The following is a 205,823-nucleotide window of genomic DNA, read 5'->3' as shown; positions in this document are numbered from 1 at the left end:
CAGCGGGCCGGGGTCGCGGCAGTCGGGCGTGTTTCTTGGGTACTTCTTTGCACGAGCAAAGAAGTACCTCGCGGCGCGCTGGCGAGTCAGCGCCGGGCAGGCGGCGGACCAAAGCCAACGTAAACACCCGATGCCGAACCAGGATCAGCTACTACGAGGCAGGCGGCCGGGCGAAGCCCCCAAAGGCTGCCGAGGGCTACTCCGCCGCCTTCAGGGCCTGTACGCGGTCGAGCTGCTGCAGGCGCCGCCACGCAAGGAAGGCGGTCAGACTGGCCGCGACCAGGATGCCGAGGGCGGCGAAGCCGTAGGCCTGCGGCGTGATCACCAGCGGCACGCGGAACAGGTCCATCGCAAAGGCCTGATTCAGCAACCAGGCGAACCCGGTTCCGGTCAGCCAGGCGACCGGGATCGCGGCCAGGGTCAGCACCGCGATCTCGCCGAGCAGGATCCAGCTCACCTGACCGCGCGAGTAGCCCAGCACCTCCAGCGTGGCCAGGTCGCGAGCGCGCTCGGCATAGGTGATGCGCGCGTTGTTGTAGGTCACGGCAAAGGCGATAGACACGGCCAGCGCGACGAACACCATCGCGAACACGATGACGGTCTCGCCGATGTACTGGCGGATGTTGCTCTCGGCCTCCGCGATCAGCCCGACGCTGGCGACCCGCGGGCGGTCGGACAGGCTGCGGAACAGCGCATCCTCCTGTGCGCGGTCGGTCAGCAGCCAGGCACCGGAGACCGCCGGACCCTCGCCGATCAGGCGGTTCAGCGCCGGGCGGTACATATAGGCGCCGACACCGATGGGTTCCTCTACCACACCGGCCAGCGGCACCGTGACCGTGCGGCGACGGCCTTCCAGGATCTCTACCTCCACCGGGTCGCCCACGCGCAGCCCGAGCTGTTCGGCCAGGTAGTCGGTCAGCAGGATGCCCTCGTCGGGCAGTCGGCCGCGCCCGCCGCCCATCGGCAGTTGCCGCAGGCGCGGCTCGGCATCCAGGCCCAGCAGGCGCACGCGCTCCTCGCGGTTCACGCCGATCAGCCGCACCGGTACCGCGCGGAAGGTCTCCACCGCCAGTACGCCCGGCTCGTGACGCAGCTCGCCGGCCGCGCGCGCCGGCACCGGGTCGGTGAACTGCAGGTCGATATCCATCTGCAGCACCTGGCCGTACTGGGTGTCCAGCATCTGGGTCACCGCGTTCAGCTGGTAGGCGCCCATCAGCAGCAGACCGCCGGACAGGCCGATGCCGATCACCGACAGCACGGACTTGAGCCGGTGGCGCGCGAGGTTGCGCAGGATGATCCGGGTCGGCTGGTCAAACGCGCCCCAGGCCGCCGAGCGCTCCAGCCAGCCGCGGTGAAAGCGCTCCGGGGCCGGCGGACGCATGGCCTCGGCCGGCTGCATGCGCACCGCCTGCCAGACCGCGCGGAAGGTGCCGAGCATGGCCGCGCCCATGGCCACGCCCACGGCCAGCACCATCACCCAGCCCTGCAGGCGAAAGCTCATCTCCGGGAAGCGGAAGTATTCTGCGTAGATCCCGGCCAGCCCCTGCGCGGCCCAGGCCCCGAATGCGAGCCCCAGCGCACAGCCCACCAGCACGATGCCGCCGGTCAGCAGGGCGTAGTGCCCGGTGATCGCGCCGTTGCCGTAGCCGAAGGCCTTGAGCACGGCGATCGGCTCGCGCTGGGAACGGATGATGCGGCCGACGACGACGTTCAGCAGGAAGGCCGCAACGGCCAGGAAGATGGTCGGCAGGATCGCCGCCTGCGCCCGCAGCTGGGTCAGCTCCTCGGACAGAAAGCGGTGCGAGAACTGATCGTCGCGGCCATAGGCCCCCATGCCGCCGTAACGCGCCAGTTCCCGGTCCATCGCCTCGATCACGGGGGCCGGATCCGCGCCTGCCTCCAGGCTCACGGCCACCGAGTTGAATGCTCCCTCCATGCCGTAGGCGGCGGCCAGCGCGCGGCGGTTCATCCACAGGATGCCGTAGCGCTCGTAGTCCGGCAGCAGGTCGGTGGGGCTGATCTGATAGACAAACTCCGGCGACAGCGCGATGCCGCTGATCTGCAGATCGGTCAGGCGCCCGTCGATAATCGCGCGCAGGGAGTCGCCGGCCCGCAGCTCGTGGGCCTCCGCGAAGGCCTCGCTGACGACCGCCTCGCGCTCGCGACCGGCCTCCGGCAGCCGCCCCTCGCGCAGGTAGAGCCGGTTCAGCAGTGGCTCGCCTCCGTCGGGTATGGAGAGCACGGTGCCCCGGATGGGATCGTCAAAATCGGCGACCTCCAGGCGCACCGGGGCCCGCACCCGGGTCTCGATCTGGTTGATCCCCGGCGTATCCCGAAAGCGTTCCACCGCGCTCTCCGGCGCGCGCTTGATCTCCGCGAACACGTCGGCGAACTGGTATTCCGAGTAGAAGCGGTCCTTGGTGATCGTGAGAGCATCGAGGCTGGTCACGGCGATCACCAGCGTCATCACGCCGCTGGCGATCACCAGCGCGATCGCCGCCGCCTGTCCCTTCAGGTGACCGAGATCACGCAGGATCTTGCGGTTCAGGGCGCGCATGGTCGGCCGCGGTCGCTACCAGTGGAGCTCGGCCGGGGACTGGCGCGTGGCATTTTCGTGGATCTCGCTCACGCGCCCATCGCTCAGGTGGATCACCCGGTCCGCCATCTCGCCGATCACCGCGTTGTGGGTGATGATCGCCACCGTCGTGTCCAGGCGCTCGTTGATGTGCTGCAAGGCCTCCAGCACGCGGATGCCGGTCTTCGAGTCCAGCGCACCGGTCGGCTCGTCGCACAGCAGCACGGCCGGCTGCTTGGCGATCGCGCGGGCAATGGCCACCCGCTGCTGCTCGCCGCCGGAGAGCTGCGAGGGGAAGTGGTCCATGCGGTCCTCCAGCCCGACCAGCGCCAACGCCTCCTCCGGCGGCATGGGGTCGCGCGAGATCTCGGTGACGATCGCCACGTTCTCGCGCGCGGTCAGGCTGGCGATCAGGTTGTAGAACTGGAACACGAAGCCGACATGGTCACGGCGAAAGGCCGTCAGCGTGCGCTCGGAGGCCTGCGCCAGATCCTGGTCGCGGTAGCGCACCTCGCCCTCGGTCGCGGTATCCAGCCCGCCCATGATGTTCAGCAGCGTCGACTTGCCGGAGCCCGAGGCCCCCAGCATCACCACCAGTTCGGCGGTGTACAGCTCCAGGTCCACCCCGCGCAGGGCGTGGATGGTCACCTCGCCCATGCGGTAGACCTTCGTCACCCCCGCCGCGCGAAAGATCACCTCCTGCGTAGCCGCAGGGGCCGGTGACGCGCTCATGCGGGAGCGGCTACCAGATGCGTGGTCGGCGGCGCCGAAGTCCCCGGCTCGGGTGCGCTCGGCAGGATGCCGCCCTCGCCATCCAGGCTCATGGACCACAGGCTCAGCAGCAACAGCAGAATAATCAGGATCGGGATCAGGACGCGTGGTTTCATCGGACAGGCCCTCGCTCGCGGCAATAGCTCCATGCTGCCACAAAGCCTTCGGCGCGGCGCTGCCCCGCTCCCGTCATCGCGAGTCGCGAAGCGACGTGGCGATCTCCATCCGAAGCCGCCTGTTCCTGCGTGCAGACAACTTTGGCCGATTGCCACGTCGCCTTCGGCTCCTCGCAATGACGGGAGCGAGAGCTTCGCGACTCGCGATGACGGTGGTACGAACGACGTCGCGCGAGTACCCGATTTGTTGTTTTGCGCCCAAATATTTACCCTATGCGCACCGTCCGGCCTGTTGCGGGCGCGCAGCGAACCCCGAAATCGCGCGCCGCCAGGCCGCTGTGCCGTCTTTTTTGGACGCCACGCCAACCCGTTTCAACAACGCAAGGAGTCAACATGTCCGCTCTGATCTGTGGGTCCATGGCCTACGACACCATCATGGTGTTCCCCGACCGCTTCAAGAACCACATCCTCCCGGACAAGGTGCACATGCTGAACGTGTCCTTCCTGGTCCCGGACATGCGTCGCGAGTTCGGCGGCTGCGCCGGCAACATCGCCTACAACATGAAGCTGCTGGGCGCGGACCCGACCGTGATGGCCACCGTGGGTGGCGACTTCGCCCCCTACGCCGACTGGATGGACAAGCACGGTATCTCGCGCAAGTTCGTGAAGGAGCTACGGGACACCTACACCGGTCAGGCCTTCATCACCACCGACCAGGACGACAACCAGATCACCGCCTTCCATCCGGGCGCGATGGGCTTCTCGCACCAGCAGAAGGTCACCGACGCCGACGGCATCAAGGTCGGCATCGTCTCCCCGGACGGCCGTGACGGCATGATCGAGCACGCCCAGCAGTTTGCCGACGCCGGCATCCCGTTCATGTTCGACCCGGGCCAGGGCCTGCCGATGTTCGACGGCGACGACCTGAAGCGCTTCATGGAGAACGCCACCTACGCCGCGTTCAACGACTACGAGGCGCAGCTGACCGCCGATCGCACCGGCATGAGCATGGAACAGCTGGCGGAGATGGTGGACGCGATGATCGTCACCCGTGGCGGCGACGGCTCCGACATCTACACCGGCGGCAAGAAGATCACCATCCCGTCGGTCGAGCCGGCCGCAATCAAGGACCCGACCGGCTGTGGCGACTCCTACCGCGCCGGCATCCTGTTCGGCCTGGAAAAGGGCTTTGATTGGGAGACCACCGGCCGCATCGCCTCGCTGATCGGCTCGATCAAGATCGCCCACTCCGGCACCCAGAACCACCACTTCACCGCCGACGAGTTCGCCGACAAGTTCGAAAAGGCCTTCGGCTACCGCTACTAAGCGACCTCACGCCGCCCCGGGCACCCGCCCGGGAACGCAAAAGGCCCGGCCCGAGTTTCCTCGGCCGGGCCTTTTTTGTGGATGGCATCCGCTCCGCCCCCTGCCCCCGTGGGAGCGTGCCCCGTGGGAGCGTGCTTGCACGCGAAGCCCCTGCCCGCGCCCGACTCTGGCAGGGCTTCGCCGGCGAGCCGGCTCCCACAAGACATTCCTACAAGGCTATTCGCCGTAATGCGTACGCGCCCGGATCACGATCACCAAAAACTGCTCGTCCCGAATCGTGTACAGCAGACGGTCCTTGTAGCTGATCCTCAGGGAGTAGTATCCGCGCAGATCACCAACCAGCGCCTTGCCACAGTACGGGTCGACCGCCACCCGGTTGCGCAGGATCTGCTTCACCTTGTCACGCAGCTTCGGCGTCAGACGCCGCAAGTCCTTCTCGGCTTGACGGGTAAACCGAATGGTCCAGGTCACTGCTTCTCCCCGAACACCTCCTCGAATCCCAGCGTATCGCCCTCATCCGCCTCGCGGCGGCCCTGCTCGAATTCCTGCCGGAAGCCGGGTTCCGAGAGCAGTTCCAGGGTCTCGATCAGGCTGGCGTACTCGTCTTCCGACATCAGCACCGCATCGCCGTTGCGATGCCGGATGTGGTAGATCGCGTGCTGTTCGTTCACGCCCTTGATCAGGTCAAACAGACCCTTGCGGGCCTCGGTAGCCGTCAGCGTCGTCATCGCCAGTTACCCGAAACGTACATAAAGTGGTACATATCGTGCGCCCGCCGCCCCACCCGGTCAAGACCGAACCGTCACAAGCAGATAGGGCCCCTGTGGGAGCGTGCTTGCACGCGAATGCCCCTGCTCGCTTCCGACTCTGGCAGGGGCTTCGCCGGCGAGCCGGCTCCCACAAGACATTCCTACAAGGCCTCAGCCCCGCTGATAGGTACCCACCAGGCGATTCATGCCGATCACGTGGGGCTCGGCGTGTTCCAGGAACTGCCACAGGGTCAACCCCGGCGGTAGCTGCAGGTCGGCGTCCAACGCCAGCAGCCAGAAGAAGTAGTGATGCTTGCCGTGGCCCTCGGGCGGCATCGGCCCGCCATAGCCGGTGCGACCAAAATCCGTCTGGCCCGTCGCGCCCAGATCGGTTGCCTCGGACAGGCCATCCAGATCCGGCGGCAGGTTGTACAGCACCCAGTGCACAAAGCCATAAGTGCCCGGCTGGATCAGCGGCGCATCCGGGTCGTGGCAGATCACCGCCAGCGACTGGGTACCCTGCGGCACGCCGTGCCACTGCAGCGCCGGCGAGGTGTCCTCGCCCTCCCCGCTATGGCGTTTGGGGATCGGCTGGCCGGGGCCGAACGCGGAACTCGACAGCTGCATCTCGGACAGTGCAAAACCCATGACTGGCTCCTTTTGAGTAACCTGCCCGCACGGTAACGCCTACAGCCGCACCCCTCCAAGCCGTCACGCGACCACCTCCGCTTGCAGACCGGCGCCGGCATGCGGATCATCCCGGCATGCGCAAACTTCTGCAGAAATGGCTGGCCCCACGCGACCCGCTGGAGTCCGCCGCCCAGGCGGTGGACCACGGCCGCAGCGGCATCGAGACCGTACTGGGCCTCCCGCACCGACTGTCGGTACCGCTGCTGCGCCGCCACTTCGGCGACGACGCCGAACCCTCCGACGAAGCCTTCCGCGAGACCGGCCGCGATGGACACTGGAGGCTGCCGCCGCCCGCCGCCGAGTTCGAGGTGCACCTGTTCGGCGATACCGAAGGCCGCCTGACGCTGGGCACCATCCGCGGGCGCGGCCCGTACACCGGGCTGGTAGTCTTCAGCGAATGGTCACCGGATCACCCGGCCCACGTCTGGCAGCTGCGGGTGGAAGAACCTGCCGGCGAAGCCGCCCAGGCCCTGCACGATCACCTCCTGGACCCGAACCGCTCCCCCGAATAGCCCCCATCGCCGCACACCACCCCCTATAGGAGCCTGCTTGCAGGCGAACCCCCTGCCGTGAGACCCATTCGTTGGAACCAGGCCTCTACGCTGGAAAAATCCCGTCACACCCCCAACATATCCTCAAGGAAAACCGGTAACAGCAGCTCCGCGAAGCGATCGGCGCGTTCCCCCCAACACCCCAGACAGGCAGGGCGGCCACCATGACGCGAAAGCCCCAGTCCATCTCCCTGGTCCTTGGCAGCGGCGGCGCCCGCGGCCTGGCGCAGATCGGCGTGATCCGCTGGCTGGAGGAACACTCGGACTACCAGATCCGCTCCATCGCGGGCGCTTCCATGGGCGCGGTCGTCGGCGGCATCTACGCGGCCGGCCAGCTGGACGCCTACGAGGACTGGGTGAAAACCTTGCGCCGCCAGGATGTCTGGCGGCTGCTGGATTTCTCCTTTCGCGGCGCTGGCCTGATTCGCGGCGACCGCCTGATCGAGAAGCTGCGCGCCATGCTCGGCGACACCGACATCGAACAGCTGCCGATCTCGTTTACCGCCGTGGCCACCGACATCGAGCGCGAACGCGAGGTCTGGCTGAACACCGGTTCCCTGTTCGACGCCATCCGGGCGTCCATTGCCATCCCCACCGTGTTCACCCCGGTGCGCCACAAGGGGCGGCTGCTGGTGGATGGTGGCCTGCTGAACCCGGTCCCGATCGCGCCGACCCTGAACGACGACACCGACATCACCCTGGCGGTCAGCCTGAATGGCCGCGTCGGCGAAGAACTGATCCGCCCCGAACGCACCGGGACTTCCGACTCGCACGTGGGCGCACCAGATAGCCGGGGCCTGCTGAATCACCGCCTGGCCGAGGCCCTGCCCGACCGGGTCGGCACCTGGCTGCAGGACTGGCAGGACAAGCTGGGCCTGGGCGAGACCGACCCCAGTCTGAGCCGCGAACAGGAGGCCCGCGCACTGGGGCTGATCGACATCGTCTCCCACTCCATCGAGGCCATGCAGGGCACCATCGCGCGCTTTCGCATCGCCGCCTACAACCCGGAGCACCTGATCGAGGTCCCGGTCAACGCCTGCGGCGTGTTCGACTTCCACCGCGCCGCCGAGATGATCGACCTCGGCTACGCACTCGCCGAGCGCAAGCTGGGCGGCAAAAAGCCGTAAGCCCCTACCCCCTGTAGGAGGCCAGCCCTCTGGCCGATCCAGCGCCGGCACAACCCATCGGCCAGAGGGCTGGCCTCCTACAGCGGAAAAGAGGGAACGGCCTGCTCAGTGCTTGAAATGCACGAACAGCCGGCCGTGGTTCTTCGAGTCCTTCTCCACACGGTGGTAGCGGGCCTTGATCTCCGGCTGCTGCAGGAAACGCAGCACGCGCTTCTTCAACTGCCCGCTGCCCTTCCCGTGGATAATCTCTACCGTCTTGATGCGCTTATCGCAGGCCTGCTCGATCGCACCGTTGAGCTCGGCGTCGATCCGGCGGCCATTGCGAAAGCACTCGTGCAGATCGACCGATAACCGCGACATCGCAACAAAGCCGGGCTCAGTTCACCGTCACCACGATGCAGCGGGCAAGCTGCTGCACCTTGTGCGACACGCTGCCGGACAGCAGCCCCTGCAGGCCACCCAGCCCGCGCGAACCCATCACCACCATGTCCACGTCGTGGTACTCGGCCTGCTGCAGGATCACCTTGGCCGGAGAGCCATCCTCGATATGGTGCTCGATGTCGGTCACGCCCAGTTCGGTGAAGTATTCGTGCGCCTGCTCCACCAGCTTTCTGGCGATATCCCGCAGCACCTTTGGCGGCACCGCGGAGCCGACCGCCGCGCCGCCCATCGCCAGGGGCGGATCATCCGGGTCCGGAAGATCGGAGAGTTTTCGGATATGCGGCGGCACCTCGCCCTGCAGCAGCACGCTGGCCAGCACCACTCGGGCGTGATACTTGGCCGCCAGGTCCGCGGCAACCTCCACCGCGCGCCACGCATTGGCAGAACCATCCACTGGCACCAACATGGTCTTCAATTCCATACCGCACTCCTTGGAAACGCCGCCAGGGAAACACTGATTAAGGTACACACTTGCGCTTCTCCCCCGTGGGACCCGGCCCGCTCCGGGCCGTTCAGTCGCCGACCAGACTGCCAGACTCGCCCCCCGCGCGCACCCCATTCCAGCCCCCTATACTGGGGACAACAATCCGCCCGGAATCCGCGATGACCCGCCTGTTCGAAAAGACCTACCTCAAGCCCGGCGCCGCCCCCGGCCATGGGGTCCACGCCACCGAACACCCGCACACGGGCGACGCGGTCGTCTCCGCCTGGCACTACCACCGCGAACAGCTCGTCGAACTCGACCCGCAGCGCACCCTGCGCGAGGGCGCACAACCGCACGAGGCTGGCCTGGTCTGGCTGCACCTGCAGGGCGCGCCCAGTCCGCGTCAGCTGCACGATCTGGGCGAGGCCTTCGACCTGCACCCGCTGGCGCTGGAAGATGTACGCCACCAGGGCCAGCGCCCCAAGGTGGACTTCTTCGAGGAGCAGTTGGTCGCCATCCTGCGCCAGCCGCGCCATCACAACGGCAACATCGAACTCGACCAGGTCAATGTGTTCGTGGTGAATACCCGCCTGGTCATCAGTATTCACAGCGGCGAGCATGACCCCTTCGGCCCGGTCCGCGAACGCATGCGCGGCGCCAACCGCAACTTCAATCGCCTGGGGGCCGCCTACCTCGCCTATGCCCTGATGGACACCGTCATCGACCAGGCCTTCCCGGTACTGGAGCACATCAGCGAACGCCTGGAAACGCTGGAGGAAACCGTCCTCGAACAACCCGACCGCCAAACCCTCAACGAGATCCATATCCTGCGCCGCGAACTCCTCGTGCTGCGCCGCCAGCTCTGGCCCACGCGCGATGTAATCGCCCGTCTGATGCGCGACGACATGGAGCCTTTCACCCCGGAGCTCTTCCCGTACCTGCGCGACGCCCACGACCACACGATCCAGATCATGGATCTGCTGGAGTCCTACCGCGAGATGGCCGCCACCCTGATCGAGGCCTATATGTCCGCGATCAACCAGCGCTCCAACGACGTGATGCGCGTACTCACCATCATCGCCACCATCTTCATCCCGCTGACCTTCCTGGTCGGCATCTACGGCATGAACTTCGACAACCCGGACAGCCCCTGGTCCATGCCCGAGCTCTACACCTACTACGGCTACCCCGTACTGCTCGGCTTTATGCTCGCCGTCGTCCTCGGCATGCTCTACCTCTTCCGCCGCCGCGGCTGGCTATAACGTCCCCGCCCCAACATCGCGGCGCCGCTCCCCCCTTCCCGTCATCGCGAGGCCGCAAAGCGGCCGTGGCGATCTCCAGACCGAAACCCCGACGCGCGAACTGCCAAAAGCGATTCACAGGAAGCCATGAAGATCGGAAGGCATAACACAGGATCTTTGCTCGTTCCGCCGGAAGCCTGCCCCTGCCCTTCCGAGCATGGCCGCGCCCCAAGCGACAACCTGTTGAGAGATCACAGCTAGCACCGCGCAGCCGCGATTACGTCCAGCCGCAGACTCCGCTACGATGCCGGCAACGCAGCGGCACCGACCGAACGGAGGATCCATGGACGTCCCATCGAGCGGCACACCGGAACTGGACGAACTGACCGCCCGGGTGGAGGCCTTCGTCGCGGAACGTGACTGGGCCCAGTTCCACTCGCCCAAGAATCTGTCGATGGCGCTGGCGGGCGAGGTCGGCGAACTGATCGAACACTTCCAGTGGCTGACCCAGGAACAGTCGCGACACCTGTCCCCCGAGACCCACGAGGCGGTACGCCAGGAGATCGCGGACGTCCAGATCTACCTCCTGCTGCTGGCCCGCAAGCTCGATATCGACCTTCTGCAAGCGGCCCGCGACAAGCTGGAGATCAACATCCGCAAATACCCGGTACACAAGGCCCGCGGCAACGCCCGCAAATACTCGGACCTGTAATCCACAGGCCGGGCCAACGATCCATTTCAGATCGCGGAAAGTATCTCCCTGGCGGGAGTCTCCACGGTTCTCTTGGCCTCAGCAAAGCCGGGGTGGGCACAGGCCTTCGGAGTGCGGGCCCTGCGGTGAGCCAGACCCGATCGCTTGCGGACTCCGACCAGAACGGGTTTCAAGCCGGGTGTTCGAACGTGAAAGAAGCCAGCCGGGCGGGGTGCCCGGCTTGGCGAGGGAGTGGGGCTTACCAGTCAGGGGCCCCTTCGTCGTCATCTTCGTCTTCGTCGTCGTCATCATCCATGGGGCCGGCGCCCGCCTCGGCACCTCCGCCCATGCTGCCGCCACCACCCGCGCCGGCTCCGCCTTGCGGCGCACCGCCGCCGGCGCCCGCGCCACCTTCGGGCGCACCCGCACCGCCTTCAGCGCCAGCACCGGCTTCAGGGGCTCCGGTATCGGCGCCCGCGCCGGCATCTCCACCCGTCTGGGCCTGCGCGGCACCGAGGCCGCCCAGCGCAAACATGGAACCCAGGACCATCGCGATCGCAGTTTTCTGGAAAGTCGACATCATGCGTTTCTCCTTCAGGATTGGATCGAATTGCAGTCAATCGATCAAGGCCATGCTGGCGTTCAATTGACTGCACTGAAGGAACAGCAAGCGGAATGCCAGAACGACATCCGGCAACGAAGGTCTCGTTTCTGCCAAACGCCGTGATCCACTTCTCGCGCAGGCGCGGACACGCCATCCACCCGCAATGACGCAAAACGACACATGGGCTGGAACGACCCGGTCAGGACGCTACACCGCCGTTCTGGAGCACGAGATCACGCGTCCGCCAGAGTGGGCCGCTGACCGGAGTTTCTGCTGCAGGCCGCCTTCCGCAGCAAACCCTCGATCATGCCGGCCGGAGCCCGGGACGACCTGCGGATGGCCGCAGCCCCCGCGGGAGCTCGCGATGACGGCCAGTGAAGCACCGTGATCGCGAGGAGCGCAGCGACGTGGCGATCTCCCGGGACAGCCCGGGCGCCGGATCCGGCGGGCGTCAGGGCCTACGCCGAGAGGTTCCACCCTGCGCAACAAAAAAAGCGCCCGGGGAAAACCCCGGGCGCCTATGGATCTGAACCGGGCGAACCGCCCGGCTCGGGCCGTGCTTACTGCTGGAACTGCTCCAGGTCGAAGCGGTCGGCGTTCATCACCTTGGTCCAGGCCGTGATGAAGTCCTTCACGAACTTCTCCTGGTTGTCGTCCTGGGCGTAGACCTCGGCGTAGCTGCGCAGGATGGAGTTGGAGCCGAACACCAGGTCGATGCGGCTGGCGGTCCACTTCACCTGATCGCCCTGGCGATCGCGCACCTCGTACACGCCGTTGCCCGCGGGCTGCCAGGCGTAGGCCATGTCGGTCAGGTTGACGAAGAAGTCGTTCGTCAACTGGCCCTCACGGTCGGTGAACACGCCATGCTTGCTACCACCATGGTTGGTACCCAGCACGCGCATACCGCCAATCAGCACGGTCATCTCCGGCGCGGTCAGGCCCATCAGCTGGGCGCGGTCGAGCAGCATCTCTTCCGGCTTGACCACGTAGTCCTTCTTCAGCCAGTTGCGGAAGCCATCGGCCAGCGGCTCCAGCGGTTCGAAGGAGTCGGCGTCGGTCATCTCGGCGCTGGCGTCACCCCGGCCCGGGATGAACGGCACCAGGACATCGTGACCGGCCGCCCGGGCCGCCTGCTCGATGCCCACGCTGCCACCCAGCACGATCAGGTCGGCCACGCTCGCGCCGGTCTCGGCGGAGAGCTGCTCGTAGACCTTGAGCACGCGGGCCAGGCGCTCGGGCTCGTTGCCTTCCCAGTCCTTCTGCGGCGCCAGGCGGATGCGGGCGCCGTTGGCGCCACCGCGCATGTCGGAGCCACGGAAGGTACGGGCGCTGTCCCAGGCGGTCGCGACCATCTCGGCGATACTCAGCCCGCTCGCGGCGATCTTCTTTTTGGCGGCCTCCACGGAATAGTCCGTGTTGCCGGCCGGCACCGGGTCCTGCCAGATCAGGTCCTCCTGCGGCGCGTCCGGCCCGATGTAGCGGGTCTTCGGGCCCATATCGCGGTGGATCAGCTTGAACCAGGCGCGGGCGAAGCAATCCTTGAAGTACTCGGGGTCCTTGCGGAAGGCGTCCATGTACTTGCGGTAGACGGGATCCATCTTCATCGCCATGTCCGCATCAGTCATGATCGGGTTATGGCGGATGGAGGGGTCCGTGGCATCGACCGGCTTGTCCTCCTCCTTCATGTCCACCGGCTCCCACTGCCAGGCCCCGGCCGGGCTCTTCTTGAGCTCCCACTCGTGGTCGAGCAAGGCCTCGAAATAGCCCATGTCGAACTGGGTCGGGTTCTTGGTCCAGGCGCCTTCGATGCCGGAGGTGATGGCGTTGGTGGCCTTTCCCTGCATGTTGGGGTTCTTCCAGCCGAAGCCCTGTTCCTCGACATTGGCCCCTTCCGGTTCCGGGCCCAGCGCGCCGGCATCGCCGTTGCCGTGGCACTTGCCCACGGTGTGACCGCCGGCGGTCAGCGCCGCGGTCTCCTCGTCGTTCATCGCCATGCGGGCGAAGGTCTCGCGTACCTGTTCGCCGGTCTTCAGCGGGTCGGGCTTGCCGTTGACGCCTTCCGGGTTCACATAGATCAGACCCATCTGGACGGCCGCCAGCGGGTTCTCCATGGTGTCGGGCTTTTCGACGTCGCCGTAGCGCTCGTCGGAAGGCGCCAGCCACTCCTTCTCCGCGCCCCAGTAGGTGTCCTTCTCGGGGTGCCAGATATCCTCGCGGCCGAAGGAAAAGCCGAAGGTCTTCAGGCCCATGTTCTCGTAGGCCACGTTGCCGGCCAGGATGATCAGGTCGGCCCAGCTGATCTTGTTGCCGTACTTCTTCTTGATCGGCCAGAGCAGGCGGCGCGCCTTGTCCAGGCTGGCGTTGTCCGGCCAGCTGTTGATCGGCGCGAAGCGCTGGTTGCCGGTGCCGCCGCCACCCCGGCCATCGGCGATCCGGTAGGTACCCGCCGCGTGCCAGGACATGCGGATCATCAGCCCGCCGTAGTGTCCCCAGTCGGCCGGCCACCACGCCTGGCTCTCGGTCAGCAGCGCGTGCATGTCCTTTTTCAGGGCCTCGAAGTCGAGCTTCTTCACCTCTTCCCGGTAGTCGAAGTCCTCGCCCATCGGGTTCGTCTTGCGGTCATGCTGATGCAGGATGTCCAGATTCAGCGATTCCGGCCACCAGTCCATCACCGAGTGACCCGCGGCCGTCTCGCCGCCGTGCATGACCGGGCACTTGCCCATGTTCTGATGCTCACCCATATCCTTCTCCTTGTTCGCTGCGTAGAGCGTGTTCGTGTTCGGGAAGCCACTATCCTTTCGTGATGGCCGGCTTCCGTGGGGGACCGCACGCCTTCTCCGCCTCTTCCCGGCTGCAGCCGGAGAACGGCGTGCTGTTTGTGTACCCCTGAAGGTAGGCCGCCCGAGTCATTGGTGCCAGTTGAGATTCACCATGATCGCGATAGCCCGTCACTATCGATCCACGGGCGAGTGCACAGCGCGTGCGGCTACAGGATGCTCTCGATCGCGCGGCGCAGCTCGGCGGAACCGGGGCCCGCCTGGCTGGGGAAATGCGCGACCACCCGGCCCTCCCGGTCCACCACGTACTTGTAGAAGTTCCAGCGCGGGGCGTCGGCCTGGCGCGCCAGCTCGCGGAAGATCGGATGGGCATCCGCGCCACGCACGCCAATCGGCCTGAACATGTCGAAGGTGACGCCAAAGTTCTCGAAGCACACCCGGGCGGTCTCGGCCTCGTCGTCGGCCTCCTGATTGAAGTCATGGGAAGGGAAGCCGACCACCTTCAGCCCCCGGTCCCGGTAGTCCTGGTGCAACTGCTCCAGACCGCCGAACTGGTCGGTGTAACCGCAATGGCTGGCCGTGTTGATGATCAGCAGCGGATGCCCCTGGAAACGTTCCTGCAGGTTGATCACTTCAGACGAATGCAGGCGACCCAGCTCGTGATGGAACAGGGCTTCGGTATTCGGCTCCGTGGCGCTTGCACAGGCCATCGGCAGCACCAGCAACAGGGAGGCGAACAGGGGCGCGAAACGGGACATGACACATCTCCACGGGGCCTCCACGGTCAGACCACCGGCGTGCCTTCGGGTTCTGCGGAAGGCCGGTTGGTCACGGCCAGGCCGGGATCGCGATGCCGTCGCACAGCCGCCGGGCCGAAGCGCCTGTCCGCGCCGGCCATGGCCTTGCGGGCATGTCGTGCGTACCCTTGTGGGCAACCATCAACAAGGGCTTCCGCCGATGATTGTCTACGCCCGCCCGCTCCTGCTGCTTGCCGTCATCCTGCCGCTGGCGACTGGCTGCACCGCCGTGAAGGTTGCCGGCACTGCCGGGAGCGCCGCTGTCAGTGTCACCACCGGAACCGCAAAGGCCACCGGCAAGACCGCCGGGGCGGTGGGACGCGCCGTCACCCCGGGCGGCAAGCAGGACGATGACGACGCCGATTGAAGTGTCCGGGGTCGGCCGCCCGCAGCGAACGGAACTGAAATGCGGTTCCTGACCGGAAGGGCCGCGCCGGACGGCCTTCATTCCCCGGCGTCCGTGCGGCCTCGTTCGCACGGCAGCCCGGCCCGCCACCAGGCGAACATGCCACCCTGAAGCTGACGGGCATCGTAGCCGTGCGCCCGCAGCTTGCGTACGGCCGGGATACTGCGGTGTGCACTGAGGCAGATGGCCACCACGGGGCGTCCGCGATCCAGCTCCAGGCCGGACAGCGCCGCCTCGGAGAACCGCGTGATCGGGAGATGGCGGGCACCCGGGATGCGGCTCCGACGGTGCTCGACCCCGGTACGCACATCCAGCAACTGCACCTCGGCGTTTTCCAGCGCCCGCGCCAGGTCCTCCGGACTCATCTCCGGCACGCGGCCGAACGGTCGCCACTGGCTCCAATCCATCGCGATCACCTCCTGTCCGGATGCCTGTACCCACCCCGAGCATAGCCCCACCCACCCCCGCGAAACGCCTTGGCCCCACCCCCGCGAAAGACAAAAAGCATGCCCCACCCCTTTGTAGGAGCCTGCTCGCAGGCGAAGCCCCTGCCAAAGCTGGCTGCGGCCCGGGACAGCTCATCATCCCGGCTGGGGGGGGTAGCACTACCGATTCGGGTATTAGCGGGGACTGGTCTGCAGCCTGTCGCGGGCCGCCCGCAGCAGATCGATATCGAGCTTTCGGGCCAGCAACAGGAGGTAGATCTGGACGTCCGCGATCTCCTGGCGCGCCGCCTCGTGGGTCTCGGCGGACAGGTGGCTGGACTGTTCCTGAGTCAGCCACTGGAAGTGTTCGATCAGTTCGCCGACCTCGCCCGCCAGTGCCATGGAAAGGTTCTTGGGCGAATTGAACCGTACCCGGTCGCGCGCCTCGACGAACGACTCCAGTTGCCGGGCGAGTTCCTCCAGCCCCTGTGCGCCGTCCGATTCCCCTTTCATCGCGCCCCCTTGATATCGATCGCCGCCCGGGTCGCATCGTACCCTCAACCAACGCCAGGCGTACCGCCCCATACAGCGGTGGCCCCGCGATTCCAGGCGTTGTTCACGAGTGCTCGCCGGCTACCGGCATAATCGGCCTTCAGCAACCGGGACTGCCCGCGGAACAAGGAACATCGCCCGATGGCGAGTGTAAAAAGTACCTGTTACGAGTGCGACGCCAACTGCGCGATCGACGTGACCCTGGACAACGCTGGCGAGCCGGTGAAGATCGACGGCCCCGACTGTCCGCGCTGCTACGTCCAGCTGGATCGGCGCAACCATCCCGAACGTCTGCTGTACCCGCTGCGGCGCACCGGACCGCGCGGCAGCGGCGAGTTCGAGCGCATCTCCTGGGACGAGGCACTGGACACCATCGCCGAGCGCCTGCGCGCGACCCGCGAGGAGCACGGCGCCCCGGCGGCCGCGTTCTTCGCCGGCTATACCAAGGAGGCGCGCCCGCAGCTGCAGCGCCTGGCGCATGCCTTCGGCTCGCCCAACTACCTGACCGAGAGCGGCTGCTGCTTCTCCGCCACCAAGGTGGCGGAGGAAGTGACCTTCGGCACCAAGATCAAGACCTCCTCCACCGTGGCCTCGGATGCGACCCGCTGCCTGCTGGTTTGGTCCACCAACCCGCGCGGGTCCATCCCGCCATTCCACCAGCACGCGCTGGCCGCGGCGCGCCCCGGCTGCGCCACCGTGGTCGTGGACCCGCGCGTGACCCCGCTGGCGGAGCAGGCCGAGGTGCATCTGCAGATCCGCCCGGGTACGGACGGGGCGCTGGCGCTGGGCATGCACCACCTGATCTTCGAACACGGCTGGCAGGACCAGGCCTTCCTCGACGAATGGGGCAACGGGGTGGAGGCCTTTCGCGAATACGTGGCCGGATTCCCCCCGCAGCGGGTGGCAGCGATCTGCGGCATCGACGCGGCCGACCTGAAGCGTGCCGCCGAGCTCTACGCGACCCGCGCCCCGGCGCAGATCATGCTCTCGCCCACCGCCACCGTGCAGCATTCCAACGGCTTCCAGAATCACCGCGCGGTGACCCTGCTGGCGGCGGTCACCGGCAACATCGACCGCGAGGGCGGCAACCGCTTCTTCAACGACAAGGTCACGCCGCAGCCGATCGACCTGTTCGACCACTGCAAACAGAACCTGCCACCGCGTATCGGCGACGAGACCTTCCCGGTGTGGACGGCCCACTGGCCGGCGGCGCAGAGCATGCTGCTGCCGGACGCGATCTTGGACGGTCGGCCGCAGCGGGTGCATTCGCTGCTGGCGATGGGCATCAACACCGCGATGTGGCCGAACTCGAAGCGCATGGAGGAGGCACTGGGCGCGCTCGATTCCTTCGCCGTGTCGGACTTCTTCCACAACCCGGCCACGCGCATGGCGGACATCGTGCTGCCGGCCGCCACCAGTCTGGAGCGCCCGGCGCTGATCGCCTATCCCGGCTGCAACTTCCGCGGCGAGCTGCGCTATCGCCACCGGGCCGTGGCCCCGCGCGGCGAGGCGCGCGCCGACGGTGAGGTGTTCCTGGAGCTGGGCGTGCGCCTGGGGATGGCGGACCAGTTCTGGAACGGCGATCTGGAGGCGAGCTGGGCCGAGGCCGCCGCAGGCATCCCCGAGACCATCCGCGAGCAGGTGTACAACGACCCGGACGGCGTGACCGTGTTCGCCAAGGCGCTGGACGACATGGTCGAGCACGGCTTCGAGGAGGGCGACCGCCAGTACCGCCTGCACGGCTTCCGCACGGTCAGCGGCAAGGTGGAGTTCGACGCCGCCGAGCTGCGCGGGGCCGGGCACGACGGCCTGCCGGTCTGGCGCGAGCCGGCCGAGAGCCCGCTGTCCACGCCGGAGCTGGCGCGCGACTATCCGCTGGTGCTGACCAGCGGCGCGCGCCACAAGCACGCCACCCACTCGCAGCACCAGTACCTGGAGCGCATGCGCCGGGCGATGCCGGAGCCGCTGGTGGAGCTGCACCCGGAGGACGCCGCGGCGCGCGGCATCACCGATGGCGACACCGTGGAGGTGCGCTCGCCGCGCGGGCGGGTCGCCTTCGTGGCGAAGGTCACCGACCGCATCAAGCCCGGCGTGGCGCACTGCCAGCACGGCTGGAACCATGCCAACGTCAACGAACTGACCGACGACCGCAACCTCGACCCGATCAGCGGCTTCCCCGCGTTCAAGTCGCTGCTGTGCGAGGTGGAACGCCTGCACGCCGGGCACGAGCAACGCCTTCCGGAGGCGGGCTGATCGTGCCCTTCGTTGGTGTTCTGCCCGAGCGCCGGCACCTCTTCCGGCCGCAGCCGCGCCGCGAGGTGGCGGTGTCGGACGCCGCCGCCTGGCGGCTGAATCCCGCGCATCGCCATGTCTACGACAAGCTGCGCCTGGCCCTGGATGCGGGCCTGACCGCCGCGCCCTGCGGGGTCGCGCCCACGGACCTGGGGCTGGACGCGGCGGACACGGTGTTCGTGAAGCCGATCACCAACCTCGCCGGCATGGGGCTGGATGCGCGTGCCCTGCCCGCTGGCGAGGGGCCGGCCGAGCCCGGCAGCTTCTGGTGCCAGCGCCTGGAGGGCGCCCACACCAGCACCGACTGCCTGGTGGAGAACGGCGAGGTGCGCTGGTTCGCCCACACCCGCGGCTCGGACGAGAAGGACGCCGCACGTCCGATCTACTGGGAGATCGGCGCCGCCGTGCCCGAGGTTGAGCCGTGGATCGCCGACTGGGTGCGGCGCAACCTGACCGGATACAGCGGCATCTGCAACATCGAGCTGATTGGCGAGCGACCGATCGAGGCCCACCTGCGCGGCTCCAACGGCTTCTTTGACTTCTACGGCCCGGCCTTCATCCCGGCCTGGGTGGCGCTGGCAGACGGCGAACCGTTCACCCCGCCCCCGCCGATCCCCGGCGGCTTCGTCATCTCGGTATTCGGCGAGATCGAACTGCGGGACGCCGACTTCCGAGCCGCCGAGGCAGCCGGCGTGAATCTGCAGCCGGACCCGTCCACCCCGGGCCGCGCCGCCATCCTGCGCTGCCAGGATCGGGACGCCGGCTTCGCCCTCTACCAGCACCTGACCGGCCACACGCTGTAGCGTCGGCAGCCCGCGCCCGGCCTGGCCGGGGCAACCTGTCCGCCCCCATACCCCCCATCAGCACGCGGGCAACCCAAGGGGTGACAGGCCCGCAGCGGGCATCTAGGGAAATGCGGATTAATGTGCACGCACGCGTTGGCACCCCAGGTTTTCCGAGACAAGGCGCGTCGCGTAGCGGGTAGTGGTTCTACCCGTAAGCGGCGCAACGCAGGATCGGGGAACCTGGGGTGCCAACCCCACAAACCATTGAAAGCAGGGGCTCGGCCGCTTTTGAGCGCGCACGGCGTTGCGGCTCCTTTGTGCAGAATGACTGCACGGCAGTCACCGCGCCTTGTTCGCACGCAAAAGCGACTCGAGCGCGTGCGTGCACATTAATCCGCATTTCCCTAGATTAGGGGCACACCCGATCAAGGGTGTTGGCAATGTTTCCAGGGAGGGAAACGATGAAGAAGACCCGCCGCAATTCGGCCCGCCCGGGCCTTGCCTCGTGTACGCGATCGCACCGCCTTTGCGCTTCGACCATCGGGGCCGCAACGCTCGGATGGTTGCTCTTGCTGGGGCTGATGGCCCCGGCTGAGGCCGATGAACCACCCGAGATCCTGACCATCCTGAGTCAATTCGTCGCCGCCGGTACGGCCGCCATGCGCTGCACGGAAGTCGAAGAGGATCAGATGATCGCGTTTCTGGCTAATCAGCAGATGGTCTACCTGCGCTCCGTCATGGCGCTGGAGGACCAGCACCCCGAAGCCACCCAAGAGCAGATCGCGGCGACCCTGCTTCGCGGCCAGGAAGACATCCAGGCCCAGGTGAAGCGGCGCATCGACCAACACGGCTGTGACGATCCGAATGCCCGGGCACTGGTCGATCTGTTCGCGATGCAGGCGGAATGGAATCCGGGCAGCTCACCCCGGAGCGACACCGAGTAGGGCCCGACGGGTTCGCGCTCACACACTGCCACAAGGGACGTGCGGATGTGGATGCTGGCTGGATTGGTCACGATGATCGGAATGGCGGTCATTGGCTACCGACACAGGATGGAGGACCGCTGGAAATTGCAGGCCCTGACATTCAACAACCCGTACACCGGAACACCAATGGGCAACCCGCCCGAGGACGCCCTTTACAGCGAGCAGAAAACCGGAAGCCGTCGCGCGCCTTTACAACGCATCGGCTTCGACCAGGCCCCCGATATCGAGCTTCGCGTCAAGGCCCGACGCTGGTGGGACTACCCTTTTACGGCCATTGGCCTCTCCGTGGCCTGCCGCACCGGAAACCAAGCGTTCGACCGGGCCTTTTACCTGGTCACGGACCAGCAAAGCCTCTGCCGCGCCCTCACGGGTTGCGCCACGACACAGGCACGAATGCTGCGCCTCCTCGAACAATGCGAAGAGCAGGATGTGCGGTTCCGCCAGCTCCGGGTTCGGCGCGAACGGATCTGGGTGGAGGTCAAATCGCCGAGGCGGCGCAAGAAACCAAGACCGATCGTGCTCGCCCGGGCATTCGTCCCGGGCTTGCGCGAGATCGCCGAGGCACTGGAGGCGGAGGTTCCCGCCGCGGTACGCGGCCGCAGGGAGCCATTTGCATGGAAGGCGGCGCTGTTCGCGGGTGCCAGTACGGCCCTGCTGATGGGCGGGACGGCGCTGCTGGCCCCCATCATGTTTTCGCCCCTGCCTGCACCTGCCAGCCTGGCGGGCCTGCTGCCGCTTGCGCTCACCCTCGCGGCCGTCGTGGTCGGCTCGTTGGTGGCGCTGAGCATCGTACTGCTCGGCCGCACGTCACGAACGCATCTGGTCCTGCTCGAGCTGGCCCTGGCGGGTTATCTGGGTGCCCTGATGACCAGCTACGGCCTGCTGCGCGAAGTGAACATGGCGTTCGACCAGGCGGCACCCGCCCAATACGTGGTGGAGGTGCAGGAAAAGACCACCATGAGGAGCAGCCGGGGAGGCACTCGCCGTTACCTGCGCGTGGACGGATGGGACGGCCCCCAACCGGGATACGGGGTAAAGGTCGGAGGTGCGCTCTACCGATCGGTACGCGAGGGTGACCGACTGCTCCTGGAGGAGTACCCGGGGCGTCTCGGGGCACCCTGGATCCAGATGCACACCGCGCTTCCGGATGCCTCGGTCACGCCACAAGGCAGGGAGTAACGATGCATGTTCACACTGGCCTTGTTTACGTGGTTTCTGCTTTTTCTTTTCGTTTACGCGGCCCTATTCGCCCTGATCATCCTCGGAGCCCGTGCCCGCGCACGCCCGGATACACGGGTGTTCTACGCGGCCCTGGCCCTGCTTGCCCCTTTCCCGGTGTTCTTCCTGGCCGTATGGGGCATGCCCGACGGGACACCTCCACAGCTCGAACGGATGCTGGTGTTCGGCCTCCCGCTGCTGATGCCGTACGCGGTCCGCGCCCTGTTCGTATTCCGGGCGCCCATTCGTAACGCCCTGAGCGCATCCAGAGGTAAGCCATGAGAATCCTGAAACTGGGCCTGAAGGCCGCCATGCTCGTGTTACTGGCCGTATCCAGCGTCATTTTCTTCTGGTTCCTGGCCTGGTTGTTCTGGCTGGGCAGCGGCTATTTCTCTACGGCGTGGGGACTCGGCTCGGTCTTCGACGATGCCTCGCACCTGGCGCGGGACCGGGGAATCCACGAAGAAGACTTCACCCGCGCCCGGATCATCTTTGAAGCCAGAAGCCTGTTTGCCGCAATCGCCGGGCTGTGGGGCTGGATCGCCCTCTACGCAGGCGCCTGCCTGATGAACCGGCCATTGCGCAAGGTGCCGCTGACCATCAAGGCCGGGCTGGTAGCGGGCCTCCCGGCCGCCATCTTCATACCGTTCACCGGCATGACCCTCGCGATGTACCCCATCTCCACCGCCCTGCTGCTGTTCGCCATCTGGTGGCTGAACCCTCTGGATACCCCCAAATCGAGACCCGCAGGGGACTCGGCACCGGTGTCGCCCGGAGATCGATCATGAAGGACTCAACCTTGCTGACCTGCGAGTCAGCCATGCGTGCCGCCACTGGATGAAACAGACCCCGACCTCGATGCCGGCTTCGCCTTGCACCGACGCCTAACCGGCCGGTCGCTGTAACCCCTGATGCCAGGCCCATGACCGCCAGCATCCCGGGCGGGACAGGAACAGCGTCGTGATCTGCTTGCGGCTGCACCGGCAACAGTCGCCAGCTGCGCAGGGCGGGGGTATGTTGGCGGCATGGAGATCGACCCCGTCCTCCGCGAGTGGCTGCGCCAGGCCGGGCAGGCGCCCTCCTCGCACAACACCCAGCCCTGGCGGTTCCGTGTGGACCGCGCAGGGGTCGAGGTCTGGACCGATCCGGCGCGCTCGCTGCCCGTGAACGACCCGGCCGGGCGCGAGCGCATCATCAGCTGTGGCTGCGCGGTGCTGAACCTGCGCGTGGCCGCCGCCGCGGACGGCCAGGGCCTGAACGTACGCCCGGAACAGGCGGGCGACGGCCCGTTCGTACGCCTGCTGACCGGGCACCACGGCGGGCCGGACCGGCAGGAGCTGGCACCCCTGCGGGAGTGGATCGGCGCGCGCCATTCCTGGCGCGGCCGTTTTCGGCCGGACCAACCCTCCGCGGACATCATCGCCACCCTCGTACAGGCCGCCCGCCAGGAAGGGGCCTGGCTGCGTCCGATCACGGACCCGGAATGCCGCGGGGAAGTCGCCGAGCGGGTCCGGGCGGCGACGGCGGCGCAGTGGAAGAACCCCGCCTGGCGCCGCGAGCTGGCGCACTGGATGCGCGCGCCCTCCCATGGCGACGGGCTGCCAGTCGGGCGCCTGAGCGGTGGTCTGACCCGCTGGAGCGTGCGCCACCTGGTATCCGCCCGAGTAATGGCCCGGGACGAGGCCCGCGCGGCCCGGGCCGCACCGGTACTGCTGGCACTGGGCACCGGGATCGAGGGCCCGATGCAGTGGCTGACGGCCGGGCAGGCCCTGCAGCGCGTACTGCTTGAGGCCACGCGGCACGGGCTCTGCGCCCGTTATCTGAATCAGCCGATCCAGCAGACAGAATGGCGCCCCAAACTGGCCGAACTGCTGGGCGGGGGCCAGCCACAACTGCTGTTCGCGCTCGGCCGCCCGGACGGCACGCCCCACCCCACGCCGCGACGCCCGCTGGACGAGATGCTGAAACGCTGAGGGCAGCGCCCGCCCGCGCCCATTTGAAACGACACGCGGCAGGGGCATGAATGGCGTGCGCTACACTGAACCCCCGTTCACCTTTCGTCCGACGCCATTACTCGTGATGCTGCTCACCCTGCTCATTATGTTCGCCCTGCTGGGCCTTGGCCTGGCGCTGATGCTCTGGCATGCACGGCAGGTGTTTGCGGTGGAACTGCGCGATGGTGCGGCCCGCGTGCGGCGCGGCAAACCGCCGACCGCTTTCCTGCGCGGCTGCGAGGAGGTCGCGCGCCAGTTCCGGCTGCAGCGCGGCCGGATCACCGCCGTGCGCACCGACGCCGGCGTGCAGCTGCGTTTCTCCCGCGATCTCCCAAAGAAGACACACCAGGCCTTTCGCAACGTCTGGACACCCCCGCCGGGCGGCGGCGGTGGCGGTGGCGGCGGCATGCGCGCGACGGGATAACACCACCACGGCCTCGACCATCGCCCTGGTAGGCGGCGCCCCCGTAGGCGAGCGCCACATCGAATGGAATTTCGTCTCCAGCCGCCGCGAGCGCATCGAACAGGCCAAGCAGGACTGGCAGGACGGCCGCTTCCCGAAGGTCCCGGGCGACGAGCACGAGTTCATCCCGCTGCCCTGACTACCGGGGCCGGTACCCGCGAGAGTTGCGCCACAGGATGCTCTCGATTACGCCGCGCAGGTCAGCGGAACCGGGGCCGACCCGGGCGTCCGGGTCAGATCTCGGTATCCACCTGCGAACCCCGATTGGCCGGATCGGTAGCATCCAGTGTGCCGTCGGGTTGCAGCGTCTCGCCAAACCCGGCAGCCGCGTCAACCGACGCCGGCTGCACGCCCGGCGCAACAGCCGAACCGGCAAAGCTGGCCAGGCCCGCCGCCGGGGCCATCGCGCCCATGGGGGCGCTATCCGTTGTGATCGACGTTGTACTCGACGTGGCCAGCACCTGGATGGCCGGTGCGGACAGGGCGGGCGCCTGTGCCGGGCCCTGGGCATGCGGGGCGTCTGCGGGGTTGGCCCGGGTCTCCTGCCCGCTGGCAGTGCGCGCCTCCTGCGTCGACTGTGCAGCGGCATGGGCAGGGGACTGCCCATTACCCTGACCACCGGGTGTGTTCCCGTATTGGGGGCGATTGAATGCGGCGCTGGCTCCGATTCCGTCAAGCATGGCTCGGCTCCTCGGGTTTCATCCGTCCGGCGCTAGTAGCGGACAGTGTGCACTTCCGGAACGCGAGTCCCGGCTCGGACCGGTGGAAAAGCAGGGACCATGCCAGGCCCTGCCGCTGATCGGCCAGGGCGCCCCATGGCGCGCCGCGTGCGCCATCCGGCCCCGCGTCCCGGTTGCATTGATCGGCAAGCACGATCCGGTCCGCCGGAACCGGGTTGCCGGCATGCTGCCCTGGCGGGGGTGGTGTTCCGGTGGCCCGGGACCGACACTATGGGCACGCGGCAGACGGCCGCGAGGACCGCAAACCGCGTACCGCGCGGCCCGCTTGGGCAAAGGAAGGAGACACCTGCATGCTGCTGGCCCTGCTACTGATGATCGCGCTGCTACTGGCAGCCGGTGCCGTGCTGATCTGGCAGGTCAGCATCATCTTCAGCATCGAGATCGAGGACGGACAGCCGCGGGTCCGCCGTGGCGACCCGCCAAAGTCGTTCCAGCACACGGTACGGGACGTGGTTCGCCGCTACGGCATCCAGCACGGTCGCCTGACCGCCGTGCGCCGCCAGCAGGGGCTGCAACTGCGCGGATCGGCCTCGATACCCCGAGAGGCCAGATCCGAACTGCAGCACGCCCTGCAGCGCATCAAGGTAGGCCGCAAGCGCCGCAAGAAGCGGCGCTGACCGAAGCCGTGCCCGTGGCTTGCGCGCCCGCGCCCGCTCCCACACCCGAGGAGACCGGCCAGCACGCCGGGGCCTGGTTCGTCTACCTGCTGGAATGCGCGGGTGGGCGCATCTACACCGGGGTGACACCGCGCCTGGCCGCCCGCATGGCGGCCCATGGCAGCGGCCGCGGTGCCCGTTTCACCCGGATGCACCGGCCCAGGCAGCTGCTCGCCGCGCGGCCTTTTGCCTCTCGTGGCGAGGCGCTGCGCATGGAGCTGCGCATCAAGCGCTACAGCCCCGCCGCAAAACGGGCCCTCGCCCGCGACTGGGCACACGCCGCCAGCATCTGCCGGCTGCCCTCGGCGACGTGACTACTCCAGCGGCTGCTGGCGCGAGTGCCGGAACTGCTCCTGCACCGAGGCGGAAGGCTTGCCGGTCAGCAGGCTCACCACGACGATGGCCACGGTCGCGAAGATAAAGCCGGGCAGCAACTCGTAGACGTCGAACAGCCCGCCCTCGGCCTGGTTCCAGAGGATCACGGTAACCGCGCCGACCACCATGCCGGCCAGCGCCCCGTTGCGCGTCATCCGCGACCAGTACAGCGCGAGGATGATCACCGGGCCAAAGGCCGCGCCAAAGCCGCCCCAGGCGTAGGCCACCAGGTCCAGCACCCCGGCCTCCGGCGCCATCGCCAGCAGCAGGGCCACCAGCGACACGCCCAGTACGGCGGCACGGCTGATCCACACCAGCTCGGTCGCCCCCGCCTCGGTGCGCAGGATGCCGCGGTAGAAATCGTTGGTGATCGCACTGGCGGAGACGATCAGCTGCGAGTCGATGGTGCTCATGATCGCGGCGAGGATCGCCGCCATCAGGATGCCCGCCACCCACGGGTTGAACAGCGCGCGGATCAGCTCGATCAGCACGGTCTCGCCGTCCGCCAGCGGCGCGTCGGCAAAGTAGGCGATCCCCATGTAGCCCGTGGCCACCGCGCCAATCAGGGCCAGGACCATCCAGGTCATGCCGATCAGCGTGGCGCGCGGCACGTCGCGCTCGGAGCGCAGCGCCATGAAGCGCGCCAGGATATGCGGCTGGCCGAAATAGCCCAGCCCCCAGGCCAGCAGCGAGATCATGCCGAGGAAGGTCATGCCCTGCAGCACCTGCACATGCGTCGGATCCACGGCGGCGACCTCGCTCTGCACACTGCCCCAGCCACCGACCAGCACCACCGCGAACATCGGCACCACCAGGAGCGTCAGGAACATCAGGATGCCCTGCAGGAAGTCGGTCCAGCTGACCGCGAGGAAGCCGCCGAGGAAGGTATAGCTGATGATCACGATGGCGCCGACCCACACGGCGGTCTCGTAATCCATGCCGAACGAGCTCTGGAACAGCAGACCGCCCCCGACCAGCCCGGCCGAGATATACAGGGTGAAGAACACCAGGATCACGATCGCGGAGACCACGCGCAGGATACGCGTGCGGTCCTCGAAGCGGTTCTCGAGGAAGTCCGGGATGGTCAGGGAGTCCTTCGCCAGCGCGGTGAAGCGGCGCAGACGCCCGGCCACGAACAGCCAGTTCAGCAGCGCACCGACCACCAGCCCGACCCCGATCCACAACTCGGACAGGCCGGACACGTAGATCGCACCGGGGAGCCCCAGCAGCAGCCACCCACTCATGTCCGAGGCCCCGGCACTCAGCGCGGCCACCCCCGGTCCCAGGCGGCGCCCGCCGAGCACATAGTCCGACAGCGTGGTGGTCGTGCGGTAGGCCGCGATCCCGAGGATCAGCATCGCCGCCAGATAGGCGGCAAAGGTCACCAGGGTGGGCATCGGCATGTTGATCTCCATGGAGCGTCTCCTCGTATCAGGCCGATGGCCCTTGTTGTTGTGGTACTCGGTCGCGTCTCGATCAAGTGTAGAGGACGCCGTGCCGCCCGGCGGCCTCGCGTCGTCAGTGCGGCGTGATCCTCACGTTCTGCTCAGTCGGCCGCCGCCAGCAGGCTGGCGTTGCCGCCGGCGGCCGTCGTATCGATGCACAGGTGGCGCTCCACCACAAAGCGTTCGGGCGCGATCAGGGCGGTTTCCAGCGCAACGATCGGCCCGTCCCGCTGTGCCAGCGCCTGACGCAGCGCTCGGGTCCAGTCGCTCACGCCGGCTGCGGCCACCGCGACCAGCCCCTCCAGCGCGGCCAGTGCGTCCGGTTCCAGCGCGCCGTCGATCCCGACCAGCGGCACGCCCTTCCCGTGCAGCGCGCGCGCCGCGCGCTCGGCCCCCGGCGCCAGCATGATCACCGGGCAGCCCGCCCCCAGCGCCTGCACCGCCTGCGCCAGCGCGATCTCCGCACCCTGGCCCAGGCAGAGCACCGGACCGCGCGGATACAGGCGCAGACGATTGCTCTCGCCGGTCGGACCCGGCAGCGTCTGCGGACTGGTGTCGAAGGCCGCGGTCTCCGCCAGGGCCTTGCGTAGCAGACCCGTGCGCTCGGGCAGCGCCTCGCGCAGCAGGTGCATGCGGTCGGTGCGCTTGGCCCAATCGCTCCCGTCCAGGGCATCCAGGGCCTGCTGCAGGCGCTGCGGGGCCACCCATTCCGCCTGCGCGCCCGCCTCCGGCGGGTCCGGCCGCTCCGCGGCAATGGACGTGCGACGGGCAAAGCGCGTCAGGTACAGCGGCCCGCCCGCCTTCGGCCCGGTGCCGGAGAGCCCCTCTCCGCCGAACGGCTGCGAGCCGACGATGGCGCCGATCTGGTTGCGATTGACGTACTGGTTGCCCACGCGCAGGCGTTCCACCACCTGCTGCACGCGGTCGTCGATGCGGGTATGTAGACCGAAGGTCAGACCATAGCCGCGGGCGTTGATGGCATCCACCACCGCATCCAGCTCGCGGGCCCGAAAGCGCGCCACGTGCAGCACCGGCCCGAACACTTCGCGCTCCAGCTCGCCGATCCCGGACAACCGGACGATGGACGGTGCGACAAAGCGGCCGTGCTCCGGTACCGGGAGGGACTTCAGCAGCCGCCCCTGCTCCTCCTGTGTCCGCAGGTAGTCGCGGATATCCGCCTGCGCCTCGGCATCGATCACCGGCGAGACGTCGGTCGCCAGCTGCCAGGGATCGCCGATGCTCAGCGCGTCCATCGCGCCCTGCAGCATCTCCAGCAGGCGGTCGTAGGCCTCGTCCTGCACGTAGAGCATGCGCAGCGCCGAGCAGCGCTGCCCGGCGGACTGGAAGGCGGAGGCCAGGATGTCGCGCACCGCCTGCTCGGTCAGCGCCGAGCTGTCCACGATCATCGCGTTCAACCCGCCGGTCTCCGCGATCAGGACCGCATCCGGCCCGGCGTTGTCCGCCAGGCTGCGGTGAATCCGCTGCGCGACCTCGGTGGAACCGGTAAAGCAGACCCCGGCAATGCGCGGGTCGGCGGTCAGCGGCCCGCCCACCGTCGGGCCATCGCCCGGCAACAGCTGCAGGGCCGACTGCGGGAGACCGGCCGCACGCATCAGCTCGACCGCGCGGGCGGCGATCAGCGGGGTCTGCTCAGCCGGCTTGGCGACCACGGTATTGCCCATGGCCAGGGCCGCGGCGACCTGCCCGGTGAAGATCGCCAGGGGGAAATTCCACGGACTGATGCAGACGAACACGCCACGTGGCTCCAGCTCCGCCTCCTGCCCCAGGCGTTCGGCCTCGCCCGCGTAGTAGCGCAGGAAATCGGCCGCCTCGCGCACCTCGGCAATGCCGTCCCAGACGGTCTTCCCGGCCTCGCGGTTGGCCAGTGCGATCAGTTCCGGGGCATGTTCCTCGTAGCAGTCCGCGATCGCCCGCAGCAGATCGGCGCGCGCCGTCACCGGGTGCGCTGACCAGTCGACAAACCCGGACAGGGCCGTCCCCAGCGCCTGTTCGACCTCCGCCGCCGTGGCCTCGCGGACCTCGCCGACCACGGCACCGGGATCGGAGGGGGAGACCGCAACGCGCGGCGCGCCCTGCGCCGCGTGACCTTCCACCAGCATGGGTGCGGCCTGCCACTGCGTCTGCGCGAACGCCTCGCGCGCGGCCAGCAGCGGCAGGATGGAGGCCGGCTCGTTGACGCGGTACCCGCGCGAGTTCTGTCGCTGTGGCCGGTAGAGATCGACCGGGTCACGGATGGCCGGGTTGGCCACGGCGTCGCCCAGCGCGTCCAGGTCGGCGATGGGATCGCGCGCGATCTCCGCGGGCGGGATGCTGCTGTCCACCACCTGGTTGACGAACGAGCTGTTGGCGCCATTCTCCAGCAGGCGCCGCACCAGATAGGCCAGCAGGTCGCGGTGCGCCCCCACCGGCGCGTAGATGCGGCAGCGGGTGCCGGCCGTCGCCTTGACGATCGCGTGCACCGATTCCCCCATGCCGTGCAGACGCTGGAATTCGAAGCCGTTACGGGCGTCGCCGGCCATCGCCAGCACCGCCGCGCAGGTGTGCGCATTGTGGGTAGCAAACTGCGGGTAGATGCGGTCGCGCCGGTCCAGCAGCATCTGCGCACAGGCGATGTAGCTGACATCCGTGTTGACCTTGCGGGTGAAGACCGGGAAGCGTTCCACGCCCAGCTCCTGGGCCTGCTTGATCTCGGTATCCCAGTAGGCGCCCTTGACCAGACGCACCATGATGCGCCGGTCCAGCCGCTGCGCCAGCGCATACAGCGCCTCGATCACCGGGGCCGCGCGGCGGCCGTAGGCCTGTACGACCACGCCAAAGCCGTCCCAGCCCTCCAGCTCCGGGTCCGCCAGCAGGGCCTCGATCACGTCCAGCGACAGGTCCAGACGGTCCTGCTCCTCGGCGTCGATATTGAACCCGATGCCGGCGCGCGCGGCCTGACGCGCCAGCTCCTGCGCCCGCGGCACCAGCTCCGCCATGACCGTCGCGCGCTGGGTGTACTCGTAGCGCGGGTGCAGCGCGGAGAGCTTGACCGAGATGCCGGGGCTGGAGCGCACGTCGCCTTGCGCCTGGTTCGCGATCTCGGCGATCGCCGTGGCATAGGCCTGGTGATAGCGGCGGGCATCGGCATCGGTGCGCGCGGCCTCGCCCAGCATGTCGTAGGAATAGGTGTAGCCCTCGTGTTCCCTCTCGCGGGCATTGCGCATGCCCTGGGCGATGGTCTCGCCAAGCACGAACTGGCGACCGAGCAGCTTCATCGACTGCGCGACGGCCGTGCGCACCAGCGGCTCGCCGACGCGCCGGATCAGGCCGCGCAGCGCGGCGGCCGGGCGCTGCGGATCGTCGTTCAGCACCTTGCCGGTGAGCATCAGCGCCCAGGTGGAGGTATTCACCAGCGGGGACGACGAGTGCCCGAGGTGAGCCGCCCAGTCGGAGGGCTCGATCTTGTCCTGGATCAGCTCGTCGATGGTCTCGGCATCCGGCACCCGCAGCAGCGCCTCCGCCAGGCACATCAGGCCGACTCCCTCCTCGGTGGACAGGCCGTACTCGGCCAGGAAGCTCTCCATCATCGACGGCGTGGTCTCGGCGCGTACCCGCTCGACGATGCGCGCGGCCTCCGCCGCGATGCGGGCGCGGGCCTCGGCATCCATCCGGATGCCGCCGCGCAACTCCCGCAATACGGCCGCCTCGTCGGCCGTGTAGGCCTCACGGATGCGGGCGCGGTGGGGATCGGACGCCGGGTCGCGTGTCGGGTGCGGGCGGGTGTGGGGCTGCGTCATCGGCCTGCTCCTGCGGTGCCGGGGTTGGCTCGACCGGGCGCCGGCCTCTGACTGGAAGCATAGACGGGCGCGTCCGGGGTCCTCGGGACCTCAGGTTCACAGATGCCCCGTCTTCACGTAGATCAGAGTCTCCTGTTCCACCCAGGGATTGTGCTGGCTCAGGTGCGGGCTGCGAATCCACGTGCCGGCGGGGTAACGCCCGTGCTCGTCGATGAATTCACCGGACAGCACCAGGATTTCCTCCCCGCCCCAGTGCCGATGGGGCTGGAAATGTTCGCCGGCCGGCCAGTGCACCAGTGCGGTGTGTTCGGTCTCGAAGCTGTGCAGATGCAGGACCCGCAGCCCGCCGATGCCCGGCTGGAACGGCGCCGAAAGGGTATCCACCACCACCTTGTCGCGGTCCTCCGGGGCGAACTGCTCGAGCTTCACGAACAATGTGCAGCCGGGGTCCGAGTGCGGCGCGTGGCGGGAACCGGGCGGGTTGCGCAGGTAGGTGCCAGCGGGATAGTCCCCGGCCTCGTCAGAGAACACGCCGTCGAGTACCAGGATCTCTTCGCCCAGTGCATGGGTGTGCGACGGGAAGCGGGCTCCGGGCTGGAACTGCACGACGCTGGTGGCGCGGCCTGCTTCCGCCAGCTCGCGTTCCAGCGGCTTGCGCACCACGCCTTCGGCGCGGCTGCCGCTCCACGACATGGCGGCCGTCTCCACCACCACCGGCTGCTGCAGATCCAGATTCAGGGCTTCCATCGCGCGCTCCGTTCATCTCCCCAGTCGAACACGCGACCCGCTGTTAGTTCCTGGACAGGGAGAGCAGGCCCTCAGTGGTGGTGCCCTTCGCGCCCCGGATGATGACCGTGATGGTCGTGATGGCTGCCCCCGGAATGCGCCCCTGGCGAGCCACCGGACTCGCTCCCGGACTCACCCTGATAGCCGCGGGCCCGTTGATAGCGCGCCTTCTGCTCCGCGTCGAGCAGCGCGTCCATCTCCAGGTGGTAGGACAGATGCACGTGGCGCAGGCGGCCACGCAGCTCGCCGATCTCGACGGTCAGCGATTCGATGGTCGCGCTGCTGATACCGCCCTCCGCGAAGCGCGCATCCAGTTCCCGCTCCCGCTCCACGATGCGCCGGCCGAGATCACGCGCTTGCTCCCGCATCGCCGCGAACAGGCGCTCGGTCTCGCGCCGCTGCTCGGGCGTCAGTTCCAGCGAGTCGGCCACCTCCAGCACATGCATCGGCCCCGGATAGCCATGCAGTTCGGCCGGCAGCGCCATGCCCATACCCCGCCCTTCCAGCAAATCCTCGGTCTCCTGCGCGGAGAGTGCCTTGATCTCGCGTGCCTGCAATTCGGAGTACGGATTGGCCGCAACCGGCGCCGCAACGGCCAGGGCAATCCCCACAACCAGCCACCCGGAAAAGCGGAATATACGATGCATGATGGAACCCTCGACGGTGAAAAGTGTTCGCATTGTAGATCGCTGGCGATCTCGGGGCGCGGGATCACTACGGGACGTCTAGACTCCAGAGCGGCACCCAGAACAACCAAAACAGAAAGGACGCGACATGCTGATTATCGGACTGATTGTGGTCGTTGCCGCGCTGGTGTTCGCCACGGCGAAACTGCGCGTGCACCCGTTCCTGGCCCTGCTGATCGCCGCCTTCGTGATGGCGATCATCGGCGGCATCGCCCCGCGCGAGGCCATCAGCGTCATCAACGACGGCTTCGGCAGCACCCTGGGCTATATCGGTATCGTGATTGCGCTGGGCACGATCATCGGGGTCATCCTCGACCGCACCGGTGCCGCCGTGGTCATGGCAGAGGCAATCATCCGTACGCTGTCCGACCGCTTCCCCACCCTGACGGTCTCGATCATCGGCTACATCGTGTCCATCCCGGTGTTCTGCGACTCGGGCTACGTGATCCTGAACTCGCTGAAGAATGCCCTGGCCAAGACCGCCGGCATCTCGGTGGTCGCCATGAGTGTCGCGCTGGCCACCGGCCTGTTCGCCACCCACAACTTCGTGCCACCCACCCCCGGCCCGATCGCGGCCGCCAGCAATGTCGGCATCGCCGATGCGCTGGGCCTGGTGATTCTGGTCGGCCTGTTCGTGTCCGCGGTGGCGGCCGCCGTTGGCTGGCTGTGGGCCAGCCGCTACGCGAAGGCCAACGACGACGAGCTGCTGGAACCGGACCCGATCAGCGAAGCGACTGGTCAGGAGATCGAGAAGGAAGAGATCAAGCTGGAGCATCGCCCGACGACCCTGGGCGCCTTCATGCCCATCCTGGCGCCGATCGTACTGATCTCCATCGGCTCGGTGGCCGCGCTGGCCACCCGCGATAGCGACCCCGGCATGCTCGCCGCGGCCCTGATCTTCCTCGGCACCCCGGTGGTGGCGCTGGCGATCGGCGTGATCTTCGCGCTGCTGCTGATCAAGGGGGCCGGCATCAAGGACCGCTTCCACCAGATGACGGTGGACGCGATCCTGCTGGCCGCGCCGATCATCCTGATCACCGGCGCGGGCGGCGCCTTCGGCAACGTGCTGCGCGAGACCCCGATCGGCGATCAGCTGGGCGACCTGCTGAGCGGGCTGGGCCTGGGCCTGCTGGTGCCGTTCCTGATCGCGGCCGCACTGAAATCCGCGCAGGGCTCGTCCACCGTGGCACTGGTCACCGCGTCCAGCATGATCGCGCCGATGCTGGCCTCGCTGGGCCTGGATTCCACCATGGGCATGGTCCTGGCGGTGATGGCCGTGGGTGCCGGGGCAATGACCGTCTCGCACGCGAATGACAGCTTCTTCTGGGTGGTCACCCAGTTCAGCCGCATGAAGGTGTCCACCGCGTACAAGGCGTTCACCACCGCTACGCTGCTGCAGGGCATCAGCGCAATGATCACCATCTACATCCTGGGGCTGATCTTTGTCTAGGGGGACGCTGACCAATCGGCACGCTCGCGTTGGTACCCCCCTGTTTCCCGAGACAAGGCGCATCGTGCAGCGGGTAGTGGTTCTACCCGCAAGCGGCGCAACGCAGCATCGGGGAACAGGGGGCACCAACCCCGAACGGGCTCGGCCGATTCTGCGCGCTGACGGCGTTGCAGCTCGCTCATGTAGCTCGGCTACACTTTACTCACCGCGCCTTGTCAGCGCGCAGAGTCGACTCGAGCGCGAACGTGCCGATTAGTCCGCGTCCCTCTGGGCATTTCCGGGTCATCGTCTGCCCGGACAGCTACAAGGGAAGCCTCGAAGCCGAGGACGTGGCGGCCGCCATGGCCCGGGGCGTGCACGCGGCCCGCCCGGCTGCCCGGGTACGCGCCCTGCCCATGGCCGACGGTGGCGAGGGCACGGCCCGCCTGGTCAGCCATACCCTCGGCTGGGCCTGGCACCTGTCCGACGTGACCGGCCCCACCGGCAACCACTTGAGCGCTGGCTGGGGCTGCGATCATCGCGAGCGGCGCGCGGTGATCGATGTCGCCTCTGCCTGCGGCCTGGACCGGATCCCCGACGATCGCCACGACCCCTGGCAGCTCCACAGCTTCGGGGTCGGCGAACTGATGCGGGCCGCCCTGGACGCGGGCGCCGAACACCTGCTGATCGGTCTCGGCGGCAGCGGCACGGTGGACGGCGGCGCGGGCATGCTGGCCGCGCTGGGCGTGCGTTTCCTCGATGCGCAAGGGCAGCGCCTGCCGCCCCACCCCGCGGGCCTCGCGGATCTACAACGGGTGGACTTCGACACACTGGACCCGCGCCTGGCCCGCGTCGACATCACCGTCCTGAACGACGTCGACAACCCGCTGACCGGGCCGCATGGCGCGGCGTCCGTGTTCGGACCGCAAAAGGGCCTGAAGACCGCGGACATCCCGGCCATGGATGCCCACATGGAGCGCCTGGCCGCCGCCATCGAGGCCGCGGGGCAGTTGCAACGGCCCGTCGACACCCCGGGGGCCGGCGCCGCCGGCGGGCTCGGCTTCGCGCTGGACTGCGTCCTCGGCGGTCGCGCTCGCATGGGGGCCGGCTACCTGGCCGAGCTGATCGGACTGGATGCCGCGCTGCGGGAGGCCGACCTGGTCATCACTGGCGAGGGCCAGCTCGACGGCCAGACCTCGCACGGCAAGGTCGTCGCCGAGGTGGTACGCCGCACCCGCGAGCAGCAGGTGCCGGTCGTGGCGGTGGCCGGCTCCATCGCCTGCGACGCGGCCGAACTGGCGGCCTTTGGCCTGAGCGATGCCCGCGCCCTGTGCGATGGCAGCATCACCCTGGACGAAGCCCTGGCCCACCCCGCGCGCTACATCGCCGAGCGCACCCGCGCCCTGGTCGAGGCCCGTCAGCCGCCGAACTCGCCATCCGCGCCGGACCCGACGCCACCCCACTGAACGCGCGCGGGCAGATCCGGTCCGACAGCCCGGACGCCAAAACACCCACCAAGGAACGATCCATGACCGAGCAGGATGACGCGCTCTTTCGCCCCTATACCCTGGGCCCGCTGGAACTGCCGAACCGGGTACTGATGTCGCCGCTGACGCGCTCGCGCGCGGCCCAGCCGGGAGACGTACCCACCGACCTCAACGCCGAGTACTACGCCCAGCGCGCCGGTGCCGGCCTGATCATCAGCGAGGCCACCCAGGTGTCGCCACAGGGCAAGGGCTACGCCTTCACCCCCGGCATCCACTCGGCGGAACAGGTGGAGGGCTGGCGCAAGGTGACCACGGCCGTGCACAACGCCGGCGGGCGCATCCAGGCGCAGCTGTGGCATGTCGGCCGTATCTCGCGCCCGGAGCTGCAGCCCGATGGCGTGCTGCCGGTCGCCCCCTCCGCGATCCGGCCCGAGGGCGCCTATACCTTCATCAGTGCCGACTCCGGCATGGTCGAGGTGCAGGAGCCGCGCGCGCTGGAGCTGGACGAACTGCCCGGGATCGTGGAGCAGTACCGCCAGGGCGCACAGAACGCGAAGGCCGCCGGCTTCGACGGCGTGCAGATCCACGCGGCCAACGGCTACCTGCTGGACCAATTCCTCCGTAGCGGCAGCAACCACCGCAGCGATGCCTACGGCGGCCCGGTGGAAAACCGCATCCGTCTCCCACTGGAGGTGGTCCAAGCCGTGATCGAGGTCTGGGGCCCGGAGCGGGTCGGCATCCGCGTAAGCCCCACCGGCAGCTTCAACGGCATGCACGACGACGACCCACTCGCGACATATAGCGCCTTCGCCCAGGCCCTGGACGCCACCGGCATCGCCTACATCGAGGTGGTAGAAGACTCCTTCCAGGGCAACCACGAGACGGGCCGCCCGGAATCCATCATCGACGCGATCCGCTCGCGCTTCAGCCGCACCTACATCGGCAACGGCGCCTACACCGCTGACGAGGCCCGCCAGCGCATCGCAGCCGGGCGCTGCGACCTGGTCACCTTCGGCCGCCCGTTCATCGCCAACCCGGACCTGCCCGAACGCTTCCGCCGGGGCGCCCCGCTCAACGAGTGGGACGAAGCCACCTTCTACGGCGGCGACGCACAAGGCTACACGGACTACCCTGCACTGACCTGATCCGCAGGTGCGAGACCCGGGTTGCAGGGCATTCACCCCACCCCGGATTGAGTCACCTCGTGCTCGCCATGCAGCGCGCAAGAGTCGGCGTCGGGTAACCCCTTCGCTCCGCTGAGGCGCGACAAGGGGCCACTCGACACCCACTGCCCCTGGCACGCGGCTGCGGCGTCAGTATTTTTTACACATTCCAACCAGCACCGCCCAAGCCCAAACTTTTACGATCAATAAATCAATACCTTGTTGATATGGCCCCTGAATTGCTTGCAGACCGCCGGGCTACGATTTTTGCTCCGGGGCACCCGCCCCGAACCGCATAAAGGAACATGACGCGAGACCCTCGGCCTCGGGTCACCTGTCGACAAGGAAGAAAGATGAACAAGAAGTCGCTTGCCACCGTTCTGGGTGGTCTTGTCCTGGCAATGAATATCTCTGCCGCCCACGCCTTCGCGATCCTGCACTTCGAGGACGCAACGGCGGGCACGAGCGTGGTACCCAGTGCGCTCGACAGCCTGGGATTGAGTGGCACAACCACGTTCACGAACAGCACCACCACCTTCAACAGCCTGATCACCAACAACCAGTACGACATGGTGATCTTCGGCGAGCAGGGTGGTTTTAGGTTCTCCGACGTCCAGACCAGTCTTTCCGGCTATCTGGCAGGCGACGGGCTGGTGCTGGGCACCACCTGGAACACCGGCTCCGGCTTCTCCGATTTCATGGGTGCCGACAACCGCACCGGCACAAACGACGCGACCCTCGAAATCGACGGCCATCCGATCTTCCTGGATCTCCCGGACCTGATCGACCTGCAGAATCCGGGCTGGGGCGTCTGGTCCAGCGGCTGGACGGCCGGCGCGGGCGCAACCGGTCTCGGCAGCCTGGCCGGCGGATCCGCGGCGGTCCTCGGCAACAATGGCCAGAGCCTGCTCCTGGGGCCGCTGTTCGACGCCTATGCCGATACCGGCGCGGGAGCGCAACTGGTCGTCAACTCCATCCAGTTCCTGCGCGGGGATCCCACCCCGGTCCCGGAACCTGAAGCCATCGCCCTGATGGCCATCGGTTTGCTGGCACTCGGCATCGTGATGCGCCGGCGTGACCCGAAAGCCGGGTAACCCCGGAGTCCACCATTACCCCCGCCGTCGGCGGGGGCGCCTGCGCGCCAGAAAACCAGACAACTGCGCGGCCGGGTAAACCGGGCGTCGCATCAGCGCATGGACTGCACCAGGCGGTAGCGATCCGCCTCGAAGGCGCGCAGCGTCCGGTGTGGCGGATAGGCGAGGCCGTCCACCGCCTCCAGCGTATAAACCGCAGGCCGCGGACTCTGCAACCCGACATGGATGCGGCTGAGGTCACCCTGGGAAATCTCCCATTCGACCTGGTTGCGGGCGATCACGCCGACCTTCACCGTGTCCCCCTCGCGCCACCAGTCCCGCAGACCGGTCGCCATTTCGCGGATCCCGTCACCCGCAACGTTGTACTGGACGTGGCTGCGCACATACCAGACACGGCCGTCGGCACCCGAGTTGGTGGCCCAGACCCCGGTCCCGCCCTCCGGGGCCGTTTGCGCGGTCATGAATTTCATGTCGAAGCGCAGCTCGTAGCCATGGAGCGGATTGGCGAACCGCCACATGCCGTCCAGTAGGGGATCATCCGTGGAATCCATCGGGGACGCTGCGGGCGGGCTCGCCGGGGCCGGTGCGGGCTCGACAACCTCGGGGGCCGGCCTCGGGGCCGCCGCCGACTCGACAGGCGCAACCGGCGCCGGTTCGCGCACCCGCCCCCGGACTGGCGACGCCGGCAGTCGCGACTCGGCCACTTCTTCGGCAGGCTCCGCCCGGGTCTCCGCGACGACCTCGCCCCCCGGCTCGGGTACCGGCTGCGCCCAGGCCTGCTGCAGGAGTCGCTCGATGAGTTCGTCCACACTGGCCTGCAGCGCACCCTCGCGGGCAATCCGGATGCGGTCGCTGGCCTGCCAGGCCTCGCCGGCCTGGGCGGTATGCGCGTTCTCCTGTTCCTGCGAATACACGACCTCGCCGGTCTCGCGCTCGCTCAACGTGTAGCGCACACGTTGGGTCACGGTCATCTCGCGACCAGCCCAGGGCTCGTCATGCTCCAAAACGTCCATCTGCAGGAAATAAGGGCTGTCATCGGACGGGTCGAACACGCCAGCCTGGCGCAAGTAGGACTCGACGCGCCCCTGGAGGAACCCCGGCGTTAACCGCGAGCGCGACACCTCGTTGCGCACCCCCACGTACCCGATCCCCTCACGCAGCGGACTCGTCGCGGGGACATCAGGCCGTTCCGCCTGCGCCACGACCACCCGAGATTCCACCGTCGCGCAGCCGCCTAACAAGACCCCGAAACCCAGCAGCCCGAGCACGGCCAGGCCGCGTGCCGTTACCCCCCGCCAACCCGCCATATCCGAACCCCGCTCGATCGATGCCCCGGGAATCATAGCCCAGGCGGCCCGGGAAATTCGGATCCACGCTGCGTCCGACTCGAGCGCGAGCGCGAGCGCGAGCGTGTACCTTGCTCCGTGCTTCCTAGACGGCGACGTCGGCCAGGTGGCCCTTGCCTTCCAGCCAGGCGCGGCGTTCCGCCGCGCGCTTCTTGCCGAGCAGCATGTCCATCAGTTGCTGGGTGTCGTCGGCGGCGTCCAGCGTGAGCTGCACCAGGCGCCGGGTGTCCGGGTTCATGGTGGTTTCGCGCAGCTGTAGCGGGTTCATCTCGCCGAGGCCCTTGAAGCGGGTCACGGAGACCTTGCCCTTCATCTTCTCCGCCTCGATGCGTTCCAGCACGCCGGCCTTCTCGTCGTCGTCCAGCGCGTAGAAGGTCTGCTTGCCGACGTCCACGCGATAAAGCGGCGGCATCGCGATGTAGATATGCCCCCGCTCCACCAGCGGGCGGAAGTGCTTCAGGAACAGCGCGCACAGGAGGGTGGCGATGTGCGCGCCGTCGGAGTCGGCGTCGGCCAGGATGCAGACCTTGCCGTAGCGCAGCCCGTCGAGGCTGGTCTGCCCCGGATCCACGCCCAGGGCCACGGAGATGTCATGGATCTCCTGGGAACCCAGCACCTGGTCGGGATCGACCTCCCAGGCATTCAGGATCTTGCCACGCAGCGGCATGATCGCCTGAAAGTCGCGGTCACGCGCCTGCTTGGCGGAGCCGCCGGCCGAGTCGCCCTCGACCAGGAACAGCTCGGTGCGCTCCAGGTCCTGGCTGGCGCAGTCGGCCAGCTTGCCCGGCAGGGTCGGCCCCTGAGTGACCTTCTTGCGCACCACCTTGCGCCCGGCACGGCTGCGCTTCTGCGCGTTCTGGATCGCCAGCTCGGCAATGCGCTCGCCCTGCTGCGGGTGCTGGTTCAGCCACAGGCTGAAGGCATCCTTGACCACGCCGGAGACAAACGGCGCGGCCTGGCGCGAGGACAGGCGTTCCTTGGTCTGCCCGGCAAACTGCGGGTCCTGCATCTTGAACGACAGCACGCTGGAGACCCGCTCCCAGACATCCTCCGGCGCCAGCTTGATCCCGCGCGGCAGCAGGCTGCGAAACTCGCAGAACTCGCGCACGGCATCGGTCAGACCGGTGCGCAGGCCGTTCACGTGCGTGCCACCCTGAGTCGTCGGGATCAGGTTCACGTAGCTCTCGCTGACCACCTCGCCGCCCTCCGGCAGCCAGGTGACGGCCCAGTCGGCAGCCTCGGTGGCCCCGGAGACCGAGCCCATGAACGGCTCCTCCGGCACGCGATCGAGACCGTCCAGGGCCTCCACCAGATAGTCGCGCAGCCCCGCCTGGTAGCACCACTCGCAGGCCTCGCCGGTGGTCTCGTCGCGGAAGGTGACCGTCAGGCCCGGGCACAGCACGGCCTTGGCGCGCAGGATGTGCTTGAGCTTCGGCACCGAGAACTTCGCCGAATCGAAGTACTGCGGGTCCGGCCAGAAATGCAGTGTGGTGCCGGTATTGCGCTTGCCGACCTCCCCCACCGCCTCCAGGTCCTGGGTCTTGTGGCCGCCGGCGAAGGCCATACGGTACTCGCGCCCGTCGCGCTTGATCTGCACCTCGAGCTGCTGTGACAGCGCATTGACCACCGATACGCCCACCCCGTGCAGACCGCCGGAGAACTGGTAGTTCTTGTCGGAGAACTTCCCGCCCGCATGCAGCGTGGAGAGGATCACCTCGACTCCCGGGCGGTTCTCGCGCGGGTGCAGATCCACCGGCATGCCGCGGCCGTCATCCGACACGGAGACCGAGTCGTCCTTGTGCAGGATCACGTCGATCCGCTTCGCGTGGCCGCTGATCGCCTCGTCCACCGAGTTGTCGATCACCTCCTGGGCGAGGTGGTTCGGGCGAGTGGTGTCGGTATACATGCCCGGGCGCTTGCGCACCGGGTCCAGCCCCTCGAGGACCTCGATATCGGATGCGGAATAGCTCACACAGGAACCCCTTTATTGATATGGACCGTGCCCCGCGCCGGGCACCGCCTCGGCCATCATGCACCGTCATTGCGAGGAGCGAAGCGACGAAGCAACCTCCCAACGAACCCCCCGGCGTTGGTCCGGGCCAGCGCCGGGACCGTCCACGGAGATCGCCACGCGCCTGCGGCGCTCGCGATGACGGTGCCTTTACCTCGTCCTTGCGAGGAACCAAAGGCGACGAAGGAACCCCTCAACGCAAGCCCCGACGTCCGCGCCTGCCGGCGCCGGGGCCACACGCATGGATCGCCACAGCGCTGCGCGCCCCGCGATGACGAGGGTGGCGGGTTTCGTTACCGGCGTGTCCCCTCGTCCCGGACTGTGCGCAGCGTACCAAAGCCCGCGGGGGAAAGGCTGCTTGCAATCCCGGGGCCGATCCCAACAATGCAGGACAGATTCCGTATCCCCGTCTTCACAGGAGGTTTCCGATGGAAGAAGCCGCGAGCATCACTGGCAACGACATCCTCGACGTGACCCAGGAGGATTTCCAGCAGGCCGTGCTGGACGAATCCCACAAGCGCCCGGTCGTGGTGGATTTCTGGGCCGCCTGGTGCGGGCCCTGCCAGCAGCTGATGCCGCTGCTGCAGCAACTGGCCGCGCAGTACGCCGGCAAGTTCCGCCTGGCCAAGGTCAACAGCGACGAGCAGCAGGCCCTGGCGCAGCAGTACGGTGTGCGCAGCCTGCCCACGGTGATGATCTTCCGTCACGGCAAGCCGGTGGACCAGTTCATGGGCGTGCAGCCGGAGCCGAACATCCGCGCGATGATCGACCAGTACCTGGAGAAGCCCTCCGACAAGCTGATCGAGAAGGCCCGCGAACAGGCCCAGGCCGGAGACACGGACGCGGCCCTCGCCACGCTGCGCGCGGCGCTGGAAGAGGACCCGGACAACGGCGACCTGCGCATCGAGCTGGCCCGCGCGCTCGCCCAGGCCGGCGACCCGGAGGCCGCCGAGGCCGAGCTCGGCAAGCTCCCGCTGGACCAGAGCGAAAAGGAAGAGGCGAAGGCCCTGCGTGCCCGCCTGGTATTCGCCAAGACGGCCGCCGGCATCGACCCGCAGGCGCTGGCACAGGAGCTGCAGGAAGGCGATCCGCGCCCCGAGGCACTGGAGCAGATGGCCGCCTACGCGATGCTGTCCGGCCGCGCCGAGGAGGCGCTGGGGCTGTACCTGCAACTGATGAAACAGCACCGCTCCTACAACGACGGGGCCGGCCAGAAGGGCCTGCTGGCCGCGTTCGAGGTCCTCGGCAACGATCACCCGCTGGTCGGTCAGTTCCGCCGGCAGATGGCCTCGCTGCTGTACTGACCGGGCTCCGGTTGCCGTCACAGCATCCTTGCAGACGGCTACGACTTCGAAGTCGCCCCGTCGGCCAGAGGGCTGGCCTCCTGCAGCACGCGGCAAGCCCCCCGTAGGAGCCGAGCCCCCTCGGCGATTGGCGCGGGGATTCGCGAGCAGGCTCGCTCCCACAAAGGGGCCCTTCCCGGGTGGGTCGAGCCGGGCCGCTGGCTGCGGCCCGGTCGACGTCCGGATCAGTTGCTGCCGAGGATGCGCTCGATCACGGCCTGCGGTTCCTGGTAACCGGAGAGCTGCTGGCCACCCTCGGTGATCAGCGCCGGGGTGCCGCGCAGGCCGAGCTGCTGCCCCATGGCCATGTGCTGATCCTGCGGCGTGGCGCAGCTGCCGTCGATATCGTTCAGCTTGTCGCCTTCCTTGGCCCGGTCCATCGCCTCTTCGCGATCCTCCGCGCACCAGATACGGTCCATGATCTCCGGGGAATCACGTCCCAGCACCGGGAACATCAGGTAACGCACCTTGATCCCGGCCGACAGATACTCCGGCAGGTCCTGATGGATCTCGCGGCAGTACGGGCAGTTCGGATCGGTGAAGATGTTCAGCACGCCCCGGGTCTCTCCGTTCGGCGAGTAGGTCACCAGCTCGCTGTCGTCGATGGCGGCGAACATGTCCGCGCGCACGCCGCTGAGCGCGGACTGGGTCAGGTTTTCGCGGGTCTCCAGGTCGACCATGTTGCCCTGGATCAGATAGCGCCCGTCCTCGGAGACATAGAGGATATCGGTGCCGTAACGGACCTCAAAGACACCTTCCATCGGCGTCTCGCGGATGCTGTCGATCTCGGTATCCGGGATGACCCGGGCCATGTATTCCTCGATGGCCTCGGTGGCCATGAGCGGGGTACTGATGACGGCCAGGGCCGCGGCAAGGGGAAGAGCGCGTTTCAGGGACATGGATTCTCTCGTGTCGGTACAAAAAAGCGGCGCCAGTTTACCAGCCTCGCGGGGGTATCCCCGGGCCATCTGGCGGAGTCCGGTAATAGACGTCAGCCGCGGGGATGATGTTCCGCATGCAGGCTCTGCAAGCGGGCGCGCGCGACGTGGGTATAGATTTGTGTGGTCGACAGACTGCTGTGGCCCAGCAGCATCTGCACCACGCGCAGGTCCGCCCCGTGGTCCAGCAGATGCGTGGCAAATGCATGGCGCAGGGTGTGCGGCGACAGCGGCGACTCGATGCCGGCACGGCGCGCGTGAGCCTTGATGCGGTACCAGAAGGCCTGACGCGTGAGCCCGCCGCCACGCCGGGTGACGAACACCGCCTCGCAGGGCGGGTGACCGTCCATCAGGTCCGGCCGTGCCTCGCGCTGATAGCGGGCCAGCCAGTGGGCCGCCTCCTCGCCCAGCGGGATCAGGCGTTCCTTGTCGCCCTTGCCGGTAATGCGCACCACGCCCTGCCGACTGTTCACCTCCGACTGCTCCAGCCCCACCAGTTCGGAGACCCGCAGTCCGGTGGCATACATCAGTTCCAGCATCGCGCGATCCCGCAACCCGACCGCATCGTCGATATCGGGGGCCCGCAGCAGGGCCTCCACCTGGGCCTCGGACAGGCTGTCCGGCAACGGGCGCCCGGCCCGGGGGGACTCGATCCCGGCGCTCGGATCATCCTCGCGCTCGCCCTGGTGGACCAGATAGCGATAAAAACGCCGGATGCTGGACAGTGCCCGGGTGATGGACTTCGGCCGTGCCCCGGCCTGCATGCGGGCGCTGACATAGCCCAGGAGATCGGCCGCACGGGCGGATTCCAGGCTTGCCCCCCTGGGTTCCAGCCAGTGCGCCAGACCCTCCAGGTCGCGCCGGTAGGCCGACAGGGTGTGGTCGGACAGACCCTCGACCGCCCAGAGCTCGTCCAGGAAACGGTCGAGGGCCGGAGATGCCGCCGTGGCGACGCTCACGCGTTACTGGCCACCAGGTTTCCCGGCATTGCCCGGGGCGTCCGGGTTCTCCGCGCGGAACTTGCCGGCCAGGTTCTCGAAGACCTTGGTCAGTTCCAGCGGCAGCGGGAAGAAGATGGTGTTGGCGTTGCCGTTGGTCGACATGTCGGACATCGTCTGCATGTAGCGCAGTTGCAGCGAAGAGGGGCTGGCCTCCATCTGCTGCGCCGCCTGCACCAGCTTTTCGGCCGCCTGCAGTTCGCCCTCGGCGTGGATGACCTTGGCGCGGCGTTCGCGCTCGGCCTCGGCCTGGCGCGCGATCGCGCGGATCATGGAGTCGTCCAGGTCGACATGCTTGATCTCGACATTGGTGACCTTGATGCCCCAGGCGTCGGTCTGGGCATCGAGGATCTCCTGGATGTCGTTGTTCAGCTTGTCGCGCTCGGAGAGCATCTCGTCCAGATCATGCTTGCCGAGCACCGAGCGCAGCGTGGTCTGCGCGAGCTGGCTGGTGGCGGCGTAGTAGTCCTCCACCTGGATCACCGACTTGGCGGAATCCACCACGCGGAAGTACAGCACCGCGTTCACGCGTACCGTCACGTTGTCCTGCGAGATCACGTCCTGGCTGGGCACGTCGAGCGTGATGATGCGCAGGTCGATCCGCACCATCTGCTGGATGCCCGGGATCACGATGATCAGGCCCGGGCCCTTCACCGACTGAAAACGGCCGAGGAAGAAGATGACGCCGCGCTCGTACTCGCGCAGCACCTTGATCGACATCACGATGATGGCGACCAGGATGACTAGCGGGACGACAAAGAAACCGAGATCGTTCATGTCCTGCTCCTTCTGCGTTATGGGCTCGGCGGCGACCGGTCAGCCGGTCGTGGCAGTGCCCGGGGTGTCTTCTTCAGTCACGGGTTCGACCCGCAGCCTGAGTCCTTCGATGGCGGTCACGCGCACCTTCTGTCCCTCGCGGACCGGTGCCGAGGTCTCCGCGTTCCACTGTTCGCTGTGGACCCAGACCCGACCGCTGCGATCGAAGTCCTCGCGCGCCTCGCCGATCATGCCGATCATCTCTTCATAGCCGGTGGCGGGCTTCTTGCCGCGCAGGCTGAACAGCCGTCCCAGCACCCAGACGGACAGGATGCCGATGGCGATGGCCGTGCCGATCACCAGTGGCAGGGCCACGTTCAGGTTGGGGTCGTCCCACAGAATGATGGAACCGGTTGTGAATGCCACGATGCCTCCTATGCCCAGCGCCCCGAAACTGGGCACGAAGGCCTCCGCAATCATGAAGATCATGCCCAGCAGCATCAGCGCCAGGCCCGCATAGTTCACCGGCATCACCTGCAGCGCAAAGAACGCCAGGATCAGCGCGATCGAACCGATCACGCCGGGGTAGATCGCGCCCGGGTTGGCCAGTTCGAAGATGATGCCGTAGATCCCCAGCAGCATCAGGATATAGGCGATGTTCGGGTTGGTGATCACGGACAGCAACTGGGTACGCCAGTCCGGATCCATGCGCACGATCTCCAGCCCTTCGGTCGCCAGCGTGCGCTCGCCGTCGTGCATGCGCACGGTATGCCCGTCGATCTGGGCGAGCAGGTCGCTCAGGTTGTCCGCCACGAAGTCGATGACGTTCTGCTCCAGCGCGGCGGTCGCGGTCAGGTTGGAGCCCTCGCGTACGGTCTCTTCCGCCCAGTCGGCATTGCGTCCGTAGCGTTCCGCCAGGCCGCGGATATAGGACACCGCGTCCTCCAGCACCTTGCGCTCCATCGCGTCGCCGCCGCGGCGCGGGGCCGGGTCGTCCTCCAGCAGTTCCTCCTCGCTGGCGGGTTCGACCTCGCCGTTGGCGGCTCCATTCTCATCCGCAGGCTCATCCGCCGCGTCGGTTTCGTCGTCGCGCGCCTCGCCATTGGCCTCGTCGGTTTCCGTATCGTCGCGCGCGTCCTCGTCCGGCTCCGGCGGGTCCATGCCCGGGAGCCCGCCGCCGCCCATCTGCACCGGGGTGGCCGATCCCAGATTGGTGGCCGGGGTCATGGCCGCGACATGCGACCCGTAAAGCATGTAGGTGCCGGCGCTGGCCGCGCGGGAACCCGCCGGGTGGACATACGTGACCACCGGCACATCCGATTGCAGGATGTTCTTGATGATGCTGCGCATGCTGGAATCCAGACCGCCCGGGGTATCCAGCATCAGGACCAGGATCTCGGCGTCCTCGGCCTCGGCCCGCTCGATCCCCCGGCGGATGTAGTCGCCGGTGGCCGGGCCGATCGCGTCATTCACCGTCAGCAACAGGCCGTGGCGATCCGCGGTCTGGGCCAGGCTCGAGGCGGCCAGCCAGCCGGCCCCGAGCACCAGGAGGGTCAGCCACAGCAGGTGGCGCCAGCGGCGCCCTCCGCCCACTCCTGCCTTGCGTCCAAATGAAACCCGCATGGGCTTCCTCTCCCGTCAGGGTGGATTCGTCGTACACTGCGTGCGCACACGCGACAGCCGACTCGCCCACCACGATAAACCAAAGGCCGGACCCGCGCCGAACCCTCAGACCCGCATGGACCCGCATGGACCCGCATGGACCCGCAGGCAAAGCAGACCCCGCCCGAGAATCTCGCCGCCGTGATACTGGCCGGCGGTCAGGGCCTGCGCATGGGCGGGCGCAACAAGGGCTGGGTCGAGTATCGGGGCCGCCCCCTGGTCGAACACGCCATCGCGCGCCTGCGCCCCCAGGCGCCGCGCCTGGCCATCAGCAGCAATACCGATATCGACCGTTATCAAGCGCTGGGGTTTCCCGTCCTGACCGATTCCCACGCCGATTATCGCGGCCCGCTGGCCGGGATCGCCGCCGCCTTCGCGGCCTTCCCCGGCCACGCGATCCTGTGCGCGCCGGTGGACGCACCCGCGCTGCCCCTGGACCTGGAATGCCGCCTGCGCCAGGCCCTGGAGACCCACCCGGCGCCCGCCGCCATTGCCCACGACGGCCACCGCCTGCAGCCCCTGTTCGGCCTGCTCGAGCCCGCGGTGGCGACGCGCCTGCAGAGCGATCTCGCGCATGGTTCGCTGGCGGTGGGACGCTGGTTTCACGAGATCGGCGCGATCACGGTGGACTTCTCCGATCAGCCGGAGGCATTCGCCAACATCAACACCCCCGGGGACCTGATGGGCTGAACGCCCCTCGCGCCCCGGCCGGATCTCGCTATACTCGGACGCGCTTAACGCAGGCAGGCCACCATGATCCAGTCCACCTCCAAGCTCCCGCGCATCGGCTTCGCCGCCTGGAGCGGCAGCGGCAAGACCACCCTGCTGAAGGGCGTGATCCCGGCCCTGCGAGCCCGCGGCCTGCGTCCGGCGATGATCAAGCATGCCCACCACGAGTTCGACGTGGACAAGCCGGGCAAGGACAGTCATGAGCTGCGCCATGCCGGCGCCGACCAGATGCTGGTGGCCTCCGGTCGGCGCTACGCCCTGATGGTGGAGACCCCGGAGACCGACGATGGCCGCGTGCCGGACCTGGACATGCTCTGCGCGCGCCTGGACCCGCGTCGCTCCGACCTGATCCTGGTCGAGGGTTTCAAGAAATGGGACCTGCCCAAGATCGAGGTGCATCGGCCGTCGGTGGGCAAGGCCCCGCTGTACCGCGAGATCCCCGGCGTGGTCGCGGTCGCCACCGATGCCGCCACACTGGACTTCGACGGCCCGCTGCTGCCGGTGAATGACCCCGACGCAGTGGCGGCCTTCGTCATCGACTACCTGGACATCCACCCCTGACCCGGAGACCCCCATGCCCGAGGCTGCCCCCGGCTGCGACGAGTTCGATCCCAATGCCAAGACCCTGGAACAGGCCCGCACCGCGATCCTGGAAGCCTGCCAGAGCCTCGAGGAACAGGAGACGGTGGCGCTGGAGCAGGCTCTCGGGCGGACCCTGGCGGAGCCCGTGGCCGCGCGCATCGACGTACCACCCGCCGCGGTCTCCGCCATGGATGGCTACGCCCTGCGCGCGACGGACGCCACAAAGGGTGCACGCCTGGCGCTGGTCGGCACCTCGGCGGCCGGGCACCCCTGGGATGGCGAACTGCAACCGGGCCAGTGCGTGCGCATCCTGACCGGCGCGGTGGTCCCGGACGGGGCCGAACTGGTCGTGATGCAGGAACAGGTGGAACGGGACGACGCCACCATCCTTCTGCAAAACGGCGACCTCACCACGGGCCACAACATCCGCGGCGCGGGTGGCGACACCGCCGCCGGGACCCCGCTGTATGCCGCCGGACAAACCCTGGGCGCGGCCGAGATCGGGGTGCTGGCGAGTCAGGGCATTGCCCGGGTGAAGGTACTGCGCCGGCCGCGCGTGGCCTTCTTCTCGACCGGGGACGAACTGGTGCCCGTGGATCAGCCACTGGGCCCGGGACAGATCCATGACAGCAACCGCCACACCCTGCGGGCGCTGCTCGCGGCCTACCCGGTCGAGGTGCAGGACTACGGCGTAATCCGCGACACCGAGGAGGCGGTACGCGAGGCCCTGACGCGTGCCGGGGAAACGGCCGACGTGATCATCACCACCGGGGGGGTCTCGGTCGGCGATGCCGACCATGTGACCCGCGTGCTGCAGGCCTCCGGCCAGGTCGGCTTCTGGAAGCTGGCCATCAAGCCCGGGCGCCCCCTGGCCTTCGGGCATTTCGGCCAGGCCCACTTCTTCGGTCTGCCGGGCAATCCGGTGGCCGTAATGACCACCTTCGCCCTGCTGGTGCGCCCGGCCCTGCAGCAGCTGGCCGGGCGCGCAGCGACCGCACCGCAGACCCTGAACGCACGCCTGCTGGAAGACCTCCACAAGACCCCCGGGCGCAAGGATTTCCAGCGCGCGGTGCTGGAGACCGACGAACGCGGCTGGGTGGTGCGCGCCGCCGGCGGCCAGGGTTCACATCAGTTGCGCGCGATGAGCGAGGCCAACGCCTACGTCGTCCTGCCACGCGAATCCGCCGGGGCCCGTGCGGGTGACTGGGTGGAGGTCCTGCCGTTTCGGGAGATCTTTCCGACCCCCTGAGGCCGAGTCAGTCGGCCTGGATCAGCGCGGCGAATTCGCGCTCCAGCAGGGCCTCGTCACCGAGGTTGAGCTCGACCAGACGGCGCAGGTGGGAGGCGGATTCCAGCGGCATGGCCTCGATCTCCACGCCCAGCCACAGGCCCTCGTGCCAGCGCACCCGGCCCTCGAAGGTGATCCGCGCCTCCTCGCTGAGCGGGATGTCGACACTGACCTCGTCGCCATCGGCCATCGCGGGAAGATCCGCGCCCTCCAGCAGCACGCCCTTCAGGGAGATATCCTCCACCCGGACCGGGCCGCCCCCGCCATCGGTGAGCAGGGTAGCCGGAAATTCCAGGGGGATACGTTGAAAGCGTCGCTCCATGCGGCAAGACTACGCCCACTCCGCACCCGCGGCCAAATCCAGAACCACCCGGAACGCCCATGACCGAAACCGCCGCCTCGTCCATCGACGGCCAGCCCTCCAGCCTGCTGCGCCGCCTGGCCGCCATCGTCTACGACGCCCTGCTGCTGGTGGCGATCTGGATGGTCCTCGGCCTGCTGGTGGTCATCCTCGGCAACACCACCGGGCTGTACTCGCCCCGCGCCCATTTCGTGCTCAACCTGATCGTGGCCTGGGGGTTCTTCTACTGGTTCTGGACGCGCACCGGGCAGACGCTCGGCATGCAGGCCTGGAACATCCAGCTGCGCACCGAGGGCGGGCACGCCGTCAATGCCTGGCAGGCGACGCTGCGCTATCTGGTTGCGGTCGCCCAGTGGCTGGTGATCCTGATGGCCATCTGGGCGGTGCGCGAATACGGCGCGGTCGCCGTTACCGTGGTTACCGCGGCGGCGCTGTTCGCGATCGGCCTGTCGCAGTTCCACCCGCGGCGCTGGATGCTGCACGACTGGCTCACCGGCACCGAACTGGTGCGCATCCCCGGCCTCGCCAAACCCCGCTGGAAACAGAACCGCAAGACCTGAAGCCCCCTCACCACTTGCTCTCACCGTAAAGAAGGACAAGGGCGGTTTACAGGAAGTCTGGAAGACAGGAAGGATTTTTGGGTTTGGCGCTCGGGTTGCCCGAGCGGGGGCCCTGCCATCGTCGTTCGGTTTCATCCTGACGCCCCAACACAATCCCCTTCCCATCTTCCAAGCTTCCTGTAAACCGCATTTGACCTTTCGTGAAGTCAAACGTCAGGGGGCGAGCCAGAGGCCGAGGTCGTCCAGGGCCTCGGCGATCTCGGTGGCAATGCGGCGGTAGCCGCGGGCATTGGGATGGACTGGGTCCGCGCGCAGATCGCTCTCGGACAGCACCCCGGAGAGCACGCCCTCGATCAGGGGCACCTGTTCCTCGTGCGCCAGCTCGCGGTAGATCGGGTCGTCCCGCAGGTGGCCCGTGGCCGCGCCCAGGGCGGAGGCCCGCGGCACCCCCAGCAGCAGGGGCTGGGCTCCATGGTCGCGAACGATCTCCACCAGTACACGCAGATCCTCGCGCACCGCGGCCGGGTCGCGCTGGCGCAGGAAATCGTTGCCACCCAGCCAGATCAGCACCAGGTCGGGCTCGTGCGCGCGCAGGCTCGGGGCGAGACGCTCGCGGGCGCTGCTGGCGCGATCCCCGGGCACCCCGTCGTTGACGATCGTCCAGCCGGTGATCGCCGCCAGGCGCGCCGGGTAGTCCTCGCCCGCTCCGGCCCCGGTCCCGTGGGTCACACTGTCGCCGAAGGCCAGTACGGTCGCCTGGCGCGGGAGCGGATCGAAGTCGCCCGGGACGCCGCCCCCGCAGGCCACCAGCATGGCGACCAGCCCCAGCAGGAAGCCCGCGCGCAGCCAGGCCATCATGTCTGGCGCCCCATGCGATACAGCGCCACCAGTGCCAGGCTCAGGAACAGCACGACCGGCAGGCTGGCGGCGACGAAGGGCGGCAGGTTGTAGACCAGCCCCAGGTGGGTCATCGCGCGCATCACGATGGCGAAGGACACGCCGATCGCGATGCCGATGAACAACCGCCGGCCGGCCCCGCCCTCGCGCTGGGAACCGAACAGGAACGGGATGGCCAGCAGCAGCATCACGAAGGTGCTGGCCGGCAGGGTCAGGCGTTGCCAGAACGCGACCTCATAGGGGGCCGAGTCCAGGCGATTCTCCTGCAGGTAGCCGATATAGCGCGCCAGGTTCTGCGCCGCCATCTGGCCCGGCTCGACCACCAGCACGTCGAAGTATTCCGGCGCGATCAGCCGCTCGATGGTCTCGGTCTCCAGACGCTCCGACTCGACACGTTCCAGCGACAGCCTTGAGCGTTCCACCTCCTGCAGCCGCCAGGCCCCGCCCTCGTACTGTGCGCTCTGCGCGCGGGTAATCTCGCGCGGCTCGCGATTTGCGTCCACCTCGATGATGCGCACCCCGATCAGCCGATTGCCCGGCAACACGGTATCCGCCTGCACCATGCGCCGGCCATCGCGTGCCCACAGCCCGATCGGGCTCACGCTCAGCTGTTCGTCGAAGGCCGTCGCCTTCAGGTTCTGCGCCCGGCTCTCGGCGGCCGGGGCGAAGAACTCGCCCACCACCACCATCGCCACCACGACGACCAGGCCGGCCTGCATCACCCAGCCGATAAAGCGGCCCAGTGTCATCCCGGCTGCGCGCATCGCGGTCAGCTCGCTGTTCGCAGCCAGATTGCCCAGCCACAGCAGCCCACCCAGCAACGCCGCCGACGGCAGCATGTCGTACATCCGACGCGGCAGGGTCAGCGCCACGTACAAAAGCGCCTCGGTGAGCCCGTAGTTGCCTCGCCCGGTGTCGCGCAGCTCGTCGATCAGCGCGAACACCGCATCCAGCGCCACCAGCAGGACCACGGCCAGCGCGGTCCCGATCAGGACCTGGCGCATGATGTAGCGCCCCAGCACCGTCGTCATGGCGTCACCTCGTCACGCTCCATGCCCCGGCCGAGGCCCAGCATGCCCTTGCGCCAGGCGAGCACCAGCCACAGCGCCAGCATCGAGCCGTGCGTCCACCACAGGCCCAGGGCCAGCGGCGTGCGCCCGTCGGCCAGCTGCCCCTGCCCCAGGATCAGCAGGTTGGCATACAGCACGTAGACCCCGATCGCCGCCGGGATGCGCGCATAACGACCGGTGCGCGGCGGCACCTGCGCCAGCGGCAGCGCGATCAGGCTCAGCACCAGGATCGACAGCGGCATGGCGAGGCGCCATTCCAGCTCCGCGCGGTGGTCGGGGCGATGCCGCTCCTCCCAGAGATCCAGCGTCGACATCGCGTTCAGCGAGCGGCGCCCCGCCCCGGCGTCCGGTTCGGTGATCTGGGTCCGCAGGCGCTCGAACTCGAGCATGCGGAAGCTGCTTTCGCCCGGAACGCCGACGTGGCGGTAGCCGTTCTCGAGGATCAGGAAGCCGCTACCCTCCGCCCCGGGATCGGGGATCGCGCGCTCGGCCACGGTCACCTGCGCCTCGCCCTCCACCTCCCGGTAGATGAACACCTCCAGCAGCGCCTCGCGGTCTTCGCTCAGGCGCTCGGCGAAGAAGACCTGCTCGCCCACCCGCGAGCGCAGGAAACGCCCGGGGGTAATCCCGACCAGGTCGGAGCGCTGCTCGGCCAGGTCGCGGAACTGATCGATCTGGGCCTCGGTACGCGGCACCACCAGCATCATCAGCACCAGCAGCAGCAGCGTCGCGGGCACGGCCACCCACAAAAGCGCGCGATAAAGCGCGGCGAAGGACATGCCGCTGGCCTGCAGCGCGACCAGTTCGCTGTCGCGCTGCAACCGGCCCAGCACCAGCATGAAGGCCAGAAACAGCGCCACCGGCCAGAGGAAGACAATGCCCTTGAAGGCACCGAAGGCCACCAGCGGCGGCAGAAAATCGACCGGGATCGTGCCCTCGGCGACGTCCCGCAGCACCCGCGCCAGCACGCCGCCGATGATGACCAGCAGCAGGACGATGGTGACTGCGGTCTGGGTGACCAGCAGCTCGCGGGCGATGAAGCGTTCGGCACGGCGCAGGATCATGCGCGCATTACCCCGCGGCCCGCGCGGCGCGTGGTCGGTCGCCGCGTGGCGCTGGTACCATGATGGAACTCATTTTCGGGAGGCATTCATGCAATTCTCCGTCACCACCTCGACCCTCGACAAACCCCGCGCCGGGATCCGCGCCGCCGGCATCAATCACAAGCGCAAGCCGGCCGCGGGCGCCAGCGCCCTGGATGCCGCGCGCGACGGCGAGATCGCGGCACTGCTGAAGGCCGGCGAGATGGATGGCGAGGCCGGCAGCCGGCTGTTGCTGCCCGGCGGTGGCAGCCCAGGCAATCAGGGGAAGGGTAGCGCACTCCTGATCGGCCTGGGGGCGAAGAAGGACTTCGACGCCCGCGCCGCGCGCAAGGCGGCGCAGGCCCTGGCCGCCGCACTGGTCGAGCGCCCGGCCACCAGCGCCGCGATCGCGGTCGCGGACTTCCAGCCGCGCGGCAAGGACATCGCCTGGGTGGTGCACACCCTGGTCGCGGCGATCTCGGATACCGCCTACCGCTTCACCCCGTTCAAGGGCAAGGAGAAGACGACCCCGGTGAAGCTGGACAAGATCCAGCTGTGCGTGGAACGCAAGGACGCCGAGGCCGCGAAGCAGGCCTGCACCGAGGCCGCGGCGATCGCCACCGGCGTGAACCGCGCGAAGGACCTGGGCAACACCCCGCCGAATGTCTGCTACCCGGAGAGCCTGGCCGACACCGCCCGCGAGATGGCGAAGCAATACAAGCAGCTGAAGGCCACGGTCCTGGACGAGAAGGACCTGGAGAAGCTCGGGGCTGGCGCCATCCTGGCGGTCGGCAGGGGTTCCGAGCGCCCGCCGCGCCTGATCGCGATGGAGTACTCCGGCGGCAAGAAGGGCGACGCCCCGGTGGTGCTGGTCGGCAAGGGCATCACCTTCGACACCGGCGGCATCTCGCTGAAGCCCGGCGCCGAGATGGACGAGATGAAGTACGACATGTGCGGCGCCGCCAGCGTGTTCGGGGTGATCGAGGCCTGCTGCGAACTGGGGCTGCCGGTCAACGTGGTCGGCGTGGTCACCAGTGCCGAGAACATGCCCGATGGCCGCGCGACGCGCCCGGGCGACATCGTCACCACCCTGTCCGGGCAGACCGTCGAGATCCTGAACACCGACGCCGAGGGCCGCCTGGTGCTGGCCGACGCCCTGACCTGGGTCGAGCGTTACAAGCCGAAGGTGGTCATCGACATCGCCACCCTGACTGGGGCCTGCATCGTCGCGCTGGGCCATCAGGGCGCGGCGATCCTGGGCAACAACGAGCGCCTGGCGAAGGGCCTGCTGGCCGCCGGCGAGGAGACCGGCGATCGCGGCTGGCAGCTCCCCCTGTGGCCGGAGTACCAGGAACAGCTGAAGAGCAATTTCGCCGACATGGCCAATATCGGCGGGCGCCCCGCCGGCACCATCACCGCCGCCTGCTTCCTGTCGCGCTATACCGAGGACTACACCTGGGCGCATGTCGACATCGCCGGCGTGGCCTGGAAGAGCGGCAAGGAGAAGGGCGCGACCGGCCGCCCGGTACCGATGCTGATGCGCTACCTGCTCGACCAGGCCTGACCCGGGTCGGGCACGGATGACCCACGTCAGCTTCTACCTGCTGCAGGACCCGGCCCCAGAGGCGCGGCTGCGCTTCACCTGCCGCCTGGCGAAGAAGGCCAGCGGCCAGGGCCATCGCGTGCACATCCACACCGGCTCGCCGGAGCTGACCCGCACCCTGGACGAGTGGCTCTGGACCTTCGAGGACACCGCCTTCCTGCCGCACAGCACCGACGTGCGCGATGCGGACGTCCCGGTCTCCCTGCACGAGGCCCATGCCCCGTCGGATCGCTGCGACGTGCTGATCAACCTGGCGCCGGAGGTGCCGGAGTACTGCGGGCGCTTCGAGCGCGTCGCGGATATCGTCGGCGGCGAGGAGTCGGAACGCGAGGCGGGCCGCGCCCGCTACCGCTACTTCAAGGAACGCGGCTACCCGCTGGAGCACCACAACATCCAGTAAAGGGGCGCTGACCGGGGCGGTTCAGACACGCGGCGGCGGATCGGGGATCTCGCGCAGCCAGGCCTCCAGCTCGAACAGGGGCAGACCGACCACATTGGTGTAGGACCCCTCGATCCATTCGACAAAGGCGGCACCGCGCCCCTGGATGGCATAGGCGCCGGCCTTGCCACGCGGCTCGCCGGTCGCCCAGTAGGCCGCGATGTCGGATGACGTCAGCGGCCGCATGCGCACGCGGGTCGTCACGGTGCGCGCCCGCATGGATGCACCGGGCCGGCCCAGCGCCATGCCGGATACCACCCGGTGCTCCCCGCCGGAAAGGCGTTGCAGCATGGCCTCGGCATCGGCGCAATCCACGGGCTTTCCCAGGGCCTCGTCGCCCACCGCGACGACGGTATCCGCGGCCAGCACCCACTGCCCCGGGATGCCGCACGCGATGGCCGCCTCGGCCTTGGCGATGGCGAGGCGCTCGACCAGCGCCTCCGGTGACTCGCCCGGGCGCGGGGTCTCGTCCACGTCCATCGGGGCCACCTCGAAGGCGAGCTGGATCTGTTCCAGCAGTTCGCGGCGGCGCGGGGATGCGGAGGCCAGCAGCAGCGGATGCGCCACGGGCGTCACGCGCGGTGGTAGGGGTGGTTGTTCAGCAGCGACCAGGCGCGGTAGAGCTGCTCGGCGACCAGCACCCGCACCAGCATGTGCGGGAAGGTCAGCGGCGACAGCGACCAGGCCCATTCCGCACGGGCGCGCACGGCCTCATCCAGGCCGGCGGCCCCGCCGATCACCAGCGCGACATCGCGCCCGTCCTGCTGCCAGTCCTCCAGGCGCCGCGCGACGCCCCTAGTGTCCACGCCCTTGCCGCGCTCGTCCAGCAGGATCACGCGGGCGCCCTCGGGGATGGCCTTCAGCAGGATCTCGCCCTCGCGCCGCAGCAGCGTGGCGGTATCCATGGACTTGGCCCCGGAGGGGCCGGCCAGGGCCTGCAGGTTCAGGTTCAGCTCGCGCGGCAGACGACCGGCGTACTCGTCGAACCCGGCCGCCACCCAGTCGGGCATGCGCTTGCCGATCGCGATCAGGTCCAGGCGCATGGCGGCGCGCCCCGGTCAGCCGCGCAGGCGGCGGACGCGCTCCAGGCTGGGGTCCTCGGGCGCGGCCTTTTCGGTATCCGCGGCCTCCTCGGCCAGCCAGAGCTTTTCCAGGTTGTAGAAGTCGCGGGTCTCCGGGAGCATCACGTGGACGATCACGTCGTTCAGGTCCACCAGCACCCACTCCTGGCTCTCCTGGCCCTCGACCCCCAGCGGCTGGATGCCGGCCTCCTTGGCCTTCATTGCCACCGACTCCGCGGTGGACTGCACGTGACGCCCGGAGGTCCCGGAGGCGATCACCATGTAGTCCGCCAGCGTGGTCTTGCCGCGCACGTCGATGCTGCGGATGTTCTGGGCCTTCATGTCGTCCAGAGCGGTGGTCACCAGCTCCAGGAGTTGTTCACTGTTCATGCTGTCGGTCATATCCCGTGATTGCGGTTCGACACGGCCCGGTACAGGCCGCGGTCGTGGATGTAGCGATTGACGGCGCCGGGGAGCAGGAAGCGCGGGCTGCGCCCGGCCTGCAGTTCATCCCGGATCGCGGTGGCGGAGATATCGAGCTGGGTCACCGGCTGGAAATAGACCCGCCCGCCCGGGGCATTGCGCAGCACCGCCGGGTCGCGGGTTGCGGCATTACCCAGCCAGCCCCCCAGATCCTGCGAGGCCGGGCTGCCGGGACGATGCGAGACCACGATATGCGCCAGATCGAAGATCTGCTTCCAGCGGTTCCACGACGGCAGGCCGGCGAAGGCGTCCATGCCCATGATCAGCACCAGCGGTGCCTCCGGCCCCAGCTCCTCGCGGAAGCTGAGCAGGGTGTCGACGGTGTAGGACGGCCCTTCGCGATCCAGTTCACGGCGATCGGCCACAAACCCCGGCACGTCCGCGATGGCACTCTCCACCATCGCCAGCCGGTCGTCGCTGCCGGTGCCCGGGCTCGCGCGATGCGGCGGCACGTGGCAGGGGATGAAGTGTACCCGTTCCAGGCCCAGATGCTGCTGGATCTCCAGCGCCGGACGCAGATGCCCGAAGTGGATCGGATCGAAGGTGCCGCCGAGGATCCCGATCACGCCGGGCGTGCCCCAGGGAGACGCTGATCCAATCGCGCGTCTTTCTTAGCTACGCACATGACCGTCGCCGAACACCACATACTTGAGGGTCGTCAGCCCATGCAGGCCCACCGGACCGCGCGCGTGCAGCTTGTCGGTGGAGATGCCGATCTCCGCACCCAGGCCGTACTCGAAGCCATCGGCGAAACGGGTGGAGGCGTTCACCATCACCGAGCTGGAGTCCACCGCGCGCAGGAAGCGCCGGGCCCGGGTGTAGTCCTCGGTCACGATGCTGTCGGTATGGTGCGAACCATAAGTGTTGATGTGGTCGATCGCCGCGTCCAGGTCGTCAACCACGCGGATCGCGAGGATCGGTCCCAGGTACTCGGCCACCCAGTCGTCCTCGGTGGCCTCGGCGATATCCGTCCCGGCATTCGCGAGGATGGCCCGGGTACGCGCGCAGCCACGCAGGCTCACCTGATGTTCCGCCAGGGCCGTCGCCAGGCGCGGCAGGAAGGCCTCGGCCTGATCCGCGTGCACCAGCAGCGTCTCCATGGTGTTGCAGGTGCCATAGCGCTGGGTCTTGGCGTTCACCGCGACCGCCAGCGCCTTGTCGAGATCGGCCCCGCCGTCCACGTACACGTGGCAGACGCCGTCCAGGTGCTTGATCACCGGGATCTGCGACTCGTTGCTGACGCGTTCGATCAGGCCCTTGCCACCGCGCGGCACGATCACGTCCACGTACTGCGGCATGCGCAGCAGCGCGCCCACCGCCGCGCGGTCGGTGGTCGGCACCACCTGCACCGCCTCGCGCGGCAGCCCGGCCTGCTCCAGCCCGGCCTGGATGATCGCGGCCAGCGCCTGGTTGGAGTGCAGGGCCTCGGAGCCGCCGCGCAGGATCGCGGCGTTGCCGGACTTCAGGCACAGCGCGGCGGCGTCGATGGTCACGTTCGGGCGCGACTCGTAGATGATGCCGATCACGCCCAGCGGCACGCGCATCTGGCCGACCTGGATGCCGCTTGGCTGATAGGCCATGTCGGAGATGGTGCCCACCGGATCGGGCAGGCCCGCCACCTGGCGGCAGCCCTCGATCATGGTGTCGATGCGGGCATCGGTCAGCGCCAGGCGATCCAGCATCGCGGCGTCCAGGCCGCGCTCGCGTCCCGCCTCCAGGTCGCGGCTGTTGGCCTCCGCCAGTTCGGCACGGCGCGCGGCGATGCCCTCGGCGATCGCGTGCAGGGCCGCGTTCTTCGCGCCCGGCTCGGCCTCGGCCATGCGCCGCGAGGCCACGCGCGCGGCACGGCCCAGCGCCTCGACCTGGGCGATCACATCGTCGGCTACGGATTCGGTGGGGTTCACGGCAGCGTTCATGCGGTCAGACTCGTTCCGGGTTCAGGGCGGGTTCGGCCACGGTCAGCGGGCGCCCCGCCATACGGGCCACCAAGTCTAGCAACCCCTGCCGGGCATTGCCGTTTTCCTGACCCTTGATCACGCGATCCACGCGCGCGGCCTCGGCCAGCAGGCCCCGCGCCTGCGTCAAGCTCAGCCGCGACATGGCCTGGCGCAGGGCCTTCTGGCCATCGCCGAAGCTGCCCTGGAAGGCCTCCTTGTCGGGCGCGCCGGCGGCCTTACGCTCCATCGCCTGCACCAGCAGCCGGCATTCGCGCGCCAGCGCCCACAGGATCAGCGGCTCCGCCTGGCCCTCCTCCAGCAAGCCCTCCAGCATGCGCAACGCGTGGCGGACATCGCCGCGCAGCGCGGTCGGGGCCAGGGCGAACAGCTCGAAACGCGCGGCGTCGGTGGTGGCCTCCGCCAGCACCGTCTCGTCGATCTCGGTCACGCCGGCCAGCGCCAGCTTCTCGATCTCCTGGCGCGCGGCCAGCAGGTTGCCCTCCACCCGCGCGACCAGCAGCGCCAGCGCCGGGTCGGTGATGCGCAGCCCGTTCTTCTGCAGGCGCGCGCGGATCCAGCTGCCCAGCTGGGCCGGCGGCACCGGCCGCGCATGGATCACCACCGCACGGTTTTCCAGGGCCTTGAACCAGGCCGCCCGGCGCATATCGCGGTCCGGACGCGGCAACTGGAGCAACAGCACCAGATCGTCCTGCGGATCGCCGGCGTAGGCCTTCAGGTGGTCGCCACCGGTCTTGCCCGGCTTGCCGGTGGCCAGGCGCAGGTCCAGCACCGTGCGCTCGGCAAACAGCGAGCGGTCGCGGATCGCGGCCTCGAACGGCCCCCAGTCGGACTGTGCGGTCAGGTCCAGCACCGTGCGCTCGAGGAAGCCCTGCTCGCGGGCGGCCGCGCGGATCGCGTCGGCCGCCTCGATCGCCTGCAGCGGCTCCTCGGCCAGCAGCAGGTAGATCGGCGCCAGCCCGCGGGCGAGATCCTGCTCCAGGCGGGCGATATCCAGCGCCATTACGGGGCCGGCTCCTCCGCCGGTTCGCGCAGGCGGCCGTCCGGCTCGGTCAGTGCCGCGATCCGGCGCTGCAGCTGACCCACGATGTCGCGGTCCATCGCCTCGCGCAGCGTGGCCTCGCGCTCGCCACGGCTGAGCACGGCGGTCCCGTCGAACAGGTAGATGCGCGAGGCGCGCAGCGGCCCCAGGTCCACTGCTTCGCCGTCGACCGGGCGCAGGCGGACCTCGACCGTGCGGATCAACTCGTACTCGGACACCCGCGCCGCCTCGGTCACCGACAGGGTGCGACGCTGGTCGTTGACCGAGCGGATCTCGAGGATCGCGCCCTGCCCCTCGGGGCGCTGGTTGACGATCTCCACGCCGGCGGAGCCCAGGGTCACGGCCAGCTCGCGGTACAGCGAATCACGCGCATTGATCCCGGTGATCTGGACCGGCTGCAGCGCCTCCGGCCACTCGCCACTGCCGCGCAGCTGGAAACCGCAGGCGGCCAGTGCAGCCACCAGCACCAGGACCAGCGCGGCGCGCAGCAGGGCGGTCATTGCGGCTTCACCACGAAGTTGACCAGCCGGCCCGGGACCACGATCACCTTGACCACATGGTGGCCCTCGAGATGGCGCTGTACGTTCTCGTCGTTGCGGGCAACACTCTCGATGGCGTCCTTGTCAGCGCCGGCCGGGACCGCGATCTCGGCGCGGCGCTTGCCGTTCACCTGCACCGCCAGGGTCTCCTGTGCGGCCTGGCGCGCGGCCTCGTCGACCGTCGGCCAGGCGGTGGTCGCGACCAGCTCGTCATGGCCCAGCGCGCGCCACAGGGTCTCGGTCACGTGCGGGATGATCGGCGCCAGCATGCGCACGATGCCTTCCAGGGCCTCCTGGCGCACGGCCGCGGCCTGCGCACCATCCTTCGGGAATTTGCCGAGGTCGTTCAGCAGCTCCATGTTCGCGGCCACCGCCGTGTTGAAGGTCTGGCGCCGGCCGATGTCGTCGGTGACCTTGGCGATGGTGTCGTGCAGCTTGCGCCGCAGCTCGCGCCCAGCGTCGTCCAGCGCGTCCACATCCAGCGCACCCGGGGCATCACCATTCACGTGCTCGTGCACCGCCCGCCACAGGCGCTTGATGAAGCGCTGCGCGCCCTCGACGCCGGAGTCGGACCACTCCAGCGACAGGTCCGGCGGCGCGGCGAACATGGTGAACAGCCGCGCGGTGTCGGCGCCGAAGCGCTCGATCAGCGCCTGAGGGTCCACGCCGTTGTTCTTCGACTTGGACATCTTCTCCATGCCGCCCACGACCACCGGCTGGCCGTCTTCGCGGTGGCGTGCGGCCTTCACCGAGCCGTCCTCGGCGCGTTCCAGCTCGACATCGGCCGGGTTGATCCAGTCCTTCCCGCCGTCACCGCGCTCGCGGTAGAAGGTCGGCGCGATCACCATCCCCTGGGTCAGCAGCCGGGTGAATGGCTCGTCGGAGGCCACCAGGCCCTCGTCGCGTAGCAGCTTGTGGAAGAAGCGCGCGTACAGCAGGTGCAGCACCGCATGCTCGATACCGCCGACGTACTGGTCCACCGGCAACCAGTGATCGGCGCGCGGGTCCAGCATCGCGGTGTCGTTGTCCGCGCAGGCGTAGCGGGCGAAGTACCAGCTGGATTCGAAGAAGGTGTCGAAGGTGTCGGTCTCGCGCCGTGCCGGCTTGCCACATTCCGGGCAGGTCGCCTCGAAGAACTCCGGCATGCGCGCCAGCGGCGAGCCGGCGCCGTCCGGGATCACGTCCTCCGGCAGGCGCACCGGCAGGTCGGCTTCCGGCACCGGCACCGCCCCGCAGTCGTCGCAGTGGATCACCGGGATCGGGCAGCCCCAGTAGCGCTGGCGCGAGATGCCCCAGTCGCGCAGGCGGTAGTTGCGCCGGCGCCGGCCCAGCCCGGCCTGCTCCAGGTGTTCGGCGATCGCGGCCTTGGCCGCCTCGGAGGCCTGCCCGTCGAAGTCGCCGGAGTTCACCAGCACACCGGGATCGGTGAAGGCCGCGGCCTGTACGTCGCACTCGGTACCGTCGGCCGGGGCGATCACCTGCCAGATCGGCAGGTCGTATTTCGTCGCGAACTCGTGGTCGCGTTCGTCGTGTGCCGGCACCGCCATCACCGCGCCGGTGCCGTATTCCATCAACACGAAGTTGGCGACCCAGACCGGGACCTCCGCACCAGTCAGCGGATGGCGGGCGGTAAAGCCCAGCGACCGACCCTTCTTCTCCATGGTCGCCAGATCGGCCTCGGCCACCCCGCCCTGCGCGCAGTCAGCGACGAACGCAGCCAGTTCGGCATCATGTTCCGCCAGCGCCTGCACCCGCGGGTGTTCCGGGGCCAGCGCCATGTAGGAGACGCCGAACAGGGTGTCCGGACGCGTGGTATAGACGGTCAGCGGTTCGCCGCCATCCACCGCGAACTCCAGCTCCACGCCCTCGGAACGCCCGATCCAGTTGCGCTGCATGGTGCGCACCTGGTCCGGCCAGCCGTTGAGGTCGTCCAGGGCCTCCAGCAGCTCGTCGGCGTAGTCGGTGATGCGCAGGAACCACTGCGGCATCTCGCGGCGCTCGACCAGCGCGCCGGAGCGCCAGCCACGGCCCTCGATCACCTGCTCGTTGGCGAGTACGGTCTGGTCCACCGGGTCCCAGTTCACGGTCGCCTTCTTGCGATAGACCAGGCCCTTCTTCAGCAGGCGCACGAACAGCCACTGTTCCCAGCGGTAGTAGTCGGCATCGCAGGTCGCGAACTCGCGCGACCAGTCGTAGGCAAAGCCCAGGCGCTTGAGCTGGGTGCGCATCTGCTCGATGTTCTGGCGCGTCCACGCGGCCGGCGGGACGTGGTTCTGCATCGCCGCGTTTTCCGCCGGCAGGCCGAAGGCATCCCAGCCCATCGGCTGTAGCACGCTTTTGCCCTGCATGCGCTGGAAGCGGGCGATCACGTCACCGATGGTGTAGTTGCGCACATGCCCCATGTGCAGCTTGCCCGAGGGGTAGGGGAACATGGACAGGCAGTAGAACGGCTCGCCGGCGGCGTCCTCGCGCGCGCGGAAGCAGTCGGCCTCCTCCCACTGGCGCTGTGCCTGCGCCTCGACCGCCTCGGGGGAATAGTGCTCCTGCATGCGCCTCACCTGTCCTGATCGCCGAAAACAAAGAACTGCGCAGAATACCAGCGCCCCCCACCCCCTCCAAGGGAAACAGCGCCCCGCAGCCTCGCGCGGCGCAGGGCAGAGATCCGGAGGGACACCCGGATCACCGGCGGCCTGTGAACCGCGTCACGTCAATTCAGGAACATGCCCCCGGCCCGGACTGCCTCACTGGGTAAAGCAACCGGAAACGTTGAACCTGACGTTCCAAGGAGGAAGGACATGCACGAGAAGGACGAGATCCCCGTTGTGCAGCGGGCCTACCCGGAGGATCTGGGCGAGACCCATCCCGAACACACGCCCGAGACCGACTCGCCCGCGATCCGTGAAGTCGCGCCCGAGGACCTCGGCACCTGGCTCGGCAAGGGCTGGCGCGACCTCTGGAAGACGCCGGTGGCCCTCGTACACGGCCTGGTGATTGCGCTGGCCAGCCTGGTCCTGTTGGGCCTGTCGTGGAACCAGCCGTGGATGGCCTTTTCCTTCCTCGCCGGCATCCTGCTGCTCGGCCCTGTACTCGCGGTGGGGGTGAACTACCTGGCGCTGCAGAAGGAACGCGGCGAGCCGGGCGGTGCCGGACTCGGCTGGCTGGGCACCCTGGGCGGATCGATCTGGGGCTTTGCCGCGCTCCTGGCCGTGCTGTTCGTGATCTGGGCCAGTTTCGTGTGGATGTGGATCGCGGTCCTTAACATCGGCGAACTCGCCATGATGGGGCAGTTGCACCATCTGGTGGGTGCGATGCTCGGCAGCGGCGCCGGGATCATCTCGCTGGTGGGGGTCGTGCTGGCCGCCATCGTGTTCGGGCTGGTGGTCTTCGCCCTGAGCCTGGCGACCATCCCGGCCCTCCTGGATCACCGGGTGCGCGCCGATGCCCCGCAAAAGAGCCTGATCGAGTCCATTGGTGTCAGCCTGAAGGCCTTCAACCACAACCCGGGCACCCTGATTCTGTGGGCCCTGATCATCACGGCCCTGTTCATGGTGTCGATCGCAACCGCCCTGCTGGCCCTGATCGTGATCTTCCCGTGGCTGGGCTTCGCCATGTGGCATGGCTACCGGGATATGGTCGAGGCAAGCTGAGCTCCGACAGGCAAGCGCGGTCGTCCCCGGGGCGCGGGCTCCGGGGGCCCGCGCTCGTGCTAACGTTAGGGACACGCCACCATCTACGCTCGCAAAGGAGAGGCCAATGAGCGAAGAACAAAAGGATCAGGAGCGCGAATCGCGCCTGAGCGATGCCTATCACCGCATGCTGAACGAGGTCACCGAGGACCTCGAGAAGCTGGAAGACAAGACCAGCAAGGCCATCACCGAGGCCCTGGAGAACGCCCGCGACCGTGTGCAGAAGGCCAGCGACCTGACCCGCGAAGAGGCCCACGAGGTGATGGACTACCTGCGCCGCGACCTGCAGGACCTCGGCGCCTACCTGGACAGTCGCAGCTCTGACTGGCGCGGCTGGCTGCAGATCGATCTGGGCCTGATCGAGGCCGGCATCAAGAACGCCCTGGAGCGGATCGCCGACCGCACCCGGATCGAGATCACCGAACTGACCGCGCGCGCCCAGGTGATGGGCGAGTGGCACACCGGCGAGATCACCGGCCCGGGCGAGCTGCTGTGCAAGAAGTGCGGCCATCCGCTGCACATGACCCGGGTCGGCCGCATCCCCCCGTGCTCTAACTGCCACAACACCACCTTCCGCCGCGGCCCCGGAGGCACCGAGGCGGAATAACCCCTCCGGGGACAGGTTCAGTCGGGCCCGCGGGCGCCGCGCCGGCGCCCGACGGCGGCACCGGCAACCACCAGCACCAGCGCGGCAAGCACGGCCGGCCCCGCCCCGGTGGCGGTCGCCGGCGTCACGCCCTGGCGCGGCTGCAGGGTGCCGGTGACTACCTCGCGGGTAAACGAGCCCGAACGTTCCAGGATGCGGCCATCGGCATCGATCAGGGCCGAGATCCCGGTATTGGTCGCGCGGATCATCGGGCGCCCGGTCTCCACCGCCCGCACCCGGGCGATCTGCAGATGCTGGGCCGGCGCCAGGCTGTCGCCGAACCAGGCGTCGTTGGAGACATTGACCAGGAATCCCGCCTCCGGCAGCGCGGCCCGGATGTGGCGCGAATACGCAGACTCGTAACAGATGCTGACCCCGGCCGTCTGGCCGGCCACCCGCATGCGCCCGTCACCGGTCCCCGGGGACAGGTCGGACATCGGGATCGCCAGCAGCCGGTCCAGCCAGTCGAGCTGGCCGCGCAGCGGGATATATTCGCCGAACGGGACCAGCTGGCGCTTGTTGTACCCCGCGCCGGTGGTCACGTTGATCACCGAGTTGTAGACGTGACGGCCGGCCGAAGCATGGTCGAACACCCCGACCAGCAGCTCGGCATCGTGCTCCGCCAGCGACTGCGCGAGCTGCCCCAGCGGGCGCTGCACTTCCACATAGAACGCCGGGATCGCGGTCTCCGGCCAGACCACCAGATCCACGTCCCCTGCCTCGCGGGTCAGTTCCTGGTAGATCCCCAGCGAATACTCGATGCCGTCGGCATCCCACTTGCGTGCCTGATCGATATTGCCCTGCACCATGGCCACCGAGAGCGCCTCGCCGCCCGGCTCTACCCAGCGTGCGAGCCCCGGCACGAGCGAAGCCAGCACCAGCACCCCGACCAGCCCCGCGCCCGCCCCGCGCTGCCCGGCCCGGAACACGCTGACCACGGCCACCGCCAGCAGTGCCACGACCAGCCCCGCCCCCAGCTCGCCGGCCAGCGGCAGCCAGGGCTGCAGCGGTGTGTCCAGCACGGTGTGCCCGAACAGGAGCCAGGGAAAGCCGGAGAACAGCCAGGAGCGCGCCAGCTCCATCAGCACCAGGCCACCGGCCAGCGCCAGCATCCCGGCCGGACGCCCCAGCGGCAGGAAGCGCGCCGCCAGCGCGGCCAGCAGCGCCGGATAGACCGCCATGGCCAGCACAAACAGCACGGTAATCAGCGAGGCCACGACCAGCGGGGCCTGGCCGAACACCAGCAGGCTGTTGAAGATCCAGGTCACCCCGACGCCGAAAAACCCGAGACCAAAGGCATAGCCGATCCCGGCGGCCCGGCGCGGGGTCACCCCGGGCAGCAGGGCAAACCAGGCGGCCAGGGCCAGTGGGGCCGCCAGGAACCAGCCCACCGGGGCAAAGGCCAGGGTCGCCCCCGCCCCGGCCAGCAGGGCCACCAGCCCCGCGGCCCAGGGCGGCAAGTCCGCGACACGGATCGGCATGACCGTCAGGGGGCGCGGTGGTCGCCCGGCTCCGGGGCCGGGCCATCGAATGGCTGCGCCCCCTCGCCGGTGGTCACGCGGCCATCCGGCTCCGGCAGGCGCATCTCCAGCAGATGCAGACGCCGGTTGTCGGCCCGCAATACGCGAAACTGCATGCCATCCACCACGATCTGTTCGCCACGCCGCGGCACATGCCCGAAGTGCGACAGCACCAGGCCTCCGATGGTGTCGAAGTCGGCCTCGCTGTAGGCGGTCTGGAAGTAGGCGTTGAACTCCTCCATCGGCGTCAGCGCCTTGATGGTGTAGCGCCCGCCGGGGTGCTGCATGATCTGGGTCAGGTAGTCCTCGACATCGTGCTCGTCCTCGATCTCGCCGACGATCTGCTCCAGCACGTCCTCGATGGTCACCAGTCCGGCCACGCCACCGTACTCGTCCACCACGATCGCCATGTGGTTGCGGCTCAGGCGGAACTCCTTCAGCAGCACGTTCAGACGCTTGCTCTCCGGCACGAACACCGCCGGGCGCAGGATCTCCTGCATGTCGAAGGCAGCATCGTCGGGCTCGCCGAAGAAGCGCAGCAGGTCCTTGGCCAGCAGGACGCCAACGACCTCGTCACGGTGATCCCCGACTACCGGCAGCCGCGAGTGCGCGGAGGCCACCACGTCGGGGAGAAACTCGGAGAGCCCCGCATCCCGGCGGACCACTTCCATCTGCGCGCGCGGGATCATGATGTCGCGCACCTGCATGTCGGCCACGTTGAGCACGCCCTCGAGCATGGTCAGGGCCTCGGGGTCGACCAGTTCGCGGGCGTGGGCGCCCCGCAGGGTCTCGATCAGCTCGCGGCGGGTAGCCGGTTCGCGGCGCGGACGCAGGGTCTCGGCGACGCGGGCCAGCCAGCGCCGCCAGATCGGTTGCTCGTCGGGTTCGGGTTCAGGCATCGGGGGCGTTTCCGGCTGGGTGCGGCGTCAGCGCGCGGGCCGGATGCTCGGCGTAGGGGTCGGGATAGCCTAACCCGGTCAGGATGGAGCGCTCAACGGCCTCCATCCGCGCGGCCTCGTCCGGCGTCTGGTGATCCATCCCCTGCAGGTGCAGCATCCCGTGCACCACCATGTGGTGGTAGTGGGCGGCCAGGGGCTTGCCCTGCTCCACCGCCTCGCGCGCCAGCACCGGCGCGCACAGGATGACATCGCCGAGATAGGCGTTCGCCTCGGGCGGCAGACCGGGCGGCAGCTCCGGTGCGGGGAAGGACAGTACATTGGTCGCGTAGTCGCGGCCGCGGAAGACATGGTTCAGGGTGCGCCCCTCGTCGACATCCACCAGGCGCAGCGTCACCGCAGCCTCGCCGGCCCCGCGCCAGGCCGCGCGGGCCGCGCGGTGCAGGGTGGTGGCAGCCGGCAGGCCGGCGCGCGGCACGGCGTACTGCACCGCAACCTCAAGCCCCATCGGCGTCCTGCCCGTCCACAGCGGCGCCGGCACCGGACTCGGGCGCCGCATCCGGTTTGCCGGAGGCGCTGTCGTGGGCGTCGTAGGCCTCCACAATGCGCTGCACCAGCGGATGGCGCACCACGTCACCCGCCTGGAAGCGGGTGATATGTACACCCTCCACGTCGTTCAGGATCTGCATCGCGTGCTTGAGCCCCGAGCGCTGGCCGCGCGGCAGGTCGACCTGGGTGATGTCGCCGTTGACGACCGCCGTGGAACCAAAGCCGATGCGGGTCAGGAACATCTTCATCTGCTCGACGGTGGTGTTCTGCGCCTCGTCGAGGATGATGAAGGCCTCGTTCAGCGTGCGCCCGCGCATGTAGGCCAGCGGGGCCACCTCGATCACCTGACGCTCCATCAGGCGCGCGGTCTGGTCGAAGCCCATCAACTCGTAGAGGGCGTCGTACATCGGGCGCAGGTAGGGGTCGATCTTCTGCGCCAGGTCGCCGGGCAGGAACCCCAGGCGCTCGCCGGCCTCCACCGCCGGGCGCACCAGCACCAGTCGCTGCACGCGGTCCTGCTCCAGCGCCGCGACGGCGGCGGCGACCGCGAGGAAGGTCTTGCCGGTACCGGCCGGCCCGATGCCGAAACTGAGGTCGTGCTGCGCAATCGCCGCCAGGTATTTCGCCTGGCGCGGGCCGCGCCCGCGGATCACCGCGCGCTTGAGGCGCAGCGATGGATCGCCCGCATTGCCGTCGGGCTCGGCCAGGCCTTCGACATGCGCCGTCTGCAGCGCCGTATGCACCTGTTCCAGGCTGACCGGCTCCTCCTGCGCCATGCGATGGAGGTCGTGGATCAGCGCCCCGGCGGCCTGCACCGCGGTCTTCGGACCGGTCAGATTAAAGCGCGGTCCGCGGTTGTGCACGGCCACGCCCAGGCGCGACTCGATCAGGCGCAGATGGGCATCCAGCGGCCCGGAGATCCGCGCGAGCGTCTCCTGGTCACCGGGTTCCAGGGTGAAATCCAGACGATTGGCCATTCCGGTCAGGCGCCGACGGCCGCAGACATGGCCCGCTCCACGGTTCGGCCGCGCAGGGAATGCGCCAGGGCATCGGTGATCTCGACCGGGATCATCTGCCCGATCAGGCCGGGGTCGCCGGCGAAGTTCACGATGCGGTTGTTCGCCGTGCGTCCGGCCAGTTCGCCGGGATTGCGCTTGGCCGGGCCCTCGACCAGCACGGGCTCGATGTTGCCGACCATGGCCTGGTTGCGTTCGCGCCCGTGCTGCTCGATCAGGGCCTGCAGCTCGGCCAGGCGGGCCTTCTTGGTGGCCAGCGGCACGTCGTCCGGCAGTGAGGCCGCCGGTGTGCCCGGGCGGGCGCTGTAGATGAAGCTGAAGGAGAAGTCGAAGTGCAGCTCCTCGATCAGCTTCATGGTCGCCGCGTGGTCGGCATCCGTCTCGCCGGGGAAGCCGACGATGAAGTCGGAGGACAGGTCCAGGTCCGGGCGCGCCTCGCGCAGGCGGCGGATCTTGGACTTGTATTCCAGGATCGTGTGGCCGCGTTTCATCTGCGCCAGGATGCGGTCGGAGCCGCTCTGTACCGGCAGGTGCAGGTGGCTGACCAGCTTGGGCTCGTCGGCAAAGGCCTGGATCAGCGAATCGGAGAACTCCACCGGGTGCGAGGTGGTGAAGCGGATGCGTTCGATCCCGTCCACCGCGGCGACGTAGTGGATCAGCAGCGCGAGGTCGGCGGTATCGCCATCCTCCATCGGTCCCCGATAGGCGTTCACGTTCTGCCCCAGCAGGTTGATCTCCCGGACGCCCTGCGCGGCCAGCGCCACCACCTCGGCGATCACGTCGTCGAACGGCCGGCTGATCTCGTCGCCGCGGGTATAGGGCACCACGCAGAAGCTGCAGTACTTGGAACAGCCCTCCATCACCGAGACGAACGCGGTCGGGCCATCGGCCTTCGGCTCGGGCAGGCGGTCGAACTTCTCGATCTCGGGGAAGGAGATGTCCACCACCGGCGCCCGCTCGCGGCGTACCGACTGGATCATCGCCGGCAGGCGGTGCAGCGTCTGCGGGCCGAACACCAGGTCCACATACGGCGCACGTTCGCGCAGGGCGTCGCCCTCCTGGCTGGCGACACAGCCCCCCACGCCGATGATCACCTCCGGCCGGCGCTCCTTGATCTGGCGCCAGCGCCCCAGCAGCGAGAACACCTTCTCCTGCGCCTTCTCGCGGATGGAGCAGGTGTTCATCAACAGGACATCGGCCTGCTCCGGATCGTCGGTACGCTCGGCCCCGTGCAGCTCGCGCAGCGCGTCGAGCATGCGATCGGAGTCGTACTCGTTCATCTGGCAGCCGTGCGTCTGAATATAGACCTTGCGGATCATGCTCTCGGTACTTCGCTGGTTGGGCCGGTCAGGGATCGCCGTGCGTTCTAGAAGGGGACGTCGTCGTCATCAAAGCCACCGGAGACCGGGGCGCTGCTGCGGTTGCCACCCTGCTGGCCGCCACCGCCATAGGCATTGCCGCCGCCATAGCCCGGGTCCTGATCGAACCCGCCACCGCCGCCGCCCCCGCGACCGCCGATCAGCTGCATGTCGTTGGCGACCACCTCGGTGCTGTAGCGGTCGTTGCCGGACTGGTCCTGCCACTTGCGCGTCTGGATCTTGCCTTCGATATAGACCTGCGAGCCCTTGGACAGATACTGCGCGGCGATATCCGCCAGGCGCCCGAACATCACCACCCGGTGCCATTCGGTGTTCTCGCGCTTCTCGCCGGAATTCTTGTCGGTCCACTGTTCCGACGTTGCCAGACGCAGGTTGGTGACGGTAACCCCGTTGGGGGTCTCGCGCTTTTCCGGGTCGGCCCCGAGGTTGCCGAGCAGGATGACTTTGTTGACGCCGCGGGCCATGGGGCCTCCTTCAGTCGGGCATGGAGAGACAGACCCGATAGTGTAGCAGCCCGCCCCCGCCGCGACAGTGCACCGGTCCACGACGCGGAGCGGGCACGTCCTGCCGGCGCTACCGGGAGGGCGGGCGCGCCAGCCAGGCCGCCAGCTCGGGGGTATCCGGACCGCCGGGCTCCACCTTCAGGTAGAGGGACCCGGCGTCCGGCGACAGCTCGGCCTCGTGCACCCCCGGCCAGTGCGCGATCAGGCGCAGCAGCTCGGCCTCGCGACCGGACCAGTGGGCGGGCAGCGCCAGCACGCGGTTGGAGCGGTAGCGCGGCTGCATCCCGCGCGCCCCCCACCACCACAGCAGCAGCAAAGGCACCCCGGCGAGGAACACGCCGACCGGCCCGGCGACCGTCAGCAAGGCGCCCCCCAGCATCCCGCCGGCGAAGATCCCGAGGAACTGCGCGGTGGCGAAGCCGCCCATCGCGGTGCCCTTGTGGGCCACCGGCGCCACGCGTGCCACCAGGGACGGCAATCCGGCCTCCAGCAGATTGAACGCGGCGAAGAACAGGATCATCAAGGCGCCCAGCGTCCACAGGCCGCCACCGTCCAGCACCAGCAGGGCCAGCAGGACCTGCACCCCGGCCAGCAGGAGGATCGCCGCGCGCAGCACGGCGTGCACGCGCCGCCGCCGCTCGCCGAAGATGATCCCCGGCAGCATCAGCACGAACCCCGCCAGCAGGACCGGCACATAGAACTTCCAGTGACTCGCCCCGGGCAGCGCCAGGGTCTCCAGCAGCAGGACCGGGATCACCAGGAAGTTCGCGGCCAGCACCAGGTGCAGCACAAAGATGCCGAGATTCAGGCGCAGCAGGTCGGGGGCGCGCAGGACCCGCGGCAACGCGGACCACACCGGCACCATGTCCGGATGCCTGCGCACCCGATCCGGGCTCGGCACCCACAGGAACAGGATCACGATCGCGACCAACCCGAGCAGCGCAGAGAGGCCGAAGACCCCCTCCAGCCCCGCCGCACGGTCCACCAAGGGGCCCAGGGCCATCGCGGCGGTAAAGGTCAGACCGATGGTCAAGCCGATGGCAGCCAGCGCCCGCATCCGACGCTCCTCGCCGACCAGGTCCGCCGTCAGGGCCAGGATCACCGCGGCCACCGCGCCGGCCCCCTGCAGGGCACGCCCGAGGATGATGCCGTGGATGGTCTCCGCCAGCGCGGCCACCAGGCTGCCGGCAACGAACAGCAGCAGGCCGGCCAGGATCAGCGGCTTGCGCCCCACGCGGTCGGACAGCAGCCCGAACGGGATCTGCAGAATCGCCTGGGTGAGGCCGTAGATCCCCAGCGCCAGCCCCATCAGCAGCGGAGTCGCGCCAGGGATACGGTCGGCATGCAGCATAAAGACGGGCAGGACCATGAACAGGCCCGCCATGCGCACGCCATAGATCGCCGCGAGCCCGGTGGTGGCGCGCAACTCGCGCGGGCTCATGGCGTCCGGAACCGGCGCATGGACGGAGGGGTGTTCATGGCAGCGGAGTTTACCGGCAACCCCGGCGCGGAAACCATGGCGCCGCACGCCCGGGTGTTAAGATGGCCGGTTTGCGGTACCCCGGATGACCGGGCACACCGCGCGACGCAACCCGGTGGAGTCGACCCAGCCCCATGGACAGCATCAGCATTCGCGGCGCCCGCACCCATAACCTGAAGAACGTGGACCTCGATCTGCCACGCGAGCGGCTGATCGTGATCACCGGCGTCTCCGGCTCGGGCAAGTCGTCGCTGGCCTTCGACACCCTGTTTGCCGAAGGCCAGCGCCGCTACGTGGAGAGCCTGTCCACCTATGCCCGGCAGTTCCTGTCGATGATGGAGAAACCCGACGTCGACCAGATCGAGGGCCTGTCGCCGGCGATCTCCATCGAACAGAAGAGCACCTCGCACAACCCGCGCTCCACCGTCGGCACCATTACCGAGATCTACGACTACCTGCGCCTGCTGTTCGCCCGCGCCGGCGAACCGCGCTGCCCGGAACATGGCGAGACCCTGGCCGCGCAGACCATCTCGCAGATGGTGGACCAGGTGCTGGAGCTGCCGGAGGGCGACAAGGTGATGCTGCTCGCGCCCGTGGTGCGCGGACGCAAGGGCGAGCATCACAAGATGCTGGAGGCGATGCGTTCCCAGGGGTACCTGCGCGCGCGCATCAATGGCGAGATTCACGACCTCGATGCCCTGCCGGCGCTGGACCCGAAGCGCAAGCACAACATCGAGATCGTGATCGACCGCTTCCGCGTGCGCGAGGACCTGCGCCAGCGTCTGGCCGAGTCCTTCGAGACGGCCACCGAGCTCGCCGACGGCCTGGCCCTGATCGCCTGGATGGACGAGCCGGAACGCGAACCGATGATCTTCTCCGCCCGCTTCGCCTGCCCGGTCTGCGGGTATGCGCTGCGCGAGCTGGAGCCGCGCCTGTTCTCGTTCAACAACCCGGCCGGGGCCTGCCCCACCTGCGACGGGCTGGGCGTACACCAGTTCTTCGATCCCGAGCGAGTGGTCTCGCAGCCGGAGCTGAGCCTGGCCGGCGGGGCCGTGCGCGGCTGGGACCGACGCAACGCCTGGTACTTCAGCCTGCTGACCAGCCTGGCCCGGCACTACGGCTTCGACGTAGAGACCCCGTGGCAGGAGCTCCCCGCGGAGGTGCGCGCGGTGGTCCTGCACGGCTCCGGCAAGGAGAAGGTCAAGCTCGCCACGCCCGCCGCCAACGGCCGCCTGCGCACCGACGAACGCGTGTTCGAGGGCGTGATCCCGAACCTCGAACGGCGCTACCGCGAGACCGACTCCTCTGCCGTGCGCGAGGAGCTGGGCCGCTACCTGGCGGAGCAGCCCTGCCCCGACTGCCACGGCACGCGCCTGAATTCCGCCGCGCGCCATGTGTTCGTCAATGACTTGACCTTGCCGGAGGTCACGCACATGAGCGTGGCCAATGCCCAGACCTTCTTCAGCGACCTGCGCCTGCCCGGGCGTTTCGCCCAGATCGCGGAGAAGATCGTGCGCGAGATCTCCGCGCGCCTCGGCTTCCTCAACGATGTCGGGCTCGACTACCTGACGCTGGACCGCTCCGCCGACACCCTGTCCGGCGGGGAAGCCCAGCGCATCCGGCTGGCGTCGCAGATCGGCTCGGCCCTGGTCGGCGTCATGTACATCCTCGACGAACCCTCCATCGGCCTGCACCAGCGCGACAATGCGCGGCTGCTCAACACCCTCAGCCACCTGCGCGACCTCGGCAACACTGTGATTGTCGTCGAGCATGACGAAGACGCCATCCGACAGGCCGATCACGTAGTGGACATCGGACCGGGCGCCGGCCGCCACGGGGGCCGAATCGTCGCCTCCGGGACCCCCGAGGCCGTCGCCGCGCATCCTGAATCACTCACCGGTGCCTACCTGCGGGGCACACGATCTATCGCGGTCCCGGAACAGCGCCACGCTGCCGATCCGGAAGCCGAAATCCGGGTGATCGGCGCGCGCGGCAACAATCTCAAGGGCGGCGATTTCGCCTTCCCTACGGGCCTGTTCACCTGCGTCACCGGCGTGTCCGGATCCGGCAAGTCGACCCTGGTCAACAACACCCTTTATCCGGCCGTCGCGACCGCCCTGCATGGGGGCCGCCACCACATCGAGGCCCACGAGCGCATCGACGGCCTGGAACGCATCGACAAGGTCGTCGACATCGACCAGAGCCCGATCGGGCGCACACCGCGCTCGAACCCGGCGACCTACACCGGACTGTTCACCCCCATCCGCGAGCTGTTCGCCGCCACCGCCGAGGCCCGTTCGCGCGGTTACAAGCCGGGGCGCTTCTCCTTCAACGTCCGTGGCGGGCGCTGCGAGGCCTGCCAGGGGGATGGCGTGATCAAGGTCGAGATGCACTTCCTCCCGGATGTCTTCGTGCCCTGTGACGTCTGCAAGGGCCACCGCTACAACCGCGAGACGCTGGAGGTGCGCTACAAGGGCAAGAACATCCACGAGGTCCTCGAGATGACGGTGGAAGAGGCCCTCGACTTCTTCCAGCCCGTGCCGGTCATCCACCGCAAGCTGGAGATGCTGATGGAGGTCGGGCTGTCCTACATCCAGCTCGGCCAGAACGCGACCACCCTCTCCGGCGGCGAGGCCCAGCGCATCAAGCTCGCACGCGAGCTCTCCAAGCGCGATACCGGACGCACCCTCTATATCCTCGACGAGCCCACCACCGGGCTCCATTTCGAGGACATTGCCCAGCTCCTGCGCGTGCTCCACCGCCTGCGCGACCACGGCAACACCATCGTCGTGATCGAGCACAACCTGGACGTGATCAAGACCGCCGACTGGCTGATCGACATCGGGCCCGAAGGCGGCAGCGGCGGCGGCGAGCTGCTGGTCGCCGGCACGCCGGAGACCGTCGCCGCCACCCCCAACAGCCACACCGGCCAGTTCCTCGCGCCGCTGCTGGCCCCGGCCGCCCGCCCTCGGGCCGTCTCCAACTGAAGCCGCGCATCCCGCGACCGGCTCGCAAACACCCCGCCCCAGACGCAAGAAAGCCGGCACGCGGCCGGCTTTCTCGGGACCGCCACCCCCGAGAGGGTGCGGTTCATTGCACTGCGAAATCTCAGGCGGCTTCGCCGTCCCCGGAATCGCCCTCGGGGCGATCCACCAGCTCCACGTAGGCCATCGGGGCGTTGTCACCCGGACGATTGCCACACTTGAGGATACGCAGATACCCACCCGGGCGCTGCTGATAGCGCGGACCCAGCTCACTGAACAGCTTGCCCACGATCTCCTTGTCGCGCAGACGCGCAAAGGCCGTGCGACGGCCATGCACGCTGTCTTCCTTGGCCATGGTGATCAGCGGCTCGGCGACCCGGCGCAGTTCCTTCGCCTTGGGCAGCGTGGTCTTGATCAGTTCGTGCCGGAACAGGGCCACGGACAGGGCCTGAAACGTGGCCTTGCGGTGCGAGCTGTTACGGCCCAGCTGACGGCCGGAATGACGATGACGCATGAGAGGCTTCCTCTAGAAAAACGATGGGCGCAGGGCGCCGTGATTACTCGTTGTCGTCGCGCAGACCCGGCGGCGGCCAGTTCTCGAGACGCATGCCCAGCGACAGCCCGTGGGTCGCCAGCGTGTCCTTGATCTCGGTGAGCGACTTCTTGCCGAGGTTCGGCGCGCGCAGCAGCTCGACCTCGGTGCGCTGAACCAGGTCCCCGATGTAGTACAGGTTCTCCGCCTTCAGGCAGTTCGCCGAACGCACCGTGAGCTCCAGCTCGTCCACCGGACGCAGCAGGACCGGGTCGATCGCACCACCGGCGGTCCCGACCACCTCGCCGGCCTCTTCCTGGAGGTCGACGAACGGGGCCAGCTGGCCCTGCAGGATCGTCGCTGCCTGACGCACCGCGTCATCCGGCGCGATCGCACCGTTGGTCTCCAGTTCCAGCACCAGGCGGTCCATGTCGGTACGCTGCGCCAGACGCGCGCTCTCGACGCGGTAGGACACGCGGCGGATCGGGCTGAAGCTGGCATCCAGCAGCAGTCGGCCGATGCCCGTATCGTCGCCCGCCTCGGACTGGCGTCGGGCGCTCACGGGCTCATAGCCACGGCCGGCCCGCGCGGTCAGCGTCACGTCCAGGTCGACGTTCTTGGTGATGGTCGCGATCACGTGTTCAGGATTCACGACCTCCACGTCATGGTCCACCTGGATGTCACCCGCCGTCACCACGCACGGACCCTTCTTCTTCAGGGTCAGGGTGGATTCGTCACGGCTGTGCATGCGCAGCGCCACGCCCTTGAGGTTCAGCAGGATGTCAACGACGTCCTCCTGCACCCCTTCGATCGTGGTGTATTCGTGCAGCACGCCCTCGATCCGGGCCTCGACGATCGCGGCACCGGGGATGGACGACAGCAGCACACGCCGCAGGGCATTGCCCAGGGTATGCCCGAAACCGCGTTCCAGCGGCTCGAGCGCGACCTTGGCCTGATTCCGGTTCTCGGCCTCGACCTCGATCTGCTGTTTCTTGACCAGTTCGTTCGACTGCATTGTGACTCCTGGCGCCAGGCCGAAAAACGATTACTTCGAGTACAGCTCGACGACGAGCGACTCGTTGATGTCCGCGGGCAGATCCGAACGGTCCGGGATCGCCTTGAAGGTCCCTTCGAACTTGCTGGTGTCGACTTCGACCCAGCTCGGGAAACCGGTCTGCTCGGCCAGGGTCATCGCATCCTGGATGCGGACCTGCTTGCGGGCCTTCTCGCGGACCGTGACCACATCCGACGGCTGAACCTGATAGGCGGCGATGTTCACCACCTGGCCATTCACCATGATCGCGCGATGCGCCACCAGCTGCCGCGCTTCCGAGCGGGTGGCGCCGAAGCCCATGCGGTACACGACGTTGTCCAGACGACCTTCCAGCAGCTTCAGCAGGTTCTCGCCGGTCGAGCCCTTGCGCTGGGCGGCCTTCTTGTAATAGTTGCGGAACTGCTTCTCCAGCACGCCGTAGATCCGGCGCAGCTTCTGCTTCTCGCGCAGCTGCACGGCATAGTCGGACAGGCGGGTACGGCGTTCACCGTGCTGACCCGGCGGCTTGTCCAGCTTGCACTTGGTTTCCAGCGCGCGGGCGCCGCTCTTCAGGCCCAGATCCACGCCTTCGCGGCGGCTGAGCTTGCACTTCGGTCCAATGTAACGAGCCATTCTCGAACTCCAGCCTTAAACGCGGCGTTTCTTGGGCGGCCGGCAGCCGTTGTGAGGGATCGGGGTCACATCACTGATATTCGTGATCTTGAACCCGGCATTGTTCAGCGCACGTACCGCCGATTCGCGACCCGGACCCGGGCCCCGCACCATCACGTCGAGATTCTTCACGCCGTGCTCGGCCGCAGTCGTCCCGGCTCGCTCGGCCGCAATCTGCGCCGCGAACGGCGTGGATTTGCGGGAACCACGGAAACCAGAGCCACCCGAGGTGGCCCAGCTGATCGTGTTGCCCTGCCGGTCCGTGATCGTGATGATCGTGTTGTTGAACGTGGCATATACGTGAGCCACGCCCTCGGCGATATTCTTGCGGACCTTCTTCTTGGTCCGAGTCTGCGCTTGTGCCATGTACCTGAGATCCCAGTCTGATTACTTGCGAATCGGGCGACGCGGGCCCTTGCGGGTGCGTGCATTCGTCTGCGTCTGCTGACCCCGCAACGGGAGGCCGCGGCGGTGACGCACGCCCCGGTAGCAGCCCAGGTCCATGAGCCGCTTGATGTTCATGCTGACTTCCCGGCGCAGATCCCCTTCCACGGGGATCTTGTCGATCTGCGCGCGCAGGGCATCGACTTCGGCATCGGTCAGATCCCGCACCTTGATGTCCCGACGCACACCCGCGGCATCGCAGATCAGGCCGGCCCGGGTGGGGCCAATGCCATAGATCGCGGTCAGCGCGATTACCGTGTGCTTCTGGTCAGGAATATTGATTCCAGCGACGCGAGCCATCCAACCTCTCCATCTAAATCCGGCAAAGCCGGCTATAGTAGCAATGAATATCCGTTACGCCAAGCGTTAGCCCTGGCGTTGCTTGTGGCGGGCATCCGAACAGATCACCCGCACCACACCGTTACGCCGAATCACCTTGCAGTTTCGGCAGATCGGCTTTACAGATGCACGTACCTTCATGGTTTTTCTCCTGGTCTAGCGGATCCCGGTCCCGCCGAAACCCTTCAGATTCGCTTTCTTCATCAACCCTTCGTACTGGTGGGACACCAGGTGCGACTGCAGCTGCGCCATGAAATCCATCACCACGATCACGATGATCAGAAGCGACGTCCCACCGAAGTAGAACGGCACGTTCCAGTACAGGATCAGGAACTCGGGCAGCAGGCAGACCGCAGTGATATAGACCGCGCCCACCGCCGTCAGCCGTGTCATGACCCCGTCAATAAACCGTTCCGTCTGCACCCCGGGACGAATCCCCGGAATGAAGGCGCCCTGCTTCTTCAGGTTCTCCGCGGTATCCCGGGAGTTGAACACCAGCGCGGTGTAGAAGAAGCAGAAGAAAATAATTGCGGCCGCATAGAACATCACATACAGCGGCTGCCCCGGAGCGAGCGTCGTCGAGATCTCGCGCAGCCAGTCCATCCCTTCCGCCTGCCCGAACCACTGCCCCAGCGTCGAAGGAAACAGGATGATACTGGACGCGAAGATCGGCGGAATCACCCCGGCCATGTTCAACTTCAGCGGCAGGTGCGAGGACTGCCCGCCAACCATCTTCCGCCCCACCTGACGCTTCGCATAGTTGATCGTGACGCGTCGCTGACCGCGTTCGACGAACACGACGAACGCCGTCACCGCCAGCGCCAGCACGATCAGGATCACCACGAACGCCGCCGCCAGTTCGCCGGTCCGCGCCAGCTCGAGGGTGCCACCAATGGCGCCCGGCAGCCCCGCGACAATGCCGGCGAAGATGATGATCGAGATCCCGTTGCCGATGCCGCGCTCGGTAATCTGCTCGCCCAGCCACATCAGGAACAGGGTACCGGTCACCAGCGAGACGACCACCGTAAAGATAAAGATCGGCCCCGGGTTCAGCGCCATCGGCATGCCCTGAATGGTCTGTCCATTCAGAGCAATCCCGATCCCGATACTCTGAAACAGCGCCAGCGCCACGGTCCCGTAGCGCGTGTACTGCGTGATCTTGCGCCGCCCCTGCTCGCCTTCCTTCTTCAGCTGCTGCAGGGCCGGCACGGTGGCCGCGAGCAGCTGCATGATGATCGCGGCGGAGATATAGGGCATCACCCCGAGGGCAAAGATCGACAGCCGTTCCAGCGCCCCGCCCGAGAACATGTTGAACATGTCCAGGATCGTGCCGCTTTGTTGCTCGAAGAACTGCGACACCGCGACCGGGTTGATGCCCGGCACGGGGATGAACGTCCCGATGCGGTACACCACCAGGGCGCCCAGCACGAACAGCAAGCGTTGGCGTAACTCGGTAAAACCGGTGAGTCCGCCACCGGAACGTGCTGTCGCTCCACGCGCCATTATTTAGGCCTCGACGCTCCCGCCGGCCGCTTTGATCGCGGCCCGCGCACCCTTGGTCACACCCACGCCCTTCACGGCGCAGGCACGGGAGACTTCACCGGAGGCGAAGATCTTCGCGCTCTGGGCGTCGCTGCGCACGACACCGGCGGCCTTGAGGCTTTCCAGGGTCACGTCGCCGTCCACCTTGGCCAGCTCGCTCAGGCGCACTTCGGCCGCGTACTGCTGCTTGCGGGAGCGGAAGCCCACCTTCGGCAGGCGCCGCTGCAACGGCATCTGGCCGCCTTCGAAGCCGACCTTGGTGAAGCCGCCGGAGCGGGACTTCTGGCCCTTGTGGCCACGGCCGCCAGTCTTGCCCAGACCGGAACCAATGCCACGACCGACGCGCTTGCCCGGCTTGCGGGCGCCGTCGGGGCTTGCAATCTCATTCAGTCGCATCGTTAGACTTCCTCTACCTTCAGCAGGTACGACACCTTCTTGACCATGCCCAGATTTTCCGGGGTGGCCTCGACCGTCGAGGTGCTGTGGGTCTTGCGCAGCCCCAAGCCGCGGACGCACGCCTTGTGCGATGCGATGCGGCCGGCGGTGCTGCGTACCAGGGTCAGTTTCAGCTTGCTCATGGCTTAGCTCGTCACTTCGTCAACGGTCTTGCCGCGCTTGGCCGCCACGCGCTCCGGCGAGCTCACCGTGGTGAGCCCGTCGATCGTGGCCTGCACGACGTTAATCGGATTGCGCGATCCCACGCACTTGGCAAGCACGTTACGCACCCCGGCCACTTCCAGCACGGCACGCATGGCCCCGCCGGCGATGATCCCGGTACCTTCCGAGGCGGGCTGCATGTAGACGTTCGCGGCACCGTGGCGGCCATTGACCGCGTAGTGCAGGGTCCCTTCGTGCAGGGCCACGTTGCGCATCTCCATCCGCGCCTGCTGCATTGCCTTCTGGATCGCGGCCGGAACCTCGCGCGCCTTGGCATAGCCATAGCCCACGCGACCTTCTCCGTCGCCCACCACCGTCAGTGCGGCAAACCGGAACTGGCGACCGCCCTTGACCACCTTGGCCACGCGGTTCACGCCAATCAGCTTTTCCTGCAGGCCGTCTTGCGCTTCGCTTACATCGTTACGTGCCATATCTCTCTCCGCTCGATCCCGTTTGACTAGAACTGCAGGCCGTTTTCACGTGCGGCGTCGGCCAGAGCCTTCACCCGTCCGTGATAACGGAAACCCGCGCGGTCAAACGCGACCTGTTCAATACCGGCCTTGCGCGCGCGCTCGGCAATCGCCTGCCCCACACGGGCCGCCGCCTCGGCGTTCCCGGTCGAACCGCCGGCATTCTTCAGATCCTTCTCCACCGTTGACGCCGCGGCGAGTACCGCGTCGCCGGACGGGGCAATGATCTGCGCGTACATGTGGCGGGGCGTCCGGTGGATACAGAGACGATGCACCCCCAGCTCACGGATCTTGAACCGTGCGCGACGCGCCCTCTTAAGTCTGGCCTCTTTCTTGTCCACTGGTGCCTACCTACTTCTTCTTGGCTTCTTTGCGCACAATGCGCTCGTCTTTGTACTTCACGCCCTTGCCCTTGTAGGGCTCAGGCGGGCGGAAGGCGCGAATATTCGCGGCCACCTGGCCCACCTTCTGGCGATCGGTCCCCTTGACCACGACCTCGGTCGGGGTCGGCGTTTCCACCGTCACACCCTCGGGGATCTCGAAGTCGATCGGATGCGAATACCCGAGGGTCAGGTTCAGCTTCGCGCCCTGCATCTGCGCGCGGTAGCCGACACCCACCAGCTCCAGGGCCCGTTCGAACCCCTGGCTGACACCGTGGACGTGATTCCCGAGCAGAGCACGGATGGTGCCGGCGAGCGCGACGTTCTTCGCATTCTCGGCGGCCTTCACCCGCACGACGCCGTCCTCGACGGTAACCGTCACCGCCTCCGGGCAGGTGAGCTGAAGCTCGCCCTTCGGGCCCTTGATCTTGATCTCGCTGTCCGTCTGCTCCACGGACACACCGCTCGGCAGCTGGATCGGCAGATTTGCAATGCGCGACATGGCTGATTCCTCAGTAGATCTTGCAGAGGACCTCGCCACCCTGGCCAGCGGCCCGGGCTGCGCGGTCACTCATAACACCCTGCGGCGTGGAGATCACCGCGACACCAAGGCCCGCGTTGATCCGCGGCAGTTCGTCCTTGCCGCGATAGATCCGCAGACCCGGGCGGGAAATCCGTTCGACGGTCTCGATGACCGGCCGTCCCTCGAAATACTTCAGCTTCACCACCAGCTTCTTCTGTGCGGCTTCGCCCTCGACCTGCATGTCGCCCACGAAACCCTCTTCCGCGAAGACCTTCAGGATGCGCTCCTTGGCCTTGCTGTAGGGAATGGCGACCTGCTCCTTGTTCGCGCGCTGCGCATTGCGCACGCGGGTGAGCATGTCGGAAATCGGATCGGTCATCATCGCTTCAAATCTCCTTACCAGCTCGCCTTGCGCAGGCCCGGAATCTCGCCCTTCATGGCGTATTCCCGCAGCTTGTTGCGCCCCAGGCCAAACCGGCGGTAATAGCCCTTCGGCCGGCCGGTCACGCCACAGCGGTTCTTCTGACGCACGCGCGACGAATCACGCGGCAGTTTCTGCAGCGCATGCATGGCCGCCAGACGTTCCTCGGAGGACTTGGTGTCGTCCACCAGGATTGCCTTGAGTTCGGCCCGCTTGGCCGCGTACTTCTTTACCAGTCGTTCGCGCTTTTTCTCGCGCTCGACCATCGATACCTTCGCCATGTGCGCCTACCTCGTTTACTGCCGGAACGGGAATCGGAAGGCCTCCAGAAGGGCCTTGGCTTCCGCGTCCGTCTTTGCGCTGGTTGTGATGGTGATGTCCATGCCGCGCAGCTTGTCGACACGGTCGTAGTCAATCTCCGGAAAGATGATCTGTTCCTTGATGCCCAGGCTGTAGTTGCCGCGGCCGTCGAACGCCTTCGCGGAAAAACCGCGGAAGTCGCGTACCCGGGGCAGCGCCACATTGATCAGGCGATCCAGGAATTCGTACATCTGCCGGCGCCGCAGGGTCACCTTGCAGCCGATGGGATAATCATCACGGATCTTGAACCCCGCAATCGACTTGCGTGCCTTGGTGACCACCGGCTTCTGCCCGGCGATCGCGGTCATATCACCGACCGCGTGTTCGATCACCTTCTTGTCCGCGACCGCATCGCCGAGACCCATATTGAGGGTCACTTTGGTGATGCGCGGAATCTCCATCACGTTGGCATAGCCGAACTGCTCGCGCAGGGCCTGCTTCACGTTGGATTCGTATTCTTCTCTCAAGCGTTCCATAAACCGTCCGTCCCGCGTTATGCGTCCACGACCTCGCCGTTCGAGCGAAAGACCCGCACCTTGCGGCCGTCTTCCAGGGTCTTGAACGACACGCGATCACCCTTGTCGGTTGCCGGGTTGAAGAGCATCACGTTCGAGACATCGATCGGCATTTCCTTCTCGATGATCCCGCCACCGACACCCTGCTGCGGGTTCGGCTTCTGATGCTTCTTCACCATGTTGATGTTCTGGACCAGGACCTTGCCGTCCAGGACCTTGATGATGGTCCCGCGGCGACCCTTGTCCTTGCCCGCGATCACGACGACATCGTCGCCCTTGCGAATCTTGTTCATCACGTCCTCACAGCACTTCCGGGGCGAGGGAGATAATCTTCATGTACTTCTCCCCTCGCAGTTCACGCGTCACCGGCCCGAAGATACGGGTGCCGATCGGCTGGTGCTGGTTGTTCAGCAGGACCGCGGCGTTGCGGTCGAAGCGGATGATCGAACCATCCGGGCGCCGCACGCCGGAGGCGGTACGCACCACGACGGCGTCGTACACATCGCCCTTCTTGACCTTGCCACGCGGGATCGCGTCTTTGACGCTCACCTTGATGACATCGCCCACGCGGGCGTACCGGCGGTGCGAGCCGCCCAGCACCTTGATGCACTGGATGCGTCGGGCGCCGCTGTTGTCGGCGGCCTCGAGCACGGTCTGCATTTGAATCATGACTTATCTCCTGGCAGCCGATTCAGAGCGCGTCCTGCCCGACCACTTCGATCAGGGCAAAGCGCTTCTGCTTGGAAACCGGCCGGCATTCACGGATACGAACCCGATCGCCCATGCGGGAGACGTTCTCCTCGTCGTGGACGTGCAGTTTCGTGCTGCGGCGGATGAACTTGCCGTACAGCGGATGACGCACGCGACGCTCGACCAGGACCGTCCGGGTCTTGTCCATCTTGTCGCTGATCACCCGCCCCACGACGGAACGCTGAGTCTTGGAACCTTCTTCGGTCATCTTCTTAGCCTGCCCTTCTGCGTTCATTCATCAGCGTCTTGATCTGCGCGATCTCGCGCCGCACCTTGCCGACGCGATCCGGGCGCGCGAGCTGCCCGATCGCCTTCTGCATACGGAGGCCGAACTGCTCCTTGTAGAGCGCTTCCAGCTCCTGGTTCAGATCGTCATCCGACTTCTTTCTGAGTTCTTCTGCTTTCATTACATCACCTGCCGACGGGTGAAGACCGTCTTGACCGGGAGCTTGGCGGCGGCCAGGCGCATGGCCTCGCGGGCCACGTCCTCGTGAACGCCTTCCATCTCGTAGAGCACGCGGCCGGGCTGGATCTTGCAGACCCAGTACTCCACGCCACCCTTGCCCTTGCCCATACGCACTTCAAGCGGCTTCTTGGTCACCGGCACGTCCGGGAACACCCGGATCCAGATCTTCCCGCCACGCTTGATGTGACGCACCATCGCACGACGCGCGGCCTCGATCTGGCGCGCGGTAATGCGACCGCGTTCAACGGCCTGCAGGCCGTACTCGCCGAAGCTGACCTTGGCACCGGTCGAGGCCATGCCCCGGTTCCGGCCCTTGAACTGCTTGCGGAATTTGGTTCTTTTTGGCTGCAACATGGTCTATGTCCTAGCTCGCGTTGGCCGCAGCGCGCGTCCCTTCGACCGGCTCGAGACCGAAGACTTCGCCCTTGAAGATCCACACCTTCACACCGATGATCCCGTAGGTCGTACGGGCCTCGGCGAAGCCGTAGTCGATATCGGCACGCAGGGTGTGCAGCGGCACACGCCCTTCCCGGTACCACTCGGAACGCGCGATCTCGGCGCCGTTCAGACGGCCGGAGACGTGCACCTTGATCCCCTGGGCACCCAGGCGCATGGCATTGCCGACGGCGCGCTTCATCGCACGGCGGAACATGATGCGGCGCTCGAGCTGCTGGGCAATCCCTTCCGCCACCAGCTGGGCCTCGATCTCGGGCTTGCGCACTTCCTCGATATTGATCTTGACGTTGCCCTGGTCCAGGCCCGTCTCCGCCGCGACTTCACGACGCAGCTTCTCGATGTCCTCGCCCTTCTTGCCGATCACGATCCCCGGACGCGCCGTATGGATCGTGATGTGCGCGGCCTTGGCCGGACGCTCGATAGTAATGCGGCTCACCGACGCGTGCGCGAGTTTCTTCTGCAGGAATTCGCGCAGCTTGATGTCGTTGTTCAGCGTCTCGCCAAATTCACGACCGTCGGCGTACCAGGTCGCCGACCACGGGCGAGAAATGCCCAGCCGGATGCCGGTTGGATGTACTTTCTGACCCATGGTTAGTTCGCTCCCTTCTCGCTAACGCCAATCACGATGTGACTGGTGCGCTTCATGATGCGGTTGCCGCGGCCCTTGGCACGCGCCTGCATGCGCTTGAGCACGGGGCCCTCGTCGACCTGGATGCGCGAGATGCGCAGCTCGTCGATGTCGGCGCCGTCGTTGTTCTCCGCATTGGCGATCGCGGATTCCAGCACCTTTTTCACGATGGCGGCCGGCTTCTTCGGGCTGAAGGTCAGCTCGTTCAGGGCCTCTTCCACGCGCATACCACGAACCTGGTCGGCGACCAGCCGCGTTTTCTGCGGCGAGATGCGCGCGTAGCGCAGTTTTGCAATCGTCTCCATCGTTCGTCCTCAGCGCGACTTCTTGTTGGCGATGTGACCCTTGAAGGTCCGCGTCAACGCAAACTCGCCCAGCTTGTGGCCGACCATGTTTTCGTTGACCAGCACCGGAACATGCTGACGCCCGTTGTGAACCGCGAGGGTGAGACCCACCATCTGCGGGATAATCATCGAGCGACGCGACCAGGTCTTGATCGGCCGGCGATCGTTCTTCTCGCGCGCCTCTTCCACCTTCTTGCGCAGGTGGTGGTCGACGAACGGGCCTTTTTTCAGTGAACGCGGCATGCTGGCACTCCGTTACTTCTTGCGCCGACGCACGATCATGCCGTCGGTACGTTTGTTGTTGCGGGTCTTGTAACCCTTGGTCGGACGGCCCCACGGGGTCACCGGGTGACGCCCGAAGTTGCGCCCTTCACCACCACCATGCGGATGGTCGACCGGGTTCATCGCGGTGCCGCGCACGGTCGGGCGCACGCCCGTCCAGCGCTTGGCACCGGCCTTCCCGAACTTCTTCAGGCTGTGCTCCGTATGCCCGACCTCGCCCACCGTGGCGCGGCATTCGGACGGGATGCGCCGCATCTCGCCGGAGCGCAGCCGGATGGTGGCGTGGGCGCCTTCGCGGGCCACGACCTGGGCCGAGGCACCGGCGGAACGGGCGATCTGGGCGCCCTTGCCCGGCTTCATCTCGATGCAGTGAATCACCGTGCCGACCGGGATCGAGCGCAACGGCATGGCGTTACCGACACGAATCGGCGCCTGCGAGCCGCTGTGCACCGCGTCACCCTGCTTCAGGCCGCGAGGCGCGATAATGTACCGGCGTTCGCCGTCCGCGTACAGCACCAGTGCGAGATGAGCGCTACGGTTCGGGTCATATTCGAGCCGTTCAACCTTGCCCGGCACGTTGTCCTTGTTCCGCTTGAAGTCGACGATGCGATAGCGCTGCTTGTGCCCACCACCCACGTGACGGGTGGTGATGCGCCCGGAATTGTTTCGGCCGCCCGTGCGCGTCTGCTTCTCCACCAGCGCCGCATGCGGGGCGCCCTTGTGCAGACCGTCACCGCGGATCTGAACCGCGTGACGGCGTCCGGCCGACGTCGGATTGGTCTTGATAATCGCCATGACTAGACCTGTTCTCCTTCACCCATGTCGATGCTCTCGCCCTCGGCGAGCGCGACATAGGCCTTCTTCCAGTGGTTACGACGACCGAACTGGCGACCGAAGCGCTTGTTCTTGCCCTGCTGGTTCAGCGTGCGGACCTGCTGGACACGAACCTCGAACAGCTTCTCGATCGCGGCCTTGATCTCGGCCTTGTCGGCATCCGGCAGCACGCGAAACACGTACTGCCCGACTTCCCCGGCGTTGGTCGATTTCTCGGACACCACCGGACCCTGAATAATCTGCATCAGACGCGAATTCATGCCAGCCACTCCTCGAGCTTGCGGATGGCGCCTTCCGTGATCACGACCGTCTCGGCCCCGACCAGGTTGGCAGGATTGACGCCGTTGACGTCGATCACGTCCACGTGCGGCACGTTGCCGAGGGCGCGGGCGGTCATCGCGTCCTCTTCGGCCAGGACCACCAGACCCTTCTCCAGGCCCAGTTCCTTCAGCTTCGCGACGCCGTCGCGGGTCTTGCCGGATTCAACGGCAAAGCCCGCCACCACCTTCAGGCGATCCTGGCGCAGCAGCTCGGAGAGGATCGACGCCATCGCGGCGCGATACATCTTCTTGTTGAGCTTCTGCGAGAAATCCTGGGTGCGCGCCGCGAATACCTTGCCGCCCCCGGTCCACAGCGGGCTGCGGATGGTGCCGGCACGCGCACGGCCGGTGCCCTTCTGGCGGAACGGCTTGATGCCGCCGCCGCTCACCTGGGCGCGTGTCTTCTGCGCACGGGTGCCGCTGCGGGCTCCGGCGAGCTGCGCGACCACGCTCTGATGCACCAGGGATTCGTTGAATTCCCGCTCGAAGCAGACGGCGGACAGCTCGACGCTGGCCCCGGTATCGGCAGTCGTTACTTGCATTGTCTTAACCCTTCGCCTTCACGGCCGGACGAATCATCACGTCGGAACTCGGCGCGCCCGGCACGGCACCCTGAACCAGGACCAGACTGCGATCGGCGTCGACACGCACCACCTTGAGGTTCTGGATGGTCTTGCGCTCCGCGCCCATGTGGCCGGCCATCTTCTTGCCCTTGAACACGCGGCCGGGGCTCTGGTTCTGCCCAATGGAACCCGGGGCACGGTGCGCCAGCGAGTTGCCATGGGTCGCGTCCTGGGTGCGGAAGTTGTGACGCTTCACCGCACCCTGGAAGCCCTTGCCCTTGCTCTGCGCGGTCACGTCGACGATCTGACCTTCCTCGAACCGGTCAACGGTGATCGCATCACCGGCGGCCAGGCCTTCCAGATCGGCCTCGTCCACGCGGAATTCCCACAGACCACGACCCGGTTCCACCGACGCCGCAGCAAAGTGACCGGCCTCCGGCTTGCTTACCCGAGACGGCTTGCGCGAGCCCGCCGTCACCTGGACCGCGTTGTAGCCGTCGCCTTCAGTGCGCTTGATCTGGACCACGCGATTGTTGTCCACCTGCAGCACCGTGACCGGCACGGAGACGCCGTCGTCCGTAAAGACGCGCGACATGCCGAGCTTGCGACCGATGAGTCCAAGAGCCATTACAAAACCCCTTCCGTATCAGACGGCGCTATCAAGCGCCCTAAAGCCGTGGCCCGGCGAAAATTCCGCCGGGCCACGGAAAGCCCAATAGTATGGCAGAAAATTTAACGTTAGTTAAGCCTGATCTGAACATTGACGCCCGCGGCCAGATCCAGCTTCATCAGGGCATCCACGGTCTTGTCGGTCGGATCGAGGATATCCATCAGGCGCTTGTGCGTACGCAGCTCGTACTGGTCACGCGCGTCCTTGTTGACGTGCGGGGAGACCAGGACCGTGTACGCCTCGCGCTTGGTCGGCAGCGGAATCGGTCCCTTGACCCGGGCGCCGGTCCGCTTCGCGGTCTCGACAATCTCGGCCGCGGAGCGGTCGATCAGTCGATGATCAAAGGCCTTCAGACGAATTCGAATGCGCTGGTTAGCCATCTCGTTCACTCAATAATCTTGGAGACGACGCCGGCGCCGACGGTGCGGCCACCTTCGCGGATCGCAAAGCGCAGCCCGTCTTCCATCGCGATCGGGTTGATCAGGGACACCGTCATCTTGACGTTGTCGCCCGGCATCACCATCTCGGTGCCTTCCGGCAGTTCCACCGAACCCGTCACGTCGGTCGTACGGAAGTAGAACTGCGGGCGGTACCCATTGAAGAACGGCGTATGACGACCGCCCTCGTCCTTGCCCAGGATGTACACCTCGGCCTCGAAATGGGTGTGCGGGGTGATCGAACCCGGCTTGCACAGCACCTGACCACGCTGCACGTCGTCACGCTTGGTGCCACGCAGCAGGATGCCGACGTTGTCGCCCGCTTCGCCCTGGTCCAGCAGCTTGCGGAACATCTCGACACCGGTGACGGTGGTCTTCTGGGTGTCGCGAATCCCGACGATCTCGATTTCTTCGCCGACCTTCACCACGCCGCGCTCGACGCGACCGGTCACCACGGTGCCACGACCGGAGATCGAGAAGACGTCTTCCACCGGCATCAGGAACGCGCCGTCCACGGCACGCTCGGGCTCCGGAATCCAGCTGTCCATCGCCTCCACCAGCTTGTAGATCGCCGGGGCGCCCACTTCGCTCTCGTCACCTTCCAGCGCCTTCAGCGCGGAACCGGTGATCACCGGGGTGTCGTCACCCGGGAAATCGTAGGAGGACAGCAGGTCGCGAACTTCCATCTCGACCAGCTCCAGCAGCTCCGGATCGTCGACCATGTCGGCCTTGTTCAGGAACACCACGATGTACGGCACACCGACCTGACGCGCCAGCAGGATGTGCTCGCGGGTCTGCGGCATCGGGCCATCGGCCGCCGACACCACCAGGATCGCGCCGTCCATCTGCGCCGCACCCGTGATCATGTTCTTCACATAGTCCGCGTGCCCGGGGCAGTCGACGTGCGCATAGTGGCGAATGTCGCTTTCGTATTCGACGTGCGCGGTCGCAATCGTGATCCCGCGCGCCTTCTCTTCCGGCGCATTGTCGATCTGGTCAAACGCACGGGCTTCGCTCCCGTACTTCTTACCCAGCACCGCCGTCATCGCCGCCGTCAGCGTCGTTTTCCCATGGTCCACATGACCAATCGTCCCCACATTCACATGCGGCTTCTTACGCTCGAACTTTTCCTTGGACATTTCTCGCTTCCCCGGATCGTGACGCTAAAACTCAACAGCGACGCAGGTTGTACGCTGACATTAATATGGAGCTCATGACCGGATTCGAACCGGTGACCTCTTCCTTACCAAGGAAGTGCTCTACCGACTGAGCTACATGAGCCGGATAACTCTATTGCTCTGGCTGCCAGGGCCTCGGCCGGGCCGCCCGCAAGGACGCACCACAACAGGCCAAACGTGGAGCGGGTGATGGGAATCGAACCCACATCATCAGCTTGGAAGGCTGAGGTTCTACCATTGAACTACACCCGCAGAACCCTGGCTTGCCTGACCACCGCCCACTATGGCCGCTGGCTTCAAAAACTCGATGGTGGAGGGAGGAGGATTCGAACCTCCGAAGGCTGAGCCAGCAGATTTACAGTCTGCCCCCGTTGACCGCTTGGGTATCCCTCCTCGATCAAGCCGCGTATTCTGAACCAGCGCGAAGCGCAGCGTCAAGCGCCTCGAGCATTCGCTTCCGGCCGCGGCGCAACAGCCTTGTCTTCTGCGGGGTTGATTCCTATGATCGGGGGCACAGCGGGGGGCGCCAGTGGTCCGCCAGGGCGTTTCCCTTCCGCCGCGGACGCACGTATTGTGTGGCCCATCACTGGTTTGTATACGCAGAGGCCCATGGCGAACACCACTACGGCACCGCGGCTCCCCGGGCTGGCCAAACGCCTGGTCGAGGCCGGCCTGATCGCGGAGGACATCGCCTCCCAGCTGGTCGAGGAGGCCCAGTCCCAGCAGACCCCCCTGATGACCCTGCTGGCCAGCAAGGGCCAGGTGGCGGAGGCCCGGCTCGCGGAGGCCGCCGCCGAGGAATTCGGGCTGCCGGTATTCGACCTCGCGACCTTCGAGCCGGAACTGCTGCCCAAGGATCATCTGAACGAGAAGCTGATCCAGAAGCATCACGCCCTCCCGCTGATGGTGCGCGGCAACCGGCTCTACATCGCCGTCTCCGACCCGACCAATCTTGGCGCCACCGACGAGTTCAAGTTCGCCACGGGCATGCCGGTGGAGGCCGTGCTGGTCGAGTCGCACAAGCTCGACCGCTTGATCGACAGCGCCCTGAGCGCCGCCTCGTCGCTGATGGACGACCTGGGGGACGACGGCCTCGACAGCCTGGCGATCGAATCGGGCGACGACGACAAGGACAGCTCGGACACCGCCGAAGGGGCGGACGATGCCCCGGTAGTGCGCTTCGTCAACAAGCTGTTGATGGACGCCATCAACCGCAAGGCCTCCGACATCCATCTCGAGCCCTTCGAGAAGGACTTCCGCGTGCGCTTTCGCATCGACGGCGTGCTGCACGAAGTGGCCCACCCGCCGAACTCCCTGGCACCACGGATCACCGCGCGGGTCAAGGTGATGTCGCGCATGGACATTGCCGAACGCCGCGTGCCGCAGGATGGACGGATCAAGCTGAAGCTGTCGCGGACGCGGGCGATCGACTTTCGTGTCAGCACCCTGCCGACGCTGTACGGCGAGAAGATCGTGATGCGTATCCTCGACCCCAGCAGCGCGTCGATGGGGATCGACCAGCTGGGCTACGAGGAACATCAGAAGGAAGCCTATCTGCAGGCGCTCAGCCGGCCCTACGGGATGATCCTGGTGACCGGCCCCACCGGGTCGGGCAAGACCGTATCCCTCTATACCGGCCTCGGCATCCTGAACACCGCGGACCGCAACATCTCCACCGCCGAAGACCCGTCGGAAATCAACATGCCCGGGGTCAACCAGGTCAACGTGAACCCGAAGGTCGGCCTGACCTTCGCCAGCGCCCTGCGCGCCTTCCTGCGCCAGGATCCGGACGTGATCATGGTCGGGGAGATCCGTGACCTCGAGACCGCGGAGATCGCGATCAAGGCCGCGCAGACCGGCCACTTGGTGCTCTCCACCCTGCATACCAACGACGCGCCACAGACGCTGACTCGCCTCGCCAACATGGGCGTGCCACCGTACAACATCGCGTCGTCGATCCTGCTGATCATCGCCCAGCGCCTCGCGCGGCGCCTGTGTCCGAACTGCAAGGAACCGGAACAGCTGCCGGAAGAGGTCCTGCGCAAAGAGGGCTTCACCGACGCCGATATCCAGGCCGGGGTGACTGCCTATCGCGCGGTGGGATGTGACCAGTGCACGAACGGCTACAAGGGCCGCCTCGGGATCTACCAGGTCATGCCCATCAGCGAGGAGATGCAGCGCGGCATCCTGGAGGGCTACAACTCCATGCAGCTGGCGGAACAGGCAGAAAAGGAAGGCATCGAGGACCTGCGCCGCGCCGGTCTGATGAAGGTAATGGCGGGGCTGACCAGCCTCGAGGAAGTCAATCGCGTGACCAAGGACTAGTGCCGCAAGGGGCACGGGTCACCAGCTACAGGGGGACAGGGGGATGGCCGACTCCGGGACGATCTACACCTGGGAAGGACTGAACAAGAACGGCGACCGGGTCAAGGGCGAGACCCCGGCCGACAACGAGGCCACCGCGCGCGCCGAACTGCGCAAGAACGGCATTAACGTCGTCAAGATCCGCAAGAAGCCGAAGTCGCTGTTCTCCGGCGGCAACAAGAAGATCGTGCCGGCCGACATCGCCTACTTCCTGCGGCAGATGACCACGATGCTGCAGTCCGGTGTACCGCTGGTGCAGGCGTTCGAGATCGTCGGCCGCGGGAACGAGAAACCCGCGATGCGCGACCTCGTTCTGAAACTGAAGGCGGACGTGGAAGGCGGCGAGACCTTTGCCAAGGCCCTGTCCAAGCACCCGCGTCACTTCGACGACCTGGTCACCAACCTCGTCGAGGCGGGCGAGCAGGCGGGGACGCTCGAGACCCTGCTGGATAAGATCGCCACCTACAAGGAAAAGACCGAGGCCCTGAAGGCCAAGATCAAGAAGGCCCTGTTCTACCCCGCCGCGGTCGTCGTGGTGGCCATCGTGGTCACCGCGATCCTGCTGATCTACGTGGTCCCGCAGTTCGAGGCCCTGTTCCAGGGCTTCGGTGCCGACCTGCCGGTGTTCACACGGATGGTGGTGGACCTCTCGGAGTTCACCCAGAGCTGGTGGTGGGCGATCCTCGGGGTCATGGTGGCGATCGGCTTCGTCTTCGTGCAGGCCAAGCGGCGCTCGCCACGTTTCGCCCGCTTCCTCGACATCATCATCCTCAAGGCCCCGGCCTTCGGGCCGATCCTGCGCAAGGCCGCGATCGCGCGCTTCGCCCGCACGCTGTCGACCATGTTCTCCGCAGGGGTCCCGCTGGTGGATGCCCTGACCTCGGTCTCCGGGGCCACCGGCAACGCGGTCTACCGCGAGGCGACCCTGCGCATGCGCGACGAGACCGAGGCAGGCGGGCAGTTGCAATGGTCGATGCGCAATACCGGCGTGTTCCCCAACATGGTGGTGCAGATGGTCGCGATCGGCGAGGAATCCGGCTCACTGGACTCCATGCTGGCCAAGGTCGCGGACTTCTACGAGGACGAGGTCGACAACGCCGTCGACAGCCTGTCCAGCCTGCTGGAACCGCTGATCATGGTGGTTCTGGGCGTGCTGGTCGGCGGTCTGGTCATCGCCATGTACCTGCCCATCTTCCAGATGGGTCAGGTGATCTAGGGAATGCTGGCCGAGACCGGCGCGCAACTGGGCGCCTGGGCCCTGCCGATCGCCGGGGTCTTCGGGCTGCTGATCGGCAGTTTCCTGAACGTGGTCATCGCGCGCCTGCCGGTGATGCTGGAACGCGACTGGGAACGCGAGGCCCGCGCCATCCTCGAGCACGAACCGCCGGGCGCAGAGGAGCGTTTCGACCTGGTGCGCCCGCGCTCGCGCTGCCCGCAATGCCAACGCCCGATCCGAGCGCTGGAGAACGTGCCCCTCCTCAGCTATCTGCTTTTGCGCGGGCGCTGCCCTGGCTGCGGCACCCGCATCAGCTGGCAGTATCCCGCGGTCGAGGCGCTCACCGCGCTGCTGTTCATCGTGACGATCTGGCACCTGGGGCCGAACGCCACAGGCCTCCTGGCCCTGGTGTTCACCGGCGTGCTGATTGCGGCGGCCGGCATCGACGCGCGCACGACCCTGCTCCCGGACCAGCTGACCCTGCCCCTGCTGTGGCTGGGCCTGCTGGTCAATATCCCGGGGACCTTCACCGACCTGCAGTCGGCGGTCATTGGCGCCGTCGCCGGCTACCTGGTGCTGTGGCTGATCTTCCATGGCTTCCGCCTGCTGACCGGCAAGGAGGGCATGGGCTTCGGGGACTTCAAGCTGCTGGCCGCGCTGGGCGCCTGGCTGGGCTGGCAGGCCCTGCCGGTCATCCTGCTGCTGGCCTCGCTGGTCGGCGCCGTAGTCGGGATTGCGTTGATCCTGCTGCGCGGCCGTGATCGCAATATCCCGATCCCGTTCGGCCCCTATCTCGCCGCCGCCGGCTGGCTCGCGCTGATCTGGGGAGACGAGCTGCTGGCCCTCTACTTCCCCCAGGGATTCTAGGCGACGGGCATGCTGCGGGTCGGACTCACCGGGGGGATCGGCTGCGGCAAGAGCCGGGTCGCGGGGTTGTTCGCCAGCCTCGGCGTGCCGGTGCTGGATGCCGACGCCATCAACCGCGAGCTGCAGACACCGGGACACGACCTCTACGCTGCCATCGTGAACCGCTTCGGGCCCGGCGTCCTGGATGCCCGCGGGCACCTGGACCGCGGCGCCCTGCGCAGCCGGATCTTTGCCGACCCGGGGGAGCGCCAGGCGCTGGAGGCCCTGGTCCACCCCGCGGTGGAGGCCCGCATCGAGGAAGACCTCGCCGCGCTGCCATCCGACACGCCCTACGCCCTGATCGTGGTTCCACTGCTGTTCGAGGCCGGCTGGGAGAACCGCTTCGACCATGTGATCGTGGTCCACTGCGAGCCCCACGAGCAGATCGCCCGCGTCACCCAGCGTGACGGCCGCAGCAGCGCCGAGGTGGAGGCCATCCTGGCGGCCCAGATGAATCCCGAGGAGCGCCGCCTGCGCGGGGACAGCGAAATCCGCAATCGCGAAGCCACAACGGAGGCCGACTTGGCGAACCAGGTAGCAGAACGCGACGCCGCCCTGCGCGAGCTGTCCGCCACGACCGCCTCCCGGGTGGAAATCCGCCCCCCGAATACCTGATACTGCCGGGATTCCCGGGCCATGCACCTTCAGCCCTCCTGCCGAACGGGCACGCCGTGAGCCAGACCCTGACCTTCGAACAACCGCTGCATGAACGCGTGCGCCTCCTGCTGCGACTGGAGGCCCTGAACGCGCGCTTCGCCGACGCACTGGAGTCGGGGCGGCCGTTCGACCACCACGAGGCCCTGGTCTCCCTGGTCGATATCTACGCGCTGGTGACCCGCGTCGACATCAAACGCGAGCTGATGGGCGAGATCGAACGCCAGACGGTCAACCTGAACCGCCTGGCCAACCAGCCGGGCGTGGATGCCGAGCGCTTCCGCGAAACCATGGACACGCAGAAGCGGCTCCATGATGCGCTGGAGGAACAGGCCGGCGCCCTCGATCACCGCGTGCGCGGCAGCGAGTTCTTCTCCAGCGTACGCCAGCGCATGGCCCTGCCGGGCGGCGCCTTCGACTTCGACCTGCCGATCTACCACTACTGGCTCGCACAGCCAAGCCAGGCGCGCAGCGAACTCCTGCTGGAGTGGTTCGAGCCGCTCAATACCGTCGCCGAGGCGACCGCCCAGGTGCTGCGCTACATGCGCCGCTCGGGCCACGCGGAGCCGGTCACAGCGGAGGAGGGCTACTTCGAGCGCAGCCTGGACACCAGCCATGCCTGGCAGCTGATCCGGGTGACCGTCGACCCCACCCTCGGGGTCTATCCGGAGATCAGCGGCGGACGCCAGCGCTTTACCGTGCGCTTCTTCGCCCCGGGCGACTTCCGCGAGCGCCCGGTTCCGGCCAGTCGCGACGTCCCCTTCCAGCTCTGCTGCTGCGCGATCTGACACCGTGACCGGGCTCGTTGCCCGGCGACGGGATCAACCGTCCAGCAGCCCGCGAATGCCGGCAATCCCCTGCGCTCCCGCCCGGCGCGCCTGGGCCAGGTGCCCCGGGGTCATGCCTCCCAGCGCATAAACCGGTACGCCCGCACCGGTCGTCCAGGCAGTGAAGCGCTCCCAGCCCAGCACCTCGGCCCCGGGGTGGGTGGCGGTCACCTCCACCGGCCCGAGGACCACGAAATCCAGCCCCAGCGCGGCGACCCGCGCGAGCCCGGCCCGGTCATGCACCGACGCGCCGATCCAGCCACCCCGGTCCGGACGCGTCTCCAGTTCGCGCCAGCGCCGCTCCGGCAGATGCAGCCCCACCTCCGGGAACCCGGTCAGCCAGTCCGCCGGGGCGTTGGCCAGCACCGGGATACCCAGCGCGCCGGCGGGCCCGGCGATGGCCGCGAGGAAGTCGCGATAGGCCGACGCGTCCAGCGCCGGCGCCCGAACCTGGACCATGCCGGCCCGGCCCGCGCGCAGGGCCCGGACCACGCGCTCCGCGATCGCGTCGGCCTGGCCCGCATCGTCCGGGGACGGGGTGATCAGATAGCGCTCGGGGAGCCGCAGCGCGTTGAGCATCGCGCGGTTGGCCGCCGGGAAATCCGCCGGGTCGAGGGTGTCCGGGCGCAGCCACGCCATGGTCTGGCCCTCGCGCGGCGCGGGTTCGCCGGACCACGTGCTCACGCGAAACACGTGCAGGCGCACGGAGCGCTCCGAATAGCGGTGATCAATGGTCAGGCACTGAACCGCAGCGCCGACCCGGACGCCCAGTTCCTCATCCAGCTCGCGGGCCAGGGCCGTGGCCGGCGATTCCCCCGCGGCCACCTTGCCCCCGGGGAATTCCCGAAACCCGGCCAGGTGCTGCCCGCGCGCACGGCGCGTGACGAGCACGCGGCCCCGGGCATCCAGGATCAGCCCGATCGCGACCTCGACCGGCCGGGAGACAACCGGTTCAGGACCGGTATTCGGCATTGATGCGCACGTACTCGTGGGAGAAGTCGCAGGTGTACTTGCGCGCGCCCGCGGGGCCCCGGCCGAGGTCGATGCGCACATGAATCTCGTCCGCGCCGAAGGCCCGCTGGCCATCGGCCTCTGCATAGGCCGGGGCCCGGCCACCGTCGCGAACGATCTCCACATCATTCACGTGGATCGCGACCCGCTCGATCGCCAGGTCCGGCACACCGGCGCGCCCCACCGCCGCCAGGATCCGGCCCCAGTTGGGGTCCGAGGCGAACAACGCGGTCTTCACCAGCGGGGACAGCGCGACCGTCTCGGCCACCTGCGCCGCTTCTTCGCGCTCCCGCGCCCCGGTCACCTCCACGGTGACGAACTTGGTCGCGCCCTCGCCATCGCGCACGATCGCCTGGGCCAGCTCCAGACACACCGCCGCCAGCGCGGCGAGAAACGCCTCCCGATCCGCCGGCGTGGCGAGCCCGGCGCCGCTGGCGCCACTGGCCATCACCACGACCGCATCGTTGGTCGAGGTATCGCCGTCCACCGTGATCGCATTGAAGCTGTCGCGGTTGGCCACGCGCAGCAGGCCCTCGAGCTCGGCGGCGTCGATGGCGAGATCGGTCCCGATGAAGGCCAGCATGGTCGCCATGTCCGGGTGGATCATGCCGGAACCCTTGGCGATGCCCGTCAGGGTCACTTCGCCCTGCGACAGGGAGACGCGGCGGCTGCAGCCCTTGAGCACGGTATCGGTGGTCATGATCGCGCGCCCGGCCTGCATCCAGGTATTGGGCGCCAACCCGGCGTACAGGACCGGCAGGGCCGCGACAATCCGCTCGACCGGCAGCGGCTCCCCGATCACGCCGGTGGAAAACGGCAGGACCGCATCCGCGACGGTCCCGGTCAGACCGGCCACCGCCTCGCAGCAGGCGCGCGCGGCGGCCAGCCCGGGCTCGCCCGTACCGGCATTGGCGTTTCCGGCGTTAATCAGCAGCCAGCGAGCGTGCCCCCGCGCCTGGTGCTCGGCGGCCACCACCACGGGCGCCGCGCGGAAGGCATTGGTGGTGTAGAGCGCGGCGATGGTCGCTTCCGGGCCGGCGTCGATCAGGACCAGATCGTCACGCCCGGCGTAACGGATGCCGGCTGCGGTCGCGGCCAGGCGGATCCCCGGCACGGGATGAAGGACCTCCGGGGCGATCAATCCAACGGCCATTGTGGGCGTCCCCTACAGCTTGCCGTGGCAGTGCTTGAACTTCTTGCCCGAGCCGCACCAGCAAGGCTCGTTGCGCCCCAGCTTGGGCTCCTCGCGGCGATAGGGGGCCTCGCCACTGGCGACCGGCTCGCGGCCCTCCGCCTCGCCCTCGGCATCGGGCTTCAGGGCGCTGTCGGGGTTCTGGTGCTGGAACTGCAGGTCGTCCTCGGCCGGCGCGGCCTTCTTCGGCTGTAGCGCCTCGACCTCCTCCGGCGAACGCAGCTGCATCCGCAACAGGAACTTCACGACATCGTGCTTGATGCGTTCCAGCAGGGACTGGAACATGGCAAAGGCTTCCTTCTTGTACTCCTGCTTCGGGTTGCGCTGGGCGTAGCCGCGCAGCCCGATGCCCTGGCGCAGGTAGTCCATCGCGGCCAGGTGTTCCTTCCACTGGCTGTCCAGGACCTGCAGCATCACGTCGCGCTGCAGCCGGTTCATGGTCTCGTCACCCAGCTGCTCGCGCTTGCCGGCCAGCATCTCGCGGGCATGGCCGACGATGCGTTCGCGCAGCGGCTCCTCGTGGAGGTCGTCCTCGTCGTCCAGCCACTGCTGCACCGGCAGGTCCAGCCCGAACTCGCCGTTGAGGGCCTGCTGCAGGCCCTCAACGTCCCACTCGTCCTCGATCGAGCCCGGCGGGATGTACTGGCTGATCTGGGCGTTGACCACGTCCTCGACCAGGGTGTCGATGGTGTCGCTGATGTCTTCGGTGGTCAGTAGTTCGGCGCGCTGGTCATAGATCACGCGGCGCTGGTCGTTGGCCACGTCGTCGTATTCCAGCAGCTGCTTGCGGATATCGAAGTTGTGGGCCTCGACCTTGCGCTGGGCGTTCTCGATGGCGCGGGAGACCCAGGCGTTCTCGATCGCCTCGCCCTCCTTCATGCCCAGGCGCTGCATCAGCCCGCGCACCCGCTCGGAGGCGAACACCCGCATCAGGTTGTCTTCCAGCGACAGGAAGAAACGGCTGGAGCCCGGGTCGCCCTGACGCCCGGAGCGCCCGCGCAGCTGGTTGTCGATGCGCCGCGACTCGTGGCGCTCGGAGCCGATGATGTGCAGACCGCCGGACTCGAGCACCGCATCATGGCGCTGCTGCCAGTCGGCCCGTATGGCCTCCTGCCGGGCCGTGTCCTCCGGATCCACCTCGGCCAGCTCGGCATCCAGCGAGCCGCCCAGGACGATGTCGGTGCCGCGCCCGGCCATGTTGGTCGCCAGGGTCACGGCTTTGGGACGGCCGGCCTGGGCGATGATCGAGGCCTCGCGTTCGTGCTGCTTGGCGTTCAGGACCTCGAAGGCGATGCCGGTCTTTTTCAGGGCGTCCGCCAGGCGTTCGGAGCTCTCGACGGAGGCGGTCCCGACCAGCACCGGCTGACCGCGATCCACGCACCACTGGATCTCCTTGATGATGGCGGTGTATTTCTCTTCCTGGGTCAGGAACACCAGGTCCTGCATGTCGTCGCGCACCAGCGGTTTGTTGCCGGGGATCACGACCACTTCCAGGTCATAGATGGTCTTGAACTCGTAGGCCTCGGTATCCGCGGTACCGGTCATGCCAGCGAGTTTGTCGTACAGCCGGAAGTAGTTCTGGAAGGTGATCGAGGCGAGCGTCTGATTCTCGCGCTGGATCGGCACGCCTTCCTTCGCCTCGATGGCCTGGTGCAGCCCCTCGGACCAGCGCCGCCCGGCCATGATGCGTCCGGTGAACTCGTCGATGATCTGGACCTTGTCGTCGCGCACCAGATAGTCGACGTCGCGATGGAACAGGGCGTGCGCGCGCAGGGCCGCGTTCAGGTGATGCAGGACCGCGATGCTCGCGGAGTCGTACAGGGTCTGGTGTTCTTCCAGCAGACCCGCCTGGCGCAGCAGTTCCTCGGCCTTCTCGTGACCCTCTTCGCTGAGGAAGACCTGTTTGGCCTTCTCGTCGACAAAGTAGTCGCCCTCGCTCTCCTCGTCTTCCTGACGAGTGAGCTGCGGCGGGATGGTGTTCAGCCGCTCGTAGAGCTCCGAGCTGTCGCCGCTGGGGCCGGAGATGATCAGCGGGGTACGCGCCTCGTCGATCAGGATCGAGTCGACCTCGTCCACCACCGCGAAGTTGAGCGCCCGCTGCACCCGCTGGTCGGCCGAGAAGGCCATGTTGTCGCGCAGGTAATCGAAGCCGAACTCGTTGTTGGTCCCGTAGGTGATGTCCGCCGCGTAGGCCTCCCGACGGGTGACCGGGCGCAGGTGCTCGAACCCGCCCTCCTCGGCGTGATAATCCGGATCGAAGAGATAGGAGGCGGAGTCCACGCCCAGGCCGCCGGAGCTGTTGACCACGCCCACCGAGAGCCCCAGCGCGTGATAGAGACGCCCCATCCAGGCGGCATCGCGCCGGGCCAGGTAGTCGTTCACCGTGACCACGTGCACCCCGTCGCCGGTCAGTGCGTTGAGATAGGCCGGCAGGGTCGCGACCAGGGTCTTACCCTCGCCGGTACGCATCTCGGCAATGCGGCCGTCGTTCAGGACCATGCCGCCGATCAACTGCACGTCGAAATGGCGCAGGCCCATCACCTGCGCGCTCATCGCGCGGCACACGGCAAAGGCTTCCGGCAGGAGCTTCTCCAGGTCCTCGCCCTCGCCCAGGCGGCGCTGGAATTCCCGGGTCTTGTGGCGCAGCTCGTCCCGCGACAGCGCCTCGGTGGAGTCGGCCAGGGCATTGATGCGTTCCACCGCGCGGGTATAGCGCTTGAGGATGCGATCGTTGCGACTACCGAAGATCTTCTGAACGAGCTGCTTGACCATGGGGATCCGTAAGGGTTGGCTGAAACCCGCCTAGGATAAACGATCCGCCGGGGAAACGCTGTGCCGGGAAAGCGGCTTTCCGGGAGGCCACCGACGCCGAATCCCGCGCCGCGCAGCCACTAGGGAGTGATTTAATCGCACGTCCGCGTTGGTGCCCCCTGTTTTCCGAGACAAGGCGCGTCGTGCAGCGGGTAGTGGTTCTACCCGCAAGGGGCGCAACGCAGGGTCGGGGAATAGGGGGCACCAACCCCGCAAGCGATTGAATGCAGGGGCTCGGGCGCCCGTTGCTGATCAAAAACGGGCGCGCGCACGGCGTTGCGGTTGTTCCCTTGTGCAGAGTGACTGCACGGCAGTCACCGCGCCTTGTTCGCACGCAAAAGCGACTCGAGCGCGGACGTGCGATTCAATCAGCGTCCCCCTAGGTGTCAGTCCCGATCGGGAAGGAAGTTGTAGGGGTTGAGGGCCTTGCCGGCATCCACCACCTCGTAGTGCAGGTGGGTGTCGGTCGCGCGGCCGGTGCGGCCCATGGTCGCGATCACCTGGCCGGCCTCCACGCGCTCGCCAGCCTCGACCAGGATCTCCGCATTGTGGGCGTAGCGCGTGTTCAGGCCGCCGCCGTGGGCGATCTCGACCAGGTTGCCGAAGCTGCTGCGCCGCCCCGCGAACACCACCAGACCGCCACCCGCCGCGCGGATCTCGGAGCCGGGCCGACCGGCAAAGTCCATCCCTGAGTGGAACCGCCGATTGCCGGTGAACGGATCCTCGCGGTAGCCAAACGCCGAGCTGATCCAGGCATCATCCTCGACCGGACGAAGCCGCGGCGACAGGGCCTCGCGCGAGGCATCCAGGCGCAGCTCGGAGCCCACGAGGTCCACCGCGGCGCTGTGCCGGCCCAGCAGGTGCTCCAGCGCCAGCAGGCGGTCGTGCACCTCCAGCGGCGAATCCGGTCCTTCCAGCAGGGGCCCGCCCTGCCCCCCGGTCTCCGGCGCCAGATCGGCCACGTCGAGCCCGAGGGAGTCGCCCACCGAGCGGATGCGCAGATCCACACGCGACAACTGGCGTTCCAGCGCCACGACCCGTTCGACCAGATGATTCAGGCCCTCGCGGGCGGCTTCGCGCTCCACCGTCTCGACGGCCACAGGATCCAGGGTATTGGTCACCGGAATCCGGACCACCTCGCGCTGGCTCTGGCCGACCAGGTAGGCCGCCACCACCGCGGCCGCCATCAGCAGCACCAGCACGCCCCCCGACACGGCCATCGCCCACAGGGGCAGGCGTGCACAAAGGCCGTCCGGACGTAGTACGATCAACTGCATGCGAATCCTCTTGTTCTCTCCGCCTTGCGCCACCGGGTTACCGGGATGACACCGCAGCGGATCACCCGTTTCATCGCCCGCGACTGGTCCGCGCACTCCGGCCGCGACCGCGGCGTGGAGCGCGCCCTCGAGGGCCTCGCCGGCAATGCGCTGAAGGCGCGGCGACTGGCGTTCACCCTGCGCGAGGACACCCTGGTCGCGATCTGCGCGGACCGCGGCCTGGCGACCGAACTGCGCTTCCAGCAACGCGAACTGCTCAAGACCCTGCGTGCCGCGGGCTTCGAGGGCATCGAGCAGATGCGCATCCGGCTGTCCCGGGTGCCCCGCCCTGCCGAACCGGCCGCGCGGCTGGAACGGCGCGAGATCCCGGAAGCCGCCCGGCAGATCCTCGCCGACACTGCCTCTCGCATTCAGGATCCCGAACTGGCCGGTGCGCTGGATCGGCTCGCCCGCGCGGCGCGCCCGTCCCCGCCGAAGCCGGACTGAACCGGCGCCGCGGTATTCAGCCCGCCGGCGTCGGTGCCAGCTGGCCGAAGGAGATCGGCAGGCGCTCGTTCGGGTCCTCGAAGGTGACCTTTTCCCAGGCCGTCTCGTCGGCCGCGAGTTGGCGGATCAGCTGATTATTCAGTGCATGCCCGGACTTGTGCCCGGTGAAGGCGCCGATCAGGCTGTGGCCGAGCAGGTACAGGTCCCCGACCACGTCGAGGATCTTGTGCTTTACCAGCTCGTTGTCGTAGCGCAGACCGTTCTCGTTCAGGATCTTGTAGTCATCGAGCACCACGGCATTGTCCAGGCTGCCGCCCAGCGCCAGCTGGTTGGCCCGCAGGGCCTCGATGTCGCGCATAAACCCGAAGGTTCGGGCACGCGAGACCTCCTTCACGAAGGAGGTGGACGAGAAATCCAGCTCGGCGCGCTGGCTCCCGTCGGTGAACATCGGGTGTTCGAAGTCGATGCAGAAACCGACCTTGAACCCCTCGTAGGGATCGAAGCGCACCCATTTGTCGCCCTCGCGGACTTCCACGCTGCGCTTGACCCGAATGAATTCCTTGGGCGCGTCCTGCTCTTTCAGCCCGGCGGACTGCAGCAGAAACACGAAGGGACCGGCACTGCCGTCCATGATGGGCACCTCGGCGGCGCTCACGTCGACGTGCAGGTTGTCGATGCCCAGTCCGGCTATGGCCGAGAGCAGATGCTCCACGGTCGAGACCCGGACATCGCCATTGACCAGCGTGGTCGAAAGCCGCGTGTCGCCGACATTGTCGGCACAGGCGCGGATCTCCACGGACGGATCAAGATCGCAGCGATGGAACACAATCCCGGTGTTCACCGGGGCCGGCCGCAGGGTCAGCACCACCTTCTCTCCGGTATGCAGTCCTACCCCGGTCGCCCGAATGCTGTTCTTGAGCGTTCTTTGCCTGATCAACGAATTGAGCCTCTCTCTTTCAGGAGAGCGCATAAGGGGAGCCCGGGCCCTCCCGGGCTCCTCATGCACACAACGATTGCCGCATTATTGCAGGATTCCGCTCGTCCTGCATGTGCCGGCGCTCTCAGTCCGCCTGTTTGCGCAGAAAGGCCGGAATATCCAGCACATCAATGCCTTGCTGCTGGTTGTAGTCCACCGCCAGATTGTCGCCACCGCGGCGCTTGACGGTCGGCTGATCGAGGTCGACTTCGACGTCGGAACCGACCGCCTTCTTCGGCTGGGCATCAACCACCCGCACCTGCGGACGTTCGGACTGCGAAGCCGGGGCCCCCAGGCCGGTCGCCACCAGGGTGACCCGCAGCTCGTCGGTCATCTCGGGGTCGATCACCGTCCCGACGACGACGTTGGCGTCTTCCGAGGCCAGAGCCTTCACCGCCTCCCCGACTTCCTCGAACTCGCCGATACCGACATCCATGCCGCCGGTCACGTTCACCAGGATGCCGCGCGCGCCGGAGATATCGATGTCCTCCAGCAACGGGCTGGCGATCGCGGCTTCGGCCGCCTCACGGGCACGGTCCTCGCCGGAACCAGAGCCGGTCCCCATCATCGCCATACCCATCTCGCGCATCACGTTGCGCACGTCGGCGAAGTCGACGTTGATCAGGCCCGGGCGGGTGATCAGCTCGGCAATGCCCTGCACCGCGCCGAACAGCACGTCATTGGCGGCCTTGAAGGCGTCCAGCAGCGTGGTGTTCTTGCCCAGCACCGTCAGCAGCTTCTCGTTGGGGATGGTGATCAGCGAGTCGACCTGCTCGGTCAGGGCCTTGATCCCGGACATGGCCACCTGCATGCGGCGCTTGCCCTCGAACGGGAACGGCTTGGTGACCACCGCCACGGTCAGGATGTTCATCTCCTTGGCGATCTGCGCCACCACCGGCGCGGCCCCGGTACCCGTACCACCGCCCATGCCGGCGGTAATGAAGACCATGTCCGCGCCCTGCAGCAGGTCCTGGATGCGCTCGCGATCCTCCAGCGCAGCCTCGCGGCCCACGGAGGGATCCGCCCCGGCCCCCAGGCCCTTGGTGATGTCGCCACCCAGTTGCAGCAGCGTCTTGGAATCCAGGCTCTTCAGGGCCTGGGCATCGGTATTGGCGCAGATGAAGTCCACGCCCTCCAGTTGCGAGTTGACCATGTGCTGCACGGCGTTGCCGCCGCCGCCCCCGACGCCGACGACCTTAATCGTCGCGTTCTGGCTATAGGTATCCATCAGTTCGAACGTCATGATTGCGTCCTCTCGTTGCGTGTGTACAGGTACTTCTGTTGGCCTGCGTCATGGCCGGAGAGCGGTCCGACCCCCAAAGATTCCGGTGTCCTGGTCATCAGAACTGCCCGGAAAACCAGCGCTTCATGCGCGCCCATACGCCCTGGAACCCGCTGCTCACGGGCCGGGCCTCCTGCTCCGCACGCGACTCGCGGGCGTAGAGCAGCAGCCCCACTCCCGTCGCGTGGATCGGATTCTTCACCACATCCAGGAGCCCGGTGACGCGTTGCGGCACCCCCAGGCGTACGGGCATGTGGAAGACCTCTTCGGCGAGGTCCACCACACCTTCCATTCGAGACGATCCGCCGGTCAGTACGACCCCGGCGGCGATCATTTCCTCGGTTCCGCTGCGGCGCAGCTCCGCCTGCACCAGCTGCAGCAGTTCCTCGTAGCGCGGCTCGACCACGGAGGCGAGCGTCTGACGCGACAGCCGACGCGCGGCCCGATCGCCCACCCCGGGCACCTCGATGCTCTCGCCCGGGTCGGCCAGCGAGCGCAGCGCGCAGGCGTACTTGATCTTGAGTTCGTCGGCGTACTGGGTCGGCGTGCGCAGGGCGACCGCGATGTCGTTGGTCACCTGATCCCCGGCAATCGGGATCACCGCGGTGTGCATGATCGCGCCATGGGCGAACACCGCGATGTCGGTGGTGCCACCGCCGATGTCCACCAGGCAGACACCCAGGTCCTTCTCGTCCTCGCTGAGCACCGAATAGCTGGAGGCGAGCTGTTCCAGGATGATGTCGTCCACCCGCAACCCGCAGCGCTCCACGCACTTGACGATGTTCTGCGCCGCGGACACCGCGCCGGTGACCAGGTGCACCTTGGCCTCCAGCCGCACCCCGGACATCCCGATCGGCTCGCGGATGCCCTCTTGCTCGTCGATGATGTATTCCTGCGGCAGCACGTGGAGGATGCGCTGGTCGGCCGGGATCGCGATCGCGCGCGCGGCGTCGATCACCCGGTCGACGTCGCCCGCGACCACCTCGCCGTCCTTGATCGCCACCACGCCGGTGGAGTTGTAGCTCTTGATGTGAGAGCCGGCGATCCCGGTGTAGACCGAGTGGATCTCGCAGCCGGCCATCAGCTCGGCCTCCTCGACCGCGCGCTGGATCGACTGGACGGTGGACTCGATGTTCACCACCACACCCTTCTTCAGCCCGCGCGAAGGGGAGGACCCGATCCCGATGATCTCGATCTCGCCTTCCTCGGTCAGCTCCCCGACCACCGCCTCGATCTTCGAGGTCCCGACGTCCAGGCCGACGATCAGACCGGGTTCCGACTTCTTTGCCATCATCTTTCTGCGTCCTGTCGTTCGTGTCATCGGGCGTCCCCCGCACCGTCATCCGCCGCATCCGCCCAGGCCACCGCGAGCCCGTGCGGATAGCGCAGGTCGATCCGTTCCACCGGGGCATCGCGATAATCGCGAATCGCCGGCACCGCGCGGACCAACTGACCCAGGCGGCTCAGATCGGCATCCCGGCCCATCAGCACGCGCACGCCGTCCGCCAGGTGGATGCTCCAGTCATGGCGCGCCCCTTCCTGCAGCCCGGTGACCTCCAGCCCGGCATCGGCCAGGCGCGCGGAGACCTCCAGGTAGCGATGCATCAGCACCACCTGCCGCCCATCCGTCCCTGCGAGGGCCGGCAGCCCCTCCCAGTCATCCAGCGCCACCGGCCCGAACAGCCGGCCGTGGCGGTCGACCAGGTGGTCGTCGCCCCATTGCGCCACCGGCACCGGCTCGCGGATCTCGACCACCAGCGTGTCCGGCCACTGGCGGCGCAGGCGCACCGTGTCCACCCAGGGCTGGGCCTCCAGCGCCGTGCGCAGGCGCTCCAGCTCGACCCCGACAAAGCCCGATGCATGGGCGCGGGCCAGCTCCTGCACGGCCGCGACATCCGCGTGCTGCGGGTTGCCGGTCACCTCGATGCGCTCGATCGGCAGCCAGGCATCCGGGTCGAACTGCAGCCAGGCCAGCGCGCCCAGCACCAGCATCCCGGCAAGGCCCATGCCGGCCATCAGGCGCAGCCCCGGGCCGGCCAGGCGGCGCAAGGGCGATGGCCCCTGCGCCTGCGGCCGGCGCGCGGGTCGGGTTGTGCGGCGTGCGTTCAACGCAGCCCTCCACACTCGAAACTGGAATCGAGGATGCGCAGGCACAGCTCGTCGAAGTCGATCCCGGCCTGCGCGGCCGCCTTGGGCACCAGGGAGTGATCGGTCATGCCCGGGATGGTGTTCACCTCGATCAGGAAGTTCTCGCCGTGCTCGTCCTGCAGGATGTCCACCCGGCCCCAGCCGCAGCCCTCCAGCGTCGCGAAGGCCGCGATCGCCAGGGACTGCAGCTCCAGCAGCGCGCTCGAATCCAGCGGGGGCGGGCAGACGTAGCCGGTATCATCGGCCTCGTACTTCGCGTGGTAGTCGTAGAACCCACCCGGGGTACGGATCTCCACCACGGGCAGCGGCTCGTTGCCGAGGATCGCGACGGTGTACTCGCGCCCGCGGATCCACTGCTCGGCGAACACCTGGCCCGGCTGCAGCCGGGCCGCCTCGAACGCCGCCGGCAGATCCGCGACGCGATCGACCCGCGTGATGCCGAGGCTGGAGCCCCCGCGGGCCGGCTTCACGATCAGCGGCAGGCCCAGGGCCTCGGCGACCGCCTCCGGATCGAAACCGGGTGTCAGCAGGCGGTAGGGCGCGCTGGGCAGATTGCTGCCCGCCCACAGCCGCTTGCAGGCCAGCTTGTCCATGCCCAGCGCGGAGCCAAGCACGCCGGTCCCGGTGTATGGCACACCCGCCATGTCGAGGCAGCCCTGCAACGTGCCGTCCTCGCCACATTCGCCGTGGAGCACGATAAACACCCGGTCGAAGCCCTCCAGCGCCAGGCAGCGGGCACTCTCGCGGGTCAGGTCCAGCGGGTGGGCATCCACGCCCTGGCGCTGCAGGGCCGCCAGCACGGCCTGGCCACTCTGGAGCGAGATGTCGCGCTCGCCGGACCAGCCACCCATCAGGACCGCGACCCGGCCGTAGTCTTGTGCGCTTCGCTTGCTCATGCCGTTCCCTCGCTTGTCTCGTTCGCACCCGCGGCGCGTCCCAGCACCCGGACCTCCGGCTCCAGGTGCACCCCGAAGCGCCGCTCCACTTCGTCCTGGGCATGGCGCAACAGCCATTCGATATCGGCGGCGCGGGCCGTCCCGTCGTGGGTGATGAAATTGGCGTGCTTGGGCGAGATCTCCGCCGCGCCGCGGCGCAGGCCCTTCAACCCGGCCGCCTCCACCAGACGCGCCGCGTGATCCCCCTCCGGATTACGGAAGACCGAACCGCAGGACGGCAGACCCAGCGGCTGCTTCGCCGAGCGCTCGCGCAGGAGTTCGCGGATGCGTCGGGTTCCGGCTTCGGGGTCGCCCGGGGCCAGCCGCAGCACGCAGCCGGTGAACCATTCGTCTTCCGGGCCCCGGACACTGCGGTAGCCGATGGAGTAATCCGCTGGCGTGCGGGTATGCAGTTCACCGCGCACATCCACCGTGGCCACCGATTCCACCAGCGGCCAGATCTCGCCGCCCCAGGCGCCCGCATTCATGTACAGCGCGCCCCCCACCGTGCCCGGGATGCCGGCCAGGAACTCGGCCCCGACCAGCCCCTCGCGGGCCCCGAAGCGCGCGGCCTGGGCACAGGCCAGCCCGGCGCCCAGCAGGAGACGATCACCGTCCAGACGCCGGCGCTCGTTGAGGACACCCGACAGGTGCACCACCAGCCCCTCGACACCCCCGTCGCGGATCAGCACGTTGCTGCCAAGCCCGAGGAAGGTCACCGGCATCTGCGGGGCGTGGGTCGCGTGGTCGCGCAACGCGGCCACCAGATCGTCGAGGTCGACCGGCTGGAACAGCCAGTCGGCCGGCCCGCCGACCCGCCACGACGTGAGCCCGGCCAGCGGCACCCGGGCCTGCAGCCGCCCGCGCGGCTCCCCGGCGAACGGCGTCGCCATCGGCTCGATCTCGCGCGCCGCCATCATGTGCCCCCCTTGCCGGACGCGCTCAGCTGTTCGGGCAGCAGACCGGCCAGCCGGCCGATGTCGCCGGCGCCCTGGGCAATGACCACGTCATCCGCGCGCAGCATGCGCCCGAGGACGTCGACGACGTCGTCGGCCCGCTCGACAAACACCGGTTCGACCTGACCGCGCAGGCGGATGGCCCGCGCCAGGCTGCGGCCGTCGGCACTGGGGATCGGCTCCTCGCCGGCGGCGTATACCTCCAGCAGGATCAGCACATCGGTCTCCGACAGCGCCTCGACAAAGTCCTCGAACAGGTCGCGCGTGCGGGTATAGCGATGCGGCTGGAAGATCGTGATGCGCCGCCGATCCGGCCAGGCATCGCGCGCGGCGGCCTGGGTCGCGGCGATCTCCCGCGGGTGATGGCCGTAGTCGTCGACCAGGGTCACCGGGCCGCTGGGGGCCTGCCAGGACTGGACCTGGAAGCGCCGGCCGATGCCCTGGAAACGCTCCAGCGCGGCCTGGATCGCGGTCGGCGCCACCTCCAGCTCGTGCGCGACCGCCGCCGCGGCCAGGGCGTTCAGCACGTTGTGGCGGCCGGGCAGGTTGAGGGTCACGGGGAATGCCGCCTGCCCCGGCAGGGCCAGGTCGAAGTACATGCGCACGCCTTCCTGGCGCACATTCAGGGCGCGCACGTCGGCCGGCTGCTCGATGCCGTAGGTCAGGCGCGGGCGCTCCAGTTCCGGGTACAGGTCGCGCACCTGCGGGTCGTCCGCGCACAGCACGGCGATGCCGTAGAACGGCAGGTGATGCAGGAACTCGAGGAAGGTGGCGCGCAGCTTGCCGAAGTCGTTGCCATAGGTCCCCAGGTGATCGGCATCGATGTTGGTCACGATGCTGATCATTGGCTGCAGGTGCAGGAACGAGGCATCGCTCTCGTCGGCCTCGGCCACGAGGTAGTCACCGGCCCCGAGGTTGGAGTGGCTGGCCGTGCTGTTCAGGCGCCCGCCGATCACAAAGGTCGGATCCATGCCCGCCTCCGCCAGGACACTGGCGACCAGGCTGGTGGTGGTTGTCTTGCCGTGGGTGCCGGCCACCGCGATGCCGTAGCGAAAACGCATCAATTCGGCGAGCATTTCCGCGCGGCGCACGATCGGGATGCCCCGACGACGGGCCTCCTGGACCTCGGGGTTGGACGGGTTGATCGCACTGGAAACCACCAGCACGTCCGCGTCCGCCACGTTCGCCTCGGTATGGGCCGCCACCACCGGGATGTCCATCGCCTTCAGGCGCTCGACCATCGCCGACTGCCCCAGGTCGGAACCGGAGACCCGGTAACCCAGCTGGTGCAGGACCTCGGCGATCCCGCTCATGCCGGAACCCCCGATCCCGACGCAGTGGATACGGCGAATGCGGCGCATTGCGTGACGCGGCAGGCGCGTGGCGTTCATGACGATCCCTCCGGGCGGGCACCCGCCATCTCCATGCAGGCGTCGGCCAGGCGCTGCACCGTGTCCGGGCAGGCCTGCTCGCGCGCCAGGACCGCGCGGGCCCGCAGGGCCTCGCGATCCAGCGGCCCGACCCGGTCAAAGATGGCCTGGGCCGTCAGTTCGGCATCCGCGATCCGCCAGGCCGCGCCCGCGCGCACCAGGGCCTCGGCGTTCGCGGTCTGGTGGTCATCCACCGCATATGGATAGGGGACGAAGAGCGCCGGCACCCCGGCGGCGGCCACCTCGGCCACGGTCAGGGCCCCGGCGCGACAGATCACCAGGTCCGCCCAGGCGTAAGCGGCGGCCATGTCCTCGATAAAGGCGGAGATCTCGGCCGCCAGCCCGGCTTCGGCGTAGGCGGACCGGGCCTCCTCCAGGGTGCGTTCGCCGGCCTGGTGGCGGATGTTCAGGCGCTGTTGCGCCGCCACCATCGCCAGGCCCGCGGGCAGGGTCCGATTAAGAGAGCGCGCGCCCAGGCTGCCCCCCAGGACCAGGATGTTCAGCGGGCCTTCGCGCTCGTCGAAGCGGACCTCCGGGACGGGCAGGCCGGCGATCTGCGCGCGCACCGGGTTGCCCACGACCGTGACCGCCACCCGTTCGGGAAAACTGTGCTCGAAGCCGGAGTACACCCGGTCGGCGACCTTCGCCAGCCAGCGGTTGGTCAGGCCGGCCACCGCGTTCTGTTCGTGGATCGCCAGGGGGCGCCCCAGCGCGGCCGCCATCAGGCCGCCGGGCCCGGCCGCGAAGCCGCCGAAACCGATCACGGCGTCCGGGCGCAGGCGCGTCATCAGGCCCAGCGCCGCCCACAGCGACAGACCCAGCCGCCACGGCGCCAGCGCCAGCCCGATCACGCCCTTGCCGCGAATCCCGGCGATGGGGAGGGTTGTCAGTTCGATGCCGGACTCCGGTACCAGCCGCGCCTCCACGCCGCGGGCGGTACCCAGCCAGCGCACCTGGGCGCCGCGGGCACGCAGCTCCTCGGCCACCGCCAGCCCGGGGAACACATGCCCTCCGGTGCCGCCAGCCATGATCAGGATGCGCGGGGCGTTCATGCCGCACCTCCCCGCCGGCGACGGGACGGCTGCGCCGCCCGGGGAGCGGGCACCTGGGCCTCGCGGTAGACGCGCATCACCAGGCCGATGGCCGCCAGCGAGACAATCAGCGAACTGCCGCCGTAACTGAGAAACGGCAGGGTCAGCCCCTTGGTCGGGAGCAGCCCCATGTTCACGGCGAGGTTCAGGAAGGCCTGCAGGCCCATCCAGATCGCCACGCCGAACGCCAGATGGGAGGCGAAGGCATGGCCGGCGCGCTCGGCATACAGGCCGATACGGATGCAGCGCCAGACCAGCACCCCGAACAGCGCGATCAGGGCGATAACGCCGACAAAGCCGAACTCCTCGGCAAAGACCGCAAACAGGAAATCGTTGTGCGCCTCCGGCAGGTAGAACAGCTTCTGCACGCTGTTGCCCAGCCCGGCCCCGAACCAGCCGCCGGAACCGATCGCGATCAGCGACTGGGTCAGCTGAAAGCCGGTGGCGAACGGGTCCTGCCAGGGGTCGAGGAAGGCCGTCAGGCGCGCCACGCGGTAGGGTGCCGCGACCGCCACCACCGCCATACCGGCGCCGATCGTGACCCCCAGCGCGGCGAACTGCCACAGCTTGGCACCGGCGAGGAACAGCATGCCCATGCCGATCGCCAGCATGATCGCCGCCCCCCCGAAGTCGGGCTGCAGCAGCATCAGGATGGTGCCCACCCCGAGCACAATCAGCGGACGGATGAAGCCGAGGAAATGCAGGCGCAGCGTCGAGTAGTGGCGCACGATGTAGCCGGCGAGGTACATCACCACCAGCAATTTCACCAGCTCCGCCACCTGGAGGTTGAACATGCCCAGCGGGATCCAGCGGGTCGCCCCGTTCACCGTGCGGCCCACCCCGGGGATCAGCACGGCGATCAGCAGCACCATCACCAGGATCAGCAACCAGGGCCCCGCGCGCTCCCAGCGTGCCAGCGGAACCGACCACAGGAAGGTCGCCACCGCCAGACCGATGGCGGCGAAGATCACCTGGCGCTGGAAGAAGTGCCAGGTATTGCCGAAATAGCGCTCGCCCAACCCCATGGAGGCCGAGGCGACCATCACCAGCCCGATCCCCAGCAGGGTCGCCGCGACCGCCAGCAGAGGCAGGTCCACGTGATCGCGCAGGCCGGCCACCAGGCCGCGATCCGGCAGTCCGAGGCGGCTACTCGAGACACTCATGCCGCGAGCCCCCGCACCGCGCGGGCGAAGTCGTCGCCGCGCGCCTGGTAATTCTCGTACATGTCCAGGCTGGCACAGCCCGGCGACAGCAGCACGGTATCCCCGGGCTGCGCCCAGGCGGCGGCCTGGGCGACCGCGGCGGCCATGTCGTCGACGCGCTGCACCGGCACCACTGATGCCAGGGCGCGGGCGATGGCCGGCGCGTCTTCGCCCAGCAGGACCACCCCGCGGACCTTGCCCGGTATGTAATCCGCCAGCGGGGCGAAGTCCTGGCCCTTGCCCTGCCCCCCGGCAATCAGCACCAGCGGCCCCGGCGTGCCGCGCAGCGCGGCCAGAGTGGCGCCCACGTTGGTACCCTTGGAGTCGTTGATGTATGCGACCCCGTCGACCTCGGCAATCCACTGCGAGCGGTGCGGCAGCCCGGCGAACTCGGCCAGTGCCGCCAGTGCGCGGGCCCGGGGCGCGCCTGGCTCCAGCCACGGCCAGGCCAGCGCCAGCGCGGCCAGGGCGTTGGCCCAGTTGTGCTGCCCCCGCAGGCGCAGGCGACCCGTGGCGAGAAGGCCCTCGTCGCCATGCACCAGCTCGGGGCCATCCTCGGGGGCCGGACGCACGCCGAAGTCGACCGCACGCGGCGGGGCGTCGAGACCGAAGGAGATCACCTGCAGGTCCTGCGGCAGCGCAATCTCGCGCAGCCAGGTGTCCTCGCGATTCAGCACGCCACGCTGGGCGCGATCCAGGATCCGGGCCTTGGCGCGTACATAGGCGTCCAGATCGGCGTAGCGGTCCAGGTGGTCGGGGGAGATATTCAGGATGGCGGCGGCGGCCGGCGCCAATGTGTGGCTGCGCTCCAGCTGGAAGCTGGACAGCTCCAGCACGTACAGATCGGGCGCCGATTCCAGCAGGTCCAGCGCCGGGGTCCCGAAGTTGCCGCCGACCGCGACACGGTAGCCAGCGGCCTGGAGCAGCTCGCCCACCAGGGCGGTCACGGTGCTCTTGCCGTTGGAGCCGGTGATCGCGATCACCGGGGCGGGCGCCTGCTCGGCGAACAGATCGATGTCCCCGATCAGGCGGGCACCGGCCGCCTGCGCCTGCTGCAGGACGGGGTGTTCCAGGGCGACGCCGGGCGAGACCACGATTCGGGAGAACCCCGTGGCATCCAGATCGTCCAGCGGCCCCACCCAGGCGGCGTTCACCCAGTCCGCGCCCGTAGCCAGCGCCACGGGGGCCGCCCGAGTATCGGTGAGCGCAAACGACTGGCCCTGCGCGCGCAGGAAGCGGGCCACCGACAGTCCGGTCGCCCCCAGGCCCACGATCAGGTTGTCGCCGCTGGCTCGCATCATGGGATCAGCGCACCTTCAGGGTCGCGAGACCGATCAGCACGAACACCACGGTCAGGATCCAGAAACGCACGATCACGCGCGGCTCCGGCCAGCCCTTGAGTTCGAAGTGGTGATGCAGCGGCGCCATGCGGAAGATGCGCCGCCCGGTGAGCTTGAACGAGGCGACCTGCAGCATCACCGACAGCGTCTCCAGCACGAAGATGCCGCCCATGATCAGCAGGACGATCTCCTGGCGGGTCAGGATCGCCAGCATGCCCAGGGCCGCACCCAGCGCAAGGGCCCCGACATCGCCCATGAATACCTGGGCCGGGTAGGTGTTGAACCACAGGAACCCGAGCCCGGCGCCGACCAGCGCGGCGGTGAAGATCACGACCTCGCCCACCCCGGGCACCGCCGGGATGCCGAGATAGTCGGCGAACACCGCATGACCCGCCGCGTAGGCAAACACGCCCAGGGCCCCGGCCACCAGCACCGCAGGCATGATCGCCAGGCCGTCCAGCCCGTCGGTGAGGTTCACCGCGTTCGAGGAACCGACCACGACCAGCCAGACCAGCGGGATGAACAACCAGCCCAGGCTGAACTGGATGTCCTTGAACACCGGCAGGTAGAACGTGGTCTCCACCGGGCCCTGCGCGGTGTACATGATCACGCCGGCCGCGATCAGGGCGAACAGGGTCTGCCACAGGATCTTGGCGCGCGCCGACAGCCCCTTGCTGTTGCCATAGCGCAGCTTCAGGTAGTCATCCCAGCCGCCGACCGCACCGAACGCGAGGGTCGTCAGCAGCACGAGCCAGACGAAGCGGTTGGTCAGGTCGCTCCAGAGCAGGGTGGCGATGGCCACCGCGACCAGAATCAGCGCGCCGCCCATGGTCGGGGTGCCGGCCTTGGTCAGGTGCGACTCGGGGCCGTCGTCACGGATCTGCTGGCCGACCTTGCCGACGGTGAGGCGGCGAATCATCGCCGGGCCGATCAGCAGCGCGATCGCCAGCGCCGTGACCACCCCGAGGATGGCGCGAACGGTCAGGTACTGAAAGACCGTGAAGGCGGAATAGAACTGGCTCAGGTACTCAGTCAGCGCGTAGAGCATCCGCCACCTCCGGCGCTGCCGAGGCTAGGTCCAGCCCCTCGATGATCCGTTCCATGTGCTGGCTGCGCGAGCCCTTCACCAGCACCGTCGTACCCTCGGCCAGGAGCGCCTCCAGGCGCGCCTGCAATGCGCCGTGATCGGCAAACCATTCGCCACCGTCACCGAACGCCTCGGCACTGTCGCGCGCGGCGTCGCCCAGGGCGAGGCAGTGGTCGATGCCCATGGCCCGGGCCAGCCGGCCCGTTTCGCGATGCAGTTCGCGGGTCTCCGAGCCCAGCTCGCCCATCGCACCCAGCACCAGGATGCGCCGGCCGGGCATGGCCGCCAGCACCTCCAGCCCGGCCCGCAGCGAGTCCGGGTTGGCGTTGTAGCTGTCGTCCCACAGGCGTGCGCCAGTAACATGCCACAGTTCCTGCAGGCGCCCGCGGACGGGCTTCCACTGCGCCAGGCCCTCGACGATGCGGTCGATCCCGATGCCCACCGCATTGGCCGCGGCGGCCGCGGCAACAGCGTTCGCCGCGAGATGGCGCCCGGGGCCGGCCAGGCGCAGGTCGCGCCCGGCGCCGAGGATCGCCAGCCGCAGCCGGTCCGGGGCCTGCCACATCCCCTCGACCTCGCCGCCGCCCTCCAGCGAGAAGCGCTGGCAGTGGTGGTGCTCGTTCAGGGACAGCCAGTAGTCGGCAAACGGGTCGTCCAGATTGATCACGGCGGTACCGCCCTGGGCCGGCAGACCGGAGTAGATCTCGGCCTTGGCATGCGCCACGCCCTCGAGGCTCCCGAAGCCCTCCAGATGGGCGCGCCCGGCATTGGTGATCATGGCCACCTGTGGCTCGACCCAGCGCACCATGCGGCCGATCTCGCCGGCGTGGTTGGCGCCCAGTTCGATCACCGCGTAGTCCACGTCCTGCGGCATGGCCAGCAGCGTCAGCGGCGCGCCGATCTCGTTGTTCAGATTGCCCGCGGTGGCATGCACGGACCCTGCGCCCTCGAGGATGCAGCGCAGCATCTCCTTGGTGGTGGTCTTGCCGTTCGAACCGGTCAGGGCGATCACCCGCGCCCGGCTCTGGCGGCGCCAGTGGCGGCCGAGCCGACCCAGCGCCTCGCGCGTATCGGAGACAATGACCTGCGGCTGCGGGACATCCAGGGCCCGCTCGACCAGCAGCACCGGCGCCGGCAGATCGGCGGACACCTGCGTGTGGGCATCGAAGTTGGGCCCCTTCAGCGCGATAAACAGCGCCCCGGGGCGAGGCTCGCGGGTGTCGGTGAACACACCCTCGAAGGCCACGTCGCCCGCCCCCTGCAGGCGTCCCTTCACGGCCTCGGCCAGTTCCTGGCTGGTCATGCGAATCATTCTCCCTCCTCCCTGGTCGCGCGCTGCGGGTCGCGCGTGTCCTGCGGATGCCGACGCCCCACGGCCCGCACCTGCTCGCGGTCGCTGAACGGATACCGCTGCCCGCGAATCTCCTGAGTGGTCTCGTGGCCCTTGCCGGCCACCAGCACTACATCGCCCGCACCGGCCTCGGCCAGGGCACTGGCGATCGCGGTGGCGCGGTCACCGATCTCGTGGCATTCGGCGGCCGTGGCACAGCCGGCAAGAATCTCGGCTCGGATCTCGGCCGGGTCCTCGCCGCGTGGGTTGTCATCGGTCACGAAGACCACGTCCGCGCGCTCGCAGGCCACCCGCCCCATCGCCGGGCGCTTGCCGCGGTCGCGCTCGCCACCGCACCCGAAGACCACGCTCAGGCGTCCCTCGGTGTGAGGCCGGAGGGCGCGCAGCGCGGCGTCCAGCGCCTCGGCGGTGTGGGCATAGTCGACCACCGCCAGGGCCCCGTTGGGCAGCGGGAAGCGCTCCATGCGCCCGGGCACGCCGGGCAGCCGCGCGAGGGCGGCGATGGCCTGTTCACGCTCCAGGCCCAGCGCCTGCAGCGTGGCAAGGGTCGCCAGCAGGTTGCCCACCTGGAACAGGCCGAACAGCGTGGACTGGACCGTGCGGGTCTGGCCCTCGGTCTCGAGCGTGAAGCACAGCCCGTCCGGCGTCGCCGCCACGTCGCGGGCGCGCAGGTCGGCCGGCGCCCCGGTCGCGCTGTAGGTCAGGGCGCGAACACCCGGCGGCAGTCCCCCGGCGATCCGGCGCCCGAAGGCGTCGTCGATATTCAGCACCGCCGTCTGCAGGCCGGGCCAGGCAAACAGGCGGGCCTTGGCCTCGGCATAGGCCTCCTGACTGCCGTGGAAATCGAGGTGGTCGGAACTCAGGCAGGTCAGCACGCCGACCGTGATCGGGACCCCGGCAAGGCGCCCCTGCGCCAGGCCGTGCGAGGAGGCCTCCAGCGCCACGGCCTGGCAACCGGACCCCGCCAGATCCGCCAGATGACGATGCAGATCGAGCACCCCGGGCGTGGTGTGCCCGGTCGCCTCCAGCTGCCCGGGACGCCCGACGCCGAGGGTGCCGATCAGGCCGGTGGGCCGGCCCAGGGCCTCCAGGGCCAGCGCGATCAGGTGGGTCACCGTGGTCTTGCCATCGGTGCCGGTCACCGCCACCAGGGGGGCCGCCTCCGGCCACGCCCCGAACAGGGCGCGCGCCATCTGCGGCAGCCGGTCGCGCAGACCCGGCACATGAATCAGCGGGACCTCCACGGCGGATTCCGGGGGCTCCCCCTCGTCCCAGAGGATGACCCGGGCGCCACGGGCGGCCGCATCGGCGGCATGCGCCAGGCCGTGCCCGTGGGTGCCGGCCAGGGCCACAAAGGCCGCGCCGGGGCCGACCCGGCGGCTGTCCTGGACCAGGTCGGCGACCGGCAGGGCCGCCTGTTCGGGACGCAGGGACCCGGCGGGCAGCAGATCGCCCAGCACGGGTGCAGCCGCGCCTCGGGTATCGCGGGCGGCCATCATGTGGCCCCCTCGTGTTCCGCCGCCAGGCGCATCGGGATTTCCGGCATCGCGTCCGGGCGCACATTGAACATGCGCAGGGCCGAGCCAACGACCTGCCGGAACACGGGGGCCGCGACGGCCCCGCCGTAGTAGACCCCGGCATCGGGTTCGTCGATCACCACGGCCATCACGAAGCGCGGATCAGAGGCCGGGGCCAGGCCGACAAAACTGGAGAAATAGCGGTCCTCGGTATAGCCACCCGGCCCGCTCTTGCGGCTGGTGCCGGTCTTGCCGGCCACCCGGTAGCCATCGATCGCCGCCTGGCGGGCCGTGCCCTCGGTGCCGATCACGTGCTCCATCATCGCCAGTACCTGGCGCGCGGTGCGCGGGGACATCACCCGCGCCGGTTCGCGCAGATCGTCGGCGGTGCGCACCAGCCGGACCGGCACGCGCTCGCCGTCGTTGGCGAAGGCGGTGTAGGCGGCCGCCATCTGCAGCGGCGACAGCGACAGGCCGTAGCCATAGCCGAGCGTGGCCTGCTCGACCTCGCGCCAGGTGGTGAAGTCCCGCAGGCGCCCGCGGGCCTCGCCGGGGAAATGGGTGCCCGGCGCCTGCCCGAATCCGGCCTGGTGGAGGGTCTGCCAGAAGCGATCCGCCGGGGTTTCCAGCGCCAGCTGCGTGGCCCCGACGTTGCTGGAGCGGGCAATCAGGGTGGTCAGGTCGATGGTCCCGTAATCGCGCAGGTCACGAACGGTCAGGCGCCCGACACGCATGGTACCGGGGCCGGTCTCCAGCGTGGCGTTGGCATCCACCACCCCGGCATCCAGGGCCGCCGCGACGGTGAAGGGCTTCATCACCGAGCCCGGCTCCATGGTATCGGTGATGGCGCGGTTGCGAGCGCGGTCGGAACGGATGGCACCACGGTTATTCGGATTGAAGCCGGGCTGGTTGACCAGCGCGAGCACCTCGCCGCTGCGGGCGTCCAGCATCACCGCGGAGCCGCCCCGCGCGTTGTGTTCGGCGACCGCGGCCTTCAGCTCGCGGTAGGCCAGGTACTGCAGGCGCTGATCCAGGGTCAGCGCCAGCGTATTGCCGTCCCGCGCGGGGCGAATGCTGGCGACGTCGCGGATGGTGCGGCCGTGGCGATCGCGCAGCACGCGCTTGGCTCCCGGCTGGCCCGAGAGCCACTGATCGAAGGCCAGCTCGACGCCCTCCTGGCCCTGATCGTCGATGTTGGTGTAGCCGAGTACGTGCGACGTCGCCTCGCCGTGCGGATAGTAGCGACGGAACTCGCGGGTCAGCCCCACCCCCTGCATGCGCAGCGCGGCCACGCGTTCGGCCTGTTCCGGCAGCATGTGGCGGCGCAGATAGACGAACTCGCGCGAGGACCGGCTCTCGATCCGCTCCGCCAGCCAGCCGAGCTCCACCTCCAGCGCCGCCGCCAGATCCGACCAGCGATCGCGCTGTTCCATCAGGTCCTGCGGATTGGCCCAGGCGGTCTGCACCGGGGCCGAGATCGCCAGCGGTTCGCCATGGCGATCGGTGATCATGCCGCGATGGGCGGACTCGGTCAGGGTGCGCACCTGGCGCTGTTCGCCCTGCGAGGTCAGGAAGTCCCGCTCCAGCACCTGCAGGTCGACGGCGCGCAACAGCAGCGCGATGCCCGCCAGCGCGAACACGCCGATCACGACCTTCAGGCGACCGCCGCTGATCTGCCGCTTCAGCGCGCCCACGCATCACCCCCGATCACCACGATGCGGTCGGAATCCGGCTGGATCATGTCCAGCTGCCGGCGCGCCTGTTCCTCGACCCGGCCCTGGGTCGCCCAGGTCGACTGCTCGATCTGCAACTGCGTCCATTCCAGATTCAGGACATCGCGCTGGGCGAGCGCCTGCTGCTGGTCGACGAAGGCCTGGCGGGCCTCGTGCTTCGCCGCGACGACCCCGATCGCCGAGGCAAACACGCCGGTCGCCAGCGCCACTGCCAGAAGTCCGCGCACGACCATCAGAGTCGCTCCCCGACACGCAGCACGGCCGAGCGCGAGCGCGGATTGATGCGCTGTTCCTCGCGATCGGCGTGCACCGGCTTCCCGACCGGCCGCAGCTTGCGCTCCGGCTCCTCCGGCATCACCGGCAGGCCCTTCGGTAGCCGCACGTCGGACACCGGCTTGCGCAGGGCCTGCTTCACCATGCGGTCTTCCAGCGAATGAAAGCTGATGACCACCAGCCGCGCGCCGGGCGGCAGGACGTCCGGGATCGTGGCCAACCACTGCTCCAGTTCGGCCAGCTCCCGGTTCACAAAGATGCGCAGGGCCTGGAAGGTGCGGGTCGCCGGGTGCTTGCCCGGCTCGCGCTTCGGCACGGCCCGGCGCACGATCTCGGCCAGCGCGGCGGTGCGGGTGATCGGCGCCTCGGCCCGCGCGGCCACGATGGCGCGGGCGATACGCCGCGAGTGGCGCTCCTCGCCATAGTGGTAGATCACATCGGCGATCTCGCCCTCGTCGGCGCGCGCCAGCCAGTCCGCGGCGCTCTCGCCACTGGCGGGGTCCATGCGCATATCCAGCGGACCATCATGCTGAAAGCTGAAGCCGCGCTCGGGCGTATCGAGCTGCGGCGACGACACGCCCAGATCCAGGAACACCCCGTCCGGACCGCGTTCGGGAAAGCGCCGGCGCAACGTGTCCGCCATGGTCGAGAACGGCCCGGCCTCGAAGGCGAAGCGGGGGTCGTCGGCCAGCGCCTCGGCGGACGCCGCGGCTTCCGGGTCGCGGTCCATGGCCAGCAGCCGGCCCTCCGGCCCCAGCCGCGCCAGGATGGCCCGGCTATGGCCACCGCGGCCGAAGGTGCCATCGACATAGAAGCCGTCAGCTCGCACGGCCAGGCCCTCCAGCACCGCGTCGCGCAGCACCGGAATATGGGAGACGGATTCCATGCCCGTCACAACGCGATGGACTCGAGCGCTTCGTCATCCACGTCACCCCCCAGCACCTGGGCGCAGGTCTCCTCCCAGGTGGCCTCGTCCCAGATCTCGAACTTCTTGCCCTGCCCCAGCAGCACGACCCGCTTTTCCAGGCCGGCGTACTGACGCAGGGGCGTGGGCAGCAGCAACCGGCCGCTGCCATCCAGCTCGCATTCGGTGGCGTGACCCACCAGCAGGCGCTGCAGGTTGCGCACCTTGGGATTCATGTTGGGGCGGGACATCAGGTTCTGCTCGATGCGCTCCCATTCCGGAAACGGGTAGAGGAGGAGGCAACGGGAGGGATCAACGGTAATCACCAGCTGGCTGTTGCAGCTCGCAGCGAGGTCGTCGCGATACCGCGCCGGCATGGCCAGGCGGCCCTTCGCATCCAGATTGAGCTGGCTGACGCCTCGAAACATGGCTGGTAGCGGTGGTTACCCACCTTTCCCCACTTTGACCCACTTTTCGACACTATAGGTACGGGCATCCTCCAGAGTCAAGAAAATCGACCCCGAAAAACAAAAAATAAGCGTTGAATCACAGAGACTTAGCGCGACCGACGCGAGGGCGCCGAAAGGGCCGGAGGAAGGGTATTAAAAGCCGCGCCTTGAGGGCCACACTTAAGAAACTACTTCACGAGTTTTCGGCAGCAACCGCCGACATGGCGACACACCGGCCCGCGGATGGGGCCGCAAAGGTGGGAAAAAGTGGGAGCCGGCCATAAGCCGGGTTCTGTCGTGGACAGTCATTCATCTGGGACGTCCGTCACCGGACGCCTCGTGCAGCCTACCCGGGTGCGATGCGGGCCACACCATGCACCCCTATTTGGCCTTGCTCCGGACGGGGTTTACCCTGCCACGAACTGTTACCAGTCGCGCGGTGCGCTCTTACCGCACCATTTCACCCTTACCTGTGCCCGAAGGCCATCGGCGGTGTATTTTCTGCGGCACTTTCCGTCGGCTCGCGCCGCCCAGGTGTTACCTGGCGTCCTGCCCTGCGGAGCCCGGACTTTCCTCCACATCCGAGGATGCAGCGACTGCCCGGCCGACTCCCGCGCTCCTTGTACGCCGCCCCGCCCCGGAACGCAAGGCTTTTCAGGGGCCTGGCCGCCGACGCCCCCCTTTTGTTCACCACGAAGCACACGAAGGCACGAAGAAGGGCAAGGTCAAAAGCAATGACAGGAAGGCTGGAAGGATAGAAGGGCGTTACTGCTGGCAGGATTGGCCGGACACTCATTGCTACACCGTCCGAGCCCAGTGGGTTCAACCCGCATTCATTCCTTCAAACCTTCGCGACTTCCTGTGAAGCGCCCTTGACCTTGCCCTTCTTCGTGCCTTCGTGTGCTTCGTGGTGAAAACCAAGCCTTAGCTTTGGGCGTCCTTGAGGGCCAGGGCGCGGGCGTAGACGCGGTTGCGTGGCAGGTCGGTCGCATCGGAGAGCAGGCGCGCGGCACGCTTGAGGGGGAGCTCCTGCAGCAGCGCGGTGAGCAGGCGCTCGTGTTCGGCCGCCAGCGGCTCGTCGGCCTCGCCGCCGGTTTCCGGGGCCGGCGCCGCCCCCAGGATCAGGACAAACTCGCCGCGGGTGCGGTTGGCATCCGCATCCAGCCAGGCCGGGAGGTCCGCAGCGACGCCCCGGTAGTGCTCCTCGAACTGCTTGGTCAGCTCGCGCGCCAGGAATACCTCGCGCTCGGGCGCCAGTCCGGCAAGGTCCCCGGCCGCAGCCCGGATACGATGAGACGACTCGAATACGATCGTGGTAACCGGCTGGGCCAGCAGCACCTCCAGCTGCCGCCGACGCGCCCCGGCCGCGTGCGGCAGAAAGCCCTCGAAACAGAAGCGGTCGGATGGCAACCCCGCCACGGCCAGCGCCGCCAGCGGGGCGCTGGGGCCCGGAACGGCCCGCACCGGCGCGCCCACCTCCCGCGCCGCGCGCACCAGACGGAAGCCGGGATCGGACACCAGCGGCGTGCCCGCATCCGAGACCAGGGCCACCGACTCCCCCGCCTGCAATGCCTCGAGCAGCGCCGGGATTCGCTCGGCCTCGTTGTGCTCGTGCAGGCTGACCAGCGGCGTATGCACACCCAGGTGGGCCAGCAGTCCGGCGCTGTGTCGCGTATCCTCCGCGGCAATCCGCTGCACCCGGGCCAGGATCTCGCCCGCACGCGGGCTCATGTCGCCGAGATTACCAATCGGCGTGGCCACTACCCACAACGTGCCCCAGTTCGTTGACACGGCCTGATGCGCTTTCAATACTGACTCCTCATTCGCCAGGGAAACCTCGTGACCACCATCGTGCCCCGACCCCTTCATCGCGCCGGACACGCCCGGCCCCTGTCCCGCCTTGCTCTGTTGCTACTGGCCGCGGCCATTGTGGTCGGGTGCGCCACGCCGCGCCCGGACCCGGAGCCGGCCCCGGAACCCGAACCCCGCGCGGACCTGGCTGAACTCCCGCCGGAGGTCCGCGCCAGCCTGCTGCTGAGCGAAGCGCGTTCGCGCCCGGAACCCGAGACGGTCCGGGGTGCGATCGAAGCCGTCCTGGCACTGGACCCGGCGACGCCGGATCAGCTGGAGCGGGCCGACACCCTCTGGGCCGAGCTGCCCGACGCCGAACGGGACTCCCAGGCCGGCCGCCTGCTGGGCGCGCGCCTGGCGGCGGCCCAGCGTGACTGGGACCTGGCCCGCGAGCGTCTCGGGGCGGACGATCCGGACGATCCGACGCGTTCACCGGAGGTCTATCGTGAAGGCCTGTCGCTCCACGCCCGGCTGCTGGAACACGAAGGCCAATGGTATCAGGCCCTGGACGCCCGCCTGCGCCTGGACGGGCTCCTGATCATGGAGCCGGATCTGCACAGCGAGAACCAGCAGCGCCTGTGGGGTCTGCTCGCGGCCCTGCGCCCGGCCCAGCGCGAACGAGTGATCGGCAACCACCCGCCGGATGGCGATGCCTGGGTCAGCCTGTTCCGGTTGCTGCGCGGCGCCGACACGCAGGACGCAGCACGCCAGGCCGCTGGCCAGTGGCGGGAACGCCATCCCTCGCACCCGGCCAACAGCCTGCTGCCGGAGCTGCTGGCGTCCCATCCCCTGACGCCGGACGCACCGGGCGACACTCTGGTGCTCCTGCCCCTGTCGGGCGATCTCGGCGAACTCGGCAATGCGGTCCTGGACGGCATCACCCGCGCCTACTACGCAGAGGGGGCCAGCAACGGGCGCCTGATCGTGCGCGACACTCGCGGGGAGCCGGATGCCGCGGCCGCGCTCTACCGTCGCGGCGTAGAATCGGGCGTCGCGCGCATCATCGGCCCACTGCGGCGCGAATCGGTTCAGCAGGTCGCAACCAGCGATCAGGCCGTTCCATCCGTGCTGCTGAACCGGGCCGGCACCATTGTCCACGAAGCGATGACCACGCTGGCCCTGAACCCGGAAGAGGACGCCCGGGCGGTGGCCGATCGCGCCGCGCGCGCCGGCTGGCTGCACCCGCTGGTGATCCTGCCGGAGGGGGCCTTCGGCGATCGCGTGGCGAGCGCCTACCAGGCGACGCTCGCCGAGGACGACCGACGCCCACGCGACGTGATCCGGGTCCAGCCCACTGCGGGCGAACTGAACGCCACCATTGGCAATGCCCTGGGGATCCCGCAAAGCGAATCCCGCATTCGCGAGGTGGCGCGCCGGACCGGACTGGAACTGGAGGCGGACCCGCAGGTACGTGCCGATGTGGACCATCTGTTCATCGCCGGGTCGGCCCCGCAGGTGCGGCGTATCGTGCCGCACGTGCACTTTCACCGCGCGAGCCACCTGCCGATGATGGCGACCGCCCATGTCTATTCGGGCCGTCCGGATGCCAATCGCGATGCCGACTTGAACGGAATCGTGTTTCCCGACGCGCCGCGCCTGTTCGACCGAGTCCACCCGCTTGACGAAGAGGCAGACGCCGGCGACGAGGCACTGCCTCGCTTTGTCGCCCTGGGGATGGACGCGCTGCGCCTGAGCCTGCGCCAGGAAGCGGTGCGCAGCGCCCCGCATCACCAGCTGGTCGGCGCCACCGGGACCTGGGGCCTGAACCCGTTCAATCATGAATGGGTGCGGGAGCCGGCCTGGGCGCGCTTCGAGCGCGGCGAACCCCGGCGCATCGACCTCCCCGCCGGAGGCTCCTGAGTGTTTCGCCCGGGCGTCTCGGGACAGGCCGCCGAGGACCGGGCCGCCGCCTACCTCGAGACCCGCGGCCTGGAGATCCGGGCGCGCAACGTCCGCCGTCCGTATGGCGAGCTCGACCTCGTCGCCCAGGAGGGCGACACGCTGGTGCTGGTGGAGGTACGCAAGCGCAGCCACCCGGGATTCGGCGGCGGCGCGGAGAGCATCGACCGACGCAAGCAGGCGCGCCTGCTCCGGGTCGCCGAGGCCTATTTGCAGGAGCATGCCTGGAACGGGCCGGTGCGTTTCGATGTCATGACCCTGGATGGCCGCGACCGGATCGAGTGGCTGCAGGACGCCATCCAGGCACCCACCGATTAAACCGGCTCCCTTGAATCCAAAGCCCGCCCCATGACTCCACTGACCCGCGAACTGGAACAACTGCTGGCACCCGGCGACCGGTTGCTCGATCCGGCGGACTGCTGGACGTATGGCGCGGACAACTCGAAGCTCCACGCGGTCCCGGACGCGGTGGCCTTCCCGCGCGACGCGGATACCGTGCGCGAGCTGGTGCGACTGTGCCGGCGGCTGGGCGTTGCACTCACCTGCCGGGGGCGCGGGACGGGCACCACGGGCGCCGCGGTGCCGGACCACGGGGGGCTGGTGGTGTCCTTCGAGCACATGAACCGCATCCTCGAGGTGGACCCGGACAATCGCTGGCTGATCGCGGAACCCGGCGTCACCAACGGCGAGATCCAGCAGGCCGCGGGACGCCACGGCTTTTTCTGGCCACCGGATCCGACCAGCAGCGCCTACTGCAGCCTGGGCGGCAACCTGGCGTACAACTCCGCGGGGCCGCATGCGGTGAAGTACGGCACCCCGCGGGACAACACCCTGGGCCTCGCCGGCGTGGCCGGCACCGGAGAGGCCTTTCGCACCGGGGTCCACACCACCAAGGGTGTCGTGGGTTACGACCTCACCCGGCTGCTGATCGGCTCCGAGGGCACGCTGGCCGTGATCACGGAGGCCACGCTGCGCCTCACCCCCAGGCCGGAGGCGACCCGCCTGATCCAGGCGGTATATCGCGATGTCGGCGACGCTGCCCGCGCCGTCTCGCGCCTGATGGCCCGAGCGGAAGTCCCCTCGTCGCTGGAATTCATGGACCACTCCGCCATTGCCATGATTCGCGACTATGATCCGGACTGCCCCCTGCCTGCGGGCGCCGGCGCCATCCTGATGATCGAAACGGATGGCACCGAGGCCGGTATCGACGCCACCACCGCCGGCGTGCGCGCCGCGGCCGAGGGCCCGGGCTGCCTGGAGACCCACAGCGCCGACACCCCCGAGGCGGCACAGGCCTTGTGGGCCGTACGCAAGGCCCTGTCCCCGGCGCTGCGGACGGTGGCGCCGAAGAAGATCAACGAGGACGTGGTCGTGCCGGTCTCGCGCATCCCCGAGCTGATCGCGGGCCTGGACCGCCTGGCCACGGAGCATGCGATCAAGATCGTGAATTTCGGCCATGCCGGCAACGGCAACATCCACGTGAACCTGCTGGTCAACCCGGACGATCCGCAGGAGCTGGCGGCGGCCGAACGGTGCCTGGACGGGGTCTTTACGCTGGTCCTCGCGCTCGGCGGCACCCTGTCCGGCGAACACGGCATCGGGCTGGTCAAGCGGCCCTATGTGGCGCGTGAGCTGGACCCGGTGGCACTGGGGCTGATGGCGGGCATCAAGCGCGAGTTCGATCCCGACAACATCCTCAACCCCGGCAAGGCACCCGGCCCGGCCTGAGGCTACGCCCCCTTCGTCCGGCACACATCCCCGGAAAAGAAACGGGCCCCATACGGGGCCCTGCGCACTACTTGACGACCTTGAGCGACGGCCCCTTGCGCCTGGGCGCCGGGGCATCCTCTCCGCCCCCGCCATCACCGGACCCATCCGGCGGCGCGCCTGGACCATCGTCCTCGGGGCCGGGCCCCGGCTCACTGCCGAACATCATGCCCTGCCCGTTCTCGCGGGCGTAGACCGCCAGGACCGCTGGCATCGGCACAAACACATCCATCGGGTTGCCGGCGAAGCGGGCCGAGAAGGCCACGGCGTCGTCCCCGATATTCAGCGCCTGTACCGCGGAGGGACCAACGTTCAGGGTGATCTTGCCCTGATCCACAAAGGCCTCGGGCACGACCACACCCTCGACCGTGGCGTCGACCAGGATATGCGGCGTGAAGCCGTTATCCGTGACCCACTCCCACAGCGCACGGAGCAGATAGGGGCGCGACGAAGTCACAGGCGCAGCTCGCGCTCGGCCTCGGTCAGACTCACCTGGAAAGACTCGCGCTTGCACACACGGTCGGCGTATTCCTGGATCGCCTGCGGCAGCGAGGTCAGGTCGATACCGACCGCCGGAAGCCGCCACATTACGGGGGCAATGGCACAGTCGACGATGGAGAACTCGTCACTCAGGAAGTACGGCTTGAGTTCGAAGATCTCCGCCGAGCTCACCAGGCTCTCGCGCAGGATCTTGCGCGCCTTGGTCAACCCCGAGCCGGAGGCCTTGTAGACCGCGTCCAGCCCCTCGTACCAGTCGCGTTCCACGCGATAAAGCGCCAGCCGCGCGGCCGCCCGCGAAACCGGATCCACCGGCATCAACGGCGGATGCGGAAAACGCTCGTCCAGGTATTCGGTGATGACATGCGTCCCGTACAGGGCCAGATCGCGATCCACCAGGGTCGGGACCTCGTTGTACGGATTCAGATCGGAGAGATCCTCGGGCAGCTCGTCCGGCCCGAGATTCACGACATCCACGGCGATGTCCTTCTCCGCAAGGATGATGCGCACCCGGTGGCAGCGCACACAGTCGTGAGCAGAAAACAGGGTCATAACGGAACGACGGTTGGCGACCAGCGCCATGGCTTTCTCCCTAGCCCGGCCAGGCACGAGGCCACGCCGGGCAGACGGTCAATAACACCGGCGCGCGATCATCCTTGGTCAGTGCGCCGGCGACGGTTCAGGCCGCCTAGTGTACGTCTTTCCAGTACTCCTTTTTCAAGAAGTAGGCCAGGATCGTGAAGATCCCGAGGAAAATCAGGACGTACAGGCCGATCCGCTGGCGGTCCAGCTGCATCGGCTCGCCCATGTAGGAGAGGTAGGTGACGATGTCGCGCACGGCGCGGTCGTATTCGCTGGGCGTCATGCTACCGGAGCGCACCAACTCGAGACGCTCGTTGCCGTCCTCGTCGACAACCTTCTCCTGCCAGCCCTGGAGCTCCCACAGCACGTGCGGCATGCCGACGTTGCTGAACACGGTATTGTTCGCGCCCAGCGGACGCGACTCATCCACATAGAAGCTCTTCAGGAAGGTGTAGACCCAGTCCTCGCCATGGATGCGGGTGGTCATGGTCAGGTCGGGCGGGACCACGCCGAAGGCCTCTTCGCCGTAGTCGTCGCTCATGGCGTTCTTCATCAGCGAACCCACACCGACCGGATCACCGGCTTCGTCGGTAATGAAGATGAAGTTCTCTTCCATGTGCTGCTCGGTCAGCCCGATATCCCGCGCGACGCGGTTGTAGCGCATGTACTCCGTGGAGTGGCAACCCATGCAGTAGTTCATGAACAGGTTGGCACCGCGCTGCAGCGAGGCCTCATTGGTCACGTCAATATTGGCCTTCTCCAGGTCACCGTCGTACCCGGCCGCCGAGGCGGCCGGGACGGTGAACAGGGCCGCAGCGGCCAGGAACGTAGTTGCAATCAGCGTTTTCATTACGAAGTCACCCTTTCCGGAACGGCACGGTCACGGCCCAGGCCACGCGCGAAGGCGGGGGCCACCATGGTCACGAACAGATACACGGTCGGAATCAGCCAGGACCACATGATCAGACTCGCGTCACTCGGATCGAAACGCAGGATGTCGTAGATCGTGTAGATACCCACCACCACGGCGAATGCGATCAGGCTGAAGACCGCGGAGCGTTCCTTGCTGAGGAACCACAGCAGGAAGAAGAACGCGAAGTAGACCGTGGAGAAGCGCAGGCTCATCTCGCTCACTTCCGTGGTGGCCTGCTGCAGACCCAGCCAGCCGAGGATCACGAAGGCCACCACGAACACCGCCAGGTTGAACTTGGCCGCGAACGAGCGGTAGCGCATCGACAGTACCGGATTGCGATCCAGCCACGGGATGAAGAACAGCATCACCACCGCAAGGCCCATCGCGACCACGCCGAGGAACGGATCCGGCACGGATCGCAGCACCGAATACATCGAGGTGAAGTACCACACCGGCGGGATGAGATCCGGGGTGACCAGCGGGTCGGCCGGGATCATGTTGTCCGGCTTCAGGAACAGGCCGCCACCGGTCGGGAAGAAGAACATGATCACGGCAAAGACCATCAGGAACACGCCGACACCGACCAGATCCTTCACAGAGTAGTACGGGTGGAACGGGATGCCATCCTTCGGGATGCCGTTCTCGTCCTTGTTTTCCTTGATGTTGATGCCGTCCGGGTTGTTGGAACCCACTTCGTGCAGCGCAATGATGTGCGCGGCCACCAGCATGATCAGCACCAGCGGCAGGGCAATCACGTGCAGCGCAAAGAAGCGGTTCAGCGTGGCATCGGAGAGCAGGAAGTCACCGCGAATCCAGGTCACCAGGTCCGGCCCGATGTACGGGATGGTCTGGAACAGGTTCACGATCACCTGTGCGCCCCAGTAGGACATCTGGCCCCACGGCAGCAGGTAGCCGGCGAAGGCCTCGGCCATCAGCACCAGGTAGATCAGCACACCGAAGATCCAGATCAGCTCGCGCGGCTTCTTGTAGGAGCCGTACAGCAGTGCCCGGAACATGTGCAGATAGACCACCACGAAGAACATCGAGGCGCCGGTGGAGTGCATGTAGCGGATCAGCCACCCCCACTCCACGTCGCGCATGATGTACTCGACCGACGCGAACGCGAGTTCCGCATCGGGCTTGTAGAACATGGTCAGGAAGATGCCGGAGACGATCTGGATGACCAGCACCAGCAGCGCCAGGGAGCCGAAGAAATACCAGAAGTTGAAGTTCTTCGGCGCGTAGTACTGCGCCAGATGCTCGTTCCACATCTGGGAGAGCGGGAAGCGGGCATCGACCCAGCCCAGCAGACCGCCCTGGATCTTGGTATCAGGATTGCTGGCCATTTAGATCGCCTCCCCGTCTTCGTCTTCGCCAATGACAAGCAAGGTGTCCGTGCGGTACATGTGGCGCGGGATCACCAGGTTGGTCGCCGCCGGCATGTTGCGATACACGCGGCCGGCCAGGTCGAAGCGGGAGCCGTGGCAGCCGCACAGCCAGCCACCCTGCCAGTCGGACCCCATCTCGGGGTCGCCGATCTCCGGGCGGTAGGTGGGCGAGCAGCCCAGATGGGTGCAGATGCCGATCACGACCAGGAACTCGGGATTGCGCGAACGGTGCTCGTTCTGCGCGTATTCCGGCTGCTGGCTCTCGACCTCGGACTCCGGATCGCGCAGACGGTCGGTCACCTCGGACAAACCGGCGATCATCTCTTCGGTGCGTCGCACGACCCAGATGGGCTGGCCGCGCCATTCGACGCTGACACGCTGGCCCGGCTCGACAGCGGACACGTCGAACTCGACAGGGGCCCCGGCCGCCTGAGCGCGCGCGCTGGGCTGCAAGGACGCCAGGAACGGGGCCGCGACAGCGGCGACCCCGGCTCCGCCTACGACAGATGTCGCGGCGACGAGGAACCGGCGCCGGCCTCGGTTTACGCCTTGGTTTGCCATGTTTGTCTCTCCAAACAACGTGTTGAAATCGTATTCCCGCAGCCACGCAACCAAGGCGCAGCCTGAACGCGAGGGGCCTTGGCCGCACGCGCGAATACCCATCTGGGCGGGCTGTAAAATCCGATAGAATTCCCGAACACGCTAATAAGGTCAAGTAGATTACTGCCTTAAGACCGAGCATTGCGCTTGGTCACGCGCGTCGAAAACCTACATAACCAACTGATTACAGACGGGCGCGGACGGGGTGTCCGGCACGCCCCCAAAGCGAACAGGCTGCACGGCAATCTCGCACGCAGTCGCGTGCGGGCGGGATCACCCCCGCTCAGGCGGGATTGTCGATCTCGATAAACTGGTGTTCGAGACCGAAGCGCTCCGCGCACCACTGGCCCAGGGCCGGGGCCCCGTAGCGCTCGGTCGCATGATGTCCGGCAGCGAAGTAGTGCACCCCCAGCTCGCGCGCCTCGTGGGTGGTCTGCTCGGAGATCTCGCCACTGATGTAGGCATCCACTCCCTGTGCCGCGGCCTCGGCAAGCAGGGACTGGGCCCCGCCGGTACACCAGGCGATGCGGCGGATGGGATGGTCACCGGCCTCCACGCACAGCGCCTCGCGCCCCAGCACGTTGCTGATATGCGCCTGCATGTCGGGCGCCGACATCACCCGCGCCGGGCTCCCCACCTGGCCGACGCCGTCCTCGCGCAGCACACCGTCGATCGCGAATCCCAGGCGCCCGGCCAACTGGGTGTTGTTGCCAAGCACCGGGTGGGCATCCAGCGGCAGGTGGTAGGCGACCAGGTTGATGTCATGCGCCAGCAGCAGGCGCATGCGCTCGCGCTTCATGCCGGTCACCTCCTGCGGTTCGCCCTTCCAGAAGTACCCGTGGTGCACCAGGATCAGGTCGGCCCCGGCCTCCACCGCCGCCTCCACCAGCGCCAGGGAGGCGGTCACCCCGCTGACGATCCGACGGATCTCGCGGCGCCCCTCCACCTGCAGACCATTCGGGCAGTAATCGCGGAAACGCTCCGGCTCGAGCTCCGCATTCAGTGCCTGCATCAGTTCATCGCGATTGACCACGGCGGGATCCCCTGTTGAACGCTGATTCGGTATATTCGACATATGGTGAATTTCTCTCGCTTTCTGCTGCAAGCCGCGCTGACCGGTATTGCCCTGGCCGTGGTGATCGCGGTGTTCTTCCCCGAGATCCTCGGCCGCGACGAATCCGGCGCCGATCTGCAGGTCGCCGAACCCGTGCCGGCCCCGGGCGCCACGGGTGCGCCGGCCAGCTACGCCGACGGCGTACGCCGCGCCGCACCCGCGGTCGTCAACATCATGACCTCGCGCACCATCGACCGGCCCTCCGGCCTCGGCCTGCATGAATTCTTCGGCCAGCCCCTTCCGCCGGGTGAACAGGAGCAGTCCAGCCTCGGTTCCGGGGTCATCATGACCGAACAGGGGCACATCCTCACCAATCACCACGTGATCGAGGAGGCTGATGCCATTGCCATCATGCTCCCCGGCGGCGAGGCCCACCCCGCCGAGATCATCGGCATCGATCCGGATACCGACCTTGCCGTTCTGCGCGTGCGCGCGCCGGGGCTCGGTGTGGCCACGGTGGGGCACTCCAGCGACCTGCGGGTGGGCGACGTCGTGCTCGCCATCGGCAACCCCTTCGGCGTCGGCCAGACGGTGACCCAGGGGATCGTCTCCGCCACCGGGCGCAACCAGCTCGGGATCAACACCTTCGAGGACTTCATCCAGACCGACGCGGCGATCAATCCGGGCAATTCCGGCGGCGCGCTGATCAATGCGCGCGGCGAGGTCGTCGGCATCAACACCGCGATCTTCTCGCGCTCCGGCGGCTCCCACGGCATCGGCTTCGCGATCCCGGTGGATCTGGCGCGCAGCGTGATGACCGAGATCATCGAACAGGGCTATGTCGCCCGCGGCTGGCTGGGGATCGAGGTCCAGGCGATGAACCGCGAACTGGCCGAATCCTTCGGCCTGGACACGCCGCGCGGCGTGCTGGTCGCCGGCATCCTGCGCGAGGGGCCTGCGGAAGAAGCTGGAATCCGACCGGGGGACATCATCACCCACCTGGACGGCAGCAGCGTGAACACCCCGCGAGAAGCGCTCAACGTGATCGCCCGCACCTCGCCCGGCGCGACCCTGGACATCCGTGTCCAGCGCGAGGGCGAGGACGTCGAACTCGCCGCCACGGTCGCCCAGCGACCCATCTGACGCCGAACCGCTAGCGCCCGCGTCGCCTATCCACCGGCCGGCGAACTGACCGTGGTCAGTACCGCGGTCAGCAGCAGGATCGACCCGACCAGACCGCCCTCCAGCGCGATACTGCGGCGCAGCCGCCCGGGGGCCCCGGGTTCGCCGCGCTCGAACGCCGGCACCAGCCGCCACTTGTTCGCGGCGGCCAGCAGCAGGAGCAATCCGACGATCAGGACCTTGCCGATCAGGAACTGCCCATAGCCCGTGGTGAGCAATGGCGTGACACCGCCCAGCAGCAAGGCCGCCAGCACCACACCGGCCAGCACCAGCAGCCCGACCCCGAACACCGCCACCTGGCCAAAGCGCGCCAGGATGCGCGCGGCATCACAACCCGCCGGCGGGTGCCCCGCCAGGCGATACAGCGGCCACAACGAACCGACCCAGAAGGCCGCAGTCAGCAGATGCAGCACCAGCAGCCCTCCCAGCAGGACGCGCGGCTCGTCCACCGTGTGCCCGACCTGCACGAAGGCGAGCATCACCAGCAATACGCCGGCAAGGCTGAGACCGTAGCCCAGCCCCGGCAACCGACGGGCATCCAGCAGGATCGCCTGCACCAGCAACAAACCGCTCACAGCCAGCACCAGCCGGGTTCCCTGCGCCCCCTCGAACACCACGCCGAGCAGCATGGGGTCGAAGGCAGCCGCACCATTGCCACCCCCGAGGTATCCGGCCTGCAGCGGCCACTGGACCAGGGCCAGCACGATCGCGACCCAGGCCGCGATCGCACCCATGCGGCTGGCCGCCCGGCGATCCGGATCAGGCAGATCCGGAAACGCCAGGCGAAACAGCACCGCCCCGGCCGCCAGCAAGGCACCGGCATAGAACCCGGCCGCCACCAGCATCATGGCGCCCGTCCAGGCATCCACACCGGACAGCGCAGACAGCCAGGCCACGGCCTAGTTCTCCACCGTGAAGCGGAAGCTCCCGGACATCATGTGGCCGTCGCGGGCCAGACCGCGCCAGCGCACCTCGTAACGACCCGGTTCCAGATCGCCGGCCGGACGCACATGGTACTCCTCGGTCGGATCACTGCCCGGCTCGTTCTCGAGAGACACGCGGCCTTGCGGGCCGATCACGTCGAACTGGGTGATGCGCATCGCGCCATCGAAGTGAATCCCGATCTCCTCCGGGGTGCCCTGCACCGTGGAGCCATCCTCCGGGACCTGTCCCATTTCGCCCTCGTGGGCCAGCAGGGGGCTGGCGAAGGCCAGCAGCAGGGCCGCAAGGGCGGAACGCAGGATATTGCGGTTACCAATCGTCATCATGTCGTCCTCAAGTTGTTCAAGTGCAGTCGTGTCGTCTCAGAGTCCGCCGGCCGCAGGCCACCGGGGGCCGCCTTGCAGCGGTCCCGGCACCTGCACCCGTGGACGCTTAGTGGTTGTGGCCTCCGTGGCCGTTGTGTCCTCCATGCCCCCCATGACCTCCATGCCCACCGTGGGCATCGCGGCTGGGGGTCGGGAGCCCGTCGGAATCCGCACCCGCGACCTTGCCGCGGCGCACCGGACTGCCGAAATCGGGATCGCTGCTCACGCGGCGGGCCACCTCCCCGTCCGGGTGCCAGTACCAGCCCGGATCACGGAAATCCCCGGGCTCCAGGTCGTCGCGCACCTTGATCAGGGTGAACATGCCGCCCATGCCGATGTTGCCGAACGGCCCCTGGCCCATCCCCATCGGCAGGGTGTTCTCCGGCCCGCGCATGTGGCCGCCGTCGGTATGGTCCTGGTGATCCGCCATGCCGTGTTCGCCCATGGCCATATAGCCGGGCAGCAGCGTACGGATCTCCTCCTCGAGGCCGGACTGGTCCACACCCAGGGTGTTGGCGATGCCGTGCCCCATCGGGTTCATGGTGTGGTGGGACATGTGGCAGTGGAACGCCCAGTCACCCGGTGGCGCGACGAACTCGATATCGCGGGTCTGGCCGACCGCGACGATCTCCGTGGTCTCCTTGCGCCACTGGTTGCGCGGCCAGCGCCCGCCATCGGAACCGGTGACCTCGAACGACACCCCGTGCACGTGCATCGGGTGGTTCCACATCGACAGGTTGCCCATGCGGATGCGCACGCGCTCGCCGGTCTTCGCCACCAGCGAGTCGATGGCCGGGAACACCTTCGAGTTCATCGACCACAGGTCGAAGTCGACCATGATCGACGGATCCGGCGTGCGCGTGCCCGGGTGCAGGCCCCAGTTGTGCAGCAGGATCGCGTAGTCGCGGTCCACCGGCTCGATCTCGCCGTCCTTCGGGTGGATGATGAACATCCCCATCATCCCCATCGCCATCTGCACCATCTCGTCGGCATGCGGGTGATACATGTGCGTGCCGTGCTGGTTCAGCTCGAACTCGTAGACGAAGGTCTCGCCCGGATGGATCGGCGGCTGGGTCACGCCCTTCACCCCGTCCATGCCCGAGGGCAGGTGGATGCCGTGCCAGTGCACCGAGGTGTATTCCGGCAGGCGGTTGGTCACGTAGATGCGAACCTTGTCGCCCTCCACCGCCTCGATGGTCGGCCCCGGGGTGGTGCCGTTGTAGCCCCAGCACTTCGCCACCGAGCCGGGCGCGAACTCGTGCTCGATCTCCTCGGCGACCAGGTGGAACTCCTTCACGCCGTTGTTCATTTCATATGGCAGGGTCCAGCCGTTCGGCGTATGCACCGGCATGTAGCCCTGTTCGGTGCGTTCGCCGGGCGTGGCATCGCCCTCGTTGTGGTGCTCGTGACCCGTTTCGGCCATCACCCGGGTCAGGGTGGTTGCCGGCAGCATTGCCGCGCCGGCGGCCAGCAGGAAGTTACGCCGTTTCATCAGTGATGCCCTCCGTGACCGTCGTCGCCGTGGTCACCGTGATCGCCATGGTCATGATCCCCGTGATCCCCGTGATCCCCGTGATCCCCGTGATCCCCGTGATCCCCGTGATCCCCGTGATCCCCGTGGTCCCCGTGGTCCCCGTGGTCATGATGGTCGTGATCCATCTCGGACGGGTCATGCTCCAGCGCGTCGGTTTCGAGGTAGCCCTCGTCACCCGGCGCCCCGCCCGGCAGCTCGCCGGCCACCGTAAAGGCCAGATCCACCCGGGCCCGCCAGTAGTCACCCAGCGCGGCCACGGCCCGCTGCCAGTCGGCCAGCTCTTCCTGCTTGGTCACCAGCAGGTCGAAGACATCGTCGAACATGAAGTTCACGCGCTCCTGCACGCGCTCCAGTTCGATCTCCCGGGCCGGCAGCAATTCATAGCGCTTGGTGCTGAACTTGTCGCGGTGATGGGCCAGCCGCACGAAGTGCTGGTGCACATCGGCGGTCACCGCCTGCTCCAGCTTGGCCCGCCGGGCCTCACCGTCCTCCAGCCGCGCCTCGGCCCGGGCGATGCCGGCCTGGTTCTGGTTGAAGATCGGCAGGGTGAAGGAGATGCCACCGCCCCACAGGCGGGTGCCGTCCGTCTCGCGCTCGAACTCGATACCGGGCTCGATGTCACCCAGCCAGCGATAGCGCCGCACCAGGGCCACGCCCTCGGTGAGCCCCTCCAGGGCATGGTCCAGGGCCCGCAGGTCCAGACGCTGCTCCAGCGCCTGCTCGACCAGGGCATCGCGATCGTCCACACCGGCCAGCGGCAACGGCAGCTTGCCGGGGACCTCCCAGCCATCCACCTGGCCGGGCAGCCCCATCAGGTGGGCCAGGCGCAGACGGGTTTCGCGCTCGCGCTGCCGCGCATCCTCGAGCTTCAGCCGGGCCTCGGCCGCACGGATGCGCAGCTGTACCCGCTTCAGGTCGGGGATGTTGCCGGCGTCATAGAAGCGCTCGCCCAGCAGCGAGCCGAGATCCGCGGCGCGGGTCTCCAGCGCCTGCACCTGCGCCCGCTGGCGCGCGGCCACCGCGTCATACCAGGCACGCTCGGTGTCCGAGGCCAGGGCCACCATGCCTTCGGCCAGCTGCAGACGTGTGGACTCCCAGTGGGCCTCGGCAATGTCCTGACGCGCACTGCGCATCAGCAGGCCGGAAATCCCCCAGGCCAGGCCGACCCCCGTCTCGTTGCCGCCACCGCCCTCGGGGCGCATCACCGACAGCGACAGGGTGGGATTGGAAAACTGGGCGGCCTCGACCACGTCGGCAGCCGTCAGATCCAGCTTGGCGTAGGCCTGCTGCATGCGCGGGTTGCGCCACAGGGCCTGATGAATGGCCTCCTCGAGCGTCAGCTCGCCGGAGGGGCGGGGCATCTCCGACTCGGGCAGGTCGATCCCCTGCACCGAGATGTCCTCCGCCAGTTCGGAGCGGTCCAGCTCGGGCGCAGTGACCGCGCAACCGGCGAGGAACAGCACCGAAACGACGGGGAGCAGCAATCGGGTTGCTCGCATCGTGAAAATCTCCTTGATCGGACTTCGATTCCGCATCCCGCGCGAACGCGCGACACGGCCTTGCCATCCGCCAGCACCGGGTGGAACCCGGACGTGCGGACAGCCCCGGCGCTCGGGCCGGTAGTCAGATCAGGAGAGGATCGGGGGTCGGTATAACGCGGCCGCAGGCGGGCCGCTCTGGAAGGAATACAGGCGCATGGCCTGCGTGACCGGGGTCAGCAGGTGCATGCCGGTGATGGACGGCATGCCCTGGCAGTGGCTGCAGGCCGAGCAACTCGCCAGACAGGCGCCATCCAGGCAATCCGCGTGCACGATCACCCCGCTGGCGTCAGAGGAATCGGATGCTTCATGGGCGTGGTCGCCGCCATGCCGAGTATCGGCGGGACCGTCCTGCGCATGGTGATCATGGTGGTCGCCGTGCGCGTGATCATGCGAATGATCATGGTCCGCGTGATCCGCCGCCTTGTCGCCCTGCGACTGGGCCCCGTGCATCGCATGCCCGGCGTGACTGCCTCCCTCGCTCGCGACGGCTGCAAGTGCCGGCAGGCCGGCAATCGCCAGCACCAGCATCCAGCACAGCAGTCGATGGAAGACCCGTTTCACGTCGGCCAAACCCTCATCTCAGGAGGCATCACCCCGATAACCCGCCGATACGCTACCACAGCCCGCACACATCAGCGCACCCCTGTGGGCTTGTGGGAGCGTGCCTGCACGCGAATGCCCCTGCCCGCGTCCGGCTTTGGCGGGGGCATTCGCGGGCAAGCCCGCTCCCACACACATTCCCGTCGCCCCATCGGCCAGGGGGCTGGCCTCCTACGCGAGCGCGCGTTCGATCACGTCGCGCAGGTCGCGCGACAGTTCGAGCGCGGCGAGGCGCTCGAGTTCCGCGCGCATCTGTGCGCCGCGAACGCTGTCCACCTTCTGCCAGCGCGTCAGCGGCTGGGCCAGGCGGGCGGCGGTCTGCGGGTTCATCGCGTCCAGCTTCTCGACGAAGCCGCCCATGCGGCGGTAGCCCGCGCCGTCTTCCTGGTGGAAATGGCGTTCGTTGCGGGCCATGAACGGCCCCAGCACCGCACGCACCCGGTTCGGGTTGGTCCAGCGGAACCCGGGGTGCTCCAGCAGCGCCTCCAGGCGCTCGAAGCCGCCGGGGACCTGGCTGCCGGCCTGCAGACCGAAGTACTTGTCCAGCACCAGCGGGTCGTCGCGGTAGCGCTGCTCGAAGTCCGTCAGCAGCACCTCGCGGGCCTCGTGATCCAGTTCGTTCACCGCGTTCAGCGCACCCATGCGCATGGTCATGCTGCGCGCCTTCTGGTACTGCGCCAGGGCCTCGGGCACCGCGGCCTGGTCGCGGGCCGCCACACGCAGCGCCAGCAGACGGTTGCGCAGCTGGCGCAGGCCCATCGCCTCGGCGGTGAAGGCACCATTGTCCACGTCGTCCAGCTTCGGCTGGATCTGCTGCATCGCGCCGGTCAGCGGGGCATAGAGGCGCTTCTCCAGGTCGTCGCGCTCCATGCGCAGGCGCACCGGATCGACGCGCTCGAACAACTCGGCCAGCTCGCGCGTGGGCGGCAGCTGCAGGATGGTCGCCAGCAGCACCGGCTCGATCGCCGGATCCTCGATCAGGGCGTGCAGGGCGTGCTCGATGGCGGCCTCCAGCGCGGAGTCGGCGGCGTCGTGCTCGATGCGCGCACGGATGGCGCGACGGAACAGGGTCTGCGCGGCCTCCCAGCGGGCGAAGGCATCATCGTCATGCGCCAGCAGGTGCGCCAGTTCGTCCACGCCCTGGTTGGCGTTCAGGATCACCGGGGCGGAGAAGCCGCGTAGCCAGGAGATCGCGGCCACCTCGGCGGACAGGTCCTCGAAGCAGAAGGTGTGCTCGGCGGCGTCCAGCTCCAGCACCCATTCGTCGCGCGCGGCTTCGTCGCCGTCCCGGCGCGCGCGGATGCGCTGGCCGTCGGCATCGAGAAAGGCCATGCGCACCGGGATCACCACCGGCTCCTTGTGCGCCTGGCCCGGGGTCGGCGGGGTCTCCTGCGCGAGTGTGATACGGGCCGGTCCGCCGGGGCCGTCGAACGCGGTGCCTGCGGTCACATGCGGCGTGCCGGCCTGAGTATACCAGCGCTTGAAACGGGCGAGATCGCGCCCGCTGGCCTCGGCCATCACCGCGACAAAGTCGTCCGTCGTCACGGCCTGACCGTCGAAGCGCTCGAAGTATAGGTCCAGCCCGCGGCGGAAGGCCTCGCGCCCGATCAGGGTGCGCAGCATGCGGATCAGCTCGGCGCCCTTCTCGTAGACGGTCAGGGTGTAGAAGTTGTTGATCTCGGCGTAGTGGTCCGGGCGCACCGGGTGCGCCAGCGGTCCGGCGTCCTCCGGGAACTGGAAGGCGCGCAGCATGGCGACATCGTCGATGCGCTTGACGCCGAACAGGGTGCAGTCGGTGGTGAATTCCTGGTCGCGGAAGACCGTGAGCCCTTCCTTGAGTGACAGCTGGAACCAGTCGCGGCAGGTCACGCGGTTGCCCGACCAGTTATGGAAATACTCGTGGGCGATCACCGACTCGATGGCGACAAAGTCACTGTCGGTGGCGGTGTCGGGGCTGGCGAGCACGTACTTGGCGTTGAACAGGTTCAGCCCCTTGTTCTCCATCGCCCCCATGTTGAAGTCGTCCACCGCGACGATCATGTACACGTCCAGGTCGTATTCGCGGCCGAAGGCCTCCTCGTCATAGCGCATCGCGCGCTTCAGCGACGCCAGCGCGTGGTCGCAGCGATCCGCGTTGTGCGCCTCGACATACAGTTCCAGCGCGACCTCGCGCCCGGACATGGTGGTGAAGGTGTCGCGCTGGCAGGCGAGATCCCCGGCGACCAGCGCAAACAGGTACGACGGCTTGGGGAACGGGTCCTCCCACACCGCGTAGTGGCGCCCGCCATCCAGCTCGCCGGCCTCCACGCGGTTGCCGTTCGCCAGCAGCACTGGGTACTGCGCCCGGTCCGCCTCCAGGCGCACGCGGTAGGTGGTCAGCACATCCGGGCGGTCGGGGAAGAAGGTGATGCGGCGAAAGCCCTCCGGCTCGCACTGGGTGCACAGGTTGCCGCTGGAGGCGTACAGGCCTTCCAGCGCGGTGTTCTGCTCCGGGTGGCAGCGGCTGACGATCTCCAGTCGCGCCGCCTCCGGCAGGCCGTGCAGCAGCAGGCCCTCGGCATCCTGCTCGAGCAGGCCCTCGCCCGGCTCCGCACCATCCACGGTCAGCGACACCAGCTCCACACCATCGCCGTACAGCCGCAGCGCCCCATTCGGCTCCGCCGCCTGCGGGTTGCGCCGCACCGCCATGCGCGTGGTCACCTCGGTGGTCGCCGCGGCCAGGTCAAAGTCCAGCTCCAGGCTCTCCACCACAAACGCCGGCGGCTGGTAATCGCTCAGATAAACCGCCTGGGGACTCGCATCACGCATTCCAAACTCCAGTTCAAAATCAAAATCACTGCAAAAGGTTTAACACGGCGCAACGGTCCCGGCGCCAAACCCGGACGCCAGCGCCGTCATTGCAACGCCCGGGCTCCTCGCGATGATGTGAGACCACCACCGTCATTGCGAGGAGCGCAGCGACGAAGCACAAAAGCGCGAAGCGCGTTGAACGGCCGCAGGCCGGCCCGCAGGGCGAGCGCAGCGAGTAATCTCCCGGCCCGAAACCACCGGGGCCCTCGAATCCACCGCACTGCCAGCCGCAGGAGATTGCTTCACCGCCTTCGGCGCCTCGCAATGACGGCGCCGGGGATCTGGCGCTGCGCGTCCAATCCGTTAGCATACCGCGCATGGAATGGATCGATATCTGCTTCAACCTCACCCACGAATCCTTCAACAAGGAACGCTCCGAGGTCCTCGAGCGCGCCCGCGAGGCCGGCGTCTCCTGGATGCTGATCACCGGCGCCGACGCCCACCAGAGCGAGAAGTGCCTGGAGATCGCCGACCAGTACCCGGACTGCTGCCGCGCCACCCTGGGCGTACACCCGCACCTGGCCAGACAGTGGACCGACGCGATCGCCGCGCGGTTCAGTGACCTCGCCCGCGCGGACGCCAACGTCGTCGCCATGGGCGAGATGGGGCTGGACTACAACCGCGACCACTCGCCGCGCCCGCAGCAGCGCATCGCCTTCGAGGCCCAGCTGGAGCTGGCCGCGGATCTCGGCCTGCCGGTGTTCCTGCACGAGCGCGACGCCCACCACGACTTCGCCCAGATCCTGCGCCGCTGGCGCGACAAGCTGCCGGCCGCCGTGGTGCACTGCTTCACCGGCGAGGCCGACGCCCTGGCCGAATACCTCGACCTCGACTGCCACATCGGCATCACCGGCTGGGTCTGCGACGAACGCCGCGGCACCCACCTGCACCCGCTGGTCCCGCGCATCCCGCGCGGCCGCCTGATGATCGAGACCGACGCGCCCTACCTGCTGCCACGCACCCTGCCCAAGGGCAGCGGCAAGAAGATCGGCAACGGCCGGCGCAACGAACCCGCCTTCCTCCCCCACATTGGCGAATACGTGGCCCAGCTGCGCGACGAGACCCCGGAAGACCTCGCCGCCCACACCACCGCCACCGCCCGCGCCTTCTACAGCCTGCCCGAAACCGCCGACGCCTGAGAGCAGCGATGGTGCCGTTCCTCGAGCGGTGGCGCAGTGAGCAACATCCAGCGCATTGTCATGGCCTGCAAGGGCGCGCAGGATGGTTGGTCCGATAGCGATTCGTGTGAGGAAGTGCGTATGAAGACTTCGGTGATTCTGACGGTGATCGGGCCGGACCGGCCGGGGCTGGTGAGCGCGGTGGCGGCGCGGGCTCGGTCGGCGGGCGGCAACTGGCTGGAAAGCCGGATGACGCAACTGGCCGGACAGTTTGCCGGAGTGGTACTGCTGGAGGTGGATACCGAGAATGCCGACGCGCTGGAGGCCGCGCTGCGCGGGCTGGCAGGCGACTCGCTGCAGGTGCATATCCAGCGCGGCAGCGAGCTGCCCCCGGCGGCGCGGCATCCGGTGGTGCTGGACCTGATCGGGCACGACCGACCGGGGATCGTGCAGGACATCACCGCCGTACTCTCGCGCCACGGCGTGAGTGTCGAGACGCTGGAGACGGCCTGCGAGCCGGGCTCGATGACCGGCGAGCCGATGTTCCGCGCAAAGGCCCGCCTGGGCGTGCCGGAAGGCCTGGACCTGCACACGCTGCAGGACGACCTGGAGGCCCTGGCCAACGAGTTGATGGTCGACCTCGAACTCCACGACCCGCTGCAGGAACCACCCGAGGCCGTAGCCTGACCGCCGCCCGACACAGGTAGGCAACATCCTGCAACCGTAGGGTGCCGTTGAGCGCAGCGAAACGCACCACTCCCCGCTCGGTGCATCCCCCGATGCGATTCGCTTCGCTCATCGCATCCTGCGACGTGGCGACGGGCAGACCCCGTTCCAATCAGGGTGCGGCGCGGTGGCGGCGGGCGGCGTCGAGGCGGCGGACGAAGTCCTGCATCAGGGTGGTGTAGAGGGTCTCGCCGAGGACCTTGTCCTCGATGCCGGCGTCGAGGTTGGGGTTGTCGTTGACCTCGATGACCATCACGCCGCGCGGGGTCTGCTTGAGATCGACGCCATAGAGGCCGTCGCCGATCAGGTTGGCGGCCTTCACGGCCGTCTTGACCACGGCGGCGGGCACGTCCGCCAGTGCCAGGGTGCGGAAGCCGCCCTCGCGCGGGCCACCCTTGGCGTCGTGATTGACGATCTGCCAGTGCTTGCGCGACATCAGGTACTGCGAGGCATACAGCGGCTGGCGGTTGAGCACGCCGATGCGCCAGTCGAACTCGGTGTAGACAAACTCCTGGGCGAGGATCAGATCGCTCTCCTTCAAGAGGCGTCGGGCGATGGATTCCAGCTCGGCGCGGTCGTTCGCCTTGAACACCCCGCGCGAGAAGCTGCCGTCCGGGATCTTGAGCACCACGGGATAGCCGATCTGTTCCTCCGCGCGCAGGATGGTCTCGCGGGTGAGGATCACGGTCTTTGGCGTCGGCACGCGATGGGCGGCCAGGCGCTCAGCCAGATAGACCTTGTTGGTGCAGCGCAGGATGGAGTCGGCATCGTCGATTACCACCATGCCCTCGGCCTCGGCCTTGCGCGCGAAGCGATAGGTGTAGTGGTCGATGGCGGTGGTCTCGCGGATGAACAGGGCGTCGAACTCCGCCAGTCGTGGCAGATCGCGCGCCTGGATCAGCTCGACATCCATCCCCTGTTCCTGCCCGGCGCGGGCGAAGCGCTTGAGCGTGGCCGGCGTGGACGGGGCCATCGCCTCGTCCGGGTTGTGCAGGATGGCCAGCTCGTAGCGCGCGCTGCGTGCCCCGCGGCGGCGGCGCCAGGGTTTGGAGAGGTAGCGCTCCAGCGCGGCGAAGAAGGCCGGCTCCTGCTCGGGTTCCAGCGCGTTCAGCGCGAACGAGCGAAGGGCGTGGATCTGCCAGCGTCCCTGCAGCCGGAACTCCACCCGGAACATCGGCGCGGGGAACAGGGCGAACAGCTGGCCGGCGATCTCCTGCAGCGCCGGCTCGTCGCACTGGCCGAACAGCACGGTCAGCTCCAGGCGCTCGGGCTGCGCGCCCTGGCGGCTGCGGCCCAGAACGCGTGCCACGCGCTCGTCCAGTTCCTCGGTATCCAGGCTGTAGATGGACTTGCGCGACAGGTCCTGCAGGGTGCGTACGCTGGGGATCACCCGGTGCCCGCGCGCCTCCGCCAGCAGCGAGCCGTAGTACCCGGCGGACAGGTAACGCTGGCTGCGGCACAGGTTGATCACACGCAGGTTGGCCGGGTCGTCGGCAGCGGGGCCACGCAGGTAGTCGTCAATAGCCATGACCGGAAGGTCGGGGAAGTGCGACTTCCAGTCCGCCCGGCGCTCGACCAGGATGCGGTGCTCAGGCATGCGCGCCCTCCGCCGTACGGCGCGGGCCGACGATCACCGCCGCCTGCAGCCCCGCGCGGCCGTAGCGCGCCATGCGCTCGAAGTCCGCACGCGCGATCGGCATGTTCACCGAGTCCACCGCGCGCCCCCCTTGCTCCACGTCCACGAACGGGTCATGCACGTAGACAAAGCGCTCGTCGAAGCCCGTCACCGTGACCCAGTGCGGGAAGCGCTCGGCATACAGCCGCACGCTGCTGATCAGCACCACCGGCACCCCGCCCTCGGCAAAGCGCGCCTCCAGCTGGGATACGTTCACCGGACCGTGCACCACCGGCACCCCCAGCTGTTCCAGCTCCTCGACCATGTCCTCCTGCACCAGCTGCATCACCTCCTTCTTCTCCGCGCTGCGCACGGAATCCGCGAACGCCACGCCGCGATCGCGCACCAGCAGTTCCACCTCGAACCCGCGATGGGCCGCGGCCAGCGCGAGCCCGTACGGCCCGCAGCCGCCGTGGCCCGAGGTCATAAAAATCGTGGTGGCGTCGCGCCACAGGCGCAGCTCCAAGCGCCGGTCCAGCTTCAGCGCCGGGTCCACCGTGCGCATCGCCATCATCAGCGCGGCCGGGCCGCAGGTGAACTCCAGCGTCTGCGCATAGTAGGGCGCGCGTACCAGCGCCGGATCGGGGCCGATCGCCAGCGACTTCTGCAGCCGCAGCGCATCCATGTGGTCCTCGTAGTAGTCGTCGATGGTGCCGAAGTCGCGATAGCCGAGCCCGCGGAACAGGGCCAGGCTGGCCGCATTGTCGCGCCGCACCTCCAAGCGCAGATCGGTCCGCCCGTGCTGGCGCGCCGCGTCTTCCGCCGCCTCCACCAGACGCCGTCCCAGCCCCTGGCCGCGCGCCCGCGCGCTGACCGCAATCGAGTACAGCCGCGCCAGCGACGTACCGCGGCTGAACAGCAGCATCACGTAGCCGAGCAAGCCCTCCCCGCCGGCATCCTCCGCCACCAGCGTGACCGCATGCCCACGCGTGAGCAGGTAGCGAAATTGCCGCCGCGAGATGCGATCGATCTCGAACGCCGCATCTTCCAGCGCGACTAGCGCCTCCAGATCCTCCACCGTGGCCGGACGGATCAAGGGCGATTCTGCGGCGGGCGCGACCCGTTGCTTGACCTGCTGGCTCACGCTCCTCTCCCGGCGGCGGACCGATCTCCATCGTAGCGCAACCACCGGGCGCCAATAGCCCGCTCCAGCAGGAATATTTGCCGACGGCAAGACCCCGGCTAACGCAGTGCCCTGGCCAGTTCGTCCAGGCTGCCGATGGTGGCCGTGGGCTCCCCACCCCAGGGGTCGAACAGCCGCTGCCGCGCCCGGTCGAGCCAGACCGTACGCATGGCCGCAGCCTGCGCACCGATCACGTCGAAGGGGTTGCCTGAAACCAGCCATGCCTGCTGGGGCAGCACATTCGCCCTCTGCAGGAAATGCCGGTACACGCGCGGGTCCGGCTTGAAGCAGCCGATCTCGTCCACGCTGACGAGATCCTCGAAGCGATCCTCCAGGCCGGCGTTCCGCAACAGCCCGCTGACCGTCTCAGCCGTCCCGTTGGAGAACGCAAACAGGCGGTGTCCGTCCGCGCGCAGCTCGTCCAGGGCCGGCCCTGCATCGGCGAAGGCCGGGAGCTCTCGGTAGCACCGCAACAACTCCGCCTCCTGCTCCGCTTCGAGCGCGATACCCAGTGCCTCGCAGCAGTACCGCAGCGCCTGCTCAGTGCAGGTATCGAAATCCGCGTACGCCCCCATCAGCCCGCGCCGGAAGGTGTACTCCAGCTGCTTCTCGCGCCAGGCACGTGCCAGCACCGGTGCCCGCTCGCCAATCCACCCTTCGAGCGTCGCCGTAACCCCCTGGGTATCGATCAGCGTCCCGTACACATCAAACGCCAGCGTCTGCCGCATAGCCCCTCCCGGATGTAACCACCAAACCGCCATCTCGCACTACCGGCCGCAAGATGCCAGTATGAGAATTCCGCTTGCGCCGGTCATCGCCCCCAGCGATACCAGGAAGATGGTGACATGAAGATCAAAGACCTTATTGACGAAGCCGAGTCCCTGCCCGTGGAAGAGCGCGCTCTGGTGGTCGATTCCCTCCTGCGCAGCCTGAACCCGCCCGATGCGGGCGTGGACCGCAAATGGGCGGAGGTCTCGCGGAAGCGCCTGGAAGAGATCCGCTCGGGCACAGTCGAAGCGATTCCGGGCGAACAGGTCTTCGAGAGGATATGGAGCCGGTTTGAACGATGAGTTTTCGCTTTCACCCGGAAGCGGAGCAAGAACTCACCGAGGCCGTTCAGTACTACGAAGAAATCGAGCCCCGCCTCGGGAACGATTTTGCAGTTGAAGTGTTTGCAGCGGTGCAACGCGCCATCGCCTACCCGCGTGCCTGGACCGTTCTGGAGGGCGAAGTGCGGCGCTCATTCGTGAAGCGGTTTCCGTATGGGGTTCTCTACGCAGAAGAGGACGGGGCATCCTGATTCTCGCGGTCATGCACCTGCACCGCCACCCGGATTACTGGAAGGAACGCACACGGGAAGGCTGATGACTGCCCCCCAGACAGCGGCAGCCATGCGGCTGGCCAAGGATCTGGACATGCGGGTACGACACGGCACACTGAGTGCGATGTCCCGTCAATCGAAGCACTGGAGTCGTCGATGAGCATGCAGGAGACCATTACCCGGAAGCTGGAGGAGCGCTTTGCGCCCGAGCATCTGGAGGTGGTGAACGAGAGCCACATGCACAACGTGCCGCCGGGCTCGGAGTCGCATTTCAAGGTGACGGTGGTGTCCGAGGCCTTTCGCGACCAGAAGCTGATCGCGCGGCACCGGCTGGTGAACCAGGCCCTGGCCGACGAGCTGGCCGGCGGCATCCACGCCCTGGCGCTGCACACGCTGGACCCGGACCAGTGGTTCGAGCGCGCCGGCAAGGTCGCCGACTCCCCGCCCTGCATGGGTGGCGACGGCGGCAAGGCCTGATCCCTTGCCGCTAACCGAGATCCCCGCGCCCGAATCGGCCGTCGACCACATCCTGCGCGCCCGGCTGGAAGCGCCGGGGCTGATGGACCTGCTCGGCCAGATTGAGGCCAACCTGAACCCGGCGGCCAGCCACCCGCCGCTGCCGGGCGTATCCGAGCACCTGGGGCCGGACCGCCACATCGTGCTGTGGCTGATCGACGGCTTCGCCACCCGCTATCGCCGCCACACGCCGCTGCTGGGAGCGGACTACGTGACGGACCTCGAGACCGTGTTCCCCAGCACAACGGCCACCGCGATCACCAGCATCCTCACCGGCCGCCACCCCGCGCAGCACGGACTGCTGGGCTGGCATACCCGACTGGCAGCGGCGGAACGCACCCTCACCGTACTGATGGGCCAGGAACGCGATGGCGAGGACCGCGCGGCTACGCTCGGCTACCGCGAACTGACCGGCCGCGTGCAGCCAGACCGCCTGGTCGACCGGCTCGGCTGCCACACGACCATGATCGGCCCGGACTGGATCGGCGGCACACCGTACAACCGCATGATGAACGGCTCCGCCGCGTTCATCGGCTTCGAGGACCTGTCCGAACTGCCGGCGCGGGTGGCCGCGCACGTGAACGCGACCCCGGGGCCGCATTTCACCTACGTCTATTGGTCGGAGCTCGACCACCTGGGCCACGCCTACGGCCCGGAGAGCCCGGAGGTGGAGCGTCACCTGAAGCAACTGGACCTGGCCTACACCGCGACCTGCGCGCAGATCCAGCGCCCGGAGAGCGTGTTCCTGACCACCGCCGACCACGGCATGCGCACCATGGAGCGCCGGCTGGACCTGCGCGAGCACCCGGCGGTGCAGGCCTGCCTGCGCCACCGCCTGACCGGCGAGCCACGTGCCGCCATCGCCCACGTGCGGGAGGGCCTCAATACGGAGTTTCGCCGCGCGCTGCACGCGGCCTTCGGTGAGGACGTGGCCGCAATCCCCGCCGCCGACTGGCTGGGGCACGGCACACTGGGCCTTCCGCCTGGGCATAACCGTGAGCACCCCGAGCTGCGGGCACGCGCCGGCGACTACCTGCTGCTGCCCGCGGAGGACGCCTACCTGGTGGACCCGCCGGACGACGACGAGGGGCCGTTCTTCGTCGGCGCCCACGGCGGACTGTCCCCCGAGGAGCGGCATATTCCCCTGTTTCTTCGGAATATCGGCCAGTCGCGGTAAACTGCCGGGTTCTGTGCCGGTCAAACGGGCTGGCGCTGGCTGAAACAAGACTGTCCCGAGATCCCATGAACGACACCGCCGACCAGACCTACAACAATGCCGCCCAGCACCTGATCGAGCTGGCGAACCGGCTTGCCGATGACGGCCAGGCCGCTGAAACCGGCGATGTCGCCGACGGCCTGCTGGCCGGTGCCGTGCACTTCTGGCTGTACAGCCGCCAGCCCTGCGGCGATCCGTTGTGCGAAGACTGCGCCCCGTTCGCGGACGCCGAGAGCCGTCTGGCCATGCTGCACGAGCTGATCGACGAGCTGGCGCGCGACAGCGACTACTTCCACGCCACCACCGACACCACCGTCGGCCACGCCTGACCCGCTACGCCCGAACCGATGCCGGTCACGCCCTTTCGCCCCGCGACCGATACCTGGTTCGGCGAGGCCTTCGGGCAGGCGACCGCGATCCAGTCGCGCGGCTGGCCCGCGATCCGGGCCGGCCACCACTGCCTGCTGATCGCCCCCACCGGCAGCGGCAAGACCCTCGCCGCGTTCCTCAGCGCCATTGACCGCCTGACCGGCGAGCCCGCACCGGATGCCCGTCACGGCTACTCGGTGCTGTACATCTCGCCGCTGAAGGCGCTGGCCACCGACATCGAACGCAACCTGCGCGCCCCGCTGACCGGCATCGCGCAGACCGCCGCGCGTCTGGGCCAGACCGTAGGCGAGAGCGCAAGCGAGCCGGTGGTACACATCCGCACCGGCGACACCCCGCAGGCCGAGCGTCGCGCCCAGGCCCGCGAACCCGGCGACATCCTGGTGACCACCCCCGAGTCGCTGTACCTGCTGCTGGGCTCGAAGGCCGCCGAGAACCTCGAGTCAGTGCACACGGTGATCATCGACGAGGTACATGCGCTGGCCGGCAACAAGCGCGGCGCGCATCTCGCCCTGTCGCTGGAACGCCTGGCCGAGCGCTGCGGCGAGGACCCCCAGCGCATCGGGCTGTCCGCCACCGTGCACCCGGTGGAGGTGGCGCGCGGCTTCCTCGGCGGTGATCGCGAGGTGGAGGTGATCGACGCCGCCGAGCCACCGCGCCTCGACTTGGAGATCCTCGCCCCCGAGGAACCACCCGCCGAGCACGCACCCGCCACCGTCGAGGGCCCGGATACGACGAGCCCCTCAGCCGGCCCGATCCCGTCCGGCTCCATCCTCGGCGCGGTCTACGGCCAGGGCACCGGGCAGCTCCCCACCGCTGGCGGCGACCGCGCCGCACGCCTGGAGCCGCGCCTGCTGGCCGCGATCCTGGAGCACCGCTCCACCATCGTGTTCGTGAACAGCCGCGGGCTGTGCGAGCGCCTGGTCCAGCGCATCAACGAGGCCTGGCGCGAACAACAGCCGGAGGATGCCGAACCGGTGGAGGACCTGGTCGCCGCCCACCACGGCAGCGTGTCCCACGAGCGCCGCGCCGAGATCGAGGGCCGGCTGAAGACCGGGCGCCTGCGCGGCATCGTCGCGACCAGCTCGCTGGAGCTGGGCATCGACATGGGCGCGGTGGACCTGGTGATCATGGTCGAATCCCCCGGCGCGGTCGCGCGCGGGCTGCAGCGCGCCGGGCGTGCCGGGCACGGCGTGGGCCAGGTCTCGCGCTCGCTGCTGCTGCCGCGCTTTCGCGGCGACCTGCTCGAATGCGCGGTGATCGGCGAGCGCATGCAGGCCGGCGCGCTGGAACCGATCCACGCCCCGCACAACCCGCTGGACGTGCTGGCCCAGCAGCTCGTCGCGATGGTCTGCGAACGCCCGCGCACGGTGGACGAGCTGCATGCGCTGGTCCGCCGCGCCGCGCCCTGGCGCGAGCTGTCACGGCCGCTGCTCGAGGCCACGCTGGACATGCTCTCCGGCCATTATCCCAGCACCGACTTTGCCGACCTGCGCCCCTGGCTCGCCTGGGACCGCGCCCGCGACGAGCTGACCCCGCGCCGGGGAGCGGCTCTCGCCGCGCGCCTGAACGCCGGGACCATCCCGGACCGCGGGCTGTACGGCGTGCACGTCGGCGAGGGCGGGCCGCGCATCGGCGAACTGGACGAGGAGATGGTGTTCGAGCTGAAGACCGGCGAGAACGTGACCCTGGGCGCCAGCACCTGGCATGTGGAGGCGATCACCCGCGACCGCGTGCTGGTCTCCCCCGCCCCCGGCGAGGTCGGCAAGCTCCCGTTCTGGCATGGCGACGGCCCCGGCCGCCCGATCCAGCTCGGGCAGGCCATCGGCGCCGCCACCGAGCGGCTGGCACGCATGGGCCGCGCCGAGCGCACGGCCTGGCTCAGGGAACACGCGCCACTGTCGGAGGCGGCGGTGGAGGCCCTCTGCGACTACATCGACGAGCAGCGCGAGGCCACCGGGCAGCTGCCATCCGACCAGCGCATTGTGGTCGAGCGCTTCCGCGACGAGGTCGGCGACTGGCGCGTCTGCATCCTGACCCCGTTCGGCGCGCGCGTGCACGCCCCCTGGGCGCTGGCCCTGCAGGGCGCACTGACCAGCCGCTCCGGCTTCGAGGTGCAGGTGATGTACACCGACGACGGCATCGTGCTGCGCCTGGCCGACAGCGAGGACCTGCCCGAGCTGGACGCCTTGTTCCCCGACCCGGAGGAGCTGGAGGAGGCGGTCACCCGCGAGCTGGGCCACTCCACCCTGTTCGCCAGCGCCTTTCGCGAGAACGCGGCGCGCGCCCTGCTGCTGGTGCGCAACCGCCCCGGCCAGCGCACCCCGCTGTGGGCGCAGCGCCTGAAGTCGCAGCAGCTGCTGGCCTCAGTGCGCGAGTACGCGAGCTTCCCGGTGGTGCTGGAGACCTACCGCCAGGTGCTGGCCGACGTATTCGATCTGGACGCGCTTCGCCAGATCCTGCGCGGTGTGCAGGAGCGGCGCATCCGCGTGCACGAGGTGGAGACGCCGCAGGCCTCGCCGTTCGCCCGCAGCCTGGTGTTCGCCTATGTCGCGGCCTACATCTACGAGCAGGACGCGCCGATGGCCGAGCGCAAGGCCCAGGCGCTGACGCTCGACCGCGGCATGCTGGCCGAACTGCTGGGCCAGGCCGAACTGCGCGAGCTGATCGACCCCGCGGCCCTGGCCGAGCTGGAGGCCGAGCTGGCGCACGCCACCGAGACGACCCGGGTGCCCGACGCCGACGCCCTGCACGACCTGCTGCGCCGGCGCGGGGACCTGACCCCGGACGAGGTCGCGGCCGCCTGCGCCGAGGCGCCGGGGCCGTGGCTGGAACAGCTCACCCGATCCCTGCGCGCGGTGGAGGTACGCATCGCCGGCGCGCCGCGCTGGATCGCCTCCGAGGACGCCGCGCTGTACCGCGATGCCCTTGGCGTGGTGCCCCCGCCCGGCCTGCCTGCCGCTTTCCTGGAACCGCCGCAGCGTCCGCTGGAACAGCTGCTGCGCCGCTACGCCCGCACCCGCGGCCCGTTCCGCGTCGAGGACCTGGGCGCACGCTATGGCCTCGCGCCGGGCGCCCTGCTGCCGGCGCTCGAGAGCCTGGAACGTGCCGGCGTGCTGCTGCGCGGCGAGATCCGCCCTCAGGGCACGGGCGAGGACTGGTGCGAACTGGACATCCTGCGGCGGCTGAAGCGCCGCACCCTGGCGCGGCTGCGCGACGAGGCGGCCGCAGTGGATGCCCGTGCGCTCGGCCGCTTCCTGCCCGCCTGGCAGGGCCTGACCGAGCCCGGCCGCGGAGCCGGCGCCCTGCGCGACACGCTGACGCAACTGGAGGGCATCGCCCTGCCCTGGTCCGCCTGGACCGCCCACGTACTGCCGATGCGGGTGCGCGACTTCTCGCTGGATGCGCTCGACCGCATCACCGCCTCCGGGGAGTTCGTCTGGGTGGGCAGTGGTGCGCTGGGCCAGCGCGACGGGCGCGTCCGCTTCCTGCGCCGCGAACAAGCGATGGTGCTGCTGGAGCCGGAGGCCGATGCCGCGGATACCCCGGCCAGCGACGAGCCGCTGGCGCAGGCGATCCTCGAGGCCCTGGACCGGCGCGGCGCCTGCTTCTACCTGGAGCTGGAACGCGCGGCCCTCAGCGCACAGCCGGACGCCCGCCAGGACGCGATCGAGGCCGCGATCTGGGACCTGGTCTGGGCCGGGCAGATCACCAACGACACCTTCGCGCCACTGCGCAGCCTGGGCCAGCGCAAGACGTCCGCGCGTGGCCGACGGCGACCGGGACAGGGTCTGGCCGGTGGGCGCTGGTCACGGGTCGCCGAGCTGATCGACCCCGGCGTGTCGCTGACCGAACGCGCCCGCGAACAGGCCGAAAACCTGCTGGCCCGGTACGGCGTGGTCAGCCGCGAGATGGCCCGCGGAGAGGGCCTGCCGGGCGGCTTCGGGCGCGTGTATCCCGTCTACCGCGCGATGGAGGACGCCGGCAAGCTGCGCCGCGGCCACTTCGTCGAGGGCCTGACCGGCGCGCAGTTCGCCCGCGCCGGCGCAGTGGACCGCCTGCGCGCCCTGGAACGCGCGGCCGACGACACCCCCGAACCGCAGTGGCTGGCGAGCGTCGACCCCGCCAGCCCCTGGGGCCAGCTCCTGCCCTGGCCGCAGCCGCCGGAAGCGGCCGAGGGCCGCCTGCGCCGCGTCGCCGGGGCGCTGGTCGCACTGGCAGGGGGCCAGCCGCTGCTGTACCTGGCCGCCTCCGGCCGCCAGCTGTTCGTCTGGGAGACCATCCCCGGCATCGACACCGGCGAGGCCCACGCGGCCCTCGTCACCGAGGCGATCCGCCAGCTCGCCGGGAGCCGCTGGCTGCCGAAGCGCCGCGGCGTGACCATCGAGAGCATCAACGGCGAACCGGCGCGCCAGTCGCCGTTCGCCCCCGCCCTGCGCGCCGGCGGTGCGCTGGGCGAGGTCCGCGGCCTGCGCCTGGAGCCACCCGCCGGCCGCCGCTAACCCACCTGGCAGCGTGAAGGGCCGGGAAGGGCTTTTCACCAAAGAGGGCACAGAGGACACGGAGAAGTTCGGGTCGCGGTTAACAGGAAGACGAGAAGGCTGGAAGGAGAGCTTCGGGGGTGTGGCCGATTGGGCGGCATCCCGCCGCAGGGCGGCATTCACATGCCCCCCAGCCAGTAGGAGCCTGCTCGCAGGCGAAGCCCCTGCCCACGGTGGTGCGACCCGGAAAGTGTCAGGTGGAGAGGGCCTGCCCCAGCGCGGCGAGGAAGGCGTCGTTTTCGTCGGGGCGGCCGACGGTGACGCGCAGGCAGTCGGCGAGCAGGGGATGCGCGCGGCCGACGTCCTTGATCAGGATGCCGGCGTCTCGCAGGGCCGCGAAGGTCGCATGCCCGTGTCCCTCGCGCACCCGGAACAGGATGAAGTTCGCCTGGCTCGGGAACACGTATTCGATGCCGTCAATCGCCGCGAGTGCGTTCGACAGACGGCCACGTTCCTCGATGATCCCCCGCGCCTGGGCATCCAGTGCCTCGCGATGCTCCAGGGCGAAGGCGACGGAGCGCTGGGTCAGGGTGTTGATGTTGTACGGCAGACGCAGCCGGTCCAGCGCGTCGATCCAGGCCGGGGTGCCGGCCAGATAGCCGAGCCGAGCGCCGGCCAGCCCCAGCTTGGAGACCGTGCGCATCACCATCAGGCCGTCATCCGCGCCGACCCGCGCGAGGAAGCTGTGAGCGGCGAACGGGGCATAGGCCTCATCGACCACGGTAACCCCCGGATTCGCGTCGACGACCGCCTCCACCGTCGCGGCGTTGTCCAGCGTCCCGGTGGGGTTGTTGGGGTAGGCCAGGAACACCACGGCCGGGTTGTGCTCGGCCATCGCCGCGCGCATCGCCGCAAGGTCCAGGGTGAAGTCCGCGTTCAGGGGCACACCAACGAACGGTACGCCCAGCGCCCGGGCCAGCACGCCGTACATCACGAAGGTCGGTTCGGGCGCCAGCACCGGTCGACCAGACCCGGCGATCGCCGTGATCAGGATCTGGATTAGCTCGTCGGAGCCGTTGCCGAACATCAGCCCGGCGGCCTCGGGCACGCCGTGGGCGGCGCGCACCTGCCCGGCCAGGCCCAGCGCCTGGGCATCCGGGTAGCGATTCAGTTGCGGGTCGCGCAGGGCCTCCAGCCAGGCGTCTTCCAGCGCGCCGGGCCAGGGGTGCGGGTTCTCCATCGCGTCCAGCTTGATCAGGCCGGTGGCATCGGCCACCTGATAGGCCGGCTGCGCCAAGACCTCCGGGCGCATCAGGGCGTCCGGGGTTCGTGTCGAGCGTGCGGTCATCGACTGCGCAGTTCGGCGGAACGCGCGTGCGCGGTCAGGCCCTCGCCGTGCGCCAGCGCGGCGGCGGTCGTGCCGAGCTTCGCCGCGCCCGCGGCCGAGCAGTGGATGATGCTGGAGCGCTTCTGGAAGTCGTACACCCCCAGCGGCGAGGAGAAGCGCGCGGTACGCGAGGTCGGCAACACGTGGTTGGGCCCGGCGCAGTAGTCGCCCAGGGCCTCGGAGGTGTAGCGGCCCATGAAGATCGCGCCGGCGTGACGCAGGCCGGCGTCCAGCATGGCCTGCGGATCGGCCACGGACAGCTCCAGGTGTTCCGGGGCGATGCGGTTGGCAACGGCAACGGCCTCGGCCGAGTCGCGTACCTTCACCAGCGCCCCGCGCTTGTCGAGGCTGGTGCGGATGATCTCGGCGCGCGGCATCTCGGCCAGCAGGCGGTCCATGGCCTCGGCGACGCGGTCGAGGAAGGCCGCGTCCCAGGACAGCAGGATGGACTGGGCCTGTTCGTCATGCTCGGCCTGCGAGAACAGGTCGGCCGCGATCCAGTCCGGGTCGGTCTCGCCGTCGCAGACCACCAGGATCTCCGACGGGCCGGCGATCATGTCGATGCCGACCGTGCCGAACACCTCGCGCTTGGCCGCCGCCACGAAGATGTTGCCGGGGCCGACGATCTTGTCCACCGCCGGGATGGTATCGGTGCCATAGGCCAAGGCCGCCACGGCCTGGGCACCGCCCACGGTGAACACGCGATCCACCCCGGCCACGGCGGCGGCGGCCAGCACCAGATCGTTCAATTCGCCGCCCGGGGCGGGCACGACCATCACCAGCAGCTCGACGCCGGCGACCTTCGCCGGGACCGCGTTCATCAGCACGGAGGACGGGTAGGCCGCCTTGCCACCGGGCACATAAAGGCCGACGGAATCCAGCGCGGTCACGCGCTGACCGAGGACCGTGCCGTCTTCGTCGGTGAAGTCCCAGTCCTGCATCTTCTGGTGTTCGGCGTACTGGCGGATGCGCGCGGCGGCGGTCTCCAATGCCGAGCGCTGCTCCGGCGGGATCGACTCCAACGCGGCCCGCAGGCGCTCGTGCGGGATCTCCAGGTCCGCGACCGCAGGGCGATCGAGGCGATCGAATTTGGCGGTGTAGCGCAGCACGGCCGCGTCACCCTCGGCGCGCACGGCCCCCAGGATCTCGTCCACCGCATCGCGTACGCCGGTGTCGGCAACGGACTCCCAGGACAGCAGGTGCTCCAGGGCCTGGTCGAAATCGGGCTGCTGGGTATCGAGTCGGGCAATGGAGGGCATGGCGTATTCCTCGGTTCAGACGGGCACGGACGTCTTGTCAGGCAGGCACGGGCGTCTTGCGGCGGGCCCGCACGGCCTCGGCCAGCAGGCGCAGGGTGGCCTCGCTGTCGTCCCAGCCCATGCAGGCATCGGTAATGCTCTGGCCGTATTTCAGCGGCTTGCCGGGCAGGATGTCCTGGCGGCCGCCGGTCAGGTGGCTCTCCAGCATCACACCCATGATGCGTCGGTCACCGCCGGCGATCTGTTCGCCCAGCACCCGTGCCACCTCGACCTGCTGTTGCGGGTCCTTGCGGCTGTTCGCGTGGCTGCAGTCGACCATCACCATCTCCGGCAGCTCGGCCATGCGCAGCTCCTTGCAGGCCTGTTCGATGCTCTCGGCATCGTAGTTCGGCTGCTTGCCGCCGCGCAGGATGATGTGACAGTCGTCGTTGCCGGTGGTGGAAAAGATCGCCGAGCGACCGGCCTTGGTCACCGACAGGAAGTGGTGCGGGCGCGAGGCGGAGCGGATCGCGTCGATCGCCACCCGCAGGCTGCCGTCGGTGGAGTTCTTGAAGCCCACCGGGCAGGACAGGCCGGAGGCCAGTTCGCGGTGCACCTGGCTCTCGGTGGTGCGAGCGCCGATCGCGCCCCAGGCGACCAGGTCCGCGATGTACTGCGGGCTGATCAGGTCGAGGTATTCGGTAGCCGCCGGCATGCCCTTGACCGCCAGATCGCGCAGCAGCCCGCGCGCCACGCGCAGGCCCTTGTTGATGTGGAAGCTGCCGTCCAGGTCCGGGTCGTTGATCAGGCCCTTCCAGCCGACCGTGGTGCGCGGCTTCTCGAAATACACCCGCATCACGATGTGCAGGGCATCGGAGAGTTCCTCGCGCAGGGTCTTCAGGTGATCGGCATAGTCCAGCGCGGCATCCACGTCGTGGATCGAGCAGGGGCCGACGATCACCTGCAGGCGATCGTCCTCGCCGTGCAGGATGCGATGGCAGGCCTGGCGTGCCTCGAACACGGTGTCGGCGGCCGCATCGGTGATCGGCAGCTCCTCGCGGACGGTGTCCGGGGCGGACACCTCCTGGATTTCGCGGATTCGGAGGTCGTCGGTATCGGCGGTCATGGTGTTCTCGGTTACGTCGTCGCGGGCGTGACGGCCTCCCGCAGGCCCTCGATGAGATTTTGAATGGTTCTATGTCGCATCTTCATGGCTGCCTGGTTCACGATCAACCGGGAACTGATAGGGGTAATCAGTTCCAGCGGCTCCAGGCCATTGGCCTTGAGGGTGTTCCCGGTATCGACCAGGTCCACGATGTAGTCGGCCAGACCGACCAGCGGCGCCAGTTCCATCGAGCCGTAGAGCTTGATGATCTCGACCTGACGGCCCTGCTGGGCGAAATAGTTCTGCGTGATGTTCACGAACTTGGTGGCGATGCGCAGGCGCTGCTGCGGGTCCGGCTGCTGGCCCGGGCGCCCGGCCAGCATCAGGCGACACTGGGCGATATGCAGGTCCAGCGGCTCGTACAGCCCCGCGGCCCCGTGCTCCATCAGGACATCCTTGCCGGCCACGCCAATGGATGCCGCGCCGTGCTGCACATAGGTGGGCACGTCGGTCGCGCGCACCACCACGATCTTCACGTCCTCGCGGTTGGTGTCGAGGATCAGCTTGCGCGTCTTGTCCGGATCCTCCAGCAGTTCAATCCCGGCGCTGGCCAGCAGCGGCAGGGTGTCCTTGAGGATACGGCCCTTGGACAGGGCGATGGTCAGGGCGTTGGGATCCATCATGGGTCAGGCGTTCGTCCGGTTCCGTGTGAGTCGCGTATCAGACCGGCTCGCGACGGATGGTCGCGCCGATCTGGCTCAGTTTTTCCTCGATGCACTCGTAGCCGCGGTCGATATGGTAGATGCGGTCCACCTCGGTCTCGCCCTCGGCCACCAGGCCGGCGATGATCAGGCTGGCCGAGGCCCGCAGGTCGGTCGCCATCACCGGCGCGCCGACCAGCCGTTCCACACCCTCGACGATCGCGGTATTGCCCTCGATCGTGATGTGCGCGCCCATGCGTTGCAGCTCCAGCGCGTGCATGAAGCGGTTCTCGAAGACCGTCTCCACCACCGAGCCGGTGCCCTCGGCGACCGTGTTCAGCACCATCATCTGGGCCTGCATGTCGGTCGGGAAGGCCGGGAACGGCGCGGTACGCAGGTTCACCGCCTTCGGCCGGCGGCCTTCCATGTCCAGTTCGATCCAGTCGGGCCCGGTATCCACGCGGGCACCGGCCTCGACCAGCTTGGCCAGGACCGCGTCCAGCAACTCCGGGCGGGTATTGCGGCAGCGCACGCGCCCGCGGGTCACGGCCGCCGCGACCAGGAACGTGCCAGTCTCGATCCGGTCCGGCATCACGTCGTATTCGCAGCCGTGCAGGCGTTCCACACCCTGCACCCGGATGGTGTCGGTGCCGGCGCCCTGGATCTTCGCCCCCATCGCCGTCAGGCAGTCCGCCAGATCGATCACTTCCGGCTCGCGCGCGGCGTTCTCGATCAGAGTCTCGCCCTCGGCCAGGGTCGCGGCCATCAGCAGGTTCTCGGTACCGGTCACGGTGACCTGGTCGAACACCACCCGCGCGCCCTTCAGGCGATCCGCGCGCGCATGGATGTAGCCGCCGTCGACATCGATTTCGGCGCCCAGGGCCTCGAGGCCACGCAGGTGCAGATTCACCGGCCGCGAGCCAATCGCACAGCCACCCGGGAGCGACACCTCGGCCTCGCCGAAGCGCGCCAGCAACGGCCCCAGCACCAGGATGGAGGCGCGCATGGTCTTCACCAGATCGTACGGCGCCACGCACTGGGTCAGCGTGGTCGGGTCGACCTCGATGCGCATGCGCTCGTTGACCGTCAGGCTTACGCCCATGCGCCCGAGCAGCTCCATGGTCGTGGTGACGTCCTGCAGGTGCGGGACGTTGCCAATGGTCATCGGCCCGTCCGCCAGCAGGGTGGCGGACAGGATCGGCAACACGGCGTTCTTGGCCCCGGAGATCCAGACCTGACCCTCGAGTCGGCCGCCTCCGGTGATGATCAGCTTGTCCATGGGGTGCCCGGATTCACCGCCGGACCGATCATGGCCCGGCGAAACGCGCCATGATAACGAATCCGCGCGGCACTCGCCCGTTCACCCGGGTCAGGCCACGGAACGGGCCGCGGAGTCGGTAATGATCGCCTCCAGGTCATACAACCCCAGCAACGGCCGGAGCCCGTCGGGCAGGGGTTCGAAGACCAGCGTGCGGCCCTGCTCCCGTGCCCGGCGCCAGAGGATGACGAGGAAGGCCACGCCGGCGCTGTCGATGCGTCCGGCCCGGGACAGATCCACCCGTGCATGCTCCGGCAGGTGCGCCATCAGCCCGCGCGCCCGGGCCTCCAGCCCGGAGACAGTGGCGAAGGTCAGCGGCCCACTGACGACCAGGCCACCGTCATCGGCCCGGATCTGTGCATCGCTCACGGGTTGCCGGCCCCGTTGTCCTGGATGGCATCGCCCACCGCGTCCTCGACCAGACTCTCGTCCCCGTCTTCCAGGCGCTCGATCAGGGCGTCCAGACCGTCGCGGTTGATCTCCTCGTTGAATCGGGTGCGGAAGTTGCCCACGAAGCTGAGCCCCTCGGCCTCGACATCGAAGACCTTCCATTCGCCGTTCACCGGGCGCAGCCGGTAGTTCACCTGGATGTTCGACTGGCCGGATCCCATCACCACCTCGGTGGCCACCACCGCCATGCGCTCGTCCTGGCGCGAGCGGCGCTCGATCACGCGCACATCCTTGTCCAGATGGTCGGCCAGTTGCACCCCGTAGGCCTGCAGCAGCGTGTTCTTGAAGGCCTCGGTAAACCGGCTTTGCTGCTCGCTGCTGGCATCCCGCCAGTGGCGCGCCAGGACCAGCCGGGCCATGCCATTGACGTCCACGCCCGGCAGGATCTTGTCCTCGATGACACCGATCACGAAGTCGGGATCCTCCTGCGCACGCGACTCGTTGGCGCGCAGCTCCTCGTACACCGCGTCGATGGACTGCTGGATGATCTCGGCGGGATTGTCGGCCTGGGCCGGCGCCGCCAGCAGCAGGACCATCAGCCCCAGCGGCAGGCTCCACATATAGTCACGCAACCGTGTCATGTCTCTTGCTCCGGGTTTGGGCGAATCAGTCACTACCCATGTTGGTCATGAAACGACCAATGAGGTTCTCCAGCACCAGGGCCGACTGGGTAAACATCAGCTCGTCGCCGTCCTGCAGGGTTTCGTAGTCGCCGCCCGGCTCCAGGGCGATGTACTGCTCGCCCAGCAGCCCCGCGGTATGGATGGCCGCCTGCGTATCCATCGGCAGATAGTCGTGCTCCGAGCGGATGGCGAGGGTCACCTCGGCGCGGAAGCGCTCCGGATCGTAGCGGATATCCGCGACCCGGCCGATGCGCACACCCGAGACCGTGACCGGGGCCCGGGTCTTGAGCCCGCCGATGTTGTCGAAGTAGCCAGTCACCGTGTAGGTGTCGCGGTCGTGGTAGTCGGTCACGTTGCTGACCTGGACCGCCAGGTAGAACAGCGCCCCGATGCCCAGCAGTACGAAGACACCCACTGCCAGTTCGAAGAAACGTACCTTCATATTGCCACCCTAGGGAAATACTGGTTGGTCAACCCGCGCCGAACATCAGCCCGGTCAGGATGAAATCGAGGCCCAGCACCGCCAGCGACGCGACCACCACCGTTTGCGTGGTCGCGCGCGAGATGCCCTCGGAGGTCGGCTGCGCGTTGAAGCCCTGGAACACCGCGATCCAGGTCACCACGAAGCCGAACACGATGCTCTTGATCACGCCGGACAGCACATCCTCGTTCCAGTCGGTCACCGACTGCATCTGCGAGAAATAGGCGCCGCTGTCCACGCCCAGCAGCCCCACCCCGACGATATAGCCACCCATCACCCCTACGGCGCTGAAGATCGCGGCCAGCAGCGGCATGGAGAGGAACCCGGCGACAAAGCGTGGCGCGAAGATCCGGCGATAGGGATTCACCGCCATCATCTCCATCGCCGAGAGCTGCTCGGTCGTCTTCATCAGGCCCAGCTCTGCGGTCAGCGCCGAGCCGGCGCGGCCGGCGAACAGCAGCGCGGTGACCACCGGCCCCAGTTCGCGCACCAGCGACAGCGCCACCACCCCGCCCAGGGCCTCGGCCGCGCCGAAGTTCACCAGCGTGATGTAGCCCTGATACCCGAGCACCATGCCGACGAACAGCCCCGACACGATGATGATCAGCAGCGAGCGCACGCCCACCGAATACACCTGGGCGAGTGTCAGGCCGAACCGACGGATGACGATATCGAGGCTCGCCAGCACCCGCATCAGGAAGACGAAGGCGCGACCGAACACCACCAGGGCGTTGATCGTGGTCCGGCCCAGCGAGGCAATCGCGTCAGTCATCGCGGCGCTCCCCCTGCCCCAGCAGGTCGTCGCGATAGGACGCGCCCGGATAGTGGAACGGCACCGGCCCGTCCGGGCGGCCCTGCAGGAACTGCGCGCTCCAGTCGGAGGCGCGCGCCTCCAGCTCGTCCGGCGGCCCGGCATCCACCACCCGGCCATTGGCGATCAGCACCACATGGTCGGAGATCGCCATGGCCTCCGCCACATCGTGCGAAACCAGCACGCTGGTGAGCCCCAGGCTCTCGTTGGTCTGGCGAATCAGGCTGACGATCTGGCCCATGGTGATCGGATCAAGCCCGGTGAACGGTTCGTCGTAGAGGATCAGGTCCGGGTCCAGCGCGATGGCCCGCGCCAGGGCGACGCGCCGGGCCATGCCCCCGGACAGCGAGGCCGGGTCCAGCTCGCGCGCCGCGCGCAGACCCACCGCCTCCAGCTTCAGCAGCACCAGTGCGTGCAGCACATCCTCCGGCAGATCGGTGTGCTCGCGCAGCGGGAAGGCGACGTTCTCGAATACGGAAAGGTCGGTCAGCAGCGCGCCGCTCTGGAACAGCATGCCCATGCGCTTGCGCAGGGCGTACAGGCGGCGGGTGGAGAGCTTCGCCACCTCCTGGCCATCCACCCAGATGCGCCCCGCGTCCGGGCGCAGCTGTCCGCCGATCAGGCGCAGCAGGGTCGTCTTGCCGCTGCCGCTGGGGCCCATCACGGTCGTCACCTGCCCGCGCGGGATACGCATCGACAAGTCGTCGAAGACCACCTTGCGCCCGCGCCGGAAACGCAGGTTCTCGATCACGATATGCGGACTGTCTGCCACTGCCGGGTCAGCCACGCGCGCTCCTCGCCATTAAGGAACCCGGAAGTCTGGCCGCCGGCCGGTGGACCGTCAAACCCACGGGGAGATGCTCATCCCATTCCCAGTAGCTGGGCGATGGTCCGAAAGTCCGACAGACGGTCCGGGCGGGCCCGCAGGAAGACCGGAGTCTCGCCGCTTCCGCCGGCCGCACCCAGGGCCTCCACCAGCGCACGCCAGCCCGGCGCGCCCAGGCCCGGCTCGGGGGTGATCTGCCAGGCTCCACCCACGGTCGTCGATCCCGTCGGGGCGGGATAAAACAAAGCCGCCTCGGCGTGGGTGATCGTATGTGGCTCACCGGGTCCATAGACCATCAGTCGCGCCAGGCCGGCCGCCTCGAGCGCCTCCCGGATCGCCGAGACCTGCGCCGCCGTCATCGGCCCCGGCGCCACTGCCTGCAGACAGGGGCCCGCGGCCTCGGCAAGCGCGAGCGCCCGCGCGGCCCCCGACTCGGGCGTAACCTCCGCCGGCCACTCGAGCGTCAGCCGCAGCGCGGGGGCGACGGCCTCGTCCCAGTCGCCGAACGCGGGGGCCGAGGTCTCCAGCCACAGCGCGGCGGGCAGCAGCAGGCGGCTGTGATAGTGGGTGTAATACTCGAGTTGCCACTCGCGCGGCAGATCCTCCGGGAAGAAGCCTTCCCACCAGTCCTCGCCGGGGCCCGCGACTCCGGCGGCCTGCAGCGCCAGCGCTTCCTGATCGTTCGTCATGTCTCTCCTTCCGTGCCGTCACCGCCCGGCCATCACCACGTTGTAACCGTATCCTCGCGCAGTCTGCTTGTATCGCCCCCGTGCGCGCGGCACAGTTGCGCCATGCGCTTCGACCTGTTCCATGAACTCTCGGTGCCCGACTTCCTGCAGACCTCCGAATCGGAGGTGCTGGAGAACACCCTGCGCCTGTGGGAGCGGGCCGACCGTCTGGGCTTCGGCACCGCCTGGCTGGTGGAACACCACCTGATGCCGGAGTTCTCGCACTCCACCGCGCCGGACCTGGTCCTGGCCGCCGCCAGCCAGCGCACCGAGCACCTGCGCCTGGGGCTCGGCGTAGTGCCCCTGCCCTACCACCACCCGCTGCGGGTGGCCCAGCGGGTCGGCATGCTGGACCAGCTCTCCGGCGGTCGGCTGGACCTCGGCATCGGGCGCGGCTTCTCGCCGCGCGAATATGCCACATTCGGGGCCGAGATGAGCGAGTCCCGCGCGCGGGTCGATGCCGGGCTGGACGCGCTGCGCCAGGCCTTCGCGACCGGCCGCATCACCCAGGACGGCCCGTTCCATCACCTGGACGACGTGCCCGTGATGCCGCGCCCGGTGCAGGCCCCGCACCCGCCGATCTGGACCGCCGCGGTCAGCCCGGAGTCCTTCACCTGGGCGGCCGAGCAGGGCATCGGGGCGCTGGCGGGCCCGTTCAAGCCCTGGCAGATGATCCGCGAGGACATCCGCCTGTACCACGAGGCCTGGGATGCCTCGCGCGCCGATATCGCCCATCCGCCGCGGGTCGGCATGACGCTTGGAGTCCTGTGCCTGCCGGACGGCAAACGCGCCCGGCGCGAGGCCAAGCCTGCGTTCGAGTGGTTCTACCGCCACATGTTCCAGCAGACCCTGCCGGTGCTGGAACGCCTAATCGAGGGCTACGACTACTACCGTTCGCTGGGCCGCTTCCGCCACCTGGTCAAGGCCGGGATCAACCTCAAGATCCTCGACATGCTGGGCATGACGCTGGTCGGCACGCCCGCCGAGTGTCGCGAGCGCATCGAGGGACTGCGCGAGGCGGGGGTCGACCAGGTCCTGCTCGCCTTCGGCGCCGGCGCCGTCCCGCAGGCCCTGGCCGAGGAGTCCATGGACTGCTTCGCGGAGGAGGTCATGCCCGCGTTCGCCGATCCCGCTCCAGCCGTCGCCCGCAGCGCGACCTGAGGGCCACACGGACCCATGCATATCGCCGTGACCGGCGCGGCCGGATGCGTGGGACAGGCCCTGCTGCCCGCCCTGGCGCGCGAGCCGGCGATCCTGCGCATCCTCGCGCTGGACCGGACCCCGCCGGCACTCCCCCCGCCGGGAGGCGCCGCCGTCTGCGAGGCCCGTGTGGGCGACCTGACGCGGCTCCGGCCGGAGGATCTGGGCGGGGTCGACACCCTGGTGCACCTCGCCTTCCAGTTGATGGGGGGCCACGGGCGCCGCCACGACCGTGCCTGGGTCCGGCAGCAGAATGTCGCCCTCAGTGATCAGGTCTTTCGGACCGCCATCGCCGCCGGCGTGCGCCACCTCGTGTTCCTGTCCAGCGCCGCGGTCTACGGCCCCTGGCCGGACAGCCCGCAGCCCCTGACCGAAGACCACCCGACCCGACCGCGCTTCCCCTATGCGGAGGACAAGGTGGCCGTGGAGCAGGCCCTGCGCGCCCTCGCTCGCGAACACCCTGAATGCCGCGTGACCATCCTGCGTCCGCCCGCGATCGTCGGGCCGCATGCGCACCCGCTGCTGCTGCAGATCGCCCGCGGACGTTTCTATCCCGCCGCGGGCGAGCAGCCGGTGCAGATCCTGTGGGAGGACGACGCCGCGGCGGCGATCGCCCGCAGCGTGACCACCCGCACACAGGGCACCTTCAATCTGGGGGCCGAACCCGCCTGGTCACTGCGGGCCATGGCTCACCACCAGCGGCGCTGGGGGGTACCGGTCCCCCTGGGGCTGATCCGCGCCCTGCACCCGCTGGCCTGGCGCCTGAGCGCCCGCGCGGGCGACCCCGGGTGGGTGCGCGGGCTGGACGGCCCGCTGGTGCTGGACTGCACCCGCGCTCGCGAGCAGCTGGGCTGGACCCCGCGGGTCAGTACCGCCGCGTGCCTGGAGCGCCTGCGCCACTGACACAGCGCCCCAATCCGCTACAATCGCGGCCTGACCGTTCGGGACCCGTCTGCCCCATGGCCCTACCCATCGCCGCCGTCATCGTCGGCCTGATCCTGCTGACCTGGAGTGCCGACCGCTTCGTGTTCGGCGCCTCCGCCTTTGCCCGCGGGGTCGGCGTGAGCCCGCTGGTCATCGGCCTGACCATTGTCGCCTTCGGCACCTCGGCCCCGGAACTCGTGGTCTCGGTCCTCGCGAGCCTGCAGGGCAACCCGGGCGTGGCGGTAGGCAACGCGATCGGTTCGAACATCGCTAACATCGCACTGGTGCTGGGGGCCGCCGCGGTGGTCGCACCGCTGGCGATCGGCCGCGGCATGGTTCGCCGCGAACTGCCGATCCTGTTGCTGGTCAGCTTCGGCGCACTGCTCCTGCTGGTCGGCGGCGAGCTGGGCCGGATGGAAGGCATCGCCCTGCTCGCTGGACTGACCGCTTTCACCGCCTGGATGGCGTTGACCGCCCGCCGCGCGCAACAGGCCTCGGGCGAGGATGCCCCCGAAGTCGTGCGCGGCATGGTGGAGACCATCCCGGACAGCGATCGCCTCGGTCCCGCGATCGCCTGGCTGGTGTTCGGGCTACTGCTCCTGCTGGCCAGCAGCCAGGCCCTGGTCTGGGGCGCGGTGGAAATCGCCGAACAACTGGGGGTCAGCGATCTGGTCATCGGCCTGACCATCGTCGCGATCGGCACCAGCCTGCCCGAGCTGGCCACCTCCGTGGTCGCCGCCTTCCGCCGCGAGGCGGGGCTGGCGATCGGCAACGTGGTCGGCTCCAACCTGTTCAACCTGCTCGCGGTGCTGGCGGTTCCGGCCCTGATCGCGCCGCTGGCAATCGACGCCGACGTCCTCGCACGCGACTATCCCGTGATGCTGGCACTGACGGTGGCCCTGTTCCTGATCGCGCTGGGCCGCCGGGGACAGATCCTGCGCTGGCAGGGCGCCCTTCTCCTCGTCGCCTTCGCAAGCTACCTTGTCTATTTGGGAATTACGGCAACTGCATGAACTTCAACCCCGAAACCACCCGCAACCTGGCCCTGGCCGTCCTCAACGACGAGGCCGAGGCCGTGCACAACCTCGCCCGGCGCATCGACGACAGCTTCCTCGAGGCCTGCCGCTACATCCTCGAGTGCAAGGGCCGCGTGATCGTCACCGGCATGGGCAAGTCCGGGCACATCGGCAGCAAGCTGGCCGCGACCCTGGCCTCCACCGGCACCCCCGCGTTCTTCGTGCACCCGGGCGAGGCCAGCCATGGTGATCTCGGGATGATCACCCGCGAGGATGTGGTCATCGCGCTGTCGAACTCCGGCGAGACCGACGAAATCCTCACCATCCTGCCGCTGATCCGGCGCCTGGGCGTGCCGCTGATCGCGATGACCGGCAACCCCGGCTCGCGTCTGGGCGCCGACGCCACCGTGCACCTCGACGTCAGTGTCGAGCGCGAGGCCTGCCCGCTGGGCCTGGCCCCCACCTCCAGCACCACCGCGGCGCTGGCGATGGGCGACGCCCTGGCGGTCGCGGTACTGGATGCACGCGGCTTCACCGCCAACGACTTCGCCCGCTCGCACCCTGGCGGCCGGCTGGGCCGGCGGCTGCTGGTGCATGTCGCCGACATCATGCACACCGGCGACGCGATCCCGCGCATCACGCCGGAGGCCCCGCTGAAGGACGCCCTGTTCGAGATCACCCGCAAGGGCCTCGGGCTGGTGATCGTGGCCGGCGCCGACGACCGCATCCAGGGCGTGTTCACCGATGGCGACCTGCGCCGCACCCTGGATGCCGGGCACAGCCTGGACGGCCTGACCATCGGCGAGGCGATGACCACCGGCGGCCACACCGCGCAGCCCGACTGGCTGGCGGTCACGGCACTCGAGACCATGGAGAGCCGGCGCATCAACGCCCTGCCGGTCACCGACGCCGACCAGCGCCTGGTCGGCGTGATCAACATGCACGACCTGCTGCGCGCCGGGGTGGCCTGATGAACCTGGATGCCGCGACCCTGCGCACCCGCCAGCAGGCCGTACGCCTGCTTATCCTGGACGTGGACGGCGTGCTGACCGACGGCAGCCTGTTCCTGGGCGATGGCGGCGAGCAGTACAAGGCCTTCAACAGCCGCGACGGCCACGGGATCCGCCTGGCGCTGGACGGCGGCCTCGACATCGCCATCCTGACCGGGCGCACCTCCGGGGTGGTCGAACACCGCATGCGGGACCTGGGCGTGGAGCACCTGATCCAGGGCCGCCGCGACAAGGGCGAGGCCCTGCACGAGTTGCTGCAGCGCACCGGCCATGACCCGGCGGAAGCCGCCTTCATGGGCGACGACATCGTCGATCTGCCGGCCATGCAGCGGGTCGGGCTCGGGATCGCGGTCGGGGACGCCCACCCGCTGGTATGCCGCCACGCCCAGTGGGTCACCGAGGCCCACGGCGGGCGCGGCGCCGTGCGCGAGGCCTGCGAGGGGCTGCTGGCCGCGCAGGACCGGCTGGACGCCCTGCTCGAGACCTACCTGAACGGATGAGCCGGCGGAGACGCAACCGGTACGGTCTGGCGCCGCCGTTGGTCCTGTTCACGCTGGCGTGCGCAAGCCCCGCAACCGCCGAGGTCACCCCGCCCGAGGGCGAGGTGACCCTGCAGATCGACGGATTCACGCTGCACGCCACCGGCGACGACGGTGAGCGGACCCACCGGCTGCAGGGCACCCGACTGCGCGAATTCGGCCGCGACGGGCCGCAGTGGGTGGATGACCCGGAACTCGACCTGTTCGCCGATGGCGGTATCGAATGGCGCTGGACCGCCCCGGCGGCCCTGCACCGCCCGGCTGACGAAACCCTGGACCTGGTCGGCCCCACCCACGGCGTACAACCAGCCCGCGGCGAACGCGTGCAGACGGTCATCGACTCGCGGGATGTACGTATCGCCACAGACACCATGGTCGCCACCTCGGACGCCCTCTCCACCCTGAACCAGCCCGGGCTGTTCCAGCGCGGCACCGGCCTGCGCGTGGACTCGCGAGCGGATACCATAGAGCTGTTCCATGACGTGTACTCGCTCTACAGCGAGGCGAGCGAGGAGGACCCCGCGCATGACCCCGATCCCGAATAGCCGCCGCCTGCCGGGCCTGCTTGCGGCGGCCGGCCTCCTCTCCGCCCTGCTGGCGACGCCGGCCCTGGGCCAGCAGGGATCGGGACCCTCGCTGCCGGTGGAGATCACCGCCGACCGCGCGGAGATGGACGAACGCCAGGGCCTGGGCACCTACACCGGGGACGTGATCGTGATCCGCGGCGACATGACGCTGGAGGCCGACACGGTCTACGTGCGCACCCGGGATCGTCGCCCCTACGAGATGGAGGCCCACGGCGAGCCGGCCCGCCTGGAATCCCCCGACCCCGAGACCGGCGAGATGCGCATCGCCACCGCGCTGCGCATCGACTACCTGCTGAACGAGGACCGCATGATCCTCACCGACCAGGCCCATGTGATCACCACCCGCGAAGAGGCGCGCGGCAAGCGCATCACCTACGACCTGACCACCGACGTGATCGAGGCCGAACGCGGCGAGGGCGACAGCGAACGCGTACGCATCACCATCCAGCCACGCGACGACGAATGAACGCACCCGCCACCAGCCCGGCGCCGGCACCCGCCGAGGCCCGTGATCGCCTGATCGGGCGCGAACTGACCAAGCGCTACGGCCAGCGCACCGTGCTCGACCAGGTGGATGTCGACCTCGCACCCGGTGAAGTGGTCGGCCTGCTGGGTCCCAACGGCGCCGGCAAGACCACCTGCTTCTACAGCCTGGTCGGGCTGATCCGTCCCAACGCCGGGCGCATCACCCTGGGCGGGCACGACATCACCCGCGCGCCCATCCACGTGCGCGCCCGCGCCGGTCTCGGCTACCTGCCCCAGGAGGCCTCGATCTTTCGCCGCCTGAGCGTGTGGGACAACCTGCAGGCCGTGCTGGAACTGCGCCCCGGCCTGGACCGCCACGAACGCCGGCGTATCGGCGACGCGCTGATCGAGGAGTTTCAGCTCGAGACCGTGCGCCACAGCCCCGGGATCGCGCTGTCCGGCGGCGAACGTCGGCGCGCCGAGATTGCGCGGGCCCTGGCCGGTGACCCGCAATTCATCTGCCTGGACGAGCCCTTTGCCGGGGTGGACCCGATCTCGGTGGGCGATATCCAGGATGTAATTCGCCACCTTGCAGCGCGCGGCATCGGGGTTCTGATCTCCGATCACAACGTGCGCGAAACCCTCGGGATCTGCCACAGGGCCTATATTCTGAGCGAGGGGCGCCTGCTGGCCGCCGGGACACCCGACGAGCTACTGGCCGATCCCCAGGTGCGCCGGGTCTATCTCGGCGAGAATTTCCGCCTGTGATTCCGGCACGCGCACAACCCGCGCCGGTGCACAAACCACGAGGCAGCATTTAAGATCGCTCTTATGGTCACCCGCGACCCGCACAGCCAATGCTGAAACCCGGCCTGAATCTTCAGCTGGGTCAAACGCTCACCATGACCCCGCAACTGCAGCAGGCCATTCGCCTGTTGCAGCTGTCCACGCTCGAACTACAGGTGGAGATCCAGCAGGCGCTGGAGAGCAACCCCATGCTGGAACAGGTGGAGGACGAGGACGACATGGGCGGGGCCGAGCGCCTGGACGCGGAGGGCGAGGTGGTGGAAGGCGACCGCATGGAGGCCACTACCACTAGCGATGACGTGATTCCCGAGGAGCTCACCACCGACAGCCGCTGGGACGACATCTACGAACCGCCGCCCGCCCCCAAGGGCGTGGATGACCGCGACCCGCTGGAAAACACCAGCGACGACGACGGCGAGGGCCTGCAGGACCACCTGCTGTGGCAGCTGCACCTGAGCCACCTGACTCCGCGCGACCAGCGCATCGGCGCGGCCCTGATCGACGCGATCAGCCCCGACGGCTATCTCGAAGGCGACCTCGAGACGCTGGCCGAGACCATCAGCCGCGGCGAGGAAGAGCCCGTCGGCGTGGATGAGGTCGAGGCAGTCCTGCACTGGATCCAGCAGTGCGACCCCCTGGGCGTGGGCGCGCGCGATCTGCGCGAATGCCTGGAGATTCAGCTGCGCGAACTGGCCCCGGACGCCCCCGCCCGCGAGGCCGCCCGGGCGATCCTGGAACACGGCATGGACAGCCTGGGCAAGCGCGATTATAAAGCCCTGCAACGCCAGTCGGGTGTGCGCGACCCGGACGAACTGGCGCGCGCCCTGGACCTGATCCGCACCCTGAACCCGCGACCGGGCGCGCAGATCAGTGCCGCCACCTCCGAATACGTGGTGCCCGATGTCTACGTGCGCCACACCCCGGAGGGCTGGCGCGTGGAGCTGAACCCGGAGATCGCGCCACGCATCCGTATCAACGACCTCTACGCCGGCATGGTGCGCCAGGTATCGGATGCCCGCGACAGTGCCTTCATGCGCGACCAGCTGCAGGAGGCGCGCTGGTTCCTGAAGAGCCTGCACAGCCGCAACGACACCCTGCTCCGCGTTGCCGAGGCGATTGTCCATCGCCAGCAAGGCTTCCTGGAACATGGCGAGGTCGCGATGCAGCCATTGATCCTGCGCGATATCGCCGAGATCCTGGAGATGCACGAATCGACCATCTCCCGGGTGACCACCCAGAAATACATGCACACCCCGCGCGGAGTCTTCGAGTTCAAGTATTTCTTCTCCAGCCACGTCGGCACCAACGACGGTGGCGAGTGTTCCGCCACCGCCATCCGTGCCATGATTCGCGAATTGATCGACGACGAACCCGCGAACAAGCCGCTCAGCGATGCCCGGCTCGCCCAGATCCTGGCGGACCGGGGCATCAATGTGGCGCGTCGCACCGTGGCCAAGTACCGCGAGGCGATGCACATCCCTTCATCCAGCGAACGCCGGCAGATGGCCTCCATGCCCACCGGCCACAAGTAACCAAGGAGTCCCGACCATGCAGATCAACCTGACCGGCCACCATGTGGACCTCACCGACGCCCTGCGCGACTACGTCAACGAGAAGTTCGCGAAGCTGGAACGCCACTTCGACAAGGTCATCGACGTGCACGTCGTGCTGACCCATGAGAAGACCCAGAACCAGTTCAACAAGGCCGAGGCGAATCTCCAGGTCAGCGGCAATCACATCCACGCCGAGGCCTCCCACGAGGACATGTACGCCGCCATCGACGCGCTGATCGACAAGGTCGACCGCCAGCTGATCAAGCACAAGGAAAAGGTCAAGGATCATCACCGGGCCGAGGGCGCCCAGCGCAATCGCGAGCAGGCCTCCTGACCCATGTCCATTGCCGAGTTGATCACCGCCGAGCGCATCCGCCTGGAGCCGGAATGCTCCAGTCAGAAGCGGGCCCTGGAGGCCCTGTCGGAACTCCTCGCCGGCGGCGGTGATGCCGGCGGACCGGGCAGCACCGCGATCTTCGAGGCCCTGTCCGCGCGCGAAAAGCTGGGCTCCACCGGCCTGGGCCATGGGGTTGCGATCCCCCATGGCCGCCTGGCCGATCTCGAGGCTCCGCGCGTGGCCGTCCTGCGCCTGGAGAGCGGCGTCGACTTCGACGCCATGGACCACGAGCCGGTCGATATCCTGATCGCCCTGCTGGTCCCGGAGGCCGCCACCAGCGATCACCTCGACCTGCTGGCCCAGCTGGCGCGCGGGCTTTCGCAACCGGACACCATTGCCGCCCTGCGCCGGGCCGGCGATGCCGCCAGCCTGGAACAGGAACTCGTCCGCCGCTTCCGCGAGGGCTGATCCCGTGCGCCCCGCACCCTGCCACGCCACCGATCCCCGCCGGCCCTGCTCATGAACGAGGCACTGGGCGAAGGCGGGATTGCCCGCGACATCAACGTGGAGAGCCTGATCCAGGCTATGGGCAACCGCCTGGATCTGCGCTTCGTGCATGGCGAGCACGCCGCCCCCGACCGCAAGCTGGTCGGCGAGGACGGGGATGACCTGCCTCTGGCCGGCCACCTCAACCTGATCCGACCCAACCGCATCCAGGTCATCGGGGACTTCGAGGCCCGCTACATCGCCGGCCTCAGCGACGACCAGCGCAACGACCTGATCCTGGAGATGGCCCGCACCGGCACCACCGCGGTGATCTTCGCCGAGGACACCTGCCCGTTCTCGGAGATGCCCCATGCCCCGCAGGAGGCGCTGCCGCTGATCCTGTGCTCCAGCACCAGCAGCCACGAGATCATCGCGCTGCTGCGCTACTTCCTGCAGCAGCGTCTGGCGCACTTCGAGGTGCGCCATGGCGTGTTCATGGAGATCCTCGGCATCGGCGTCCTGATCAGCGGGGCCTCCAGCGTCGGCAAGAGCGAGGTGGCGCTGGAGCTGATCTCGCGCGGGCACCGCCTGATCGCCGACGATGCCCCCGAGTTCGCGCGCATCGCCCCCGACATCGTGCGCGGTCACTGCCCGGCCCTGCTCCAGGACCTGCTCGAGGTACGCGGCCTGGGGGTGCTGAACATCCGCGCGATGTACGGCGACTCCGCAATCAAGGGCGGCAAGTACCTGCGGCTGATTATCGACCTGCGCGATCACGGCGAGCCCTCTCCGGTCCCCGACGACCGGCTGAACGGGCGCCGCGGCGAGATCGACATCCTCGGCCTGCGGATTCCGCTGATCAGCCTCCCGGTGGCGCCGGGTCGCAACATCGCGGTGATGATCGAGGCCGCCGTGCGCAACCACATGCTGCACATGCAGGGCTACATCGCCGGGGATGACCTGCGCGCCCGCCAGCGCCGGCAGATGAGCGGCGAGGCCGAGGAGCCGCCCTACCACCGGGCCGTGCCCGCCACGACCGTCCCTAACCCGGACCCGGAGGGCTGAGTCCGCCATGCGCCTGCTGATCGTCAGCGGTCTGTCCGGATCCGGCAAGACCGTCGCCCTGCACACCCTGGAGGACGCGGGCTATTTCTGTGTGGACAACCTCCCGCTGCCGCTGCTGCCGGACCTGATTCGCCAGGTGCGCCAGGGCCACTACGACACCGAGGGCGATCGCCATCTGGCGGTGGGCGTCGACGTGCGCAGCGGGCTGGAGGCCCTGAAGGGGTTTGCCAGCCTGCTGGCCGGGCTACGGGCGGAGGGCCTGCAGGTGGAGGTCCTGTTCCTGCAGGCCTCAAGCGACGTACTGCTGCGGCGCTACCACCTGACCCGGCGGCGTCACCCGCTGGCGCGCGATGGCGTGCCCCTGGTGGAGGCCATCGACCGCGAACGCGAGTGGCTGGGCCACGTCGCGGCGGAGGCCGACCTGACGGTGGACACCTCGCGGCTGTCGATGCACGACCTGGCCCGTACCCTGCGCGACCGCATGGGCGAGCGCGGAGAGCACGAGCTGTCCCTGCTGTTCCAGTCCTTCGGCTTCAAGCACGGCGCGCCGATGGACTCGGACTTCGTATTCGACGTGCGCTGTCTGCCCAACCCCTACTACGAACGCGAGCTGGCCGGCCTGACCGGCCGCGACCCGGCCGTATGCGAGTTCCTCGAGGGGCACGGGGAGGTCGCGGCCATGTTCGACAGCATCCAGGGCTTTCTCTCACAGTGGCTCCCGCGGCTGCTGGAGGACCACCGCAGTTACGTGACGGTCTCGATCGGCTGCACCGGCGGCCGACACCGCTCGGTATACCTGGTCGAACGCCTTGCGGGGGCGTGGCGGGACCGGGAACATGTTACTGTTAGCACCCGTCACCGCGAGCTGGGCAAGCAGTAACCACGAAGCGCGGGGGCAGGCCCCTACGGAACCCGCAATTGGAGCAGATCCATGGGCGTTGGTCTCATTCTGATCACGCATCAAAACCTGGGCGACACCCTCTTGCAGACCGCACAAAGCATGCTTGGCGGCCTGCCCGATGACTGCGAGTCCATGGCGATGTCCCAGAACGACGACCCCGACGAGGTCCTGGCCCGCGCCCGCGAGCGCCTGACCACTCTGGACAGCGGCGCCGGGGTACTGATCCTGACCGACATGTTCGGTTCCACCCCCTCCAACGTCGCCAGCCGAGTGGCTCGCGGGGCCAACGCGCGCGTGATCGCCGGGATCAACCTGCCGATGCTGATCCGCGTCCTCAACTACCAGCATCTCCCGCTGACCGAGCTGGTCAACAAGGCCCTGTCCGGCGGGCATGACGGAATCCTTCTCTGCGACCAGGAGTGCAGCGATGCCGCAGCGCGTAGTCCCCATCGTTAACCGTCTGGGGATGCACGCGCGTGCTGCGGCCAAGTTTGTCAGCCTGGCCAGCCAGTACGCCGCCGATGTCACCGTCTCCCGCAACCAGCAGGAGGTCAACGGCAAGAGCATCATGGGGGTCATGATGCTGGCCGCGGCCCAGGGCAGCGAGATCACCATCGAGACCGAAGGCGAGGATGCCCCCGAGGCGCTGGACGCGCTGACCGAACTGGTGGCCGACCGTTTCGGCGAAGAGGCCTGACCCTCCACTGACGCCTGTGTGCCGCTGAACAGGCGGCTATCCCCCTTCTCCCGGCCCTAACCCGGCCCGGCACCGAGGTCGGACACCGCCGCCGCCAGCCCCTCGAACCCGCGCTGCGCGAGCTTGCGCTCGGCCAGGCGCACGGCCGCGTACAAAGCCTGCTCGGGGGGCGTGCCGGAGACCAGTGCATCGATCAGGCCGGCATTGAAGGCATCTCCCGCACCCACGCTGTCCACGACCTGCAGACCGGGCGTGGGTGCACAGTGGTGGATCGCGCCACGGGCAGCCAGCCAGGCCCCGGCGCTTCCGGCCGTCACGGTCAGGATGCGGTCGGGGAAGCGGCTCGCCATCTGCCGCAGCGCGTCCTCCGGTGTATCCGCCACGGTGGCGGCCCAGTCCCGCGAAAGCATCAGGACGTCGGCATACTCCAGGCAGGCCTCCAGGCCGGGACGGGGTTTCTCCAGCTCCAGCGATACGGGCTGGTCGAAGATACTTGCGCGCGCGGCTGCCAGGATCGCGACCAGGGCTTCGGGGTTACGGCCCTCGAAGTGCAGCCAGTCGTATTCCGACCAGGGCACGCCGGAGACATCCGCTTCCTCCAGTTCGGGGAGATCGCGGTGGTGGACGATGGTACGGCTGCCGGTGGCCCGGGAACGCAGGATATGCGAGGTCGGCGTCGCTCCGGGCCGCCGCACGCAGTGCTGTACGTCCAGCCCGCGCGCCTGCAACTGCTCGACCAGGGCATCCCCGCCCGCGCCCCGGGCAATCACCGCGGCCAGCCCCGGGCGGTGCCCGAACTGGGCCAGGATCGCCGCGGTATTGGTGGCGTTGCCGCCGGGCTGGGTCGTGCTGGCGAGCGCGCGGATCTCCGCGTCCTCGGCGGGAAATGCGGCGACGTCGAGGGTATGGTCGAGGGTCACAATGCCGGTGGCGAGGATGCGTGCCATGCGGGCTCCAGAGGTCCGGGGGCGCCATTCTGGCGGCTCGAGCCGACCACGTCATCTCCCGGCCCGCCCCGCATTCGTCATCGGGAAGCGCTCCTGCGACAATAAGCATTCCGTTTCTGGAGCTCCCCCAACGCGTATGGCCACGTTCCCCTCTCCCCAGTCCGCGGAAGCCGCGTTCTACGAAGCCTTTCAGGCGGGCGACCCGCAGGGCATGCGCGAGGTCTGGCACGACAGCGACGAGTGCGTCTGCATCCACCCCGGGGGCGAGCGTCTGCAGGGCACGGACGTGATCCTGGAGAGCTGGGACGACATTCTGCCCGGCATGCGCGGCGTCGTGGTCCACCGCACCCAGGTGACGGCGATCCCGGGCGATGACCTCGTCCTGCACGTCCTGCGGGAAAACCTCTACGTCCACGGCGAGCGCCGGGGCGTGATGCTGGCGACCAACGGCTACCGCCAGGTGGGCGACAGCTGGCGCATGGTGCTCCACCACGCCAGCCCGGACCCGGAACCGGCCCCGGAATGGCCGACCGGGGGCATGCACTGATGGAGACCGATGCCGACCGCTGCGTCGAGGCGTACTACACCGCGTTCCGCGCCGCCGACATCGAGCAGATGATGCGCCTGTGGGCCGAGCGGCCGGACATCGTCTGCATCCACCCGGGCAGCCCGCGCGCGCACCGCGGCGTGGCGGAGGTGATGGAGAGCTGGCTGCTGGTCTTCGCGCGCGAACTGAATATCGGCATCGAGCCGAAGATCGTGGGGCGCCACGAGAGCGGCGAAGTCATCAGCCTGGTCATCGAGGAGGCGATCACCCGCCCGGGCGACGTGGCGCCGACCGGGACCATCCTGATCAGCCAGACCTGGCGGCGGGTGGATTCGCGCTGGCGGCTCCTGTTCCATCACGCCTCGCACGGCCGCCGCTCGCCCCCCTCCCAGGAAGGCATGTTCGTCCCCGACGGCGGCGGCAACACCCGCCACTAGCCGCCTGCACCACGCAGGCCCACGCGGAATTGAAGGTCAAGGGCGGTTGCACCACAGAGGGCACGAAGAACACGAAGAAGGGCTGAATTCTTGGGCGGCCGGTAAGGGGATGTCACGTCTGCCGGGGACGTTCACAACCACTGTGGTTCAAGGGTTCGAAAACCAAAGAATCGGGACGATCTCGTACCTTTGTGGGCTAAGTGGCACACAAATCCTTTCCCTTCTCTGTGTCCTCCGTGACCTCTGTGGTCAAAACGCTTTTGACCTACTTCGTGTCTTCGTGAGCTTCGTGGTCAATTCGACCCAGCGTCGGAGCGGGGTTGGCAGAGGTCGGGGCGCTGGACCTGGAGGGCCGAGCACACGCCTTTGACGGCGTCGCGCACACGGCGACCCTTGCCCTCCAGGGTCAGGCTGGCGATCTCCTGATAGAGCGGGTCTCGCGCCTCGAACAGCTCCTGCAGCCGCGCCTTCGGATCCGCCGCCTCCGCGATCAGCGGACGCTTGCGGTTGCGCCGAGTGCGGCGGAACTGCTCTTCAACCGGGACGCGCAGGTAGATCACGAACTGATCGCGCAGCCGCTCGCGGTTCTCCGGGCGTTCGACAATCCCGCCGCCCGTGGCGATGACAGCCCCCTCCTGTTGCAGCAGGGATTCCAGCATTGCCGTCTCGCGTTTGCGAAACCCCGCCTCGCCCTCGAACTCGAAGATGGTCGGGATATCCACGCCGGTACGCCGCTGGATCTCCTGATCGGTATCGAAGAAGGGACGCCGCAGCAGCCCGGCCAGGCCACGCCCGATAGTGCTCTTGCCGGCCCCCATCGGGCCTACCAATACGATGTTCTGCATGGTCACCAAGGCTACTGGCTGCACCCACCAAAGAAAAGCCAGGGACAGGCCCCGGCTTTCTGGTTCGGACGTTAAACCTCGCGCGCAACGGGCGCTCCGTGCGCCTAGTCAAGCACCCGCGGCGTCACAAAGATCAACAGCTCTGCCTTCGCATTCTCGGTCGCACGATTCCGGAACAAATTACCCAAGAACGGTATATCACCAAAGAATGGCACCTTTTCCAGAGACTCGCTGCTCTCGATTTCGTAGACACCACCAAGAACCACCGTCTCTCCGTCCCCGACAAAGACTTGTGTCTCAACCTCACGCTTGTTGATAGTCGGCACACCGAGTACCGCCTGGGCAAAATCAGGCTCATCCTTGTTCACGCGAATGTCGAGAATGACATTACCGTTGGGCGTGATCTGAGGGGTTACCTCGGTCGCCAGAAGAGCCTCGATGAACTGGGTAGAGGTCGCCCCGGATGCTGTCGCCTCCTGATACGGAATTTCTTGACCGTCCTTGATATACGCGGTCTGACCGTTTGCCGTGATAACACGCGGGCTGGAGATGATCTCGCCCCGGCCCTCAACCTCCAACGCCGAGAGTTCAAGATCCAGCAACACCCCGCTTCGCAGAATACTGATGCCAGCACGACCTGCGTCATTCCCTGCAGGTAACGAACTATTCAAACGATTGCCTAGTTCGACCCCGGTCGCCAACTCACCGGCCCCTCGGCTGCCAGAAGACGTCCCTCGCGCGGCACTCGCGCCGTCAAGAGACCCACCCGCACCGAGCTGAGTCCGTCGCCCCTCGCCACGCGAACCAGAAACACCAAAACGGGCACCAAGTTCGCGATTAAAGCTGTCTCGAGCAATGACGATACGCGTCTCGATCAGGACCTGCTGCACCGGCACATCCAGCGTCGAGACCAAGCGCCGCACGTCCTCGATGCGGCTCTGAGTGTCCTGCACCAGCAGCGTATTTGTGCGGCTATCGATCGTGACATTGCCGCGCTCGGAAAGGAATTGCGCCCCCTCGTCACTCCGGATCAGGGAAGCGATCTGTTCGGCTTGGGCGAAATTGATCTGCACGAACTCGGTGCGCAGGGGCTCGAGCTCCTGGCGATCACGTTCGGCCTCCATCTCCATGCGTTCGCGCGCGGCGATCTCCTCACTGGGGGCGACGTACAGGACGTTGCCATCCATGCGCTTGTCGAGGCCGCGGGCCTGCAGAATGATGTCCAGGGCCTGGTCCCAGGGGACGTTATTCAGGCGAAGCGTGATGTTGCCCCCCACGGTATCGCTGACCACGATGTTCAGATCGGTGAAGTCCGCCAGCAGCTGCAGGACGGAGCGCACCTCGATGTCCTGGAAATTCAGCGACAGGCGTTCACCCTCGAATTCCTCTTCCTCACGCGCACGGGCCTGGCGCTCGGCCTCGGAGATCGGGGCGACCTCGAGGACAAACTGGCGGTCGCTCTGGTAGGACAGGATCTCGTATTCCCCGCGCGCCTCGACCTCCATGCGCACGCGGTCACGTTCCGCGACGGTATCGATCATATGCACCGGGGTGGCAAAGTCGACGACGTCGAGGCGGCGCTCGAGGGCTTCGTCGATCATTGCGCGAGGGAAGGTCATCTCGATGCGGCCCGCCTGCTCACGGACGTTGATCTCCGCGCCGGAGCGCGACAGATCGACCTCGACGCGACCCTCGCCCTCGCTGCCGCGACGGAAGTCGATTCCGGTAATCTCGACCGGGCGCGCACTGCGGGTGACCGGGGTCGGTTCACCCGCACGGTCCACGACCTGCTGGGTCCGGGCATCCGCCTCGGAGACGCCGCGTCCCAGGGTCAGGATCAGATTGTTGCCCTCCACCCGAGTCTGATATTCGGAGGCCTGGGTCAGATTCAGGACCACGCGCGTGCGATTGCCCGCTTCCACGGAGCTGGCGCGCAGTATGGGCCCGACGTTCAGGTCGGTCTCGCGCTGTGGCAGCGCGTTGCCCACGTTGGGCAGGTCCAGCGCAATCCGCGGCGGCGAGTCGATCGCAAAGGCGCGGATGTCGGAGGGCGGTGCTTCGGAGAAGCGCAGGTTCACCTGCACCCGGTCCCCGCTCAGGCTGCCGGCCCGGATCTCTTCCAGTTCGGTGGCAGCCACCCCCTGGGACACCATGAACAGCAGGCCGGCCACGACCGTCCCTGCGAAAGTGCGCATGGAAGAACCCATGTTGAATCCCCTGTTGGTTATGCCGACCTTGCGGCGAATGCTCGTCATCATGTTCTTCTCCCCCAACCGCTATTCGGTCAGCGCTACCGAATTCTCGCGTTCAACATGGCCCCCGAAGGCATCCGGCACCACCTCGATCAGCCGGATCTGGGTGGGCGTGATTTCGACGATTTCGCCGTGGTTCTGTCCCATGTAGTTGCCTTCGGTTACCCGCTGGACCCCGCGGTCCGGGGTTCGGACCAGGGCATAGCGAACGCCATGCTGCTCCAGCGACCCGACCATGCGCAGGGAATCCAGCGGGAAGCCCTCGAGGAACTCGCGCGGGCGATCGGGATCGACCTCGGCATCACCCGGCTGCCCCTCGGCCGCCGCCAGCTCCGGCTGCGCGATTACCGACGAGTCAAACGGCGACCGCGTATGTCCGGGATAGAGGTACGGTTCGTGCGGGTCCAGGGTCGGGATCGGCTCGATCCCGCTCCCCGGGCGCTCCTTTACCTCGGCGATATAGCGCTCGAGGTCGCGGTTATCCTGGGTACAGCCGGAAAGCAGGAAGCCACCCGCCAGCACCAGGGCCAACCCGGGCCACACCACCTGCATGGAAGAATGCTTCATCAGTTCTCCTCCAGGTAGCGGTAGGTGCGGGCGACCGCATCCATCAGCAGGTCATTGTCGGAATCACCGGGACGGATATGCATGTTGTGCATGGTCACCACCCGAGGCAGGGCCGACACCCCGCTGACGAACTCGGCAAGGTCCTCGTATCCGCCGCGGACCCGCAGCCGGATCGGGACCTCGGCGTAGAAGTCACGGCGGTTCTCGCCGCGCGGCTCGAACAGCTCGATTTCCAGCCCCGCCTGCAATCCGGTCTGCGAGATGTCCACCAGCAGACTGGGGATCTCCGCGCTGCTGGGCAGCAGCTCGAGCAGGGAGGCGAACATGCGCTCCATCTCCTCCAGCTGGTCCTCGTAGGCCTGAAGGTTGGCGGCGCGCTGCTGTTTGTCCTCGAACTCGTCGCGCAGCTGCAGTTCACGGCTCTCCGCGCGCTCGAGATCCGTGCGCTGATCACCGATGAACAGGTAGTAGGACAGGCCGAGGATGGCCAGGACAATTACGACCAGGATCAGGCCCTTGACGCCCCAGGAGGCCTCCCCGATGTTGTTGAAGTCGATCTGGTTGAGTTCCTTGAGATCCATCAGGAATCCCCCTCTTCGGCATCCGGCCGGGTCTGCGTGGCATCCAGACGGAAGTCACGCACCTGGAGACGGCCCTCTTCCCGGGTCTCGATGATCTGCAGGTTGGAACTGCCCAGCCAGGGCGACGCGTCGATCCGGCGCATCAGCGCGGAGATCCGCGTGTTGGACTCGGAACGCCCGACCAGCCGGACATTCTCGCCCTCCTGACGAACCTCGCTGAGGAATGTGCCATCGGGCAGCGTCTCGACCAGCTGGTCAAACAGGTGGACCGCCTCGGGACGGCGGGCCTGCAGGGTCTGGATCACTTCCATGCGGGCGATAAGCGCCTCGCGCTGCTCGTCCAGATCTCGGATCCGGGCAATCTGGCGGTCCAGCTCGCGGATCTCGCTCTCCAGCATCTGGTTGCGCGACTGCTGATGGTCAATCAGCGCGCCCATGAAGCTGTAGCCGGCGAAGGCCAGCAGGACGCCGACCACGGCGGCGCCGCCGGCCGCACCGAAGAACTGCTTGCGCCGTTGCTCGCGGGCCTTCTCGCGCCAGGGAAGGAGGTTGATGTAGATCATGACGCATACCCCCGCATGGCCAGGCCACAGGCGGTCATCAGCGCCGGGGCATCATTGGCGAAGCGTTCCTGGTTGACCCGCTTGGCCAGCGCCATGCCGCGGAACGGATTGGCGATGGAGACCGGCGTGCCGGCAGCCTCCTCCAGCAGTTCGTCCACACCCGGGATGGCCGCACACCCGCCGCCCAGGAGGATGTGGTCGATGGTGTCCTGCGGGCGCGTGACGTAGAAGTACTGCAGCAGCCGCTGGATCTGGTCGACCATGGTCTGCTTGAAGGGCTCGAGGATGGAGCTGCCGTAGTCGGCCGGCAGGTCACCGCTCATCTTGGCGGACCCGGCTTCCTGATAGTTCATGCTGTAGCGGCGCATAATCTCCTCGGTAAGCATGCGACCGCCGAAATTCTGCTCGCGGGTGTAGACCACGCCCTCGTCCTGGCTGACGACGTACACCGCGGTGACCGAGGAGCCGACGTCCACCACCGCCACGATAGGCTTGCTTTCGCGATCGGGGATCTGCTCCATCAGGCGCTCGGCGGTGTGCTCGATCGCGTAGGCCTCGACGTCCACCAGCTCGGGGGTCAGCTTGGCGGCCTCGGCAATGGCCACGCGCGAATCGACGTTCTCGCGGCGCGAGGCCACCACGAGGACATCCACCATCTGCGGGTTCTTCTCGTTCTTGCCCAGGACCTGGAAGTCCAGGTTGACCTCTTCGAGGGTGTAGGGGATGTACTGATCGGCCTCCACGAAGACCTGGCCTTCGAGTTCCGCATCGCCCAGCGCGGCCGACATTTGAATGGTCTTGGTGATGACAGCGGAGGAGGGGACGGCCATCGCACAGTGCTTGAGTCGAGTCCCGGACCGCTTGACCGCCCGGGCCAGGGCATTGCCCACGGCCTCGGTGTCCTGACAGACCTTGTCGACCATCACCCCGTCCGGCAACGGCTCGACCGCGAAGGCCTCGACCCGGTACCCCTTACCCTGTCGCGCCAGCTCCAGCACCTTGACGGCTGCCGAGCTGATGTCCACGCCCAGGACCCCATGTTTGGATTTTCCGAGACTCAGCACACATCCCCCTGTATACCCCAACGAAAGTAACTGGTAGCGTTACAATCACGTATGCTAGCTCGTTCACAATATACACCGCGACTTCGAGGTTGCAAGTCGCATTGAATGCGACTTCTCACCTTGGCCTCACTTTTTTTGCTGTCATGAATCCGGTCTTTAAGATTATTACGGCGCTGCTGGCCCTGATTCTGGCAGCCGGTATCGGCCTGTCCGTCGCCCTGGCCGCCCTGTACGTTCACTACGCACCCACCCTCCCCGAGGCGGACGCCGTGCGGGACGTGCGCCTGCAGACACCCCTGCAGGTACGCAGCGCGGACGGACGCCTGATGGGCGAGTTCGCGGAAGAGCGGCGCATCCCGGTGCCGATCGACGCCATCCCGCAGCAGGTTCGCGACGCCTTTATCGCGGCCGAGGACGAGCGTTTCTACGATCATCCGGGCGTGGACGTGATGGGGCTGGCCCGGGCCGCGCTCAACCTCGTCTCCACCGGCGGCCAGCGCACCCAGGGCGGCAGCACGATCACCATGCAGCTGGCGCGCAACATCTTTCTTACGCGCGACCGCACGTATGAACGCAAGCTCCGCGAGATCTTCCTGGCCATCCGTCTGGAACAGGAAATGTCCAAGGACGAGATCCTCGAGCTGTATCTGAACAAGATCTATCTGGGCCAGCGGGCCTACGGTATCGAGGCTGCCTCGCGGGTCTACTTCGGCCGGTCGCTGGAGGATCTGGAACTGGACGAGATCGCCACCCTCGCGGCCCTGCCCAAGGCCCCCTCCACGACCAACCCGGTCGCCAGCCCCGAACGCGCCGAGATCCGCCGCAACTATGTGCTGCGACGGATGTTGGAGACCGGCGCAATCGACGAGGCCGCCTTCGAAACGGCGGTGTCGCGCCCGGTCCTGTCGGAACGCCACACCGCCGCGACCGAAATCGACGCCCACTGGGTCGCGGAGATGGCACGCCAGATGGTTGTGAACCTGTGGGGTGACGAGGCCTATCGCCGCGGGCTCCAGGTGCACACCACGATTGATTCCCGCCAGCAGGAAGCGGCCAATCAGGCCCTCCGGGAAGGATTGCTGGAATATGACGAGCGTCACGGTTTTCGCGGTCCGGAGATGCGCATTCCGGAGGCCACCCTGGACGATTCCGATGCCCGCGAACGGGCACTGAAGGCCATCGGCATCCACGGACGCCTGCTTTTTCCCGCAGTGATGCTGGGCCTGGACGAGGACGGGACCCTGCGGGTCGACGGTGGCCGCATCGGCGAGCAGACAATCCTGCCGGAGGACCGCGAATGGGCCGGATCGCCCGATTTCGCCCGCGGCGACGTCATCCGCATCCGCCCCTACACCGACGGGCGCTGGCGCCTGGCGCAGAAGCCGGAGGTTACCGGGGCCGTGATCGCGCAGGCCCCGGAGGACGGTGCCATCACAGCCCTGGCCGGCGGGTTCGATTTCTTCGAAAACCGCTACGACCGGACGACCCAGGCCCAGCGCCAGCCCGGCTCGGCCTTCAAGCCACTGGTGTACGCCCTCGCCCTGCGCGAGGGCTACCGCCCCGAAGGGACCGTCATCGACGCCCCGATGGTCTTCAACGACCCAGCGCTCGGGGCGGAATGGCGACCCCAGAACTACACCCGGCGCTTCCATGGCGAAACCACCCTGCGCGAGGCACTGGCCAACTCCCGCAACCTCGCGTCTATCCGGCTGCTGGACCGCCTGGGTACCGGGAACGTCCATCAGGAACTGACCCGCTTCGGCCTGGACCTGGAAACCCAGCCAAACAACCTGTCCATGGTCCTGGGCACGGGAACTCTGACCCCGCTGCAGCTCAACAACGCCTATGGGGTATTCGCCAGCGGCGGCCGCCTGAACAGCCCCTGGATCATCACCCGCATCGAGACCGTGGATGGCGAGGTGCTCTACGAGGCGCCCACCGAACGCGCCTGCCCGGCCCCCTGCTCCAGCCCCAGAGGGCAGGACCTGCCGCTGGTCGCGAGCAGCGGGCCCCTGCAGTACACTGACCCCACGCCGGTGCTGCAGCCCGGGGTCGCCTGGCAGATGAGCGAGATGCTGCACGGGGTGATCACCTCGGGCACCGGCCGGCGCGCCCTGGAACTCGGGCGCTCGGACCTGGCCGGCAAGACCGGCACCACCAACAACTACCGCGACGCATGGTTCGCCGGGTTCAACGCGGATCTGGTCGCGACCGCCTGGATCGGGTTTGACGACAATCGCGAACTGGGCCGGCGCGAGAGCGGCGGACGCGCGGCACTGCCGATCTGGACGCGCTTCATGGGGAGCGTTCTGGCGGATGAGCCGGAACGCCCGCTGGAGCGCCCCGACGACCTCGTGCGCGTCGCCATCCTGCCGAATGGCCAGCGCGCGCCCAGTGACAACACGCCGGGCGCGCGCAACCAGTGGCTACTGCCCCATCAGATCCCGGAGCGCGGCCACGTGATCCCGGGGAGCAACGGCGACAGCGGCAGTCAGCAACCCGAACTGGTGTTTTGATGGGCACCCCTTCGCGTATCCGCCAGGAACTGGCGCAGGAGGCCGCGCGCATCATGCTGGACGACGGCATCCGCGACTTTGCGCTCGCCAAGCGCAAGGCCGCCGAGCACCTGGGAGTGGACAACCGTCACGAGATGCCCGGCAATCTGGAGATCCAGGATGCCGCCATCGAGCGCAGCCGGCTGTTCGCCAGCCCGGCCAGCCGCGCTGCCTATCGGGAACGACTGGCGGCGGCCCTGATCGTGATGGAGCGCCTGCGCCATCTCGAGCCGCGCCTGGTCGGCCCCCTGCTCCAGGGCCTGGTCGAATCCCAGCCCCTGCTCAATCTGCATGGTTTTGCCGAGACCGTGGAGGAGGTGATCCTGGAACTGGGTGAACGGGGTATCCAGTGCGAGACCGGGGAACGCCGCTATCGCAGCCGTCAGGGCCGCGAGCAGCGCATTCCCTTCCTCGCCTTTCGCGGACCCGACGACACCGACGTGGAACTGACGGTCTTCCCGCTGGACGGGTTGCGCCAGTCGCCCCCCTCCCCGGTGGACGGGCGACCGATGCCCCGGGCCACGCGCGCGGAGGTAGAAAGGCTGCTGGCAGAGGCCGACGCCGAAGAAGCGCCGGCACCGGCGGACTGAGCGGGGCCTCAAGAGCAGGCGCCGCCAGCGAAAAGCGCGGTTCGTGGAATGCCTCGGCGGCCCGTCCGGGCCGCGGCGAGCCGGATGCCGCTATCGGCGGTAGTTCGTGACCGTATCCACCATCGCGGCGACGCGCTCGGGGTCGATCCCCGGGTGAACGCCATGACCCAGGTTGAAGACGTGGCCGGTATCGCGATCGAAGCCGTCCAGCACCCGCCGCGTCTCCTCGCGCACCACGGCCTCCGGCGCGTAGAGCACCGACGGGTCCAGATTGCCCTGCAACGCGACGCGGTCGCCGACCCGCCGGCTGGCCTCGCCGATCTCGATGGTCCAGTCCAGGCCCAGGGCATCCGCCCCGGTGTCGGCCATCGTCTCCAGCCAGGCACCGCCGCCCTTGGTGAACAGCGTCACCGGCACACGGCGACCGTCGTTCTCGCGGATCAGGCCATCGACGATGCGCTGCATGTAGGCCAGCGAAAACTCGCGATAAGCGCGCGGGGTCAGGGAACCGCCCCAGGTGTCGAAGATCATCACCGACTGGGCGCCGGCGCGGATCTGGGCGTTGAGGTAGTCGGTGACCGCGGTGGCCACCTTCTGCAGCAGGGCGTGCATCGCCTGCGGCTCGCCGTACATCAGACGCTTGGTCTCGGCGAAGTCGCGCGAGCCCTGGCCCTCGACCATATAGGTCGCCACGGTCCACGGGCTGCCGGCGAAGCCGATCAGCGGCACCTGGCCGTCCAGTTCGCGGCGGATCAGGCGCACCGCATCCATCACGTAGCGCAGTTCCTGCTCCGGGTCGGGCACCGGGAGGTTCTCGATCGCCTCCAGCGTGCGGACCGGCTCGCGGAATCGCGGGCCCTCGCCGGTCTCGAAGTACAGCCCCAGCCCCATCGCATCCGGAATGGTCAGGATGTCGGAAAACAGGATCGCGGCGTCCAGCGGGAACCGGCGCAGCGGCTGCATGGTGACTTCGCAGGCCAGCTCCGGGTTCTGGCAAAGGCTCATGAAGCTGCCGGCCTGCGCGCGGGTCTCGCGGTATTCCGGCAGATAGCGCCCGGCCTGGCGCATGATCCAGATCGGCGGACGGTCCACCGGCTCGCGCAACTGGGCCCGCAGGAGACGATCGTTTTTCAGGCTATTGGACATCGAAAGGCTCAGACGCCGAGGTATTCGAGGATGCCTTCGGCGGCCTCGCGGCCCTCGAAGACGGCGGTGACCACCAGGTCGGAGCCGCGCACCATGTCGCCGCCGGCAAACACCTTCGGGTTGCCGGTCTGGAAGGCATGCTCGCCCGCGGTCTGCACGCGCCCGCCCTCGTCGATACCGATCTTGTAGTCGGCAAACCAGTCCGAGGGCGACGGACGAAAGCCGAAGGCGATCAGCACCCGGTCGGCCGGGATCACGTGCTCCGAGCCGGGGACCGGTTCGGGACGGCGGCGGCCGCGTTCGTCCGGGGCACCCATCTGGGTGCGCACGACCTTCACGCCCTCCACCTTGCCGTCGCCGACGATCTCCACCGGCTGCACGTTGAATTCGAAGTGCACACCCTCTTCGCGCGCATGCACCACTTCCTTGCGCGAGCCGGGCATGTTCTCTTCGTCGCGCCGGTAGGCGCAGGTCACCGAGGCGGCGCCCTGGCGAATCGAGGTGCGGTTGCAGTCCATCGCGGTATCGCCGCCGCCCAGCACGACCACGCGCTGCCCGGCCATGTCGATGAACTCGCCGCCCTCTTCCTGCGGCCAGTTCATCACCTGGCGGATGTTGGAGATCAGGAACGGCAGGGCCGGATACACGCCCGGCAGGTCCTCGCCAGGAAAGCCGCCCTGCATCGCCGTGTAGGTGCCCATGCCGAGGAACACGGCATCGTATTCCTCCAGCAGGGCGTCCATCGCGATGTCGCGGCCGATCTCGGTATTCAGCCGGAACTCGACCCCCATGCCCTCGAGGATCTCACGGCGGGTGCGGATGACGTGCTTTTCCAGCTTGAACGGCGGGATGCCGAAGGTCAGCAGGCCACCGATTTCCGGATAGCGATCGAACACCACCGCCTGCACGCCGTTACGGGCCAGGATATCGGCGCAGCCCAGCCCCGCGGGGCCGGCGCCAATCACCGCGACCCGCTTGCCGGTCGCGGTGACGTCGGAGAGATCCGGGCGCCAGCCGGCCTTCAATGCCTCGTCGGTGATGTACTTCTCGACCGAGCCGATGGTGACCGCGCCGAAGCCGTCATTCAGGGTGCAGGCGCCCTCGCAAAGACGGTCCTGCGGGCACACACGGCCGCAGACCTCGGGCAGGGAGTTAGTCTTGTGCGAGAGCTCGGCCGCGGCAAACAGGTTGCCTTCCTCCACCAGCTTCAGCCAGTTGGGGATGAAGTTGTGGACCGGGCATTTCCATTCGCAATAGGGATTGCCGCAAGCCAGACAGCGGCCCGCCTGCTGCCCCGCGGTCGCCGGGTCGAACTGACCAATGATCTCGCCGAACTCGTGGATACGAATCTCGGCAGGGGTCTTCTGAGGGTCCTGGCGCGGCAGGTCCAGGAACTGCATCGGATTGGAAGCCATGGATCACTCGCTCCGACGGGAACCGGCGGCATGACGCCACGGGGTTCAACCGTTCATGCGTTCAGGAATGGTCCGTTTCGCTCAAACGAGCGTAACGGTCAAGAATGCCCCAGTGCGGACCGGACCTTCTGGCTCACCTGACCCATGTCGGCACGACCGAAGACCCGGGGCTTGAGTACGCCCATCACCTTGCCCATGTCGCCGGGGGCCGCGGCGCCGGTCTCGGCGATCGCCTCCTGCACCAGCTGATCGAGGGCCGCCGCATCCAGCGGCTCCGGCATGTATTCCTCAATGATGGCGATCTCGGCGGCCTCGCGCTCGGCGAGATCCTCGCGACCACCCTTCTGGTATTGATCGATGGAGTCGCGCCGCTGCTTGAGCATGCGATTGAGGATTGCCAGAACGGTGTCGTCGTCGGCCTCGCGCCGCTCGTCGACCTCGAACTGCGACACCTCGGCCTGAATCATGCGCAATGCCGCCAGGCGGTCCTTCTCCCGGGCCCGCATGGCCTGCTTCACGTCATCCTGCAACCGGGCCTTGAGCGACATGGTCGGGTCCTCGGGTCCGGGCAGCTACCCGGACAGGGGTTCAGTACAGGCGCACCCGACGGGTCATGTCGCGGGAGTTCTTCTTAAGCTGGCGCTTCACCGCGGCCGCGGCCTTGCGCTTGCGCTCGGTGGTCGGCTTTTCGTAGTACTCGCGGCGGCGGACTTCCGCGACCACGCCGGCCTTCTCGCAGGTGCGCTTGAAACGGCGCAGGGCGACCTCGAAGGGCTCATTCTCACGAACTCGTACGTGCGGCATACAATCTCCGAAACGGATGCTGGATCTTTTCGATCAAAAACAACAAAACCGGCCGCCAACACTCCGGGCGACCATGCAGAACTCCCTATGGTAATCCAACCCGCACCAATTGCAAAAGTCCGTGAAGCGATCCGCAGCACGGCGCATGCCCGGCTTACGCCATCATCGGCCCGCACGCTATGATGGCGTACATGGAAAGCCTCAATGTCGAACTGGGCGAGCGCGCCTACCCGATCCACATCGGGCCGGGCATGCTGGCCGCCCCGGAACACCTGCGCCCGGCGCTGGCGGGCCGGCGCGTCGCGGTGGTGACCAACACCACCGTGGGCCCCCTGTACGGCGACGCCCTGCGCCGCAGCCTCGCGGCCTGCGACCTTGACGGCGAGCCGTTGTGGATCGAACTGCCCGACGGCGAACAGCACAAGACGCTGGCCACGGTGGAAAGCATCCTGACCCGGCTGCTGGAGGCTCGCCTGGACCGGGGCAGCCGGATTGTCGCCCTCGGCGGCGGCGTGGTCGGCGACATCGCCGGGTTTGCCGCCGCCATCTACCAGCGCGGCATCGACTTTGTGCAGGTGCCGACCACCCTGCTCGCCCAGGTCGACTCCTCCGTGGGCGGCAAGACCGGGGTCAACCACCCGCTGGGCAAGAACATGATCGGCGCCTTCCACCAGCCGCGCGCGGTCGTGATCGACACCGACACCCTGAAGACCCTGCCCCGGCGCGAGCTGCAGGCCGGCCTGGCCGAGGTCATCAAGTACGGCCTGATCCGCGACGCCGACTTCTTCGCCTGGCTGGAGGAGCACATCGACGCCCTCGGCGCGCTGGATCCGGAGGCGCTGGCCCACGCCATTCGCCGTTCCTGCGCCTGCAAGGCCGAGATCGTCGCCGCCGACGAGCGCGAGGGCGGCATCCGCGCCCTGCTGAACCTGGGCCATACCTTCGGCCACGCGATCGAGGCCGGCATGGGCTATGGCGCCTGGCTGCACGGGGAGGCCGTCGGCACCGGCATGGCCATGGCCGCACGCATGTCGGAGCGCATGGGCTGGCTGGACCGCGCCGGCCGCGAACGCGCGGAGGCCCTGATCCGACGCGCCGGCCTGGCCCTGGAGCCCCCGGCCGAGGTCACCCCGGAGCGCTTCCGCGAATTGATGGCCATCGACAAGAAGGTCGCCAGTGGCCGCCTGCGGCTGGTCCTGCTGCGCGGCATTGGCGAGGCCGTGCTGACCGACGCATTCGATCCGGCGGCCCTGGACCATACCCTGCGCGAGCATGCCCGTGTCGCCTGAGGCCATGACCACGCCCGGCAGCCTCACACCGGGACTGGCACCCTGGGCCTACGATCCCGCGCACTCGCGCGGGCGCGCCAAGGCGGAGCCCGCCCCCCGCCACCGCAGCGACTTCCAGCGCGATCGCGATCGCATCGTGCACTCCAGCGCCTTTCGCCGCCTGGAGTACAAGACCCAGGTCTTCATCAGCCACGAGGGCGACCTGTTCCGCAACCGTCTGACCCACTCGCTGGAGGTCGCGCAGATCGGGCGCTCGATCGCGCGCGCCCTGCAACTGAACGAGGACCTGGTCGAAGCCATCGCCCTGGCGCATGACCTCGGCCACACGCCGTTCGGGCACGCCGGGCAGCACGCCCTGAATGCCTGCATGCGCGAGCACGGCGGCTTCGAGCACAACCTGCAGTCCCTGCGCATCGTCGATCTGCTGGAGCGCCACTACGCCGAGTTCGACGGCCTCAACCTGACCTTCGAGACGCGCGAGGGCATCCTCAAGCACTGCTCGCCCGAAAAGGCCCGCCAGCTGGGCGAGGTCGGGGTGCGCTTCCTGCAGAAGGAACAGCCGAGCCTGGAGGCCCAGCTCGCCAACGTGGCCGACGAGATCGCCTACAACAATCACGACGTCGACGACGGCCTTCGCTCCGGCCTGCTCACCATGGACCGCCTCGCCGAGGTCACCCTGTTCCGCGACTGCCGCGAGAAGGTCCAGGCCCGCTATCCGGATCTGGATCCACGGCGAACCCAGCACGAGACCGTGCGCCGCATGATCGACACCCTGGTCAGCGACCTGATCGGGAGCAGCCAGGCGGCCATCGACCGCCACCGCCCGCAGTCCGCCGATGACGTCCGCCGCGCCGGGGAGGCCCTGATCCGCTTCAGCCCGGAGGTGGCCGAGCAGGCGCGTGAACTCAAGGGCTTCCTGCGCGAGAACCTCTACCATCACCATCAGGTCCACGGGGTCATGCACAAGGCACGTCAGCTGATCCACGACCTGTTCGCCGCGTTCGAGTCCGAGCCCCGCTTGATGCCCGAGAACTTCCAGCGCCACGCGGACGCAATCGCCGCGCATGATCCGCACGCCCTGCAACGCGCCATCGCCGACTACATCGCCGGCATGACCGACCGCCACGCCATCCGCGAACACCACCGCCTGTTCGACCTGGGCACGCTGACCTGAGACCGAATCCGATGGCGCTTTCCGAACAATGCCTGGAACAACTCGGCCTGCACGCGCCGCCGTTTGACGACGCCCCCGACGAGACCTTCATCTACAGCGACCCGCTGCTGGACGGCCAGCTGGAATCGGCACGGGCTGCTCTGAACGGCCCCGGGGCGGTCGTCCTGATGACCGGGGAGAACGGCTCCGGACGCAGCCTGCAGCTGATGCGGCTGCTGGCCATGCTGCCCGACCCGTTCGAGCTGATTGCCTTCCGCGCACGGATCAATACCCAGTTCGAATCGGTGGACAACACCATTCGCAACTACCTGCGCTCGCAGAACGCGGACGACCCCGACCGCCCCCTGACCGAATTGCTGGCCGACCGCGTCGCCGACGGCGTCGACCCGGTCATTGCTATGGACGACGCCCACCTGGTGGGGACCGACATCGTCAACAATCTGATGCGGATGCGCAGCGAGGTCCTCGCCAAGCACGGCCGCGCCCCGCGCATCATCCTGGTGGGGTCCGGCGGCCTGCTGCGCCGCCGCCTGTACCTGCCCGATCCCTCCGACGAGGATCAGGTCACCCGAGTCAGCCTGCGCGCCTTCAACCTGGAACAGACCGCGGCCTACCTGCGCCACCGCCTGCAGGCGGCGGGCCTGACCGACCCCGACCGCCTGCTGGACGCGGACGCCATTGCCCACCTGCAGACCACCAGCCAGGGCCTGCCGGGCAACCTCAACCGCGAGGCCAACAGCTTCCTCGAACGCCAGTGCCGCAGCGAGCGCCGGGCCAGCGCCGCGGCGACCACCGGCAGCGCCGCGCCCGGCGTGGCCGCAGGGGACGCCGCCGAGGTCGATACCCCCGACCCGGAACCGGACACAGAAGAACCGGCCTTTCACGCCGCTCGCAGGGAGCCCGAGCCGACCCCCGAGCCCGCCCCGGACCCGGAACCGAGCCTCCGGGCGAGCCGCGACGACGAGGACTTCACGCCCGCGGCCGAAGCCCTGTCCACCTCCACCGCCGAGCCTCCCGCCCCGGAGAGCTCCGCGAGCGAGCCGGGCAGCATTGCGGCCGACGACCGTATCCCCGAGCCCCCGGCACCGGAAAACGCCGCGTTCTGGAACCAGCGCTGGTTCGTACCCGCCGTCGCCATCACCGTGGCACTGGGGATCGCCGCACCGGTCGCCTGGCAACTGCTGGAGGGCGAGCCCGCGCCCGCCGACAGCGAGATCATCGAGCTACCCCTGCCCGAACCGCGCGTCACCGAGGCCGAGCCCGAACCCAGGCCCGAGCCGGCGCCCGCGCACGATGACGAGATCGCCGTGGCCGACCCGCTGGATCTGCCCCCGCCGGCCGCGGCCGAACCGTCCGCGCCCGGGACCGACTCCCCGGAACCGGCCGCAGAAGCACCCGAACCCGAACCTGAACCCACCGCAGAAGCCGGTGACGCAGAACCCGCTCCGGAGCCGGAGCCAGCACCCGAGCCGGAGCCAACCCCCGAGCCCGCACCGGAACCGGCGCCAGAGCCGGAACCGGAACCCGAGCCGGAACCCGCCGCCGAAGCACCGGCCGTGGACGACGCCGACGCCGCGCGTCTGGCCAGTGACCGCGACTGGCTGAACAACCAGGACGGCAGCGCCACGACCATCCAGCTGCTGGCCGCGCCGAACATGGAGGCCGCACGCGCATACGCGGACCAGCACGATCTGGGTGCCATCCGCTACATCCCGACCCGGGTCAACAACCGCGACTTCGTGGTCATCCTGGCCGGAGTCTTCTCCGACCGGGCGGCCGCCCAGCGCGCCGCCGAGGACCTGCCGGCCGCAGTGCGCAACGACGAGCCCTGGATCCGCTCCATCGGCTCGGTCCAGAACGCCGTCCGTGACTGACCTGGGACAGGCCCCTTACTCACCACGAAGCACACGAAAAAGATCAAGGGCGATTCACAGGAAGAAGAGAAGGTCGGAAGGTAGACAGGAGCTGAGGGGCTCGTTGCTGGACACAGGTGGTTGCTACTTGATGTTGAGCGCAGCCAAAAATCAGTAACCCTTCCTGCCTTCCAATCTTCCTGTGAACGCTTTATCAGGGTTTCTTTTTGGCTTCGTGGTTCGCGCCCTGCCGGACTTTAACCTGCGCGGGTGTCGTGTCTTTTTGACCGGGCCCGGTTTGCCGGGAGAATGGCGGTTCGCTATATTCCTGCGCCTTTTTTCGTGTTCTTGTTCCCAGGGACGGCCCTGACCCACGTACCGCGCCCGCGCAAGGCCCTGCGCGCTGCGACCGGAGTTCACCGATGCGACAGAACCAACTGAACGGCACCCTCTACCGCCCCGAATTCGAGCGCGACAACTGCGGCTTCGGCCTCATTGCGCACATGGACGGCGTCGCCAGCCACTGGGTGGTGGACACGGCAATCAAGGCACTGGAACGCATGACCCACCGCGGCGCGATCGCCGCGGACGGCAAGACCGGCGATGGTTGCGGGCTGCTGATGAAGGCCCCCGAGGCCTTCCTGCGCACCCTGGCCTCGGAGTCGAACATCGAGCTGGCCGAGCGCTTCGCCGCCGGTATCGTGTTCATCAACCCGGAAAAGATCGCCGAGACGCGTGCCGCCGTGGAGAACGCGATCGAGCGCGGCCCGCTTACGCTTGCCGGCTGGCGCGAGGTCCCGGTCAACCCGGAAGACGCCTGTGGTGCCGAGGCCCTGAAGAGCCAGCCGCACATCCTGCAGGTGTTCATCAACGCCCCGGCCGACATGGACGGCGATGACTTCGAGCGCGCCCTGTTTGTGGTACGCCGCCGCGCCGAGATCGCGATGGGCGACGACCCGGTGTTCTACGTGCCGAGCCTGTCCGCGCGCGTGGTCTCCTACAAGGGCCTGGTGATGCCGGAAAACCTGCCGGTGTTCTACCGCGACCTGCAGCGCCCGGAGCTGGAGACCGCGATCTGCGTGTTCCACCAGCGCTTCTCCACCAACACCTTCCCGCAGTGGGGCCTGGCGCAGCCGTTCCGCTTCCTCGCCCACAACGGCGAGATCAACACCGTGCAGGGCAACCGCAACTGGGCGGTCGCACGCCAGCACAAGTTCGCCACCGAGAAGCTGCCGGAACTGGCCGAACTGGAGCCGCTGGTCAACCTGGAAGGCTCCGACTCGCAGAGCCTGGACAACATGCTCGAGGTCCTCCTGGCCGGCGGCATGGACCTGTTCCGCGCGATGCGCCTGCTGGTCCCGCCGGCGTGGCAGAACGTCGCGCACATGGACTCCGACCTGCGCGCCTTCTACGAATACAACTCCATGCACATGGAGCCCTGGGACGGCCCGGCCGGGATCGTGCTGACCGACGGCCGCTACGCCGCCTGCACCCTGGACCGCAACGGCCTGCGCCCGGCGCGCTATGTGATCACCAAGGACCGCCACATCACCCTGGCCTCCGAGATCGGCGTGTACGACTACGCCCCGGAGGACGTGGTCGCCAAGGGCCGCCTGAAGCCCGGGCAGATGCTGGCCGTGGATACCGAATCCGGCGAGCTGCTCCATCCCGAGGACGTCGACCGCATCAACCGCACGCGCCAGCCCTACCGCCAGTGGCTGCGCGCCCACGAGAAACACCTGAAGAGCCAGCTGGACGACAACCAGCTGTTCTCCGGCGAGCCGATGCCGGCCGAGCGCCTGGAGACCTACGAAAAGCTGTTCGACGTGACCTTCGAGGAGCGCGACCAGATCCTGCGCGTGCTGGCCGAGGCCGGTCAGGAGGCCGTGGGCTCGATGGGCGACGACACCCCGTTCGCGGTGCTGTCGCAGCACACCCGCTCACTGTACGACTACTTCCGCCAGCAGTTCGCCCAGGTCACCAACCCGGCGATCGACCCGCTGCGCGAGAGCATCGTGATGTCGCTGGAGACCTGCTTCGGCCGCGAGCAGAACCTGTTCGAGGAGACCCCGGACCACGCCCACCGCCTGGTATCCGACTCCCCGGTGCTGTCCGAGGCCAAGTTCCGCGAACTGTGCAACCAGACCGAGGACGCCTTCCGCGTCGAGCGCATGGACCTCAACTACGACGTCCATGCCGGCTCCCTGGAAGACGCCGTGAAGGCCCTGACCGCAAACGCAGTCGAGGCCGTGCGCGGCGGTGCCGTGGTGCTGGTGCTGTCGGACCGCGGCATCGACCCGGAACGCCGCCCGATCCCGGCCGCGCTGGCCGTGGGCGCGGTGCATCACGCGCTGATCCGCGCCAAGCTGCGCACCGACGCGAACATCGTCGCCGAGACCGCCACCGTGCGCGACCCGCACCACTTCGCGGTCCTGCTCGGCTTTGGGGCCACCGCGATCTACCCGTACCTGGCCTACTCCGCGCTGCACGGCATGTGCGAATCCGGCGAGATCCCGAACGCCGACCCGCTGACCCTGGCGCAGAACTACCGCCGCGGCATCAACAAGGGCCTGTTCAAGATCTTGTCGAAGATGGGCATCTCCACCATCGCCAGCTACCGCGGCGCGCAGCTGTTCGAGATCGTCGGCCTGGCCGACGAGGTCGTGGACACCTGCTTCACCGGCACCACCAGCCGCATCAAGGGCACCCGCTTCGCCGATATCGAGGCGGACCTGGAGACGCTGTCCAGGCGCGCCTGGAACCCGCGCAAGAGCGCCGGCCAGGGCGGCCTGCTGAAGTACGTCCACGGTGGCGAGTACCACGCCTACAACCCGGACGTGATCCAGACCCTGCACCGCGCCGTGCAGTCCGGCGACTACGGCGTGTACCAGGAATATGCAGACCTGGTGAACGAACGCCCGGTGACCGTGCTGCGCGACCTGCTGAAGGTCCGCGACGACATCGAGCCGATCGCGCTGGACGAGGTCGAGCCCGAGGCCGAGATCCTGCCGCGCTTCGACTCCGCTGGCATGAGCCTGGGCGCGCTGTCGCCGGAGGCCCACGAGGCCCTGGCCACCGCGATGAACCGCCTAGGCGGGCGCTCCAACTCCGGCGAGGGCGGCGAGGCCGTCTCCCGCTACGGCACCGAGCGCATGTCCAAGATCAAGCAGGTGGCCTCCGGCCGCTTCGGCGTGACCCCGCACTACCTGGTCAACGCCGAGGTGCTGCAGATCAAGGTTGCCCAGGGCGCGAAGCCCGGCGAGGGCGGCCAGCTGCCGGGCCACAAGGTCAACAAGATGATCGCGGAGCTGCGCTACTCGAATCCGGGCGTGGCCCTGATCTCGCCGCCGCCGCACCACGACATTTACTCCATCGAGGACCTGGCGCAGCTGATCTTCGACCTCAAGCAGGTCAATCCGGATGCGCTGGTCTCGGTGAAGCTGGTCTCCGAGGCCGGGGTTGGCACGATCGCCGCCGGCGTGGCCAAGGCCTACGCCGACCTGATCACCATCTCCGGTTACGACGGCGGCACCGGCGCCAGCCCGCTGACCTCGGTGAAGTACGCCGGCACCCCGTGGGAGCTGGGCCTGACCGAGACCCACGCGACCCTGCGCGGCAACGACCTGCGCGACAAGGTGCGGCTGCAGACCGACGGCGGCCTGAAGACCGGCCTCGACGTGATCAAGGCGGCGATCCTGGGTGCGGAGAGCTTCGGCTTCGGCACCGGCCCGATGGTCGCGCTGGGCTGCAAGTACCTGCGGATCTGCCACCTGAACAACTGCGCAACGGGTGTCGCCACGCAGGACAAGGTGCTGCGCATGAACCACTTCATCGGCCTGCCCGAGATGGTCATGCACTACTTCCAGTTTGTCGCCCGCGAGACCCGCGAGTGGATGGCGAAGCTGGGCGTGCGCAGCCTGACGGATCTGATCGGCCGTACCGATCTGCTGGAGATCCTGCCGGGCGAGACGCCGAAGCAGCAGCACCTGGACCTGAACGGCCTGCTGGCCAGCGGCGACCTCGCCGACAAGCCACGCTTCTGCAAGGAGCCGAAGAACGAGCCGTTCGACAAGGGCGAGCTGGCCGAGAAGATGGTCGCCGAGATGCTCGAGGCGATCGAGAACAAGGCCGGTGGCGAGTACCGTTTCGACGTTGCCAACACCGACCGCTCGATCGGCGCGCGCCTGTCCGGCGAGATCGCCAAGCGCCACGGCAACCAGGGCATGTCCGATGCCCCGATCACCGTGCGTATGAAGGGCACGGCCGGGCAGAGCTTCGGCGTCTGGAACGCCGGCGGCCTGCACCTGTACCTGGAAGGCGATGCCAACGACTACGTCGGCAAGGGCATGACCGGCGGCAAGCTGGTGATCCGCCCGCCGGAAGGCTCGGGCTTCGCCAGCCAGGACACCACCATCATGGGCAACACCTGCCTGTATGGCGCGACCGGCGGCAAGCTGTTCGCCGCCGGCCAGTGCGGCGAACGCTTCGGGGTGCGCAACTCCGGCGCGATCGCCGTGGTGGAAGGCATCGGCGACCACGGCTGCGAGTACATGACCGGCGGCGTGATGGTGGTGCTGGGCAACACCGGCATCAACTTCGGCGCGGGCATGACCGGCGGCTTCGCGTTCGTGCTGGACCGGGAGAACGACTTCCCGGACCGCATCAACAACGAGCTGATCGACCTGCACCGCCTCGACACCGAGGACATGGAGGCGCACCGCAACTATCTCGAGGAACTCATCACCGAGTTCGTGCACGAGACGGACAGCGCCTGGGGCCGCGAGATCCTGGAACGTTTCGACGACTACCAGGGCTCGTTCTGGCTGGTGAAGCCCAAGGCCTCCGAACTCCGGGGCCTGCTGGCCAACCTGCGCCAGGCCGCCTGACCCGCCACCCGGCGGCACGACGACGCGGGCCCCTCACGGGGCCCGTTTTGTTTTGGCCCGTCTCAGTGCGGAACCGAGGCGTTTGGAGAACCGTCGGGCAAGCCGATACTCCTGCTAGACTCGAGGCCATGGAAACGAGAGCCGAAATTGCGGATATCCGGCGCACGCTGGAACAACATCCGGAACTGGAGCTGGCCATCCTGTTCGGATCGCTGGCTCGCAGCGGCGCACGGTTCGACAGCGACCTCGACCTCGCCGTCAGCGCCGGATCGCCTCTGGATACCCAGGCACGCATCGAGCTGATCGATGCCCTGGCCGCGGCCACCGGGCGTCCGGTGGACCTCGTGGACCTGACTCAGGCGGGCGAACCCCTGCTGGGCGAGATCATGACTCGGGGCATCCGCGTGCTTGGCAGCGACGAGACCCACGCGCGCTACCTGACCCGTCACCTGATCGAGCAGGCCGATTTCCTGCCCTACCGTAATCGCATCCTGGCCGAGCGGAGAGACGCGTGGACCCGCGCGTAGTCGAGCAGAAACTCGAGACCCTACGGTACTGCGTTAACCGGGTCAGCCAGCGTTGCCCCGCCACGGCCGAGGAACTGGCCCGGGACCCGGACACTCAGGACATCATTGCCCTGAACTTGTCGCGCGCCGTGCAGCAATGCGTAGACATCGGGGCACACCTGGTCACCTCGCTCGACCTCCCGCCGCCCAACACCATGGGCGAGACGTTCGACCGCCTCGTCGAAGGCGGCGTGATCGAGCAGACCCTGGCCGAGCGACTCAAGAAGGCGGTCGGCTTCCGCAACATCGCCGTGCACAACTACGAACGCATCAACTGGGACATCACCCACTCGGTCTGCTCCCGGCATCTGGATGATTTTCGGGCCTTCGCACGCTTGGTTTCCGACCGCATCTGACCCACAAGCCGCGGCAGCCGGTATCATCCGGATACCCCCACGGCTCAGGCACCCCAGCAGACCCCCATGGCAGGCCTCATTCCACAGGCATTTATCGACGAGCTGCTCGAGCGCAGCGACATCGTCGAGGTGATCCAGCGCCGCGTGAGCCTGAAGAAGGCCGGGCGCGAGTTCGCCGCCTGCTGTCCGTTCCACGGCGAGAAGACGCCGTCGTTCTATGTCTCGCCGCAAAAACAGTTCTATCACTGCTTCGGCTGCGGGGCGCACGGCACGGCCATCAGCTTCCTGATGGAGTACGAGAACCTGAGCTTCCCCGAGGCGGTGGAGCAGCTGGCCGAACAGGCCGGACTGGAGGTCCCGCGCGAGGCCGGAGGGGACGACAAACGCGAGGCCCACGCCCCGCTGTACGAGGCCCTCAACGCGGCCGCCGACTACTACGTGCAGCAGCTGCGCCAGACGCCGAAGGCAGTCGAATACCTGAAAAACCGTGGCATCGACGGCACCACGGCCCGCGACTACCAGATCGGCTGGGCCCCGCCCTCGGGCCTGATCGAGGCCCTCAAGCCCCGCTTCACCCCGCAGCAACTGGTGGATGCCGGGCTGGCCGCGCGCCGCGACGACGGTGGCATCCGCGAGCGCTTCCGCGCGCGCATCATGTTCCCGATCCGCGACCGGCGCGGGCGCATTACCGGCTTCGGCGGGCGCCTGATTGAAGACGGCGAGCCGAAGTACCTGAACAGCCCGGAGAGCGAGGTCTTCCACAAGGGACAGACCATCTACGGCCTTTTCGAGGCCCGCAAGGCCGGCACCCGACTGGATGACATCGTGGTGGTCGAGGGCTACATGGACGTGGTCGGGCTGGCCCGCGCCGGTTTTCGCCGAGCGGTGGCCTGCATGGGCACCGCCCTGACCCGCGCCCACCTGGACAGCCTGTTCCGCCAGGTCTCGCGCATCACCCTGTGCTTCGACGGCGACGCCGCCGGGCGCCGCGCGGCCTGGCGCTCGCTGGCCGAGGCCCTGCCCGCGATCCAGGGCCTGCGCGAGGTGCGCGTGTTGTTCCTGCCCGAGGGGGACGACCCCGACAGCCTGGTGCTGCGTGACGGCCTCGCCGGCTGGGAGGAACGGCTGGCCGGTGCCCTGCCCCTGTCCGAGACGCTGGTCCGGCTGCTGCGCGAGGAACACCCGACCGACACCGCCGAGGGCCGCACCCGCTTCGCGCATGCCGCGATGAAGCTGGTTGCCACCACGCGCGATCCCCTGTTCCGCGACCAGCTGGTCGAGCGCATCGCCGAGGAGACCCATCTGAGCCACGAGCGCCTGGAACAGGTCTTGTCCGAGCAGCCCCCCGAACCCGCCCGCGCGACGGCCTCGGGTTCGGGGGGCGATCTCCCGGCCAACCCCGCCACCAGCCGGGCACCCCGCGGCGAAAGCCCGCCGGCCCTGTGGGGCGCCCTGCTGGCGCGTGTCCTGCAACATCCGGAACTCGACTGGTCGCAGCCGGAGATCCGCCAGCTCGTCGAACTGCCCGGCGTGGCCGCGGCCACCCTGCGCGAGCTCCTCGCCGCCCTGGACGAAAACCCCGAACGGCATACCGCCGGGCTGCTGGAACGCTTCCGCGAGGAACGCCACTTCCAGCGCCTGATGGCCCTGGCCCACCAGGCCCTGGAGGACGGCGAGGTGGCCGTCACCCGGCAGACGGCGCTGGACTGCGCCCGCCAGCTCCTGCGCCAGCACTACCGTTCGCGAATTCGTGAACTGACTCGCCCCGGCACCGAACTGGGGACGGAACAACGCGCCGAGCTCGCCCGTCTTACCGAGCAGCTGCAGCGATTCGACCGGCCGCAATAGCCAGCCCGGGCCTTGAAGCGGACGCGATTGCCCGCATTGTTCAGACAGCCGGAGGGCGCCACATGGCGCGCCGCGCAAGGCCTTGACCGCAATCAGCGTCCGGCAACCGGCAATATAAGAATCTTCTGCTACAATACAGGATTGATTTTTCTGCGCCCCAATTTCCTAGAGCCGTCCTGTAGCGGCTCGACCAAGCACCTCGGAGTACGACCGCAATGAATCGTGAAGAGCAGCAATCCCAGCTCAAGGAACTGATTGCCAAGGGCAAGGAGCAGGGATACCTCACGTATACCGAGGTGAACGACCACCTGCCCGACTCGATCATCGACTCCGACCAGGTCGAGGACATCATCGCGATGATCAACGACATGGGCATCGCGGTGCACGAGCAGGCCCCGGACGCCGACAGCCTGCTGCTGTCCGACGGCTCCGTCTCCGCCGACGAGGACGCCGAAGATGCCGTGGCCGCGCTTGCCTCGGCCGATTCCGATTTCGGTCGCACCACCGACCCCGTGCGCATGTACATGCGCGAGATGGGCACGGTCGAGCTGCTGACCCGCGAAGGCGAGATCCGCATTGCCAAGCGCATCGAGGAAGGCCTGATGCAGGTTCTGTTCGCGCTGGCTCACCACCCGGGCGCGATCGAACGACTGATCCACGAGTACGACCAGATCGTCGAAAACAACGGTCGCCTGACCGATCTGGTGGTCTCCTTCATCGACCCGAACGACCACGCCAACGGCGAGGCCGTGGCCCGCGGCCTGGTGACTCCGGAACAGGCGCAGAAGGCCCAGGACGAGCAGAAGGCAGCCGCTGCGGCGGCTGCCGAGCAGCAGGCCAGCGCCGAGCTGGATGCCATCGTCGACGAGGTGGAGGACGCCGAGGAAGACGAAGAAGCCGCCGAACCGGTCGACACCGGTCCGGACCCGGAAGAGGCCCGCGAACGTTTCGAGAAGCTGCGCAAGCTGCACGCCAAGGCCCACAAGGCCTTCGAGAAGGGCAACCGCGAGGCCTACGCCGTCGCGCGCGAGGCCACCGCCAAGTACTTCATGGAGTTCAAGCTGGTCCCGCGCATGGTCGACCAGCTGACCACGCAGCTGCACGGCAGCATCGACCAGATCCGCCGCCACGAGCGCCGTATCATGGCGCTGGCCGTGGAACAGGCGCAGATGCCGCGCAAGACCTTCATCGACAGCTTCCCCAAGAACGAGACCAACCTCGACTGGATCAAGGAAGCCTGCAAGGCCAAGGGCAAGTACACCACCGCCCTCGCCGAGCACGAGGACGAGATCGTGCGCCTGCAGAAGAAGCTCGCCGAGATAGAGCACGAGGCCAGCCTGAACATCTCCGAGATCAAGGAGATCAACCGCCGCATGTCCATCGGCGAGGCCAAGGCCCGCCGCGCCAAGAAGGAGATGGTCGAGGCCAACCTGCGCCTGGTGATCTCCATCGCCAAGAAGTACACCAACCGCGGCCTGCAGTTCCTCGACCTGATCCAGGAAGGCAACATCGGCCTGATGAAGGCGGTGGACAAGTTCGAATACCGTCGCGGCTACAAGTTCTCGACCTACGCCACCTGGTGGATTCGCCAGGCCATCACCCGCTCCATCGCGGACCAGGCCCGGACCATCCGTATCCCGGTGCACATGATCGAGACCATCAACAAGCTCAACCGCGTCTCCCGCCAGATGCTGCAGGAGATGGGCCGCGAGGCCACGCCGGAAGAGCTGGCCGAGCGCATGGAGATGCCCGAGGACAAGATCCGCAAGGTGCTGAAGATCTCCAAGGAACCGATCTCCATGGAGACCCCGATCGGCGACGACGAAGACTCCCACCTGGGCGACTTCATCGAGGACGAAAAGGTCGCCTCGCCGTCGGATTCCGCCGCGCAGGAAAGCCTCACCGAGGCCACCCGCGAGATCCTCTCCACGCTGACCCCGCGCGAGGCCAAGGTCCTGCGCATGCGCTTCGGCATCGACATGAACACCGACCACACCCTCGAGGAGGTCGGCAAGCAGTTCGACGTCACCCGCGAGCGCATCCGTCAGATCGAGGCCAAGGCCCTGCGCAAGCTGCGTCACCCGACCCGCGCCGAACTGCTGCGCACCTACACCGACGCCGAGTAACCGGCGTCCCGGCCGGACGGCCGGAACCTGCCCTGCCGCTGCGGCGCCATCTCTCCCTTTCCGGGTAGAATGGCGCCGCAGTCGTTTGTACCCTCCCCGAATACGGGCCTGTAGCTCAGTTGGTTAGAGCAGGGGACTCATAATCCCTTGGTCGTCGGTTCGAGTCCGACCGGGCCCACCACATTTTCCGATAGTTACGAAACGTGGCTGCACGCTCCACAAACTTGTAGGTACCATGTAGGCGAGTATTTCGTTTCCTCGGGCGTCCAGTCGGGAATGCCACCCCATGTACAACAGGTTCCACCATGGGCACTATGTGGATTCTGTTGGTGTCGCCCAAGTATAGGCTAGACGAACACAGCCCGAGAAAATGCGTCCACTACACTCAATAAGCGCTGAAAACTTTCTGAGCCTGAATGACGTTCAGGTTGAGCTGAGGGATCTCAATGTCCTCGTCGGGCCGAATGCGGCCGGAAAGACCAATCTTCTCAAGGTCATCCAGTTTCTTGGTGACACTGTCCGGACTGACCTGCTTCCCGCGATTGAGAGTCACGGTGGTTTCGAGGCGTTGCGTTTTAGAGGCGCTCGCGGCAAGTCCACATCAAGCAGCAATAGGATAAAGATTGGCATCAAGGCGCAAGTTACCACTTACGCCAGCGCCAACGCGCCTGATGAATACGGGCTCACCTTTTGGCAACGTCGGGTTCGCTCGGCAAAGTCAGGCGATGAAAAAAAAATATTAGCTCGCATCGAGAATCTCCAATTTAAGAGGACGCAAGGCCGCGGGCGACGCATCACCGTTCGAGGCGGAAAAGTGACCATCGACGATGGGGCTCGCACGGACTCTGACCAACAAGAACTAGGTCTTGCCTCCCGTTCGTCGGGGCTTTCCACACTTCGACGTCTTGGGCGCAACGCAGGCGCGATCCAAGTTGACGAACTTGCCAAGTTATTCGAAACCTTTCGGGTTTTTGAGGTAGATGGTTGGGCAGCACGCCGCCCCTCTCGAGAGACGACCACATCGCGTTTGGAGTCGGACGGCAGCAATGTCGCCGCCTTTCTTTCATGGTTGTCGGTGGCCCATCCAGAGACATTTGACCTGTTGAAGGATGACCTGAGTACGATAGTCCCCGGGATCATCGACCTTGAGCTTCACCCCATTGGCGGCAGCCAGGAAGGTGTCGAAATCCGGATTGTGGAGGAGTCTCTCACTGGCACGACACCCTTGGGTGCGGCCTCATTCGGGACCGTAAGGGCCATCGCGATTCTGGCTATGCTGCATGACCCGAATCCACCGCTACTGACGTGCGTAGAAGAAATTGACCATGGATTGCACCCACACGCGCTAGATCGCATCGTAGAGCGCATGCGCGACGCCAAGGAGCGCACGCAGCTTATCGTCGTCACGCATTCTCCGGCGTTAGTAAATCGTCTAGACCCTTCTGAGCTAATCGTCTGCGAGCGCAATCATCTCGGTGAATCGGTGATTCCGGCAATTGATCCCGAGCTCGTCGCAGAAATGACCGATTCCACAGAGCTTGATCTGGGAGAACTTTGGTTTTCTGGCGCACTTGGTGGTGTTCTTTGAAGCACAGGAAGAAGGATAAAAAGGAGCGAAAGCGACCTCCTGTAATCTTGATATTCGGTGAGGACCAAAACGACACAGAGTCGCTCGCGTGGCTTACGCACGCGCTGCGGAATGACTTGCCACGCCCCCAACCTCGGCGCAAGCCTCAAGTGCTCGTTAGGGGGAGGGAAGAGGCTAAGGCGCGCAAGAACGCCATTGGAATTGCTGAATTCATAAAGGCCGAGCGCTGCGCGCGGGATGTTCTTTTTGTCATAGCTCACGAAGACTGCGACAACGTGGAACCCGCCCATGAAGTGCTTTCCTCTCGAATCGAAAGACTACTTTCTGAGGAAGGAGTAAACGCCATAGCCGCGACCCCTGCCTGGGAACTCGAGGCGTGGTGGTTCTTGTGGCCCGAAGCTGTTCGGTCAGTCAACAGAAAGTGGCGCGATCCGTCACGTTCAGGGTCAAACGTCGGCCTGATTCAACACGCAAAAGAAGAGCTTCGGCGAGCCCTGCGCCCACAGCGCTCTACCACAAGAGACTACCGGGAGAGCGACTCCCGGGAGATAGCGAAGATGGTGTACGAGCTCGGATTGGTAGACGCGCGTGATGCCACTAGCGACTCGTTTGCTCGGTTTTCTGAATCGATTAGAAGCTGGGGAAGATCGTAACCGCATCCAAGCGAATCCCGGGGTCTACCTTTGGATTTCGCAGGCCGGCGAAGGGTGTTGAGGTGTTCTAGACTCGAGACGGCGGCGGAGGTGTGGCTTGTGGGGTCCGCACTCCGCTTGGACGTGCTCGGTTCTGAAATGCCGCCTTCGCCGCCCCTGCATCATCCGGAGCGTCCCACGTGGATGGTGCCCACTCTTCTGGAGTGATGGCTGAAAGGTAGACGAGACGCCGGATGAGTTTTGGCGTCGGATCTTGCCTGGAGGTCACCGCTATGGATACCCCTCTTCTTGTAGCCGTGGATGTCGGCAGTCGTTTCCACCAAGTGGCGGTCGGCGATGGTACGGGACATGTGCTGGACGAGTTCCGCATCGATCACGAACCGTCTGGATTTACAGCGTTCTTCGAACGAGTGGAACGCCATCGTCGGTCGCCGGACCAGAGGGTCCAGGTGGCGATGGAAGGTTACAACGGCTGGGCACGCCCGCTGGA

206 protein-coding genes, 4 tRNA genes, 1 other RNA gene and 3 pseudogenes are annotated in these 205,823 nt (G+C 67.9%); 79 read left to right on the top strand and 135 right to left on the bottom strand.

The window, feature by feature from the left end; genetic code table 11:
• Window positions 1–196: 196 nt before the first annotated feature.
• The 3 genes from F614_RS0109815 to F614_RS14905 are packed head-to-tail and all read right to left on the bottom strand — an operon-like array spanning window position 197 to window position 3,462.
• The gene (locus F614_RS0109815) at window positions 197–2,557 is read right to left on the bottom strand and encodes an ABC transporter permease (protein WP_019558790.1); all 2,361 of its coding nucleotides are present in this window, start codon (window positions 2,555–2,557) and stop codon (window positions 197–199) included.
• Between the two features lie 15 nt (window positions 2,558–2,572).
• Entirely contained in the window at window positions 2,573–3,307 is a 735-nt protein-coding gene (locus F614_RS0109810; RefSeq protein ID WP_026329844.1) for an ABC transporter ATP-binding protein, read from the bottom strand.
• Window positions 3,304–3,462 carry a hypothetical protein gene (locus F614_RS14905; protein ID WP_019558788.1) on the bottom strand — a complete coding sequence of 53 codons (159 nt, stop codon included), beginning with the start codon at window positions 3,460–3,462 and terminating at the stop codon, window positions 3,304–3,306. The genes F614_RS0109810 and F614_RS14905 overlap by 4 nt, the downstream gene beginning before the upstream one ends.
• 393 nt (window positions 3,463–3,855) lie before the next feature.
• Between F614_RS14905 and F614_RS0109800 the strand changes: the two genes are divergently transcribed.
• Window positions 3,856–4,788: a carbohydrate kinase family protein gene (locus F614_RS0109800; protein ID WP_018876421.1), complete on the top strand. Its 933-nt coding sequence runs from the start codon at window positions 3,856–3,858 to the stop codon at window positions 4,786–4,788.
• Window positions 4,789–5,004: 216 nt separating this feature from the next.
• On the opposite strand, the gene F614_RS0109795 is transcribed toward F614_RS0109800, so the two are convergent.
• The 3 genes from F614_RS0109795 to F614_RS0109785 all read right to left on the bottom strand — a co-directional run bounded on the left by F614_RS0109795 (window position 5,005) and on the right by F614_RS0109785 (window position 6,185).
• Entirely contained in the window at window positions 5,005–5,259 is a 255-nt protein-coding gene (locus F614_RS0109795) for a type II toxin-antitoxin system mRNA interferase toxin, RelE/StbE family (RefSeq protein ID WP_018882869.1), read from the bottom strand.
• Complete coding sequence (locus F614_RS0109790) at window positions 5,256–5,516, bottom strand: type II toxin-antitoxin system Phd/YefM family antitoxin (protein WP_018146344.1); 261 nt, start codon at window positions 5,514–5,516, stop codon at window positions 5,256–5,258. The genes F614_RS0109795 and F614_RS0109790 overlap by 4 nt, the downstream gene beginning before the upstream one ends.
• Before the next feature lie 192 nt (window positions 5,517–5,708).
• The gene (locus F614_RS0109785; RefSeq protein WP_018878052.1) at window positions 5,709–6,185 is read right to left on the bottom strand and encodes a YbhB/YbcL family Raf kinase inhibitor-like protein; all 477 of its coding nucleotides are present in this window, start codon (window positions 6,183–6,185) and stop codon (window positions 5,709–5,711) included.
• 116 nt (window positions 6,186–6,301) lie between these two features.
• Between F614_RS0109785 and F614_RS0109780 the strand changes: the two genes are divergently transcribed.
• Both F614_RS0109780 and F614_RS0109775 read left to right on the top strand, forming a co-directional pair.
• The gene (locus tag F614_RS0109780; protein WP_018882867.1) at window positions 6,302–6,739 is read left to right on the top strand and encodes a hypothetical protein; all 438 of its coding nucleotides are present in this window, start codon (window positions 6,302–6,304) and stop codon (window positions 6,737–6,739) included.
• A gap of 203 nt (window positions 6,740–6,942) precedes the next feature.
• Window positions 6,943–7,905 (top strand): patatin-like phospholipase family protein, encoded by a 963-nt coding sequence (locus F614_RS0109775; protein WP_018879780.1) that lies wholly within the window; start codon window positions 6,943–6,945, stop codon window positions 7,903–7,905.
• 105 nt (window positions 7,906–8,010) lie between these two features.
• Here F614_RS0109775 and F614_RS0109770 read toward each other — a convergent pair whose 3' ends face one another.
• Window positions 8,011–8,265 carry a Smr/MutS family protein gene (locus F614_RS0109770; protein WP_018867944.1) on the bottom strand — a complete coding sequence of 85 codons (255 nt, stop codon included), beginning with the start codon at window positions 8,263–8,265 and terminating at the stop codon, window positions 8,011–8,013.
• 16 nt (window positions 8,266–8,281) lie between these two features.
• Entirely contained in the window at window positions 8,282–8,767 is a 486-nt protein-coding gene (locus tag F614_RS0109765) for a universal stress protein (RefSeq protein ID WP_019558787.1), read from the bottom strand.
• Window positions 8,768–8,949: 182 nt separating this feature from the next.
• Here F614_RS0109765 and corA point away from each other — a divergent pair, with 182 nt between their 5' ends.
• Together corA and F614_RS0109755 are read left to right on the top strand one after the other, a co-directional pair.
• The gene (corA, locus tag F614_RS0109760; protein WP_019558786.1) at window positions 8,950–10,032 is read left to right on the top strand and encodes a magnesium/cobalt transporter CorA; all 1,083 of its coding nucleotides are present in this window, start codon (window positions 8,950–8,952) and stop codon (window positions 10,030–10,032) included.
• Between the two features lie 322 nt (window positions 10,033–10,354).
• Window positions 10,355–10,723 carry a nucleotide pyrophosphohydrolase gene (locus tag F614_RS0109755; protein ID WP_018867941.1) on the top strand — a complete coding sequence of 123 codons (369 nt, stop codon included), beginning with the start codon at window positions 10,355–10,357 and terminating at the stop codon, window positions 10,721–10,723.
• A gap of 238 nt (window positions 10,724–10,961) precedes the next feature.
• Here F614_RS0109755 and F614_RS15085 read toward each other — a convergent pair whose 3' ends face one another.
• The 3 genes from F614_RS15085 to F614_RS0109740 all read right to left on the bottom strand — a co-directional run bounded on the left by F614_RS15085 (window position 10,962) and on the right by F614_RS0109740 (window position 14,841).
• Window positions 10,962–11,285, bottom strand: a complete 324-nt coding sequence (locus tag F614_RS15085; protein WP_018867940.1) for a hypothetical protein — start codon at window positions 11,283–11,285, stop codon at window positions 10,962–10,964.
• Between the two features lie 581 nt (window positions 11,286–11,866).
• Entirely contained in the window at window positions 11,867–14,047 is a 2,181-nt protein-coding gene (katG, locus tag F614_RS0109745) for a catalase/peroxidase HPI (RefSeq protein ID WP_019558785.1), read from the bottom strand.
• Between the two features lie 245 nt (window positions 14,048–14,292).
• On the bottom strand, window positions 14,293–14,841 hold the full coding sequence (locus F614_RS0109740) for a glutathione peroxidase (protein ID WP_018881276.1): 549 nt from the start codon (window positions 14,839–14,841) through the stop codon (window positions 14,293–14,295).
• A gap of 199 nt (window positions 14,842–15,040) precedes the next feature.
• On the opposite strand from F614_RS0109740, the gene F614_RS0109735 reads away from it, so the two are divergent.
• A complete protein-coding gene (locus F614_RS0109735; protein WP_019558784.1) occupies window positions 15,041–15,247 on the top strand; it encodes a hypothetical protein in 207 nt (68 codons plus the stop codon).
• Window positions 15,248–15,324: 77 nt separating this feature from the next.
• Here the strand turns inward: F614_RS0109735 and F614_RS0109730 are convergent, their stop codons facing one another.
• Entirely contained in the window at window positions 15,325–15,693 is a 369-nt protein-coding gene (locus F614_RS0109730; RefSeq protein ID WP_018878058.1) for a rhodanese-like domain-containing protein, read from the bottom strand.
• A 213-nt stretch (window positions 15,694–15,906) separates the two neighbouring features.
• Window positions 15,907–16,224, bottom strand: a complete 318-nt coding sequence (locus F614_RS0109725) for a nucleotide pyrophosphohydrolase (protein WP_019558783.1) — start codon at window positions 16,222–16,224, stop codon at window positions 15,907–15,909.
• 180 nt (window positions 16,225–16,404) lie between these two features.
• Between F614_RS0109725 and F614_RS0109720 the strand changes: the two genes are divergently transcribed.
• The 9 genes and pseudogenes from F614_RS0109720 to F614_RS0109680 form a co-directional block, all read left to right on the top strand.
• Window positions 16,405–18,516 (top strand): molybdopterin-dependent oxidoreductase, encoded by a 2,112-nt coding sequence (locus F614_RS0109720; protein ID WP_019558782.1) that lies wholly within the window; start codon window positions 16,405–16,407, stop codon window positions 18,514–18,516.
• A gap of 2 nt (window positions 18,517–18,518) precedes the next feature.
• Window positions 18,519–19,358: a hypothetical protein gene (locus F614_RS0109715; protein ID WP_019558781.1), complete on the top strand. Its 840-nt coding sequence runs from the start codon at window positions 18,519–18,521 to the stop codon at window positions 19,356–19,358.
• A gap of 443 nt (window positions 19,359–19,801) precedes the next feature.
• Entirely contained in the window at window positions 19,802–20,284 is a 483-nt protein-coding gene (locus F614_RS13985) for a hypothetical protein (protein WP_038035519.1), read from the top strand.
• Between the two features lie 45 nt (window positions 20,285–20,329).
• On the top strand, window positions 20,330–21,505 hold the full coding sequence (locus F614_RS0109705; RefSeq protein ID WP_019558780.1) for a hypothetical protein: 1,176 nt from the start codon (window positions 20,330–20,332) through the stop codon (window positions 21,503–21,505).
• A 6-nt stretch (window positions 21,506–21,511) separates the two neighbouring features.
• Window positions 21,512–21,826: a hypothetical protein gene (locus F614_RS0109700; protein ID WP_019558779.1), complete on the top strand. Its 315-nt coding sequence runs from the start codon at window positions 21,512–21,514 to the stop codon at window positions 21,824–21,826.
• Entirely contained in the window at window positions 21,823–22,332 is a 510-nt protein-coding gene (locus F614_RS0109695; protein WP_019558778.1) for a hypothetical protein, read from the top strand. The genes F614_RS0109700 and F614_RS0109695 overlap by 4 nt, the downstream gene beginning before the upstream one ends.
• A gap of 237 nt (window positions 22,333–22,569) precedes the next feature.
• Window positions 22,570–23,517, top strand: coding sequence for a nitroreductase family protein (locus F614_RS0109690; RefSeq protein WP_019558777.1), 948 nt, complete (start codon window positions 22,570–22,572; stop codon window positions 23,515–23,517).
• 106 nt (window positions 23,518–23,623) lie between these two features.
• The gene (locus F614_RS0109685; RefSeq protein WP_038032830.1) at window positions 23,624–23,962 is read left to right on the top strand and encodes a DUF3634 family protein; all 339 of its coding nucleotides are present in this window, start codon (window positions 23,624–23,626) and stop codon (window positions 23,960–23,962) included.
• Window positions 23,963–23,966: 4 nt separating this feature from the next.
• Window positions 23,967–24,140 (top strand): annotated as a pseudogene (locus tag F614_RS0109680) (pirin-like C-terminal cupin domain-containing protein); the annotation flags it as partial.
• Between the two features lie 94 nt (window positions 24,141–24,234).
• Here F614_RS0109680 and F614_RS14995 read toward each other — a convergent pair.
• Window positions 24,235–24,681, bottom strand: coding sequence for a hypothetical protein (locus tag F614_RS14995; protein WP_231366539.1), 447 nt, complete (start codon window positions 24,679–24,681; stop codon window positions 24,235–24,237).
• 350 nt (window positions 24,682–25,031) lie between these two features.
• On the opposite strand from F614_RS14995, the gene F614_RS0109670 reads away from it, so the two are divergent.
• Together F614_RS0109670 and F614_RS0109665 are read left to right on the top strand one after the other, a co-directional pair.
• Window positions 25,032–25,358 (top strand): DUF3634 family protein, encoded by a 327-nt coding sequence (locus F614_RS0109670; RefSeq protein ID WP_018865732.1) that lies wholly within the window; start codon window positions 25,032–25,034, stop codon window positions 25,356–25,358.
• A gap of 14 nt (window positions 25,359–25,372) precedes the next feature.
• Entirely contained in the window at window positions 25,373–25,711 is a 339-nt protein-coding gene (locus F614_RS0109665) for a GIY-YIG nuclease family protein (protein WP_018865731.1), read from the top strand.
• Here the strand turns inward: F614_RS0109665 and putP are convergent, their stop codons facing one another.
• The 4 genes from putP to F614_RS0109645 all read right to left on the bottom strand — a co-directional run bounded on the left by putP (window position 25,712) and on the right by F614_RS0109645 (window position 32,480).
• Entirely contained in the window at window positions 25,712–27,187 is a 1,476-nt protein-coding gene (gene putP, locus F614_RS0109660; protein ID WP_018865730.1) for a sodium/proline symporter PutP, read from the bottom strand.
• A gap of 131 nt (window positions 27,188–27,318) precedes the next feature.
• Complete coding sequence (gene putA / locus F614_RS0109655) at window positions 27,319–31,014, bottom strand: bifunctional proline dehydrogenase/L-glutamate gamma-semialdehyde dehydrogenase PutA (protein ID WP_019558776.1); 3,696 nt, start codon at window positions 31,012–31,014, stop codon at window positions 27,319–27,321.
• A 96-nt stretch (window positions 31,015–31,110) separates the two neighbouring features.
• The gene (locus F614_RS0109650) at window positions 31,111–31,761 is read right to left on the bottom strand and encodes a cupin domain-containing protein (protein ID WP_018881285.1); all 651 of its coding nucleotides are present in this window, start codon (window positions 31,759–31,761) and stop codon (window positions 31,111–31,113) included.
• Between the two features lie 71 nt (window positions 31,762–31,832).
• Window positions 31,833–32,480 carry a Spy/CpxP family protein refolding chaperone gene (locus tag F614_RS0109645; RefSeq protein ID WP_018881286.1) on the bottom strand — a complete coding sequence of 216 codons (648 nt, stop codon included), beginning with the start codon at window positions 32,478–32,480 and terminating at the stop codon, window positions 31,833–31,835.
• A 94-nt stretch (window positions 32,481–32,574) separates the two neighbouring features.
• On the opposite strand from F614_RS0109645, the gene F614_RS0109640 reads away from it, so the two are divergent.
• The 4 genes from F614_RS0109640 to F614_RS0109625 all read left to right on the top strand — a co-directional run bounded on the left by F614_RS0109640 (window position 32,575) and on the right by F614_RS0109625 (window position 37,659).
• Window positions 32,575–33,936 carry a GntP family permease gene (locus F614_RS0109640; protein WP_018865726.1) on the top strand — a complete coding sequence of 454 codons (1,362 nt, stop codon included), beginning with the start codon at window positions 32,575–32,577 and terminating at the stop codon, window positions 33,934–33,936.
• 284 nt (window positions 33,937–34,220) lie between these two features.
• Window positions 34,221–35,381, top strand: a complete 1,161-nt coding sequence (locus F614_RS0109635) for a glycerate kinase (RefSeq protein ID WP_231378045.1) — start codon at window positions 34,221–34,223, stop codon at window positions 35,379–35,381.
• Window positions 35,382–35,443: 62 nt separating this feature from the next.
• Window positions 35,444–36,547: an alkene reductase gene (locus F614_RS0109630; RefSeq protein ID WP_019558774.1), complete on the top strand. Its 1,104-nt coding sequence runs from the start codon at window positions 35,444–35,446 to the stop codon at window positions 36,545–36,547.
• Between the two features lie 371 nt (window positions 36,548–36,918).
• Window positions 36,919–37,659, top strand: coding sequence for a PEP-CTERM sorting domain-containing protein (locus F614_RS0109625; RefSeq protein ID WP_019558773.1), 741 nt, complete (start codon window positions 36,919–36,921; stop codon window positions 37,657–37,659).
• Window positions 37,660–37,751: 92 nt separating this feature from the next.
• On the opposite strand, the gene F614_RS0109620 is transcribed toward F614_RS0109625, so the two are convergent.
• Window positions 37,752–38,966 (bottom strand): hypothetical protein, encoded by a 1,215-nt coding sequence (locus F614_RS0109620; RefSeq protein ID WP_231378042.1) that lies wholly within the window; start codon window positions 38,964–38,966, stop codon window positions 37,752–37,754.
• Window positions 38,967–39,090: 124 nt separating this feature from the next.
• A complete protein-coding gene (gene parE, locus F614_RS0109615; RefSeq protein WP_019558772.1) occupies window positions 39,091–40,977 on the bottom strand; it encodes a DNA topoisomerase IV subunit B in 1,887 nt (628 codons plus the stop codon).
• A 467-nt stretch (window positions 40,978–41,444) separates the two neighbouring features.
• Between parE and trxA the strand changes: the two genes are divergently transcribed.
• On the top strand, window positions 41,445–42,320 hold the full coding sequence (gene trxA / locus F614_RS0109610) for a thioredoxin (protein WP_018865720.1): 876 nt from the start codon (window positions 41,445–41,447) through the stop codon (window positions 42,318–42,320).
• A 224-nt stretch (window positions 42,321–42,544) separates the two neighbouring features.
• Here the strand turns inward: trxA and F614_RS0109605 are convergent, their stop codons facing one another.
• The 4 genes from F614_RS0109605 to F614_RS0109590 form a co-directional block, all read right to left on the bottom strand.
• Window positions 42,545–43,258 carry a DsbC family protein gene (locus F614_RS0109605; protein WP_018876447.1) on the bottom strand — a complete coding sequence of 238 codons (714 nt, stop codon included), beginning with the start codon at window positions 43,256–43,258 and terminating at the stop codon, window positions 42,545–42,547.
• 92 nt (window positions 43,259–43,350) lie between these two features.
• Window positions 43,351–44,256 carry a site-specific tyrosine recombinase XerD gene (xerD, locus tag F614_RS0109600; RefSeq protein WP_018876448.1) on the bottom strand — a complete coding sequence of 302 codons (906 nt, stop codon included), beginning with the start codon at window positions 44,254–44,256 and terminating at the stop codon, window positions 43,351–43,353.
• A 3-nt stretch (window positions 44,257–44,259) separates the two neighbouring features.
• Window positions 44,260–45,072, bottom strand: coding sequence for a slipin family protein (locus F614_RS0109595; RefSeq protein WP_018865717.1), 813 nt, complete (start codon window positions 45,070–45,072; stop codon window positions 44,260–44,262).
• 39 nt (window positions 45,073–45,111) lie between these two features.
• Window positions 45,112–46,674, bottom strand: coding sequence for a nodulation protein NfeD (locus F614_RS0109590; protein WP_026329842.1), 1,563 nt, complete (start codon window positions 46,672–46,674; stop codon window positions 45,112–45,114).
• A 135-nt stretch (window positions 46,675–46,809) separates the two neighbouring features.
• Here F614_RS0109590 and mobA point away from each other — a divergent pair, with 135 nt between their 5' ends.
• From mobA to glp, 3 genes are all read left to right on the top strand, one after another.
• A complete protein-coding gene (mobA, locus tag F614_RS0109585; protein ID WP_019558770.1) occupies window positions 46,810–47,403 on the top strand; it encodes a molybdenum cofactor guanylyltransferase MobA in 594 nt (197 codons plus the stop codon).
• A gap of 63 nt (window positions 47,404–47,466) precedes the next feature.
• On the top strand, window positions 47,467–48,003 hold the full coding sequence (gene mobB, locus F614_RS0109580; protein ID WP_019558769.1) for a molybdopterin-guanine dinucleotide biosynthesis protein B: 537 nt from the start codon (window positions 47,467–47,469) through the stop codon (window positions 48,001–48,003).
• 13 nt (window positions 48,004–48,016) lie between these two features.
• Window positions 48,017–49,273, top strand: coding sequence for a gephyrin-like molybdotransferase Glp (gene glp, locus F614_RS0109575; protein ID WP_018881292.1), 1,257 nt, complete (start codon window positions 48,017–48,019; stop codon window positions 49,271–49,273).
• A 7-nt stretch (window positions 49,274–49,280) separates the two neighbouring features.
• Here the strand turns inward: glp and F614_RS0109570 are convergent, their stop codons facing one another.
• Window positions 49,281–49,634, bottom strand: coding sequence for a PilZ domain-containing protein (locus F614_RS0109570; protein WP_018865712.1), 354 nt, complete (start codon window positions 49,632–49,634; stop codon window positions 49,281–49,283).
• Window positions 49,635–49,693: 59 nt separating this feature from the next.
• On the opposite strand from F614_RS0109570, the gene F614_RS0109565 reads away from it, so the two are divergent.
• Window positions 49,694–50,233, top strand: coding sequence for an RDD family protein (locus F614_RS0109565; protein WP_018865711.1), 540 nt, complete (start codon window positions 49,694–49,696; stop codon window positions 50,231–50,233).
• 213 nt (window positions 50,234–50,446) lie between these two features.
• Here the strand turns inward: F614_RS0109565 and F614_RS0109560 are convergent, their stop codons facing one another.
• The 3 genes from F614_RS0109560 to lptF are packed head-to-tail and all read right to left on the bottom strand — an operon-like array spanning window position 50,447 to window position 53,264.
• Window positions 50,447–51,091, bottom strand: a complete 645-nt coding sequence (locus tag F614_RS0109560) for a GDSL-type esterase/lipase family protein (protein WP_019558768.1) — start codon at window positions 51,089–51,091, stop codon at window positions 50,447–50,449.
• Window positions 51,088–52,161: an LPS export ABC transporter permease LptG gene (gene lptG / locus F614_RS0109555; RefSeq protein ID WP_019558767.1), complete on the bottom strand. Its 1,074-nt coding sequence runs from the start codon at window positions 52,159–52,161 to the stop codon at window positions 51,088–51,090. Before lptG ends, F614_RS0109560 begins: the two co-directional genes overlap by 4 nt.
• The gene (lptF, locus tag F614_RS0109550; protein ID WP_019558766.1) at window positions 52,158–53,264 is read right to left on the bottom strand and encodes an LPS export ABC transporter permease LptF; all 1,107 of its coding nucleotides are present in this window, start codon (window positions 53,262–53,264) and stop codon (window positions 52,158–52,160) included. Before lptF ends, lptG begins: the two co-directional genes overlap by 4 nt.
• Window positions 53,265–53,352: 88 nt before the next feature.
• Here lptF and F614_RS0109545 point away from each other — a divergent pair, with 88 nt between their 5' ends.
• Window positions 53,353–54,846: a leucyl aminopeptidase gene (locus F614_RS0109545; protein ID WP_019558765.1), complete on the top strand. Its 1,494-nt coding sequence runs from the start codon at window positions 53,353–53,355 to the stop codon at window positions 54,844–54,846.
• Window positions 54,847–54,862: 16 nt separating this feature from the next.
• Window positions 54,863–55,285 carry a DNA polymerase III subunit chi gene (locus F614_RS0109540; protein WP_018865706.1) on the top strand — a complete coding sequence of 141 codons (423 nt, stop codon included), beginning with the start codon at window positions 54,863–54,865 and terminating at the stop codon, window positions 55,283–55,285.
• Window positions 55,286–55,306: 21 nt separating this feature from the next.
• On the opposite strand, the gene F614_RS0109535 is transcribed toward F614_RS0109540, so the two are convergent.
• The 8 genes from F614_RS0109535 to leuS are packed head-to-tail and all read right to left on the bottom strand — an operon-like array spanning window position 55,307 to window position 62,953.
• A complete protein-coding gene (locus tag F614_RS0109535) occupies window positions 55,307–55,900 on the bottom strand; it encodes a nucleoside triphosphate pyrophosphatase (protein ID WP_196800287.1) in 594 nt (197 codons plus the stop codon).
• Complete coding sequence (gene rlmH / locus F614_RS0109530; RefSeq protein WP_018878083.1) at window positions 55,897–56,367, bottom strand: 23S rRNA (pseudouridine(1915)-N(3))-methyltransferase RlmH; 471 nt, start codon at window positions 56,365–56,367, stop codon at window positions 55,897–55,899. Before rlmH ends, F614_RS0109535 begins: the two co-directional genes overlap by 4 nt.
• A gap of 15 nt (window positions 56,368–56,382) precedes the next feature.
• Window positions 56,383–56,775 carry a ribosome silencing factor gene (gene rsfS / locus F614_RS0109525; RefSeq protein WP_026279156.1) on the bottom strand — a complete coding sequence of 131 codons (393 nt, stop codon included), beginning with the start codon at window positions 56,773–56,775 and terminating at the stop codon, window positions 56,383–56,385.
• 8 nt (window positions 56,776–56,783) lie between these two features.
• Complete coding sequence (gene nadD, locus F614_RS0109520; protein ID WP_018865702.1) at window positions 56,784–57,434, bottom strand: nicotinate-nucleotide adenylyltransferase; 651 nt, start codon at window positions 57,432–57,434, stop codon at window positions 56,784–56,786.
• Window positions 57,435–57,479: 45 nt separating this feature from the next.
• Window positions 57,480–58,784 (bottom strand): glutamate-5-semialdehyde dehydrogenase, encoded by a 1,305-nt coding sequence (locus tag F614_RS0109515; RefSeq protein WP_018882760.1) that lies wholly within the window; start codon window positions 58,782–58,784, stop codon window positions 57,480–57,482.
• A 4-nt stretch (window positions 58,785–58,788) separates the two neighbouring features.
• Entirely contained in the window at window positions 58,789–59,826 is a 1,038-nt protein-coding gene (holA, locus tag F614_RS0109510) for a DNA polymerase III subunit delta (RefSeq protein ID WP_018878085.1), read from the bottom strand.
• Complete coding sequence (lptE, locus tag F614_RS0109505) at window positions 59,826–60,365, bottom strand: LPS assembly lipoprotein LptE (protein ID WP_018878086.1); 540 nt, start codon at window positions 60,363–60,365, stop codon at window positions 59,826–59,828. The genes holA and lptE overlap by 1 nt, the downstream gene beginning before the upstream one ends.
• Window positions 60,362–62,953, bottom strand: coding sequence for a leucine--tRNA ligase (gene leuS, locus F614_RS0109500; protein ID WP_019558763.1), 2,592 nt, complete (start codon window positions 62,951–62,953; stop codon window positions 60,362–60,364). Before leuS ends, lptE begins: the two co-directional genes overlap by 4 nt.
• Window positions 62,954–63,199: 246 nt before the next feature.
• Between leuS and F614_RS0109495 the strand changes: the two genes are divergently transcribed.
• Window positions 63,200–64,051 carry a DUF2189 domain-containing protein gene (locus F614_RS0109495; RefSeq protein ID WP_019558762.1) on the top strand — a complete coding sequence of 284 codons (852 nt, stop codon included), beginning with the start codon at window positions 63,200–63,202 and terminating at the stop codon, window positions 64,049–64,051.
• Between the two features lie 106 nt (window positions 64,052–64,157).
• Window positions 64,158–64,697, top strand: a complete 540-nt coding sequence (locus tag F614_RS0109490) for a zinc ribbon-containing protein (protein WP_018865696.1) — start codon at window positions 64,158–64,160, stop codon at window positions 64,695–64,697.
• Window positions 64,698–64,714: 17 nt separating this feature from the next.
• On the opposite strand, the gene lnt is transcribed toward F614_RS0109490, so the two are convergent.
• The 7 genes from lnt to F614_RS0109455 all read right to left on the bottom strand — a co-directional run bounded on the left by lnt (window position 64,715) and on the right by F614_RS0109455 (window position 72,040).
• Complete coding sequence (gene lnt / locus F614_RS0109485; RefSeq protein WP_018881302.1) at window positions 64,715–66,217, bottom strand: apolipoprotein N-acyltransferase; 1,503 nt, start codon at window positions 66,215–66,217, stop codon at window positions 64,715–64,717.
• Window positions 66,218–66,222: 5 nt separating this feature from the next.
• Window positions 66,223–67,155, bottom strand: a complete 933-nt coding sequence (locus tag F614_RS0109480; protein WP_018865694.1) for an HlyC/CorC family transporter — start codon at window positions 67,153–67,155, stop codon at window positions 66,223–66,225.
• Window positions 67,148–67,660, bottom strand: a complete 513-nt coding sequence (gene ybeY, locus F614_RS0109475; protein WP_018879754.1) for an rRNA maturation RNase YbeY — start codon at window positions 67,658–67,660, stop codon at window positions 67,148–67,150. The genes F614_RS0109480 and ybeY overlap by 8 nt, the downstream gene beginning before the upstream one ends.
• Entirely contained in the window at window positions 67,650–68,678 is a 1,029-nt protein-coding gene (locus F614_RS0109470) for a PhoH family protein (RefSeq protein WP_018865692.1), read from the bottom strand. Before F614_RS0109470 ends, ybeY begins: the two co-directional genes overlap by 11 nt.
• Before the next feature lie 5 nt (window positions 68,679–68,683).
• The gene (gene miaB / locus F614_RS0109465) at window positions 68,684–70,036 is read right to left on the bottom strand and encodes a tRNA (N6-isopentenyl adenosine(37)-C2)-methylthiotransferase MiaB (RefSeq protein ID WP_018876465.1); all 1,353 of its coding nucleotides are present in this window, start codon (window positions 70,034–70,036) and stop codon (window positions 68,684–68,686) included.
• A 47-nt stretch (window positions 70,037–70,083) separates the two neighbouring features.
• Window positions 70,084–70,560: a single-stranded DNA-binding protein gene (ssb, locus tag F614_RS0109460; RefSeq protein ID WP_018865690.1), complete on the bottom strand. Its 477-nt coding sequence runs from the start codon at window positions 70,558–70,560 to the stop codon at window positions 70,084–70,086.
• A gap of 109 nt (window positions 70,561–70,669) precedes the next feature.
• Window positions 70,670–72,040, bottom strand: coding sequence for an MFS transporter (locus F614_RS0109455; protein ID WP_018876466.1), 1,371 nt, complete (start codon window positions 72,038–72,040; stop codon window positions 70,670–70,672).
• Window positions 72,041–72,213: 173 nt separating this feature from the next.
• Between F614_RS0109455 and uvrA the strand changes: the two genes are divergently transcribed.
• On the top strand, window positions 72,214–75,066 hold the full coding sequence (uvrA, locus tag F614_RS0109450; RefSeq protein ID WP_018881304.1) for an excinuclease ABC subunit UvrA: 2,853 nt from the start codon (window positions 72,214–72,216) through the stop codon (window positions 75,064–75,066).
• A gap of 121 nt (window positions 75,067–75,187) precedes the next feature.
• Here the strand turns inward: uvrA and rplQ are convergent, their stop codons facing one another.
• The 32 genes from rplQ to F614_RS0109295 all read right to left on the bottom strand — a co-directional run bounded on the left by rplQ (window position 75,188) and on the right by F614_RS0109295 (window position 90,272).
• Window positions 75,188–75,577: a 50S ribosomal protein L17 gene (gene rplQ / locus F614_RS0109445; RefSeq protein ID WP_018865687.1), complete on the bottom strand. Its 390-nt coding sequence runs from the start codon at window positions 75,575–75,577 to the stop codon at window positions 75,188–75,190.
• Between the two features lie 43 nt (window positions 75,578–75,620).
• On the bottom strand, window positions 75,621–76,610 hold the full coding sequence (rpoA, locus tag F614_RS0109440) for a DNA-directed RNA polymerase subunit alpha (protein ID WP_018865686.1): 990 nt from the start codon (window positions 76,608–76,610) through the stop codon (window positions 75,621–75,623).
• Between the two features lie 30 nt (window positions 76,611–76,640).
• Entirely contained in the window at window positions 76,641–77,261 is a 621-nt protein-coding gene (rpsD, locus tag F614_RS0109435; RefSeq protein WP_018865685.1) for a 30S ribosomal protein S4, read from the bottom strand.
• Between the two features lie 15 nt (window positions 77,262–77,276).
• Window positions 77,277–77,666, bottom strand: a complete 390-nt coding sequence (gene rpsK / locus F614_RS0109430; protein ID WP_017941093.1) for a 30S ribosomal protein S11 — start codon at window positions 77,664–77,666, stop codon at window positions 77,277–77,279.
• Window positions 77,667–77,687: 21 nt separating this feature from the next.
• Entirely contained in the window at window positions 77,688–78,044 is a 357-nt protein-coding gene (rpsM, locus tag F614_RS0109425) for a 30S ribosomal protein S13 (protein ID WP_017941092.1), read from the bottom strand.
• A 66-nt stretch (window positions 78,045–78,110) separates the two neighbouring features.
• Window positions 78,111–78,224: a 50S ribosomal protein L36 gene (gene rpmJ / locus F614_RS14530; protein ID WP_018881305.1), complete on the bottom strand. Its 114-nt coding sequence runs from the start codon at window positions 78,222–78,224 to the stop codon at window positions 78,111–78,113.
• Between the two features lie 15 nt (window positions 78,225–78,239).
• Entirely contained in the window at window positions 78,240–79,586 is a 1,347-nt protein-coding gene (gene secY, locus F614_RS0109420) for a preprotein translocase subunit SecY (protein ID WP_018146441.1), read from the bottom strand.
• Between the two features lie 3 nt (window positions 79,587–79,589).
• Window positions 79,590–80,021 (bottom strand): 50S ribosomal protein L15, encoded by a 432-nt coding sequence (gene rplO, locus F614_RS0109415; RefSeq protein WP_019558761.1) that lies wholly within the window; start codon window positions 80,019–80,021, stop codon window positions 79,590–79,592.
• Window positions 80,022–80,023: 2 nt separating this feature from the next.
• Entirely contained in the window at window positions 80,024–80,203 is a 180-nt protein-coding gene (gene rpmD / locus F614_RS0109410) for a 50S ribosomal protein L30 (RefSeq protein WP_017941089.1), read from the bottom strand.
• Window positions 80,204–80,206: 3 nt separating this feature from the next.
• Window positions 80,207–80,713, bottom strand: a complete 507-nt coding sequence (gene rpsE, locus F614_RS0109405; RefSeq protein ID WP_018865682.1) for a 30S ribosomal protein S5 — start codon at window positions 80,711–80,713, stop codon at window positions 80,207–80,209.
• A gap of 26 nt (window positions 80,714–80,739) precedes the next feature.
• The gene (gene rplR, locus F614_RS0109400) at window positions 80,740–81,093 is read right to left on the bottom strand and encodes a 50S ribosomal protein L18 (RefSeq protein ID WP_017941087.1); all 354 of its coding nucleotides are present in this window, start codon (window positions 81,091–81,093) and stop codon (window positions 80,740–80,742) included.
• A gap of 10 nt (window positions 81,094–81,103) precedes the next feature.
• Window positions 81,104–81,634 carry a 50S ribosomal protein L6 gene (rplF, locus tag F614_RS0109395; RefSeq protein WP_018865681.1) on the bottom strand — a complete coding sequence of 177 codons (531 nt, stop codon included), beginning with the start codon at window positions 81,632–81,634 and terminating at the stop codon, window positions 81,104–81,106.
• 10 nt (window positions 81,635–81,644) lie between these two features.
• A complete protein-coding gene (rpsH, locus tag F614_RS0109390) occupies window positions 81,645–82,037 on the bottom strand; it encodes a 30S ribosomal protein S8 (RefSeq protein ID WP_017941085.1) in 393 nt (130 codons plus the stop codon).
• Window positions 82,038–82,051: 14 nt separating this feature from the next.
• Window positions 82,052–82,357, bottom strand: coding sequence for a 30S ribosomal protein S14 (gene rpsN / locus F614_RS0109385; RefSeq protein WP_018865680.1), 306 nt, complete (start codon window positions 82,355–82,357; stop codon window positions 82,052–82,054).
• A 15-nt stretch (window positions 82,358–82,372) separates the two neighbouring features.
• A complete protein-coding gene (gene rplE, locus F614_RS0109380) occupies window positions 82,373–82,912 on the bottom strand; it encodes a 50S ribosomal protein L5 (RefSeq protein ID WP_018865679.1) in 540 nt (179 codons plus the stop codon).
• Window positions 82,913–82,929: 17 nt separating this feature from the next.
• Complete coding sequence (gene rplX / locus F614_RS0109375) at window positions 82,930–83,244, bottom strand: 50S ribosomal protein L24 (protein ID WP_018865678.1); 315 nt, start codon at window positions 83,242–83,244, stop codon at window positions 82,930–82,932.
• Between the two features lie 7 nt (window positions 83,245–83,251).
• Complete coding sequence (gene rplN, locus F614_RS0109370; protein ID WP_017941081.1) at window positions 83,252–83,620, bottom strand: 50S ribosomal protein L14; 369 nt, start codon at window positions 83,618–83,620, stop codon at window positions 83,252–83,254.
• A 22-nt stretch (window positions 83,621–83,642) separates the two neighbouring features.
• On the bottom strand, window positions 83,643–83,909 hold the full coding sequence (gene rpsQ / locus F614_RS0109365) for a 30S ribosomal protein S17 (protein WP_018865677.1): 267 nt from the start codon (window positions 83,907–83,909) through the stop codon (window positions 83,643–83,645).
• 4 nt (window positions 83,910–83,913) lie between these two features.
• Complete coding sequence (gene rpmC / locus F614_RS0109360) at window positions 83,914–84,108, bottom strand: 50S ribosomal protein L29 (RefSeq protein WP_018865676.1); 195 nt, start codon at window positions 84,106–84,108, stop codon at window positions 83,914–83,916.
• Window positions 84,108–84,521 carry a 50S ribosomal protein L16 gene (gene rplP, locus F614_RS0109355; RefSeq protein WP_017941078.1) on the bottom strand — a complete coding sequence of 138 codons (414 nt, stop codon included), beginning with the start codon at window positions 84,519–84,521 and terminating at the stop codon, window positions 84,108–84,110. The genes rpmC and rplP overlap by 1 nt, the downstream gene beginning before the upstream one ends.
• Window positions 84,522–84,531: 10 nt before the next feature.
• Window positions 84,532–85,212, bottom strand: a complete 681-nt coding sequence (gene rpsC, locus F614_RS0109350; protein ID WP_018865675.1) for a 30S ribosomal protein S3 — start codon at window positions 85,210–85,212, stop codon at window positions 84,532–84,534.
• Between the two features lie 2 nt (window positions 85,213–85,214).
• A complete protein-coding gene (rplV, locus tag F614_RS0109345; RefSeq protein ID WP_018865674.1) occupies window positions 85,215–85,556 on the bottom strand; it encodes a 50S ribosomal protein L22 in 342 nt (113 codons plus the stop codon).
• Window positions 85,557–85,565: 9 nt separating this feature from the next.
• Entirely contained in the window at window positions 85,566–85,838 is a 273-nt protein-coding gene (gene rpsS / locus F614_RS0109340) for a 30S ribosomal protein S19 (protein ID WP_018139876.1), read from the bottom strand.
• Between the two features lie 12 nt (window positions 85,839–85,850).
• Complete coding sequence (gene rplB, locus F614_RS0109335; protein WP_018865673.1) at window positions 85,851–86,672, bottom strand: 50S ribosomal protein L2; 822 nt, start codon at window positions 86,670–86,672, stop codon at window positions 85,851–85,853.
• A 2-nt stretch (window positions 86,673–86,674) separates the two neighbouring features.
• A complete protein-coding gene (gene rplW, locus F614_RS0109330; RefSeq protein ID WP_017941073.1) occupies window positions 86,675–86,971 on the bottom strand; it encodes a 50S ribosomal protein L23 in 297 nt (98 codons plus the stop codon).
• Complete coding sequence (rplD, locus tag F614_RS0109325) at window positions 86,968–87,573, bottom strand: 50S ribosomal protein L4 (protein WP_018865672.1); 606 nt, start codon at window positions 87,571–87,573, stop codon at window positions 86,968–86,970. The genes rplW and rplD overlap by 4 nt, the downstream gene beginning before the upstream one ends.
• Window positions 87,574–87,577: 4 nt before the next feature.
• Entirely contained in the window at window positions 87,578–88,222 is a 645-nt protein-coding gene (rplC, locus tag F614_RS0109320; protein WP_018878096.1) for a 50S ribosomal protein L3, read from the bottom strand.
• Window positions 88,223–88,332: 110 nt separating this feature from the next.
• Window positions 88,333–88,644 carry a 30S ribosomal protein S10 gene (gene rpsJ, locus F614_RS0109315; RefSeq protein WP_018865670.1) on the bottom strand — a complete coding sequence of 104 codons (312 nt, stop codon included), beginning with the start codon at window positions 88,642–88,644 and terminating at the stop codon, window positions 88,333–88,335.
• Between the two features lie 5 nt (window positions 88,645–88,649).
• Entirely contained in the window at window positions 88,650–89,840 is a 1,191-nt protein-coding gene (gene tuf / locus F614_RS0109310) for an elongation factor Tu (protein ID WP_018865669.1), read from the bottom strand.
• Between the two features lie 66 nt (window positions 89,841–89,906).
• Window positions 89,907–89,982: transfer RNA gene (locus F614_RS0109305), tRNA-Thr, on the bottom strand.
• Window positions 89,983–90,057: 75 nt separating this feature from the next.
• Window positions 90,058–90,131, bottom strand: a tRNA-Gly gene (locus tag F614_RS0109300).
• Between the two features lie 56 nt (window positions 90,132–90,187).
• Window positions 90,188–90,272, bottom strand: a tRNA-Tyr gene (locus F614_RS0109295).
• A gap of 216 nt (window positions 90,273–90,488) precedes the next feature.
• On the opposite strand from F614_RS0109295, the gene pilB reads away from it, so the two are divergent.
• The 5 genes from pilB to zapD are packed head-to-tail and all read left to right on the top strand — an operon-like array spanning window position 90,489 to window position 95,807.
• Window positions 90,489–92,204, top strand: coding sequence for a type IV-A pilus assembly ATPase PilB (gene pilB / locus F614_RS0109290; protein ID WP_018865668.1), 1,716 nt, complete (start codon window positions 90,489–90,491; stop codon window positions 92,202–92,204).
• Window positions 92,205–92,247: 43 nt separating this feature from the next.
• Entirely contained in the window at window positions 92,248–93,459 is a 1,212-nt protein-coding gene (locus F614_RS0109285; protein WP_018865667.1) for a type II secretion system F family protein, read from the top strand.
• 3 nt (window positions 93,460–93,462) lie between these two features.
• Complete coding sequence (locus tag F614_RS0109280) at window positions 93,463–94,326, top strand: A24 family peptidase (RefSeq protein ID WP_018865666.1); 864 nt, start codon at window positions 93,463–93,465, stop codon at window positions 94,324–94,326.
• A 9-nt stretch (window positions 94,327–94,335) separates the two neighbouring features.
• Entirely contained in the window at window positions 94,336–94,980 is a 645-nt protein-coding gene (gene coaE, locus F614_RS0109275) for a dephospho-CoA kinase (protein ID WP_018865665.1), read from the top strand.
• 56 nt (window positions 94,981–95,036) lie between these two features.
• Complete coding sequence (gene zapD, locus F614_RS0109270; RefSeq protein ID WP_018865664.1) at window positions 95,037–95,807, top strand: cell division protein ZapD; 771 nt, start codon at window positions 95,037–95,039, stop codon at window positions 95,805–95,807.
• A 33-nt stretch (window positions 95,808–95,840) separates the two neighbouring features.
• Here the strand turns inward: zapD and F614_RS0109265 are convergent, their stop codons facing one another.
• From F614_RS0109265 to F614_RS0109250, 4 genes are all read right to left on the bottom strand, one after another.
• On the bottom strand, window positions 95,841–96,818 hold the full coding sequence (locus F614_RS0109265; protein ID WP_019558760.1) for a Nudix family hydrolase: 978 nt from the start codon (window positions 96,816–96,818) through the stop codon (window positions 95,841–95,843).
• A complete protein-coding gene (gene argJ, locus F614_RS0109260) occupies window positions 96,799–98,010 on the bottom strand; it encodes a bifunctional glutamate N-acetyltransferase/amino-acid acetyltransferase ArgJ (RefSeq protein ID WP_026329841.1) in 1,212 nt (403 codons plus the stop codon). Before argJ ends, F614_RS0109265 begins: the two co-directional genes overlap by 20 nt.
• 12 nt (window positions 98,011–98,022) lie before the next feature.
• Complete coding sequence (gene secA / locus F614_RS0109255) at window positions 98,023–100,821, bottom strand: preprotein translocase subunit SecA (protein WP_019558758.1); 2,799 nt, start codon at window positions 100,819–100,821, stop codon at window positions 98,023–98,025.
• Window positions 100,822–101,246: 425 nt separating this feature from the next.
• A complete protein-coding gene (locus F614_RS0109250; protein ID WP_026279153.1) occupies window positions 101,247–102,137 on the bottom strand; it encodes a M23 family metallopeptidase in 891 nt (296 codons plus the stop codon).
• Between the two features lie 45 nt (window positions 102,138–102,182).
• On the opposite strand from F614_RS0109250, the gene F614_RS0109245 reads away from it, so the two are divergent.
• Window positions 102,183–102,623 (top strand): DciA family protein, encoded by a 441-nt coding sequence (locus tag F614_RS0109245; RefSeq protein WP_018876471.1) that lies wholly within the window; start codon window positions 102,183–102,185, stop codon window positions 102,621–102,623.
• 16 nt (window positions 102,624–102,639) lie between these two features.
• Here F614_RS0109245 and lpxC read toward each other — a convergent pair whose 3' ends face one another.
• The 19 genes from lpxC to rsmI form a co-directional block, all read right to left on the bottom strand.
• On the bottom strand, window positions 102,640–103,560 hold the full coding sequence (gene lpxC, locus F614_RS0109240; protein WP_231366535.1) for a UDP-3-O-acyl-N-acetylglucosamine deacetylase: 921 nt from the start codon (window positions 103,558–103,560) through the stop codon (window positions 102,640–102,642).
• Between the two features lie 124 nt (window positions 103,561–103,684).
• On the bottom strand, window positions 103,685–104,842 hold the full coding sequence (gene ftsZ / locus F614_RS0109235; protein ID WP_017942791.1) for a cell division protein FtsZ: 1,158 nt from the start codon (window positions 104,840–104,842) through the stop codon (window positions 103,685–103,687).
• A 97-nt stretch (window positions 104,843–104,939) separates the two neighbouring features.
• Window positions 104,940–106,175: a cell division protein FtsA gene (gene ftsA, locus F614_RS0109230; RefSeq protein WP_018865657.1), complete on the bottom strand. Its 1,236-nt coding sequence runs from the start codon at window positions 106,173–106,175 to the stop codon at window positions 104,940–104,942.
• Between the two features lie 23 nt (window positions 106,176–106,198).
• Entirely contained in the window at window positions 106,199–106,921 is a 723-nt protein-coding gene (locus tag F614_RS0109225; RefSeq protein ID WP_026280317.1) for a cell division protein FtsQ/DivIB, read from the bottom strand.
• Between the two features lie 65 nt (window positions 106,922–106,986).
• Window positions 106,987–107,925 (bottom strand): D-alanine--D-alanine ligase, encoded by a 939-nt coding sequence (locus tag F614_RS0109220; protein WP_018865655.1) that lies wholly within the window; start codon window positions 107,923–107,925, stop codon window positions 106,987–106,989.
• Window positions 107,922–108,884 (bottom strand): UDP-N-acetylmuramate dehydrogenase, encoded by a 963-nt coding sequence (murB, locus tag F614_RS0109215; protein ID WP_018882413.1) that lies wholly within the window; start codon window positions 108,882–108,884, stop codon window positions 107,922–107,924. The genes F614_RS0109220 and murB overlap by 4 nt, the downstream gene beginning before the upstream one ends.
• Entirely contained in the window at window positions 108,881–110,311 is a 1,431-nt protein-coding gene (murC, locus tag F614_RS0109210) for a UDP-N-acetylmuramate--L-alanine ligase (RefSeq protein ID WP_018878169.1), read from the bottom strand. Before murC ends, murB begins: the two co-directional genes overlap by 4 nt.
• Window positions 110,308–111,402, bottom strand: coding sequence for an undecaprenyldiphospho-muramoylpentapeptide beta-N-acetylglucosaminyltransferase (gene murG / locus F614_RS0109205; RefSeq protein WP_019558757.1), 1,095 nt, complete (start codon window positions 111,400–111,402; stop codon window positions 110,308–110,310). The genes murC and murG overlap by 4 nt, the downstream gene beginning before the upstream one ends.
• Window positions 111,399–112,604 (bottom strand): putative lipid II flippase FtsW, encoded by a 1,206-nt coding sequence (gene ftsW, locus F614_RS0109200; RefSeq protein WP_019583714.1) that lies wholly within the window; start codon window positions 112,602–112,604, stop codon window positions 111,399–111,401. The genes murG and ftsW overlap by 4 nt, the downstream gene beginning before the upstream one ends.
• Window positions 112,601–113,944, bottom strand: a complete 1,344-nt coding sequence (murD, locus tag F614_RS0109195) for a UDP-N-acetylmuramoyl-L-alanine--D-glutamate ligase (RefSeq protein ID WP_019558756.1) — start codon at window positions 113,942–113,944, stop codon at window positions 112,601–112,603. The genes ftsW and murD overlap by 4 nt, the downstream gene beginning before the upstream one ends.
• Window positions 113,945–113,948: 4 nt before the next feature.
• Window positions 113,949–115,031 (bottom strand): phospho-N-acetylmuramoyl-pentapeptide-transferase, encoded by a 1,083-nt coding sequence (mraY, locus tag F614_RS0109190; protein WP_018881643.1) that lies wholly within the window; start codon window positions 115,029–115,031, stop codon window positions 113,949–113,951.
• A complete protein-coding gene (murF, locus tag F614_RS0109185; RefSeq protein ID WP_019558755.1) occupies window positions 115,012–116,382 on the bottom strand; it encodes a UDP-N-acetylmuramoyl-tripeptide--D-alanyl-D-alanine ligase in 1,371 nt (456 codons plus the stop codon). Before murF ends, mraY begins: the two co-directional genes overlap by 20 nt.
• Complete coding sequence (locus F614_RS0109180; RefSeq protein WP_019558754.1) at window positions 116,379–117,920, bottom strand: UDP-N-acetylmuramoyl-L-alanyl-D-glutamate--2,6-diaminopimelate ligase; 1,542 nt, start codon at window positions 117,918–117,920, stop codon at window positions 116,379–116,381. Before F614_RS0109180 ends, murF begins: the two co-directional genes overlap by 4 nt.
• The gene (locus F614_RS0109175) at window positions 117,917–119,632 is read right to left on the bottom strand and encodes a penicillin-binding protein 2 (protein WP_019558753.1); all 1,716 of its coding nucleotides are present in this window, start codon (window positions 119,630–119,632) and stop codon (window positions 117,917–117,919) included. Before F614_RS0109175 ends, F614_RS0109180 begins: the two co-directional genes overlap by 4 nt.
• Complete coding sequence (gene ftsL / locus F614_RS0109170) at window positions 119,620–119,904, bottom strand: cell division protein FtsL (RefSeq protein WP_018879987.1); 285 nt, start codon at window positions 119,902–119,904, stop codon at window positions 119,620–119,622. Before ftsL ends, F614_RS0109175 begins: the two co-directional genes overlap by 13 nt.
• A complete protein-coding gene (rsmH, locus tag F614_RS0109165; protein ID WP_018879988.1) occupies window positions 119,904–120,830 on the bottom strand; it encodes a 16S rRNA (cytosine(1402)-N(4))-methyltransferase RsmH in 927 nt (308 codons plus the stop codon). The genes ftsL and rsmH overlap by 1 nt, the downstream gene beginning before the upstream one ends.
• 5 nt (window positions 120,831–120,835) lie before the next feature.
• Window positions 120,836–121,276 (bottom strand): division/cell wall cluster transcriptional repressor MraZ, encoded by a 441-nt coding sequence (mraZ, locus tag F614_RS0109160; RefSeq protein ID WP_017942776.1) that lies wholly within the window; start codon window positions 121,274–121,276, stop codon window positions 120,836–120,838.
• Between the two features lie 287 nt (window positions 121,277–121,563).
• Window positions 121,564–121,909, bottom strand: an RNA gene (gene rnpB / locus F614_RS14095) — RNase P RNA component class A.
• A gap of 312 nt (window positions 121,910–122,221) precedes the next feature.
• Window positions 122,222–123,058, bottom strand: a complete 837-nt coding sequence (gene rsmI / locus F614_RS0109155; protein WP_018876483.1) for a 16S rRNA (cytidine(1402)-2'-O)-methyltransferase — start codon at window positions 123,056–123,058, stop codon at window positions 122,222–122,224.
• A 78-nt stretch (window positions 123,059–123,136) separates the two neighbouring features.
• On the opposite strand from rsmI, the gene F614_RS0109150 reads away from it, so the two are divergent.
• The 3 genes from F614_RS0109150 to F614_RS0109140 are packed head-to-tail and all read left to right on the top strand — an operon-like array spanning window position 123,137 to window position 126,775.
• Window positions 123,137–125,008: a penicillin-binding protein activator gene (locus F614_RS0109150; protein ID WP_038037331.1), complete on the top strand. Its 1,872-nt coding sequence runs from the start codon at window positions 123,137–123,139 to the stop codon at window positions 125,006–125,008.
• Window positions 125,009–125,365, top strand: coding sequence for a YraN family protein (locus tag F614_RS0109145; protein ID WP_018878160.1), 357 nt, complete (start codon window positions 125,009–125,011; stop codon window positions 125,363–125,365).
• A 30-nt stretch (window positions 125,366–125,395) separates the two neighbouring features.
• Window positions 125,396–126,775, top strand: coding sequence for an FAD-binding oxidoreductase (locus F614_RS0109140; RefSeq protein ID WP_019558751.1), 1,380 nt, complete (start codon window positions 125,396–125,398; stop codon window positions 126,773–126,775).
• Between the two features lie 67 nt (window positions 126,776–126,842).
• On the opposite strand, the gene F614_RS0109135 is transcribed toward F614_RS0109140, so the two are convergent.
• The 6 genes from F614_RS0109135 to F614_RS0109110 all read right to left on the bottom strand — a co-directional run bounded on the left by F614_RS0109135 (window position 126,843) and on the right by F614_RS0109110 (window position 131,828).
• Entirely contained in the window at window positions 126,843–127,271 is a 429-nt protein-coding gene (locus tag F614_RS0109135; protein ID WP_018878159.1) for a ClpXP protease specificity-enhancing factor, read from the bottom strand.
• Window positions 127,268–127,894 (bottom strand): glutathione S-transferase N-terminal domain-containing protein, encoded by a 627-nt coding sequence (locus F614_RS0109130; protein WP_018876487.1) that lies wholly within the window; start codon window positions 127,892–127,894, stop codon window positions 127,268–127,270. Before F614_RS0109130 ends, F614_RS0109135 begins: the two co-directional genes overlap by 4 nt.
• Before the next feature lie 106 nt (window positions 127,895–128,000).
• A complete protein-coding gene (locus F614_RS0109125) occupies window positions 128,001–128,744 on the bottom strand; it encodes a cytochrome c1 (RefSeq protein WP_018876488.1) in 744 nt (247 codons plus the stop codon).
• Window positions 128,744–130,153 (bottom strand): cytochrome b N-terminal domain-containing protein, encoded by a 1,410-nt coding sequence (locus F614_RS0109120; RefSeq protein WP_018865637.1) that lies wholly within the window; start codon window positions 130,151–130,153, stop codon window positions 128,744–128,746. Before F614_RS0109120 ends, F614_RS0109125 begins: the two co-directional genes overlap by 1 nt.
• Window positions 130,154–130,756 carry a ubiquinol-cytochrome c reductase iron-sulfur subunit gene (gene petA / locus F614_RS0109115; RefSeq protein WP_026279149.1) on the bottom strand — a complete coding sequence of 201 codons (603 nt, stop codon included), beginning with the start codon at window positions 130,754–130,756 and terminating at the stop codon, window positions 130,154–130,156.
• 322 nt (window positions 130,757–131,078) lie between these two features.
• Window positions 131,079–131,828 (bottom strand): Nif3-like dinuclear metal center hexameric protein, encoded by a 750-nt coding sequence (locus F614_RS0109110; RefSeq protein ID WP_019558750.1) that lies wholly within the window; start codon window positions 131,826–131,828, stop codon window positions 131,079–131,081.
• Window positions 131,829–131,870: 42 nt separating this feature from the next.
• On the opposite strand from F614_RS0109110, the gene F614_RS0109105 reads away from it, so the two are divergent.
• Complete coding sequence (locus tag F614_RS0109105; RefSeq protein ID WP_018865634.1) at window positions 131,871–132,992, top strand: S1C family serine protease; 1,122 nt, start codon at window positions 131,871–131,873, stop codon at window positions 132,990–132,992.
• A 26-nt stretch (window positions 132,993–133,018) separates the two neighbouring features.
• Here F614_RS0109105 and F614_RS0109100 read toward each other — a convergent pair whose 3' ends face one another.
• The 6 genes from F614_RS0109100 to pepN all read right to left on the bottom strand — a co-directional run bounded on the left by F614_RS0109100 (window position 133,019) and on the right by pepN (window position 140,821).
• A complete protein-coding gene (locus F614_RS0109100) occupies window positions 133,019–133,927 on the bottom strand; it encodes a copper resistance D family protein (protein WP_019558749.1) in 909 nt (302 codons plus the stop codon).
• A gap of 3 nt (window positions 133,928–133,930) precedes the next feature.
• Window positions 133,931–134,299 carry a copper resistance CopC family protein gene (locus F614_RS0109095; RefSeq protein ID WP_018881396.1) on the bottom strand — a complete coding sequence of 123 codons (369 nt, stop codon included), beginning with the start codon at window positions 134,297–134,299 and terminating at the stop codon, window positions 133,931–133,933.
• Between the two features lie 106 nt (window positions 134,300–134,405).
• A complete protein-coding gene (locus tag F614_RS0109090; protein WP_019558748.1) occupies window positions 134,406–135,830 on the bottom strand; it encodes a multicopper oxidase family protein in 1,425 nt (474 codons plus the stop codon).
• Window positions 135,830–137,356 (bottom strand): TolC family protein, encoded by a 1,527-nt coding sequence (locus tag F614_RS0109085; RefSeq protein WP_019558747.1) that lies wholly within the window; start codon window positions 137,354–137,356, stop codon window positions 135,830–135,832. The genes F614_RS0109090 and F614_RS0109085 overlap by 1 nt, the downstream gene beginning before the upstream one ends.
• Before the next feature lie 144 nt (window positions 137,357–137,500).
• Complete coding sequence (locus F614_RS0109080; RefSeq protein WP_051074669.1) at window positions 137,501–137,941, bottom strand: hypothetical protein; 441 nt, start codon at window positions 137,939–137,941, stop codon at window positions 137,501–137,503.
• Window positions 137,942–138,184: 243 nt separating this feature from the next.
• Window positions 138,185–140,821: an aminopeptidase N gene (gene pepN / locus F614_RS0109075; protein WP_019558746.1), complete on the bottom strand. Its 2,637-nt coding sequence runs from the start codon at window positions 140,819–140,821 to the stop codon at window positions 138,185–138,187.
• 359 nt (window positions 140,822–141,180) lie between these two features.
• On the opposite strand from pepN, the gene F614_RS0109070 reads away from it, so the two are divergent.
• Both F614_RS0109070 and F614_RS0109065 read left to right on the top strand, forming a co-directional pair.
• Window positions 141,181–142,002 carry a TatD family hydrolase gene (locus F614_RS0109070; RefSeq protein WP_018881401.1) on the top strand — a complete coding sequence of 274 codons (822 nt, stop codon included), beginning with the start codon at window positions 141,181–141,183 and terminating at the stop codon, window positions 142,000–142,002.
• A gap of 120 nt (window positions 142,003–142,122) precedes the next feature.
• Complete coding sequence (locus tag F614_RS0109065; RefSeq protein ID WP_018876500.1) at window positions 142,123–142,668, top strand: glycine cleavage system protein R; 546 nt, start codon at window positions 142,123–142,125, stop codon at window positions 142,666–142,668.
• A 151-nt stretch (window positions 142,669–142,819) separates the two neighbouring features.
• Here F614_RS0109065 and F614_RS0109060 read toward each other — a convergent pair whose 3' ends face one another.
• The 3 genes from F614_RS0109060 to F614_RS0109050 all read right to left on the bottom strand — a co-directional run bounded on the left by F614_RS0109060 (window position 142,820) and on the right by F614_RS0109050 (window position 146,233).
• Window positions 142,820–144,304 (bottom strand): RimK family protein, encoded by a 1,485-nt coding sequence (locus tag F614_RS0109060; protein WP_018881402.1) that lies wholly within the window; start codon window positions 144,302–144,304, stop codon window positions 142,820–142,822.
• A complete protein-coding gene (locus tag F614_RS0109055; RefSeq protein ID WP_018881403.1) occupies window positions 144,297–145,466 on the bottom strand; it encodes a GNAT family N-acetyltransferase/peptidase C39 family protein in 1,170 nt (389 codons plus the stop codon). Before F614_RS0109055 ends, F614_RS0109060 begins: the two co-directional genes overlap by 8 nt.
• A gap of 98 nt (window positions 145,467–145,564) precedes the next feature.
• Entirely contained in the window at window positions 145,565–146,233 is a 669-nt protein-coding gene (locus F614_RS0109050) for a haloacid dehalogenase type II (RefSeq protein WP_018880001.1), read from the bottom strand.
• A 117-nt stretch (window positions 146,234–146,350) separates the two neighbouring features.
• Between F614_RS0109050 and F614_RS0109045 the strand changes: the two genes are divergently transcribed.
• The 6 genes and pseudogenes from F614_RS0109045 (at window position 146,351) to F614_RS0109020 (ending at window position 153,447) form a co-directional block, all read left to right on the top strand.
• Entirely contained in the window at window positions 146,351–146,575 is a 225-nt protein-coding gene (locus tag F614_RS0109045; RefSeq protein ID WP_018138966.1) for an addiction module protein, read from the top strand.
• A pseudogene (locus tag F614_RS13980) lies at window positions 146,572–146,870 on the top strand (type II toxin-antitoxin system RelE/ParE family toxin). Before F614_RS0109045 ends, F614_RS13980 begins: the two are co-directional and overlap by 4 nt.
• 112 nt (window positions 146,871–146,982) lie before the next feature.
• Window positions 146,983–147,303: a BolA family transcriptional regulator gene (locus tag F614_RS0109035; protein WP_017925236.1), complete on the top strand. Its 321-nt coding sequence runs from the start codon at window positions 146,983–146,985 to the stop codon at window positions 147,301–147,303.
• Window positions 147,304–147,385: 82 nt separating this feature from the next.
• Window positions 147,386–148,519: an alkaline phosphatase family protein gene (locus F614_RS0109030; protein WP_231378044.1), complete on the top strand. Its 1,134-nt coding sequence runs from the start codon at window positions 147,386–147,388 to the stop codon at window positions 148,517–148,519.
• A gap of 65 nt (window positions 148,520–148,584) precedes the next feature.
• On the top strand, window positions 148,585–148,887 hold the full coding sequence (locus tag F614_RS0109025; protein ID WP_018862566.1) for a hypothetical protein: 303 nt from the start codon (window positions 148,585–148,587) through the stop codon (window positions 148,885–148,887).
• An 18-nt stretch (window positions 148,888–148,905) separates the two neighbouring features.
• Window positions 148,906–153,447, top strand: coding sequence for a DEAD/DEAH box helicase (locus F614_RS0109020; RefSeq protein WP_019558744.1), 4,542 nt, complete (start codon window positions 148,906–148,908; stop codon window positions 153,445–153,447).
• A 232-nt stretch (window positions 153,448–153,679) separates the two neighbouring features.
• Here the strand turns inward: F614_RS0109020 and hisC are convergent, their stop codons facing one another.
• The 11 genes from hisC to F614_RS0108965 all read right to left on the bottom strand — a co-directional run bounded on the left by hisC (window position 153,680) and on the right by F614_RS0108965 (window position 163,055).
• Window positions 153,680–154,774, bottom strand: a complete 1,095-nt coding sequence (gene hisC, locus F614_RS0109015; RefSeq protein WP_026329840.1) for a histidinol-phosphate transaminase — start codon at window positions 154,772–154,774, stop codon at window positions 153,680–153,682.
• On the bottom strand, window positions 154,771–156,072 hold the full coding sequence (hisD, locus tag F614_RS0109010; protein WP_019558742.1) for a histidinol dehydrogenase: 1,302 nt from the start codon (window positions 156,070–156,072) through the stop codon (window positions 154,771–154,773). Before hisD ends, hisC begins: the two co-directional genes overlap by 4 nt.
• A 37-nt stretch (window positions 156,073–156,109) precedes the next feature.
• Complete coding sequence (locus F614_RS0109005; protein ID WP_018878139.1) at window positions 156,110–157,177, bottom strand: 3-deoxy-7-phosphoheptulonate synthase; 1,068 nt, start codon at window positions 157,175–157,177, stop codon at window positions 156,110–156,112.
• A gap of 11 nt (window positions 157,178–157,188) precedes the next feature.
• Window positions 157,189–157,839 carry an ATP phosphoribosyltransferase gene (gene hisG / locus F614_RS0109000; protein WP_017942743.1) on the bottom strand — a complete coding sequence of 217 codons (651 nt, stop codon included), beginning with the start codon at window positions 157,837–157,839 and terminating at the stop codon, window positions 157,189–157,191.
• 37 nt (window positions 157,840–157,876) lie between these two features.
• Window positions 157,877–159,136, bottom strand: coding sequence for a UDP-N-acetylglucosamine 1-carboxyvinyltransferase (gene murA / locus F614_RS0108995; RefSeq protein WP_017942742.1), 1,260 nt, complete (start codon window positions 159,134–159,136; stop codon window positions 157,877–157,879).
• A gap of 90 nt (window positions 159,137–159,226) precedes the next feature.
• Complete coding sequence (locus F614_RS0108990) at window positions 159,227–159,544, bottom strand: lipid asymmetry maintenance protein MlaB (protein WP_018865613.1); 318 nt, start codon at window positions 159,542–159,544, stop codon at window positions 159,227–159,229.
• Entirely contained in the window at window positions 159,541–160,185 is a 645-nt protein-coding gene (locus F614_RS0108985; RefSeq protein WP_018865612.1) for an ABC transporter substrate-binding protein, read from the bottom strand. Before F614_RS0108985 ends, F614_RS0108990 begins: the two co-directional genes overlap by 4 nt.
• A 46-nt stretch (window positions 160,186–160,231) precedes the next feature.
• Window positions 160,232–160,690 (bottom strand): outer membrane lipid asymmetry maintenance protein MlaD, encoded by a 459-nt coding sequence (gene mlaD / locus F614_RS0108980; protein ID WP_017942739.1) that lies wholly within the window; start codon window positions 160,688–160,690, stop codon window positions 160,232–160,234.
• Between the two features lie 28 nt (window positions 160,691–160,718).
• Complete coding sequence (mlaE, locus tag F614_RS0108975) at window positions 160,719–161,501, bottom strand: lipid asymmetry maintenance ABC transporter permease subunit MlaE (RefSeq protein WP_018876513.1); 783 nt, start codon at window positions 161,499–161,501, stop codon at window positions 160,719–160,721.
• Window positions 161,494–162,327: an ABC transporter ATP-binding protein gene (locus tag F614_RS0108970; RefSeq protein WP_026143123.1), complete on the bottom strand. Its 834-nt coding sequence runs from the start codon at window positions 162,325–162,327 to the stop codon at window positions 161,494–161,496. Before F614_RS0108970 ends, mlaE begins: the two co-directional genes overlap by 8 nt.
• 74 nt (window positions 162,328–162,401) lie before the next feature.
• The gene (locus F614_RS0108965) at window positions 162,402–163,055 is read right to left on the bottom strand and encodes a hypothetical protein (protein ID WP_018876514.1); all 654 of its coding nucleotides are present in this window, start codon (window positions 163,053–163,055) and stop codon (window positions 162,402–162,404) included.
• 102 nt (window positions 163,056–163,157) lie between these two features.
• Here F614_RS0108965 and F614_RS0108960 point away from each other — a divergent pair, with 102 nt between their 5' ends.
• The 15 genes from F614_RS0108960 to F614_RS0108890 all read left to right on the top strand — a co-directional run bounded on the left by F614_RS0108960 (window position 163,158) and on the right by F614_RS0108890 (window position 174,681).
• Window positions 163,158–164,255, top strand: coding sequence for an LLM class flavin-dependent oxidoreductase (locus F614_RS0108960; RefSeq protein ID WP_018878135.1), 1,098 nt, complete (start codon window positions 163,158–163,160; stop codon window positions 164,253–164,255).
• Window positions 164,256–164,270: 15 nt separating this feature from the next.
• A complete protein-coding gene (locus tag F614_RS0108955; RefSeq protein ID WP_019558741.1) occupies window positions 164,271–165,197 on the top strand; it encodes an NAD-dependent epimerase/dehydratase family protein in 927 nt (308 codons plus the stop codon).
• Window positions 165,198–165,253: 56 nt separating this feature from the next.
• Entirely contained in the window at window positions 165,254–166,231 is a 978-nt protein-coding gene (locus tag F614_RS0108950) for a calcium/sodium antiporter (protein ID WP_019558740.1), read from the top strand.
• Window positions 166,228–167,205: a KpsF/GutQ family sugar-phosphate isomerase gene (locus tag F614_RS0108945; protein ID WP_019558739.1), complete on the top strand. Its 978-nt coding sequence runs from the start codon at window positions 166,228–166,230 to the stop codon at window positions 167,203–167,205. The genes F614_RS0108950 and F614_RS0108945 overlap by 4 nt, the downstream gene beginning before the upstream one ends.
• Complete coding sequence (locus F614_RS0108940) at window positions 167,205–167,744, top strand: HAD family hydrolase (RefSeq protein ID WP_018865605.1); 540 nt, start codon at window positions 167,205–167,207, stop codon at window positions 167,742–167,744. The genes F614_RS0108945 and F614_RS0108940 overlap by 1 nt, the downstream gene beginning before the upstream one ends.
• Before the next feature lie 38 nt (window positions 167,745–167,782).
• Window positions 167,783–168,328 (top strand): LPS export ABC transporter periplasmic protein LptC, encoded by a 546-nt coding sequence (gene lptC / locus F614_RS0108935; protein WP_018880011.1) that lies wholly within the window; start codon window positions 167,783–167,785, stop codon window positions 168,326–168,328.
• The gene (gene lptA, locus F614_RS0108930) at window positions 168,309–168,836 is read left to right on the top strand and encodes a lipopolysaccharide transport periplasmic protein LptA (RefSeq protein WP_019558738.1); all 528 of its coding nucleotides are present in this window, start codon (window positions 168,309–168,311) and stop codon (window positions 168,834–168,836) included. The genes lptC and lptA overlap by 20 nt, the downstream gene beginning before the upstream one ends.
• Window positions 168,833–169,603, top strand: a complete 771-nt coding sequence (gene lptB / locus F614_RS0108925; RefSeq protein ID WP_018865602.1) for an LPS export ABC transporter ATP-binding protein — start codon at window positions 168,833–168,835, stop codon at window positions 169,601–169,603. Before lptA ends, lptB begins: the two co-directional genes overlap by 4 nt.
• A gap of 89 nt (window positions 169,604–169,692) precedes the next feature.
• Window positions 169,693–171,174, top strand: coding sequence for an RNA polymerase factor sigma-54 (locus tag F614_RS0108920; RefSeq protein WP_018865601.1), 1,482 nt, complete (start codon window positions 169,693–169,695; stop codon window positions 171,172–171,174).
• Between the two features lie 16 nt (window positions 171,175–171,190).
• Window positions 171,191–171,529 carry a ribosome hibernation-promoting factor, HPF/YfiA family gene (hpf, locus tag F614_RS0108915; protein ID WP_018865600.1) on the top strand — a complete coding sequence of 113 codons (339 nt, stop codon included), beginning with the start codon at window positions 171,191–171,193 and terminating at the stop codon, window positions 171,527–171,529.
• 3 nt (window positions 171,530–171,532) lie between these two features.
• On the top strand, window positions 171,533–172,000 hold the full coding sequence (locus F614_RS0108910) for a PTS sugar transporter subunit IIA (protein ID WP_018865599.1): 468 nt from the start codon (window positions 171,533–171,535) through the stop codon (window positions 171,998–172,000).
• A 51-nt stretch (window positions 172,001–172,051) separates the two neighbouring features.
• Complete coding sequence (gene hprK, locus F614_RS0108905; RefSeq protein ID WP_018865598.1) at window positions 172,052–173,083, top strand: HPr(Ser) kinase/phosphatase; 1,032 nt, start codon at window positions 172,052–172,054, stop codon at window positions 173,081–173,083.
• 7 nt (window positions 173,084–173,090) lie between these two features.
• Window positions 173,091–173,963: an RNase adapter RapZ gene (gene rapZ / locus F614_RS0108900; protein WP_018865597.1), complete on the top strand. Its 873-nt coding sequence runs from the start codon at window positions 173,091–173,093 to the stop codon at window positions 173,961–173,963.
• Between the two features lie 51 nt (window positions 173,964–174,014).
• Complete coding sequence (locus F614_RS0108895) at window positions 174,015–174,440, top strand: PTS sugar transporter subunit IIA (protein WP_018865596.1); 426 nt, start codon at window positions 174,015–174,017, stop codon at window positions 174,438–174,440.
• On the top strand, window positions 174,412–174,681 hold the full coding sequence (locus F614_RS0108890) for an HPr family phosphocarrier protein (RefSeq protein ID WP_018865595.1): 270 nt from the start codon (window positions 174,412–174,414) through the stop codon (window positions 174,679–174,681). Before F614_RS0108895 ends, F614_RS0108890 begins: the two co-directional genes overlap by 29 nt.
• Before the next feature lie 56 nt (window positions 174,682–174,737).
• On the opposite strand, the gene F614_RS0108885 is transcribed toward F614_RS0108890, so the two are convergent.
• The gene (locus F614_RS0108885) at window positions 174,738–175,628 is read right to left on the bottom strand and encodes a PfkB family carbohydrate kinase (RefSeq protein WP_018880014.1); all 891 of its coding nucleotides are present in this window, start codon (window positions 175,626–175,628) and stop codon (window positions 174,738–174,740) included.
• Window positions 175,629–175,764: 136 nt separating this feature from the next.
• On the opposite strand from F614_RS0108885, the gene F614_RS0108880 reads away from it, so the two are divergent.
• Window positions 175,765–176,175 carry a nuclear transport factor 2 family protein gene (locus tag F614_RS0108880; protein ID WP_018865593.1) on the top strand — a complete coding sequence of 137 codons (411 nt, stop codon included), beginning with the start codon at window positions 175,765–175,767 and terminating at the stop codon, window positions 176,173–176,175.
• Window positions 176,151–176,612 (top strand): nuclear transport factor 2 family protein, encoded by a 462-nt coding sequence (locus tag F614_RS0108875; protein WP_018865592.1) that lies wholly within the window; start codon window positions 176,151–176,153, stop codon window positions 176,610–176,612. Before F614_RS0108880 ends, F614_RS0108875 begins: the two co-directional genes overlap by 25 nt.
• 293 nt (window positions 176,613–176,905) lie before the next feature.
• Here the strand turns inward: F614_RS0108875 and F614_RS0108870 are convergent, their stop codons facing one another.
• The 6 genes from F614_RS0108870 to F614_RS0108845 form a co-directional block, all read right to left on the bottom strand.
• A complete protein-coding gene (locus F614_RS0108870) occupies window positions 176,906–177,457 on the bottom strand; it encodes a shikimate kinase (protein WP_026279143.1) in 552 nt (183 codons plus the stop codon).
• 104 nt (window positions 177,458–177,561) lie between these two features.
• On the bottom strand, window positions 177,562–179,715 hold the full coding sequence (gene pilQ / locus F614_RS0108865; protein ID WP_196800286.1) for a type IV pilus secretin PilQ: 2,154 nt from the start codon (window positions 179,713–179,715) through the stop codon (window positions 177,562–177,564).
• A gap of 18 nt (window positions 179,716–179,733) precedes the next feature.
• Window positions 179,734–180,276 (bottom strand): pilus assembly protein PilP, encoded by a 543-nt coding sequence (locus tag F614_RS0108860; RefSeq protein ID WP_018865589.1) that lies wholly within the window; start codon window positions 180,274–180,276, stop codon window positions 179,734–179,736.
• Window positions 180,276–180,857, bottom strand: coding sequence for a type 4a pilus biogenesis protein PilO (locus F614_RS0108855; RefSeq protein ID WP_018865588.1), 582 nt, complete (start codon window positions 180,855–180,857; stop codon window positions 180,276–180,278). The genes F614_RS0108860 and F614_RS0108855 overlap by 1 nt, the downstream gene beginning before the upstream one ends.
• The gene (locus tag F614_RS0108850) at window positions 180,857–181,420 is read right to left on the bottom strand and encodes a PilN domain-containing protein (RefSeq protein WP_018865587.1); all 564 of its coding nucleotides are present in this window, start codon (window positions 181,418–181,420) and stop codon (window positions 180,857–180,859) included. Before F614_RS0108850 ends, F614_RS0108855 begins: the two co-directional genes overlap by 1 nt.
• Window positions 181,417–182,484, bottom strand: a complete 1,068-nt coding sequence (locus F614_RS0108845) for a pilus assembly protein PilM (RefSeq protein ID WP_018876524.1) — start codon at window positions 182,482–182,484, stop codon at window positions 181,417–181,419. Before F614_RS0108845 ends, F614_RS0108850 begins: the two co-directional genes overlap by 4 nt.
• A gap of 143 nt (window positions 182,485–182,627) precedes the next feature.
• Here F614_RS0108845 and F614_RS0108840 point away from each other — a divergent pair, with 143 nt between their 5' ends.
• Together F614_RS0108840 and F614_RS0108835 are read left to right on the top strand one after the other, a co-directional pair.
• Window positions 182,628–185,000 carry a penicillin-binding protein 1A gene (locus F614_RS0108840; protein WP_019558736.1) on the top strand — a complete coding sequence of 791 codons (2,373 nt, stop codon included), beginning with the start codon at window positions 182,628–182,630 and terminating at the stop codon, window positions 184,998–185,000.
• The gene (locus F614_RS0108835) at window positions 185,000–185,629 is read left to right on the top strand and encodes a hypothetical protein (RefSeq protein ID WP_018880273.1); all 630 of its coding nucleotides are present in this window, start codon (window positions 185,000–185,002) and stop codon (window positions 185,627–185,629) included. Before F614_RS0108840 ends, F614_RS0108835 begins: the two co-directional genes overlap by 1 nt.
• A gap of 90 nt (window positions 185,630–185,719) precedes the next feature.
• Here F614_RS0108835 and hemE read toward each other — a convergent pair whose 3' ends face one another.
• From hemE to rpsU, 4 genes are all read right to left on the bottom strand, one after another.
• Entirely contained in the window at window positions 185,720–186,775 is a 1,056-nt protein-coding gene (hemE, locus tag F614_RS0108830; protein WP_019558735.1) for a uroporphyrinogen decarboxylase, read from the bottom strand.
• 8 nt (window positions 186,776–186,783) lie between these two features.
• The gene (locus F614_RS0108825; RefSeq protein WP_018865582.1) at window positions 186,784–188,190 is read right to left on the bottom strand and encodes an FAD-dependent oxidoreductase; all 1,407 of its coding nucleotides are present in this window, start codon (window positions 188,188–188,190) and stop codon (window positions 186,784–186,786) included.
• Window positions 188,191–188,288: 98 nt separating this feature from the next.
• Window positions 188,289–188,738 carry a GatB/YqeY domain-containing protein gene (locus tag F614_RS0108820; RefSeq protein ID WP_018876527.1) on the bottom strand — a complete coding sequence of 150 codons (450 nt, stop codon included), beginning with the start codon at window positions 188,736–188,738 and terminating at the stop codon, window positions 188,289–188,291.
• A gap of 40 nt (window positions 188,739–188,778) precedes the next feature.
• Window positions 188,779–188,994: a 30S ribosomal protein S21 gene (gene rpsU / locus F614_RS0108815; protein ID WP_012981683.1), complete on the bottom strand. Its 216-nt coding sequence runs from the start codon at window positions 188,992–188,994 to the stop codon at window positions 188,779–188,781.
• A 179-nt stretch (window positions 188,995–189,173) separates the two neighbouring features.
• Here rpsU and aroB point away from each other — a divergent pair, with 179 nt between their 5' ends.
• The 11 genes and pseudogenes from aroB to F614_RS14990 form a co-directional block, all read left to right on the top strand.
• On the top strand, window positions 189,174–190,283 hold the full coding sequence (gene aroB, locus F614_RS0108810; RefSeq protein ID WP_026329839.1) for a 3-dehydroquinate synthase: 1,110 nt from the start codon (window positions 189,174–189,176) through the stop codon (window positions 190,281–190,283).
• 4 nt (window positions 190,284–190,287) lie between these two features.
• On the top strand, window positions 190,288–191,457 hold the full coding sequence (locus F614_RS0108805) for a deoxyguanosinetriphosphate triphosphohydrolase (RefSeq protein ID WP_019558733.1): 1,170 nt from the start codon (window positions 190,288–190,290) through the stop codon (window positions 191,455–191,457).
• An 11-nt stretch (window positions 191,458–191,468) separates the two neighbouring features.
• Complete coding sequence (locus F614_RS0108800; protein WP_026329838.1) at window positions 191,469–193,331, top strand: SPOR domain-containing protein; 1,863 nt, start codon at window positions 191,469–191,471, stop codon at window positions 193,329–193,331.
• Window positions 193,332–193,732: 401 nt separating this feature from the next.
• On the top strand, window positions 193,733–198,196 hold the full coding sequence (gltB, locus tag F614_RS0108795; RefSeq protein ID WP_019558732.1) for a glutamate synthase large subunit: 4,464 nt from the start codon (window positions 193,733–193,735) through the stop codon (window positions 198,194–198,196).
• Window positions 198,197–198,324: 128 nt separating this feature from the next.
• Window positions 198,325–198,723 (top strand): nucleotidyltransferase family protein, encoded by a 399-nt coding sequence (locus F614_RS0108790; protein ID WP_018865577.1) that lies wholly within the window; start codon window positions 198,325–198,327, stop codon window positions 198,721–198,723.
• Window positions 198,708–199,118 (top strand): DUF86 domain-containing protein, encoded by a 411-nt coding sequence (locus tag F614_RS0108785; RefSeq protein WP_019558731.1) that lies wholly within the window; start codon window positions 198,708–198,710, stop codon window positions 199,116–199,118. Before F614_RS0108790 ends, F614_RS0108785 begins: the two co-directional genes overlap by 16 nt.
• 66 nt (window positions 199,119–199,184) lie before the next feature.
• Entirely contained in the window at window positions 199,185–200,966 is a 1,782-nt protein-coding gene (gene dnaG, locus F614_RS0108780; protein ID WP_019558730.1) for a DNA primase, read from the top strand.
• A 215-nt stretch (window positions 200,967–201,181) separates the two neighbouring features.
• On the top strand, window positions 201,182–203,092 hold the full coding sequence (gene rpoD / locus F614_RS0108775) for an RNA polymerase sigma factor RpoD (RefSeq protein WP_018865574.1): 1,911 nt from the start codon (window positions 201,182–201,184) through the stop codon (window positions 203,090–203,092).
• A gap of 104 nt (window positions 203,093–203,196) precedes the next feature.
• Window positions 203,197–203,273: transfer RNA gene (locus tag F614_RS0108770), tRNA-Ile, on the top strand.
• A gap of 189 nt (window positions 203,274–203,462) precedes the next feature.
• Window positions 203,463–204,680 carry an AAA family ATPase gene (locus F614_RS14520; protein WP_081619702.1) on the top strand — a complete coding sequence of 406 codons (1,218 nt, stop codon included), beginning with the start codon at window positions 203,463–203,465 and terminating at the stop codon, window positions 204,678–204,680.
• A 925-nt stretch (window positions 204,681–205,605) separates the two neighbouring features.
• Window positions 205,606–205,823: pseudogene (locus tag F614_RS14990) on the top strand (IS110 family transposase); the annotation flags it as partial.

This window comes from Thioalkalivibrio sp. ALE12 (assembly GCF_000381105.1).
In the GTDB taxonomy this organism is placed as follows: Bacteria; Pseudomonadota; Gammaproteobacteria; order Ectothiorhodospirales; family Ectothiorhodospiraceae; genus Thioalkalivibrio.
This window is presented reverse-complemented; position numbering and strand designations above follow the sequence as displayed.

What these genes read in the sequence shown, in the direction of transcription:
- rplP (WP_017941078.1), bottom strand. Translation starts at nt 84,521, where the DNA reads ATGTTGCAGCCAAAAAGAACCAAATTCCGCAAGCAGTTCAAGGGCCGG.
- F614_RS0109035 (WP_017925236.1), top strand. Translation starts at nt 146,983, where the DNA reads ATGAGCATGCAGGAGACCATTACCCGGAAGCTGGAGGAGCGCTTTGCG.
- F614_RS0109725 (WP_019558783.1), bottom strand. Translation starts at nt 16,224, where the DNA reads ATGAAAGGGGAATCGGACGGCGCACAGGGGCTGGAGGAACTCGCCCGG.
- lptA (WP_019558738.1), top strand. Translation starts at nt 168,309, where the DNA reads ATGACCCCGATCCCGAATAGCCGCCGCCTGCCGGGCCTGCTTGCGGCG.
- F614_RS0108985 (WP_018865612.1), bottom strand. Translation starts at nt 160,185, where the DNA reads ATGTGGAGCCTGCCGCTGGGGCTGATGGTCCTGCTGCTGGCGGCGCCG.
- lptE (WP_018878086.1), bottom strand. Translation starts at nt 60,365, where the DNA reads ATGACCGCCCTGCTGCGCGCCGCGCTGGTCCTGGTGCTGGTGGCTGCA.
- rpsD (WP_018865685.1), bottom strand. Translation starts at nt 77,261, where the DNA reads ATGGCTCGTTACATTGGACCGAAGTGCAAGCTCAGCCGCCGCGAAGGC.
- F614_RS0109565 (WP_018865711.1), top strand. Translation starts at nt 49,694, where the DNA reads ATGACCGAAACCGCCGCCTCGTCCATCGACGGCCAGCCCTCCAGCCTG.
- rplO (WP_019558761.1), bottom strand. Translation starts at nt 80,021, where the DNA reads ATGCGACTGAATGAGATTGCAAGCCCCGACGGCGCCCGCAAGCCGGGC.
- ftsZ (WP_017942791.1), bottom strand. Translation starts at nt 104,842, where the DNA reads ATGACGTTCGAACTGATGGATACCTATAGCCAGAACGCGACGATTAAG.
- F614_RS0108870 (WP_026279143.1), bottom strand. Translation starts at nt 177,457, where the DNA reads ATGCAGAACATCGTATTGGTAGGCCCGATGGGGGCCGGCAAGAGCACT.
- F614_RS0108945 (WP_019558739.1), top strand. Translation starts at nt 166,228, where the DNA reads ATGAACTTCAACCCCGAAACCACCCGCAACCTGGCCCTGGCCGTCCTC.
- F614_RS0109740 (WP_018881276.1), bottom strand. Translation starts at nt 14,841, where the DNA reads ATGTCCCGTTTCGCGCCCCTGTTCGCCTCCCTGTTGCTGGTGCTGCCG.
- ssb (WP_018865690.1), bottom strand. Translation starts at nt 70,560, where the DNA reads ATGGCCCGCGGCGTCAACAAAGTCATCCTGCTCGGCAACCTCGGGGCC.
- mlaD (WP_017942739.1), bottom strand. Translation starts at nt 160,690, where the DNA reads ATGAAGGTACGTTTCTTCGAACTGGCAGTGGGTGTCTTCGTACTGCTG.
- tuf (WP_018865669.1), bottom strand. Translation starts at nt 89,840, where the DNA reads ATGTCCAAGGAAAAGTTCGAGCGTAAGAAGCCGCATGTGAATGTGGGG.
- mraY (WP_018881643.1), bottom strand. Translation starts at nt 115,031, where the DNA reads ATGCTCTACGCGCTGACTGAGTACCTGAGCCAGTTCTATTCCGCCTTC.
- F614_RS0109720 (WP_019558782.1), top strand. Translation starts at nt 16,405, where the DNA reads ATGGCGAGTGTAAAAAGTACCTGTTACGAGTGCGACGCCAACTGCGCG.
- rplB (WP_018865673.1), bottom strand. Translation starts at nt 86,672, where the DNA reads ATGGCGATTATCAAGACCAATCCGACGTCGGCCGGACGCCGTCACGCG.
- katG (WP_019558785.1), bottom strand. Translation starts at nt 14,047, where the DNA reads ATGGGTGAGCATCAGAACATGGGCAAGTGCCCGGTCATGCACGGCGGC.
- rplQ (WP_018865687.1), bottom strand. Translation starts at nt 75,577, where the DNA reads ATGCGTCATCGTCATTCCGGCCGTCAGCTGGGCCGTAACAGCTCGCAC.
- F614_RS14905 (WP_019558788.1), bottom strand. Translation starts at nt 3,462, where the DNA reads ATGAAACCACGCGTCCTGATCCCGATCCTGATTATTCTGCTGTTGCTG.
- F614_RS0109250 (WP_026279153.1), bottom strand. Translation starts at nt 102,137, where the DNA reads ATGCAGTTGATCGTACTACGTCCGGACGGCCTTTGTGCACGCCTGCCC.
- pilB (WP_018865668.1), top strand. Translation starts at nt 90,489, where the DNA reads ATGGCGAACACCACTACGGCACCGCGGCTCCCCGGGCTGGCCAAACGC.
- F614_RS0109700 (WP_019558779.1), top strand. Translation starts at nt 21,512, where the DNA reads ATGTTCACACTGGCCTTGTTTACGTGGTTTCTGCTTTTTCTTTTCGTT.
- rpsQ (WP_018865677.1), bottom strand. Translation starts at nt 83,909, where the DNA reads ATGACCGAAGAAGGTTCCAAGACTCAGCGTTCCGTCGTGGGGCGGGTG.
- rpsK (WP_017941093.1), bottom strand. Translation starts at nt 77,666, where the DNA reads ATGGCACAAGCGCAGACTCGGACCAAGAAGAAGGTCCGCAAGAATATC.
- F614_RS0109120 (WP_018865637.1), bottom strand. Translation starts at nt 130,153, where the DNA reads ATGGCCAGCAATCCTGATACCAAGATCCAGGGCGGTCTGCTGGGCTGG.
- putP (WP_018865730.1), bottom strand. Translation starts at nt 27,187, where the DNA reads ATGGAGATCAACATGCCGATGCCCACCCTGGTGACCTTTGCCGCCTAT.
- F614_RS0108840 (WP_019558736.1), top strand. Translation starts at nt 182,628, where the DNA reads ATGAATCCGGTCTTTAAGATTATTACGGCGCTGCTGGCCCTGATTCTG.
- putA (WP_019558776.1), bottom strand. Translation starts at nt 31,014, where the DNA reads ATGACGCAGCCCCACACCCGCCCGCACCCGACACGCGACCCGGCGTCC.
- rpsJ (WP_018865670.1), bottom strand. Translation starts at nt 88,644, where the DNA reads ATGGCTAACCAGCGCATTCGAATTCGTCTGAAGGCCTTTGATCATCGA.
- secY (WP_018146441.1), bottom strand. Translation starts at nt 79,586, where the DNA reads ATGGCGCGTGGAGCGACAGCACGTTCCGGTGGCGGACTCACCGGTTTT.
- F614_RS0109125 (WP_018876488.1), bottom strand. Translation starts at nt 128,744, where the DNA reads ATGAAAACGCTGATTGCAACTACGTTCCTGGCCGCTGCGGCCCTGTTC.
- rplF (WP_018865681.1), bottom strand. Translation starts at nt 81,634, where the DNA reads ATGTCGCGCATTGCAAATCTGCCGATCCAGCTGCCGAGCGGTGTGTCC.
- hprK (WP_018865598.1), top strand. Translation starts at nt 172,052, where the DNA reads ATGAACGAGGCACTGGGCGAAGGCGGGATTGCCCGCGACATCAACGTG.
- F614_RS0108790 (WP_018865577.1), top strand. Translation starts at nt 198,325, where the DNA reads ATGGAAACGAGAGCCGAAATTGCGGATATCCGGCGCACGCTGGAACAA.
- F614_RS0109480 (WP_018865694.1), bottom strand. Translation starts at nt 67,155, where the DNA reads ATGCCTGAACCCGAACCCGACGAGCAACCGATCTGGCGGCGCTGGCTG.
- argJ (WP_026329841.1), bottom strand. Translation starts at nt 98,010, where the DNA reads ATGGCCGTTGGATTGATCGCCCCGGAGGTCCTTCATCCCGTGCCGGGG.
- F614_RS0109005 (WP_018878139.1), bottom strand. Translation starts at nt 157,177, where the DNA reads ATGACCGCCGATACCGACGACCTCCGAATCCGCGAAATCCAGGAGGTG.
- F614_RS0109090 (WP_019558748.1), bottom strand. Translation starts at nt 135,830, where the DNA reads ATGAAACGGCGTAACTTCCTGCTGGCCGCCGGCGCGGCAATGCTGCCG.
- F614_RS0109515 (WP_018882760.1), bottom strand. Translation starts at nt 58,784, where the DNA reads ATGAACGCTGCCGTGAACCCCACCGAATCCGTAGCCGACGATGTGATC.
- ftsL (WP_018879987.1), bottom strand. Translation starts at nt 119,904, where the DNA reads ATGGTCGTGCGCGGACTTCTGGCAGTGGCGCTGGCGACCGGCGTGTTT.
- F614_RS0109050 (WP_018880001.1), bottom strand. Translation starts at nt 146,233, where the DNA reads ATGCGGCAGACGCTGGCGTTTGATGTGTACGGGACGCTGATCGATACC.
- F614_RS0108965 (WP_018876514.1), bottom strand. Translation starts at nt 163,055, where the DNA reads ATGACGAACGATCAGGAAGCGCTGGCGCTGCAGGCCGCCGGAGTCGCG.
- F614_RS0109130 (WP_018876487.1), bottom strand. Translation starts at nt 127,894, where the DNA reads ATGGCGCTGGTCGCCAACCGTCGTTCCGTTATGACCCTGTTTTCTGCT.
- F614_RS0108890 (WP_018865595.1), top strand. Translation starts at nt 174,412, where the DNA reads ATGCCGCAGCGCGTAGTCCCCATCGTTAACCGTCTGGGGATGCACGCG.
- F614_RS0109490 (WP_018865696.1), top strand. Translation starts at nt 64,158, where the DNA reads ATGAGCGAAGAACAAAAGGATCAGGAGCGCGAATCGCGCCTGAGCGAT.
- rlmH (WP_018878083.1), bottom strand. Translation starts at nt 56,367, where the DNA reads ATGCGCCTGGACCTGATCGCGATCGGCAAGCGCATGCCCGACTGGGTG.
- F614_RS0108955 (WP_019558741.1), top strand. Translation starts at nt 164,271, where the DNA reads ATGCATATCGCCGTGACCGGCGCGGCCGGATGCGTGGGACAGGCCCTG.
- F614_RS0109810 (WP_026329844.1), bottom strand. Translation starts at nt 3,307, where the DNA reads ATGAGCGCGTCACCGGCCCCTGCGGCTACGCAGGAGGTGATCTTTCGC.
- F614_RS0109730 (WP_018878058.1), bottom strand. Translation starts at nt 15,693, where the DNA reads ATGGATTGGAGCCAGTGGCGACCGTTCGGCCGCGTGCCGGAGATGAGT.
- F614_RS0108950 (WP_019558740.1), top strand. Translation starts at nt 165,254, where the DNA reads ATGGCCCTACCCATCGCCGCCGTCATCGTCGGCCTGATCCTGCTGACC.
- rplW (WP_017941073.1), bottom strand. Translation starts at nt 86,971, where the DNA reads ATGAATTCGCGTCTGATGCAGATTATTCAGGGTCCGGTGGTGTCCGAG.
- F614_RS0109705 (WP_019558780.1), top strand. Translation starts at nt 20,330, where the DNA reads ATGTGGATGCTGGCTGGATTGGTCACGATGATCGGAATGGCGGTCATT.
- murC (WP_018878169.1), bottom strand. Translation starts at nt 110,311, where the DNA reads ATGAACGCCACGCGCCTGCCGCGTCACGCAATGCGCCGCATTCGCCGT.
- F614_RS0109780 (WP_018882867.1), top strand. Translation starts at nt 6,302, where the DNA reads ATGCGCAAACTTCTGCAGAAATGGCTGGCCCCACGCGACCCGCTGGAG.
- F614_RS0109645 (WP_018881286.1), bottom strand. Translation starts at nt 32,480, where the DNA reads ATGCGAACACTTTTCACCGTCGAGGGTTCCATCATGCATCGTATATTC.
- F614_RS0108910 (WP_018865599.1), top strand. Translation starts at nt 171,533, where the DNA reads ATGTCCATTGCCGAGTTGATCACCGCCGAGCGCATCCGCCTGGAGCCG.
- coaE (WP_018865665.1), top strand. Translation starts at nt 94,336, where the DNA reads ATGCTGCGGGTCGGACTCACCGGGGGGATCGGCTGCGGCAAGAGCCGG.
- holA (WP_018878085.1), bottom strand. Translation starts at nt 59,826, where the DNA reads ATGGCGCTGGATATCGCCCGCCTGGAGCAGGATCTCGCCCGCGGGCTG.
- lptB (WP_018865602.1), top strand. Translation starts at nt 168,833, where the DNA reads ATGAACGCACCCGCCACCAGCCCGGCGCCGGCACCCGCCGAGGCCCGT.
- rpmC (WP_018865676.1), bottom strand. Translation starts at nt 84,108, where the DNA reads ATGAAAGCAGAAGAACTCAGAAAGAAGTCGGATGACGATCTGAACCAG.
- F614_RS0109815 (WP_019558790.1), bottom strand. Translation starts at nt 2,557, where the DNA reads ATGCGCGCCCTGAACCGCAAGATCCTGCGTGATCTCGGTCACCTGAAG.
- glp (WP_018881292.1), top strand. Translation starts at nt 48,017, where the DNA reads ATGCCCGAGGCTGCCCCCGGCTGCGACGAGTTCGATCCCAATGCCAAG.
- murA (WP_017942742.1), bottom strand. Translation starts at nt 159,136, where the DNA reads ATGGACAAGCTGATCATCACCGGAGGCGGCCGACTCGAGGGTCAGGTC.
- F614_RS0109570 (WP_018865712.1), bottom strand. Translation starts at nt 49,634, where the DNA reads ATGGAGCGACGCTTTCAACGTATCCCCCTGGAATTTCCGGCTACCCTG.
- hpf (WP_018865600.1), top strand. Translation starts at nt 171,191, where the DNA reads ATGCAGATCAACCTGACCGGCCACCATGTGGACCTCACCGACGCCCTG.
- F614_RS0108880 (WP_018865593.1), top strand. Translation starts at nt 175,765, where the DNA reads ATGGCCACGTTCCCCTCTCCCCAGTCCGCGGAAGCCGCGTTCTACGAA.
- gltB (WP_019558732.1), top strand. Translation starts at nt 193,733, where the DNA reads ATGCGACAGAACCAACTGAACGGCACCCTCTACCGCCCCGAATTCGAG.
- F614_RS0108940 (WP_018865605.1), top strand. Translation starts at nt 167,205, where the DNA reads ATGAACCTGGATGCCGCGACCCTGCGCACCCGCCAGCAGGCCGTACGC.
- F614_RS15085 (WP_018867940.1), bottom strand. Translation starts at nt 11,285, where the DNA reads ATGATGTCGACTTTCCAGAAAACTGCGATCGCGATGGTCCTGGGTTCC.
- F614_RS0109650 (WP_018881285.1), bottom strand. Translation starts at nt 31,761, where the DNA reads ATGGAAGCCCTGAATCTGGATCTGCAGCAGCCGGTGGTGGTGGAGACG.
- rpmJ (WP_018881305.1), bottom strand. Translation starts at nt 78,224, where the DNA reads ATGAAGGTACGTGCATCTGTAAAGCCGATCTGCCGAAACTGCAAGGTG.
- F614_RS0109735 (WP_019558784.1), top strand. Translation starts at nt 15,041, where the DNA reads ATGATTGTCTACGCCCGCCCGCTCCTGCTGCTTGCCGTCATCCTGCCG.
- F614_RS0109030 (WP_231378044.1), top strand. Translation starts at nt 147,386, where the DNA reads ATGGACCTGCTCGGCCAGATTGAGGCCAACCTGAACCCGGCGGCCAGC.
- F614_RS0109785 (WP_018878052.1), bottom strand. Translation starts at nt 6,185, where the DNA reads ATGGGTTTTGCACTGTCCGAGATGCAGCTGTCGAGTTCCGCGTTCGGC.
- F614_RS0108885 (WP_018880014.1), bottom strand. Translation starts at nt 175,628, where the DNA reads ATGGCACGCATCCTCGCCACCGGCATTGTGACCCTCGACCATACCCTC.
- F614_RS0108960 (WP_018878135.1), top strand. Translation starts at nt 163,158, where the DNA reads ATGCGCTTCGACCTGTTCCATGAACTCTCGGTGCCCGACTTCCTGCAG.
- murD (WP_019558756.1), bottom strand. Translation starts at nt 113,944, where the DNA reads ATGATGCGAGCCAGCGGCGACAACCTGATCGTGGGCCTGGGGGCGACC.
- dnaG (WP_019558730.1), top strand. Translation starts at nt 199,185, where the DNA reads ATGGCAGGCCTCATTCCACAGGCATTTATCGACGAGCTGCTCGAGCGC.
- rpmD (WP_017941089.1), bottom strand. Translation starts at nt 80,203, where the DNA reads ATGAGCAAGCTGAAACTGACCCTGGTACGCAGCACCGCCGGCCGCATC.
- F614_RS0109105 (WP_018865634.1), top strand. Translation starts at nt 131,871, where the DNA reads ATGGTGAATTTCTCTCGCTTTCTGCTGCAAGCCGCGCTGACCGGTATT.
- F614_RS0109605 (WP_018876447.1), bottom strand. Translation starts at nt 43,258, where the DNA reads ATGTCCCTGAAACGCGCTCTTCCCCTTGCCGCGGCCCTGGCCGTCATC.
- lptF (WP_019558766.1), bottom strand. Translation starts at nt 53,264, where the DNA reads ATGATCCTGCGCCGTGCCGAACGCTTCATCGCCCGCGAGCTGCTGGTC.
- F614_RS0109630 (WP_019558774.1), top strand. Translation starts at nt 35,444, where the DNA reads ATGACCGAGCAGGATGACGCGCTCTTTCGCCCCTATACCCTGGGCCCG.
- ftsA (WP_018865657.1), bottom strand. Translation starts at nt 106,175, where the DNA reads ATGATGGCAAAGAAGTCGGAACCCGGTCTGATCGTCGGCCTGGACGTC.
- F614_RS0108875 (WP_018865592.1), top strand. Translation starts at nt 176,151, where the DNA reads ATGGCCGACCGGGGGCATGCACTGATGGAGACCGATGCCGACCGCTGC.
- F614_RS0109590 (WP_026329842.1), bottom strand. Translation starts at nt 46,674, where the DNA reads ATGCGGGTTTCATTTGGACGCAAGGCAGGAGTGGGCGGAGGGCGCCGC.
- F614_RS0109690 (WP_019558777.1), top strand. Translation starts at nt 22,570, where the DNA reads ATGGAGATCGACCCCGTCCTCCGCGAGTGGCTGCGCCAGGCCGGGCAG.
- secA (WP_019558758.1), bottom strand. Translation starts at nt 100,821, where the DNA reads ATGGTCAAGCAGCTCGTTCAGAAGATCTTCGGTAGTCGCAACGATCGC.
- hisC (WP_026329840.1), bottom strand. Translation starts at nt 154,774, where the DNA reads ATGACCGCACGCTCGACACGAACCCCGGACGCCCTGATGCGCCCGGAG.
- lnt (WP_018881302.1), bottom strand. Translation starts at nt 66,217, where the DNA reads ATGCCGATCCGTGTCGCGGACTTGCCGCCCTGGGCCGCGGGGCTGGTG.
- trxA (WP_018865720.1), top strand. Translation starts at nt 41,445, where the DNA reads ATGGAAGAAGCCGCGAGCATCACTGGCAACGACATCCTCGACGTGACC.
- rapZ (WP_018865597.1), top strand. Translation starts at nt 173,091, where the DNA reads ATGCGCCTGCTGATCGTCAGCGGTCTGTCCGGATCCGGCAAGACCGTC.
- murG (WP_019558757.1), bottom strand. Translation starts at nt 111,402, where the DNA reads ATGAACGCCCCGCGCATCCTGATCATGGCTGGCGGCACCGGAGGGCAT.
- miaB (WP_018876465.1), bottom strand. Translation starts at nt 70,036, where the DNA reads ATGATCCGCAAGGTCTATATTCAGACGCACGGCTGCCAGATGAACGAG.
- mobB (WP_019558769.1), top strand. Translation starts at nt 47,467, where the DNA reads ATGATCCAGTCCACCTCCAAGCTCCCGCGCATCGGCTTCGCCGCCTGG.
- rplN (WP_017941081.1), bottom strand. Translation starts at nt 83,620, where the DNA reads ATGATTCAAATGCAGACCGTGCTCGAGGCCGCCGACAACAGCGGCGCC.
- lptG (WP_019558767.1), bottom strand. Translation starts at nt 52,161, where the DNA reads ATGACGACGGTGCTGGGGCGCTACATCATGCGCCAGGTCCTGATCGGG.
- F614_RS0109265 (WP_019558760.1), bottom strand. Translation starts at nt 96,818, where the DNA reads ATGCCGAATACCGGTCCTGAACCGGTTGTCTCCCGGCCGGTCGAGGTC.
- rplX (WP_018865678.1), bottom strand. Translation starts at nt 83,244, where the DNA reads ATGAACAAGATTCGCAAGGGCGACGATGTCGTCGTGATCGCGGGCAAG.
- F614_RS0109640 (WP_018865726.1), top strand. Translation starts at nt 32,575, where the DNA reads ATGCTGATTATCGGACTGATTGTGGTCGTTGCCGCGCTGGTGTTCGCC.
- F614_RS0108860 (WP_018865589.1), bottom strand. Translation starts at nt 180,276, where the DNA reads ATGAAGCATTCTTCCATGCAGGTGGTGTGGCCCGGGTTGGCCCTGGTG.
- F614_RS13985 (WP_038035519.1), top strand. Translation starts at nt 19,802, where the DNA reads ATGAAGAAGACCCGCCGCAATTCGGCCCGCCCGGGCCTTGCCTCGTGT.
- rpsN (WP_018865680.1), bottom strand. Translation starts at nt 82,357, where the DNA reads ATGGCGAAGGTATCGATGGTCGAGCGCGAGAAAAAGCGCGAACGACTG.
- F614_RS14995 (WP_231366539.1), bottom strand. Translation starts at nt 24,681, where the DNA reads ATGCTTGACGGAATCGGAGCCAGCGCCGCATTCAATCGCCCCCAATAC.
- F614_RS0109455 (WP_018876466.1), bottom strand. Translation starts at nt 72,040, where the DNA reads ATGAGCCCGCGCGAGTTGCGCGCCACCACCGGGCTCGCGGCGATCTAT.
- F614_RS0109045 (WP_018138966.1), top strand. Translation starts at nt 146,351, where the DNA reads ATGAAGATCAAAGACCTTATTGACGAAGCCGAGTCCCTGCCCGTGGAA.
- F614_RS0109070 (WP_018881401.1), top strand. Translation starts at nt 141,181, where the DNA reads ATGGAATGGATCGATATCTGCTTCAACCTCACCCACGAATCCTTCAAC.
- F614_RS0109790 (WP_018146344.1), bottom strand. Translation starts at nt 5,516, where the DNA reads ATGACGACGCTGACGGCTACCGAGGCCCGCAAGGGTCTGTTTGACCTG.
- F614_RS0108920 (WP_018865601.1), top strand. Translation starts at nt 169,693, where the DNA reads ATGCTGAAACCCGGCCTGAATCTTCAGCTGGGTCAAACGCTCACCATG.
- F614_RS0109020 (WP_019558744.1), top strand. Translation starts at nt 148,906, where the DNA reads ATGCCGGTCACGCCCTTTCGCCCCGCGACCGATACCTGGTTCGGCGAG.
- F614_RS0109495 (WP_019558762.1), top strand. Translation starts at nt 63,200, where the DNA reads ATGCACGAGAAGGACGAGATCCCCGTTGTGCAGCGGGCCTACCCGGAG.
- hisG (WP_017942743.1), bottom strand. Translation starts at nt 157,839, where the DNA reads ATGATGGATCCCAACGCCCTGACCATCGCCCTGTCCAAGGGCCGTATC.
- F614_RS0109800 (WP_018876421.1), top strand. Translation starts at nt 3,856, where the DNA reads ATGTCCGCTCTGATCTGTGGGTCCATGGCCTACGACACCATCATGGTG.
- F614_RS0109080 (WP_051074669.1), bottom strand. Translation starts at nt 137,941, where the DNA reads ATGCTGGTGCTGGCGATTGCCGGCCTGCCGGCACTTGCAGCCGTCGCG.
- F614_RS0109625 (WP_019558773.1), top strand. Translation starts at nt 36,919, where the DNA reads ATGAACAAGAAGTCGCTTGCCACCGTTCTGGGTGGTCTTGTCCTGGCA.
- F614_RS0109060 (WP_018881402.1), bottom strand. Translation starts at nt 144,304, where the DNA reads ATGCCTGAGCACCGCATCCTGGTCGAGCGCCGGGCGGACTGGAAGTCG.
- rplD (WP_018865672.1), bottom strand. Translation starts at nt 87,573, where the DNA reads ATGCAAGTAACGACTGCCGATACCGGGGCCAGCGTCGAGCTGTCCGCC.
- rpoD (WP_018865574.1), top strand. Translation starts at nt 201,182, where the DNA reads ATGAATCGTGAAGAGCAGCAATCCCAGCTCAAGGAACTGATTGCCAAG.
- pilQ (WP_196800286.1), bottom strand. Translation starts at nt 179,715, where the DNA reads ATGATGACGAGCATTCGCCGCAAGGTCGGCATAACCAACAGGGGATTC.
- F614_RS0109770 (WP_018867944.1), bottom strand. Translation starts at nt 8,265, where the DNA reads ATGTCGCGGTTATCGGTCGATCTGCACGAGTGCTTTCGCAATGGCCGC.
- F614_RS0109180 (WP_019558754.1), bottom strand. Translation starts at nt 117,920, where the DNA reads ATGATGGCCGCCCGCGATACCCGAGGCGCGGCTGCACCCGTGCTGGGC.
- mraZ (WP_017942776.1), bottom strand. Translation starts at nt 121,276, where the DNA reads ATGTTTCGAGGCGTCAGCCAGCTCAATCTGGATGCGAAGGGCCGCCTG.
- F614_RS0109545 (WP_019558765.1), top strand. Translation starts at nt 53,353, where the DNA reads ATGCAATTCTCCGTCACCACCTCGACCCTCGACAAACCCCGCGCCGGG.
- rpsM (WP_017941092.1), bottom strand. Translation starts at nt 78,044, where the DNA reads ATGGCTCGCGTCGCTGGAATCAATATTCCTGACCAGAAGCACACGGTA.
- F614_RS0109695 (WP_019558778.1), top strand. Translation starts at nt 21,823, where the DNA reads ATGAGAATCCTGAAACTGGGCCTGAAGGCCGCCATGCTCGTGTTACTG.
- F614_RS0109065 (WP_018876500.1), top strand. Translation starts at nt 142,123, where the DNA reads ATGAAGACTTCGGTGATTCTGACGGTGATCGGGCCGGACCGGCCGGGG.
- leuS (WP_019558763.1), bottom strand. Translation starts at nt 62,953, where the DNA reads ATGCAGGAGCACTATTCCCCCGAGGCGGTCGAGGCGCAGGCACAGCGC.
- rpsS (WP_018139876.1), bottom strand. Translation starts at nt 85,838, where the DNA reads ATGCCGCGTTCACTGAAAAAAGGCCCGTTCGTCGACCACCACCTGCGC.
- F614_RS0109620 (WP_231378042.1), bottom strand. Translation starts at nt 38,966, where the DNA reads ATGGCGGGTTGGCGGGGGGTAACGGCACGCGGCCTGGCCGTGCTCGGG.
- murB (WP_018882413.1), bottom strand. Translation starts at nt 108,884, where the DNA reads ATGATGGCGGCGCGCGAGATCGAGCCGATGGCGACGCCGTTCGCCGGG.
- rsfS (WP_026279156.1), bottom strand. Translation starts at nt 56,775, where the DNA reads ATGAACAGTGAACAACTCCTGGAGCTGGTGACCACCGCTCTGGACGAC.
- rpsC (WP_018865675.1), bottom strand. Translation starts at nt 85,212, where the DNA reads ATGGGTCAGAAAGTACATCCAACCGGCATCCGGCTGGGCATTTCTCGC.
- F614_RS0109560 (WP_019558768.1), bottom strand. Translation starts at nt 51,091, where the DNA reads ATGATGGCCTGGCTGCGCGCGGGCTTCCTGCTGGGGCTGGTCGCCATG.
- F614_RS0108895 (WP_018865596.1), top strand. Translation starts at nt 174,015, where the DNA reads ATGGGCGTTGGTCTCATTCTGATCACGCATCAAAACCTGGGCGACACC.
- mobA (WP_019558770.1), top strand. Translation starts at nt 46,810, where the DNA reads ATGGACCCGCAGGCAAAGCAGACCCCGCCCGAGAATCTCGCCGCCGTG.
- F614_RS0109025 (WP_018862566.1), top strand. Translation starts at nt 148,585, where the DNA reads ATGAACGACACCGCCGACCAGACCTACAACAATGCCGCCCAGCACCTG.
- F614_RS0108800 (WP_026329838.1), top strand. Translation starts at nt 191,469, where the DNA reads ATGGCGCTTTCCGAACAATGCCTGGAACAACTCGGCCTGCACGCGCCG.
- hemE (WP_019558735.1), bottom strand. Translation starts at nt 186,775, where the DNA reads ATGTCCAATAGCCTGAAAAACGATCGTCTCCTGCGGGCCCAGTTGCGC.
- aroB (WP_026329839.1), top strand. Translation starts at nt 189,174, where the DNA reads ATGATGGCGTACATGGAAAGCCTCAATGTCGAACTGGGCGAGCGCGCC.
- ftsW (WP_019583714.1), bottom strand. Translation starts at nt 112,604, where the DNA reads ATGAGTGTCTCGAGTAGCCGCCTCGGACTGCCGGATCGCGGCCTGGTG.
- F614_RS0109540 (WP_018865706.1), top strand. Translation starts at nt 54,863, where the DNA reads ATGACCCACGTCAGCTTCTACCTGCTGCAGGACCCGGCCCCAGAGGCG.
- rsmH (WP_018879988.1), bottom strand. Translation starts at nt 120,830, where the DNA reads ATGGAATCCGTCTCCCATATTCCGGTGCTGCGCGACGCGGTGCTGGAG.
- F614_RS0108835 (WP_018880273.1), top strand. Translation starts at nt 185,000, where the DNA reads ATGGGCACCCCTTCGCGTATCCGCCAGGAACTGGCGCAGGAGGCCGCG.
- pepN (WP_019558746.1), bottom strand. Translation starts at nt 140,821, where the DNA reads ATGCGTGATGCGAGTCCCCAGGCGGTTTATCTGAGCGATTACCAGCCG.
- F614_RS0109470 (WP_018865692.1), bottom strand. Translation starts at nt 68,678, where the DNA reads ATGGCCAATCGTCTGGATTTCACCCTGGAACCCGGTGACCAGGAGACG.
- hisD (WP_019558742.1), bottom strand. Translation starts at nt 156,072, where the DNA reads ATGCCCTCCATTGCCCGACTCGATACCCAGCAGCCCGATTTCGACCAG.
- F614_RS0109775 (WP_018879780.1), top strand. Translation starts at nt 6,943, where the DNA reads ATGACGCGAAAGCCCCAGTCCATCTCCCTGGTCCTTGGCAGCGGCGGC.
- F614_RS0109595 (WP_018865717.1), bottom strand. Translation starts at nt 45,072, where the DNA reads ATGAACGATCTCGGTTTCTTTGTCGTCCCGCTAGTCATCCTGGTCGCC.
- F614_RS0109670 (WP_018865732.1), top strand. Translation starts at nt 25,032, where the DNA reads ATGCTGCTGGCCCTGCTACTGATGATCGCGCTGCTACTGGCAGCCGGT.
- F614_RS0109095 (WP_018881396.1), bottom strand. Translation starts at nt 134,299, where the DNA reads ATGATGACGATTGGTAACCGCAATATCCTGCGTTCCGCCCTTGCGGCC.
- rplE (WP_018865679.1), bottom strand. Translation starts at nt 82,912, where the DNA reads ATGGAACGCTTGAGAGAAGAATACGAATCCAACGTGAAGCAGGCCCTG.
- F614_RS0108825 (WP_018865582.1), bottom strand. Translation starts at nt 188,190, where the DNA reads ATGGCTTCCAATCCGATGCAGTTCCTGGACCTGCCGCGCCAGGACCCT.
- ybeY (WP_018879754.1), bottom strand. Translation starts at nt 67,660, where the DNA reads ATGGGGCTTGAGGTTGCGGTGCAGTACGCCGTGCCGCGCGCCGGCCTG.
- rpsE (WP_018865682.1), bottom strand. Translation starts at nt 80,713, where the DNA reads ATGGCACGTAACGATGTAAGCGAAGCGCAAGACGGCCTGCAGGAAAAG.
- F614_RS0109755 (WP_018867941.1), top strand. Translation starts at nt 10,355, where the DNA reads ATGGACGTCCCATCGAGCGGCACACCGGAACTGGACGAACTGACCGCC.
- rplC (WP_018878096.1), bottom strand. Translation starts at nt 88,222, where the DNA reads ATGGCTCTTGGACTCATCGGTCGCAAGCTCGGCATGTCGCGCGTCTTT.
- F614_RS0108850 (WP_018865587.1), bottom strand. Translation starts at nt 181,420, where the DNA reads ATGATCTACATCAACCTCCTTCCCTGGCGCGAGAAGGCCCGCGAGCAA.
- petA (WP_026279149.1), bottom strand. Translation starts at nt 130,756, where the DNA reads ATGGCAAACCAAGGCGTAAACCGAGGCCGGCGCCGGTTCCTCGTCGCC.
- F614_RS0109285 (WP_018865667.1), top strand. Translation starts at nt 92,248, where the DNA reads ATGGCCGACTCCGGGACGATCTACACCTGGGAAGGACTGAACAAGAAC.
- F614_RS0108855 (WP_018865588.1), bottom strand. Translation starts at nt 180,857, where the DNA reads ATGGATCTCAAGGAACTCAACCAGATCGACTTCAACAACATCGGGGAG.
- rpsU (WP_012981683.1), bottom strand. Translation starts at nt 188,994, where the DNA reads ATGCCGCACGTACGAGTTCGTGAGAATGAGCCCTTCGAGGTCGCCCTG.
- F614_RS0109140 (WP_019558751.1), top strand. Translation starts at nt 125,396, where the DNA reads ATGACTCCACTGACCCGCGAACTGGAACAACTGCTGGCACCCGGCGAC.
- F614_RS0109220 (WP_018865655.1), bottom strand. Translation starts at nt 107,925, where the DNA reads ATGAGCAAGCGAAGCGCACAAGACTACGGCCGGGTCGCGGTCCTGATG.
- F614_RS0108805 (WP_019558733.1), top strand. Translation starts at nt 190,288, where the DNA reads ATGACCACGCCCGGCAGCCTCACACCGGGACTGGCACCCTGGGCCTAC.
- rpsH (WP_017941085.1), bottom strand. Translation starts at nt 82,037, where the DNA reads ATGATGACCGATCCGATTTCCGACATGCTCACCCGCGTGCGCAATGCG.
- F614_RS0108820 (WP_018876527.1), bottom strand. Translation starts at nt 188,738, where the DNA reads ATGTCGCTCAAGGCCCGGTTGCAGGATGACGTGAAGCAGGCCATGCGG.
- rplV (WP_018865674.1), bottom strand. Translation starts at nt 85,556, where the DNA reads ATGGAGACGATTGCAAAACTGCGCTACGCGCGCATCTCGCCGCAGAAA.
- mlaE (WP_018876513.1), bottom strand. Translation starts at nt 161,501, where the DNA reads ATGACTGACGCGATTGCCTCGCTGGGCCGGACCACGATCAACGCCCTG.
- rpoA (WP_018865686.1), bottom strand. Translation starts at nt 76,610, where the DNA reads ATGCAGTCGAACGAACTGGTCAAGAAACAGCAGATCGAGGTCGAGGCC.
- F614_RS14520 (WP_081619702.1), top strand. Translation starts at nt 203,463, where the DNA reads ATGCGTCCACTACACTCAATAAGCGCTGAAAACTTTCTGAGCCTGAAT.
- F614_RS0109685 (WP_038032830.1), top strand. Translation starts at nt 23,624, where the DNA reads ATGCTGCTCACCCTGCTCATTATGTTCGCCCTGCTGGGCCTTGGCCTG.
- F614_RS0109280 (WP_018865666.1), top strand. Translation starts at nt 93,463, where the DNA reads ATGCTGGCCGAGACCGGCGCGCAACTGGGCGCCTGGGCCCTGCCGATC.
- F614_RS0109765 (WP_019558787.1), bottom strand. Translation starts at nt 8,767, where the DNA reads ATGGAATTGAAGACCATGTTGGTGCCAGTGGATGGTTCTGCCAATGCG.
- uvrA (WP_018881304.1), top strand. Translation starts at nt 72,214, where the DNA reads ATGGACAGCATCAGCATTCGCGGCGCCCGCACCCATAACCTGAAGAAC.
- corA (WP_019558786.1), top strand. Translation starts at nt 8,950, where the DNA reads ATGACCCGCCTGTTCGAAAAGACCTACCTCAAGCCCGGCGCCGCCCCC.
- F614_RS0109245 (WP_018876471.1), top strand. Translation starts at nt 102,183, where the DNA reads ATGACACCGCAGCGGATCACCCGTTTCATCGCCCGCGACTGGTCCGCG.
- murF (WP_019558755.1), bottom strand. Translation starts at nt 116,382, where the DNA reads ATGATTCGCATGACCAGCCAGGAACTGGCCGAGGCCGTGAAGGGACGC.